Origin of the sequence: Candidatus Pelagibacter sp. HIMB1709 (genome assembly GCF_052047635.1) — a bacterium.
Taxonomy (GTDB): Bacteria; Pseudomonadota; Alphaproteobacteria; order Pelagibacterales; family Pelagibacteraceae; genus Pelagibacter.
Genome location: NZ_JBNAJW010000001.1, coordinates 168,423 through 399,108, shown reverse-complemented (window position 1 = coordinate 399,108; position 230,686 = coordinate 168,423). Strand labels below are relative to the sequence as shown.

General features: G+C 28.9%; 243 protein-coding genes and 10 tRNA genes (2 of these 253 only partly in view). 183 read left to right on the top strand and 70 right to left on the bottom strand.

Annotated elements, in window-relative coordinates; all coding sequences use genetic code 11:
- From ACTTAR_RS02255 to ACTTAR_RS02235, 5 genes are all read right to left on the bottom strand, one after another.
- On the bottom strand, nt 1-208 hold the beginning of the coding sequence (locus tag ACTTAR_RS02255; protein WP_440697599.1) for a carbohydrate ABC transporter permease. It extends 821 nt beyond the left edge of the window; the window shows 208 of its 1,029 coding nt (coding positions 1-208); its start codon is at nt 206-208; its stop codon lies off the left edge, out of view.
- A gap of 48 nt (nt 209-256) precedes the next feature.
- Nucleotides 257-1,477 carry an ABC transporter substrate-binding protein gene (locus tag ACTTAR_RS02250; RefSeq protein WP_262590503.1) on the bottom strand — a complete coding sequence of 407 codons (1,221 nt, stop codon included), beginning with the start codon at nt 1,475-1,477 and terminating at the stop codon, nt 257-259.
- A gap of 85 nt (nt 1,478-1,562) precedes the next feature.
- Nucleotides 1,563-2,690 carry a cobalamin-independent methionine synthase II family protein gene (locus ACTTAR_RS02245; RefSeq protein WP_440680480.1) on the bottom strand — a complete coding sequence of 376 codons (1,128 nt, stop codon included), beginning with the start codon at nt 2,688-2,690 and terminating at the stop codon, nt 1,563-1,565.
- Between the two features lie 3 nt (nt 2,691-2,693).
- Complete coding sequence (locus tag ACTTAR_RS02240; protein WP_440697597.1) at nt 2,694-3,686, bottom strand: ester cyclase; 993 nt, start codon at nt 3,684-3,686, stop codon at nt 2,694-2,696.
- The gene (locus ACTTAR_RS02235) at nt 3,656-4,600 is read right to left on the bottom strand and encodes a cupin domain-containing protein (RefSeq protein ID WP_440680478.1); all 945 of its coding nucleotides are present in this window, start codon (nt 4,598-4,600) and stop codon (nt 3,656-3,658) included. Before ACTTAR_RS02235 ends, ACTTAR_RS02240 begins: the two co-directional genes overlap by 31 nt.
- Nucleotides 4,601-4,649: 49 nt before the next feature.
- On the opposite strand from ACTTAR_RS02235, the gene ACTTAR_RS02230 reads away from it, so the two are divergent.
- Nucleotides 4,650-5,735: an ester cyclase gene (locus ACTTAR_RS02230; protein ID WP_440697596.1), complete on the top strand. Its 1,086-nt coding sequence runs from the start codon at nt 4,650-4,652 to the stop codon at nt 5,733-5,735.
- Here ACTTAR_RS02230 and ACTTAR_RS02225 read toward each other — a convergent pair.
- From ACTTAR_RS02225 to ACTTAR_RS02200, 6 genes are all read right to left on the bottom strand, one after another.
- Nucleotides 5,732-6,097, bottom strand: coding sequence for a rhodanese-like domain-containing protein (locus ACTTAR_RS02225; protein WP_075505893.1), 366 nt, complete (start codon nt 6,095-6,097; stop codon nt 5,732-5,734). The genes ACTTAR_RS02230 and ACTTAR_RS02225 overlap by 4 nt on opposite strands.
- Nucleotides 6,098-6,120: 23 nt before the next feature.
- Entirely contained in the window at nt 6,121-7,401 is a 1,281-nt protein-coding gene (hisD, locus tag ACTTAR_RS02220) for a histidinol dehydrogenase (RefSeq protein ID WP_440680476.1), read from the bottom strand.
- A gap of 61 nt (nt 7,402-7,462) precedes the next feature.
- The gene (locus tag ACTTAR_RS02215; RefSeq protein WP_440697594.1) at nt 7,463-8,374 is read right to left on the bottom strand and encodes a bifunctional enoyl-CoA hydratase/phosphate acetyltransferase; all 912 of its coding nucleotides are present in this window, start codon (nt 8,372-8,374) and stop codon (nt 7,463-7,465) included.
- A 4-nt stretch (nt 8,375-8,378) separates the two neighbouring features.
- On the bottom strand, nt 8,379-9,434 hold the full coding sequence (locus ACTTAR_RS02210; RefSeq protein ID WP_440697593.1) for an ABC transporter ATP-binding protein: 1,056 nt from the start codon (nt 9,432-9,434) through the stop codon (nt 8,379-8,381).
- 3 nt (nt 9,435-9,437) lie between these two features.
- Nucleotides 9,438-11,630 (bottom strand): ABC transporter permease, encoded by a 2,193-nt coding sequence (locus ACTTAR_RS02205; protein WP_440697592.1) that lies wholly within the window; start codon nt 11,628-11,630, stop codon nt 9,438-9,440.
- A gap of 12 nt (nt 11,631-11,642) precedes the next feature.
- A complete protein-coding gene (locus ACTTAR_RS02200; RefSeq protein WP_440676440.1) occupies nt 11,643-12,680 on the bottom strand; it encodes an ABC transporter substrate-binding protein in 1,038 nt (345 codons plus the stop codon).
- A gap of 144 nt (nt 12,681-12,824) precedes the next feature.
- On the opposite strand from ACTTAR_RS02200, the gene ACTTAR_RS02195 reads away from it, so the two are divergent.
- Nucleotides 12,825-13,673, top strand: a complete 849-nt coding sequence (locus ACTTAR_RS02195; RefSeq protein WP_440697591.1) for a bile acid:sodium symporter family protein — start codon at nt 12,825-12,827, stop codon at nt 13,671-13,673.
- A gap of 3 nt (nt 13,674-13,676) precedes the next feature.
- Here ACTTAR_RS02195 and ACTTAR_RS02190 read toward each other — a convergent pair whose 3' ends face one another.
- The 4 genes from ACTTAR_RS02190 to ACTTAR_RS02175 all read right to left on the bottom strand — a co-directional run bounded on the left by ACTTAR_RS02190 (nt 13,677) and on the right by ACTTAR_RS02175 (nt 18,433).
- A complete protein-coding gene (locus ACTTAR_RS02190) occupies nt 13,677-14,681 on the bottom strand; it encodes an Ldh family oxidoreductase (RefSeq protein ID WP_440697590.1) in 1,005 nt (334 codons plus the stop codon).
- Nucleotides 14,682-16,607: an ABC transporter permease subunit gene (locus ACTTAR_RS02185; RefSeq protein ID WP_440697589.1), complete on the bottom strand. Its 1,926-nt coding sequence runs from the start codon at nt 16,605-16,607 to the stop codon at nt 14,682-14,684.
- Complete coding sequence (locus tag ACTTAR_RS02180; protein WP_262590519.1) at nt 16,607-17,404, bottom strand: ABC transporter ATP-binding protein; 798 nt, start codon at nt 17,402-17,404, stop codon at nt 16,607-16,609. The genes ACTTAR_RS02185 and ACTTAR_RS02180 overlap by 1 nt, the downstream gene beginning before the upstream one ends.
- An 87-nt stretch (nt 17,405-17,491) precedes the next feature.
- Nucleotides 17,492-18,433, bottom strand: a complete 942-nt coding sequence (locus ACTTAR_RS02175; RefSeq protein ID WP_440614218.1) for an ABC transporter substrate-binding protein — start codon at nt 18,431-18,433, stop codon at nt 17,492-17,494.
- Between the two features lie 203 nt (nt 18,434-18,636).
- Here ACTTAR_RS02175 and ACTTAR_RS02170 point away from each other — a divergent pair, with 203 nt between their 5' ends.
- Nucleotides 18,637-19,983, top strand: coding sequence for an aspartate aminotransferase family protein (locus tag ACTTAR_RS02170; protein WP_075505902.1), 1,347 nt, complete (start codon nt 18,637-18,639; stop codon nt 19,981-19,983).
- 30 nt (nt 19,984-20,013) lie between these two features.
- Nucleotides 20,014-21,132, top strand: coding sequence for an alanine dehydrogenase (ald, locus tag ACTTAR_RS02165; protein ID WP_440697588.1), 1,119 nt, complete (start codon nt 20,014-20,016; stop codon nt 21,130-21,132).
- Nucleotides 21,133-21,166: 34 nt separating this feature from the next.
- Here ald and ACTTAR_RS02160 read toward each other — a convergent pair whose 3' ends face one another.
- Nucleotides 21,167-22,333, bottom strand: a complete 1,167-nt coding sequence (locus tag ACTTAR_RS02160) for a mandelate racemase/muconate lactonizing enzyme family protein (RefSeq protein WP_440697587.1) — start codon at nt 22,331-22,333, stop codon at nt 21,167-21,169.
- Between the two features lie 128 nt (nt 22,334-22,461).
- Between ACTTAR_RS02160 and ACTTAR_RS02155 the strand changes: the two genes are divergently transcribed.
- The 4 genes from ACTTAR_RS02155 to ACTTAR_RS02140 are packed head-to-tail and all read left to right on the top strand — an operon-like array spanning nt 22,462 to nt 25,722.
- A complete protein-coding gene (locus ACTTAR_RS02155; protein WP_440697586.1) occupies nt 22,462-23,412 on the top strand; it encodes a tripartite tricarboxylate transporter substrate binding protein in 951 nt (316 codons plus the stop codon).
- 12 nt (nt 23,413-23,424) lie between these two features.
- Complete coding sequence (locus tag ACTTAR_RS02150) at nt 23,425-24,924, top strand: tripartite tricarboxylate transporter permease (RefSeq protein WP_440697585.1); 1,500 nt, start codon at nt 23,425-23,427, stop codon at nt 24,922-24,924.
- Complete coding sequence (locus ACTTAR_RS02145) at nt 24,921-25,379, top strand: tripartite tricarboxylate transporter TctB family protein (RefSeq protein WP_440697584.1); 459 nt, start codon at nt 24,921-24,923, stop codon at nt 25,377-25,379. The genes ACTTAR_RS02150 and ACTTAR_RS02145 overlap by 4 nt, the downstream gene beginning before the upstream one ends.
- 7 nt (nt 25,380-25,386) lie before the next feature.
- The gene (locus ACTTAR_RS02140; RefSeq protein WP_440697582.1) at nt 25,387-25,722 is read left to right on the top strand and encodes a hypothetical protein; all 336 of its coding nucleotides are present in this window, start codon (nt 25,387-25,389) and stop codon (nt 25,720-25,722) included.
- 2 nt (nt 25,723-25,724) lie between these two features.
- Here ACTTAR_RS02140 and ACTTAR_RS02135 read toward each other — a convergent pair whose 3' ends face one another.
- From ACTTAR_RS02135 to ACTTAR_RS02115, 5 genes are all read right to left on the bottom strand, one after another.
- On the bottom strand, nt 25,725-27,185 hold the full coding sequence (locus ACTTAR_RS02135; protein WP_440697581.1) for a DEAD/DEAH box helicase: 1,461 nt from the start codon (nt 27,183-27,185) through the stop codon (nt 25,725-25,727).
- 84 nt (nt 27,186-27,269) lie between these two features.
- Nucleotides 27,270-27,755, bottom strand: coding sequence for a YajQ family cyclic di-GMP-binding protein (locus tag ACTTAR_RS02130; RefSeq protein ID WP_440697580.1), 486 nt, complete (start codon nt 27,753-27,755; stop codon nt 27,270-27,272).
- 29 nt (nt 27,756-27,784) lie between these two features.
- Entirely contained in the window at nt 27,785-28,339 is a 555-nt protein-coding gene (locus ACTTAR_RS02125; RefSeq protein ID WP_440697579.1) for a hypothetical protein, read from the bottom strand.
- Nucleotides 28,339-28,599: a hypothetical protein gene (locus ACTTAR_RS02120; protein WP_440697578.1), complete on the bottom strand. Its 261-nt coding sequence runs from the start codon at nt 28,597-28,599 to the stop codon at nt 28,339-28,341. The genes ACTTAR_RS02125 and ACTTAR_RS02120 overlap by 1 nt, the downstream gene beginning before the upstream one ends.
- Nucleotides 28,600-28,602: 3 nt before the next feature.
- The gene (locus ACTTAR_RS02115; RefSeq protein WP_440697577.1) at nt 28,603-28,917 is read right to left on the bottom strand and encodes a hypothetical protein; all 315 of its coding nucleotides are present in this window, start codon (nt 28,915-28,917) and stop codon (nt 28,603-28,605) included.
- Between the two features lie 96 nt (nt 28,918-29,013).
- On the opposite strand from ACTTAR_RS02115, the gene ACTTAR_RS02110 reads away from it, so the two are divergent.
- The 10 genes from ACTTAR_RS02110 (at nt 29,014) to ACTTAR_RS02065 (ending at nt 37,209) form a co-directional block, all read left to right on the top strand.
- The gene (locus ACTTAR_RS02110) at nt 29,014-29,466 is read left to right on the top strand and encodes an arsenate reductase/protein-tyrosine-phosphatase family protein (protein ID WP_440697576.1); all 453 of its coding nucleotides are present in this window, start codon (nt 29,014-29,016) and stop codon (nt 29,464-29,466) included.
- A 5-nt stretch (nt 29,467-29,471) separates the two neighbouring features.
- The gene (locus ACTTAR_RS02105; protein WP_440697575.1) at nt 29,472-29,633 is read left to right on the top strand and encodes a hypothetical protein; all 162 of its coding nucleotides are present in this window, start codon (nt 29,472-29,474) and stop codon (nt 29,631-29,633) included.
- Between the two features lie 74 nt (nt 29,634-29,707).
- The gene (locus ACTTAR_RS02100) at nt 29,708-30,727 is read left to right on the top strand and encodes a D-2-hydroxyacid dehydrogenase (protein WP_440697574.1); all 1,020 of its coding nucleotides are present in this window, start codon (nt 29,708-29,710) and stop codon (nt 30,725-30,727) included.
- Between the two features lie 20 nt (nt 30,728-30,747).
- Nucleotides 30,748-31,197, top strand: a complete 450-nt coding sequence (locus tag ACTTAR_RS02095) for a YtoQ family protein (RefSeq protein WP_440697573.1) — start codon at nt 30,748-30,750, stop codon at nt 31,195-31,197.
- Nucleotides 31,198-31,249: 52 nt separating this feature from the next.
- Nucleotides 31,250-31,891: an aspartyl/asparaginyl beta-hydroxylase domain-containing protein gene (locus ACTTAR_RS02090; RefSeq protein WP_440697572.1), complete on the top strand. Its 642-nt coding sequence runs from the start codon at nt 31,250-31,252 to the stop codon at nt 31,889-31,891.
- Nucleotides 31,892-32,180: 289 nt separating this feature from the next.
- Nucleotides 32,181-33,023: a HalD/BesD family halogenase gene (locus tag ACTTAR_RS02085; RefSeq protein ID WP_440697571.1), complete on the top strand. Its 843-nt coding sequence runs from the start codon at nt 32,181-32,183 to the stop codon at nt 33,021-33,023.
- A 1-nt stretch (nt 33,024) separates the two neighbouring features.
- Nucleotides 33,025-33,921, top strand: coding sequence for an NAD(P)-dependent oxidoreductase (locus ACTTAR_RS02080; protein ID WP_440697570.1), 897 nt, complete (start codon nt 33,025-33,027; stop codon nt 33,919-33,921).
- Entirely contained in the window at nt 33,918-34,649 is a 732-nt protein-coding gene (locus ACTTAR_RS02075) for a class II aldolase/adducin family protein (RefSeq protein ID WP_428080323.1), read from the top strand. Before ACTTAR_RS02080 ends, ACTTAR_RS02075 begins: the two co-directional genes overlap by 4 nt.
- Nucleotides 34,649-35,863, top strand: a complete 1,215-nt coding sequence (locus ACTTAR_RS02070) for a Coenzyme F420 hydrogenase/dehydrogenase, beta subunit C-terminal domain (RefSeq protein WP_440697569.1) — start codon at nt 34,649-34,651, stop codon at nt 35,861-35,863. The genes ACTTAR_RS02075 and ACTTAR_RS02070 overlap by 1 nt, the downstream gene beginning before the upstream one ends.
- The gene (locus ACTTAR_RS02065; protein ID WP_440697568.1) at nt 35,863-37,209 is read left to right on the top strand and encodes an NAD(P)/FAD-dependent oxidoreductase; all 1,347 of its coding nucleotides are present in this window, start codon (nt 35,863-35,865) and stop codon (nt 37,207-37,209) included. The genes ACTTAR_RS02070 and ACTTAR_RS02065 overlap by 1 nt, the downstream gene beginning before the upstream one ends.
- Nucleotides 37,210-37,328: 119 nt before the next feature.
- Here ACTTAR_RS02065 and ACTTAR_RS02060 read toward each other — a convergent pair whose 3' ends face one another.
- On the bottom strand, nt 37,329-38,057 hold the full coding sequence (locus ACTTAR_RS02060; RefSeq protein WP_440697567.1) for a PD-(D/E)XK nuclease family protein: 729 nt from the start codon (nt 38,055-38,057) through the stop codon (nt 37,329-37,331).
- Nucleotides 38,058-38,183: 126 nt separating this feature from the next.
- Here ACTTAR_RS02060 and ACTTAR_RS02055 point away from each other — a divergent pair, with 126 nt between their 5' ends.
- From ACTTAR_RS02055 to ACTTAR_RS02020, 8 genes are all read left to right on the top strand, one after another.
- Entirely contained in the window at nt 38,184-38,447 is a 264-nt protein-coding gene (locus ACTTAR_RS02055; protein ID WP_440697566.1) for a hypothetical protein, read from the top strand.
- The gene (locus tag ACTTAR_RS02050) at nt 38,434-38,604 is read left to right on the top strand and encodes a hypothetical protein (protein ID WP_440697565.1); all 171 of its coding nucleotides are present in this window, start codon (nt 38,434-38,436) and stop codon (nt 38,602-38,604) included. Before ACTTAR_RS02055 ends, ACTTAR_RS02050 begins: the two co-directional genes overlap by 14 nt.
- A gap of 53 nt (nt 38,605-38,657) precedes the next feature.
- Nucleotides 38,658-39,128: a hypothetical protein gene (locus ACTTAR_RS02045; RefSeq protein WP_440697563.1), complete on the top strand. Its 471-nt coding sequence runs from the start codon at nt 38,658-38,660 to the stop codon at nt 39,126-39,128.
- Nucleotides 39,125-39,298: a hypothetical protein gene (locus ACTTAR_RS02040; protein WP_440697562.1), complete on the top strand. Its 174-nt coding sequence runs from the start codon at nt 39,125-39,127 to the stop codon at nt 39,296-39,298. Before ACTTAR_RS02045 ends, ACTTAR_RS02040 begins: the two co-directional genes overlap by 4 nt.
- The gene (locus ACTTAR_RS02035; RefSeq protein ID WP_440697561.1) at nt 39,291-39,458 is read left to right on the top strand and encodes a hypothetical protein; all 168 of its coding nucleotides are present in this window, start codon (nt 39,291-39,293) and stop codon (nt 39,456-39,458) included. Before ACTTAR_RS02040 ends, ACTTAR_RS02035 begins: the two co-directional genes overlap by 8 nt.
- 127 nt (nt 39,459-39,585) lie before the next feature.
- On the top strand, nt 39,586-39,876 hold the full coding sequence (locus tag ACTTAR_RS02030) for a hypothetical protein (protein WP_440697560.1): 291 nt from the start codon (nt 39,586-39,588) through the stop codon (nt 39,874-39,876).
- Nucleotides 39,869-40,060 (top strand): hypothetical protein, encoded by a 192-nt coding sequence (locus ACTTAR_RS02025; RefSeq protein ID WP_440697559.1) that lies wholly within the window; start codon nt 39,869-39,871, stop codon nt 40,058-40,060. Before ACTTAR_RS02030 ends, ACTTAR_RS02025 begins: the two co-directional genes overlap by 8 nt.
- Nucleotides 40,061-40,594: 534 nt before the next feature.
- On the top strand, nt 40,595-41,134 hold the full coding sequence (locus ACTTAR_RS02020) for a hypothetical protein (RefSeq protein ID WP_440697558.1): 540 nt from the start codon (nt 40,595-40,597) through the stop codon (nt 41,132-41,134).
- Between the two features lie 24 nt (nt 41,135-41,158).
- Here the strand turns inward: ACTTAR_RS02020 and ACTTAR_RS02015 are convergent, their stop codons facing one another.
- On the bottom strand, nt 41,159-42,766 hold the full coding sequence (locus tag ACTTAR_RS02015; protein ID WP_440697557.1) for an ATP-dependent DNA helicase: 1,608 nt from the start codon (nt 42,764-42,766) through the stop codon (nt 41,159-41,161).
- A gap of 87 nt (nt 42,767-42,853) precedes the next feature.
- On the opposite strand from ACTTAR_RS02015, the gene ACTTAR_RS02010 reads away from it, so the two are divergent.
- Entirely contained in the window at nt 42,854-43,120 is a 267-nt protein-coding gene (locus tag ACTTAR_RS02010) for a hypothetical protein (RefSeq protein WP_440697556.1), read from the top strand.
- Nucleotides 43,120-43,488 (top strand): hypothetical protein, encoded by a 369-nt coding sequence (locus ACTTAR_RS02005; protein WP_440697555.1) that lies wholly within the window; start codon nt 43,120-43,122, stop codon nt 43,486-43,488. Before ACTTAR_RS02010 ends, ACTTAR_RS02005 begins: the two co-directional genes overlap by 1 nt.
- A 25-nt stretch (nt 43,489-43,513) precedes the next feature.
- Here ACTTAR_RS02005 and ACTTAR_RS02000 read toward each other — a convergent pair whose 3' ends face one another.
- Nucleotides 43,514-44,638, bottom strand: coding sequence for a cysteine desulfurase family protein (locus ACTTAR_RS02000; protein ID WP_440697554.1), 1,125 nt, complete (start codon nt 44,636-44,638; stop codon nt 43,514-43,516).
- Between the two features lie 147 nt (nt 44,639-44,785).
- Between ACTTAR_RS02000 and ACTTAR_RS01995 the strand changes: the two genes are divergently transcribed.
- From ACTTAR_RS01995 to ACTTAR_RS01935, 13 genes are all read left to right on the top strand, one after another.
- Nucleotides 44,786-45,703: a DUF4007 family protein gene (locus ACTTAR_RS01995; RefSeq protein ID WP_440697553.1), complete on the top strand. Its 918-nt coding sequence runs from the start codon at nt 44,786-44,788 to the stop codon at nt 45,701-45,703.
- Complete coding sequence (locus tag ACTTAR_RS01990; RefSeq protein ID WP_440697551.1) at nt 45,700-49,068, top strand: hypothetical protein; 3,369 nt, start codon at nt 45,700-45,702, stop codon at nt 49,066-49,068. Before ACTTAR_RS01995 ends, ACTTAR_RS01990 begins: the two co-directional genes overlap by 4 nt.
- Nucleotides 49,065-49,916 (top strand): phosphoadenosine phosphosulfate reductase family protein, encoded by an 852-nt coding sequence (locus ACTTAR_RS01985; protein ID WP_440697550.1) that lies wholly within the window; start codon nt 49,065-49,067, stop codon nt 49,914-49,916. The genes ACTTAR_RS01990 and ACTTAR_RS01985 overlap by 4 nt, the downstream gene beginning before the upstream one ends.
- A gap of 155 nt (nt 49,917-50,071) precedes the next feature.
- Entirely contained in the window at nt 50,072-50,431 is a 360-nt protein-coding gene (locus tag ACTTAR_RS01980) for a GIY-YIG nuclease family protein (protein ID WP_440697549.1), read from the top strand.
- A gap of 21 nt (nt 50,432-50,452) precedes the next feature.
- Nucleotides 50,453-51,811, top strand: coding sequence for a DNA sulfur modification protein DndB (locus ACTTAR_RS01975; protein WP_440697548.1), 1,359 nt, complete (start codon nt 50,453-50,455; stop codon nt 51,809-51,811).
- Between the two features lie 272 nt (nt 51,812-52,083).
- Nucleotides 52,084-52,362 carry a hypothetical protein gene (locus tag ACTTAR_RS01970; protein ID WP_440697547.1) on the top strand — a complete coding sequence of 93 codons (279 nt, stop codon included), beginning with the start codon at nt 52,084-52,086 and terminating at the stop codon, nt 52,360-52,362.
- Entirely contained in the window at nt 52,355-52,810 is a 456-nt protein-coding gene (locus tag ACTTAR_RS01965; RefSeq protein WP_440697546.1) for a hypothetical protein, read from the top strand. The genes ACTTAR_RS01970 and ACTTAR_RS01965 overlap by 8 nt, the downstream gene beginning before the upstream one ends.
- 405 nt (nt 52,811-53,215) lie before the next feature.
- Entirely contained in the window at nt 53,216-53,764 is a 549-nt protein-coding gene (locus tag ACTTAR_RS01960) for a hypothetical protein (protein WP_440697545.1), read from the top strand.
- Entirely contained in the window at nt 53,757-54,260 is a 504-nt protein-coding gene (locus ACTTAR_RS01955) for a hypothetical protein (protein WP_440697544.1), read from the top strand. The genes ACTTAR_RS01960 and ACTTAR_RS01955 overlap by 8 nt, the downstream gene beginning before the upstream one ends.
- Before the next feature lie 47 nt (nt 54,261-54,307).
- Complete coding sequence (rseP, locus tag ACTTAR_RS01950; RefSeq protein WP_440697543.1) at nt 54,308-55,420, top strand: RIP metalloprotease RseP; 1,113 nt, start codon at nt 54,308-54,310, stop codon at nt 55,418-55,420.
- 156 nt (nt 55,421-55,576) lie between these two features.
- A complete protein-coding gene (locus ACTTAR_RS01945; protein ID WP_440680437.1) occupies nt 55,577-55,852 on the top strand; it encodes an HU family DNA-binding protein in 276 nt (91 codons plus the stop codon).
- 144 nt (nt 55,853-55,996) lie between these two features.
- A complete protein-coding gene (locus ACTTAR_RS01940) occupies nt 55,997-57,298 on the top strand; it encodes an ammonium transporter (RefSeq protein WP_440697542.1) in 1,302 nt (433 codons plus the stop codon).
- Between the two features lie 224 nt (nt 57,299-57,522).
- Complete coding sequence (locus ACTTAR_RS01935) at nt 57,523-58,815, top strand: ammonium transporter (RefSeq protein WP_440680435.1); 1,293 nt, start codon at nt 57,523-57,525, stop codon at nt 58,813-58,815.
- A 56-nt stretch (nt 58,816-58,871) separates the two neighbouring features.
- On the opposite strand, the gene bcp is transcribed toward ACTTAR_RS01935, so the two are convergent.
- Nucleotides 58,872-59,339, bottom strand: a complete 468-nt coding sequence (gene bcp, locus ACTTAR_RS01930; RefSeq protein ID WP_440680434.1) for a thioredoxin-dependent thiol peroxidase — start codon at nt 59,337-59,339, stop codon at nt 58,872-58,874.
- Nucleotides 59,340-59,418: 79 nt separating this feature from the next.
- Here bcp and ACTTAR_RS01925 point away from each other — a divergent pair, with 79 nt between their 5' ends.
- A complete protein-coding gene (locus ACTTAR_RS01925; RefSeq protein ID WP_440697541.1) occupies nt 59,419-59,763 on the top strand; it encodes a rhodanese-like domain-containing protein in 345 nt (114 codons plus the stop codon).
- Here ACTTAR_RS01925 and ACTTAR_RS01920 read toward each other — a convergent pair.
- The gene (locus tag ACTTAR_RS01920) at nt 59,760-60,338 is read right to left on the bottom strand and encodes a 2-hydroxychromene-2-carboxylate isomerase (protein WP_440697540.1); all 579 of its coding nucleotides are present in this window, start codon (nt 60,336-60,338) and stop codon (nt 59,760-59,762) included. The two genes, ACTTAR_RS01925 and ACTTAR_RS01920, sit on opposite strands and share 4 nt — an antisense overlap.
- The gene (locus tag ACTTAR_RS01915) at nt 60,331-60,804 is read right to left on the bottom strand and encodes an ABA4-like family protein (protein ID WP_440697539.1); all 474 of its coding nucleotides are present in this window, start codon (nt 60,802-60,804) and stop codon (nt 60,331-60,333) included. The genes ACTTAR_RS01920 and ACTTAR_RS01915 overlap by 8 nt, the downstream gene beginning before the upstream one ends.
- 24 nt (nt 60,805-60,828) lie before the next feature.
- Between ACTTAR_RS01915 and ACTTAR_RS01910 the strand changes: the two genes are divergently transcribed.
- The gene (locus tag ACTTAR_RS01910) at nt 60,829-61,392 is read left to right on the top strand and encodes a regulatory protein RecX (protein WP_440697538.1); all 564 of its coding nucleotides are present in this window, start codon (nt 60,829-60,831) and stop codon (nt 61,390-61,392) included.
- Here the strand turns inward: ACTTAR_RS01910 and ACTTAR_RS01905 are convergent.
- From ACTTAR_RS01905 to ACTTAR_RS01895, 3 genes are read right to left on the bottom strand one after another with little or no spacing between them, the layout of a single operon-like run.
- On the bottom strand, nt 61,384-61,527 hold the full coding sequence (locus ACTTAR_RS01905; RefSeq protein ID WP_179850440.1) for a hypothetical protein: 144 nt from the start codon (nt 61,525-61,527) through the stop codon (nt 61,384-61,386). The genes ACTTAR_RS01910 and ACTTAR_RS01905 overlap by 9 nt on opposite strands.
- A complete protein-coding gene (locus tag ACTTAR_RS01900; RefSeq protein ID WP_440697537.1) occupies nt 61,527-62,288 on the bottom strand; it encodes a 3'(2'),5'-bisphosphate nucleotidase CysQ family protein in 762 nt (253 codons plus the stop codon). The genes ACTTAR_RS01905 and ACTTAR_RS01900 overlap by 1 nt, the downstream gene beginning before the upstream one ends.
- Before the next feature lie 2 nt (nt 62,289-62,290).
- Nucleotides 62,291-62,461, bottom strand: coding sequence for a DUF3553 domain-containing protein (locus ACTTAR_RS01895; RefSeq protein ID WP_440680428.1), 171 nt, complete (start codon nt 62,459-62,461; stop codon nt 62,291-62,293).
- 41 nt (nt 62,462-62,502) lie between these two features.
- Here ACTTAR_RS01895 and mnmA point away from each other — a divergent pair, with 41 nt between their 5' ends.
- The 12 genes from mnmA (at nt 62,503) to ACTTAR_RS01835 (ending at nt 73,952) form a co-directional block, all read left to right on the top strand.
- Nucleotides 62,503-63,621, top strand: coding sequence for a tRNA 2-thiouridine(34) synthase MnmA (mnmA, locus tag ACTTAR_RS01890; protein WP_440697536.1), 1,119 nt, complete (start codon nt 62,503-62,505; stop codon nt 63,619-63,621).
- A 163-nt stretch (nt 63,622-63,784) separates the two neighbouring features.
- The gene (locus ACTTAR_RS01885) at nt 63,785-64,960 is read left to right on the top strand and encodes a trans-sulfuration enzyme family protein (protein ID WP_440697535.1); all 1,176 of its coding nucleotides are present in this window, start codon (nt 63,785-63,787) and stop codon (nt 64,958-64,960) included.
- Nucleotides 64,961-64,963: 3 nt separating this feature from the next.
- The gene (locus ACTTAR_RS01880) at nt 64,964-66,184 is read left to right on the top strand and encodes an MFS transporter (RefSeq protein ID WP_440697534.1); all 1,221 of its coding nucleotides are present in this window, start codon (nt 64,964-64,966) and stop codon (nt 66,182-66,184) included.
- A 4-nt stretch (nt 66,185-66,188) separates the two neighbouring features.
- On the top strand, nt 66,189-67,346 hold the full coding sequence (locus tag ACTTAR_RS01875; RefSeq protein ID WP_440697533.1) for a chorismate-binding protein: 1,158 nt from the start codon (nt 66,189-66,191) through the stop codon (nt 67,344-67,346).
- Complete coding sequence (locus ACTTAR_RS01870; RefSeq protein ID WP_440697532.1) at nt 67,343-67,903, top strand: aminodeoxychorismate/anthranilate synthase component II; 561 nt, start codon at nt 67,343-67,345, stop codon at nt 67,901-67,903. Before ACTTAR_RS01875 ends, ACTTAR_RS01870 begins: the two co-directional genes overlap by 4 nt.
- Nucleotides 67,863-68,606, top strand: a complete 744-nt coding sequence (locus tag ACTTAR_RS01865; protein WP_440680422.1) for an aminotransferase class IV — start codon at nt 67,863-67,865, stop codon at nt 68,604-68,606. Before ACTTAR_RS01870 ends, ACTTAR_RS01865 begins: the two co-directional genes overlap by 41 nt.
- 2 nt (nt 68,607-68,608) lie before the next feature.
- Complete coding sequence (locus ACTTAR_RS01860; protein ID WP_440680421.1) at nt 68,609-69,007, top strand: HIT family protein; 399 nt, start codon at nt 68,609-68,611, stop codon at nt 69,005-69,007.
- A 98-nt stretch (nt 69,008-69,105) separates the two neighbouring features.
- Nucleotides 69,106-69,900, top strand: coding sequence for an adenylyl-sulfate reductase (locus ACTTAR_RS01855; protein WP_440680420.1), 795 nt, complete (start codon nt 69,106-69,108; stop codon nt 69,898-69,900).
- Nucleotides 69,901-69,933: 33 nt separating this feature from the next.
- Nucleotides 69,934-70,404 (top strand): adenylyl-sulfate reductase subunit beta, encoded by a 471-nt coding sequence (gene aprB, locus ACTTAR_RS01850; protein WP_075506608.1) that lies wholly within the window; start codon nt 69,934-69,936, stop codon nt 70,402-70,404.
- Nucleotides 70,404-72,263, top strand: a complete 1,860-nt coding sequence (gene aprA / locus ACTTAR_RS01845) for an adenylyl-sulfate reductase subunit alpha (RefSeq protein ID WP_440680419.1) — start codon at nt 70,404-70,406, stop codon at nt 72,261-72,263. The genes aprB and aprA overlap by 1 nt, the downstream gene beginning before the upstream one ends.
- A gap of 27 nt (nt 72,264-72,290) precedes the next feature.
- The gene (locus ACTTAR_RS01840; RefSeq protein ID WP_440680418.1) at nt 72,291-72,641 is read left to right on the top strand and encodes a hypothetical protein; all 351 of its coding nucleotides are present in this window, start codon (nt 72,291-72,293) and stop codon (nt 72,639-72,641) included.
- Between the two features lie 231 nt (nt 72,642-72,872).
- Entirely contained in the window at nt 72,873-73,952 is a 1,080-nt protein-coding gene (locus tag ACTTAR_RS01835) for a TSUP family transporter (RefSeq protein ID WP_440697531.1), read from the top strand.
- Here ACTTAR_RS01835 and ACTTAR_RS01830 read toward each other — a convergent pair.
- From ACTTAR_RS01830 to ACTTAR_RS01820, 3 genes are read right to left on the bottom strand one after another with little or no spacing between them, the layout of a single operon-like run.
- Nucleotides 73,949-75,022: a YeiH family protein gene (locus ACTTAR_RS01830; protein WP_440680416.1), complete on the bottom strand. Its 1,074-nt coding sequence runs from the start codon at nt 75,020-75,022 to the stop codon at nt 73,949-73,951. The two genes, ACTTAR_RS01835 and ACTTAR_RS01830, sit on opposite strands and share 4 nt — an antisense overlap.
- Nucleotides 75,023-75,038: 16 nt before the next feature.
- Nucleotides 75,039-76,205 (bottom strand): UxaA family hydrolase, encoded by a 1,167-nt coding sequence (locus tag ACTTAR_RS01825; protein ID WP_075506613.1) that lies wholly within the window; start codon nt 76,203-76,205, stop codon nt 75,039-75,041.
- 4 nt (nt 76,206-76,209) lie between these two features.
- Complete coding sequence (locus tag ACTTAR_RS01820) at nt 76,210-76,494, bottom strand: UxaA family hydrolase (protein ID WP_440680415.1); 285 nt, start codon at nt 76,492-76,494, stop codon at nt 76,210-76,212.
- A gap of 116 nt (nt 76,495-76,610) precedes the next feature.
- On the opposite strand from ACTTAR_RS01820, the gene xsc reads away from it, so the two are divergent.
- From xsc to ACTTAR_RS01795, 5 genes are read left to right on the top strand one after another with little or no spacing between them, the layout of a single operon-like run.
- Nucleotides 76,611-78,395 carry a sulfoacetaldehyde acetyltransferase gene (gene xsc, locus ACTTAR_RS01815; protein WP_440680414.1) on the top strand — a complete coding sequence of 595 codons (1,785 nt, stop codon included), beginning with the start codon at nt 76,611-76,613 and terminating at the stop codon, nt 78,393-78,395.
- A 39-nt stretch (nt 78,396-78,434) separates the two neighbouring features.
- Nucleotides 78,435-79,739: an NAD(P)/FAD-dependent oxidoreductase gene (locus ACTTAR_RS01810; protein ID WP_440680413.1), complete on the top strand. Its 1,305-nt coding sequence runs from the start codon at nt 78,435-78,437 to the stop codon at nt 79,737-79,739.
- Nucleotides 79,740-79,783: 44 nt separating this feature from the next.
- Nucleotides 79,784-80,167 (top strand): SxtJ family membrane protein, encoded by a 384-nt coding sequence (locus ACTTAR_RS01805; RefSeq protein ID WP_440697530.1) that lies wholly within the window; start codon nt 79,784-79,786, stop codon nt 80,165-80,167.
- A gap of 1 nt (nt 80,168) precedes the next feature.
- Nucleotides 80,169-80,318: a DUF5989 family protein gene (locus ACTTAR_RS01800; protein ID WP_440680411.1), complete on the top strand. Its 150-nt coding sequence runs from the start codon at nt 80,169-80,171 to the stop codon at nt 80,316-80,318.
- The gene (locus tag ACTTAR_RS01795; RefSeq protein WP_440697529.1) at nt 80,319-82,154 is read left to right on the top strand and encodes a carbamoyltransferase family protein; all 1,836 of its coding nucleotides are present in this window, start codon (nt 80,319-80,321) and stop codon (nt 82,152-82,154) included.
- A gap of 9 nt (nt 82,155-82,163) precedes the next feature.
- Here the strand turns inward: ACTTAR_RS01795 and ACTTAR_RS01790 are convergent, their stop codons facing one another.
- The 8 genes from ACTTAR_RS01790 to ACTTAR_RS01755 form a co-directional block, all read right to left on the bottom strand.
- Entirely contained in the window at nt 82,164-83,288 is a 1,125-nt protein-coding gene (locus ACTTAR_RS01790; protein WP_440697528.1) for a hypothetical protein, read from the bottom strand.
- A 48-nt stretch (nt 83,289-83,336) separates the two neighbouring features.
- The gene (locus ACTTAR_RS01785) at nt 83,337-85,589 is read right to left on the bottom strand and encodes a sulfatase-like hydrolase/transferase (RefSeq protein ID WP_440697527.1); all 2,253 of its coding nucleotides are present in this window, start codon (nt 85,587-85,589) and stop codon (nt 83,337-83,339) included.
- Nucleotides 85,590-85,939: 350 nt separating this feature from the next.
- Nucleotides 85,940-86,716, bottom strand: coding sequence for a fumarylacetoacetate hydrolase (locus tag ACTTAR_RS01780; protein WP_440697526.1), 777 nt, complete (start codon nt 86,714-86,716; stop codon nt 85,940-85,942).
- 11 nt (nt 86,717-86,727) lie between these two features.
- The gene (locus tag ACTTAR_RS01775) at nt 86,728-87,588 is read right to left on the bottom strand and encodes a DMT family transporter (RefSeq protein WP_440697525.1); all 861 of its coding nucleotides are present in this window, start codon (nt 87,586-87,588) and stop codon (nt 86,728-86,730) included.
- 16 nt (nt 87,589-87,604) lie between these two features.
- Nucleotides 87,605-88,405 (bottom strand): M23 family metallopeptidase, encoded by an 801-nt coding sequence (locus ACTTAR_RS01770; RefSeq protein WP_440697524.1) that lies wholly within the window; start codon nt 88,403-88,405, stop codon nt 87,605-87,607.
- The gene (locus ACTTAR_RS01765; protein ID WP_440697523.1) at nt 88,390-89,148 is read right to left on the bottom strand and encodes an SDR family NAD(P)-dependent oxidoreductase; all 759 of its coding nucleotides are present in this window, start codon (nt 89,146-89,148) and stop codon (nt 88,390-88,392) included. Before ACTTAR_RS01765 ends, ACTTAR_RS01770 begins: the two co-directional genes overlap by 16 nt.
- Complete coding sequence (locus ACTTAR_RS01760) at nt 89,148-89,741, bottom strand: TerC family protein (protein ID WP_440697522.1); 594 nt, start codon at nt 89,739-89,741, stop codon at nt 89,148-89,150. The genes ACTTAR_RS01765 and ACTTAR_RS01760 overlap by 1 nt, the downstream gene beginning before the upstream one ends.
- Nucleotides 89,741-91,336, bottom strand: a complete 1,596-nt coding sequence (locus ACTTAR_RS01755) for a GMC family oxidoreductase (protein WP_440697520.1) — start codon at nt 91,334-91,336, stop codon at nt 89,741-89,743. Before ACTTAR_RS01755 ends, ACTTAR_RS01760 begins: the two co-directional genes overlap by 1 nt.
- A gap of 140 nt (nt 91,337-91,476) precedes the next feature.
- Between ACTTAR_RS01755 and ACTTAR_RS01750 the strand changes: the two genes are divergently transcribed.
- The 7 genes from ACTTAR_RS01750 to ACTTAR_RS01720 all read left to right on the top strand — a co-directional run bounded on the left by ACTTAR_RS01750 (nt 91,477) and on the right by ACTTAR_RS01720 (nt 98,542).
- On the top strand, nt 91,477-92,571 hold the full coding sequence (locus ACTTAR_RS01750; protein ID WP_262589327.1) for a TRAP transporter substrate-binding protein: 1,095 nt from the start codon (nt 91,477-91,479) through the stop codon (nt 92,569-92,571).
- A gap of 71 nt (nt 92,572-92,642) precedes the next feature.
- Nucleotides 92,643-93,257: a TRAP transporter small permease subunit gene (locus tag ACTTAR_RS01745; RefSeq protein ID WP_440680774.1), complete on the top strand. Its 615-nt coding sequence runs from the start codon at nt 92,643-92,645 to the stop codon at nt 93,255-93,257.
- Nucleotides 93,258-94,592, top strand: a complete 1,335-nt coding sequence (locus tag ACTTAR_RS01740; RefSeq protein ID WP_262589325.1) for a TRAP transporter large permease — start codon at nt 93,258-93,260, stop codon at nt 94,590-94,592.
- 26 nt (nt 94,593-94,618) lie between these two features.
- Complete coding sequence (locus ACTTAR_RS01735; RefSeq protein WP_440697519.1) at nt 94,619-96,076, top strand: cytosine permease; 1,458 nt, start codon at nt 94,619-94,621, stop codon at nt 96,074-96,076.
- Between the two features lies 1 nt (nt 96,077).
- Complete coding sequence (locus ACTTAR_RS01730; protein ID WP_440680776.1) at nt 96,078-97,082, top strand: alcohol dehydrogenase catalytic domain-containing protein; 1,005 nt, start codon at nt 96,078-96,080, stop codon at nt 97,080-97,082.
- A 193-nt stretch (nt 97,083-97,275) separates the two neighbouring features.
- Entirely contained in the window at nt 97,276-97,926 is a 651-nt protein-coding gene (locus ACTTAR_RS01725; protein ID WP_440680777.1) for a DUF3047 domain-containing protein, read from the top strand.
- Nucleotides 97,927-98,125: 199 nt separating this feature from the next.
- Nucleotides 98,126-98,542, top strand: coding sequence for a YbgC/FadM family acyl-CoA thioesterase (locus ACTTAR_RS01720; protein WP_440672618.1), 417 nt, complete (start codon nt 98,126-98,128; stop codon nt 98,540-98,542).
- On the opposite strand, the gene ACTTAR_RS01715 is transcribed toward ACTTAR_RS01720, so the two are convergent.
- Nucleotides 98,535-99,215, bottom strand: a complete 681-nt coding sequence (locus ACTTAR_RS01715) for a uracil-DNA glycosylase (RefSeq protein ID WP_440680779.1) — start codon at nt 99,213-99,215, stop codon at nt 98,535-98,537. The two genes, ACTTAR_RS01720 and ACTTAR_RS01715, sit on opposite strands and share 8 nt — an antisense overlap.
- A gap of 2 nt (nt 99,216-99,217) precedes the next feature.
- Between ACTTAR_RS01715 and ACTTAR_RS01710 the strand changes: the two genes are divergently transcribed.
- Complete coding sequence (locus ACTTAR_RS01710) at nt 99,218-99,775, top strand: histidine phosphatase family protein (protein ID WP_440680780.1); 558 nt, start codon at nt 99,218-99,220, stop codon at nt 99,773-99,775.
- A gap of 10 nt (nt 99,776-99,785) precedes the next feature.
- A complete protein-coding gene (locus ACTTAR_RS01705) occupies nt 99,786-99,923 on the top strand; it encodes a hypothetical protein (protein WP_179850441.1) in 138 nt (45 codons plus the stop codon).
- Here ACTTAR_RS01705 and ACTTAR_RS01700 read toward each other — a convergent pair.
- From ACTTAR_RS01700 to ACTTAR_RS01690, 3 genes are read right to left on the bottom strand one after another with little or no spacing between them, the layout of a single operon-like run.
- Nucleotides 99,920-100,348, bottom strand: a complete 429-nt coding sequence (locus tag ACTTAR_RS01700) for a hypothetical protein (protein ID WP_440680781.1) — start codon at nt 100,346-100,348, stop codon at nt 99,920-99,922. The two genes, ACTTAR_RS01705 and ACTTAR_RS01700, sit on opposite strands and share 4 nt — an antisense overlap.
- Nucleotides 100,335-100,505 carry a hypothetical protein gene (locus ACTTAR_RS01695; RefSeq protein ID WP_179850442.1) on the bottom strand — a complete coding sequence of 57 codons (171 nt, stop codon included), beginning with the start codon at nt 100,503-100,505 and terminating at the stop codon, nt 100,335-100,337. Before ACTTAR_RS01695 ends, ACTTAR_RS01700 begins: the two co-directional genes overlap by 14 nt.
- Nucleotides 100,498-100,749, bottom strand: coding sequence for a DUF1289 domain-containing protein (locus ACTTAR_RS01690; RefSeq protein WP_428080217.1), 252 nt, complete (start codon nt 100,747-100,749; stop codon nt 100,498-100,500). The genes ACTTAR_RS01695 and ACTTAR_RS01690 overlap by 8 nt, the downstream gene beginning before the upstream one ends.
- An 83-nt stretch (nt 100,750-100,832) precedes the next feature.
- On the opposite strand from ACTTAR_RS01690, the gene ACTTAR_RS01685 reads away from it, so the two are divergent.
- From ACTTAR_RS01685 to lpxB, 45 genes are all read left to right on the top strand, one after another.
- Nucleotides 100,833-100,917: transfer RNA gene (locus ACTTAR_RS01685), tRNA-Leu, on the top strand.
- 9 nt (nt 100,918-100,926) lie between these two features.
- Nucleotides 100,927-102,375 carry a trigger factor gene (tig, locus tag ACTTAR_RS01680; RefSeq protein WP_440680782.1) on the top strand — a complete coding sequence of 483 codons (1,449 nt, stop codon included), beginning with the start codon at nt 100,927-100,929 and terminating at the stop codon, nt 102,373-102,375.
- Nucleotides 102,376-102,417: 42 nt separating this feature from the next.
- On the top strand, nt 102,418-103,029 hold the full coding sequence (gene clpP / locus ACTTAR_RS01675) for an ATP-dependent Clp endopeptidase proteolytic subunit ClpP (RefSeq protein ID WP_440680783.1): 612 nt from the start codon (nt 102,418-102,420) through the stop codon (nt 103,027-103,029).
- A gap of 89 nt (nt 103,030-103,118) precedes the next feature.
- Nucleotides 103,119-104,387 (top strand): ATP-dependent Clp protease ATP-binding subunit ClpX, encoded by a 1,269-nt coding sequence (gene clpX / locus ACTTAR_RS01670; RefSeq protein WP_428080214.1) that lies wholly within the window; start codon nt 103,119-103,121, stop codon nt 104,385-104,387.
- Between the two features lie 60 nt (nt 104,388-104,447).
- On the top strand, nt 104,448-106,826 hold the full coding sequence (lon, locus tag ACTTAR_RS01665; protein WP_075506633.1) for an endopeptidase La: 2,379 nt from the start codon (nt 104,448-104,450) through the stop codon (nt 106,824-106,826).
- A gap of 246 nt (nt 106,827-107,072) precedes the next feature.
- On the top strand, nt 107,073-107,714 hold the full coding sequence (locus tag ACTTAR_RS01660; RefSeq protein ID WP_440697518.1) for an NAD(P)-dependent oxidoreductase: 642 nt from the start codon (nt 107,073-107,075) through the stop codon (nt 107,712-107,714).
- 11 nt (nt 107,715-107,725) lie between these two features.
- Nucleotides 107,726-108,265, top strand: a complete 540-nt coding sequence (locus ACTTAR_RS01655; protein WP_440697517.1) for a hypothetical protein — start codon at nt 107,726-107,728, stop codon at nt 108,263-108,265.
- 29 nt (nt 108,266-108,294) lie between these two features.
- Nucleotides 108,295-108,816 carry a hypothetical protein gene (locus ACTTAR_RS01650; protein WP_440697516.1) on the top strand — a complete coding sequence of 174 codons (522 nt, stop codon included), beginning with the start codon at nt 108,295-108,297 and terminating at the stop codon, nt 108,814-108,816.
- Between the two features lie 367 nt (nt 108,817-109,183).
- Nucleotides 109,184-109,259 (top strand) — tRNA-Val (locus ACTTAR_RS01645).
- A gap of 12 nt (nt 109,260-109,271) precedes the next feature.
- Nucleotides 109,272-109,348: transfer RNA gene (locus ACTTAR_RS01640), tRNA-Asp, on the top strand.
- A gap of 88 nt (nt 109,349-109,436) precedes the next feature.
- Nucleotides 109,437-109,805 (top strand): NADH-quinone oxidoreductase subunit A, encoded by a 369-nt coding sequence (locus tag ACTTAR_RS01635; protein WP_075506634.1) that lies wholly within the window; start codon nt 109,437-109,439, stop codon nt 109,803-109,805.
- 10 nt (nt 109,806-109,815) lie between these two features.
- Complete coding sequence (locus ACTTAR_RS01630; RefSeq protein WP_425321967.1) at nt 109,816-110,331, top strand: NuoB/complex I 20 kDa subunit family protein; 516 nt, start codon at nt 109,816-109,818, stop codon at nt 110,329-110,331.
- 2 nt (nt 110,332-110,333) lie between these two features.
- A complete protein-coding gene (locus ACTTAR_RS01625; RefSeq protein WP_075506636.1) occupies nt 110,334-110,939 on the top strand; it encodes an NADH-quinone oxidoreductase subunit C in 606 nt (201 codons plus the stop codon).
- Nucleotides 110,923-112,098, top strand: coding sequence for an NADH-quinone oxidoreductase subunit D (locus tag ACTTAR_RS01620; protein ID WP_218836792.1), 1,176 nt, complete (start codon nt 110,923-110,925; stop codon nt 112,096-112,098). Before ACTTAR_RS01625 ends, ACTTAR_RS01620 begins: the two co-directional genes overlap by 17 nt.
- Nucleotides 112,095-112,703 (top strand): NADH-quinone oxidoreductase subunit NuoE, encoded by a 609-nt coding sequence (gene nuoE, locus ACTTAR_RS01615; RefSeq protein ID WP_440697515.1) that lies wholly within the window; start codon nt 112,095-112,097, stop codon nt 112,701-112,703. The genes ACTTAR_RS01620 and nuoE overlap by 4 nt, the downstream gene beginning before the upstream one ends.
- On the top strand, nt 112,696-114,027 hold the full coding sequence (gene nuoF / locus ACTTAR_RS01610; protein WP_440697514.1) for an NADH-quinone oxidoreductase subunit NuoF: 1,332 nt from the start codon (nt 112,696-112,698) through the stop codon (nt 114,025-114,027). The genes nuoE and nuoF overlap by 8 nt, the downstream gene beginning before the upstream one ends.
- Nucleotides 114,020-116,050 carry an NADH-quinone oxidoreductase subunit NuoG gene (nuoG, locus tag ACTTAR_RS01605; RefSeq protein WP_440697513.1) on the top strand — a complete coding sequence of 677 codons (2,031 nt, stop codon included), beginning with the start codon at nt 114,020-114,022 and terminating at the stop codon, nt 116,048-116,050. The genes nuoF and nuoG overlap by 8 nt, the downstream gene beginning before the upstream one ends.
- Before the next feature lies 1 nt (nt 116,051).
- A complete protein-coding gene (gene nuoH / locus ACTTAR_RS01600; RefSeq protein ID WP_262589304.1) occupies nt 116,052-117,050 on the top strand; it encodes an NADH-quinone oxidoreductase subunit NuoH in 999 nt (332 codons plus the stop codon).
- 2 nt (nt 117,051-117,052) lie between these two features.
- Nucleotides 117,053-117,538, top strand: coding sequence for an NADH-quinone oxidoreductase subunit NuoI (gene nuoI / locus ACTTAR_RS01595; RefSeq protein WP_075506642.1), 486 nt, complete (start codon nt 117,053-117,055; stop codon nt 117,536-117,538).
- A complete protein-coding gene (locus tag ACTTAR_RS01590; protein WP_440697512.1) occupies nt 117,539-118,171 on the top strand; it encodes an NADH-quinone oxidoreductase subunit J in 633 nt (210 codons plus the stop codon).
- Nucleotides 118,164-118,475: an NADH-quinone oxidoreductase subunit NuoK gene (nuoK, locus tag ACTTAR_RS01585; protein ID WP_075506644.1), complete on the top strand. Its 312-nt coding sequence runs from the start codon at nt 118,164-118,166 to the stop codon at nt 118,473-118,475. The genes ACTTAR_RS01590 and nuoK overlap by 8 nt, the downstream gene beginning before the upstream one ends.
- Nucleotides 118,476-118,477: 2 nt before the next feature.
- A complete protein-coding gene (nuoL, locus tag ACTTAR_RS01580) occupies nt 118,478-120,391 on the top strand; it encodes an NADH-quinone oxidoreductase subunit L (RefSeq protein ID WP_440697511.1) in 1,914 nt (637 codons plus the stop codon).
- Nucleotides 120,391-121,872: an NADH-quinone oxidoreductase subunit M gene (locus ACTTAR_RS01575; RefSeq protein WP_440697510.1), complete on the top strand. Its 1,482-nt coding sequence runs from the start codon at nt 120,391-120,393 to the stop codon at nt 121,870-121,872. The genes nuoL and ACTTAR_RS01575 overlap by 1 nt, the downstream gene beginning before the upstream one ends.
- Before the next feature lies 1 nt (nt 121,873).
- Entirely contained in the window at nt 121,874-123,292 is a 1,419-nt protein-coding gene (nuoN, locus tag ACTTAR_RS01570) for an NADH-quinone oxidoreductase subunit NuoN (RefSeq protein ID WP_440680790.1), read from the top strand.
- Nucleotides 123,292-123,828: a biotin--[acetyl-CoA-carboxylase] ligase gene (locus tag ACTTAR_RS01565; RefSeq protein WP_440680791.1), complete on the top strand. Its 537-nt coding sequence runs from the start codon at nt 123,292-123,294 to the stop codon at nt 123,826-123,828. The genes nuoN and ACTTAR_RS01565 overlap by 1 nt, the downstream gene beginning before the upstream one ends.
- A 5-nt stretch (nt 123,829-123,833) precedes the next feature.
- On the top strand, nt 123,834-124,580 hold the full coding sequence (locus ACTTAR_RS01560) for a type III pantothenate kinase (protein WP_075506649.1): 747 nt from the start codon (nt 123,834-123,836) through the stop codon (nt 124,578-124,580).
- 1 nt (nt 124,581) lies between these two features.
- Nucleotides 124,582-126,240, top strand: a complete 1,659-nt coding sequence (locus ACTTAR_RS01555) for a ribonuclease J (protein ID WP_440680792.1) — start codon at nt 124,582-124,584, stop codon at nt 126,238-126,240.
- Nucleotides 126,240-126,485 carry a DUF1467 family protein gene (locus ACTTAR_RS01550; RefSeq protein WP_075506651.1) on the top strand — a complete coding sequence of 82 codons (246 nt, stop codon included), beginning with the start codon at nt 126,240-126,242 and terminating at the stop codon, nt 126,483-126,485. The genes ACTTAR_RS01555 and ACTTAR_RS01550 overlap by 1 nt, the downstream gene beginning before the upstream one ends.
- 1 nt (nt 126,486) lies before the next feature.
- Nucleotides 126,487-127,821: a proline--tRNA ligase gene (proS, locus tag ACTTAR_RS01545; RefSeq protein WP_440680793.1), complete on the top strand. Its 1,335-nt coding sequence runs from the start codon at nt 126,487-126,489 to the stop codon at nt 127,819-127,821.
- Nucleotides 127,818-129,047 (top strand): lipoprotein-releasing ABC transporter permease subunit, encoded by a 1,230-nt coding sequence (locus ACTTAR_RS01540; protein WP_440697509.1) that lies wholly within the window; start codon nt 127,818-127,820, stop codon nt 129,045-129,047. The genes proS and ACTTAR_RS01540 overlap by 4 nt, the downstream gene beginning before the upstream one ends.
- Entirely contained in the window at nt 129,040-129,717 is a 678-nt protein-coding gene (locus ACTTAR_RS01535; RefSeq protein WP_440680795.1) for an ABC transporter ATP-binding protein, read from the top strand. Before ACTTAR_RS01540 ends, ACTTAR_RS01535 begins: the two co-directional genes overlap by 8 nt.
- Nucleotides 129,710-133,126, top strand: a complete 3,417-nt coding sequence (gene dnaE / locus ACTTAR_RS01530) for a DNA polymerase III subunit alpha (RefSeq protein ID WP_440697508.1) — start codon at nt 129,710-129,712, stop codon at nt 133,124-133,126. Before ACTTAR_RS01535 ends, dnaE begins: the two co-directional genes overlap by 8 nt.
- Before the next feature lie 129 nt (nt 133,127-133,255).
- The gene (rpsB, locus tag ACTTAR_RS01525; protein WP_440697507.1) at nt 133,256-134,065 is read left to right on the top strand and encodes a 30S ribosomal protein S2; all 810 of its coding nucleotides are present in this window, start codon (nt 133,256-133,258) and stop codon (nt 134,063-134,065) included.
- The gene (gene tsf, locus ACTTAR_RS01520; RefSeq protein ID WP_440680798.1) at nt 134,065-134,916 is read left to right on the top strand and encodes a translation elongation factor Ts; all 852 of its coding nucleotides are present in this window, start codon (nt 134,065-134,067) and stop codon (nt 134,914-134,916) included. Before rpsB ends, tsf begins: the two co-directional genes overlap by 1 nt.
- Complete coding sequence (gene frr / locus ACTTAR_RS01515; RefSeq protein WP_440680799.1) at nt 134,917-135,468, top strand: ribosome recycling factor; 552 nt, start codon at nt 134,917-134,919, stop codon at nt 135,466-135,468. It begins immediately after the preceding gene.
- The gene (gene uppS / locus ACTTAR_RS01510) at nt 135,465-136,139 is read left to right on the top strand and encodes a polyprenyl diphosphate synthase (protein ID WP_440697506.1); all 675 of its coding nucleotides are present in this window, start codon (nt 135,465-135,467) and stop codon (nt 136,137-136,139) included. The genes frr and uppS overlap by 4 nt, the downstream gene beginning before the upstream one ends.
- Nucleotides 136,139-136,786: a phosphatidate cytidylyltransferase gene (locus tag ACTTAR_RS01505; protein ID WP_440697505.1), complete on the top strand. Its 648-nt coding sequence runs from the start codon at nt 136,139-136,141 to the stop codon at nt 136,784-136,786. Before uppS ends, ACTTAR_RS01505 begins: the two co-directional genes overlap by 1 nt.
- A complete protein-coding gene (locus tag ACTTAR_RS01500; RefSeq protein ID WP_440697504.1) occupies nt 136,786-137,946 on the top strand; it encodes a 1-deoxy-D-xylulose-5-phosphate reductoisomerase in 1,161 nt (386 codons plus the stop codon). Before ACTTAR_RS01505 ends, ACTTAR_RS01500 begins: the two co-directional genes overlap by 1 nt.
- Nucleotides 137,947-137,951: 5 nt before the next feature.
- Entirely contained in the window at nt 137,952-140,198 is a 2,247-nt protein-coding gene (bamA, locus tag ACTTAR_RS01495) for an outer membrane protein assembly factor BamA (RefSeq protein WP_440697503.1), read from the top strand.
- Nucleotides 140,198-140,707: an OmpH family outer membrane protein gene (locus tag ACTTAR_RS01490; protein ID WP_440680806.1), complete on the top strand. Its 510-nt coding sequence runs from the start codon at nt 140,198-140,200 to the stop codon at nt 140,705-140,707. Before bamA ends, ACTTAR_RS01490 begins: the two co-directional genes overlap by 1 nt.
- Nucleotides 140,708-140,713: 6 nt before the next feature.
- Nucleotides 140,714-141,160, top strand: a complete 447-nt coding sequence (gene fabZ / locus ACTTAR_RS01485; protein ID WP_440680807.1) for a 3-hydroxyacyl-ACP dehydratase FabZ — start codon at nt 140,714-140,716, stop codon at nt 141,158-141,160.
- Nucleotides 141,161-141,212: 52 nt separating this feature from the next.
- A complete protein-coding gene (gene lpxD / locus ACTTAR_RS01480; protein ID WP_440697502.1) occupies nt 141,213-142,193 on the top strand; it encodes a UDP-3-O-(3-hydroxymyristoyl)glucosamine N-acyltransferase in 981 nt (326 codons plus the stop codon).
- Nucleotides 142,190-142,966, top strand: coding sequence for an acyl-ACP--UDP-N-acetylglucosamine O-acyltransferase (lpxA, locus tag ACTTAR_RS01475; protein WP_440680811.1), 777 nt, complete (start codon nt 142,190-142,192; stop codon nt 142,964-142,966). Before lpxD ends, lpxA begins: the two co-directional genes overlap by 4 nt.
- Before the next feature lies 1 nt (nt 142,967).
- A complete protein-coding gene (lpxI, locus tag ACTTAR_RS01470; protein ID WP_440680812.1) occupies nt 142,968-143,762 on the top strand; it encodes a UDP-2,3-diacylglucosamine diphosphatase LpxI domain-containing protein in 795 nt (264 codons plus the stop codon).
- Nucleotides 143,759-144,895 (top strand): lipid-A-disaccharide synthase, encoded by a 1,137-nt coding sequence (lpxB, locus tag ACTTAR_RS01465; protein ID WP_440680813.1) that lies wholly within the window; start codon nt 143,759-143,761, stop codon nt 144,893-144,895. Before lpxI ends, lpxB begins: the two co-directional genes overlap by 4 nt.
- On the opposite strand, the gene gltX is transcribed toward lpxB, so the two are convergent.
- The 7 genes from gltX to ACTTAR_RS01430 form a co-directional block, all read right to left on the bottom strand.
- Nucleotides 144,872-146,272, bottom strand: coding sequence for a glutamate--tRNA ligase (gltX, locus tag ACTTAR_RS01460; RefSeq protein ID WP_440697501.1), 1,401 nt, complete (start codon nt 146,270-146,272; stop codon nt 144,872-144,874). The genes lpxB and gltX overlap by 24 nt on opposite strands.
- Before the next feature lie 22 nt (nt 146,273-146,294).
- A complete protein-coding gene (gene lexA / locus ACTTAR_RS01455; protein ID WP_085114205.1) occupies nt 146,295-146,972 on the bottom strand; it encodes a transcriptional repressor LexA in 678 nt (225 codons plus the stop codon).
- Nucleotides 146,973-147,061: 89 nt separating this feature from the next.
- Entirely contained in the window at nt 147,062-147,853 is a 792-nt protein-coding gene (locus tag ACTTAR_RS01450) for an indole-3-glycerol phosphate synthase TrpC (RefSeq protein ID WP_440680815.1), read from the bottom strand.
- Entirely contained in the window at nt 147,846-148,838 is a 993-nt protein-coding gene (trpD, locus tag ACTTAR_RS01445; RefSeq protein ID WP_440680816.1) for an anthranilate phosphoribosyltransferase, read from the bottom strand. The genes ACTTAR_RS01450 and trpD overlap by 8 nt, the downstream gene beginning before the upstream one ends.
- 4 nt (nt 148,839-148,842) lie before the next feature.
- Nucleotides 148,843-149,409 (bottom strand): anthranilate synthase component II, encoded by a 567-nt coding sequence (locus ACTTAR_RS01440; protein ID WP_440680818.1) that lies wholly within the window; start codon nt 149,407-149,409, stop codon nt 148,843-148,845.
- The gene (gene trpE / locus ACTTAR_RS01435; protein WP_440697500.1) at nt 149,409-150,869 is read right to left on the bottom strand and encodes an anthranilate synthase component I; all 1,461 of its coding nucleotides are present in this window, start codon (nt 150,867-150,869) and stop codon (nt 149,409-149,411) included. The genes ACTTAR_RS01440 and trpE overlap by 1 nt, the downstream gene beginning before the upstream one ends.
- On the bottom strand, nt 150,866-152,287 hold the full coding sequence (locus ACTTAR_RS01430) for a SurA N-terminal domain-containing protein (RefSeq protein WP_440697499.1): 1,422 nt from the start codon (nt 152,285-152,287) through the stop codon (nt 150,866-150,868). The genes trpE and ACTTAR_RS01430 overlap by 4 nt, the downstream gene beginning before the upstream one ends.
- Nucleotides 152,288-152,343: 56 nt before the next feature.
- Here ACTTAR_RS01430 and tpiA point away from each other — a divergent pair, with 56 nt between their 5' ends.
- From tpiA to ACTTAR_RS01390, 8 genes are read left to right on the top strand one after another with little or no spacing between them, the layout of a single operon-like run.
- A complete protein-coding gene (gene tpiA / locus ACTTAR_RS01425) occupies nt 152,344-153,084 on the top strand; it encodes a triose-phosphate isomerase (protein ID WP_440697498.1) in 741 nt (246 codons plus the stop codon).
- Nucleotides 153,085-153,090: 6 nt separating this feature from the next.
- On the top strand, nt 153,091-153,390 hold the full coding sequence (gene secG, locus ACTTAR_RS01420) for a preprotein translocase subunit SecG (protein ID WP_075506676.1): 300 nt from the start codon (nt 153,091-153,093) through the stop codon (nt 153,388-153,390).
- Between the two features lie 44 nt (nt 153,391-153,434).
- Nucleotides 153,435-155,051 (top strand): CTP synthase, encoded by a 1,617-nt coding sequence (locus tag ACTTAR_RS01415; protein ID WP_440697497.1) that lies wholly within the window; start codon nt 153,435-153,437, stop codon nt 155,049-155,051.
- Complete coding sequence (gene kdsA, locus ACTTAR_RS01410; RefSeq protein ID WP_440680826.1) at nt 155,048-155,869, top strand: 3-deoxy-8-phosphooctulonate synthase; 822 nt, start codon at nt 155,048-155,050, stop codon at nt 155,867-155,869. Before ACTTAR_RS01415 ends, kdsA begins: the two co-directional genes overlap by 4 nt.
- A complete protein-coding gene (gene eno, locus ACTTAR_RS01405; RefSeq protein ID WP_440680828.1) occupies nt 155,866-157,122 on the top strand; it encodes a phosphopyruvate hydratase in 1,257 nt (418 codons plus the stop codon). Before kdsA ends, eno begins: the two co-directional genes overlap by 4 nt.
- Nucleotides 157,122-157,415, top strand: a complete 294-nt coding sequence (locus ACTTAR_RS01400) for an FtsB family cell division protein (RefSeq protein ID WP_440697496.1) — start codon at nt 157,122-157,124, stop codon at nt 157,413-157,415. Before eno ends, ACTTAR_RS01400 begins: the two co-directional genes overlap by 1 nt.
- Nucleotides 157,412-158,332, top strand: a complete 921-nt coding sequence (gene lipA, locus ACTTAR_RS01395; protein WP_440697495.1) for a lipoyl synthase — start codon at nt 157,412-157,414, stop codon at nt 158,330-158,332. The genes ACTTAR_RS01400 and lipA overlap by 4 nt, the downstream gene beginning before the upstream one ends.
- On the top strand, nt 158,332-158,769 hold the full coding sequence (locus tag ACTTAR_RS01390; protein WP_440680834.1) for a type II toxin-antitoxin system RatA family toxin: 438 nt from the start codon (nt 158,332-158,334) through the stop codon (nt 158,767-158,769). The genes lipA and ACTTAR_RS01390 overlap by 1 nt, the downstream gene beginning before the upstream one ends.
- Here ACTTAR_RS01390 and ACTTAR_RS01385 read toward each other — a convergent pair.
- From ACTTAR_RS01385 to ispF, 3 genes are read right to left on the bottom strand one after another with little or no spacing between them, the layout of a single operon-like run.
- A complete protein-coding gene (locus tag ACTTAR_RS01385) occupies nt 158,766-159,233 on the bottom strand; it encodes a CinA family protein (protein WP_440697494.1) in 468 nt (155 codons plus the stop codon). The genes ACTTAR_RS01390 and ACTTAR_RS01385 overlap by 4 nt on opposite strands.
- The gene (locus tag ACTTAR_RS01380) at nt 159,233-159,724 is read right to left on the bottom strand and encodes a phosphatidylglycerophosphatase A family protein (protein WP_440697493.1); all 492 of its coding nucleotides are present in this window, start codon (nt 159,722-159,724) and stop codon (nt 159,233-159,235) included. Before ACTTAR_RS01380 ends, ACTTAR_RS01385 begins: the two co-directional genes overlap by 1 nt.
- A complete protein-coding gene (gene ispF / locus ACTTAR_RS01375) occupies nt 159,721-160,821 on the bottom strand; it encodes a 2-C-methyl-D-erythritol 2,4-cyclodiphosphate synthase (protein ID WP_440697492.1) in 1,101 nt (366 codons plus the stop codon). The genes ACTTAR_RS01380 and ispF overlap by 4 nt, the downstream gene beginning before the upstream one ends.
- A 32-nt stretch (nt 160,822-160,853) precedes the next feature.
- Here ispF and ACTTAR_RS01370 point away from each other — a divergent pair, with 32 nt between their 5' ends.
- The 10 genes from ACTTAR_RS01370 to ACTTAR_RS01325 all read left to right on the top strand — a co-directional run bounded on the left by ACTTAR_RS01370 (nt 160,854) and on the right by ACTTAR_RS01325 (nt 171,977).
- Entirely contained in the window at nt 160,854-162,635 is a 1,782-nt protein-coding gene (locus ACTTAR_RS01370; protein ID WP_440697491.1) for an ATP-binding protein, read from the top strand.
- 1 nt (nt 162,636) lies between these two features.
- Nucleotides 162,637-163,992 (top strand): sigma-54-dependent transcriptional regulator, encoded by a 1,356-nt coding sequence (locus ACTTAR_RS01365; RefSeq protein ID WP_440680843.1) that lies wholly within the window; start codon nt 162,637-162,639, stop codon nt 163,990-163,992.
- Nucleotides 163,993-165,384 (top strand): Trk system potassium transporter TrkA, encoded by a 1,392-nt coding sequence (gene trkA / locus ACTTAR_RS01360; RefSeq protein ID WP_440697490.1) that lies wholly within the window; start codon nt 163,993-163,995, stop codon nt 165,382-165,384. It abuts the gene before it with no gap.
- A 4-nt stretch (nt 165,385-165,388) separates the two neighbouring features.
- On the top strand, nt 165,389-166,792 hold the full coding sequence (locus ACTTAR_RS01355; protein WP_440697489.1) for a potassium transporter TrkG: 1,404 nt from the start codon (nt 165,389-165,391) through the stop codon (nt 166,790-166,792).
- Nucleotides 166,793-166,821: 29 nt separating this feature from the next.
- Nucleotides 166,822-166,898 (top strand) — tRNA-Arg (locus ACTTAR_RS01350).
- 125 nt (nt 166,899-167,023) lie between these two features.
- On the top strand, nt 167,024-168,064 hold the full coding sequence (locus ACTTAR_RS01345; protein WP_075506690.1) for an amino acid ABC transporter substrate-binding protein: 1,041 nt from the start codon (nt 167,024-167,026) through the stop codon (nt 168,062-168,064).
- Nucleotides 168,065-168,127: 63 nt separating this feature from the next.
- Nucleotides 168,128-169,279 carry an amino acid ABC transporter permease gene (locus ACTTAR_RS01340; RefSeq protein WP_440680846.1) on the top strand — a complete coding sequence of 384 codons (1,152 nt, stop codon included), beginning with the start codon at nt 168,128-168,130 and terminating at the stop codon, nt 169,277-169,279.
- A complete protein-coding gene (locus ACTTAR_RS01335) occupies nt 169,280-170,722 on the top strand; it encodes an amino acid ABC transporter permease (protein ID WP_440697488.1) in 1,443 nt (480 codons plus the stop codon).
- A 2-nt stretch (nt 170,723-170,724) separates the two neighbouring features.
- Nucleotides 170,725-171,459 carry an amino acid ABC transporter ATP-binding protein gene (locus tag ACTTAR_RS01330; protein ID WP_023853867.1) on the top strand — a complete coding sequence of 245 codons (735 nt, stop codon included), beginning with the start codon at nt 170,725-170,727 and terminating at the stop codon, nt 171,457-171,459.
- A gap of 146 nt (nt 171,460-171,605) precedes the next feature.
- On the top strand, nt 171,606-171,977 hold the full coding sequence (locus ACTTAR_RS01325) for a helix-turn-helix domain-containing protein (RefSeq protein ID WP_262589252.1): 372 nt from the start codon (nt 171,606-171,608) through the stop codon (nt 171,975-171,977).
- Nucleotides 171,978-172,042: 65 nt separating this feature from the next.
- Here the strand turns inward: ACTTAR_RS01325 and ACTTAR_RS01320 are convergent.
- Together ACTTAR_RS01320 and ACTTAR_RS01315 are read right to left on the bottom strand one after the other, a co-directional pair.
- Nucleotides 172,043-172,118: transfer RNA gene (locus tag ACTTAR_RS01320), tRNA-Asn, on the bottom strand.
- Nucleotides 172,119-172,168: 50 nt separating this feature from the next.
- Nucleotides 172,169-172,242 (bottom strand) — tRNA-Cys (locus tag ACTTAR_RS01315).
- A 122-nt stretch (nt 172,243-172,364) separates the two neighbouring features.
- Here ACTTAR_RS01315 and ACTTAR_RS01310 point away from each other — a divergent pair.
- From ACTTAR_RS01310 to phoB, 11 genes are all read left to right on the top strand, one after another.
- Entirely contained in the window at nt 172,365-174,992 is a 2,628-nt protein-coding gene (locus ACTTAR_RS01310) for a valine--tRNA ligase (RefSeq protein ID WP_440697487.1), read from the top strand.
- Entirely contained in the window at nt 174,992-176,710 is a 1,719-nt protein-coding gene (gene ilvD, locus ACTTAR_RS01305) for a dihydroxy-acid dehydratase (RefSeq protein ID WP_440680852.1), read from the top strand. Before ACTTAR_RS01310 ends, ilvD begins: the two co-directional genes overlap by 1 nt.
- Nucleotides 176,710-177,915 (top strand): sugar phosphate nucleotidyltransferase, encoded by a 1,206-nt coding sequence (locus ACTTAR_RS01300; protein WP_440697486.1) that lies wholly within the window; start codon nt 176,710-176,712, stop codon nt 177,913-177,915. Before ilvD ends, ACTTAR_RS01300 begins: the two co-directional genes overlap by 1 nt.
- The gene (locus ACTTAR_RS01295) at nt 177,912-178,244 is read left to right on the top strand and encodes a diacylglycerol kinase (RefSeq protein ID WP_440697485.1); all 333 of its coding nucleotides are present in this window, start codon (nt 177,912-177,914) and stop codon (nt 178,242-178,244) included. The genes ACTTAR_RS01300 and ACTTAR_RS01295 overlap by 4 nt, the downstream gene beginning before the upstream one ends.
- Before the next feature lie 45 nt (nt 178,245-178,289).
- Entirely contained in the window at nt 178,290-179,447 is a 1,158-nt protein-coding gene (locus tag ACTTAR_RS01290; RefSeq protein WP_440680912.1) for an ATP-binding protein, read from the top strand.
- A gap of 106 nt (nt 179,448-179,553) precedes the next feature.
- A complete protein-coding gene (locus ACTTAR_RS01285) occupies nt 179,554-180,573 on the top strand; it encodes a substrate-binding domain-containing protein (protein WP_440680911.1) in 1,020 nt (339 codons plus the stop codon).
- 109 nt (nt 180,574-180,682) lie between these two features.
- On the top strand, nt 180,683-182,086 hold the full coding sequence (gene pstC / locus ACTTAR_RS01280; protein WP_440680910.1) for a phosphate ABC transporter permease subunit PstC: 1,404 nt from the start codon (nt 180,683-180,685) through the stop codon (nt 182,084-182,086).
- Nucleotides 182,079-183,341, top strand: a complete 1,263-nt coding sequence (gene pstA / locus ACTTAR_RS01275; protein ID WP_440680909.1) for a phosphate ABC transporter permease PstA — start codon at nt 182,079-182,081, stop codon at nt 183,339-183,341. The genes pstC and pstA overlap by 8 nt, the downstream gene beginning before the upstream one ends.
- Entirely contained in the window at nt 183,341-184,102 is a 762-nt protein-coding gene (pstB, locus tag ACTTAR_RS01270) for a phosphate ABC transporter ATP-binding protein PstB (protein ID WP_440634121.1), read from the top strand. Before pstA ends, pstB begins: the two co-directional genes overlap by 1 nt.
- Nucleotides 184,103-184,105: 3 nt before the next feature.
- A complete protein-coding gene (gene phoU, locus ACTTAR_RS01265; RefSeq protein ID WP_440634122.1) occupies nt 184,106-184,798 on the top strand; it encodes a phosphate signaling complex protein PhoU in 693 nt (230 codons plus the stop codon).
- A gap of 2 nt (nt 184,799-184,800) precedes the next feature.
- Nucleotides 184,801-185,481 (top strand): phosphate regulon transcriptional regulator PhoB, encoded by a 681-nt coding sequence (gene phoB / locus ACTTAR_RS01260; RefSeq protein WP_440697484.1) that lies wholly within the window; start codon nt 184,801-184,803, stop codon nt 185,479-185,481.
- A gap of 7 nt (nt 185,482-185,488) precedes the next feature.
- Here phoB and ACTTAR_RS01255 read toward each other — a convergent pair whose 3' ends face one another.
- A complete protein-coding gene (locus ACTTAR_RS01255) occupies nt 185,489-186,370 on the bottom strand; it encodes a phytanoyl-CoA dioxygenase family protein (protein WP_440680907.1) in 882 nt (293 codons plus the stop codon).
- Between the two features lie 132 nt (nt 186,371-186,502).
- Entirely contained in the window at nt 186,503-187,561 is a 1,059-nt protein-coding gene (locus ACTTAR_RS01250; protein ID WP_440680906.1) for a zinc ABC transporter substrate-binding protein, read from the bottom strand.
- A 70-nt stretch (nt 187,562-187,631) separates the two neighbouring features.
- On the opposite strand from ACTTAR_RS01250, the gene ACTTAR_RS01245 reads away from it, so the two are divergent.
- From ACTTAR_RS01245 to ACTTAR_RS01230, 4 genes are read left to right on the top strand one after another with little or no spacing between them, the layout of a single operon-like run.
- The gene (locus ACTTAR_RS01245) at nt 187,632-188,378 is read left to right on the top strand and encodes an ATP-binding cassette domain-containing protein (RefSeq protein WP_440697483.1); all 747 of its coding nucleotides are present in this window, start codon (nt 187,632-187,634) and stop codon (nt 188,376-188,378) included.
- Nucleotide 188,379: 1 nt separating this feature from the next.
- Nucleotides 188,380-189,183 (top strand): metal ABC transporter permease, encoded by an 804-nt coding sequence (locus ACTTAR_RS01240; protein ID WP_440680904.1) that lies wholly within the window; start codon nt 188,380-188,382, stop codon nt 189,181-189,183.
- A gap of 24 nt (nt 189,184-189,207) precedes the next feature.
- Nucleotides 189,208-189,606, top strand: coding sequence for a Fur family transcriptional regulator (locus ACTTAR_RS01235; RefSeq protein ID WP_440697482.1), 399 nt, complete (start codon nt 189,208-189,210; stop codon nt 189,604-189,606).
- Nucleotides 189,606-190,604 carry an Ldh family oxidoreductase gene (locus ACTTAR_RS01230; protein WP_440697481.1) on the top strand — a complete coding sequence of 333 codons (999 nt, stop codon included), beginning with the start codon at nt 189,606-189,608 and terminating at the stop codon, nt 190,602-190,604. Before ACTTAR_RS01235 ends, ACTTAR_RS01230 begins: the two co-directional genes overlap by 1 nt.
- On the opposite strand, the gene xth is transcribed toward ACTTAR_RS01230, so the two are convergent.
- Nucleotides 190,596-191,372 carry an exodeoxyribonuclease III gene (gene xth, locus ACTTAR_RS01225; RefSeq protein ID WP_440680902.1) on the bottom strand — a complete coding sequence of 259 codons (777 nt, stop codon included), beginning with the start codon at nt 191,370-191,372 and terminating at the stop codon, nt 190,596-190,598. The two genes, ACTTAR_RS01230 and xth, sit on opposite strands and share 9 nt — an antisense overlap.
- On the bottom strand, nt 191,372-191,689 hold the full coding sequence (locus ACTTAR_RS01220; RefSeq protein ID WP_262589230.1) for a HesB/IscA family protein: 318 nt from the start codon (nt 191,687-191,689) through the stop codon (nt 191,372-191,374). The genes xth and ACTTAR_RS01220 overlap by 1 nt, the downstream gene beginning before the upstream one ends.
- A gap of 50 nt (nt 191,690-191,739) precedes the next feature.
- Here ACTTAR_RS01220 and ACTTAR_RS01215 point away from each other — a divergent pair, with 50 nt between their 5' ends.
- The 13 genes from ACTTAR_RS01215 to secF are packed head-to-tail and all read left to right on the top strand — an operon-like array spanning nt 191,740 to nt 202,532.
- Entirely contained in the window at nt 191,740-192,858 is a 1,119-nt protein-coding gene (locus tag ACTTAR_RS01215) for a deoxyguanosinetriphosphate triphosphohydrolase (RefSeq protein ID WP_440697480.1), read from the top strand.
- The gene (gene argS, locus ACTTAR_RS01210) at nt 192,855-194,588 is read left to right on the top strand and encodes an arginine--tRNA ligase (RefSeq protein ID WP_440697479.1); all 1,734 of its coding nucleotides are present in this window, start codon (nt 192,855-192,857) and stop codon (nt 194,586-194,588) included. Before ACTTAR_RS01215 ends, argS begins: the two co-directional genes overlap by 4 nt.
- Complete coding sequence (locus ACTTAR_RS01205) at nt 194,588-194,851, top strand: hypothetical protein (RefSeq protein WP_262589227.1); 264 nt, start codon at nt 194,588-194,590, stop codon at nt 194,849-194,851. Before argS ends, ACTTAR_RS01205 begins: the two co-directional genes overlap by 1 nt.
- A complete protein-coding gene (locus ACTTAR_RS01200) occupies nt 194,841-195,791 on the top strand; it encodes a glycoside hydrolase family 3 N-terminal domain-containing protein (protein ID WP_440680899.1) in 951 nt (316 codons plus the stop codon). The genes ACTTAR_RS01205 and ACTTAR_RS01200 overlap by 11 nt, the downstream gene beginning before the upstream one ends.
- Nucleotides 195,792-195,800: 9 nt before the next feature.
- Nucleotides 195,801-196,544 carry a segregation and condensation protein A gene (locus ACTTAR_RS01195; RefSeq protein ID WP_440680898.1) on the top strand — a complete coding sequence of 248 codons (744 nt, stop codon included), beginning with the start codon at nt 195,801-195,803 and terminating at the stop codon, nt 196,542-196,544.
- Nucleotides 196,537-197,238 carry an SMC-Scp complex subunit ScpB gene (gene scpB, locus ACTTAR_RS01190; RefSeq protein WP_440618439.1) on the top strand — a complete coding sequence of 234 codons (702 nt, stop codon included), beginning with the start codon at nt 196,537-196,539 and terminating at the stop codon, nt 197,236-197,238. Before ACTTAR_RS01195 ends, scpB begins: the two co-directional genes overlap by 8 nt.
- Nucleotides 197,239-197,285: 47 nt before the next feature.
- Nucleotides 197,286-197,486 carry a twin-arginine translocase TatA/TatE family subunit gene (gene tatA, locus ACTTAR_RS01185; RefSeq protein ID WP_262589223.1) on the top strand — a complete coding sequence of 67 codons (201 nt, stop codon included), beginning with the start codon at nt 197,286-197,288 and terminating at the stop codon, nt 197,484-197,486.
- A gap of 5 nt (nt 197,487-197,491) precedes the next feature.
- Complete coding sequence (gene tatB, locus ACTTAR_RS01180; RefSeq protein WP_262589222.1) at nt 197,492-197,710, top strand: Sec-independent protein translocase protein TatB; 219 nt, start codon at nt 197,492-197,494, stop codon at nt 197,708-197,710.
- Nucleotides 197,703-198,473: a twin-arginine translocase subunit TatC gene (gene tatC, locus ACTTAR_RS01175; RefSeq protein WP_440697478.1), complete on the top strand. Its 771-nt coding sequence runs from the start codon at nt 197,703-197,705 to the stop codon at nt 198,471-198,473. Before tatB ends, tatC begins: the two co-directional genes overlap by 8 nt.
- Nucleotides 198,466-199,725, top strand: coding sequence for a serine--tRNA ligase (gene serS, locus ACTTAR_RS01170; RefSeq protein ID WP_440680896.1), 1,260 nt, complete (start codon nt 198,466-198,468; stop codon nt 199,723-199,725). The genes tatC and serS overlap by 8 nt, the downstream gene beginning before the upstream one ends.
- A 53-nt stretch (nt 199,726-199,778) precedes the next feature.
- Nucleotides 199,779-200,069, top strand: coding sequence for a preprotein translocase subunit YajC (gene yajC / locus ACTTAR_RS01165; RefSeq protein WP_262589219.1), 291 nt, complete (start codon nt 199,779-199,781; stop codon nt 200,067-200,069).
- A gap of 13 nt (nt 200,070-200,082) precedes the next feature.
- A complete protein-coding gene (gene secD / locus ACTTAR_RS01160; protein WP_440697477.1) occupies nt 200,083-201,636 on the top strand; it encodes a protein translocase subunit SecD in 1,554 nt (517 codons plus the stop codon).
- Nucleotides 201,636-202,532 carry a protein translocase subunit SecF gene (gene secF / locus ACTTAR_RS01155; protein WP_440680895.1) on the top strand — a complete coding sequence of 299 codons (897 nt, stop codon included), beginning with the start codon at nt 201,636-201,638 and terminating at the stop codon, nt 202,530-202,532. Before secD ends, secF begins: the two co-directional genes overlap by 1 nt.
- On the opposite strand, the gene ACTTAR_RS01150 is transcribed toward secF, so the two are convergent.
- Nucleotides 202,529-203,131, bottom strand: a complete 603-nt coding sequence (locus tag ACTTAR_RS01150; protein ID WP_440697476.1) for a urate hydroxylase PuuD — start codon at nt 203,129-203,131, stop codon at nt 202,529-202,531. The two genes, secF and ACTTAR_RS01150, sit on opposite strands and share 4 nt — an antisense overlap.
- 49 nt (nt 203,132-203,180) lie before the next feature.
- Nucleotides 203,181-206,033, bottom strand: coding sequence for an excinuclease ABC subunit UvrA (gene uvrA / locus ACTTAR_RS01145; RefSeq protein ID WP_440697475.1), 2,853 nt, complete (start codon nt 206,031-206,033; stop codon nt 203,181-203,183).
- A gap of 89 nt (nt 206,034-206,122) precedes the next feature.
- Between uvrA and ssb the strand changes: the two genes are divergently transcribed.
- The 6 genes from ssb (at nt 206,123) to ACTTAR_RS01115 (ending at nt 211,556) form a co-directional block, all read left to right on the top strand.
- Nucleotides 206,123-206,575: a single-stranded DNA-binding protein gene (ssb, locus tag ACTTAR_RS01140; protein WP_262589214.1), complete on the top strand. Its 453-nt coding sequence runs from the start codon at nt 206,123-206,125 to the stop codon at nt 206,573-206,575.
- Between the two features lie 5 nt (nt 206,576-206,580).
- Complete coding sequence (gene gyrA, locus ACTTAR_RS01135; RefSeq protein ID WP_440680893.1) at nt 206,581-209,160, top strand: DNA gyrase subunit A; 2,580 nt, start codon at nt 206,581-206,583, stop codon at nt 209,158-209,160.
- Entirely contained in the window at nt 209,160-209,654 is a 495-nt protein-coding gene (coaD, locus tag ACTTAR_RS01130) for a pantetheine-phosphate adenylyltransferase (protein WP_262589212.1), read from the top strand. The genes gyrA and coaD overlap by 1 nt, the downstream gene beginning before the upstream one ends.
- Nucleotides 209,647-210,207, top strand: a complete 561-nt coding sequence (locus ACTTAR_RS01125) for a peptidylprolyl isomerase (RefSeq protein WP_428080123.1) — start codon at nt 209,647-209,649, stop codon at nt 210,205-210,207. The genes coaD and ACTTAR_RS01125 overlap by 8 nt, the downstream gene beginning before the upstream one ends.
- 8 nt (nt 210,208-210,215) lie before the next feature.
- Complete coding sequence (gene tgt / locus ACTTAR_RS01120) at nt 210,216-211,328, top strand: tRNA guanosine(34) transglycosylase Tgt (protein ID WP_440697474.1); 1,113 nt, start codon at nt 210,216-210,218, stop codon at nt 211,326-211,328.
- A gap of 152 nt (nt 211,329-211,480) precedes the next feature.
- A tRNA-Lys gene (locus ACTTAR_RS01115) sits at nt 211,481-211,556 on the top strand.
- A gap of 9 nt (nt 211,557-211,565) precedes the next feature.
- Here the strand turns inward: ACTTAR_RS01115 and ACTTAR_RS01110 are convergent.
- Nucleotides 211,566-212,393 (bottom strand): M48 family metallopeptidase, encoded by an 828-nt coding sequence (locus ACTTAR_RS01110; RefSeq protein ID WP_440697473.1) that lies wholly within the window; start codon nt 212,391-212,393, stop codon nt 211,566-211,568.
- A 117-nt stretch (nt 212,394-212,510) separates the two neighbouring features.
- Between ACTTAR_RS01110 and ACTTAR_RS01105 the strand changes: the two genes are divergently transcribed.
- Complete coding sequence (locus ACTTAR_RS01105) at nt 212,511-213,125, top strand: DUF502 domain-containing protein (RefSeq protein WP_440697472.1); 615 nt, start codon at nt 212,511-212,513, stop codon at nt 213,123-213,125.
- Here ACTTAR_RS01105 and recG read toward each other — a convergent pair.
- Nucleotides 213,122-215,173 carry an ATP-dependent DNA helicase RecG gene (gene recG / locus ACTTAR_RS01100; RefSeq protein ID WP_440697471.1) on the bottom strand — a complete coding sequence of 684 codons (2,052 nt, stop codon included), beginning with the start codon at nt 215,171-215,173 and terminating at the stop codon, nt 213,122-213,124. The two genes, ACTTAR_RS01105 and recG, sit on opposite strands and share 4 nt — an antisense overlap.
- 23 nt (nt 215,174-215,196) lie before the next feature.
- Between recG and ACTTAR_RS01095 the strand changes: the two genes are divergently transcribed.
- Complete coding sequence (locus ACTTAR_RS01095; RefSeq protein ID WP_440697470.1) at nt 215,197-215,454, top strand: succinate dehydrogenase assembly factor 2; 258 nt, start codon at nt 215,197-215,199, stop codon at nt 215,452-215,454.
- Nucleotides 215,455-215,459: 5 nt separating this feature from the next.
- Here the strand turns inward: ACTTAR_RS01095 and ACTTAR_RS01090 are convergent.
- A tRNA-Ser gene (locus ACTTAR_RS01090) sits at nt 215,460-215,549 on the bottom strand.
- Nucleotides 215,550-215,636: 87 nt separating this feature from the next.
- On the opposite strand from ACTTAR_RS01090, the gene rarD reads away from it, so the two are divergent.
- Genes rarD through ACTTAR_RS01045 form a run of 9 tightly spaced genes read left to right on the top strand, consistent with a single transcriptional unit; the run spans nt 215,637 to nt 224,082 of the window.
- Nucleotides 215,637-216,515: an EamA family transporter RarD gene (gene rarD, locus ACTTAR_RS01085; RefSeq protein WP_440697469.1), complete on the top strand. Its 879-nt coding sequence runs from the start codon at nt 215,637-215,639 to the stop codon at nt 216,513-216,515.
- On the top strand, nt 216,502-217,503 hold the full coding sequence (locus ACTTAR_RS01080) for a lytic murein transglycosylase (RefSeq protein WP_440697468.1): 1,002 nt from the start codon (nt 216,502-216,504) through the stop codon (nt 217,501-217,503). Before rarD ends, ACTTAR_RS01080 begins: the two co-directional genes overlap by 14 nt.
- On the top strand, nt 217,493-218,344 hold the full coding sequence (locus tag ACTTAR_RS01075) for a hypothetical protein (protein ID WP_440697467.1): 852 nt from the start codon (nt 217,493-217,495) through the stop codon (nt 218,342-218,344). The genes ACTTAR_RS01080 and ACTTAR_RS01075 overlap by 11 nt, the downstream gene beginning before the upstream one ends.
- A complete protein-coding gene (locus ACTTAR_RS01070) occupies nt 218,337-219,488 on the top strand; it encodes a D-alanyl-D-alanine carboxypeptidase family protein (protein WP_440697466.1) in 1,152 nt (383 codons plus the stop codon). Before ACTTAR_RS01075 ends, ACTTAR_RS01070 begins: the two co-directional genes overlap by 8 nt.
- A complete protein-coding gene (gene tmk / locus ACTTAR_RS01065; protein WP_440697465.1) occupies nt 219,481-220,092 on the top strand; it encodes a dTMP kinase in 612 nt (203 codons plus the stop codon). The genes ACTTAR_RS01070 and tmk overlap by 8 nt, the downstream gene beginning before the upstream one ends.
- A complete protein-coding gene (locus ACTTAR_RS01060; protein WP_440697464.1) occupies nt 220,089-221,018 on the top strand; it encodes an AAA family ATPase in 930 nt (309 codons plus the stop codon). The genes tmk and ACTTAR_RS01060 overlap by 4 nt, the downstream gene beginning before the upstream one ends.
- Complete coding sequence (gene metG, locus ACTTAR_RS01055; RefSeq protein WP_440697463.1) at nt 221,011-222,552, top strand: methionine--tRNA ligase; 1,542 nt, start codon at nt 221,011-221,013, stop codon at nt 222,550-222,552. The genes ACTTAR_RS01060 and metG overlap by 8 nt, the downstream gene beginning before the upstream one ends.
- Nucleotides 222,545-223,306, top strand: a complete 762-nt coding sequence (locus ACTTAR_RS01050) for a TatD family hydrolase (protein ID WP_440697462.1) — start codon at nt 222,545-222,547, stop codon at nt 223,304-223,306. The genes metG and ACTTAR_RS01050 overlap by 8 nt, the downstream gene beginning before the upstream one ends.
- Nucleotides 223,307-223,311: 5 nt before the next feature.
- Entirely contained in the window at nt 223,312-224,082 is a 771-nt protein-coding gene (locus tag ACTTAR_RS01045) for an MBL fold metallo-hydrolase (RefSeq protein WP_440697461.1), read from the top strand.
- On the opposite strand, the gene ACTTAR_RS01040 is transcribed toward ACTTAR_RS01045, so the two are convergent.
- Genes ACTTAR_RS01040 through ACTTAR_RS01030 form a run of 3 tightly spaced genes read right to left on the bottom strand, consistent with a single transcriptional unit; the run spans nt 224,077 to nt 226,311 of the window.
- Entirely contained in the window at nt 224,077-224,619 is a 543-nt protein-coding gene (locus ACTTAR_RS01040; protein ID WP_440680877.1) for a glutathione peroxidase, read from the bottom strand. The genes ACTTAR_RS01045 and ACTTAR_RS01040 overlap by 6 nt on opposite strands.
- On the bottom strand, nt 224,616-225,797 hold the full coding sequence (nhaA, locus tag ACTTAR_RS01035) for a Na+/H+ antiporter NhaA (RefSeq protein WP_440697460.1): 1,182 nt from the start codon (nt 225,795-225,797) through the stop codon (nt 224,616-224,618). Before nhaA ends, ACTTAR_RS01040 begins: the two co-directional genes overlap by 4 nt.
- A gap of 7 nt (nt 225,798-225,804) precedes the next feature.
- A complete protein-coding gene (locus ACTTAR_RS01030) occupies nt 225,805-226,311 on the bottom strand; it encodes a hypothetical protein (RefSeq protein ID WP_440697459.1) in 507 nt (168 codons plus the stop codon).
- A 93-nt stretch (nt 226,312-226,404) separates the two neighbouring features.
- Here ACTTAR_RS01030 and ACTTAR_RS01025 point away from each other — a divergent pair.
- From ACTTAR_RS01025 to ACTTAR_RS01000, 6 genes are all read left to right on the top strand, one after another.
- Nucleotides 226,405-226,481 (top strand) — tRNA-Pro (locus tag ACTTAR_RS01025).
- 7 nt (nt 226,482-226,488) lie between these two features.
- Nucleotides 226,489-226,770 (top strand): ETC complex I subunit, encoded by a 282-nt coding sequence (locus ACTTAR_RS01020; RefSeq protein WP_440697458.1) that lies wholly within the window; start codon nt 226,489-226,491, stop codon nt 226,768-226,770.
- A gap of 3 nt (nt 226,771-226,773) precedes the next feature.
- Nucleotides 226,774-227,766, top strand: coding sequence for a putative transporter (locus ACTTAR_RS01015; protein ID WP_440697457.1), 993 nt, complete (start codon nt 226,774-226,776; stop codon nt 227,764-227,766).
- A complete protein-coding gene (gene glpX, locus ACTTAR_RS01010; RefSeq protein WP_440697456.1) occupies nt 227,766-228,707 on the top strand; it encodes a class II fructose-bisphosphatase in 942 nt (313 codons plus the stop codon). The genes ACTTAR_RS01015 and glpX overlap by 1 nt, the downstream gene beginning before the upstream one ends.
- Nucleotides 228,707-230,398, top strand: coding sequence for a single-stranded-DNA-specific exonuclease RecJ (locus ACTTAR_RS01005; protein WP_440697455.1), 1,692 nt, complete (start codon nt 228,707-228,709; stop codon nt 230,396-230,398). Before glpX ends, ACTTAR_RS01005 begins: the two co-directional genes overlap by 1 nt.
- A 52-nt stretch (nt 230,399-230,450) precedes the next feature.
- A tRNA-Glu gene (locus ACTTAR_RS01000) sits at nt 230,451-230,525 on the top strand.
- On the opposite strand, the gene ACTTAR_RS00995 is transcribed toward ACTTAR_RS01000, so the two are convergent.
- A protein-coding gene (locus tag ACTTAR_RS00995; protein WP_440697454.1) for a hypothetical protein crosses the window boundary here: on the bottom strand, nt 230,513-230,686 show its end. It continues 795 nt past the right edge of the window; the window shows 174 of its 969 coding nt (coding positions 796-969); its start codon lies off the right edge, out of view; the stop codon is at nt 230,513-230,515. The two genes, ACTTAR_RS01000 and ACTTAR_RS00995, sit on opposite strands and share 13 nt — an antisense overlap.

The following is a 230,686-nucleotide window of genomic DNA, read 5'->3' as shown; positions in this document are numbered from 1 at the left end:
TTGCTTCTCTTATTTTAGTAGTTGCTTCATTATCGACTACAATTGAAACAGTACAGCCAAATGGATCACATTTTTTAACTTCTTTAACTACTTGATCATGCTGAGAGTAAAAAGATTGAACTCCTGTAGAAATGATAGGAAGCCCAATAAATAGGACCATTGCTAATCCTGTCGGTAAAAAAAACCAAAAAAAAGTTTTATTAGGCATGAAAATTTTAGTTAAGTGGGGATCAAGTCCCCACTTAAAGATTAGATTTTATAGAAAGCCTTGTTCTTTAGCTTTACTAGTGTAAGCAGCTTCAACATCTTTCAATGCTTGTTCAGCTGACTCTTTACCTTGTAAAAACTCAACAATCTCACTTCCTAATGCACCATGCATTAAACCCATTTGTGGTAACATTGGATATGGTTTTGCACCCATTTTTACAGCTTCAATTACACCAATAGATTTTGGTCCTGGAACAAATCCTTCTACTAACCAAACAGCTTGGTCAGCAGCATCAGCAACCATTTTCTTATTTGATGCAGCGTGCGCTAAAGCTCTAAATGTTGCTTCAGCATCAGCATCAGGTCTATTTTTTGCAAGTGTGAAACCATCCCACCATAAAGTTGCAGCTGGGATATTTCCACCAGCAACAGTAGCTGGACCTGTTAGTTTTGTAGCCTTAGTAATATTAGCATCACCTTCATCATCTAAAAGTGTACCTGATCTAGAAGCCCACAATGTCATTAATGCAACATTTCCTGCTTCCCATTCGACTTTAATAGCTTCACTATCATGTGTTAAATAATCTGGGTTACTTAATTCAGATAATTTTTTAAGCATGTTTAAAGTAGCTACACCTTTTGCGTTATTTACATTTGGTTCTGCACTTCCAGACTTAAAGAATTCACCACCATGACCAATGTACATGTTCACAAATTCCTCAGCTAAGTTCCAACCTGCTTTGTAAGCAGCAGCATATGGATATTGCATTTTTCCTGAAGCTCTAATTTTTTCAGAAGCAGCAACTACCTCTTCATATGTTTTTGGAACAGCTATACCAAGATCTTTTAAAACATCTTCTCTATAGTATAAGTGTTGTGTGTTAGCCATAAATGCTACAGCCATAACTTTTCCATCAATTGTGATCAATTGAGAGTCTTGAATTCCTTTTCCATATTTTTTAACAAGATCATCTAAAGGTCTTATTAAGTCTTGGTTCATTAAAGGAACGATTGAACTGTTTGCTGCAATTCTAGCTGAAAATTCAGATGGATTTGCAGTAAGAGCTGGCACTGCGATTTTATTGTGCTCAGATGAATGAGTCACTTTAAAATCTGCACTTCCTTTACATTGTTTAGAAGTTTCAACGAAAGTTCTTAATGCAGGAAAATCATTAGCCAAAATATTTATTGAACCACTTTTGATGTTACAATCTGCATAAGCAGAAGTTCCAAAAAGTAAAAACAATAAAGTAACTAGTATTTTTCTCATATGTTTTCTCTCTTTATATTTATTGTTAAATTATAATTTAAGTTCAAAAACTATATCTATTACGAAGTTTAAATTAAAGAGGAAATTAAATCACTTTTGACGCAAGTTCTGCGCCATGCACCAAAGACTCTAGCTTCTTATAAACAATATTTTCATCAACATTTCCAAAGCCAGCAAAGGTGCTAAAACCACAATCTGTTCCTGCTACCAGCTGATCTTTCTCAACGACTTTTGAATAAGTTAAAATTCTATTTTTTACAACCTCGGGATGTTCGACAAAGTTTGTGGTTGAGTCGATAACTCCAGGAGCAATTATTTTATCTTTTGGAATTTTTAAATTTTCAAAAATTTGCCACTCATGAGAATGTCTTGGATTTGACGACTCAATTAAGTAGGTTTGTATATTAGCCTTTAAAGCTATTGGCATAATTTTTTCTAGTGCAATGTCATGTAAATGAGGTCCCTCATAATTACCCCAGCAAATGTGCATTCTTATTTTAGAGCTATCAATATTACTAATGGCGTTGTTTAAACACTCTATTTGTTTTTCTGCTCTGATTAAAAATTCTTTTTCAGACAAATCCTTAAAAGTCATGTGTCTTGCAAGTGCTAAATCTGGACAATCTAACTGAAGTTTTAATCCATTTGATGTAATTTCTTCATATTCATCTTTCATCAGGTTAGATAAATTTTCTAAATATTCATCATCATTTTTATAAAATTTGTTGGGCAAGAAAGCTGAAATAACTCCTGGAGAAGCAGCATTCATGAACGCATCTTTATGATTATTTTTTTTTAAAGCTTGTTTAAAATTATTTATATCTTTTGTTAGGGAAGTTTTATCTTTAATTTTTAATTCACTTGTACAACAAGGTCTTGTGTAAGTAGGAGTACCGCCTGTTCTTGCAATTCTTTCTTTAAAAGATGGAAAGTCATCTAAATCTTTTGGTGCTTTTCTTTCACTCTCTCCTGAAAAGCCATCAATTCTATCTTTAACATAAGTTGCATAGCTAATCTTAGACATTTCACCATCACTAATATAGTCAATCCCAACATCTAATTGTTTTTTAACAATTTCATTTACATCTCTTTGAACAATTTCATCAAATTGATTTAAATCTATTTTTTCTTTTTGATCTTTCTTAAATAAAAGATCGGATAATTCATTAGATCTTGGTAAACTTCCTACATGTGTTGTTTTAATTTTACTCATAATTTATTTCATTAAAATTTGTTTCCAAATTGCAACCTCATCAAACAAAACCCATTCTCTTATAACATTTCCATCAATTATTTCTGCATGGTTTATACCCATTATAAAAATATTTTGATTTGATTTTTCTCCAAATTCTTCAGTGTCTTTAGAATGTTTACCTTCTAGAAACCATCTTATTGATGCTTTAGGATTTTTATCTTTTTCTTCCAAATAACCAATGTGCTCAACAGAAAACTTCATATCACTCAAAGTATTTTTTAAAGAATTCCAAAATTTGATTATATCCTCTCTCCCATGTCCAATTTTGTTTCCAGGCCAAAATATAGTTGCAGCTCTTGCATAATCAGAAAAATCATAATCATCTTTAAAGATATTTTTTAATGTTTTGGAGTATTTACCTCCAGCAGAATTATCAGGTACAATGCCTTGTTTGTAATCTGAATTCATCTCAGAGTTTGAATTAAACAATTGTTTTGCTTTATCAACACCACCTTCTTTATCTATAAGCATTTGAGCAAAATCTTTAGGTGTAAATCCTATTTGTCTTACCATTGCACCTTGATCACGAACAATCCATTCATCATAGACTTGATTGTTTTTGCATGCACAATCAGCAATTACTCTGTAATAAATATCTTTACCAGTTGGTTTGCCATACGAACCATCACCAAGATGTGTTCCTTTGCTTAAAATTCTATGAGATGAATGATAACCAATATCATCATTCCCATTCCAAATCACATCTTCACCAAGCAATTGTCTGTTAGGAAATTCTTTTAATGTTGCATAAGTAGCATCAATTACAGGTTTGTTTCCATAGGTGACACCAAAGGGTGATCTAACTGGGATATTATCACTATAAAAATGAGCAATAGACTCAACATCTTTATTTTCCCAAATTTGTTTAGTTATTTTTAGTATGTAATCAGGAAAGTTTTTATATTTAGGATCAAAACCTTTCATTAGATTTGAGTTACACAATTTAAGTAACATTCCTCTTTTTCATCTATTTTAATATTAACGTTCGAATTAATTGGAATAGAAATTGTGTCTTTAGCATTTAAAACACACTGAAAATCATCAATCATTATTTCCCATTTTCCAGTTCTTGAGAACATTATTGTAGGTTTTTCAAATTTTAAATTGGTTATATGACCCTTACTAGATTTTAAGATCGAAAGATTAAATCCTGTATCTTGATTTATAACTGGTGAGAATTCTTTTTTTTCAAATTTGTTTCCAAGAATTTGAATTAAATTAATATTCTCATTTAATTTATTTTCATATTTTGAATTTTCATTACTTTTACAAATAAACTTTTCTAGTTGATCCAATTTATAGTTATCAAATTTTTTTATTTCCTCTTGAGAAATAGGCTCGAGAATTGTTTTTCCGTCTGGAATTTGATTAATAGATAAATCAATTAATGAATTATCATTTAATAGTGCCATACCAGTTTTTTTTGCTTTTTCTAAAACACTTGGAACCCAAGTTATAATTCCAGGATCATCTCCACCTAAAACAACAAAAATTAATCCTTCTTCATCACCAGCGTTTTCAAATGCTCTAAACATATTTGTTGGCATTGAAATTATGTCACCAGCATTCAAAATTGTTTCATCTTTTCCTTCTGCTCCCCAATAAAATCTCCATCTACCAGAATAAATAACAAATACTTCTGCAGTTGTATGACTATGTAGGCCCGAACCATTTTGGGGAAGTGCTGACACAGCGCCTAAATTAAAACTATGAGGCATAGCAATTTTTATAAATTGTTTGCTATCTTCAGCTACACCAGGTCCAACTATAGAATAATTTTTTCTTTCTTTATGCCCTTCAAGTTTTCCTTCCACAAAGGGTAGGGTGCTTGGAACCAGCTCATTAAACTTTGCTAACCTATTTTCCATATGTTTTTTTAATTGAATTATGATATTAACCCTACTTAAATTATTATAAATGCCAATACAACAATTTGATACAGGTTTAAAAGAACAGCAAGGTGTAAAAAAATTAGAAATTACACCTGAAGAAAATTTCAATAATAAAACAAAAGTAAGAGGCTACTTAAAAACAATTATAGAAGGTGGAATATCTAAATTAGATCAAAATATAGAAAATTATTTTGATAAAGATGTAAAAGTTAATTGTTTTCACCCTGTTAATGAATTTGAAAGTGCAAATAATTTTAAAGAAAAATTTTGGCTACCTCTATTTGAAGCTTTTCCTGACATTGAGAGGAGAGAACAAGTAGTCATTGGAGGTACATTTAGAGATAAAGTTCAAGTTGGATCAGTATCTATGCTTTCAGGCACATTCAAAAAACCTATTTTTGGGATAAAGCCAATTAATAAAATGGTAAATCTTAAATGCTGCGAAGTCCATGAATTGAAAAATGATAAAATTGTAGAGAGTTATATCTTAATTGATTTATTAGATTTGATATTTCAAACAGGAAAAAACCCAATCAAACCTTCAAGAGGATCAGAGGGAAATTGGTTAAATCCAATTAATACCGATGGTGTAAATTATTTTGAAAAAGATATGAAAGTTTCTGAAGCAAGTTTAGACCAATCTTTAACGATGCAAAGAAGCTTGAATATAAAGCCAGAGTTGGAAACCAATTCAGATGAAGAATTAAAAGAAAAATTAATTAATCATCCACAAAGTGAATTTTGGCATGATAAAATGATATGGTATGGGCCAAGTGGAATAGGTACTGGAAGAAACCTAGAAGGATTTGTTGATAATCATCAGTTACCATTTAGAAAAACTTTTAAAGAAAGAAATTATTGGAAACTGGGACACTACTGTGAACTTGGTGATGGAAACTTTTCAATGACTGCTGGCTGGCATAGTATACAAGCAGTTTATGGGTCAGATGATTGGTTAGGATACAAATCTGATAATCAAAAGGTAACTATGAGAGTTATGGATTTTTATCATCACCACGAAGGTAAAATTAGAGAAAACTGGGTACCTATAGACTTAATACATATACTTAAGCAAATAGGTATTGATGTTTTAGATTTAATTAAGGACTAATCTTTTAACTTATCCCACTCAGACATACCGCCTGTAATATTTTTAACGTTCTTAATTCCCATTTCTTTCATTGTTTTTGTAGCAAGGGTTCCTTGTCCACCTAGTCCACAAAAAACAACATATTCTTTGTCAGGATTATTTTTAAAAGTATCGTTTTCAATAGGACTTCCTTCAGCTAAATAAAATTCTAGCAAACCTCTATCTAAATGCATTGCATTTCCAATAGTACCTTTAGAAAAACTTTCTTTATCTCTAACATCAATAAATTGAACGTTAGGATCGTTTAATTTCTTTTTAGCTTCTTCAGCAGTAATGTTTTCAATTTCATTGCTGACGCTCATTACTTCTTCAAATTTTTTCATTTTAAATCTTATTAATAAATTGTTTAATAACCGTATTTTTTCAATCTAACATCACCAGTTCTAGCATGAGCTTCCATTCCTTCATATCTTGAAAGTCTAGCAGCAGCCGCTCCAACAAGTTCAGTAGATTCTTTAGTCATTCTTTGGAAACTTAAAGTTTTGATAAATTTACCAACAAACAAACCACCCGTATATCTTCCAGCACCTTTAGTTGGAAGAATATGATTTGTTCCTGAACATTTATCACCATAAGCAACAGTTGTTTCTTCACCAATAAATAAAGAGCCATAATTTTTTAATCTTTTGTGGAACCACTCTAAGTTTTTAGTTTGAACTTCCAAGTGTTCAGGAGCATACTCATCACTAATTGTAGCCATTTCCTCGTCTGTATCACAAAGAACAACTTCTCCGTAATCTCTCCAAGCAGCTTCAGCATTAGTTCTTGGTAACTCAGGAAGATCAGCAATAAGTTCAGGCACTCTTTTAATTACCTTTTCTGCTAATTCTTTACTTGTTGTATAAAGCCAAGCTGGTGAATTGTATCCATGTTCTGCTTGACCAACTAAATCTACTGCAACAATTTCTGGATCTGCGTTTTCATCAGCAATAATTCCAATTTCTGTTGGACCTGCAAATAAATCAATACCTACTTTACCAAATAAAATTCTTTTAGCTTCAGCAACAAATTGGTTACCTGGACCTACCAATATATCAGCAGGTGCATTTCCAAATAAACCATTTGTCATTGCAGCAATTGCTTGAACACCACCAAGGTTCATAATTACATCTGCACCACAAAGATCAGCTGTGTAAACAATAGTTGGATGAACCCCAACACCAGGTTTTGGAGAACTGCATACTAAAATATTTTTAACTCCAGCAACTTTAGCAGTTGTTACACTCATTACTGCAGATGCAATGTGAGCATATCTTCCAGCAGGTACATAGCATCCGGCTGTATTAACAGGAATTAACCTTTGACCTGCATACAAACCTTCAGATAATTCAACTTCAAAATCTTGACCATAATTTTTTAATTGAGCTTCAGCAAATTTTCTCACTCTTTCATGAGCAAACTGGACATCATCTTTTGTTTTTTGATCTAAATTCTTTTTAATATCTTCTATTTTTTCTTTAGAGATAACTACTTCACCCTCATACTTATCAAATTTTTTAGAAAGTTCTTTACAACCTTCTTCTTTACTTGTCTCAATATCTTTAAGAATATTTTCAACTATTTCTCTTGTTTTTGTATCATCAGTTGATGATGTTTTTGGTGATTTTTTTAAGTATGTAATTGCCATTTCTCTCCTTTTAAAATTTTAAGTTTTTTAAGTTAATTTTTTATAAAATTCAATTAATCATTTAGTCCAAAGCCACTACTGCCGCAGCTATAGATGCTAATCTTGCTTGCGCTTCATCAGATCTACTTGTTATTACAACTGGAACTTTTCCTCCTACTACAACTCCTGCAGCACATGCACCCATAAAATAAATCATCATTTTAACAAGAGCATTTCCAGTTTCAACGCTTGGAACCAATAATACATCTGCTTCTCCAGCAACTAAATTTTTAATACCTTTAATACCAGCAGATTTTTTTGAAATACTATTATCAAATGCCAAAGGTCCAAATACATCTGCGTTTAAATTTTCTTCTTTTGCAAGTTTTGATATTTCAGCTGCTTCAATTGAACTTGGTACGCTTTCTAAAACTTCTTCTGTTGCAGACAATACAGAAACTTTTGGTCTTTCAATTCCTATTCGATTTGAAAAATTTATTACATTTTTTAAAATATGCATTTTGGTTTTAACATTTGGTAAAACATTTAAAGCACCATCAGTTATTATTAATGACTTATCATCTTTTCCAATAGTCATATGCCAGATATGACTTAATCTAGTTTTGCCTAATAAATTGTATTCTCGTTTTAATACTTCTTTCATAAGTACATCGGTATGAATATGTCCTTTAACAATTATTTTAACTTTACCCTCACTTGCAAGTTTAGCTGCAATTTTTGCTGTATTGTTTTCAACTGGCTCATGAATAAGTTCGTATTTTGATATATCCCAACCAAGATCTTCAGCACATTTTTGTATTTCAACTTCATGACCAATAAAAACTGGTTCAATTAAATTTTCATTTACAGCATCTTGAACAGATAACATGGGTAAGGGTTTACCAGCATTTACAACTGCAGCTCTTACTCCTTTTTTACTATGAGCTATATCTAATAGTTTATTTGGACAGATAATTTCTTTATTTGAAAGCATAATATTAGTCGTTAAGAATTTTTACTTCTTGCTCATTTATACTCAAGAAAACTTCTTCACCAACTTTAAAAATGTCATTTGTATCACCAGATACAACATACAATTTACCAACTTTAGAATTTAAAATATATTGATAACTACTGCCCACAAAAGATGCATTATTTACAGTCGCATGAATATAGTTATCACCTTTATTTCTATCAATTGATATTTTTTCTGGTCTTAATGCAACAGAAATATCTCCATTTAACTCGTTGTTACTTTGAATTTTGATATTCATTTCAGCTATTTTGATATCAAATGAATTTGAATTTTTATTTATTACCTCAGCTTTCACAACATTTGCATCACCAATAAAGTTTGCAACAAATTTGTTTCTAGGAAAATTATAAAGATCTTTTGGACTACCTTCTTGAGCAATTACTGCATTGTTCATTACAATTACTTTGTCTGAAATAGCCAAAGCTTCTTCTTGATCATGTGTTACGTAAATAGTTGTTACCCCCAACTTTTGTTGGATTTCCCTAATATCTTCTCTCACCTGTCTTCTTAATTTTGCATCCAAGTTTGAAAGAGGCTCATCAAATAGAAGTACTTTTGGCTCCAACACAATCGCTCTTGCAACAGCAACTCTTTGTTGTTGTCCCCCAGATAATTCTGAAGGCATTCTATTTTCATATCCCTCAAGATTTACTAGTTTTAATGTTTCTAATGATTTTTGAACGTATTCCTCTTTATTTACATTGATCATTTTTAAGCCATAAGAAACATTTTCCAATACACTCATGTGTGGAAATAAAGCGTAAGATTGAAATACCATAGATACATCTCTATCTGTTGCAGGTAGTAATGTTACGTCCTCATCATCAACTAAAATTTTTCCACTTGTAGCTCTTTCAAGACCTGCAATAATCCTCAGTGAAGTTGTTTTTCCACATCCAGAAGGACCAAGTAAGGTTGTTAAAGTTCCAGCTTCAAATTTACAACTAACATTATCAACAGCTATAGTTTCGTTAAATTTCTTTGTAATATTTTCAAACTTTACTTCAGCTTTTTTCATTATCTAAATTCCCTGTAAAATTGATGAGTTTTGATCTCTTCTTCCTAGTTTACGTTTTCCTATTATTAATTGCATTAACATAATTGTAAACAACATTACTACAATTAAAGCAGATGAATATACTATCGCTAAACCATAGTCATTATTTTCTAATCTTCCTAAAATATAAGATACTGCTAGGTCGTAATTTGCACTGACCAAGAATATAACAGCACTAATTGCTGTCATTGCTCTTACAAAACTAAATACTAATGAAGCAGTAATTGCTGGTTTAAGCAATGGAAGAATTATATTTCTAAAAGTTTGAGCACTTGATGCATTTAAAGTTGAAGAAGCTTCATCTAAATGAGGATCGAGTTGATTCATGGCAGCTATTCCGGCTCTGACCCCAACTGGCATATTTCTAAATACAAATGCAATTACTAAAATTATTCCTGTACCTGTTAGCTCTAAAGGTGGAACGTTAAAAGCAAAAACATAACTAACACCAATAACACTACCAGGTATTGCAAAACTTAACATGGTACCAAATTCGAAAGCATTTTTACCTTTAAATCTATGTCTTGTTAAAAGATACGCAGTTAAAATTCCTATTGCAGCAGTTGGTAAAGATGAAATCAAAGCAATTGTAAATGTTGTATTAAATGAGTTCCATGCAGTTCCTGTCCACAAGAAGCCTCTGTCTTCTACCCATTCAACACTAAAGGCTTCAATGTAATGTTTTAAAGTAAAGCTATGGTCAATGCCCCACATCTCTACAAATCCACCAAACATAATCATGACGTAGATAATAAAAGTTAGTAAAGCCCATGGAAGCACTGTTGAATAAATTACCCATTTTGTTTTATTTGGTAGTTCAGGGTGAACACCGCTATCCCCTTTACCTGAAATTGAAATATAAGATTTTTTTCCTAACCACTGATTTTGAAGATAAAAAACAACCAAGACAACAGATAGTAAAATCATTGCAAGTATTGCCGCTTTAGTTTCATCATATTGTGCACCTACAATTGCAAAAAATATTTCAGTAGACAAAACATCATATTCAGCTCCAAGCACTAAAGGGTTTCCAAAGTCAGCTAAACTTTCAATAAACCCAAGTAAAAATGCGTTTGCAATTCCTGGTCTCATTAAAGGTAAAGTAACAGTTTTAAAGACTTGCCACTTAGAAGCTCTCAATGTCTGTGAAGCTTCTTCCATTGATGGACTGACACTTTCAACAACGCCAATTAAAACTAAGAATGCAATTGGTGTGAAAGCAAGTGTTTGTGCAAACCAAATCCCTGGTAAGCCATAAATCCATCTTGAAGGTTCGATATCAAATCCCCATTCAAGAAATGAACTAACAACACCAGTTCTTCCAAATAAAATTATGATAGCTAAACCAATTACAAATGGAGGAGTAATAATTGGTAAAACAGATAATATTCTTACTGTTTTTTTAAATTTAAAACTGGTTCTTGCTATTAAAAGAGCAAAACCTAAACCTAAAATTGTTGACGAAAAAGCAGTAAGTGTACCCATGGTAATAGTATTCCAAAAAACACCACAAGCATAATCACTGTATAAACAATCTAATCCCCATATCCCTTTGTTAAAAATCTTTTCTGAAAAATTACTTATTTCGTAACCACCTTCTGTACCTTTAAAGGCAACACCAAACATTCTAAAAATTGGAAAAAATACAAATGTTGATACTAAAATAATTATACTTCCAATACTTCCTACAATAAAATTATCTCCATTTAACCAGCCACGAGATGCAAGACCATGAGTAATATAAAATATAAAAGCACAACATGTTAGTACTGCACCTGAACCCATTCCATATTGATTTTCTACATCTCCAAAAATTGATTGGAATATTTCATAATTCCACCCTCTGATCCCAACAGCAAAACCTTGTAAGAAAAAATAAAAGAAACCAAATAAACCTGAGTATAAAAATATTTTTGAATACAGAGGATTGGTTTGATTTAATTTAATTGTAGTTAAGGGTAAAAATAATGGAAAGATTAATGGGAATAACCAATATTTTTTATTTATAAAAACTTGAGGTAGGGCAGATCCGTAATCTTCTAAAGAATACTCTAAAATCCAATTGATTGAGAAAAACCCGTCACCTGTTACATACCATGGAAAGAGAAAGAAACCTGTTCCACCAATTAGTATCCAGCAAATGACGAGCCCTCTCATTAATTCCTAAAATTATCTAGGAATTACAGATACGTCTTTATCCCACTTAGATAACAGACTCGCTCTTGTTGCTTTATCTCCATAAACTTTAAAATTGTAATCAATCAAGTTTATAGTTGATAAATCTGGAGCATCAGGATCAGCTTTTGCTTTAGTATTAGATGGTACTTGCAAAGATTTTCCTGAAGTGAACACCATAGTTTGTATTGCAGGACTTAATGCCCAGTCATAAAACTTTTTAGCTTCCTTCATATTTCTTGCACCAGCAATAATACTCATTGATCCAACTTCATAACCAGTTCCTTCTTCAGGAGAAACAGTTACTACAGGTAAACCTTTCTTAGTTTGTTTCACACCATCGTGTTGGAAACAAATACCAATTAAGTTTTCACCTCTTCCAGTAGCTTTAATTGGAGCAGAACCAGATTTAGTATAAGTGTTTATATTTGCATGAAGTTTCTTCATGTAATCCCAACCTTTATCTTCTCCAAAAATTTGAAGAATTGTAGCTAAAGTTGTGTAAGCAGTTCCAGATGAATTTGGATTAGCTACTTGGATTTCACCTTTGTAAATAGGTTTTGTTAAGTCCATCCATGATTTAGGAGCTGGAAGACCTTTTTTTGCTAAAAGATCTTTGTTGTATCCAAAACCTAATGCACCAACATAAATCCCTACAGATTTATAGTCAGCATTTTTTGCTTGGTTTTGTGCTGCTGGCAATAAATCATCAAAGTGTTTTGATTTATATTTTTCAGTTAAATTTTCCTGAGCAGCTGTTAAGTGTGGATCACCTGTTCCACCAAACCAAACATCACCTTTTGGATTAGAAGCTTCTGCTTTAATTTTTGCAAAAGTTTCTCCACTACTTGCTCTTGTCATAGCAACTTTTGTGCCTGTTTCTTTTTCATAAGCTTGTTCAAGCATTTCACAAACATCAATTTCAACGCTGCAATATAAAGTTAATTTTGCAGCAGAAGCTTTATTTGTTAAGCCAAACATTGTTAATGAAAAAAGAAGGACGATAGAAGCTATCTTAATTAGATTTTTCATAATTTCCTCTTTAAGTTAGTTTTTGAAACTAAATAATAATTAGAAATAAAAGTCACTAGTTTTATTGAGCAATTCACCCTCAGGTTTAATTTTTATTTTAGTTATTAAATTTGTTAACATGATATAATTTTAATAATTGTAGATATGGAAATAGTTACAAAAATTGCTCCAATTGCTCTAGCTTTAATTATGTTAGGTCTTGGACTTGGTTTATCTATTAAAGATTTTACAAGAGTAATTAGAAATCCAAAAGATTTTTTAATTGGAATAACTTGCCAATTAATTCTTTTACCAATTGTAGCTTACATATTAGTTTTGATTTTAAGATTACCAATTGAAATAGCCTTAGGTTTAATGATTATAGCTGCAGCACCAGGAGGTGTTACATCAAATGTTCTTACAAAGTTTGCAGATGGAGATGTAGCTTTATCAATTTCCTTAACAGCTGTTGGAAGTTTAATTAGTATTATTTCAGTTCCATTTATAGTTTTTACCTCAGCTGGAATGCTAGGGGTTACTGAAATGTCTACAGATATTACTATGACTGGGATTGCATTAAAAATGGCTTTAGTTGTAACTGTTCCAGTGATTATAGGAATGGTTATAAGAGGATTTGCAGAAAATTTTATCTCTTCAAATATAAACATCGTCAATAGAACCACTAGTTTATTATTTGTTATTGTGTTTGCAGCAATATGGATTGAGGAAAGAGAAAATATTTTTAATTATTTAGCTCAAGCTGGAATAGCAGTTTTAATTTTAAATATTGTGATGATGATCTTAGCATTTTATATAGCTAAAGCTTTTGCAACTGGTGTTGCTCAGAGAAAATGTATTTCTTTAGAGTGTGGTCTTCAAAATGGAACTTTAGCAGTATTTGTTGCAACTCAAATTTTTAATGAAATTACTTACATAATACCAACGGCTGCTTATGCAATGGTGATGTATATAACAGGATTTATTTTCATTTATATTTTAAGGAAAGCTTCTTAAATTTTAGTTACTTAGAATTTCTAAATCTTTTTTAATAATATCTGGAATATTTATTTCTTTTTTAAGATTTTGTTTGTAACGATTAAATTTGTTTTGTCCTGGATACATTATTTCTTTAACACCTTTGATTTTAGGAAGTTTTTTAATTGTTTTAATATTATCTTTAATTCTTTGATTATAATTTTTTTGAAATAAGTTTGCTTTAAAAGTTATAAACAAATGTCCAATATTTTGCGGTCCTGAAAAATCATCAAAAGGGTCTTTAACTCGACCAGCATGATTTCCTCCAGTTAGTACACCACTTAAAATATCAACCATCCAAGCAAGTCCCGAACCTCTAAAACCAGCAATAGGTAATTGAACTCCTGCTAATGCTTTTTTAGCATCAGTAGTTGGTTTTCCAAATTTATCTAATGCCACACCTGCAGGAATTGTTTGATTGTTTCTTGCTGCAACTCTAATTTTGCCTCTGTTAATCATTGAGATTGATGTATCTAAAATAAAAGGAATTTTAGAACCAGTAGGGGTTCCAAAACAAATTGGATTAGTTCCAAATAAAGTTTTTAACGCACCATGAGGAGCTACTGCTGGGGGAGCATTTGTATAAATCATTGCTATTAAATTTTTCTTAACCGCTTGTTCTGCGTAATAACCTGATAAACCATAGTGACCACTATTTTTTACCGCAACCATTCCAATACCAGTTTTTTGAGCATTTTTGATTGCAGTTTTTATTCCAAGATCAGCAGCAACAAATCCAATACTATTGTTTGCATCAATATGTGAGATAGAAGATGAAATTTTTTTAATTTTTATTTTTGGTTTTGGATTAATTACTTTTTTGGAAATTCGATCACAATACATTTTGAGCCTAGATAAACCATGACCATAAGCACCAACCAGTTCTGCATTGATTAATGCATTAGCTGAAATTAAAGCATGTTCTTTACTTAAACCATACTTTTGAAAAATTTTAATTACTTGTTTTTTTAATAAAGGAGTTTTCATTTATCCTTTTCCACGCCATGGAATAGTTTTATCAATTATCTTTCTTAAAGTTACATCGAACAATAAACCAAGAAGTCCCATTATAAATATTGTTATCCAAATAACTTCGTATTGGAAGTATTTTTTAGCAACGTTTTCAACGAAACCAATACCAGTTGTTCCAGCTAAAAATTCTGCTGCAACCAATGTTCCCCAGCACATACCAACCGCAACTCTTATTCCAGTTAAAATTTCTGGAAGAGAATTTGGGAAAATTACATATCTTAATATTTGTTTTTTTGTAGCTCCTAATGAGTGAGCGGCATGAATTTTTGATAATTGAGTTCCTGATGCTCCAGCTCTTGCTGAAATAATCATAATAGATAAAGAGACCATAAATAATAAAAATATTTTTCCAGAGTTATCAATTCCAAGTACAGAAATAATTAATGGAGCCCAAGCAAGTGGGGGAACCGGTCTGTAAAGTTCAATTAATGGATCAAAGAAACCTTTTGCAAATCTATTAAGACCCATAAATAATCCTAATGGAACACCAATGATAATTCCAAACACTAATCCTAAAAATACCCTCATAAAAGAGTCCCAGATATGCCCGTATGGAACAGGAACTTTGAATAATTTAAAGTCACCAGTAACAACTTTTAAAACATTGCTTTTAAAGTTCTCTTTAACTATTCCATCTTTTGTATGAACTGGATACTCACCAGGTAAAATATCAGCTATCCAATCTGGTAAAACGAAGCCAATCATTTTACTAACATCAACCATTTCAATCCATAAAAGAGGAACATTTTTGTATCCAACACTTGGTTTAGACATCAATACAAACTTATTAAATGTATCAGATGGTTTAGGTAGCCATCTACCAGAACCTTGCTCTGAACAAGTAGGTCCACTTGCTACAATTGTACCGGCAGGAAATAAAAGTATATCGATTAATCTTAATCCAGCCTGTTCTTTATTTTGTAACTCATCAAATTCTATGATTGCTGCTTGCATTTCATTTAATGCATTAGGAGGGTAGATACTTGCAAACTCTATTCTTCTTGCAATTTTAACAATATTTTTTGCATAGTCAGATGCTATTTCTTCACTATCATCTAAACCTTTTCTGTAAGCTTTAATGTCATCTTTAAGTTGTTTAATTGAACTTTTGAAAGGTGGGTTATGGTTTTTTAATTTAAAAAATTTATCGTCAATTTTTTTTAATTCTGCTGCAGCTGCATGAAATTTTAAACCTTTGTTAGTTTGTGGTGCAGTTGGTATTTCAATTGTATTTTCAATAGAACCACTTCCAGAGTCAATTGTGGTAATTCCCCAACCACCTTGTTCATCAATAAGTTTTTGCCTTTCAGTTTTTTGAGCATCTGTCTCAAAAGGATAATCTTTCTTTTGGAAGTTTGAACTTAGAAGTTTTATTTCCTCTGTTATTTCTTGAAGTTTAATTTTGGTATCCATTTCCATTAACTCTTCACTTGTTAACAGTGGAATTAATTTAGAAGTTCTATCAATGTAGCTTACAAGAATTGTTTTTTGTTGATCATTTAGATCTGGAGATCCCTTTATTTCATTTGCAATTTTGACAAGATTTTTATTTTCGATTTTAATTATGGACGTACTTTTGAATTCTCTTTCTTCTATAGGGAATTGATATTTTAAGCCTAATAAAGACTCATTAATTTTAGCAACCTGACATAATTCATTTGCTGATTTTGGATAAAAACCTTTTGCTATATCCCATGAATAATAAAGCCAGAGCATTAAAATTGCACTACTACCAACAATTACCCAGTGCGTTCCACCTTTAGCTCTTTCTGGATTACCAAAAACGGCATCTACTTTTTCAGTTCTGATTAATCTTCTTCCATAAAGAACACACCCAATAACAGAAACGATAATAAGTATTGTTACAAATTGGGTTAACATTAATTATCTTTCCCCATTATTTCTTCTTCCATATTCCAGATCATGGATAAAATTTCTTCTCTAGTAGATGAAAATTCTTTATTTTTTTTAATTTCTCTTAAATCTTGAGTAAGACCCATTTCAGCAAATGGAAGATTGTACTCTTTATGTATTCTTCCAGGTCTTGGTGCCATTACATATAATCTTTCACCAAGTAAAAGAGCTTCTTCAACAGAGTGAGTAATTAAAATAATTGTTTTTCCAGTTTCTTTCCAAATTTTTAAAACTAAAGACTGCATCTTTTCTCTTGTTAATGCATCCAAGGCACCTAATGGCTCATCCATTAAAATTAAATCAGGATCATTGATCAAACATCTTGCAAGCGCAACTCTTTGCTGCATACCACCTGATAATTGATAAGTAGGAGTGTTACCAAATCCTTTTAACCCAACTATATCCAACCATTCTTCAACTTTTTTTGCTGTTACTTCTGGATCTTCACTTTTCATACGAAGACCAAAGTTTACGTTTTCAGCAACAGTTAACCATTCAAACAAAGCACCTTGTTGAAAGACCATTCCTCTTTCAACACCAGGTCCATCTATTTCATTATCGTTTAAAGTTATTTTTCCCGAAGTAGGTCTTAAAAATCCAGCAGTAATATTTAATAAAGTTGTTTTTCCACAACCAGATGGGCCAAGAACAGTAAGTAGTTCTCCTTTTTTTAATGTAAAACTAACATCTTTTAATGCATGAACTGTTTCTCCCTTTGGAGTTTTAAAAATCATATTTAGATTTTGAGAAACAAGATCACTCATAGCGCCCTTATATTAGAAATTTTTTAAAAAAAATAGGCACTAATTTTTTAAATTAGCGCCTATTTAAAAAGTCTTAAACCTTTAAAATTATAAAGGTAAGAAACTTGTGTCTACGTTACCAGCTGGAGTTCCCATTCCTTTTAAGAACCCATCTAGGTTTCCGCTCTCCATAGAAGCTTTAGTTTCTTCTGGAGTTAAGAATTTAAATCCACTTAAAGTTTCTTTCATGTCAGCAACAGTCATTTCAGAAGCTTTTGACATAGCATTCATGTCAGATTTACCTGATCTGTATCTGTCGTTTGCTTCGTGAGTTACTTCGATGAAAGTTCTTAGCATTCCTGGATTTTCTTTCATGAATTTATCTGTAACAGATGTGATATCTATACCTAAGATACCAGCAGCTCTTGCTTCATCTACAGTTAATAATCTTGAACCAACTGCAGTTGCTGCTTTAATAGAGTTACCACCAAATAAACATGCCATTACAACATCACCACTTACTAATGCAGCAGCACCTTCTTCAGGGTCCATTTGAATGATATCCATTTTACTTCTGTCAGCACCAACAACTTTCATACTTTCATCAAAAACGTATTCAGCCATTGTTCCTAGTGGAACAGCAACTTTTTTACCTTCTAATTCAGTAGCGTTAGCTTTTGTAATTCCAGATGCATTTGATGTTACACAAGTAGTTCCACCCATTCCGTATTCCATAGCAATATCCACTAACTTAAGTGGTGCATTTGATTTTACAGCGTTGATGAAAGGTACTAAACCTTGTGAGTAAGAAATATCAATATCTCCTGCTAACATTGCATCAGTCATAGCTCCACCGTTTGTGAAGTTTGTCCACTTAACTGGTACACCAAGAGCTTTTGCAAAATTTTTCTTCTGCATGTCCTCTAGATTTGGACTTGGCCATTCTAGAAAGTATGCAACTCTAACTTCAGTAGCTGCAGAGTTTGCAACTGAAATTGAAAGGTTAAGAGCAAAAATAGATCCTAGAATAAAACTTAGTATTTTTTTCATTTATTCCCCTATGTTAATTTAATTAAATTATCCTTATTTAAATTCAATTTCGGGTGGTTGTAAAACAAAAAGATAGGTTCAATTAAAAGTTGTATACTTATGACACATCATTTTGGGTGGTCAAAATATTTCTAGTAAACTAATTGATTTAGTCTAATAGTTGGTAATATTTATAACAGTTAATAAAGAGAGAAAAAAATTTTATGAGCTCAGAAACAAGAACTTCAGTTCCAAATTCATTAAATGAACATTGGATGCCGTTTACATCGAATAAAGATTTCAAAGCAAACCCAAGATTAATTACTGAAGCAAAAGGAGTTTATCTAAAAACTCACCATGGAAAAACACAAATTGATGCAAGCTCAGGATTATTTTGTAATCCATTAGGACATGGAAGAAGAGAAATTACAGAAGCAGTTACTAAACAATTAGAGACTTTAGATTATGCTCAGCCTTTCCAACAAGGTTTTGGTGGTTCATTTGAATTAGCTACAAAAATTTCAAAACACACTCCAGGTGATTTAAATAAAATGTTTTTTACAATTTGTGGTTCAACTGCTGTTGAGACTGCAATTAAAATTGCAATTGCTTATCATAGAGCAAAAGGAAATGCTCATAGATTTAGATTTGTAGGACGTGAAAGAGGTTATCACGGAATGAACATTGGATGTGTTTCAGTTGGTGGAATGATCAATAATGTTAAAACATTTGCAAGCATTTTAATGCCAGGTGTTCAACACATGAGACACACACATTTACCAGAACATAAATTTGTTAGTGGTCAACCTGAAACAGGAGGAGATCTTGCAGATGATTTAGAGAGAATTGCAAGTAACTTTGGACCAGAAAATATTGCAGCATGTATCGTAGAACCAATTGCTGGATCTACTGGAACTTTAGTACCACCTAAAGGATATTTACAAAGATTAAGAGAAATTTGTGACAAGCATGGAATACTTTTAATTTTTGATGAAGTAATTACAGGTTGGGGAAGAACAGGTTCTTCTTTTGCAAGTCATGAATTTGGTGTTACTCCAGATTTAATGACTATGGCTAAAGCAACAACTAATGGTGTTGTTCCAATGGGTGTAGTTGCATGTAAAGATGAAATTTATGATGCGGTAATGGATGCTTCTCCAATGGGATCTGTTGAATTATTTCATGGATATACTTATTCAGGAATTCCAGTTGCAGTAGCAGCAGGTTTAGCTGTTCAAGATATTTTTGAAAAAGAAGATATTTTTAATAGAGCAAAAAATTTAGCACCTTATTTCCAAAAAGGATTATTTTCTCTTCAAGATTTAGAGTCTGTTGAGAACATAAGAGGTTATGGAATGATGGGTGGTATTGATATGAAAATGAATACTAAACCAGGTAAAGCAGGTTATGAATGTTTTAAAGCTTGTTACGAAGCAGGTGTAAACTTTAAAGCAACTGGTGATTGTTTAATTATCGCTCCTCAATTTATATGTGAAGAAAAACATATAGATGAGATCATTGATAAACTTAGAACAGGTATCACTAATTATCAAAAAAACCAAAAGAACTAGTAAGCAAATTAAAAGACATGGAGAGTGCTTATGAAGATAGGCGTACCTAAAGAGATAAAACCTCAAGAAAACAGAATAGGTTTAACACCAGATAGTGTTAAAACTTTAGTATCTGAAGGTCATGAAGTTATTGTTGAAAACAATGGAGGGTTTGAAGCTGGATTTGAAAATGATCAATATACAAATGCAGGTGCAAAAATAGCGAGTACTGCAGCTGATATTTTTAATGATGCAGATATAATTGTTAAAGTTAAAGAGCCTCAAAAAGTTGAGGTTGATATGATTAGAGAAAATCAAATTGTTTACACATATCTTCACTTGGCAGCAGCAAAAGAATTAACTGAAGGGCTTGTTAAATCAAAGAGTGTTAATATAGCTTACGAAACAGTAACAGATGATAACGGAAGATTACCATTGTTAGCTCCAATGAGTGCTGTGGCTGGAAGAATGTCAGTTCAAGCTGGAGCTCATTGTTTAGAAAAAAATCAAAAGGGAAGAGGACTTTTATTGGGAGGTGCTCCAGGTGTTACTGGAGGAACAGTTGTAATTTTAGGTGGTGGTGTAGTAGGAGAGAATGCAGCAGTCATTGCGACAGGCATGCAAGCTAAAGTTCATATCGTTGATAAATCAGAAGTTAGATTAAAACAATTAGTGGAAATGTTTGGTGACAAAATTATTCCAGAGCAAAGTGATAAAATTGATCTTACAAAACTAGTTTCTGAAGCAGACTTATTAGTTGGAGGAGTTTTAATTCCAGGTGCAGAGGCTCCAAAATTAGTTACTAAAGATATGATTAAAAATATGAAAAGAGGTTCTGTTATTGTTGATGTAGCAATTGATCAAGGAGGATGTGTTGAGACAAGTAAACCAACTACTCATGGAGATCCTACTTATATTGTAGATGATGTTGTTCATTATTGTGTAGCAAATATGCCAGGCGGAGTTCCTAGAACATCAACTTTAGCTTTAAATAATGCAACTTTACCTTTTTTAGTTAAACTCGCAAACAAAGGTTACCAAAAAGCTTTAAGTGAGGATAAAAATTTTTTAGGAGGGTTAAACGTATATAAAGGTCATGTAACCTATAAAGCAGTAGCTGATGTTTTTGGTTATGAATTTTTAGATCCTTTTAAGGCATTAAATTCTTAAAACAAATTTTAGACAATTCTGAACTACTAATTTTTTAATTAAATAATTTTTTAAATAGATCTTTTAATTTTGCTTTATTTTCGTATCCCATTCCAATGAATTTAGGAAAGGTAACATAGCTATTTTCAACTAATGAATCATCTGGAAATCCTCCAAAAGGTTGAAATAAACTTGGGTAAATTTCATTTCCACCAAGATTTAAACCTGCAGCAATATTGCAAGAAATTTGATGACCTCCATGAGGTACTACTCTTGTAGAGCTCCAATTATTTTCTTTCATCATTTTGAGAGTTCTTAAATATTCAACAAGACCGTAACTTAAAGAGCAATCGAACTGCAACCAATCAATATCTTTTCTCATCCCACCATATCGAATTAAATTTCTAGCATCTTGCATAGAAAATAAATTTTCTCCTGTTGCAATTCCATTTTTATAAGTTTCTGACAATTTGGAATTAAGCTCATAATCTAATGGGTCACCTGCTTCTTCATACCATTTCAAATTATAATCCTCTATTGCTTTTCCATATTCAATTGCAGTTTTAAGATCAAATCTTCCATTTGCATCAACACATAAATTTTTCCCATCACCAACAATTTTTAATACACTTTCAATTCTATTTAGATCATCTTTTAATGACGCTCCTCCAATTTTCATTTTAACAGTTGAATATCCTAAATCTAAATAGCTTTTCATTTCATCTTGAAGCATCTGAATATCTTTTCCAGGATAATAATAACCACCAGCAGCATAGACAAAAATTTTATTAGTAAAGTTTCCATCACCATACTTTTTTGCTAAATGTTCATACAATGGAAGTCTCTCAATTTTCGAAACCACATCCCATACAGCCATATCAATAGTGCCAACCGCTGTACTTCTTTCACCATGACCTCCAGGTTTTTCATTTTGCATTAAAACTTTCCAAATTTTTTCAGGACTAAAATTGGTACCCTCGTCATTTAATAATTCTTTTTCTTCAGCCTCTTTAAGTCTTGGAATAAATCTTTTCGTTAATAATTCACTTACAGCATATCTTCCATTTGAGTGAAATCCGTAACCAACAACATTTTCTCCATCAATTTTTACGTCTGTTTTGATAGCTACAACACTACAGTCCATTTTGGCAAAACTGATATATGCATTTTTGATTTCTGAGCTAATGGGTACTATTTTCTCTTGGATATCTATTATTTTCATTTTTATTTCATCAATTTATAAACATTTCTCAGTTTCTTATAAGTCAAATTTTAACGGCATTGACAATTGCTTAGTATAAATTAGTTTGGGTTTTCTTAAATTTAAAAAAAATCAACATAAGGAAATAAATGAAATTAAATACATTTTTTAATAAGTTCCTTGCTGCAATATCATTACTAGCTGTAACGTTTACTAGTGCTAATGCAGGAGTAACTAATATAATTCCATTTGGACCTGGCGGTGAATCTGATGTGACTGCTAGAATGCAACAACCATATTATAAAGATATTTATAATGATGATATTGTTGTTCAATACAAACCAGGTGGTGGTGGATCAGTAGGATGGTCTTCACTTAATTCTGAAAAAGGTGATGGTAGTGTTATAATGGGAGTAAACCTTCCTCATATTATTATGCAACCAATCGCAAAAGGGGATAAAGCTGGATACAAAACAGAGGATATTAATGTATTCTCTTTTTTCCATTATACTCCAGATGCAATCTTAGTAGAAGCATCTAGCCCTTATAATAGTCTTGCAGAATTAATTGACTTTGCAAAAAAAAATCCAGGAAAACTAACGTTTAGTGGATCTGGAACTTATTCTGCAAACCACTTATTAACAATTTCTTTAAACCAAAAAGCAAATATCAAAACAACTTATGTTCCTTTCAAAGGTACAGGAGCTGCAGTGCAAGCACTACTTGGTAAACAAGTTGTAGCTGAAGCAGGTTACTCAACTGTTGCTGCTAAACAAGGATCTAAAGTTAGAATGTTAGCTGTTGCATCAGAAAGCAGACTTCCTGCATATCCAGATGTTCCTACATTTAAAGAGTTAGGTTTTGATATCGTTTCAGGTGCTTATAGAGGTTACGCGTTACCTAAGTCAGCTTCTGCAGCAACTGTTAAAGAATGGTCTGATAGAATTATGAAAATTAATTCAGATCCTAAATTCAAAAAACAGATGGAAGATGGTGCTTTCGTAGTTGTTAACATTGGTCATGATCAAATTGATGATTTTATGAAACAACAACAAGCAGCTAATGAAGCGATAGCTAAAGAACTTGGTTTAATAAAATAATTAAGTTTTTAGATGGCAAGTCTTTTTGCAGATTTTTTGTCATCACTAAGCCTAATTAATTTAGGTTTAGCATTTTCAGGTGTTCTGGCGGGGATCATTATTGGTGCCTTGCCAGGACTTTCGGCAACTATGGCGGTTGCCATTCTTGTTCCTTTCACATTTGCATTAGAACCTTCATCAGGACTTATTGTTCTTGGTGCAATTTATACAGGAGCAATTTTTGGAGGATCATGGTCAGCAATTTTAATTAATACACCTGGTACACCTTCAGCTGTTGCAACTACATTCGATGGATATCCATTAGCAAAAAAAGGTGATGGAGATCTTGCAATGTCTATTAGTTGCATGTCTTCATTTGTAGGAGGAATAATTGGTGTGATATGTCTTGCTCTTTTTGCCCCTCCACTTGCAAGTGTTTCGTTAATGTTTGGTCCAACAGAATATTTTTGGTTAGCTTTATTAGGATTAACGCTGATTTCTACATTATCAGAAGGAGACAATATCAAATCATTAATAGGCGCCTGTATTGGTTTGTTAATGTCAATGATAGGTGTTGCTGTCGTTGGTGGCGATGTCAGAATGACTTGGAATATAAGTTTTTTAAATAGTGGAATAGAGATTGTCAGTGCAATGATTGGTCTTTTTTGTATTCCTGTGATCTTAGATCTTACTAGCATGAAGGGTAAACATTTAGGTGAAAACGAAACTCCTAAAAGTCTTAGATTAAAAGAGTCTTTTTTAATTATGTTTGCAAAAAAATTTGAGGCAATTAGAGGTGCATTAATTGGTACATTTGTTGGAATTTTGCCTGGAGCAGGTGGAAGTATTGCAAGTATAGTTTCTTATGGAGAGGCTAAAAGAACATCAAAAAATAAAGAAAATTTTGGTAAGGGCGAACCAGAAGGATTGATTGCCTCTGAAACAGCGAACAATGCAACAGTTGGAGGAGGTTTTGTTCCAACTTTATGTCTTGGAATACCGGGAACTCCTCCTGATGCAGTAATTTTAGGAGCATTATTAGTTCAGGGAATTAGAACTGGTGATACTCTGTTCACTCAACAATCTTCAATTGTTTATACTTTTATTTTTGGATTGTTATTAGCAACAATAATGATGTTACCATTAGGATTATTGATGGGTCGATATGCTTATAAATCTATATTAAAAGTTCCAAAACAAGTTTTAATTCCAATAATTATTTTTCTAACAATTATTGGCAGTTATTCTATTCAAAACAATATTTTAAATGTTTATTTTATGTTTTTCTTTGGTTTAATTGGCTGGGTTTTAAACAGATCAGGCTTTAGAGCTTCGCCAATTGTTTTAGGTTTGGTGTTAGGTCAAATTGCAGAACAGGGTTTTGTTCAAGCGTATATCATAGGAAGTGCTCAAGGCAGTGTTGTAGCAAACTATTTTGCAAGACCAATATCTTTTGTTTTAGTTTTATTAATTATTATGAGTTTATTTTTCCCAGCTATAAAAAAAATTTACAAAAAGAGATTTAGCAAATGATTAAAGATCTTACTTCTTTTATATCTGGAATTTGTTTAATTATTTTATCAGTTGTTTTGTTTCATGAGGCAAACCAGTTAAGTCCTTTTGCTTCTGTTTTTCCTTATGCAATAACTTCTGTACTATTATTGTTATCAGTACTTTTAATTTTCAGATCTTTTAAAATTGAAATTAAAGTTGAAAAGGAGAATGTGGATACTGTTAAAATTTTCTTACTAATTATTGTTTTTTTTGCATGGATTTATTTTTTAGAGAGAACAGGCTTTGTATTTACAAGCTTAATTGCTTTTAATTTATTAATATTAGTAAATTCAGGTTTAAGCGTAGGTATTAAAAAAATAGCTTTATTTATGATTTTTGGAAGCATTTTTGTTCTTTTATTATATTTTGGATTTAAAAATTTATTGTTAGTTCCGTTACCAGAAGGTTTGTGGTTAAGAGATTTACAAAATTAATATATTAATGTTTTTTTTTATTAAAATAATAATTGCTGCAATAATAATTTCTTTTGCTAGTTGGTTATCTGGACAATACCCAAAATTATCTGGGTTTATCATTGCTCTACCAATTGCATCCTTGATTGCAATTATATTTTCTTATTATGAGCATCAAGATGTTGAAAAAACAGTAACATTTACTAAAAGTATTTTGATTGCAGTTCCAGTTAGCTATTTATTTTTTCTTCCATTCTTTTTTGCAAAACCATTAGGAATGAATTTTTGGTTAATTTATTTAATAGGAATATCTTTGCTTGTAGTAGGATATTTTTTACACAAATATTTAATTAATTTATTTTAATTTTATTTACGTTTGTGCTTTTTGAATGAAAAATTTTTTGGTCTCTTACGATTTTTAAATTTATTTTTTTTCTTAAAAGATTTCTGTTTAAAGCTTTCATTTTCTATTGGATTTTCTTTTTTTTTACTAAAATATTTCGGATTATTTGTATAACCAGCTGTTGTTTCTTTGTTCTTAAATTTAGATCTTTTATGATCTTTGTTAAAAGATTTCTTTTTATCTTTAAATTTTGATCTTTGGTTATTTTCTTTTTTGTTAAATCTTTTATTTTTCTTAAATTTAGAATTTGTTTCATCTCTAAATTTTTTCTTTTTATTTAATGATTTTTTATCTTTTTTATTTTTTTTAGATCTATTTTTTTCAATTTCTTGAAAAGTTTTAAAATTTGGATCTATTAATTTTTGTATAGATCTCCACATATTTCGATCACTATTCGTTAAAAAAGTTAAAGCTGAACCTTCTTTTCCAGCTCTACCAGTTCTACCTATTCGGTGAATATAATCTTCTGGAACTTGTGGAAGATCGTAATTGATTACATGTTTTATAACTGGAATATCTAATCCTCTTGCTGCAACATCTGTTGCAATTAAAATCCTACTATTACCATTTCTAAATCCTCTAATAACTCTATCTCTTTTGCTTTGTCTGAGATTTCCATGAATAGCATCAGCCTTATGACCGTCATATTTTAATCTTTTTACAATTTTATCAGCACCATGTTTAGTTTTAACAAAAACTAAAATAGATCCACTTCTTTCAACTAATTGGTTAATCAACTCATGATATTTTTTATCAGCTGTGATTTGAAAAGTTTCTTGTTTAATTTTTTCAATTGGAGTTGATAATGATCCAACAGATACTCTTTCAGGATTATTTAGATATTTTTGTGAAATTTTTAAAATGTTTTCAGGTAAAGTTGCAGAAAATAATAATGTTTGATGATCTTTTGGAATAAATTTTAAAATTACCTCTATTTGTGGAGTAAATCCCATATCCAACATTCGATCTGTTTCATCTAGGACAAGATAATTCACTCTAGATAAGTTCAAGCTTTTTCGCTCGATATGGTCGTTAATTCTTCCAGGAGTTCCAACTATAATTCTTGCTCTTTTTTTTAATTGTCTAAGTTGTTTTTGCATACTCTCACCACCAATTAAAAGAGCATTACCAATACCTATTTCTCTAATATTAAGTTTTAAAACAGTTTCCATTACTTGTGTTGCAAGTTCCCTTGTTGGGCAAATTATTAAAGCCATTGCTTGCTTATCTTTTAAAAGCTTATTCAGCATTGGGATTGTGAATGCCAATGTTTTACCAGTACCTGTTTGAGCAGTTCCTAAAACATCTTTTCCTTCTAAACTAATTGGTATCGATTGACTTTGAATAGGGGTCGGAGTTTTAAATTCAGCTAATTCGATTGATTTTTTTAATTTATTTTCAATATTTAGATCAGAGAAGTTCATTATGTTGGGAAAGATATAAATTTTAAGTAATTGAGTGTCTGCTTATATCTTTTTGTACCAAATACAATAAATAGTTTGAGTGTATTAATCTCTAAAGTTCACAAAGTCTATTGGAAGCCCAATATCAATAGCTTTAATAGCTGCGATAGCTTCTTGAAGATCATCTCTTTTTTTACCATCCACTCTTAATTCATCACCTTGTATTTTAACCTGAATTTTAAGTTTTAGTTTTTTAATGTCAGCAATAACTTTTTTAGCATTTTCTTGGCTAATACCTTCTTTAAGTTCACTTAGTTGCCTAATTGCTCCACCCGAAGCACCCTCTGAGCTTTTAACTTCTAAAACCCTTGGATCTACTTTTCTTCTAACCAAATGGGTTTGTAATAATTCATTGACTTGCTTTAATTTTAACTCATCAGGAGCATTGGTAGTAACTGATTTATCTTTTCGTTCTATAGTGATGTGAAGCCCTTTAAAGTCATATCGATTGCTAATTTCTCTTAAGCAATTTGCTAAAGCATTATCAAATTCTTGATAATTGATTTTACTAATTACATCAAATGAAGGCATATCAAATACTATATCACTTTAATTAAATTTTATTTAATAGATAGTAAGAATATTCTTTTAATCACCAAATAACTACTAACAATTAAGATTACCCCTAAAATATCACCAACAAAATAACCAAAAAACTCATCACAAAACCTTACAAGATCTTTTTCAAATATTGTTAAATATCTATAAAAATTTGTAAAAAAACCATTAATAAATGCACTGAGTAAAGTTAAAAAAATTAAATACTTTAAATTAAATTTATTCTCAATTTCTTTAAAAGTTTTTTCTAAAACTAAAGCACTTAATGGAACACAAATTGCTGCAATAGTTATAGAAAGTAATTGATGAAAAGAGTTTATAAAATCTGTTCCTAGAGAGGCAACAAAATGAGCTATTAGAAGTCCTGGAATAGACCAAAAACCATAAATTAAAAAAAATAAAATTCTAAGACCGTGTGGCATATAAACAGAATAAGCATAAGCATTTAATTCTTCGGAAAAAAAATTACCTGAGTAAACAAGCAATTGAAAATGATGCAAAATTAAATATGAAAAAAATGTAATAAAAACAATTGATAAAAATTTTTTTAAGATCATTAAAAAATTTTAAGTTTTTCTAATTTGTCAAATCGATTAAAAATTTCTTTTTTTTCTAATTTAAATTTTTTTGCAGTTTTAATTTTTAATAAATCTAAATCTTTTCTAAAGATCATCTTGTTTTGTTTGATTTTATTAAATTTAGAAATTGTTTTAATTATTTCATAGTCAATTTTATCTAATTTCTTAAATTGATTGAAGAATTTGTTATCTATTTCATCTAAAAAATCTAACAAGTTTTCTATATTTTTTTTTGACATAATCTATTCAAAGTATTGATTTAATTTATTTTTAGCTTGTTCAGAAATTAAAATTATTTTTTTTCTTTTATCTTTATTATCAATTTTTCTTTCTAAAATTTTAATTTTTTCTAAATTTTGAATGATTCCAATTTTTTTAGATCTAGAGGCTTTAATATTGTTATTTTCTAGAAATTTATCCGCGTACATAGTTTTCTTTTCAATGTTATATTTTAATAACAAAACTACAATCTCTAAAGTAACTTTATCCTTAACAACTTCTTGGATAATTGGATCTTTACTTTTAAAAATATCAATTACTTTTAATTTTAAAGACATTAAATATTATTAACTAAATCATCTAAAAAATTAATATTAAAATTTAATAGTAATAAATACGATTTAAAAATTAAGATTTTTTATAATATTTCATTTATGAAACAAAAAATACTTATTTTAAGTCGTAATAACAAGTACAGAGGACCTGTAGCAGAACAAATTTTAGATAGCACTTTAATAAAAAACAAATTTAAAATTATTTCTGCAGGTATTGATGTTTCAATTAATGATATTCTTGATCCAAAATGCATAGATTTTTTAAAATATCACAGATACAAAAATAATTTTTCTCACACGCCACAAAAAGCAACATCAATGATGTTGAAAACATCTGATACTATTTTTTGTTTTGATCAAGATCTTGTCGATAAGTTAAAAAAACAATATTCAGATATTAAAAATAAAATTAAAATTTTTAATTCTCCAGAGCCAGAGTCTAGCATTCTATTATCTCATAACACTTCTGATGAAAATTTTAATTTAGTGATGAAAAATATATTATTTTTTTCATTAATATGGTCTGATTTTTTAAATTTAAAGAGTGAATAAACAATATGAACGTTTTTAAATGTAAAGAATGTAAAAAAGTTGTAACTAATTTTGAAAAAGAATGCTCTTATTGTGGTGCTAAAAAAAATCAATTCCCTTTAGTCTTATTATCAGCATTAGTAATAATTTTTTTGATCTATGTAATTGATAATTATTTAAGTTACTAAATCATTAATTACCTTTATAAAATTAATATAAAAATCAGTTTTTGTGTTTGTAAAATTGATAGTTTATTAAAAATATGAAAAAAATTAAAATACACATCAGAAATAATCACTGGAAAGAGGGATTTTTACCTTGTGATGCTGAAGGTGAGAAAAATAATACAATCACTAAAGAAGAAATTGAAAAGGGTTTTGATCAATATCCTGAGTTAAGGGATAAAGTCGAATATTTAATTGATTGGGATGATGATAATTTTGTCTCTTCGATGCAATCAGCTGACATTTTACTCGGCTGGCAGTTTCCAACAAAAGATTTAAAACAAATTGCACCTAATCTTAAATGGATCCATGTGATTTCTGCTGGTGTTAATCATTTATCTCCTTTTGATTGGATGACAGAAGATTTAGTTTTAACAAACAGTAGTGGGGTACATGCCAAAAAAGCAGGGGAGTTTGGTTTGATGAGTATATTAATGCTCCAAAATCATATGACTAGAATTGTAACCAACCAAAAAAATAAAGAATTTGCATCTTTACTTGGAAAACCAATAGAGGACAGGAAAGTAGTTGTTGTTGGAACTGGTTCTTTAGGCGGTTCAATGATTAAACATATCAGTAAACTTGGAGCAGACGTTATTGGTGTTAATAGAAAAGGAAAAAATGTTGGGGGATGCTCTAAAGTTATTAAATTTAATAAAATTGATGAAGTGTTACCAGATGCTGATTTTTTATATTTAGCAGTTCCAGAAACGGATGAGACCAAAGGATTAATTAATAAATCAAGATTAGATAAATTAAAATCTACGTGTGGGATTGTTAATATTGGAAGGCAATCTGTTTTAGATTACGAAGCTTTAAGAATTAAACTTCAAAATAATGAAATTGCTGGAGCAATTTTAGATGTATTTTCACAAGAACCAATTCCAAAAACATCAAACCTTTGGGACACTCCAAATTTAATTATCACTCCTCATATTTCATCTGATAGTGAGGGGAATTATATTGAGATGGTTCTTAAAATTTTCTTTAGAAATTTAAAATTATTCACAGAAAATAAAGAATTAATTAACCAAATAGATAGAAATTTGGGATACTAGTTACTATATATAAAGAACATATGTTGAAAGTATATTTAGCAGGAGAAATTCACACAAATTGGCGTGATGAAATTATTGATGAATGTAAAAAACAAAATTTAGACATTCAATTTTCATCTCCTGTAACAGATCATGCCTCTTCAGATGATTGTGGAGTTGAAATTTTAGGTCCTGAAGAAAAAAATTTTTGGAAAGATCGAAAAGGAGCTAATATCAATTCAATTAGAACCAAAAAATCGATTAAGGATTGTGATGTCATCATTGTTAAATTTGGTGAAAAATACAAACAATGGAATGCAGCTTTTGATGCGGGATATGCAGCTGCTTTAAATAAATCAATAATTATTATTCATAATGAAGAGCATCAACATGCTTTAAAAGAAGTAGATGCAGCTGCAGCTGCTGTTGCTTCAGACCAAAAACAAGCAGTTAGAATACTAAAATATGTTTTAGAGGGTACCTTAAAATAAATTTTTACAGTTTTAATTAAGATGTTTTAATGGTAAATCGAAATTAAATTAAGTGTTCCAAAATAACCATATAATTACATTAAAGAATATCAAATTTGATATTGAAAAGCTCAAACAAGCTTACAGAGAAATTGTACAGATAAAAAAATTTGATAATGCTGGAGGAGTGGTTACAAATATTTGCAGTATTTCTCTAAACAGAATTGAAGGTGACAATCAAAGCACAGAAGGTAAATATTCCTGGGGCAGATATTGGACGAGACCTGATAGTAATGGTAAAGAAGTTGAAAGAGCAGACTTTATTGATGAAAATAAATTTAATGAGTTTATTCCAGAGTTCAGTAATACTTATTTTAAATATGTTTATGATGAAATTTCAAATATTTATAAACTTGGAAGAACTAGAGTTTTAAAAAAAGAACCAAGATCAACATTGAGTTGGCATAAAGATCCAGAACCAAGATTGCATATTCCAATTATAACCAACTATGGATGCAGAATGGTTATTGAGGATCGAGCATATCATATGCCAGCGGATGGCAGTGTTTATTTAACTAATACTACTAAATACCATAATTTTTTTAATGGTGGGGAAGAAGATAGAATTCATATTGTTGCAACTTTACCAAACACAAATGTCTTTAATGACAGTGAATTTAAAATTGAGAATAAAGATCAAGCAATAACGGTTTAATTTTTATCAGTATTCACCCTAGGTAGTATTTAAATTGTCAAATCCCAATTATTTTATAAGTGAAATTTGTTTACCTGGGATTAAAAATATAATACCGTTTGTTTATGAATCTTAATCTTTTTACTCACTGTCATAGACTGGCTAGAGTTGGCTTGAGTTCAAAGTTATCATCTAATCTATTTAATTTATTACTTCAAAAAGTAGACTGTAAAAATCATATAAATTCTTCAACGCCCACGAAATTGTAATCACTTCTTTTTTAAAAATTAATTTTAATTAAAGGAGAATTATGGAAATAAAAAACATTGTTAACTTAAAAGATTACCCAATTGATCAGACAGGATCAAAAGAGTATCAAGATTTAATTACTAAAAATAGAGAGCTACTTGATAAAGATGGATGCTGTGTACTTCCAAACTTTGTACTTAGCGAGTCTTTGAAACGAATGAAGGAAGAAGTCGAAAGAAATCTTCCCAAAACTCATTGGACCAAAGATCATCATAATCCTTACTTTTCAAAAGATGATGAAAATTTATCAAAAGATCATCCAAAGAGAGTATTTTCATTTAGAGAAAGCGGTTACATCAATTCAGATGATTTAGAAGAACAATCTGATTTAAATAAAATTTACGAGTCTGAGGAAATGTTAAAATTTGTTTCAGATAGTTTAGGGGTTTTCCCTCTTTATCGATGGTCAGATCCTTTGGGTAAAAATCCATATAGTATCATGTATAAAGATCATTACTTTCCTTGGCACTTTGATGGCAATGAATTTACTTTAAGTATTTTAGTTCAAAAAGCTGAAAAGGGTGGATTGTTTGAATACTCACCAGATTTAAGAAGCACTGAAAATGAAAACTTTGATGAGGTTACTAAAGTTCTTCGTGGTTCAAGAGATAAAGTTAAATCATTAGACCTTCAACCAGGGGATCTTCAAATATTTAAAGGAAGATTTTCTATGCATAGAGTAACAAAAATAGAGGGAAATACTTCTCGTTACATTGCATTACCAACTTATGTAAAAGATAGCTACAGAGTAAATAAACCTGAACACTCTAAACAAGTTTACGGTAAAGCACTTCCAATTCATTATGAGCGAAATAATGTTGAAGTAGACGGGTTAATGGATTGATATGAAAATAGGTTTTATTGGTTTAGGAAATATGGGGATGCCAATGGCATTAAACTTACATAAATCTAAAAGAATAGATTTATTAGGTTACGATGTAAGTGCTAAATCTTTAAAACAATTTAAATCTAAAAAAGCAAAAGCAACAAGCTCATTAGATGAATTAATCAAGTTTTCTGATGTAATTATCACTTGTGTTCCTGGACCAAAACAAATTAAAGCATTATCAATTGGAAAAGGTAAAATTATTGATCAATTAGGTAATAATAAAATTTGGATTGATTGTTCTACCAATTCTTTAACGTGCTTTAATCTTTTAAAACAAAAGTTAAGTAAAAAAATAAACCAATTCGTTGATGCAACGATATCAGGTGGAAATTTAAAGGCTCAATCAGGCGATTTATCAATATTTATTGGAGGTAATAAAAAGACAGTTAATAAGCTTAAGTTTGTCTTTAATATATTAGGTAAAAACATTTATTATCTGAATAAACCAGGTGCTGGTTATGCTGCTAAAATTGCACAAGTTAGCCTTTGTTATTTAAACTATTTATCTCTCTCAGAGTCTCTGATGCTTGGGGTAAAATCAGGGATTAAACCAAAAACAATGTTAGAGATTATCGATAAAAGTGCAAGTGGTGGTTATACTTCAACAAGATACGGCCCTAACATGATTAATGGAGATTATGATCCATCTTTCTTTTTAGGTTTATCCATGAAAGATTTAAATCTTGCTAATGAAATTATTAAATTACAAAAATTAAAACTACCAATAATGAATTTAACTTCAAAAATTTATAACAAAGCAATTAAGAAATACGGACCAAATTCTAATCACTTAAAAGTGATTAAACTTTTAGAACAAAATAATAAATTAACTTTTTCAAAGGAGGGACGATGAAAAACAATATAAGTGACGCAGATTGGAAAGTAAGAGTAGATCTTGCTGCCATGTTTAGATTAACAAATATGATGGGTTGGGATGATACGGTTTGGAACCATATCACTGCAAGAGCTCCAGGAACGGATCATACATTTTTTATGCATGAGATGGGTTTGTTGTATGAAGAAGTAAAAGCATCAAACTTAATTAAAGTAGATGAGCATGGTAAAGTTTTAGAGGGACCTGAAAAAGCAAATACGGCAGGTTTTATTATTCATAGTGCTATTCATCTAAATCATCCTGATGCAAAATTTGTCTTTCATGCACATCCTCCATCAGCTTTAGCTGCAACGGCATTGAAAGATGGTATTCCTCATTTAGTTCAAGATAGCTCAATGCTTTATGGAAAAGTTGGTTACCATGAGTGGGAAGGACTATCGATTAACAAAGATGAGCGAGTTAGAATTGCTGAAAACATGGGAGATAATAAGGTTTTGATTATGAAAAACCACGGTCTTCTTACTGTTGGTGCAACAGCTGGGGAAGCATTTATGAATATGTATTATGCAATTAGAATGTGTGAAGTTGCAGTACAAGCAACAGGTTCAGGACTTCCTCTTGAAAGAGCAACGGAGGAGATGTGGAAATTATCTCAAAAACAATATGATTTATTTTCACCAGGTTTAAATGAGTGGCCAGCATTACTTAGAAGATGTGATGCAAAAGACCCATCTTATAAAGAGTAATGACAAAAATTAATTCTTTAGATGATATTGTAAAAAATGGCCTTTGTATTGGCTGCGGACTTTGTAAAAGTATTGCAGGTAATTCTCTAGAAATGGAGATGAGTGACAAAGGTAATTTAGAGCCTAAAGAATTAACACCAATATCAAATGAAACTTTAGAGGAAATTAAAAAAGTTTGTCCTGGAGTTATTGCTGAAGGACCTGAAGATCATAAAGAAAATGAAGGAGCTAATAAAGATTTGGTTTGGGGAAATTATTTTGATTTATATTATTCTTGGTCTGCTGATCCAAAGATCAGATTTCAAAGTTCCACAGGTGGTTTGTTAAATGGTTTGTCTTTATATTTATTAGAACAAAAGAAAGTTGATTTTATAATGCATACAGCAGGGGACAAAGATAACCCGATGCGAAACATTGTAAAATACAGTTATAATAAAGAGGATTTAATTAACTGTGAAAGTAGATCAAGATACGGCCCATCCTCACCCTTAAGTGAATTTCATAAAGCTTTAGATAAAAAACAAACCTTTGCTTTTGTTGGAAAACCTTGTGATGCAGGAGCTATTAGATTGCTTGCTAAGTCAGATGAAAGAGTTGATCAGTATTGTAAATATATATTCACCCTTGTTTGTGGGGGTTTTCAAGAACTAACAAAATCACAAGAGTTTATTGATAGCTTTAATGTTAAAGAACAAGAGTTAGAAGAATTTAGATATAGAGGATTTGGGAACCCTGGAAGAATGTATATCAAAACAAAAGATCAAAGAGAGTTTGATAAAGATTATAATTCTTTTTGGGGCGATGAAAGCAATTGGAAAGTTCCCTTTAGATGCAAAATTTGTCCCGATGCAATAGGAGAAAGTTCTGATATTGCTGCACTTGATACTTGGAGAGGAGGTTCACCTAAAGGAGAAGATGAGGGCTTTAATGCTGCAGTGATGCGAACTAAAAAAGGAATTAAAGTTTTTAATGAAGCTGTTGAAAGTGGATACCTTGTTAAAGGAGATAAAGTAACCATTGAAGACATTAAAGACTTTCAACCTCATCAAACGAGTAAAAAACAAGCAGTGTTTGCAAGACATCTTGGAATGAAAAATAAAAATGTACCAACAATCATAACTAAAAACCTTAGAATAGAAGAGTTATATAATTTAAATGATGATGAATTTAACAAAGAACAAGAACAAGGGGTTAGTGAAAGATTAGGGAAGTAATGAGTAATGTCTATCATTCAGATATTTATCAGTTTAATAAACCTGTTCCTAGTTACTGGGAAGCAACTTCAAGTGAGAATTTAAATTTAGATAAACTTCAAAAAGATATTAGTTCTGAAATAGTAGTTATAGGTGGTGGTTATACCGGTTTACTTTGTGCAATTAACTTAATTGAAAATTATAACTTAGATGTAGTTTTGGTTGAGGCTGGAAAAGTAGGTTGGGGTGCCTCTTCTCGAAATGCAGGATTTTGCTGTCTGCCCCCAAGCAAAATGTCTTATAAAAAAATGCAATCTGTTTATGGAACAGAAGAAACCAAGAAGTTTTTTAAAAACTCTGTTGAGGGAGCTAATTACACTAAAGAATTAATTGATAATTATAATATTGATTGTGATGTAACGGGTGAAAATAACTTTGTAGTAGCTCATCACAGAAACAAATTTGATCAAATCAAAGAACAAGCTGAAGTATATAAGTCTGAATTTGGAATAGAGACTAAAGTTTATTCAAAAGAAGAATTTGATAAAATAGGTCATGATGGAACTGAGCAATTTGGAGCTTTTTCATATAAACCTGGATTTGCAATAAATCCTTTAAAATTTGTAAATGGACTTGCAAAGTATGCTTTATCTAAAAAATTAAAAATCTACGAGCACACAAAAGTTGAAAAAATTGAAAAAGAAAATGGTTCTTATCATTTAAGAACTAATGAAGGATCAATAAAGACAAAAAAAATAGTTGTTGCAACCAATGGATTTTATCAAGAGGGATTAATTCCTGAAATGGATGGAAGAGTATTACCTGTTATTTCAAATATTATAGTAACAAGACCACTTACCAATGAAGAGCTTAGTTTACATAACTTTAATACTTATGCTCCAATAGCTAATTCTAAAAACCTTTTATATTATTATAGAAAGTTACCTGATAATCGAATTTTATTTGGTACTAGAGGAGACTTTGAAGGAAGCAATCAATCAAATCAAAACAGAGCAAATGATATGGAACAATTTTTAAAAAATATTTTTCCTAAATGGAGCAATGTTACAATTGATTATAATTGGAGAGGTTTAATTGCTTTGTCTCAAAAGCTTACGCCTTCAATTGGTAAAATAGATAATGAAGAAATTTATTATGGATTTGGTTATAGTGGTGTAGGGGTTAGTGCAGCTCCTTGGGCTGGAAAACAACTATCTAAATTAGTTTTTTCATCGAATAGTAAAGATTTAGATATCTCGTTAATTTATAAAGGTTTACCTAAGAAATTTATTTTCCCACAATTAAGAGTATTTTATTTTAAATTAGCAGTGTGGTTTTATAGAATTAAGGATAAGTTTAATATTTAATGATTGAGTTTATAGATATATTTTTTAATCAATACCTAAGGATATTTGTAGGAATTGTCCTTGTAGGTCTTATTCTGTTTTCTTTATATTATAAATTTAAAAAATAATATTTTTTGATTTTAACTAGATCGTAATTTTTCACCTAAATTTCTTTTCTCGTTATACCATCTGCAATTATCACAATCTTGCCCTGACTTAGGATATTTATCAGAGTCTAAACATGCTTTTAAATCAACAAGTATGTCCTCTATATAATCTGTTTTAAGTTTGTAAGATAACAAAGTGGTTTTGAAATTTACTTTTTTATCAAAAGTTGTCTGACTTTGATCTGCAGCATTACAGATTAACCAGTAGCCTGTATCATGGACCTTGAAATCATTAAGTTGCAATAAATAAGCATAAAAATCCAACTGTCTTAAATATCCTTTATGATAATGTTTTGAGGATGTTGTGTAATCTTCTAGGTTTTTGTTAGATGTTGCTTTGTAATCTAATACAACGATTTCATCTGTATCTTTGTTAAGCCACAAATCATCTAAAGCACCATAAATCTCAATACCAGTTTTTTTAGAAATTGCTCTCACACCACTAAAGTTATGTCTATACTTACGTAATGTTTCCTCATCTAAGCCATTATAAGGAACAAAATTTAATTTATATTCCTCAAATATAGGATGTGGTTTTCCTTCTGCTCTCAGCTTATCGAATTCTTCTTTTAGCAGTGCATCTACCCTTGAATTAATTGGAAATCCAGGTGTACTAGGTGGTTTAATTTTATGTTTTTCCAAAAGATAGAAGCAAAGAGGGCACTTAATAAAACTATCCCATTTAGATCTACTAATTTTCATAATTCTTTAATTTTATATCTAATACTAATTTACTTTTATTCTTCATTATAATAAAATCAAATTGTCCGTGATTTAGAAATAACTCTACTTGCTTCGGACATTAAACATTAACGCTAAAGGAGAAAAATGAAAAACAATCCTAACAATAAAAACATTCTCAAAAGAATGTATGAAACAATAATGAAAGAAGGTGGCCCTACTGGTCCAATTTCCAAATCATTAGTAGATCTTTATGAAAAGACACCTACAATTCAAAATAAAAAACAATTGTTATTCTTGAGAAAAGTGGGTGACAAAAACACATCACGAGATGAGATACTTCAAAATCTAATCAGAGTCTTAAAAGAAAATGGTTGGAGAATAAAAGGGGGATCTAATGGCGACAGTTAAAGAGGTCTATGAACTACTTAAAAAAAAGCAAGCAGCAGGTGAAAAGATAGGAATGTTTGCAGAATCTTTAATTGAGGCTGTGGAAAATGAAAAAGAGACTTCAACTACTAAAGAAGTGCATGCTTCATTTATTAAAAAAAAATCTGAGGATAAGTAGTTAACTTATTTTGAAATGCCCAATCCTATTTGATAGGGTTGGGTATAAATAAAATGCTACAAAGTAACGAAAAATCACAGAATTTAAGCGAAAAATTAAAAAATTTAGAAAACAAAATATTAGAAACTCAAGATAAGAAGAGAAAACTTAGAGAAAAAGTTGAAAAAAGAGAAAAAGAAATTCACTCAAAAGTAATTGAAATATGGAATAAAGAAGCTTTAAATGACAAAGCTTTTCACAAAGATTTAGATAAAATCCTATCCACATTTAAGAAAATAGACACTGAAAACAAAAGGTATTTTTGGAGAACCTTTGAATTTGATATCTCTAAAAAAGAAACATTAAAAGATAGCTTTGCTTTCTTTGTTGATCACGAAAGAGTTGATTTTCAAATTAATCTAAATGGCCTGTATACAGATTTATCTGTTGCTGGAGAGAGCTTCAGAATTGAAGATATTCAAAGGGCTAAAGAGCTATATTTGAATACAATTATTGAGACATTTGCTGCTCAAAATTATTTATGACCATAATTGAGAAACATTTTGAAAAAAAATTAAGTGACAGAGAAATAGGTGAGTTTGTTGCTAATTTTATTGATTTAAAGGGTTATGCAAATATGGATGTCATATATGATAAAGAAAATGACCCACTTTATATTAAATTTAAAATTTATGAGGATCAGTTAGATGGTTGAAAACTGGCAAATAATATTAGCAATTATTATTGTAGGATTATCAATTGTGATGCCAATTTATTATTCACACCAAAAGAAGAAAAAAGCTCAGCAAGAAGAGCTAAATAAAATTAAAATTTATGGTGAAAGTATTAATGAACAAACAAGAAATAAACTTTAAAACTTAAATTATAAAATTATTACAATTTATTTATATTCTAAAACTTTAAATAAAATTTTTTTACATTTCACAAATAAAACAAGTTTGTAGCAAATTTTAAACATACACATTTGTTTTATTGGAAAAAATGAAAAATTCAGAAATTGTTGACATTTCAAATAAAATGTCTTCAGACATAAAATTTTCAACAGATACAGTTAGATTGTTAGCTCCAAAATTACTAAATTACGCAGAAAATAAGAGAGATTTTATTATATTGTTTGAATTATCTAAGTTTCAGGCAACAAGAAATCAGATTGTATCCATTATTAAAAAAGACCTCAACATTCATGAAAAATTGAAAGATCTAATCAAAAGAAAAACAAATAAATCAATTGTAAAAAAAATTAAAGATATAGAGGAAAGAATAAATGATTAATTACTTATTCTACTTATGTGTTGATATTTTGGTATGGATTGCAGAATTAACTGGCACCACATACGAGTTAGTAAATATTGTAATTTTTGTTATTGGTTATCCTTTATTTGTGATTTTATTACTCTTCATAATTTATTTTCAATACAAAAAAATTAAAAGAATAGAAAGTAAATTTGATTTATGAATTCTTAATTGTAATTTTAATTAAAAAGCTTTTCGGCTTTATAAATTTAATTTTAGAAATTTTTCTTTTAGGTTACCTGCCGCTTTGGTTTTGCAAAAAAATAAATCTTTTTAAAAACATAATTAAGTCAAAAATTAAACATCTAAGGATGGTTAATTAATTTAATGCATTGGATTTCAATCCTTTTCTATCGTATTCCGCTGTTTTTATTATCTCCCTTGTTGCGTAATTCGAACAAACAGAAAAGGATTGAGTCTATTACCAACTATAAACTTTTAACTTTAAAAAAATCAAACAACCTCAGGAGTTCTAATACATGGAAATAAACCGTGTCTGTAAGTATTGCCACGTGAATACATACATTGCATACGATAACTGTAGCCCCGTTTACAAACAATCATTTAAATTTGAAATAAAACCAGGAGAACATAACAGCTTAGTCTGGGATAAAATCATAAAAATATTTAGGAAACATGGATACAAAGTGGAGCTCAAATCATGAAGAGGGTTTTACTTATTATTTTATCCCACTTATTGCTGTTTTTTATTGTCTTTGCATATCAAGCCCAAGCGGAAGAAGAAGGATGGACGATTGACGAATTTAGTGATTTTGTAGTTACCGCTAAACATGGTGAAGTAATACACGGTGATAAACTCAGATTTTTTATTAAAAAGAATGATTGTTCGAGAATGGGTATTTTATTTTCTTTTTCAACATCAATAGAAAATCAAAACATTAATAAACTTCAGGATGCAAGAATTCCCATAGAAATTAATGGACGTAAAATTGATGGTGCTGCTGAGGTTATTTTAGTCCAACCTCTCTTTAGATCTATGAACCTTGTTATGATGCAGGCACCTGGACTTAAGCATATTGGAAGTATGATTAGCTCAATGATGGCTTGGTATGACAGTGAAAATTATTTTGGTATTGAATTAGTCAGTGGGCCTAATTTTAATCCTGATGATTATTTTGATATTTTAAGGAATAATTGGAAATTAGAAGGATTGCCTCAAAAAATTGCTGAAGCACAATCTATATGTCGGGGACCTGATGATATTAAGAATACTTAATAAAATTTATAAAGATGGATTAATTTATTGAAGTCTAAGCTCTATAGAATCTTGAAATTTATATATTCTTTCATCAAATCTAATATCACTTAATTTGATAGGCCGTATAAGATTTAATCCTTCTATGGATTTGACTCTACTTAAAGCAACGTAAGTCATTCCATGAGCAAATGAGCCAGAGTCAAAATCTATAACAGCCCTTTCAAATGTTTGACCTTGGCATTTGTGGATTGTTGCAGCCCACGCCAATCTAATAGGATATTGTTCAAATGTTCCAATTACTTTTGGTTCAAATTTTTTATCTTTAATTAAATAATCAAATTTTTCCCATGTAACTTTTTCTACTTGGCAAATTTTTTTACCAATTTTTACAAATATTTTATCTTTCTCTAATTTTTCTACAAAACCTATGGTTCCATTTACCCAACGTTCATTGATATCATTTTTAGTTAGCATTACTTGAGCACCAACTTTGAGTTTTAAATTTCTTTCAGACATCATGTCGCTGGTTTTAAAAGATCCTGTTACTTTACCATTATATGAAAACTCCTCAGAATTTATTTCATCAAGTTTTTTATGATTTATTTCATAAGTTCTTCTATTTGTTGGGGCCAATAGGATTAAACCCTTATGTCGATTTTGATTATTATCTTCATTTAATGTAATTATTCGAGAACATATTGCAGTAGGTTTTCTTTTAAATAATTGAGAAATTTCATAAATACACTTTTTATCGTTTAATAACTTAATTAAGTTTTTATCTTCTTCTTCAGTCCATTTTTTATATGCATTAACGAATTTTTTTTTAATTTCTTCCATTGTTTCACCAGTATTTTCCTCATCTTTTTCATTCCAATTCCTAAATGTTAATGGATGGTTAAACTTAATTTCTTTAATTCTTTCTTTAAAAGAAAGATTTTCTTTAGGCTCTCTTTTTTTTTGATCTATCACTCTCTGATTAAAAAAATCTAAAACTTCATTTGAAATTTGATTTCTTCTTATACTTTCAAGATTTTGAATAAAATCAGTGTCTTTTTGTCTAAAAATTTTTTGAAACTCAATTCTTTTTGGGTTTAATATTTTGAACCACTTTGAATTAAAAAAAAAATTCCCTTCAGGATACATTTTTTCTAAAATTTCTTTTTGAGTATCTTTTGCTATAGGAGCTAACTGGAATACATCTCCAACAAATAACATTTGTACACCACCATATGGCAAATCATTTTCTCTATTAATTTTAAGAGTTTTATCAATTGCATCCATTAGATTTGGGTTTACCATTGATACCTCATCAATAATTAGAGTATTTAAAGATTTTATAAAATTTTGATTTCTCAATAGCTTACAATCACTTCCTTTTAACAATCTATGTGGAAAACCAAAAAAAGAATGAATTGTTCTGCCTCTACATTTAATTGATACTATTCCTGTAAAAGCTAGTATCATTACATTTTTTTTTGTATTTATTCTAAAATATTCAACGAAGGTAGATTTTCCTGTACCAGCTTTTCCAGTTAGAAAATAAGATTGATTTGTATTTTCTAAATTGTTTCTTAGTTCTTTAAATTGCTTAGATTCATAAAAGTTTTTTGGTAATTCTGTTCCTAAATCAAACTGAGTAACATTATTCATCCTAGATCAAATTTTAACAGTATCTTAAAATTTTTTTTTTGAAATTAAATAACAAAAAAAAGTCTTAATCCTTTATAATATAACCATATGTTTGATAAAATTACCAAATCAACTTTAGAAGCAACAAGTTCGACTAAAGACTTTACGGTAAAAAAATGGAAAAGATTTATTAGAAAAAGAGCTCTTAAAAGAGTTCAAAAATTAATGGACTATGCTCAAAAAAAACCTGAGGACTACACAAAAGAAGAAATGAGAAGTTTAATAGAAAAAGAGGAAAAGGAAGTTATTTCAACTTTGACTGCAACGATAGGAATAGGTGCAGTTTTGACAATGTTGGGAATACCTAAATTATAATGTTCAAATGGTTAGGAAAACAATTTTTTTATGGAAGACTTTATCTTTGGGGAAAAGAAAGATTGAGCGGTCTTCTTTTAACAATCATTTTGTTAATTTTAGTGTTTTATATTCATAGCGAATATTTAAATTATATTGAATTTAAAACGCAAAATGATGCCAATTACATTGGTTTGTCTTTTATTGTTAAGAATACTTTAATTCTCTCAATAGTATTTGGTTATATTTATTTTTATAGAAAAATTAATCAGACAAAAGTTTCAATTAAAGAAACTAAAGAAAATATAATTAAAGAAAACAATACTGATGATAAAGAAAGAGTAAAATCACTTAATCAGTTTTTAGAAGACGACGAGATTGATAGATAAAATATCTCTTTCTTAATAAAAGCTATTAATTATTTAAAGATTTTATTAATTCTTTAATTTCTTCTTTTGTTGTATTTCTTCCAGCACTTATTCTAAATGATCCATCAATTCTATCGTCGTCTAGTTTCATAGCAGATAAAACATGAGATCTTTCTATTGTGCCAGATGTACAAGCTGAACCGCTTGATAAAGCAATATGTGGCATAAAATTAAATAATTGTTCAGCAACTTTTCCTTTGATTGCTATATTTAAATTATTTGGAATTCTTTGTTCAGTATTTCCATTAATTACATAATCGAGGTTAGAATTATTTAATTCTGAAACTAATATAGATTTTATTTCTTCAAAGTGCTTAGTATATTTTTCTCTATTGTCTGTTAAATCTTTACAAGCTTCTCCTAAACCAACACACAAAGCAGGGGACAATGTCCCACTTCTTAAATTCATTTCTTGACCACCTCCGCTCATAAGAGGTCTTAAAGTGTTTTTGATATTATTTGATATATACAAAGCACCAATACCTTTTGGACCGTAAATTTTATGTGCTGATAATGAACAAGCATCAATATTCATTTCAACAACATCAATTTTTTGCGTTCCTATTGATTGAGCAATATCACTATGAAAAATAGAATTATATTTTTTACAAAGTTCACCTATCTCTTTAATTGGTTGTAAAACACCTATTTCATTATTTGCATGCATAATTGAAACTAATGCTTGCTTTTGTTTTAATAGGTTTTCTAAATCTGAAAGTTTAATGATACCATCTTCATTGACATCAAGATAAGTAACTTTAAATCCATCTTGCTCTAGTTCATGACAACTTTCTAAAACACATTTATGTTCCGTCTTAACTGTTATTATCTGACAATCTTTTTCAAAAAAGTTTTTAGCGATACTTTTAATAGCTAAATTATTACTTTCAGTTGCACCTGATGTAAAAATTACTTCACTTGTTTCAGCGTTGATTAAATTTGCAATATTAGTTCTTGCTTCATCGACAGCAGTGTTTGCAGATCTACCGAACTCGTGATTGTTTGAATGAGGGTTACCGAAATTCTCTGAGAAATAAGGGATCATTTTATCTAAAATTCTTTTATCAACCGGTGTTGTTGCTTGATAATCTAGATAGATTTTATTGCTCATTTAGCTTCTGATTCTGTTTTACCTTTGTTCTACTTGCCTACTATACGTTAAAAGCCCTGTTAATAAACACGTTTTTGACGTTAAACTCTTAGTTATTAAGTATATATTACAAATTGGTAGATCTATCAACGAATCCACCAATTTTATATGCTTAGAGGACCTTTAGGAAATAACAAATATAAACCGAAATTTTCAGGACACGATACGTTTCCTTTCAGATATGCGTGGCTTACTAAACTTGTGCATTATTTAGAAGATGGCAATGTCAAAAAAATAAAAGAGTTTGAACAAAATAAATTAAATACCATCGCTGACTTCGGTGTCGGTTTAAATATGGTTAAATCAATACGACATTGGAGTATTGCAACAAAGATTTGTAATAAAGATTTTAAGTTAACTGATTTTGGGAAAATGATATTTTCAAAAACAAAATCATTTGACCCTTATTTAGAAAAATCTGAAACTTTATGGCTTTTGCATTGGATGCTGGCAAGTGATCCTTTGCTTACTACTTGGTATTATATTTTTAATTACCATCCATCAATAATTATAAACAAAGAAAAATTAGCAAATGAATTAGTATCTATTGGAAAGTTTTCTAAATGGAAAGGGATAAGTGCTAATACTTTAAAAAGAGATGTAGATTGTTTTGCAAGAACTTACACTTTTTCAAATAAAAAAGGAGAGTTTACGGAAGATAGTATTGAATGTCCTTTAGCTGAATTAGGATTGATTGTTCCAACTTATACAAAAGGAGAATATGAAATACAAAGAGGTCCTAAACTTACATTAAGCGATAAAATTTTTGAATATGCGCTTAATGACTATTGGTCTAAACAAACAAATCAAATCATTACTTTTGAAAAGCTGATGTATGATTATGGATCTCCAGGAAAAGTTTTCCAACTAGATGAAAAATCCATGGAACAGTATCTAGAAAAATTAGAAACAGATGGCAAAAACTTTGTATTTAGTAGAGGTGCTGGAGGGCTAAGACAAATTACAAAAGTAAAAGAAATTTCAGAAAATCAATTGCTAAAGAATTGTTATAAGAAGGTTGCATGACAGATTTATTTTCATCAGTAAATATTAATACTAGTTTTCAAAGATCGGCTAGAATTGATAATAAAATATCTAAAGAATTTTTAGATAATTTTGTTTTTCATGATACGAGTAAGAAAGTTTTAAATCAAATTTCAAGTTCTCTATTAAATTCAAATCAATCAGGTTTTACTCTAACCGGCCCTTATGGAACTGGAAAATCTTCATTAGCGTTATTTTTAAAAGCACTTATTGCAAAAGATGCATCTATTAAAAAACAAGCTGAACAAATTGCAAATTTTAACAATAAACATTTATTTGCAAGAGTATTTTTAAATAAAAAGAAATGGTTCACACTAAATGTAATAGGATCAAAAAAAGACCCAATTGAAAGTATTGCAGAACAAATAGATGAAACAATTAAAGAGCAGTGGATTACAAGAGGTATTCCAGCACCATTAAAAACTAAAACTAAGAAGACTGTTGCTGGTGTTATCAAAAGCCTAAATAATTTAATCAAAGAGTTAAATAAGAAAGATCATGGATTAATCCTGATTGTTGATGAAATGGGTAAATTTTTAGATTACGCATCAAGCGTTGGCTCTGATCTTAATTTGTTTCAGGAAATCGCTGAAAATTTCTCTAATTCAAGACTAAATAAAGAGGGAGAGCCTATTTTTATTGGTATTTTGCACCAACCTTTTGAGGAATATGCATCAAGTTTAGGTAGATCAATACAAGAAGATTGGCAAAAAATTCAAGGTAGATTTGAAGATATTCCATTTTCAATCAATACTGAGGAAACAGCTCATCTTATTGCAAAAGCAATTAAGCAAAAAAAACAAGACAACAATTTTATTAAGTTATCTAATGACATCATTAAGTCGATTAGTGGTAAGGCAAATAAATCATATGGCGAGGTACTTGGTAAATGCAATCCAATCCATCCATTAGCAACATTATTGCTCAATCCAATTTCTCGACAACGGTTTGGACAAAACGAAAGAAGTATTTTTAGCTTTTTAAATTCAGGAGAACCAAATGGATTTTTGTATTTTTTACAGCACCAAGAAAATAAAAAAGAAATTTATACTTTAGATAAATTATTTGATTACTTACAAGTTAACTTAGAACCCAGTATTTTAGTTTCAAACATAGGTCAAGCGTGGTCAGAGGCAGCAGACTCAATTAGAAGAGCAGAGTCGCTAGATGACAAAGATGTAATTAAAGTTACGAAGTGTATTTCTATGATTGATTTATTTGGAAAAAATATTTCATTATTTCCTTCAAAAGAAATTTTAAGCTATGCACTAGATCTTTCTCAAAATAAATTAAATAAAATTCTAAAAGATTTAGAAAATAAAAAAATAATTGTCTTTAGAAAATTTAAAGATGCTTATGCGTTATTCTCAGGATCTGACATTGATCTTGATGAAGTTACTGAATTAAATAAATCAAAGATTAAAGATGATTATGAGATTATTTTATCTCAACTTCCTCAGTTACAACCAATTGTAGCTAAGAAACATTTTCATGAAACAGGAACACAAAGAATATTTCAAAGATTTTGTTTAGTTTTAACAAATGTCAAAAAAACAGTAGAAGAAATTGTAAGATTAGATTTATCGGCAGCAAGTGCTGGAGCATTTATATTTTTATGCAGAACAAAAGCAGATAGTGAAAAAGATTTTGAAGAAAAATTAGTTGAGTTATCACAAGTTAAATTTCCTAAACCTGTTATCATTGGATCTTCAAAAAACTTCAGTGAATTTTTTAATTATGCCTTAGAAATTGCAGCATTAAAAAGAGTTCGATCAACAGTAACAGCAATAGAAGGAGATTCAATTGCTAAGAAAGAACTAAAAGGAAGGTTAAACGCTTATCAAAATTTATTATTTAATTCACTTTATCTAAACTTTGAAAGTGCATCTTGGACTTTTAACAAAGAGAAATTAAAAGAAAATAATTTATCTTCTATAGCATCTAGTGTTTGTGACAGAGTATTTCATTCAACACCCGTTATACATAACGAACTTGTTGTAAGAGAGAAGTTAAGCAGTATGGCTATGAGTGGTGCTTCAAATCTAGTTACTCTACTTTTTAATAAAGCTCATTTGAAAAATTTAGGTATGGAGGGACATCCACCCGAGTTTGGTATTTATCTATCAATTATTAAATCAAACAATCTTCATATTAAAAATGGTGATGAATATGAGATCACTATGGAAAAAACAAAAAATGCAAATTTAAAGAAAATGTATGAAGATTTCCTAAGTATGATTAAGAAATCAAAAGAAGCTATAAATGTTTCTGATATTTATGATCACTTTGTTAAACAACCATATGGGATAAAAGCTGGTATTTTACCTGTATTATTAGCTGTTTTCTTTAAATCTAGTGAAGCATCTTGTGCATTTTATAATAAAGATGAGCAGGGAAGAGAAAGTTTGATTACGGAATTTGACCAGAGAATATCTGAAAGGCTTTACCATTTACCTGAAACATTAAAATTAATGTTTGTTAAAATTGAAGGTGAAAAGCAAGTTATTCTAAATGAATTCAAATCTTATGTAGAGAAGAGTTTTTTAAATAATAAGCAAATTGAAAATCCATCTCCACTAAATGTTTTAAAACCAATTGTAGTTAAAGCATATAAGCTCCCAAATTATGCAAGAAAGACCAGAAACTTTAAAGATAAGAGGGTATTAGTTTTAAGAGACGAATTGTTATCAACTCAAAACCCTTATGAACTTCTTTATAAAAAAATTCCAGAAATTTGTGGAACAGAAGACCCTAAAAAACTAATTAAAGAATTTGATAAAGTTTATTCTCAATTAAATAAAGTTTATGAAAACTTAATAAAAGACTTTAAATCTAAAATCATAAAAGTATTTCAATCTGATCCTAATATTTCAGATATTGATTTTGAAACAATTAAATCTTGGGCAAAGAAAATAAATAAGAATGACCCTTTTTCTGCAAAGATAAACGAACTTGATGATGATAAGTGGCTAGAGCAAGTTATTTCTTATGCGGCAAGCAAACCCGCAAACGAATGGACAGATACAGATTATAATGAAGCAGGACTTGCAATTGAAGAAATGGTTAGACATTTTATAATGTCATACAGATTATATACTCTGAGAGAAGATCACAGTGATACAAAAATTATTGATATAGCAATCTTTGATGGAAAAAGTCCAGAACGTTCTTCAAAATTTTATGAGTTTAAAAATGATAAAAGTCAATCAGTTGAAAAAGTTTCACAAGATGTTTTAAAATTAATTGAAGATCAAAATTTATCAGAAACAGAAAAGGGTGAAGTAGTATTAAAAGTTCTAAGAAAAATAATGAAATTTTCTAACTCTAAGGATGAAAAATTAGCATGAGTAAAACAAAACATATCCTTGGATTAAGTGGAGGAAAAGATAGTGCTGCTTTAGCAGTACACATGAACAACAAGTATCCTGATCTTGATATAGAATATTTTTTTACTGATACGGGTTATGAGTTAGAGGAAACTTATGATTTTTTGAATAAATTAAAAACAAGATTAGATAAACCTATTCACTATATTAATCCAAGAAACTCTTTTGATTATTATTTAAAAAAATATAATAATTTTCTTCCATCACAGACTGCACGTTGGTGTACGATTGAAATGAAATTAAAATCAATGGAGACTTGGTTAAAACCAGCCCTTGATGAAGGACAAGAAATTATAACTTATGTTGGAATAAGATATGATGAAAGGGGACGTGTTGGATACAAACCAACAAATGATTTAATTAAAGCTAAGTTTCCTTTTATCGAAGACTGTATTGATAAAGAGGGTGTTATAGAAATTTTAGAATCTTCTGGTTTAGGTTTACCTGATTATTATAAATGGAGATCTAGATCTGGATGCACTTTTTGTTTTTTTCAAAAAAGATCGGAGTGGATTGGTCTTAAAGAGAACCACCCTAAAGCTTGGGAGCATGCTAAAAGTCTTGAAAAACAAGCGACAGAAAACGCTTCTGCTTTCACATGGATCAAAGATATGCCTCTTACAGAGCTAGAAAAACCTGAAATGATAGCAAAAGTAAAAGAGCAGCATAAAAAACAAATGGAGAAATTAAAGAAAAATAAGCAAAAAATTCAGCAAAATAACCCTTTTTTAAAGGGTGAGGACCTTAATATTGAAGAAAATCTAGCTTTAGACGACGTCTCCAGTAGCTGCTTAATTTGCCATAAATAGACAATAACCCTTAAAATCCATAAAAATAAGCAATTTTTAGAAAATATTAAATTATTTTTAAAAAAAGAAATTTATTTTTCAAAAATGACTTGACGTTTTTCAAAAACAAAATATATATCTCAGAAATGAAATTAAAGGAGAATATAAATAAAATCATGAAAAATAACAATGAAGTTAATATTGAACTTACAAACTCAAAATATCCAAAATTTAATTCATCTGTGTCTGTGAATGATATGTGTGAACAACTTATATCTTTAAGCCCAGGTGTATATTTTTTTCATGACATACGAGGAATTCACTACATTGGTGAAACATCAAATTTAAAATCAAGATTTTTATCTCATGTAAAAAAAGAGAAAAATAAAAAACTCAAAAAAGAGCTAAGCAATGCCTTTGGAGAAATGAAATTTAGTTGGGTCAAAACTAAATCAAAGATGGATGCATTAATTTATCAAAAAAAATGGATCAGATTATTTAAACCAAAATGTAACGAAATTTTTTATAACAATTAACAATTAAATAGGAGAACAAGTATGAGCACAACAGCAGCAATAAGAGGAAAAATGGGAGAGTATGAATATTATCAAACTACAATGAAATCTAAAGATGTTATTAGCAAAACATCTGCGGCTATAGATTATTTTTCACCTGATGATTGGGAAGAAATGGGTGAGATTTCTAGAGTTCAAAGAGAACCCGATTTTAAAAGAATTATGGATGAAATAGCACCATATTTAATCAGATCAAAAAAAAGATTTTTTAATTCCATAGTTGTTTTACTTGATGAAGGTTCTTGTGAATTTCAATCATTAGATAATTTTCCAATCAACAATGAAGGTAAAACAACCACAGTATCTAAGCTAATGTTAAAAGCTTACCAAGATAAAGCTGAAAAACTTGGGTTTTTAGAAATTAATGACAGCAAGAGTATGCTTATATTAGACGGACAGCATAGAATGCTTAGTCTAAAAACTGTTTTAAATGAACAAAACAAGCTAAGAGAGTCCTTTAAAAAGTCAGATGAAGATTTTGACTCATACAAAAATCACGGTGTTCCTGATGATGATATTTCAGTAATATTTTTAAAAGTTCCAAATCTTCAAGAAATGAGAAAAATTTTTGAAGACTTAAATACTTATGCAAAAAGGCAGTCTAAGGATGTAGAGATATTTGGTTCAGAAAGTAATCCTTGGTACGTTTTATGCCAAAAATATTGCATGAATAAAAAATTAAGAAAAGATTTTTTAAAAACTTTTGTTCAAAAAAAAGGTACTTCTCTAGGACCAAGAAATTATAAAATGACTACAGCAGCTCATTTAGTTTCAATTATTAAATTTTTGACTTCTAAAATGAAATTTAAAAAACAAATGCAACTTGATGAAGCAAAAGTTGCAGAAAAAATGAGTATAGCTGAAAGTCTATGTAATAAAGAAATAAATGAGTTTTTTGAAAATATTAATATTTTTAAAAAGGTTTTAAATGAAGCTGATGCAACGAATATACCCGACTATAGAGATCCATCTAGTAAGGATGCTTTATTATTAAAACCAATGCCTCAAGTGGCTTTATTTAAAGCTATCTACTTCTTAAAAAATAATTCAGATATGGAATTATCAGCTATTTATAGAAATGCTAATAAAATTGATTTTTCTTACGAGGAAAAAGGCAATCAATGGAAAAACATTGTTATAGATGCTGATAACAACATTCAAACAAGTGGAAAAGCTGAAGACAGGCTAACTAGAATGCTAGTTTATTTTATTGCAGGTAAGCCTAAATGTGAAAAGCTTGAGAATGGTGAAGAATGGTTAGAAACTCTTCTAAATGATTATAAAGAAGTCTTTGAAAATGGAGATGATATTAGGGAATTACCTGCTCCAGTTACAAGGTAAATTTGTGAAAAAAAATAACACTTATTTTTTATGATCCTAAAATTTAAATACACCCTGAGAATTTACGAAAGTATTTTCTTAGGGTCTAAGAGTTTTCTAAAAAGAATTATAAGTCAGGACAAGGGGAAGTCGTCAAGGGTGGTTGAGCTCTTGAACCAAGTTAGTATGTTGCCCCTTTATTCCTTATCTTTTTGTCAGCATGCTAACATTCAACAAAAATTATCCCCAGCAGCTTATCCTTTCTATGCTGGGGATAAAAAATAAATTTAGTTATGTTTAAAGATAATTTTTATTATATTTTAAAAGATCGACTTGAATATGCTCAGGATTATTTGATTGATACTTCTGCATATATTCAAAGTGTAAAATTCCAAGACAAAGTTGAAAGAGAATTTTTTAAAGACAAAAAAATATTATACCTCTTAATGGGGATAATAAATTTGCCTTCAGATATTGTTAGATACTACCAATATTTCAAAAGCTTGATGAATTACAAGAGAGCTGAAAAAGAAATCACACTATTAAAAGAGGAGTTAAAAAAATATGATTAATCAATTAAGAAGAGATGTTCGAGCCAAGCATTATAAGCCATTGCTTTTATTAATTACGCTTGATTTTCTAGATGAACAAAAATCTTTTGCTCCTATTATTCCCGCAAAAAAAATTGTAGATGAATTTGAAATTATAATGAGAAAAATTGGTTATAAGAAAGAACATAATAAAGGTTGGATGCCTTTTTGGCATTTATCTGGTGATAATATATGGAATTTATATTCAATTAATCATCAAATAGTTAAAAAAACTGCTTTTAAATTACTAAAGCCAAAAACTAAAAAGCAATTATTAAGTAAAGTGAATTATGCTTTGATTAATTTAGATAAAATTAATTACTTTAGTTCTACAAACAAAAGAGCAGCAACAAGAAAACAAATTTTTAATCTTTTAAAAAAAGATCAAGACTTAATAGGTAATAAAATTTTAGAATATTATAATGTTTAGTTTAATTTGGCAGTTTTTAAGTGGTTTGATTTTATTTGTCATTTTAGGCTTTGGATTATTTTATATAGCAAAATTATTTTTTGGTTTTTAACCAATGAATAACAGATGCCCAAATGGCGAAATAGTTAGACGCGACAAGTAAAGCTTGTTTCACTACGGTGAGTATCAGTGCAAATCTGATTTTGGGTACCATTTAGATGGCTATATCTTGCTGAGGAGGATAGCCCCTCCTCAGTAAATAGAGCAGGGGGTTGATCACACATATTTGTCTATGATATAATTTATCATCTTTGTAAAAAAGATCGTCTTGGGCGCTTCCCATGCACTCTTAATTAAAGCCACCAGTTGGTGAGTATGTGTCAGCAGGTTCACAACTGTAAATCTTTAAACATAAAAGGAGTTCGCATGGCGACCAACAAACAAATAAGTGCTAATAGAAAAAACTCAAAGAAATCAACTGGACCAAAAACTGCAAATGGTAAATTAAAGTCTAGCTTAAATTCCATTAAACATGGTCTTTATGCTGAAAAAATTGCAGTGATAGGTGAAAATATTGATGAAGTTAATGAGTTTATTGAAAGATTAGTAAATGAACTTAAACCTGCTGGGGTTCATCAAGAATTTATTGTTTCAAAAATGATTGATATTGCAATTAGATCTAAACGTATTGCAATGTTTGAAGCTGGAATTGTAAATCATGAAATGCAGGAGTATGAAGCTTCAAAATATAAAGATGATGTAGCTGAATTTGTTGCAGGTGGAGATCATAAAACCATGATGCTGTCATCTAACACAATTGTTAGGAAATCAGGGCTTTCATTTGCAAGAGATTGTACTGAAGGAAGCGCAATATTAAAATTAAATACTATCGAAGACAAGCTGCTCTCAAAGTACTTAAAATTATATGAAATCTTAAAAAAACTTCAGAATAAAAAGGAGAAAAATTATGCCTAAGTTAAATGGTGCGCGATCAAAAAGATCTAGTTCAAGAAAAAGACAATTTGGTGAAACGAAGCCAAATTTTCGTTTAGAGATAAAAAAAGAATGGGAGGATTTTTTAAAAACTGAAGGCCCAAGAATTAAAGAAAAGGATCCAGAATTTTATTATCATCTAGTTGGACGTAAATTACCAAAAAAATACCAAAATGGATTTGGTGAAACGAAGCCAATATCACCAACACCACCTGAAGTTATTCCAGTAAAGGTAAAAGAAAAAACTGCTGAAGAAATTCCTGAAGAAAAAGAATTAGAAAAAGCAAAATTTGATAAGTTTCATAAAAAACAGCAAATGGATTTCAGAGAAAAACAACGAAAAGAATACAACAGAGTTACTTTTGAAAGACAACAAAAATTAGTTCACTGGTGTGATGCTCATAGACAAGATAACTGGAGAAACATTCATTCAGAAGAATACAAAAGAAAAACAGAGAAAAAATATGAATACTATTGATTTTAAGAAGGTTGTGATTGCTGTGATATTAGCTAAAATAGAGTTGTATGCTTAGTTATATAGTTCCATTTTTAGTCCTAATTTTAGTTGTGGTGTTTATCCATGAATATGGACACTATTATTTTGCTAGAAAATATGGAGTAGGCGTTACTGATTTTTCTATTGGGTTTGGTAAAGAATTATTTGGTTGGAATGACAAACATGGAACCAGATGGAAAGTATGCGCAATCCCTTTAGGTGGATACGTTAAATTTTTTGGAGATCGCAATGTTTATTCACAAGCAGATCATGAAGAAATTTTAGAAAAATATAATGAAGAAGAGAGAGATAAATTATTTATTTTAAAACCTTTGTATCAAAGAGTTTTAATTGTATTTGGTGGTCCTTTAGCTAACTTTTTATTAGCTTTAGCAATCTTCTTTTGCATTTATACTTTTGTTGGAAAAGATTTTACTCCTGCGGTTATTAGCGAAGTCCAAAAAGATAGCCCTGCAATGGTTGGAGGCTTAAAAAACCAAGATATTATTTTAGAAATTGATGGCAATGAAGTTAAAAGCATCATGGAAGTCTCAAAATATATCACAATGTCCACAAGTGACTTGATAGATTTTAAAGTTAAGCGTTCATACGAAGAATTAATTTTAAAAGTAAAACCTAATATTGTTGAAGGTGAAGATGGTTTGGGAAATAAAATTAATAAAAGAATGGTTGGTATAAAATTAAGTGCCTACAATGATAAAATTAATCATGTAAAATTAGGACCAGCACAAGCATTGTATCATGCAGCAAACGAAGTTTATTTCGTGAGTGTTTCATCATTAAAATACATTGGTGGAATGATCATGGGAAAAGCAGACACCTCCCAACTTGGGGGCCCTATAAGGATTGCAAAGATATCAGGGCAAGTTGCAACCTTCGGCGTGTTAGCTTTTATTAGTATGATGGCCTATATTTCAATAAGTTTAGGTTTAATTAACCTGTTTCCAATACCAATGTTAGATGGTGGACACTTAATGTTTTATGCATTTGAAAAGGTTTTAGGCAGGCCTTTATCTCAAAAAACACAAGAAGGTTTTTTTCGAATCGGTTTGTTTTTGTTGCTATCATTGATGTTTTTTACCACTTTTAATGACCTAAAAGACCTTGGTTTATTTAGATAATTCAAATTTCTAAATTGTTAAAAAGATCAATAAAATCAACGTTTATTTTAATTTTAACTAGATATTGTATGTCCTAAAAAAAAAGACACTAAAAAAAAGCTTGATTTATCAACGTTTATGACAAGTATGAATATTAACCAACAAACCGGAGCTAAAATGAACAAAAAACAACTAGTAGCAAAGCTTTCTGGCTCTTTAAATCAGAGCAAAGCGGATGCTGAGCGGACTTTTGATACCATTACTAACACTATTTTAGATAGTCTTAAGAATGACGAGCCAGTGAAAATCGCTGGTTTTGGTACTTATAAAGTTGCTAAGCGAAAAGCTAGAGTTGGAAGAAACCCAAGAACTGGTGAGCAGATTCAAATCGCTGCTTCTCAGAAAGTAAAATTCTTACCAGCAAAAGCTTTAAAAGAAGTATTTAATAAATAATATTTTTTAACAGCCCTAAACAATCGTAAAAACTTGTTTAGGGCTTTTACTATATGCAAAAACTGCATACCAAATTTTCCTAATCAGCGTTAGTTTTTAATTTTTTTAAATTTATAACCCACCACTTTAACAAGTGGAGGTCTTATGACTAAAATAATAAAGAGAATATCTGCACCATTACTAAGTTTAGTATTTTTACTAAGCATGAGTAGTGCGGGTATGGCAGAGACAACTGTTTCTGCTGAAGTGGGGTTTATATTTAACACTCTACTATTTTTAATTTGCGGTTTTCTTGTCATGTTCATGGCAGCAGGTTTTGCAATGTTAGAATCTGGAATGGTAACCTCAAGAAGTGTTTCAGTAATTTGTGCAAAGAATATTGGTTTGTATGCAATTGCTGGAATTATGTTTTGGCTAGTTGGTTACAACTTAGCTTATGGTATTCCAGAAGGCGGATACATTGGATCATTTACACCTTGGTCAGATGCAAGTGCAATAGACACTGGTTATTCAGATGGTTCAGACTGGTTCTTCCAAATGGTATTCTGTGCAACAACAGTTTCAATTTGTTCAGGTGCTATGGCTGAAAGAATTAAGTTATGGCCGTTCTTCTTATTTGCAGCTATCTTAGCTGGAATTATTTATCCAATCGTAATGGGTTGGCAGTGGGGTGGAGGCTGGTTAGCAGAAATCGGCTTCTCTGATTTCGCTGGTTCAACTTTAGTACACTCAACTGGTGGTGCAGCTGCTTTAGCAGGTATCATTTTGTTAGGTGCTAGAAGTGGAAGATTTGACAGTAAAGGTCAACCAAAAGCGTTACAACCTTTTGCTGCATCTTCTATTCCATTAGTAACAATAGGTGTATTTATCCTATGGTTAGGTTGGTTTGGATTTAACGGTGGTTCACAATTAGCATTAGGTACTTTTGATGATGCAGTTGCGATCTCATCAATCTTTATCAATACAAATCTTGCAGCTTGTGGTGGAGTAATGGCCGCAGGTATCTTAACAAGATTAATGTACGGTAAAACAGATGTTATTCAAATGTTAAACGGAGCAATTGGTGGTCTAGTAGCAATTACTGCAGAACCATTAGCACCATCTCCATTTGCAGCAATTTTAATTGGAGCTGTTGGTGGATTAATCGTAGTGTTTGGAACTAAGTTGTTATTCAACTTCAAACTTGACGACGTTGTAGGTGCAATCCCAGCTCACTTATTTGCTGGAATTTGGGGAACACTTGCAGTGCCATTAACAAACGCTGATGCATCGTTCAGTGCACAATTAATTGGTGTACTTTCAATTAACATTTTTGTGTTTGCTGTGTCTTACATCGTATGGTCAATAATGAAAGGTACGTTTGGAATCAGATTAAGTAAAGAAGCTGAAACTAAAGGTACAGACGTTACTGAAACAGGTGTAATTGCTTACGCAATACGTGACTAATTGCATGCAATATAGAGGCTCTTCGATCTCCATGTCGTTATCTCATTGAAGAGCCTCTAAACAAAGAATTAACTAAATATCTCTCTCTAGTTAGTTATAACCAAAGGCCCCATTTCTGGGGCCTTTTTTTTACACATATGCTTATTTCTCATAACTCTTTTGACCTATCAGCAGTACTTAAAAACTAAATTTTTATTAAAAAGCTTCCAAAACAAGGAGAGATAATGATCAATAATTTAAAAAAAATATCATTAAGCTTAGTAGTAATTTTAAGCTTTACTAATTTTGCTTCAGCAGAAACAACTATGTCAGCTGAGGGACAATATATTTTCAATTCACTAGGATTTTATCTTGGCGGTGTTTTAGTTGCATTCATGGCAGCAGGTTTCTGTATGCTTGAAAGTGGATTAGTGACAACTAAAAGTGTATCAACAATTGCAGCAAAAAATATTGGTAAGTTTGCAATTTGCTCATTAATATTCTTTTTCTGTGGCTATAATTTAGCTTATGGAATTCCAGAAGGTGGGTTTATAGGTTCATTCTCAATGTGGAGTGATGCCTCAGAACTTTCAACAGGTTATTCAGATTATTCAGATTGGTTCTTTCAAACAATGTTTGTATGTGCAACTGCTTCAATTGTTTCTGGTGCAGTAGCTGAAAGAATTAAAATTTGGCCATTCTTTATTTTTGCAGCAATCATGGCTGGAATAATTTATCCAATTTCAATGGGTTGGCAGTGGGGTGGAGGTTGGTTAGCAACTTCAGGTTTCTCTGATTTTGCTGGTTCAACTTTAGTTCACGCTTGTGGTGGAGCTGCTGCTTTAGCAGGTGTTATATTATTAGGTGCTAGAGAAGGAAGATTTTCAAAATCTGGTGAAACAAAATCATTGGTTCCTTTCGCAGCGTCTTCAATACCATTAGTAACACTTGGAACTTTCTTATTATGGTTTGGCTGGTTTGGATTTAATGGATTTAGTCAACTTGCAATGGGAACTTTTGATGATGTGAATGCAATTAGTAAAATTGCAGTTAACACTCACTTGGCAGGAGCCGCTGGGACTGTAATGGCTGCAGTAGTTACAAGATTACTTGGTGGTAAAACTGATATTGTAATGATGCTTAATGGAGCATTAGCAGGATTAGTTGCTATTACAGCAGAGCCTTTAACTCCAAGTCCTTTATTAGCAATTTTAATTGGAGCTCTTGGATCATTAATTATGTATTTTGGTACTAAATTTTTAGAAAGTAAAAAAATTGATGATGTTGTAGGTGCAATTCCAGTTCATTTATTTGCTGGTATATTTGGAACTTTAGTTGTTCCAATGAGTAATCCAGATACAAATTTTGGAACACAGTTAACAGGTGTGATCGCAGTATGTTTATTTAGTTTCATACTTTCATACATCGTCTTTAGAGTTCTAAAGGCGACTATTGGTCTTAGAATTAGTGCTCAAGCTGAAAAACTTGGAACTGATGTTGCTGAGGTTGGTGTAAAAGCTTACGCGATCAGGGACTAAAATATCTCTCTATATATAACAATAAAAGGCTCCTTAGAAATAAGGAGCTTTTTTTTTTATTTTGAAATATCTTTTAATGTTTCTAGGACTTCTTTGGCGTGATCTTTTACTTTAACGTTTTCCCAGATTTTTAGAATTTTACCTTTTTTATCAATTAAAAAAGTTGTTCTGTTTATTCCCATAAATTCACGTCCCATAAATTTTTTCTTACCCCAGACTTTGTATTTTTTAAGTACTTTGATCTCTTCATCTGCAAGTAAATCAAATTTAATTTTATATTTATCTCTAAATTTATCGTGACTTTTTAGGCTATCTTTTGATATTCCATATACTTCACAGTCTAACTTTTTAAATTTAGCTAACAATTTATTGAAGTCATTAGTTTCAATTGTGCATCCAGGTGTATCATCTTTTGGATAAAAGTATAAAACTACATATTTTCCAATTGAATCTTTTAAAGAATATTTATCCTTTGAGGTCGATGGAATTACAAAACTTGGTGCTTTAGAATTTATTTTTAACATAGTTCTAGCTATATAATCCTTTTTTGATATTTTAAAATAAAATAATTAAAATAAAATCAACTTATACTGCTAATTTTTTATGACTGAAATTAAAACTATAAATGCTGATGAAGCATATCAAATGGTTCAAGAAAACAAATGTAATCTAATTGATATAAGAGAATTGAATGAATTAGAACTTGCTGGAAGGGTAGAGAACGCTAACCATATTCCAATGGGAAACTTAGACATTCTTCTTGATCCAGAAAGCGATGTTTTTAAGAGTGGTCAGTTAGACAAGGATAAAGAAATGGTTTTGTTTTGTGCTGGAGGAGTAAGATCTGAAATGTCAGTAAAATCTTTAATAGCAAAAGGATATAAAAATATTTCCCACATTGAGGGTGGTTTTGGATCTATAAGTAATAGTAGTTTTAAAATAGTTTAAATATTTTTAACTTCATCTAAGGCATATTCTAATCGGTCTTGCCCCCAAAAAATTTTATTATTTACTATAAAAGTTGGAGCTCCGAATATCTCTTTTTCAAAAGCTTCCTGAGTTAATTGTTTTAAATTATCTTTGATATTTTGATTATTTATTGAATTAAAAAATTGATCTTCATTAATTTCTAATTTTTTTAAAAGAGATTTGATATTATCTTTAACAGACAAATCTACATCATCTTTCCAATAAGCATCAAAAAAAAAATTTAAATAATCTTTTTTTTTGTCTTCCTCGACGCAAAGATAACCTCTCATAATACTTAGAGAATTAATAGGAAACTTAGAATTCCATTTAAAAATAATATTATTTTTTTTTGCAACAAGCTCACAATCATTTTGCATGTTTTTCATTTTATATTTGTTAAAAGCAGGAGCAGTAATACCTGCTAAATTATGAAGTCCACCAAGCAATATGGGTTTTAGCTCAAAATTAATATTATTTATCTTTAGAATTTTTTTGTAAGCAATGTAGGCATATGGACTAATTATATCGAAATAAAAATCTATATGATTACTCATATAGGTTTAATCTTTTGGCGTAAAAAATTCTAATAATCCAATAAACAAACAATCCAATAGGTCCAATTAAATAAGTGATTATTAGAGGCACAGCCATCAATACTTTATTTATAAAGTATTTTTGAGAGTCCTTAACAATCCAACCACCAACAAATAAATTTATAGCCACAAAGTGAGTCCAGAAAAGAGTTAGGTATAAATTGTCTTCAAATAATCGCGATAGCTCAACTAAACCAAGATATAAACTAAAATTAGCATCAAAGTCGTAACCAATTGTGAAAGATCTGTATAAAATATAAATATAAACACCACTCAACAAGAAAAAAGGAAATATTGAAGTTACCAAATATCTACACAAATGAGATTGCGGAAATATTATTAACATGAACCAAAAGGGTATAACTCCTAAATTGATCCACATGTAAAGTACATCAATTGTAAAATAGTTATAAATTTGTTCGATCATATTTATATTATATAAAATCTAACCATGATTCCTATAAGAAATAAAAGAAAAACTCTTCAAGTTACCGTGGATGAAATGCGAAATTTTGCCTTTGCTTATGTTGAAAAGTACGCACCCTCAAAACAACAACTCAAAACATATTTATTGAAAAAATATATGAAGCTTTCAGTATCAGATACTAGGAAAAAAGATGTTAACAAGTTAATTGATATTGTTTTGTCTGATTTAGAAAAAAATAAATTCATTAACGATCAATTTTATTCTGAAAGTAAAGCAAGGAGTATGATCCAAAGAGGGAACTCAATAAATAAAATTAGAAATTATTTATTAGGCAAAGGAATTGATGATAGTTTTATCAAAGATACAGTTGACAAAATAAAGGATGATAATTCTGACCAAGATTTTTTTTCGGCAATAAAATTATGTAAGAAAAAAAGAATAGGACCAGCACGAACTGAAGATAATAGAACATTGTTTTATAAAAAAGATATATCGTTACTTGCAAGGAATGGATTTGATTTTGAAACATCAAAAAAAGTGATGGATATTGATAAAAACGAATATGAAAAAATAATTAAATTACTTTAATTTTCTTTTTTTCTCTTCATCAACAAGGTGGTTTATTTTATTTCTAATATAATTTTTAACAAAAACAAAAACTAGTAATCCAAAAATTGAAACAGATACTATTATTATTAAAATAATTCTTAATTGTTCGTCCATTAAATTATATTTTTACTTTTTAAAATTAAACTTGGATTTTTTAAATCTTTCTTACCATATAAAATTTCATTGCCATTAAAGTCTTTAACTGATCCTCCCGCATTTTCTAAAATTGCATGTCCTGCTGCAATATCCCACTCATAAGCTCGAGGCTCAGCAACATAACCATCAAATTCACATGCAGCGACAACACAAAATTTCAAAGAACTTTTCATACGAGTATGTTCCTTTACACCAAGTTCATCATAAATTTTTTGAATCTCAGGTTTAATTTTATTGCTGTAAGAAATGAAATTAAGTGGCTCTGTTCTTTTAGATGGTAACTCAGAAAGATTTAAGGTTTTTTCATTAGTAAACTCAAAAGATTTGCCTTTCCCATATGAATAAAACATTCTTTTTTTAGCTGGAGCATTTATTAAACCTGCTACAGGTTTATTATTAATTATTAAGCCAGCATTAATAGTAAATTCCTCTAAATTGTTTATATAATCATAAGTTCCATCTATTGGATCTACTAACCAGAAATTTTTTAATGAGTTACCTTTATTTTCAGATGTTTCTTCTGAAATAATTGGAATATCAGGTGTTACTTTTGATAATTGGTTAGATATAAATTTATTTACTTCGATGTCGCCATTACTAACTGGTGTATTGTCTGATTTAATTTCTTTGCTTAATCCTTCTTTTCTTAATCGAAGAGCCAAATCTCCTGCAGATAAGAAACTATTAATTAAATCTTCGACAATTTTTTGTAAATCCATTTTTATTTACCAATTTTTTTTAATTCGATATTTTTTGCATTAATTACTTTTTTACCTGCATTTTCAAAGTTTACAGTAACTTTATCATTTATAATTGATTGTACTTGTCCAATACCCCAGTCTTTATTCATAGGATTTGTGACTTTGTCACCTGGCTCATAATCTAAAATCATTTAATTTAACTTATATTGCAAATAAGTATAAATACCACCTTATGAATAAAGAATTAAACTCTATCGGAATTAACAAAAAACCTGAAGATACTACAGTAGTAGTTGCCATGTCTGGTGGAGTAGATTCCTCTACTGTAGCTGGGATAATGAAAAACGAAGGTTACAAAGTGATCGGTATCACACTTAAACTTTATGATGATGGAAAAGAAGTTGCTAAATCTAAGCAGTGTTGTTCAGGTCAAGATATAATGGATGCTAAACGTGTTGCTCACAAATTAGGCATTGAACATAAGATTTTATACTATCAAGATAAGTTTAAACAAGGTGTGATAGATAATTTTGTTGATAGTTATTTAAAAGGTGAAACACCAATACCATGTGTTCAATGCAATCAAACAGTAAAGTTTAAAGATTTATTTGAAGTATCAAAAGATATGAAAGCGGATGCATTAGTTACTGGTCATTATGTAAAAAACATAACTGAAAATAACACCAACAATATGTATAGAGCAATTGATGAAAATAGAGATCAAAGTTATTTTTTATTTAACACAACAAGAGAGCAATTAGATTATTTAAGATTTCCTTTAGGCGGAATGTTAAAAGACAAAACAAGAGAGATTGCTAAAGAATTAGATTTAAATGTTGCTGACAAACCTGATAGTCAAGATATTTGTTTTGTTCCCAATGGTGATTACGCATCTGTAATAAGAAAATTTAGACCAGACTCTTTTCAAAAAGGAAATATTAAAAATTTAGATGGAAAAGTAATAGGTGTTCACGATGGTATAATAAATTTTACAATTGGACAGAGAAAAGGAATAAAAGTTTCAGATAAAGAGCCTTTGTATGTTTTAAAAATAAATTCAGATAATAATGAAATTATTGTTGGACCTAAAGAGTACCTAGGTAAAAAGGATATACATCTGAAAGATTTAAATTTATTAACTGATAAAAAAGATCTTGATCAAAATATATTTGTTAAAGTTAGATCAACAGGCAGTCTTCTTGAGGCAAAAGTAGATTTAAATAATGATAATACTGCCCATGTTCATTTAATAGAGCCTGAGGATGGAATATCTCCAGGACAGGCATGCGTATTCTATAGCAAAGACCAATATGGTCATAGAGTTCTTGGCGGTGGTTGGATTAAAGAATAAAAGAACTATTTCTTCTTATTTTTTCTTTTTGCTCTTCTCTTTTTGGAGCCTTGTTTTCTTCGACCCCTATGTTTCTTCGGATAACTCATTTAGTCCTATTTATTAATTTATTGACGTTTTTTACGGGATATAGCATTGTCTTTTAAACATATCAAATTTTATTATGAGCAATTCTTTTAAAACATTTTTAAAACATACTGCTAAAGATTTTCACAATCAGTCTGTAAATCCACCAATTGTGCGTGCATCAACGATTATTTTCAAATCGATGCAAGATATTAGAAAAACCCAAGAGAAAGCTAAAAAAAATCCTACTGGTGGTCATTTTGATTATGGAAGACAAGGAACTTCAACGACTCATATATTGCAACAAATTTTATCTAAGCTTGAAGAAAGTTATTTTACTTTTTTAACACCTACTGGATTTGGAGCAGTGTTCCTTGCAATCTTCAGTGTTACAAGACCTGGTGATGAAATTATTGCAGCTGACCCAGTTTACAGTCCAACAAGACTATTGACTCAAGATTTTTTAAAAGAATTTAATATCAAAACAACTTTTTATGATCCACATGATCTTAAGACATTAGAAAAAGCAATTACCAAAAAAACTAAATTAATTTTTGTAGAAAACCCTGGAAGTAATACTTTTGATTTTCAAGATTTAGGTAAAATTATTTCAATTGCAAAAAAACATAAAATTTTAACAGCAATTGATAATACGTGGGGAACTCCATATTTTTTAAAACCTATTAAACTCGGTTTTGATATGGCAATTGTTTCAGCAACAAAATATTACTCAGGTCACTCAGATGTAATGGGAGGAAGTTTAGCGGTTAATAAAAAAGTATTTCCAAAAGTAAAAGCAACAGAAAGAGTTACAGGTTTAAGATTAGGACCTGATGATGCTTATTTGATCACAAGAGGATTAAGAACTTTAGATGTAAGATTAGATCGACATAGAGAAAATGCGAAAAAAGTAGCAGAGTTTTTATCTAAATTTAAAAACATAAAACTATTGTATCCATACAAAAAAGACTCTTACAATTTTAGAATGTGGAAGAAATATTATTCAGGTGCTTCAGGTTTAATGGGCTTAAGAATAAAAGCTAAAAGTGAAAAGGCAGTTGTAAAATTTGTAAATAATTTAAAATTATTTGGACACGGTTACAGTTGGGGAGGGTTTGAAAGTTTAGCTTTACATCAAAATGTTAGAGAGCAAGGAAATAGAAGTTATCTTAAATTAGCAAAAAATGAGTATATAGTTAGATTGCATATTGGTTTAGAGGATCCTAGCGACCTTATCGCAGATATTAAGCGGGCCCTAAAACACCTAAAGTAATTAATGGCTTCAGAAAAGTTTATTAGAAATAAAACAGCTTTAATTACATTATTAGCAGCATGTTTTGTAGTTTTAGTTTCTTTAGGAGTAAGACAAACCTTTGGATTATTTTTTTCGGACTTTAAAAATGATTTAAATATTTCCCTAACCGAATCTGGCTTATCAATTGGTCTACAAATGTTGATGTGGGGATTAACAGGACCTATTTTTGGAGCAATTGCAGATAAATATGGTGGCCACAAAGCTATAATGTTGGCTTTTATATTTTATATTTTAGGAATTTATTTTTTATACGCTGGTCCAAATACCAATCTCTATTTCCAACTGGATATGGGTATATTAATCGGTATTGGTTTGGGTGGTACTGCAATTAGTATACCAATGTCTGTAGTGGGAAAACATTTCCCACTGTCTAATAGAACAATTGCAATGAGTATAGTCACAGCAGTTGGTTCATTCGGGTACTTTGTTTCACCAATTTTTACAAATCTATCTTTAAATAATAATGGATGGGAAGTCACTCTTCTATGGTTTTTGTTATTTTTGATTATGGGATTAATCATTTCTTTTTTTGTAAGATCACCATCTAGAGACCAAATTTTAGAAAAACCAAATGATCAAAATACTTCGCAGGCATTATATGAAGCCTTTAAAAATAAAAGTTATATTTTGTTAGTGTTAGGTTTTTTTGTGTGTGGATTTCATATCACTTTAGTTGGAACTCATGTTCCAACATATGTTATTGATAGAGGATTAGAAAGTTGGACCGCAGCAGCAATCTTATCTTTAATAGGATTATTTAATATTTTTGGATCATTATTTAGTGGATATCTATCAACTAAAATGAGTAAGAAAATTATTTTGAGTGCAATTTATGCTCTTAGAGGTCTATCAATAATTTTCTTTATATTTCTTCCTCCTAGTACACTTAATGCATTTATATTTGGAGCAAGTTTTGGTTTTTTATGGCTATCAACTGTTCCAGCCACAAGTGGTATCGTTGCACATATTTTTGGAACAAAATTTTTAGGATTATTGTATGGAATAGTATTTTTAAGTCATCAAATAGGATCTTTTTTTGGTGCTTATCTAGGAGGCTTATTTTATGATCTATATGGATCCTATGATTATGCTTGGTATTTAGCAATTATGTTGTCGGTGTTTGCAGCAATTGTTCATTTACCTATAAAAGAAGAGCCAGTATTAAGATTAAGAACAGAATAAAAAATTGAAACAAAATATTTTACAAAAAATTAATAGTTCCAATAAACCTTATATTATTTATAAATCAAAAAAAGGATTTGATCTTTATACTGAATTTACTGAAAAAAAAATTCTATCATCAAAAAATACAGTACAGTTTTTAAATAAATTTAATAAAAAAAAAATTAAATTAAAAAAAACTGATTTATATATTGGTTTTTTTGGCTATGAGCTTCTTAACAATTTAATAGGAGTAAAAATTCCTAAGCAAAATTCTAATAATTTTCCAAAAGGAATTTTTTACAAACCAAGTAAAATAATTAATTTAAACGAGAAGTTAATTGATTTTAATAAAAAAAAAAAGAATTACTCAAAATTTAAAATTAATATTAATTTAAAAACATATAAAAAAATTTTCGAAAATTTTAAAAAAAAGATAAAAAAAGGGGAAACCTATCAAATTAAAATTTGCACAAAATATAAAAACAATTCAATTATAGATCCATTAGAGTTTTTTTGTAGATTGTCTAAATCTAATTTGGCTCCAGAGGCATTTTTAATAAAAGATAAAAATTATTCTATAATTAGCTGTTCGCCTGAAACATTAATTTTAAAGAAGGGTAATATTATTGAAACTAAACCAATAGCTGGAACTTTAAAAAAAAATAAAACTTTGAATAAAAAAAAGGCATTAAATTTTTTTAGAAAAAACATTAAAGAAACAAAAGAGCATAATATGATAGTAGATATGGAGAGAAGTGATTTATCAAAAATATGTTTACCCGGATCAGTTAATATAGCCAAACAAAAAACTGTTGAGGAATACAAAGATCTTTTTCATTATGTAAGCTTGATTAGAGGTAAAGTTAAAAAAAATACATCCACTTTAGACATTATTAAAGCAATGATGCCTGGAGGTTCAGTTATTGGCTGTCCTAAAATAAGCACTCTAAATCTTTTGAATAATCAAGAAAAAGAAAACAGAAACATTTACACCGGTAGTTTTGGTTTTATAAAATTTAATGGGGATATGAGATTTAATATAATTATTAGGTCAATTTTAAATTATAAAAACACATCTGAAATTTCTGTAGCTTCAGGTGTAGTTGTAGATAGCACTGCAAAACATGAATTTAATGAAAATTATATAAAAGCAAAAGCTTTAATAGATTTGTTCAAATGATATATGTAATTGATCATAAAGATTCCTTTACACATAACATTGTGCACCAATTTTCTTTATTTGATAGAGTTGAGTGTAGTGATTTTAATGAAATTAATAAATCAAAATTAAATAAAGCTTCAACTATAGTACTTTCACCAGGACCAGGTTCACCAAAAGATTATCCCTTAACCACAAAAATATACAAAAAATACAAAGGTAAAAAAAAAATTATTGGAATTTGTTTGGGATTTCAACAAATCCTATTTTCTGAGGGAGGAAAAATAATTGAACAAAATAAAATCTATCATGGCTTTCAATCAGACGTAATAGTAAATGAAAATAGTAAGTTATATAAAAAAGGCCAAGTATTTAAAGTTGGGCGTTATCATTCATTAAAGTTGAAAGAGCCTTTTGAAGCTAAAAATTTTGATATAACTATGAGATGTGCTATCTCAGGTTCTGCAATGTCTATAGAAAATAGAATTGATAAAGTTTATGGATTTCAATTTCACCCAGAATCATTTTTAACAATCAATGGTAACACTCTTATTAAAAAAATCTTATCAGCTAAGTAATCTTAAAGAAGTTTCTTTTAAAGATCTTTGGGGGTCCAGAGGTGTATTTACAACAATGCGAATGGTTGGAAAACCTTCTAAGTTAATTTTACTGAAACCACATATTGAAAACTTAATTAAATCTACAAAAAAATATGGCATAAGAAAAAAAAATTTAAAAAGCACTATCAAAGATTTAATTAAAATAAATACTTTATACAAAGGTCCTGACAATTTATTTAGAATTGCACTCAATAAAAAACTTATTTCTATATCAATAAGAAAAAGACCAAAACTTAAAAAAAACTTTAGTCTTTTATTATTTAGATATCAAAGAATTGAGCCAAATTATAAAAATCTTTATTATAAAAAAATATTAGCAAAACTTAGTAAGGTTGACTCTTCTAAATTTGATGTTGCTTTAGTTGCAAACAATAAAATATTAGAAACTGGTACTTCAAATTTAGTCTTTGTTAAAAATGGAAAAATATTTTCTCCAAAAAAAAATTGTTATTTTGGAAATACACTTAAGTTTATAAGTAAAAAAGTTAAAATTAGTTTTAAAGATATATCAATTAAAGAAATTAACGATTATGAGGAGATAATTCTCATTGGATCAGGTAAGGGAGTTACATCGGTGTCAAAAATAGATGAATTAAAATGGAAAAGTAGAAATAATATTTCATTTATTAAACTAAGCAAAATATATAATACTTTAATTTAAACATGAGAGATCCAAACAACCCTTGTTTATTTTGTGACTCAAAAAAAAGTGGTATTGCTCACGAAAATGATCTTGCTTATGCAAGTTACGACTCTTACCCTGTTTCAGATCATCACTGTTTAATAATTCCGAAGCGACATATTAAAGATTATTTTGACATGACTAATGATGAGTTGATTGCGTGCAATGATCTTATGCAAATAATTAAAAATGAGATTTTAGAAAAAGATAATACTGTAAAAGGGTTTAACATTGGAACAAATGCAGGAAAAATTGCAGGTCAATCTATACTGCATTGTCATATACATTTGATACCAAGAAGAGAAGGTGACGTTGATAACCCACAGGGTGGGGTAAGATCAGTAATTCCTAATAAGCAACATTACAAACGTAAACCGTAAGTTGTTATTAATGACAATATTGACCAATAGTTTTGGTTGAACTCTTCATTTAACTAGATTAGAAAATCTCAAATTAACTTTATAAATATTTAAAAATTATGTTATCTACAAATCCTTTTTCAATTTTAGCCGAAACAGTCTCACCTTTTGCAATGCAAAGTTTTATAATTGCTATGGTTATTTTGATTGCAGTTGGAACAATTATTCAAATGATTGTTCACAAAAATGTTACTTATTTTTTTAACAACGCAAAAAAAGCAAAAGCAAATGCTGTTAAAGAATTGAGCACAGGAGAAAGAGCTTCAATTATCGCAAAGACAACAGTTTATGATATTGGGACAACAGCAGAACTTGGATTTGGAAAAAGAAGACTTGCGCACGTTCTTGGAATGTATGGAACAATATTATTTTGGATTGCATCAGCTGTTTTAGTATTTTGTTATACAGGAGCTGACAAACCTACTTCATCTACTTGGTCTATGGTTTGGCATGTAGGAGCAATACTTACATGTGTTGGTGGTTATTGGTTCTGGTTTTTCTTAAGAGTAGATGTATCTGCGGAAGCGCATCCATGGTACAGAATAATTAAAGCTGATTTATTTGTTTTAGCTTTATTAGCTTGTTCGACTTTTGGTTTATTGTGGTCTTACACACAATCTAATGGTCAAGCAGGATTATCTTATTTATTTTTGACTTTATTTGTTCTTTCAAATTTAGTTTTATTTGGAGGAGTTTATTGGTCTAAATTTGCACACATGTTTTATAAACCTGGTGCAGCAATCCAAAAAAATTTAGCAGAAGCAGATGGTTCACGAGACAACTTACCTCCTCCTGCTGACGCGCCTGAACAGTTTGGTTTAGGTATTAAAAGAGAACAACCTAAACACTATTAATATGATGAAATTAAAAAAGGAGAATAAATAATTATGTCAACTTTCGTATACATGACAAGATGTGATGGCTGTGGTCACTGTGTGGATATTTGTCCATCAGATATTATGCACATAGATGAAAATATCAGACGTGCAAAAAATATTGAACCTAACTTTTGTTGGGAATGTTATTCATGTGTAAAAGCATGCCCAAATCATGCAATTGATGTAAGAGGTTATGCTGATTTTGCTCCTATGGGTCATAGCGTTAGAGTTAGAAGAGAAGAAGAAAAAGGAACAATCTCATGGAAGATCAAATTTAGAAATGGAACAGAGAAAAACTTTGTTTCTCCAATTACCACAAAACCATGGGGTAAATTTATTCCAAAACTTGCTGAAGGTGATAAACCAAACCAAGGTGAGATTAATTCACAAAGACTTTATACTGAACCAGAAGGTTTAAATATTGACGGTGAACTACCATCAGTTCCAAAAGAGTCATTTAAAAAAGGAGTTTATTACTAATGGCTAGACACAAGACACATTACGAAGATTGCGATATATTAGTTGTTGGCGGTGGTATGGCTGGAACGGGTGCTACGTTCGAAGCTAGACACTGGGGAAGAGATATGAAAATTGTTTGTGTAGAAAAAGCAAACATAGATAGAAGTGGAGCTGTTGCTCAAGGTCTTTATGCAATCAATTGTTACATGGGAATGCAATGGGGAGAAAATCAACCTGAAGACCATGTTAGATATGCAAGAAATGACTTAATGGGAATGGTTAGAGAAGATTTAGGTTACGACATGGCTAGACATGTAGACTCTACTGTTCACATGTTTGATGAATGGGGTCTTCCAATGATGAAAAATGAACAAACCGGAAGATATTTAAGAGAAGGTAAATGGCAGATCATGATTCATGGTGAAAGTTACAAACCTATTGTTGCTGAGGCGGCAAAAAAATCTGCTGACAAAATTTATAATAGAATAATGATCACTCATTTACTTATGGATGAGTCTCAAGATAATAGAATTGGTGGAGCTGTAGGTTTCAACATGAGAACGGGTGATTTTCATGTATTTAGAGCAAAAGCTGTTATAGTTGCAGCTGGTGGTGCTTCTCACATCTTCAAACCAAGAGCAGTTGGAGAAGGAATGGGTAGAACTTGGTACGCTCCATGGAGTAATGGTTCAGCTTACGCACTTCCGATTGCTGCTGGAGCTAAAATGACACAAATGGAAAATAGAATTGTGTTATGTAGATTTAAAGATGGTTATGGTCCTGTTGGAGCCTATTTCTTACACTTAAAAACATATACTCAGAATGCTAATGGTGAGAATTATGAGAAAAAATGGTATGATCAAACTAAAGAGCTAGTTGGAGAATATATTGATCATCATCCAACACCTACTTGTTTAAGAAACCATGCTTTTATTCAGGAAGTTGCTGCCGGTGGTGGACCAATTCATATGGTTACAACTGAGGCTTTCCAGGATCCACACTTAGAGACAGTTGGTTGGGAGAACTTCTTAGGAATGACTGTTGGTCAAGCTGTAGTATGGGCGTCTCAAAACATTGACCCTAAATACACAAACCCTGAATTAACAACCTCAGAACCTTATGTAATGGGTTCACACGCTACTTGTTCAGGAGCTTGGGTGAGTGGTCCAGAAGATTTATCTCCACCAGAATATTTCTGGGGTTATAACAGAATGCTTACAATTGATGGGTTATTTGGTGCTGGAGACACTGTGGGTGGAAGTGCTCATAAGTTTTCATCTGGATCTTTCACAGAAGGTAGATTAGCTGCTAAAGCTGCTGTTAAGTATATCGAAGATAAAAAAGCTGAAGGTGTTAAGGTTTCAGACAAACAATGTGAAGATTTTAAAGCTATGGTCTACAAACCACTTGAAAACTACACTGTTGCACAAAACGAAATAACAGGAGGAACTGTTTCTCCTAGTTATATATCACCAATACAAGGTCTACAAAGACTACAGAAGATTATGGATGAATATGTAGGTGGTATTACATCTAATTATATGACCAATGGCAATATGTTGAAAAGAGGCCTTGAATTGCTTGAATGGCTTCAAGAAGACCTTGAACATGTTGGTGCTGAGGATTATCACCAATTGATGAGAGCTTGGGAATTAAAACATAGAGCTTTAACTTCTCAGTGTGTAACTGAACATACTTTATTTAGAGAAGAAACTAGATGGCCAGGATACTATTATAGAGGAGATCATATGAAACTTGATGATGATAATTGGCATTGTCTGACAGTTTCTAGAAGAGATCCAAAAACTGGTAAATTTAGTATGGAGAAGGTTCCTGTCTACCACATCGTGGATGAGAACGAGAAGAAAAAAGCTTCTTAAGATACTTTAATTAGAAATAGATAAGTTATGGATATTTTATCAAAAAAAGACGATGAAATATATGAGTTGGCTAAACCTATTTGGTTCAATCTAATCAAATCATCAAACCTTAAAGATTATGGTGGATTTACTAGAGATTTTTCAACTCAGATGCTCTTTGGAGCCAATGAAGTAGAGCTTGGAAAACAATGGGCTAACAATAAGCTAATTACAAATCTTCATGAAACTTTCGAGCCCTTTGGTTGTCTTAGAAGAGGAGAGCATATAACCGTTTTGATAAAACAGACCAACAAAGAAATACCAGGAGAATTTTTGGGAAGGTTGGTTTTAGGTGTTGAGGATGGAATGGTTAAAGTTTTTGGTGCAACGATCTATTAGAAAAAAATTTATCTAATTTTTTAAAATAATATTTGACAATTTGTTCTCTGGGTGTATTGACGCACTTAATGCAATTTTCTAACGTAAAAATTTTCAATAAACTTACTAGCTTAAAAGTTTCTTTAGTGAAAACAGGTATATTTTTAAGTCTAGCTGCTTATTGGGGAGTTATTATAGTTGGAACTTTTATTACTTTTAACTAAATTGTTTTTAAACAATTTAATTATTTAAATGGATGTATTTTTACCCATCGCTCAAGTTTTTGTTAATCCAATAGAAATACTTATATTAAGCGCAATCGTTGGTGTCCTTTCTGGATTGTTTGGAGTAGGTGGTGGTTTTTTAATGACACCTTTTTTAATTTTTTTAGGAATTCCTCCTGCTTACGCAGTTGCAAATGAAGCTAACAATATCTTAGCCACTTCAGTTTCTGGTTCAACAACGCATTATTTAAAAAATACTTTAGATTACAAAATGGGTTTAATGATTGTCATTGGTGGTGCTATAGGTACCTCATTAGGAATTTTTACTTTTTCTTATTTTAAAGGTATCGGAAAGATAGATACGGTAATTTCTTTAGCTTATATGTATATTTTAGCAATCATTGGGTCTTTAATGTTAGTCGAAAGTCTAGGAGAAATAGATAGAGCAAAAAAGAACATTTTAGTTAAAAAAAAATTACATGTTCATTATTGGATCCATGGTCTTCCTTTAAGAATGAGATTTCCAAAATCAAAGTTATATGAAAGTATTTTTACTCCTATAATTATTGGTTTAGTTGTTGGTTTTATTGCCGCAATAATGGGAATAGGTGGAGCATTTATATTGGTACCAGCAATGATTTATATTATAAAGATGCCAACCAAACTTGTTCCTGGAACATCGCTTTTTGTTACTATTTTTGTAAGCGTAATTGTTACTTTCTTGCATTCATTTAATTATGGCTCGATTGATTTACTTTTAGTATTTCTACTTGTTATTGGTTCTATAATTGGTGTTCAGATTGGACAAAAACTAGGAGAAAAAATTGATAGCTCAGGATTAAGAGCATTGATGGCTATTTTGATTTTAGCAGTTGGTATTGCTATTGCTTACGACTCATTTTTTGCAGATCATGATACAAATGAAACAAACACTTCTGTAATTCCTGACTTAAATTTCTTCTCACAATTTATTTTAGATTTTTCTAATGAGATGCCATTCTTTTATGGCTTATTTTCAATAATGTTTGCAATATTTCTAGGTGTAGCAGCAGCATTTATAAGAAGATTTTTTTCAAATTTTAAAAAACAAATGTTGAAGAAATCTTAATTAAGTAAGTAAAGATATAATTCAATAGTCCCTAAACAAACAATCCCAACAGTAGCCATTCCAACAAATCCAACCACAAAAGGTTTGTATCCCATATTTTTTATATCTCTTAAATTTGTAGACATACCAATTGCTGCCATTGCCATTGTTAAGAATATTTTTGATAAAGATTTAATACCATCTACAATGCTAAGCCAAAGTTCACTATTGTTTATAATAAAAAGTTGATCACCAACATTTCGAACGATAATCATTACAACAAATCCAAGTACAAAATAGGGAAAAATATCAATTATTGAGTATTTTTTTTCTTTAGTTTGTCCTCTGTTATAAAGATAAGCAAACAAAGGTATCATAATAATCAAAAAAGTATTTCTTATTAGTTTAGTAACTGTTGCTACATTTAAAGTCTCTGGACTATTGAATTGTTGATCATAGATCAATCCAGCCGCCGCTACTTGCGCTGTTTCATGTATAGAAGTTCCTAAAAATAAACCAATTAGAAGTGGTTCACCATTAAAATAAAAATTTGCAAAGTATGGGTAGATCAACATTGAAAGAATTCCAAACAAAGTGATATTCGCAATCGCATAAGATATCTCATTTTTTTTTGCACCAATAACAGGGGCAGTTGCCATGATTGCTGTTGTTCCACATACTGTGCTTCCTATAGAAATAAGATAAGCCATATTCCTAGGAATTTTTAATTTGTTGATCAAAAGTTTAATGACAACCAATACACTAACGATACAAATTATTATTAAAGGAATAGCAATTGCACCAAATTCAAGAAACTCAAAAGGTTTTAATTGAATTCCTAAGCAAATAATTCCAAGTTTTAAAATATTTTTTTGAGTAAAATCTAAACCTCTTATGAAACTTTCTCTTATTTTAAAAACATTTCCAAAGAACATTCCTAAAAGGATTGCTATCATTGCGGTAGATATAGGACTTTTTTCATATCCTAATAACTCGGTGCCAATAATATTATTAAAACCTTGTGATAGTGTGTAAAGAACAAACGCAAGTATAATACCGGGTAAAAGTACCAGGTACTTATTTTGAGCCATAAATTTGAGTTTTTAATTAAGCACTTCTGTAAAGCTTAGTCATTACAAATTCTCTATGACCTAAAGCTTCAGCACAAGTTAACCTTCCATTAGCTGTTCTAATAGTTGCTTTAATTAGTTCATCACCAGCTTGATCCAAATTCATTTCTCTAGAAAGAATTTTAGAAACATCACAGTCGATATGTTCTTTCATGCTGACTGCTGTTAATGGATTAGCTGTTAATTTAACAACTGGTTCAATTGGGTTTCCAATAATATTTCCTTGTCCTGTCGGGAACAAGTGAATATTAAAACCACCAGCAGCTTGTAAAGTAACACATTCAGCTGCAGCTGATGAAGTATCCATAAAATATAATCCTGGACCTTTTTGTGGTTCTTCAGCAGGTGTTAAAACATCTACAAATTGTCTTGATCCTATTTTTTGAAAATTTCCAAATGCTTTTTCTTCAATTGTAGTTAGTCCTCCAGCAATATTTCCAGCTGTTGGTTGACTTTCTGATAAATCATCTGTTGCTTCTTTTAAAATAAAATCGTTGTATTCATTCCAAGTTTTTTTAAACTTCTCTTGTGCTTCTGGAGTTTTACCTCTTTTTTCACAAACAGTTTCTGCACCTGTTAGTTCCGAAGTTTCACCAAAACACAAATGAACCCCTAATGGCTCCAATTTGTCCATTAGATTTCCAACTGTAGGATTAGATGCAAGACCTGAAGTAGTATCAGACTCTCCACATTTTACAGAAATCCAAAGATCACTTATTGGACACTCTTCTCTTTGTTTTTCAGAAGCCCACATTGAAAATTCTTGAGCTTTTTTCGAGGCTTTCATGATTGTCTCAATGTCACCAGCACCCTCAATGCTAAAACCTTCAACAGGTTTTCCAGTTTTTGCTACTTCATCAACAATTCTTTTTGTCCATTTTGGCTCAATACCAATAATTATGGCAGCAGCAACATTTGGGTTTTTTGCTGTACCTATCATTGTTCTAAAATGTAACTCTAAATCAGCACCAAACTGCAGTCTTCCATACGAGTGAGGTAGCGCAATGGTGCCTTTGATATTGTTTGCAACAGCTTCTGCACAAGCATTAGAAATATCATCTACAGGTAAAATAATTACATGATTTCTTGTTCCGGCTCTGCCGTTTTCTCTTTTATAACCTAAAAAACTTTTTGGGATTTCCATATTACTACCACTTCTTTGTTTTAACATTGTGAACGTGTACGTGTTCACCTTTTTTAATTGATTTGACTACTTTACCAATATCGTGACCATATTTAATAATAGTGTCACCTTCATTTAAATCACTCATAGCAATTTTGTGTCCTAAAGGGATTTCATCTTCAGATTGAATGTTAACTGTCTTGTCATTTTCCATGATCCAGCAAGAGCAGTCCTGTTTTGGAGCGATTTTTTCAATAACAACTACTCCTACGTTGTCTTTTTCGTCGTGTATAATAATGTCTGTAGCCATAATGTTGTGTCGAATTGTTTGTTTGAAATTATGAAAATCTTATATATTAATCCGAAAAATTGACAAACGAATTTTATAAATTCTTAATAATTATACTTTAGAGGGGTTCTAGTCTTATGACAAAAATGACAACAGAAGAAGCTTTTGTAAAAGTTTTACAAATGCATGGTATTGAGCACGCTTTTGGAATTATTGGTTCTGCTTTTATGCCAATATCAGATATTTTTCCTGATGCAGGAATTACTTTTTGGGATGTAGCACACGAAACAAATGGTGGTTTAATTGCTGATGGTTACACAAGAGCAACAGGTAAAATGTCTATGGTCATAGCACAAAATGGGCCAGGAATAACAGGATTAGTAACTCCAATTAAAACTGCATACTGGAACCATACTCCTCTATTATTGGTAACACCACAAGCTGCAAACAAAACTATGGGTCAAGGTGGTTTTCAAGAAGTAGAACAAATGAACTTGTTTAAAGATATGGTTTGTTATCAAGAAGAGGTTAGAGACCCTTCAAGAATGGCAGAAGTTCTAAATAGAGTAATTGAAAAAGCAATAAGAGGATCAGCTCCTGCACAAATAAACGTTCCAAGGGATTATTGGTGCCAGGTTATTGATATTGATTTACCACCAATTGTTAGATTAGAAAGACAAGGCGGAGGTAACGAAGCAGTATCAAAAGCTGCTGAGTTATTATCTAATGCAAAATTTCCAGTAATACTGTCCGGTGCCGGAGTTGTAATTGGTGGAGCTATTGATGCAACTAAAAATCTTGCTGAGAAATTAGATGCACCAGTATGTTCTGGTTATCAACATAACGATAGCTTTCCAGGAAGTCACCCATTAGCAGTAGGACCTTTAGGTTATAATGGTTCTAAAGCTGCAATGGAATTGATTTCAAAAGCTGATGTTGTTTTAGCACTAGGCACAAGATTAAATCCATTTTCAACTTTACCAGGATATGGAATTGATTATTGGCCAAAAAATGCAAACATCATTCAAGTAGATATTAATCCTGATAGAATTGGTTTGACTAAAAAAGTAACAGTTGGAATTAGTGGTGATGCAAAATTAGTCGCAGAGCAAATTTTAGCAAAACTATCTTCAAACGCTGGAGATACAGATAGACAGGCTAGAAAAGATTTAATTCACCAAACAAAATCTGCATGGTTACAAAAACTCTCAAGTTTAGATCATGAAGATGATGATGAGGGAACAGTTTGGAATAAAGAAGCTAGAGAAAGAGATTCAGATAGAATGTCACCAAGACAAGCTTGGAGAGCAATTCAATCTGGTATGCCTGATGACGTAATTATCTCAAGTGATATTGGAAATAATTGTGCAATTGGTAATGCTTACCCAACTTTTGAAAAACCAAGAAAATATTTAGCCCCAGGTTTATTTGGACCTTGTGGTTATGGATTTCCATCTATACTAGGTGCAAAAATTGGTTGTCCTGATACTCCAGTAATTGGTTTTGCTGGTGACGGAGCTTTTGGAATCAGCATGAATGAGATGAGCTCATGTGCTAGGGAAGAATGGCCTGCAATTACAATGGTAATTTTCAGAAATTATCAATGGGGTGCAGAAAAAAGAAATACTACTCTATGGTTTGATAATAATTTTGTTGGAACGGAGCTAGACCCTGAATTAAGTTACGCTAAAGTTGCTGATGCATGTGGTTTAAAAGGTGTAACTGTTAGAACAATGGAAGAAACAACAAATGCAATCAAGCAATCTTGTGAAGATCAAAAGAAAGGAATTACAACATTTATAGAAGTAATTCTAAACCAAGAACTTGGCGAGCCATTCAGAAGAGATGCTATGAAGAAACCGGTAAGAGTTGCTGGTATCAACAAAGCAGATATGAAGAAACAACCTTCATTAAACTCTTAAAATCTTTTAAAAATTTATCAATTATCGTAAAGTCACTTCATGGAAGTGACTAACGATAATAGCTGTAGTTGGATTAATGACCTTAATCCAAGAACAAACATCAGGTCTCTTTTATCAAACGATGAGTGTGATTGGTTAATAATAGGAGCTGGTTATACAGGTCTGTCCGCTGCAAGAAAATTAGCTCAAATAAATTCAAATTTAAAAATTATACTAGCAGATGCTCAGTTAGCTGGTGAGGGTGCTAGTGGAAGAAATTCAGGTTATTTAGTTGATACAACACTGAATGATGGTTTCACATCAAATAAAGAACTGCAAAATTATAAAAAGAAAGCTGATATTTATTCATTAGGAATAGATGTGGTAAAAAAATTTATTAAAGAACATCAAGTTGATTGTGATTGGAATGAAAGTGGTAAATATTTTGCTTCATCAAAAATTGAAGATAAAAAAATTTTAGAAAATTTTTCAAATACATTAACTAAGTTAGGCTTTGAACACAGTTTATTAGGAAACAAAGAATTGTCTGAAAAATTAGGTACTAGTTTTTATAATATCGGACTTTACACAAAGGGTGGTATTCTACTACATCCAGGAAAATTAGTTAGAGCAATGGTTGATGTTCTTCCTACTAATGTTTTTTTGTATGAAAATTCTTGTTTATTAAATTGGTCTAAAAATAAAGATTTTATATCTTGTAATTTTAAAAACGGAATAATTAAAACAAAAAATATTATTTTTGCCACGAATGGTTTCTTGAAATCATTAGGTATAAAATCAAATTATAATTTTCCAATTACTTTAACTGCTAGTATGACAAGAAGATTGTCTGATGAAGAATTCAAATCTATTGGAGAACCAAAAGAATGGGGAGTACTACCTGTAAGACCAATGGGTGCAACAATTAGAATGACAAAAGATAGAAGAATTTTGATAAGAAATACTGCAGAAGTTCACAATCCATTTAGCATGTCAAATTCTACTCTTCAAAAAAGATCTTTAAATCAGAAAATTGGAATACAAAAAAGATTTCCTCAATTACCTAAAGATATAATCGAGTTCTCTTGGTCAGGTATTGTCTCAAGAACAAGAAATAGCTCTCAAATATTTGAAAAAATTGATGATAATATTTTTGCTGCTGGTTGTTATAATGGCTCAGGTATTGGTGTAGGAACTTTATTTGGTGAACAAATTGCAATTAAAGCAATTGGTGAAAATAGTTTAGAAATAGAGACTATCGAAAAAAGAAACAAACCAACTTGGCTACCTCCTGAACCTTTTTTAAGTTTTGGTGTAAGATTAAGACTAATTTATGAGAAATTTAAAGCAAAAACTGATGTTTAAATTTAATATTTGTTATCTGTCTTTTTTGTAATAATAACTTTAAAATGGAAAATATAAAAATAAATTCAAACAAAAATTTCGGAATAGTTTTTTTTATATTTTTTCTAATTATAGCTATTTATCCTCTTTTAAATAATGGAGGTGTTAGATATTGGTCATTGGTCTTATCTTTAATCTTTCTTATTTTAGGCATAATTAATTCAAAAATTTTAACTCCATTTAACTATGCTTGGTTTAAATTTGGAATTTTTTTAGGAAAGATTGTTTCGCCATTGATTATGGGTGTTATTTTTTTTATCATTGTAACGCCAATAGCAATAATTATGAGAGTTTTAAGAAAAGATTTATTAGGATTAAAATTTGATAATAGTGATTCTTACTGGATAAAAAAAAATGAAACTAAAAGTACAATGAAAAATCAATTTTAAAATGGATTTTATTAAGGAATTTTGGGAATTTTTAAAAGTAAGAAAAAAATATTGGCTTTTACCAATAATAATAGTTTTGGCTTTATTTGGTGGCTTAATTGTTTTGACTCAAGGTTCTGCTGTTGCGCCATTTATTTATACTATTTTTTAAGTGACTAAAATTTTAGGTATATCTGCGTTTTATCATGATAGTGCTGCTTGTCTCTTAATAGATGGTAAAATTACAGCTGCTGCCCAAGAGGAAAGGTTCACAAGAAAAAAACATGACCCTAGTTATCCTAAAAATGCAATTAATTTTGTTTTAAATTTTTCAGGAATTAAATTAAGTGAAGTTGATCAAATAGTTTTTTTTGAAAAACCTTTCTTAAAGTTTGAACGTTTACTAGAAACTTACGTTGCATTTGCTCCAAAAGGTTTCTTATCATTTAGTAAAGCTATGCCTTTGTGGATTAAAGAAAAACTTTTTCAAAAAAACTTATTATTTAATAAACTTAAAGAACATGACGAAGATTATAAATCTGACAAAAATATTTTTTTCTCAGATCATCATTTAAGTCATGCTTCAAGTGCATTTTTTCCATCTCCGTTTAATGAAGCTATTATTTTAACTGCTGATGGAGTGGGAGAGTGGGCGACCACAACTGTAGCTATTGGTAAAGGCAATAATCTTGAAATAAAGAAAGAAATACACTTTCCTCATTCCCTTGGACTTTTGTATTCAGCTTTTACCTATTTTACAGGATTTAAAGTAAATAGCGGAGAGTATAAATTAATGGGTTTAGCACCTTATGGTAATCCAATTTATGAAGATAAAATTTACAAAATAATTGATGTTAAAAATGATGGAACTTTTAGACTTGATCAAAGTTATTTTAATTATGCAACTGGTTTAACAATGACAAGTAAAAAATTTCATATTCTGTTTGATTCTGAACCAAGGAATCCATTGAAAGATAAACTTACTCAATTTCACATGGATATTGCTGCTTCCATCCAAAAAGTTACTGAAAACATAATGATAAAATTATTAAAATCATTAAAAATTGAATATGGAATAAACAATTTGTGTATGGCTGGGGGTGTAGCTTTAAATTGTGTTGCAAATGGAAAAATTCTTGAAGAAAAAATATTTGATAAAATTTGGATACAACCTGCTGCTGGTGATGCTGGTGGTGCTTTGGGTGCAGCTTTAGCATTATGGCACCTGGAATTTAATAAATCACGTGAAATAAATCCAAACGATAGCATGCATGGTTCATATCTTGGCCCAGAATTTTCTCAAGATCAAATTGAAATACATTTAAGGGAAATAGGGGCAAATTTTGAAGTTTTAGAATATGAAAATTTAATAGAAGTGACTGCTGATCTATTATCAAAAGAAAAAGCTATAGGTTGGTTTCAAGGAAGAATGGAATTTGGACCAAGAGCATTGGGGTGTCGGTCAATTTTAGGTGATCCCAGATCAGAAGCTACTCAGAAAAACTTAAATTTAAAAGTGAAATACAGAGAAAGTTTTAGACCTTTCGCACCTTCAATCCTTAAAGAAGATTTAAACAATTGGTTTGATATTAATATAGATAGCCCATATATGCTTTTAGTTTCACATATAAAAAAAGATAAAAAAATTGAAATGACAGAAGAACAAAAAAAATTATTTGGTATAGATAAATTGAATATCAAAAGATCAGAAATTCCAGCAGTAACTCATGTAGATTATTCTGCAAGAATACAAACCATAGATAAAAAAAATAATAGAAAATATTTTGATTTAGTCACAAAATTTAAAGAGAAAACAGGATGCCCTGTTTTAGTAAATACATCTTTTAATGTAAGAGGTGAACCAATAGTTAATACTCCTTTGGATGCATTTAATTGTTTTATGGGTACAGAATTAGATTATTTAGTTATTGGAAATTGTATATTAGATAAATCAAAACAAAATCTAAATCTTAAAAAAAATTATAAGGAAAAATTTGAACTGGATTAATTGATTTTATTAATTATTTTTTAAATTACCAATAATATGTTTAGCTATAATTTTATGTCCACCCGAATTCCAATGAATATCACAAATTATATGGTTTTCTTTGTAGTTTTTGATGGGGTCTGATGAAATAAAAAAATCTTCATTGGTATCTATAAAAGTGACATTATTTTCTTTTGACCAACTATTTAGCAAATTATAATGTCTACTTTGAATTTTATTATAATTACCCTCTAAAACATCTATAGCGCTAGGGTAATATACGATTAGTAGTTCAATCTTATTCATATCTAAAAAATTTTTTATTTTTGTTAAATAATTTAAAGTCTTAATTTGACCATTTATAGCCCAATCAGATAAATTTATTTCATCATTAAAAGCATACCCAAATCTTTCATAATCTAAAAATTTTTTAAAATTTTTAATTGAATTTTTTTTATCTAAACATAATTGGGATCTTTCGTTGACAGAATTCAAACCAAATATTTCATAGAATTTAAATACAAAAGAATTTTGTTTTAAGTAATTTTTAAAAAAATATTTAAAATTTTTAAATTTTACTTCCTCATCTGTATTCCATTTTCTAACAATATTTCCATATTTATCTTCTCGATAAAACAAACCTTCATCTTGTATATCTGATGTATCTATGAATAAAAAAATTTTATCAAATTTTAAATTTTCATTTTTAACAAAATGAATTATTTTTTTATAATAAATAGATGGCGAATAGCTAACATAACCAAGATTTAAATAATTGAAGTTGCTGTTTTGATTTTTAATATGATTTATAAAATGATCTTCAAATTTAATTCCAGAACCATAAACAAAAGAGTCTCCCATAAAACCTATATTTTTTTTATTATCGTCATAAGTATTGTTTGTGTTAATTCTCATTCCATATTGGTTTGTTACAACTTTGTATTTTTTCTCTCCCCAAAACTCATACACGTCAATATTAGGCGCAATTTCATGATGAAATTTTTTTGATTTTAAAGAGTAGTTCTTAGTTACACCTATATTTTTCTTAATATTTTCTGGTAAAAAAAAATTTATTAAAAGATCAAAACTAACTACAATTAGAAATAGTATGAGAGAAAATAAACATAATCTAATAATTTTACGGATTACGATCATCTTAATTTTCAAAATTATTTATGATATTTTTATTATGAATTTTTATGATTAATTTATACATTCAACATTTTCTTTTGTGAAATCCCAAAAATCTGCGTACATTCCATAGAATACATCTCTATATTTACAAATAATATCTAATTCATTTACTGTATCTTTTTTTTCATTCAAGTTGTAAGCAAATATTTTAAAATTATTTTCGATCAATTGTTTTTCAATATTTTTTCCAAATAAATTTTGCAATATATTAAAAATATTATTTTTATATTTTTCTTTAATTTTATGGGAAGCTGCAATAAATGATACATTATTTTTTTTGAGGTAAGTTATTGGATTTTCTATTTCATTTAAAAAATCAATATTAGCAATTACATTATAATCTTTATTTCTAAATTTTTTAAGATCTTTACTATTAAATACTTCTATTATTATTTTTGATTTATCTATATTAATTTGTTCTTCAATCTTTTCTAAACTTCTTAATTTATCTGTTATTAAAATTGCATCTTTATTTTTTTTAAACCAATTATTTATTTTTAAGTAATTCAATCCCTGATGTCCATTTTTATAGCTTGCATTATTGAAGTCAGATAACAAAGGAGGTATTTCACCTTTATAATTTGTATTTTCTTTCCATTTTTTCCAATCATGTGTTGCAACAATATATCCATCTTTAGTAAGCTGCAGGTCAAGCTCAAACATTCTAAATCCCAAATTATAGTTGTGATTAAGAGCTTCTACAGAATTTAAATACTTAATCCCATTAACACCGCCTCCAGCATGTGCAATAAACCTTTCTTTATCAGTTGAATAAATTTGAATATTGTTTTTTTTGCTTATATTTGGAATATTAATATTTATATTGTTGTTATTGATTTTTAAATTATAGGATGTTTTGTCTTTTGCGTTAATAATTTTTCCACTCATCATGATATTATTTTTTTTAAATATTGTTAAAATATTATAGTTAAATACCTCATCTTCTTTTCTAATTTTTCTAGGAGTAGAAGTTTCTTTTTTGTATTCGTCATTTATAAAATTAAAATTTTTATCAAATAGAAGATTAATGTATGAAGATATATTGTTATTTAGATTTAAATTAAAAACCTCATTTTTATCAGACTTTATAGTTAAATTATTATTTTTTACAGATATTACGATTTTTTCTAAAGGTTTATTATAGATTATATTTTCATTATTAAATTTTGAAAAAAAATTTGAATTTTTATTTATAAATTCATTTATATTTGAAATAGAATTATTTTGATTAAAAAATTCTACATTACTTTTTATTCCAACTGAGTCTAAAATTATATTTGCTATATCGAGTTGAGAAGGATCTTCATGAGAGATGATGTTGTTATTGGATATTATATATAAAGAACGTTCTGTTTTATTTATTTTATCATTTATTTGTTTTAACGATTTGTTTTTTGGAAAAAAATGATCTGGTACAATAAATACAGAAGTATTTTTTAAAATTCCTTCATGTTCTAAAAAATTAATAAAATCTCCAACTAAATAATCTAATGATTTTACAGCATGCTCTACATCATTTTCATAATTATCTCCAATAATAGATGTCATTCTTTCATCTCTAATACCATTCAAATGAGTATTTATAGTTGCAGCAAATGTAACGAAAGATTTTTTTTCATCATTTAGTTTTTTTAAATTTTGTTTTAACTCATAAAATAAATCTTTATCGTGATAGCCAAAAGTATTAGGATAAATTTTAAATTTACCAGTAATTTTAGAATGATCTTTTAGATCAAATCCAATTGATTTTAACAAATCTCCAGTACCAACAAAATTGGACTCCCCAACAAAATATTCAATATTTGAATAATTAGATTCTTTAAAAACTTTGCTAAGTGTGTTTAAATTGATTTTCGAAGTATTTTGAAAAATTTTGTTTTTTTCAAATGGAAAATAAGCAGGCAATCCTGTCATTAAACAATACAGAGATCCTACAGACCAGCTACAACCATCAATGTCTTTAATTTTCTTAAAGTGCCATTTTTTTATTATCTTGTTAAGATTGGGTGTAAGTTCTGGAGTGTTAAAAATAAAACCATCGTCTACAGACTCTAGAGTAATTAATATTATATTTTTATCTGGAATTTCAAATGTTTCTATATTTTTTTGATATTTATCTAAATTATTTTTGATAATAAAATTTTTATAATTTTCTTCACTGTTTGTTTTTGATTTTACATCATAAATTAAACTGCCATTATAAATTTTATTTACTTCATAAAGTTTATAAATTGCACTTTTGTTAGGCAGTGTAATCGACAAGAATACTAAAAAAAATAAGGGAAAATATATTATTTTTTTTATGAATTTTTTAACATTAATTTTAACAATAAAATAAATAAGTATTAAATAACTTAAAATTATAAGAAAAAATTCATATTTAAATTGAAATAAGTAAGATTTAATTATTGATATGTCGGAATGAATAAAAAAACGATAATCAATTAATTCTCCTTGAATATAATAGCTTATAAATTCTATTATAAAAAAAAATACTAATATAACGCTTGTTAAAATTTTAATTAATATATTTTGAGAAATATTCGAGGTTAATAAAGCAAATAATAATAATAAAATTAATTGTGTTTCAACAAACATTGTTAAAAAATATATTAAACAATATTAGCCTTTACAGATCCAAGCTTATCTATTTTTGCAGAATACATTCCTTTTTTAATTATTGGAACAACTCCAACTGTAGATCCTGTAAAAACATAAAAATCTTTATCTAAAATTGTTTTATCTTTTTTAACTTTATTTAAAACAAATCTTAAAGAATTTATTGGATTAATATAAACAGCGCCAGTATTTCCATCTACACTTTGCTTAGCTTTTTTATTTGAAATATTAGTTTTTAAATTTCCTATATTTATTTTTTTAAATTTTTTTTTTTGACCTATTAAAAATTTTATATTTCCACCAAAATCACTACTTAAATCACCAAAAGAAGTAATACCTTTTCTTTTTTGTCTATATCCAACAACCTCAATGCAAGGTGCCATGTGAGAAATATATTTTGTTACATTCTTGTTAGTTATTTTGCCTTTTATTGAAAAAAAAGTTTTTTTGATTAAATAACAAACTTCAAGTTCAATCCCTAAAGTGGATTTATTTATTTTTACTTTTTTTCCACTTTTAATTAAATTTTTTTTGAAAACGGAAGCTATAAATGGTTCTTTTTCTTTTAGTTTTTTCATTAATGGAATGCCTGTTCCACCAGCTTTAAAACCTATAATTGGGTCTTTAATTTTGCTTTCACATAATTTTCTAAATTTATTTGCCTCATCAAGTTTTTTTGTAAATTTTATAGGTATTGGTGAAATAATTTTATTTGTTAAAAAAGCATTTACTAATTTATCTGAAATTTTATCTTTAAGTGTTTTTGCCATAATTTTTTAATTTATTTGTTTGATGTTTGATTAATAACAAATATTCCTGAAGTTGTAATTATTATTGCACCTATAACAGTAAATAAATCTGGAATATCATCGTAAAAGAAAAATCCAAAAATTATAGCCCAAAATATTAATGTATAATGAAATGGCTGAATTATGCTAGCTCTTGCGTTTTTCAAAGCTAATATTTGAAAATAAATACCTAATGAAAAAAACAAACCAATTGGTACAAAGAAGTATAAAGATTCAAAGTCTACTGGTTGCCAAAAGCTAAATGCCAATATTGAGGTTATAACAATCCCAACTAAAGAAGAGTAGAACAAGGATACTTCAGGAGCATCATATTCAGTTATTTTTTTTGTTGCGATTTGATAAAGACCCAGAAAAAAAGCTGCTAGCAACGGAATAAAAGAATTTACACTAAATACATCAGATGCAGGTCTAATAATTATCAAAACTCCAATAAAACCTATAAAGATTGCTATCCAAGTTTTGATTGATACTCTCTCATTTAAAATAAATACAGATAAGGCAACTATAATTATAGGTGCTAGTGCACCTATGCTATGAGCGTTCGCTAAAGACAGGTGTTTAAAAGATAAAACAAAAAAACCAGATTCTAAAATAGATAATAGACTTCTTATAATTTGAAGTTTTAAATTATTAGATCTATAAAAATTATTATTGTTAGCTCTTTTTGCTTCTATCAAGCCCAACAAAAGCACAAAAGTATATTTGATAAATAATAATTGAAATATAGAGTAATGAATAACAGCAGTTTTCTGAATTGCATCAAGGATTGAAAATGAAAAGTAAGCAATTATTGCAAAAATAATTCCTATTGTTTCTTTTGATTTATAATTCATTTTTATTTTGTAAAAATTATTTTAAGACAGACATTGGATCCAATCTTGTTTGGAACCAATTTATTCTAAAATCTAAATGAGGTCCTGTAGATCTTCCTGTTGATCCTACTGTTCCAATAATATCACCTTGATTTATTAAATCACCTACAGAAACCAAAACACTTTCTAGGTGAGAATAAATAGTAGAAATTCCATGACCATGATCCATGATTACCGTTCCTCCTGTGTAGTACAAGTCATCTTCTGCCATTGTAACTACTCCTGATCCTGAGGATTTTATCATCGTTCCTTGTTTTGCAGCTATATCAATTCCGTAATGCGGCCATCTAGGCTTGCCGTTTAAAATTCTTTGACTCCCATAAACACCACTAATAATTCCTTCAACAGGCATTATAAATTTTTGTTTGAAAAACTGTAATTCAGAATTTATTGCTCTTGCTTTCCCAATTGCATTATTTTCTTTTTTTATTCTTTTATAGACTGACTCGGGTGGGGTTACTTTGCTTTCTTCTAATCCATCTATTCTTTGAATATTATATTTTCTTTTTAAAACTTTTTTAGTAATTGTAGTTTTTTTTCCATCAAAGATTTTTGTAAATGTAAGATCATATTTTTGATCTCTATCAATACCAAAAACAAAAAAACCATCTTTTGATACTCTTACTTCTTTTTTTCCAATAATTATCTTAGCGTCAGGGTTTGTTTTCCCTAAAATAAAATGACCTTGTAAGAATTTACCTTGAAATTCTATTGCATTTGCAGTGGAAAAAAAAAAGAAAAATATTAAAAAAAATCTATTTATTACTGAGCTGTCCATCCACCATCTATTATAATTGATGTTCCAGTTATCATTGAGGAAGCAGGTGAGGCTAAGAAACAAACTGTTGTCGCTACATCACTTTCAGTTGCTGCTTTTCCCATTGGAATATTTCCAAGTGCTAGTTTTTTAAATTTTTTATTTTTAAAGAAATTTTTAACCATTGGAGTTTCAACAAACGTAGGAGCTACTGTGTTAACTCTTATATTCCTTTTAGCTAACTCTACTCCCATACCTTTTGTCAAACCTTCAATCCCAAATTTAGTCATATTATAAACATTTCTCCCACCCATACCAACATGACCTAATTGAGAAGACATATTGATAATAGAGCCGGGTCTCTTTTTATTTTTAAGCATTTTTTTAACTACTAGTTGTGCAACATTAAATGCAGCTTTTAGATTTAAATCTACCAAGTAATTCATGCTTTTTTGTTTAATTTTTTCAAAAGGTTCAGGAATATTAGTTCCAGCATTGTTTACTAACACATCAATAATTTTGATTTTTTCTAATTTTGCTTTTAGATCTTCATAATTCATTACATCACAAGGAACTTTGATTACTTTACCTTTAATTTTTTTAATATCTTTTTCTAATTTATTTAAATCAGAGGAAGTTCTGCTTAATGCTATTACAGTTGCCCCAGCTTCTGCAAGTCCAATGGAACAAGCTCTACCCAGTCCTTTTCCAGCACCTGTAACTAGTGCGTACTTATTTTTAAGATTAATTTTTTGAAGATACATTAAAAGAATATTATTTTAATATCTGTATAAATCAACTCAACAGCTACTATTAATATTGCTAATAACCCAACCCATGCAATCCATTTGTATCTTTTTATCCATCCAGAAATTAATGTTGCAGCAGTTGCCATTAAAACAATCGATAGAACTAATCCAAATACAAGTAATCCATAATGATCACCTGCAGCACCAGCTACACCTAAAACATTATCTAAACTCATTGTAAAATCAGCAAGTAATACAGTCCAAATTGCTTTTAAAAAGCTAGAGTTATCTACTTTTATATCTTCTTCTGAATCTGATCCTTTGATTACATCAACATAAAGTTTGTAAACAATATAAAGAAGTAAAATTCCACCAATAAGTCTTAGACCAGTAATTTGCAATAAATAAGCTGTTAGTAACGTTAAAATTATTCTTAAAATTACTGCACCACCAATTCCCCAAAATATAACCTTCTTCCTTTGCTCAACAGGAAATTTTGAAGCTACCATTCCAATTATAATGGCATTGTCACCAGCTAGTACTAAATCAATAAAAATTATTTGTGTTAAAATAGCAATCTGTTCAGGAGTAAAAAATTCTGTAAACATTATTGTTGTAGTATCATGTCAGCACCTTTTTCTGCAATCATAATCGTAGGTGCGTTAGTATTTCCTGAAGTAATGTTAGGCATTATTGATGCATCAATAACTCTAAGATTGTCTATTCCTCTTACTTTTAATTTTTCATCAACTACTGACATTTCATCTTGTCCCATCTTACATGTGCCGACAGGATGAAAGATGGTTTGTGCAAAATTTGACGCTTCTCTTACCAATTCCTCATCATCATCAATATGAATACCAGGTCTATATTCTTCAGGTGAATATTTCTTAAAAGTTTCAGATTCCATTATAATTTTTCTTGTCAATTTTAATCCTTTGGCAGCAATCATTCTATCGTGATCAGTTGATAAGTAATTTTGTTTTATTTTTGCATGAATACGTGAGTCTTTGTCAACAATACTTACGTGACCTCTACTTGTAGGTCTTATATTTGAAACAGTTGGAGTGAATGCGTGAAAATCGTGATTTTTTGTAGCTCCCAATGTATCCATACTCATTGGTTGAACGTGCCATTGTAAATCAGGTAATTCTAAAGAAGGATCACTTTTTGCAAACATACAAAGCTGACTCGCTCCCATAGTCATTGGACCACTTCTTTTAAAAACATATTCTAATCCGATTAGTAAATTTCCAAACAAGCTATTAATTTTTTTGTTAAGAGATTTTAAACCATTAATTTTATAAATAGGTCTTAACATTAGATGATCGTGTAGATTTTCACCGACACCATTTAAATTATGAACCATATCAATTCCTAAATTTTTTAGTTTTTCTGGATTTCCAATTCCTGATACTTGCAATATTTGAGGAGAACCAATTGCTCCTGAAGAAACTATAACTTCTCTGTTTGCTTCAGCTGTTTTCAGTTCATTATCTTGCCAGTATTCGACTGATTTTGCCTTTTTATTTTCAAAGTTAATTTTATTAACATGAGCGTGAGTAATAATTTTTAAATTTTTTCTATGCTTAACAGGATTTAGATATCCAACAGCAGTACTGCATCTAAATCCATCTTTTTCTGTTACCTGAAAATAACCACAGCCATGATTATCACCTGTGTTAAAATCTTTTGTTTTTGGTATACCAAATTCCTTAGCAGCATTTTGAAACTCATCTAATAAAGGAAGTTGTATTCTTTGATCTGAGACAGAGAGAGGTCCGCCAACTCCATGATATTCACTTTTACCTCTTTCTTGATTTTCAGCTTTTATAAAATAGGGCAGAACATCATCCCAACCCCAACCAGTATTTCCAAGCTGTCTCCAAATATCATAATCTCTGTGTTGTCCTCGTATATATAAAAGTCCATTGATAGAAGAGCTTCCTCCTAAAGTTTTTCCACGGGGATAACGTATTGAAATATTATTCATGCTTTCATCTGGTTCTGTCTTGTAGCACCAGTCAGTATTAGGATTGTGCATCGTTTTAAAATAACCAACTGGAATATGGATCCATGGGTAATTATCTTTACCTCCAGCCTCAATCAAAAGAACTTTGTGTGAAGAGTTTTCTGATAGCCTATTTGCTAAAACACAGCCTGCAGATCCAGCTCCTAGTATAATAAAATCAAAATTATTCATAAATTAGAACTCTTATAAATTAAAAAAATTATATTTCTAACAAATCTGTTAAAAATTTTAAAATATACCAATATTAACACTTGTTTTAGTTTTCATTCTTTGACAAAGTTTCGACTTTAAAAATAAAGAGAGGGAAACAAATGAAAAAAATCATTTCAATGTTATTTGCAGTTGCAATGGTGTTTGGATTTATTTCAAATGCTAATGCTGCAAAAACACTAAAATGTCAGACAGTTCTTAACACAAAAGCTGATGAAGTTAAGATGTTAAAGGACTTTACTGACACAGTAACAGCGTTAACTGGTGGATCTCTTAAGTTTGAAATTATGCCAGCTGGAGCTGTTGTTGGTGTAAAAGAAACTTTAGATGCAGTTGACAAAGGCCTAATCGATTGTGGTTTCGCATGGACTCACTATTGGTCAGGTGACCATCCTGCAGCTATGCTATTCGGTTCTCCAGTAGCTGGTGGTGGTGTTGGTATTGACAACATTGCATTCTTATCATGGTTTCAGTATGGCGGTGGAAAAGAGTTATACGACAGACTATGGAAAGAAATGGGAAGAGACATCAAAGGATTTATGATTCAACCAGTTGGACCAGAAGCTTTAGGTTGGTTTCCAAAACCAATTAAAGATATGGCTGACTTTAGAAAATATAAGTTCAGAACTCCTCCAGGAATTCCAGGACAAACATATAAAGACATCGGTATCGCATCTGTAGCTATGGGAGGTGGAGATATTCTACCAGCTTTAGAAGCAGGAACAATTGATGCTGCTGAATGGTGTTGTCCAAAACCAGACTTAACGTTTGGTTTCCAAAAAGTATTAAAGCACTACTACCTACAAGGTTTACACCAAGTAGTAGTAAATGCTGACTTTTATATTACTGGAAAAACTTACAATGCTATGAGCGATCATGAGAAGAAGTCTCTTGAAGTTGCAGCTAATGCTTCATTAGCTAAGTCTTTAAGTTACAGAATCTATGAAAATGGTAAAGCTTTAAGAGAGCTTACTGAAGTTCATGGAGTTAAATTAGAGGACACACCTTCTGATTACTTCACAGAATACATGGCTGCAGCTAAGAAAAGTTTGGAAACAAACGCTGCTAACAATGCATTCTTTGCAGAAGTATGGGACTCTATGAAAGAATTTGCTGATATAGCAGTTCCTTTCTGGAGTGGTGCTCAAATGTCTAATGCGAAGCTAGGAATGGCTCACGCAGCAACATTAAAGTAATCCAATAATTAATCTATAATTCAATTAGAGCGGACTTAATTGTCCGCTCTAGTTTTTCTAAAAAAATTTTTATGGCTGAAGAACCGACCAAACTAGATATATCAGATGAAATGATAGCCGAGAGGCGAGGGGGTTCAGGAAAAATGCCAAATGACATGCCATCATGGATGGCAAGCTCAATTGTAAATATTGATAAATTTAGCAAATGGATAGGTAATGTTGTTTGCTGGATACTGATGCCACTTATTTTTGCTATGACTTATGAAGTTTTGGCAAGAAAACTTTTTCATGCACCCACAATATGGGCTTATGACATAAGTCGATTTTTATATGGTGCACTATTCATGCTAGGCGCAGGTTACGCACTTTCAAAAGGTGTTCATATAAGAGCAGATTTTTTATACAGAAATTTCAAAACAAAAAACCAAGGCATAATTGATTTTTGGTTATATTTATTATTTTATTTTCCAGGACTAATCGTCTTTCTTTACATGACAATTGGTTATGTAGGCGAATCTATTCAAAGAGGTGAAAGAGGAATGGATACTACATGGATGCCTTATATGTGGCCAATTAAAACTTGTTTATTGGTTGGTATAGTATTTTTATTAATCCAAGGTATTTCAGAATTATTTAAAAGTTATTGGGCCGCCACAAGAGGAAAATGGCCAGGAGAACATGAATAAATGTTAGCTGAATTTATAGATCCAGCATACTTAGGTTTTATTTTAGTAGGAGTAATGCTTTTTGCAATTTTCGTAGGATTTCCTATTTCATTTACACTTATATTTTTAGGTTTTGTGTTTGGGTATTTAGGATTTGGAAAATTGGTTTTCTATTTAATGACACTCCAGTTTTCGATGGTCATGACCGAACAAACCCTCGCCGCCGTCCCGCTTTTTGTCTTTATGGGTATTATGATGGAGCAGGCAGGTTTGATGGAAAGATTATTCTCATCATTCCAAATGATGCTAGCAAGAGTTAGAGGTGCATTATATTACGCTGTTCTTTTTGTTTCAGTTATTTTTGCAGCAGCAACAGGAATTGTTGGCGCTTCAGTAACCATACTCGGTATCATGGCTGCAAAATCAATGAATAGATCTGGCTATGACGTTAGACTTGCTGCAGGAACAATAACAGCAGGTGGTACTTTAGGAATTCTAATTCCACCAAGTATCATGCTTGTTGTGATGGGCCCAATTATGGAAATTCCAGTTATTGATTTATTCGCGGCAGCTATAATTCCAGGAATTCTTCTTGCAAGTTTATACGCTGGTTACACTACAATAAGATGCATGATCAATCCTAAATTGGGACCTGTAATTCCTGAAGAGATGAGAGCCGCTAGTATGAAAGAAGTTTGGATTGAATTTTTCTTAGGTCTAGTTCCTCCAGCAGCCTTGGTTTTTGCAGCATTAGGAAGCATCCTTTTTGGATTTGCAACTCCAACAGAAGCAGCTGGTTGTGGTGCAATGGGAGCTTTATTGCTTTCTTTAGCATACAAAAAATTAACTTTTTCAAAACTTCAAGAAGCTCTTGTTAAAACTTTAGAGATAACAGCTTTAATTATGGTTTTAGTCGCTGCATCAAACTTTTTTGGTGCTGTTTTTGCAAGATTAGGTACTCCAACTTTATTAACTGAATTTTTGTTAGGTTTAGAAATGAACAAATATTTAATATTAGCCATTGTAATGGTTGCTATATTTTTATTGGGTTGGCCTTTAGAGTGGGTACCAATCGTAATGATTATTGTGCCAATTATTTTACCATTGATTGAAGCTCTTGGCTTTAATCTTACTTGGTTTGCAATATTAGTTGCCGTCAATCTCCAGACCGCCTGGCTGTCCCCTCCAGTGGCACTGTCTGCGTATTTCTTAAAAGGGGTAGTACCTGAATGGGATTTAAAAGATATTTATTATGGAATGATGCAATTTATGGTTCTTCAAATAATTGGTTTAGTTTTAATCATAATATTTCCAAAAATTGCACTTTGGCTACCAACTCTCTTATATGGACAGTAGAAATTATTAGTTTAAGATAATTTTTAGTGAATCAACCAAAAGTTAAATACTCACTCTCAAATTGGGATCTAGTTTCAGTTAATCCAAATTATAAAACTTGGAATTGGAAAGACCTTTTTTGCTACTGGGGAGTAAATGTACAAAGTGTAATTGGCTTTTCTCTGATTGCCTCTCTTTACATAATGTATGATCTAAATTCTTTTGTGGTTTTACTTGGAACTTTATTAGGTTCATTTTTTGTTTATTTATTTGCTAATTTTATTGGAAAACCCTCACAAAAATTTGGATTACCTTTTGTAGTTTTGTTGAGATCTTCTTTAGGGTTTCATGGAGCTAAATTTTTTGGATTAATCAGAAGTTTAGTTGGAATTTTCTTATTTGGAATTCAGACTTATTTTTTATCAAAAATTTTAACTTATCTTATTAGAATATTTCTTTTTACCATTGATGAGTCTTTGTTAGTACAAGATATATTTATTTTTTATTTTTTTGGTCTAAATATTATTGATTGGTCTTCAATTATAATTGCAATTATTTTTCAAACCCTGTTGTTTAGTATTGGCGCTCAATATAATAGGAAAATTATTAATTTTTCAGCAATCAGTGTTTATACAGGTATAATTATCTTCTTCTTTCTAGTATTTTTAAGTGACGTTAAGTTAACATCAAAAGCATTTGTAAACATTTTAAATACCAAAAACTTTTTTGATGTTAATAATTTAGCACCACTTTTAACTGTAGCAGGAACTGTCTTTGCTTATTTCTCAATATTAATAATTAGTTTTGGAGATATTTCTAGAAATGTCAAAAATACTAAAGAGTTAGATAAAGGGAATTTGAGTTTACTTATAAATTTAATTATTTTCTCTTTTTTCTCCATGTTCATTGTTGCTGGATCAGATGCACTTTTAAATCAAAAATTTTCAGACATAAACAGAATTTTTACAAATCCAACTGATATAATTGGTAAATATGACAATATTCAAATAACTACATTAGTACTTTTTTTTATAGTAATAGCCTCAACATCTACGAATTTAGTAGCTAATTATATTCCTTCTCAATATTCGCTGATTAATTTTATTCCACGTAAATTGTCTTTAAGAAGTGCAAGTTATATAATTTCTTTCCTAGGTTTGTTGGTTGCTATTTTTTGGCTTACAATTTTAAGTCAAATTGGTATTTTATCTTTTATAGATACATTTGGTGCATTTTTTGGACCATTGTTTGGAGTGATGGTTGCTGACTATTATTTAATAAAAAACCAGACCTTGAGTAACAAAGATTTGTATTCAGTAGAAAAAGAAAGTAGTTATTATTATTCTAGAGGGTGGCATATCAAAGGTGTTTACTCAGCTTTTTTAGGTTTTATTTTTTCAGCATCAACAATTTGGAATTCAAATTTAATGTTTTTACAGTCTTATGCATGGTTAATTGGTGCATTTGTAGCCTGGATAACGTATTACTTGTTGGCAAAAAAATAATATGAAAGCTTTAGTATATACTGGAACACAAGAATTAGTTTACAGAGACGAACCTAATCCAATTGAAGTTTCGGGAGAAAGTATTTTAAAAATCCATGCTTCAGGAATATGTGGTTCTGATATGCACGCATATCATGGACATGATGAGAGAAGAATTCCTCCGTTAATATTAGGCCATGAAGTTAGTGGTGAAGTCCAAAATGGTAAATTTAAAGGTAAAGACGTTGTTTTAAATCCTCTGATAACTTGTGGTAAATGTGAATACTGCACAAGTGGAAGAGAACATCTTTGTCCTCATAGAATTATTTTAGGCATGAATAAACCAATTGAAAGACAAGGGGTTTTTGCAGAATTTGTCTCAACGCCTGACACAAATATTTATGAAATCCCAGATGGATTAGATAAAAATGAAGCACCAGTAGCAGAGCCAACTGCAGTTTCTCTACATGCGGTATTAATTGGTGAAGAATCTTTAAAAAAACCTTTGTCAGAATGTAAAATTTTGATCCAAGGTGGTGGTGCTATAGGATTATTATGTGGTTTAATTTTATCTAAAATTAAAAATAGTAAAAATATAATTCTCTCTGATCCTAATAAATTGAGATTGAATGAGTGTTCAAAATATTTAGATGCAAAATATGTTGCACCAGACCATAACGAAATAGAAAGTAATAAATTTGATATTGTATTTGATACAGTTGGTTTAGAAATTTCAAGACAACAGGCTATTGAAGTGGTTAAGCCAGGCGGTTCAATTATACACATAGGCTTAACTCAGCCAGCTGGAACCTTTAATTTTAGAAAAATGACACTTCAAGAGGTGACCGTAATAGGCACTTATTGTTATACCAATAAGGATTTTGAGCAAACTTTGGCAATATTAGCTAACAAAGATATAGGTTCTCTAGATTGGATTGAATTTAGAGATTTAAAAAATGGTGGTGATGCCTTTAAACAAATTCATGATGGCACCTGTGTTGCACCTAAAATTATATTGATACCTTAGAATTAGAATTTAATTTTATAGCTCTAGAACTACCCATTTTGAGGTCATTAGACATAATTGGTGCAGATATCATTATTGACCAATAAATTAAAAGTAAAAAAATTGAAATTGTTTTCATATTATTTATTTAAAAATTAATTCTGATTTTTGCATGTTTAAATCTTGTCTAAATAATGTATTAACAACTTAAATTATGAAAATATTTTTTAAACTCATTTCAATTTTTTTGATTTCATTCAGCTCAGTTGTTGCAAATGAAATTGTAGTTTTTGAATTTACAGAAGCAGAACTTTCAGAATTAACTGTCAGAAAAGTAAGGGGAGCAAAGAACGAGACAAAATATACTGTTGGGAAAAATGAAAATGGAAATTTCCTTAAGGCTGTTGCCGATAATGCGGCTTCTGGTCTTGGAAAAGAAGTTAAAATTGATCTAAACAAGACTCCTTTTATAAATATTACATGGAAAATTGAGCAAGATTTATCTGGAATTAAAGAAGATACAAAAAAAGGGCATGATTTTGCTGCGAGAGTTTTTGCTGTTAAAAAAACAGGTGCAACACCATTATCAAACAGAGCAGTTAACTATGTGTTTTCAAGCAACAGGGATGTTGGACAAAGTTGGCCAAGTCCATACACAAAAAAATCTATAGACAATGTAATGGCCACAACCAAAACAAATTTAAATGAATGGGTAACAGTTAAATCAAATGTAAAAGAAGATTTTAAGAAATTCCATGATTTAGATTTAGATGAATTAGATGGCTTAGCAGTTATGGCGGATACAGATAATTCTAAAATGAAATCTATAGCTTATTTTCAGAATATTTATTTTTCAGCAAATTAATTAAAGTTTAGTATATTTTTTTAGCCCCATGCTCAGGACTGACAGTATGATTGCTACAATTACGTCTTCTATTGGAGTAGCATTAGGAACTCCAAAGTTCCATAAAATTACTCCAATCAACCAAATTATATAAACTTTCATTGTAGTTATTATATCTTAGTTTGTATAAAAATTTCTCATTATTTGATATTAATGAATAATGCATAAAACTTTTAGCCATAATGTTAAAATTTACTATGAAGATACCGACTCTGGAGGAGTAGTTTATTACGCAAATTATTTAAAATACTTTGAAAGAGCTAGAACAGAAGCATTATTAGCTATTGGTTTAAGTAATTTGAAAATTAAAGATGAGTTTAATTCTTTAATAATCGTTAAGTCATGCAATATTGAATATAAAAAATCAGCGTACTTAGAAGATAATTTAACAATAAAATCTTTTATTTCATCTTTATCAAAAACCTCTTTTGTAATGGATCAGTCAATTTACAGAGACGATTTATTAATTGTGGATGCAAAAATACATTTGGTATTTGTAAATACAATTGGAAAACCTACAAAAATTCCTGAGATAGTTTTAAACAACTTTGAGCCTTATATTTTAAAATCTAAATAGCTCTAACTTTTTTTATTTTTTTGAAAAAATTAACTATCATTTTTTCAGATATTAATTTTGTATTTACATTTCTAGGACTTGGATGATAACACGCGTACAATCTGATCTTGTTTGATAAATCATAATATTCCCCATGTTTAAAAATATACTTTCCATTTAAATTATTTTTACTTTTGTAATATTTAATGCAATTGTCAAAAGCAACTTTACCTAAAGCAACAATTGTTTGGATTTTACTTAAAGTTTCAATCTCATTTTGAAAATGATTTGAGCAATTTGATAATTCTTCATTTGTTGGTTTGTCACCAGGAGGAACACATTTCAGTATATTGGTTATAAAAGTTGATTTTAATTCCAATCCATCATTTAAACTTTCTGAATAAGGTAGATTAGAAATATTTGCTTTTTTTAAACAAGTAAACAAGAAATCACTTGATTTGTCTCCAGTGAAGGGTCTTCCTGTTCTAGTTCCACCATGCGCTGCTGGCGCTAAACCCAAAATTAATAATTTCGAGTTTGTCTTACCAAATCCAGGAACTGGTTTTCCCCAATAAGTTTCATTAATGTTTTGTTTTCTTTTTTCGGTGGATATTTTTTTAATAAAATTAATTAATCTAGGACATTTTCTACATTTAATAATTTTCTTATTAAGTTGTTTTAATTTATTATTCATTAATGAAAATTTTAAAATATTTTTTAATTATATTTATATTCTTAAATTCCCCAATTAAAGCAGATTCAAATGAAGCAATTGTTAGTGAGCTTCAAAAAGGTGGTAAATTGATATTTATTCGCCATGCTTATGCACCCGGGGGAGGAGATCCCGCTAATTTTGATGTCAATAATTGTGAAACTCAAAGAAACTTAAATGGTGAGGGAAGATTACAATCACAAAAAATTGGAAATTTTTTTAGACAAAATAATATTTCAATAAACAAAATTTACTCTAGTGAATGGTGCAGATGTAAAGAAACTGCAGAAATAGCTTTTAAAAATTATGAAACAAAAAATTTTTTGAATTCATTTTTTAGTGCAAAATTTGCTAAAAATAGAAAGCAACAAGTTATTGATTTTAATAAATTCTTAAATACGTGGGATCAAAAACAAAATATAGTTTTTGTAACTCATTACGTAGTAATATCTGAACTTTTAAACTACGCACCATCATCAGGTGAGATTGTTATTTCAGATAAAAATTTAAAAGTAATTGATACTTTGGAAATAGAATATTAAATTAGTAATTATGTCTTCAAAAAGAGCTATGCGACAAGCACAAAAACAAGCTTTTGCTAAACATAGATCAAATATTTCAAATAGTAGATTTGATTTTAAAAAAAAAAATTTAGATAAACTTAAGGAAAATAAAAAAAAGAAAACTTAACTTTGGTTTGCAAATTTTTCTATTTTTTTACATGTAGAAATTTTTGAAATCCCTTCCACATCATTCATAACACTTTTAATAAATATCTCGGGATTGTTCTTTTCAATTAATATTTGAGTATAAAACTGAGGATAACCGTGTTTTAAAGTAAAAATTTTACCATCTTCCTCATAAATATTTCTGACATACGAGTTTGATTTTTTTACACTTAAATCAGTAATTCTATATTTTTGATAAGTTTTTTCAGCATAAACATAATTTCTAGTCATAATTAATTCATTAAGATTAAATATGTATTCATTTTTTAAATATTTATCTTCTTTATGATCACATTTGCTTAAAATTATAATTTCTGAAAATGAGTGATTGATAAATGAGAAAGAAAGTAAAATGAGAGAAAAAAAAAATAAATTATTTTTTTTCATTTTTTTCAGCAAAAAATAATCCAATTAAAAAAAGTGCTGTCCACCCAATACCTAGTAAAGCTTTAGGGCTAGTCTCAGCGCTCCACATATCCAGAACCAAAGCACCAAAGATTAGTCCTATAATATAAATTATAACTACGATTGTTGATTTACTCATTTTTAAGACTTTTTTTGAATAAAGATATTCCGTTATTTATTTTATGCTCATAAGACTCGTTAAAACTATCTAACTGCCATCCAGTTAATCTTTTTCTAATACTTTCTAAATTATTTTGTTTCCATTCATCAGTAGTTTCTTCTTGTTTCCACTGTTTTTTTTCATCATTATTTCTTCCACAGCCATAACAATAACCTGTTGAAGGATCTGTTTTACAAATGCTAATACAAGGTGAAATAATCATTTTATTTATATTTTATATCCTTTTACACTATTATTCGGATTGGACAAATCGCTTCAATAATATATAAAGCACGTAATTTAACTGGGGCGATGGCGGAATTGGTAGACGCGCTGGTCTTAGGAACCAGTCGAGCAATCGGTGAAGGTTCGAGTCCTTTTCGCCCTACCATTAAAAATTATGAAAGTTACAGTAGAAAATAAAAAAGGGTTAAATAAAGATCTTAAAATTTTCATCGATAAAGAGACTATGAACTCTTATATGGATGAAAAATATGAAGAGATTAAAGGAACAGTAAATTTAAAAGGTTTCCGACCAGGAAAAGTACCAAAAGAAGTTTTAAAAAGACAATTTGGAAAAGCTTTATTTGGTGAAGTATTAGATAAAGTATTAAAAGAAACTTCAACCAAAGCTCTAGAAGAAAATAAAATTAAACCTGCTGGTCAACCAAAATTAGATCTAAAAACGTATGGTGAAGATAAAGAACTCGAATATGTATTGTCAGTTACAGAATTACCTAAAGTAGAGATTAAATCATTAGAAAACATTAAATTTGATGAATACGCTGTTAAAATAGATGATAGCGAAACGGATAAAAGAATTAAAGAAATAGCAAAAAACCAGCCTAATTTTAAAGAAGGTGCTGCTGACACAAAAGCAAAAGAAGGTGATCTTGTTGCATTAGATTATAAAGCAACGATTGATGGTAAAGAATTTAAAGGTAGTGAAGGTAAAAATACACAATTAACCTTAGGTAAAGATTTATTTTTAAAAGGTTTTGATAAACAATTAATTGGAGTCAAAAAGGACGATGAAAAAGTTGTAGAAGCAACATTACCAGAAAATTACCCTGAAAAAGAACTGGTAAATAAAAAGGCTAAATTCAATTGTAAAATTTTATCTGTTAAGCAATCTCAAGAAGTAAAAATTGATGATGATTTTGCTAAAAATTTAGGTGCAAAAGATCTAAAAGATTTAAAAGCTCTAATTTCAAAACAAATAAATGATGAGTATAAAAATTCCCTAGATCAGCTTTCAAAAAATCAAATTTTAAAAGAAATTGAAAAAATTAAAGTTGAAGAAGTTCCAGAAAACTTAATTGAAGAAGAAGTTAAAATTCTTTCACAAGGAATGTCTGAAGATGAGGCTAAAAAAAATAAAAAATCTTTTGAAGAAAAAGCAAAAACAAGAATTAAAACTGGGTTAATCTTAAATGAATTTGGTGAAAAAAATCAAATCAAAGTTAGTGAACAAGAAATTCAAGCTGAAGTTCAAAAACAATTGAGAATGATGCCAGGACAAGAAAAAATGGTTATGGATTTTTATCAAAAAAATCCATCTGCTTTAGCTAGTCTAAGAGGGACAGTTTATGAGGAGAAAATTTTAAATCTTATAAAAGAAAAAGGTAAACCAAATAAAAAAGAAATTTCAAAAGATGAGGCGGAAAAAATCTTAAAAGAAGCTCATAAACATGATCACGATCACGATCATGACCATGATCATTCACATGATAATGAAACTAAGAAAGAAACAAAAAAGAAACCTACAGCAAAAACTTCAGAGAAAAATAAACCTTCTACAAAAACATCAAAAGCAAAACCAGCCGCTAAAAAAAACAAAAAAAGTTAGCAAAAAGTAATCACAAGTTGTATAAGTAGAAAGAATCAACTTATGACAACAAAATTATCAGAACATATGAGCAATCTAGTGCCGATGGTTGTAGAGCAATCAAGCAAAGGTGAGAGAGCTTATGATATCTATTCAAGACTTCTAAAGGAAAGAATTATTTTTTTAACAGGTCAGATTAATGACAATATTGCATCTTTAGTAACAGCCCAGTTATTATTTTTAGAGGCTGAAGATCCTAAAAAAGAAATTTATTTATATATCAATAGTCCTGGTGGACTTGTTACAGCTGGTCTAGGGATTTACGATACCATGCAATATGTAAAACCCGATATTTCAACTTTATGTATTGGACAAGCTGCATCAATGGGATCATTTTTGTTGGCTGCAGGATCTAAAGGTAAGAGGTTTTCTTTGCCCAACTCAAGAATAATGGTTCACCAACCTTCAGCAGGTTTTCAAGGACAAGCTACAGATATAGAAATTCATGCTAATGAAGTCTTGTCATTAAAGAAAAGATTAAATGAAATTTATTCAAAACATACTGGCAAAAATGTTGATGAAATAAAATCTGCTTTAGAGAGAGATAATTTCATGACCGCTGATGTCGCAAAATCATTTGGTCTTATTGACGAAGTAGTAGAAAAAAGATCATAATACACAATATATTGAAAACTTATTAATCCAAACTTGATTAGTATGAGTCTTCTATAATAAAGTAATAGAATTGATTCGTTTAAAAAATTATGAGTACAAATAATAAAAATATTCTTTACTGTTCTTTTTGTGGAAAGAGCCAACACGAGGTTAGAAAATTAATTGCAGGTCCAACTGTATTTATTTGTGATGAATGTGTTGAGCTTTGTATGGATATCATAAAAGAGGAAAGCAAAGATACTTTTGTTAAACACCAAGACGGTCTTCCTTCACCAAAAGAAATTTGTACAGTACTAGATGATTATGTAATTGGTCAATCACATGCTAAGAAAGTTCTGTCGGTAGCTGTACACAATCATTACAAAAGACTAAATTATGAAAACAAAACTAGTAAGAATGTAGAATTATCTAAATCCAACATTTTATTAGTTGGTCCTACTGGTTGTGGTAAAACTTTATTAGCACAAACTCTAGCTAGAATTTTAGATGTTCCATTTACAATGGCAGATGCAACAACATTGACTGAAGCAGGATATGTTGGTGAAGATGTTGAAAATATTATTTTAAAATTACTTCAAGCTTCAGATTATAATGTTGAAAAAGCACAACGTGGAATAGTGTATATCGACGAAGTTGATAAGATTAGTAGAAAATCTGAGAACCCATCCATTACAAGAGATGTATCTGGAGAAGGAGTTCAGCAAGCTTTATTAAAGATAATGGAAGGAACTGTTGCAAGTGTTCCACCTCAAGGAGGCAGAAAACATCCTCAGCAAGAATTTTTACAAGTAGACACAACAAATATTCTTTTTATTTGTGGTGGTGCATTTGCTGGATTAGACAAGATTATTTCTCAAAGAGACAAAGGTACTTCAATTGGTTTTGGAGCGGATGTAAAAAATACTCAGGATAAAAAAACAGGAGAGTGGATGAAGGGACTAGAACCTGAGGATTTATTAAAATTTGGATTGATACCAGAGTTTATTGGAAGATTACCAATGATAGCAACTCTAGAAGATTTAGATGAAAAATCATTGATAAAAATTTTACAAGAACCTAAAAATTCTTTAACTAAACAATATCAAGAATTATTTAAGTTGGATGGAGCGAAATTAACATTTAAAGAAAATGCTCTCAAAGAAATAGCGCAAAAAGCAATTAGTAAAAAGACAGGAGCAAGAGGATTGAGATCAATTTTAGAAAATATTTTATTAAAAACTATGTATGATCTCCCAAGTCAAGACAACATTGAAGAAGTAATTGTTGATGCAGGAGCCGCAAAAGGTCAATCACAACCAATTTTAGTTCATTCTAAAGGCGAAAATAAATCTAAGTCTGGCAAAACATCAGCGGCTTAATACCCTTAATAAGTAACAAAAACCTATTGCAATATAATATATAATATCCATATTAATCTCATGGACGTTAAAATATCATTGCCGTTATTACCTTTAAGAGACATTGTAGTCTTCCCAAGCATGGTAATACCCCTGTTTGTAGGAAGAGATAAATCTATTTCTGCACTAAATGAGGTGATGAAAAAAGATAAGAAGATCATTCTTGTAACACAAAAAAACTCAGAGATTGATGATCCTAAAAAAACAGACGTATTTATGTATGGTTGTGAGGGAAGTATCCTACAATTATTAAAATTACCAGATGGAACTGTAAAAGTTTTAGTAGAAGGAATTAAAAGAGTTAAAATTTTAGACTTTAAAGATAATGAGAAATTTATTACGTGTGACTATACATATTTCAATGACATCTTACCAAAAGATGAGGATTTATTTCCTTTAGCTGCTACTGCTTTAAGAAGATTAGAGAAATTAACTTCAATAAACAAGAAAATTTCGAACGAAACAATAAATACAATTAAGCAGTTAAAAGATCCTTCTCAAATAGCTGATAATATTGCTTCACATATCACAGCTACAATTTCAGAAAAACAACAAATTTTTGAAACAGTTGATGTTAAAAAGAGATTAAACGCCATAATTAAAATTATGGAGAATGAAACAAGTATAATTGGTGTAGAAAAAAGAATCCGAGGACGAGTTAAAACTCAAATGGAGAAAACTCAGAGAGAATACTATTTAAACGAACAGCTTAAAGCTATTCAGAAAGAACTTGGTGAGATTGAAGACGGCAAAGACGAAACTACAAGTCTAAATAAAGCTATCACAAAAGCAAAAATGCCAAAAGAAGTTGAAAAGAAATGTCTACAAGAGCTTAAAAAATTGAAGAACATGAGCCCAATGTCAGCTGAAGCTACTGTGGTTAGAAACTACCTCGATTGGATGACGGAACTACCTTGGCACAAGAAAAGTGAAGTTGATATCGATTTAACGAAGGCATTAAATATTCTTGATAAAGATCATTTTGGACTAGAGAAAGTTAAAGAAAGAATAATAGAATTTTTAGCTGTTCAAAAAAGAATGGAAAAAATTAAAGGCCCAATATTATGTTTAGTTGGTCCCCCCGGTGTTGGTAAAACATCTTTGGGTAAATCTATCGCAAAAGCAACTAACAGAGAATTTGTTAGAATGTCCGTAGGTGGGATGAGAGACGAAGCAGAAATAAGAGGTCATAGAAGAACTTATATCGGATCATTACCAGGTAAAATAATTCAAATGATGAAAAAAGCTGGAACAAAAAATCCTCTAATTTTATTAGATGAGATAGATAAAATTGGAAATGATTATAGAGGTGATCCGTCCTCAGCATTATTAGAAGCGCTAGACCCAGAACAAAATACAACTTTTAACGATCACTATTTAGAAGTTGATTATGATTTATCTGATGTAATGTTTGTAACAACGGCAAATACTTTAAATATATTGCCTCCATTATTGGACAGAATGGAAGTAATTAGATTAGCTGGTTATACTGAGGATGAAAAAATTAGTATAGCTAACAAATATCTACTTCCAAAACAAATCAAAGATAATGGTGTTAAAGAAAAAGAAATGAAATTGGAAGACGACATTATAAAAGAAGTAATTAGAGGTTATACAAAAGAGTCAGGAGTTCGAAACTTAGAAAGAGAAATTTCTAAACTTGCTAGAAAAGTTGTTAAGAAAATTGTAGCGGGTGAGGAAAAAGAAGTTCAAATTAATAATAAAAACTTATCTGATTTTCTTGGTGTAGCTAAATTTAAGTTTGGAGAATTAGAATCTGAAAATAGAGTGGGTATTGTAACTGGACTTGCTTGGACTGAATATGGTGGTGAAATTTTAAAAATTGAAACAGTAACTATGCCAGGAAAAGGAAGAATGCAAATTACAGGTAAGCTAGGTGATGTAATGCAAGAATCTGTAAAAGCTGCAAAATCTTTTGTTAGATCAAAATGTTTAGAGTACGGGATTATTCCACCTCTATTTGAGAAAAAAGATTTTCACATTCATGTACCAGAAGGAGCAACACCTAAAGATGGCCCATCTGCTGGAATAGGAATGGTTACTTCAATTGTTTCATCGATTACAAATATACCTGTAAGAAGAGATGTTGCTATGACCGGTGAGGTAACGTTAACTGGACAAGTATTACCAATAGGTGGTCTTAAAGAAAAATTATTAGCAGCTCATAGAGCTGGAATTAAAGAAGTTTTGATTCCAAAAGAAAACGAAAAAGATTTAGTGGATATGCCTAAAAAAATTATAGATGATATTAAAATTACGCCCGTTGAATATGCTGACCAAGTAATTAAAATTGCTTTAACTAAAGAACTTAAACCTACAGAATGGGTTGAGGTAGATTTAGCTAAAAAAGACGATAAATCTCAGGCTAGTATTCAATAATAATTAATTTACTTTATTTAAGTGTTGATGTAATAAGTAGCTCTGTTTTGGGGCGGTTAGCTCAGTTGGTAGAGCATCTCGTTTACACAAATAATTTCATATAAAACTAATCATTTCATCCCAACATTTTTTTTAAAATGCTCAAGACATTTGCACACTGTGTGCACAGTTGAGTAATAAAAGCCTAGAATCTCGTTACATTTTTTTGCTAAAGACTCTCTGTTCAGGATTTGGTAATCTTGGATCATGGGTAAAAATCTTAAAATAGCTGTACTAGGAGCTACTGGAAAAGTAGGATCCCATTTTGTCAAACAATCATTAGAAAAAGGATTTTCTCTAAGACTTTTGGTAAGAAGCAAATCAAGCTTTGAAAACATAAACAACAGTGATGTTTCAATTTTTGTTGGAGATTCTACTAATTTAAAAGATGTTGAAAAATTGATAATTGATGTTGATTGTGTAGTGAGCTTGCTTGGAAATGTGAAGGCAAATAATCAATACACAACTATAATGCAAAAATCACATGCTAATATTTTAAAAGTAGCAGGTAAAAGAAACAAAATTCCTAAGTGCATATTTATATCTTCAATAGGATGTGGAGGTTCATCGTGGTTAATAAAAGTCATGCTATCAATGATTGGTGGAAAAAAATCCTTCAATGATTACGAAGCCGCTGATAAACAAGTTAGAGAACAATCAATCGTACCCAGTATTTTAGTTCGTCCATATGCTTTAAACGATAAAACACCAACTGGAGAATATAAAATTCTAAAACCCAAAACCATTCATTTTGCTAAAACACTATCGCGAGCAGATTTAGCAAAATGTATAGTCAATATTGTTGAGAATACTAAGTTTCTAAATCAGATTATTCATGTTGTAGGTTGATAAATATTAAAATGAAAAAACTTCTATCGATCATGGTTCTTAGTTTATTGTTCAGTGGCACCTCATTTGCAGCGTATAAATTTCAACAAATTGGTATCGATTTTAAAACTTATGAAAAGAGCTGTAAGAAATGGCATATATTCAATAAAAAAAAATGGCCTGAATTTCTTGGAGAGGAAGATGGTTATAAAGTTTACAATTGTTGGAAACCTGACACTTTAGGTTATGGTGATGTACAAGTTTTTAAAGATAACATTTTAGTAAAATCAGGAAATGTTTTAGGAAATCAACAAGGTCAAGGAGCCAGAAATATAATTAACCTTTTAATTGGTTTAAATTTACTAACAAATTCAGCAAACTCAAATTCTTTAACTACAAATAACAATAATGCTTTAAAATTAAATGAGAGTGGAGTTAATATGACAGGTGGTATTTATAACAGAGAGATAATTTCTGGAAGTAATAAAATTTGTTTTTATAAAACTTTAACAGGTGAGGTTGCTCTCACAATTCAATCCTCGCAACAATGTAAAAGAAGCTTAAATCAATGAAAAAACCAAAGATTAAACAAAAATTCTAAATGAATGATATATTTGATAAACTAGAGAAAAATATTTCAGAAAATAAAAATAAATCAAATAGTAAAAAAGAAAAAACAGCAAAGCTTTGGAGTAAATATTATGCTGAAGAAAAAAAGATTCAAAAAGAATTAGGTATAGAAAAAGATTTAATTAAATTAGAAAAATTTCTAAATAAACACATAGACAACGACAATATAAAAGTAAGACGATCAATTAATAATCATTTAACAGTTGAGTATAGTATTTCACTTCCAGATGGTTATTCAACAACAGGTGTAAAAATGGAGTACAATAATTCTAAAGAGCTTGATTATCATGCTTCAGATCCTGATTTAGAAAAATACAAACATTCAAAAGATTCATACGTTATTCATGTAAAATTGCTGGGAGATCCTGATATAGATTATGTATATACAGAAAATGTAAGAGAGGAAAAAATATTCAAAATGAAAGATAAAGAAAAAGCATATGAATATTTTAATGACCTTTTTCAGGTAAGAATTTTACACTTAGATAATTAATTATCAGTTCTTTTGTTAGATGTAATTTTTTTAAACCTAAAAACTAATTTAAATAACCAATATCAACAATATAGAACCAATAAATTTAAATATATTAATATCTAATTTATTTAATACACAGCTACATAGCAAACACGGCTGATTTCACTTCCGTCAAAAAAGTAATATGCAATTAGAAAAAATAAAAAAGTTTTCTACACTTTGCAATTTAGCTGCGTCATCCGTGTATAGTTGCTAATCTCTAAAAAATCTTTGCACACTGTATGCACAGTTGAGTCGTAAAAATTTAATTTTTAGCCATTTTTTAAAGGTAATAATTCTTGCGGAATTCTATTAAAAGTTATAAAAAACGCTGTATTTTGGTTTGGGGCGGTTAGCTCAGTTGGTAGAGCATCTCGTTTACACCGAGGGGGTCAAAGGTTCGAGTCCTTTACTGCCCACCAAACAAATTAAGTGGGGGTGTAGCTCAGTTGGTTAGAGCGATCGCCTGTCACGCGATAGGTCGAGGGTTCGAGTCCCTTCACTCCCGCCACTTTTTCCCAATAAACTGTCTGTTAATATTAATAAAATGTGACTTATCTTCCCTTCAACATCAGATAAAAACTGATATATAGATTTTCATGTTATCTGAATTTTTAAAAGATTACCTACCGATTATTCTATTTTTAGTTATTGCTCTTGGTTTGAGTGTTGCTTTTGTAGTGTTGAATTTTTTACTTTCTCCAAAAAAACCTGATCCAGAAAAGTTGTCTGCGTATGAATGTGGTTTCGAACCATTTCAAGACTCTAGAATGGAATTTGATGTAAGATTTTACTTAGTTGCAATTCTATTTATTATATTTGATCTTGAAATTGCCTTTTTATTTCCATGGGCAATATCATTAGGAAACATTGGTCTATTAGGTTTTTCATCAATGATGATTTTTCTATTCATACTAACAGTTGGTTTTATTTATGAATGGAAAAAAGGTGCTCTAGATTGGGAATAAAATTAATTTAATGAACGATAAAATAGAACAAGTTCCTGAAGAGTTTAAACAACTTGCTAAAGATTTTAGTAAAAATGGTTTTATAACGACATCGTTGGATAATTTAATTAATTGGTCCAGATCTGGCTCTTTGCATTGGATGACTTTTGGTCTTGCATGCTGTGCAGTTGAAATGATGCAAACAGCAATGCCTAGATATGACTTAGAAAGATTTGGAGCTGCTCCTCGTGGATCACCTAGACAATCAGATGTGATGATTGTTGCCGGAACATTGACCAACAAAATGGCACCAGCATTAAGAAAGGTCTATGATCAAATGCCAGAACCTAGATATGTAATTTCTATGGGTAGCTGTGCTAATGGTGGAGGTTATTATCATTATTCATATTCAGTTGTTAGAGGGTGTGATCGTATAGTTCCAGTTGACGTTTATGTTCCAGGATGCCCTCCTTCTGCGGAGGCATTATTATATGGAATTTTGCAATTACAAAAAAAAATTAGAAAAAAAGGATCTTTTATAAGATAGTCATGAATAGTTTAGAGGATCTAGAAAAAAAAATTAATTCTGAATTAACCACGAAAATTAATAATTCAGAAATAAAACATAATCAAATTTATCTAGAAACAGATAAAGATGATTTTTTAGATGTAATTTTATTCTTAAAAACTAATCTTGATACAAAATTTCGGCAGTTAATAGATATTACTGTTGTGGATTATCCTGAAAATAATCAAAGATTTCAAGTAGTTTACTTATTTTTAAGTCATGAATTTAATCAAAGACTAGTTCTAAAATACTCCATTTCTGAAAATGAAGTTATACCTTCTTTAACAAGTGTTTTTCCTGCAGCAAATTGGATGGAAAGAGAAGTTTTTGACATGTATGGTGTAAATTTCAAAGATCATCCCGATTTAAGAAGAATACTTACAGATTATGGATTCGAAGGACATCCTTTAAGAAAAGATTTTCCTTTAACTGGTCATTCTGAAGTTAGATATAGCGAAGATCAAAAAAAAGTTATTAGCGAACCAGTTAAACTAGAGCAAAATTATAGAAATTTTGATTACGAGAGTCCTTGGGAAGGAACAAAATACATTAAAGAAGAAATTGAAAATAATGACAAAAAAAATTAAAAATTTAAATCTAAATTTTGGTCCTCAACATCCAGCAGCTCACGGTGTATTAAGATTAATATTAGAATTAGACGGTGAGGTTGTTGAAAAAGCAGACCCACATATAGGTTTGCTTCACAGAGGCACTGAAAAATTAATTGAAAACAAAACATATATGCAGGCTGTTCCTTATTTTGACCGTTTGGATTACGTAGCTCCAATGAATCAAGAACATGCCTTTGCTCTTGCTGTAGAAAAAATTCTTAAAATAGATGTGCCGATCAGAGCTCAGTATATAAGGGTTATTTTTTGTGAAATAGGACGAATATTAAGTCATATTCTTAACGTAACAACTCAAGCACTTGATGTTGGCGCTTTAACTCCATCACTTTGGGGTTTTGAAGAACGAGAAACATTAATGACATTTTACGAAAGAGCTTCTGGATCAAGATTACACGCCAACTACTTTAGAGCAGGAGGTGTTCACCAAGATTTACCAAAAGGTTTAGAGGAAGATATCTCAAACTTTTGCGATACATTTCCAAAAGTGATTAATGATTTGGAAAGTCTTTTAACAGACAATAGAATTTTCAAACAAAGAAATGTTGATATTGGAATTGTAAGTAAAGAAGATGCTTTAGATTATTCGTTTTCAGGAGTTATGATTAGAGGATCAGGAGTACCTTGGGATTTAAGAAAGTCTCAACCTTATGATTGTTATGAGGATTTAGATTTTAAAATACCAGTTGGAAAAAATGGTGATTGCTACGATAGATATTTATGCAGAATTGAAGAAATGAAAGAGAGTGTTTCTATTATTAAACAGTGTTTATCTAAAATGGAAAAAGGTCCAATTAAATCATTAGATGGTAAAATTAGTCCACCATCAAAAAAAGATATTAAACAATCAATGGAAGCGTTAATTCATCATTTTAAATTATTTACAGAGGGTTATAGAGTACCTAAGGACGAAATTTATACAGCTGTTGAGGCACCAAAGGGAGAATTTGGAGTTTATTTAATTTCTGATGGTTCGAGCAAACCATACAAATGTAAGATTAGAGCACCAGGATTTTCACATTTGCAATCAATGGATTATTTAATTAAAGGACACATGTTAGCAGATGTACCAGCTGTTCTAGGTTCATTAGATATTGTTTTTGGTGAGGTGGATAGATGAGTTTAAGAAAACCAGCAAAAGATCAACCAGAAAGTTTTGAATTTAATGCTTCCTCTTTAGAGGCAGCAAATAATATTGTTGCAAAATATCCAAAAGGAAAACAACAAAGTGCTGTGATGGCCTTACTTTATATTGCTCAAAGACAAAATAATAATTGGATACCATTAGCTGCAATGAAGTATATCGCTAAGTTTTTAGACATGCCTTATATAAAAGTTTATGAGGTAGCTACTTTCTACACAATGTACAATCTATCACCTGTTGGGAAATATTTTGTACAAGTATGCACTACAACACCATGTATGATTAGAGGTGCAAATAAATTGGTTGAAGCTTGTAAGGAAAAAATTTCTGAAAATGAATGTGAATTATCAACCGATAAGAGTTGTTCATGGATGGAGGTTGAGTGTCTTGGCGCATGTGTGACCGCTCCTATGATGCAAATAAATGATGATTATTACGAAGATCTTGATAAAGAAAAAACATCTGAGATTTTGGATAAAATTTTAAATGGAGAAACTCCAAAACCAGGTTCATACAGAGGAAGAGTTAATAATGAGCCAGAGAACAATAGAAAAACACTAACGGATTTAAAAAATGCTTAAAGATCAAGATAGAATTTTTCAAAATTTATATAATGATAAAGGCTCTGATGTAGCAGCATCACAATCAAGAGGTGATTGGGTAAACACTAAAGAAATTATTGAAAAAGGAAGAGATTGGATTATTAATGAAATTAAAGAATCTCAGCTTAGAGGTCGAGGTGGTGCAGGATTTCCTACAGGTTTAAAGTGGTCATTTGCACCAAAAGAAGTTGGATCAAGACCACATTATTTGGTTATCAATGGTGATGAGTCTGAACCAGGCACTTGTAAAGATAGAGATATTTTAAGATTTGAACCTCATAAATTAATAGAGGGTTGTCTAATAGCATCATACGCAGTTCAAGCACACGTCTGCTATATATATATTAGAGGAGAATATTTTGTTGATGGTCAAAAACTCCAAGCTGCAATTGATGAGGCTTATAAGAAAAAATTATTAGGAAAAAATGCAGCTGGAACTGGGTGGGATTTAGATATTTATATCCACTATGGAGCAGGAGCATATATTTGTGGTGAAGAAACAGCATTACTTGAAAGTTTAGAGGGTAAAAAAGGTCAACCAAGATTAAAACCACCTTTCCCAGCTTTGATTGGTTTATATGGATGTCCAACTATAATTAATAATGTTGAAACGATTGCTGTGGTGCCAACTATTCTAAGAAGAGGAGCGAAATGGTTTGCTTCTTTAGGAAGAGAAAAAAATACAGGTACTAAAATATTCTGTATTTCTGGAAATGTTAATAATCCGTGTAATGTAGAAGAGGAAATGAGTATTCCTTTAAAAGAATTAATTGAAGTTCACGCTGGTGGAGTGATTGGTGGATGGGATAATTTACAAGCTGTAATACCAGGTGGATCTTCTATGCCTCTAATTCCAAAAGATAGATGCGAAACATTAAAAATGGATTTTGATGCGTGTGTCGAAGAAAAAAGTGGATTAGGGACAGCAGGGATAGTGGTTATCAACAAAGATCAAGACATTATTAAATGTATGGCGAGAATTGCTAGATTTTACAAACATGAAAGTTGTGGACAATGTACACCTTGCAGAGAAGGTTCTGGATGGATGTGGCGAATGCTTGAGCGTATGGCAAAAGGCGATGCAACTAAAGATGAAGTAGATATGTTAGGAGATGTAACAACCCAAATCGCTGGTCATACAATATGCGCATTTGGAGAAGGTTCCTCATGGCCAGTTCAAGGTTTGTTAAGACATTTTAAAAAAGAAATTCAAGAAAGAAACAATTTGGATCCAATTGTTCAGAAAAAAAACAATATACCTTATTTAGTTGATCAACATTTATTAGATAAAAAAAATGCTTAAATTAAAAGTAAATGACATTGATATAGAAGTTGAAGAAGGACTAACAGTTCTTCAAGCCTGTGAAAAAGCAGGAGTTGAGATACCTAGATTTTGTTATCATGAAAAATTATCTATAGCTGGAAATTGTAGAATGTGTTTGGTGGAAATGGAGAAATCACCGAAACCAATCGCATCATGCGCAATGCCTGCAGCTGAGGGGATGAACATTAAAACAAATACAAGTTTAGTTGAAAAAGCTAGAAAAGGTGTAATGGAATTTTTACTAGCAAATCACCCTTTAGATTGTCCTGTATGTGACCAAGGTGGTGAGTGTGATCTTCAAGATCAATCAATGTTTTATGGGGTAGATAAATCAAGATTTAAAGAAAATAAAAGAGCAGTTCCAGAAAAAAATATGGGCCCATTAATCAAAACTCAAATGACAAGATGCATACATTGTACAAGATGTGTGCGATTTGCTACTGAAGTTGCAGGTGTTCCAGAACTTGGTGCAATAGGTAGAGGTGAGGATATGCAAATTACAACATATCTTGAACAATCAATGCAATCAGAATTATCTGCCAATGTAGTTGATTTATGTCCTGTTGGAGCTTTGACATCAAAACCTTATGTTTTTGAAGCGAGACCATGGGAGTTAAAAAAGACTGAAACAATTGATGTCATGGATGCAATAGGTTCAAACATTAGAGTTGATACATACGATTGGGAAGTAAAAAGAGTTCTTCCAATAATTAATGAAGATATTAACGAAGAATGGATTTCAGATAAAACTAGATATGCGTGTGATGGCTTACTTCATCAAAGATTAGATACCCCGTATATTAAATACAATGGTAAATTTGAGAAAGCTTCGTGGCAAGAAGTTTATAAAATAATAAAATCTAAATTAGAAAATACATCAAAAGAAAAAGTATCTGGTTTTGTTGGAGATTTAACAAACATGGAAACTGCGTACATTTTTAAAGAATTTTTTGACCGAACACTTGAAACTGATAATTATGAATCAAGATCAGATAATAGATATATTAATATTTCAAAAAGAGAAAATTATTTGTTTAATTCCTCAATTAACGGAATTGAAGATGCTGATTTAATTTTATTGTTAGGCACCAATCCTAGGTATGAAGCCACAATTTTAAATGCAAGAATTAGAAAATCTTATCTAAATAATAGTACGAGAATTGTATCATTAAATGATTGTGGAGATCTAACTTATCCTTATGAAAGCTTAGATGGACAAACTAAAACAATAAAAGAAATTATAGATGACACACATAAACTTTCAAAAGAAATAGAAAGTGCAAAAAAACCAATGATAATTATTGGTGAGTCTTTATTAAGATTAGAAAATGCACAATATTTATTTGATAATTTAAAAGATTTTTTGAATAAAAAAAATAAGTTCTCAGAAGAGTGGAATCCTTTGAATGTTTTATCATGTGATGCAGCAACTGTAGGAAATTTTGATTTAGGGGTTTTAAATAATAAAACAAATTTAATAGAAGATTTAAAATCAAATAAATTTGAAATAGTGTTTTTAATAGGTCAAGATAATTTAAATTTTGTTAAAAAAAATGAATTTGTTATTTATCAAGGGAGCCATGGTGACAAAGGGGCAGAGTGTGCAGATATAATTTTACCTGGCTCAGCTTATACAGAACAAGACGGTTATTATACAAATTTAGAGGGAAAAATTCAAAAAGCATTTAAGGCTTCTTATCCACCTGGAGATGCAAAAGAAGATTGGCAGATAATAAATGAACTTGCTGAATTAATGAACAATAGAAAATTGTTTAACGATAAAGAAGAGCTAGATAGCAGCATGTTAAATTATTTAAAATTGCAAAGTGAAAAACAAACTGAACAAAATAATAACAAATCGAATTCTGATTTTAATAATGAAAATTTAAAAATTGAAATTAAAGATTATTATTTTTCTAATGTTGTTGCTAAATCATCAAAAACAATGATCGAGTGCAATAATGCAAAAATGAATTTAAAATCAACAGGCACAGAAGGTTAAGATGGAATATTTAAATATAGTCTTTCAAGAGGTATACAAAATTTTATTTTTGTTAGTTCCAGTATTGGTTTCTGTAGCTATGATTGTGTGGCTAGATAGACGAGTTTGGGCTTTTGTCCAAAAAAGACAAGGACCTAATGTAGTTGGACCATTTGGATTACTTCAATCTTTAGCTGATGCGTTGAAATATATTTTTAAAGAAATAATCATCCCATCAAGCTCAAACAAAGTAATCTTCATATTAGCACCTATCGTTACTATGACATTAGCCTTGATAGCTTGGGCTGTTATACCATTTAGTGCAACACAGGTCTTAGCTGATATTAATGTCGGTATACTTTATCTATTTGCTGTTTCATCACTAGGTGTTTATGGAATAATTATGGGAGGATGGGCTTCAAACTCTAAATATCCTTTCTTAGGTGCAATTAGATCTGCAGCTCAAATGGTATCATATGAAGTTTCTATTGGAGTTATTATTATCAATGTATTGTTATGTGTAGGTTCATTGAATTTAAATGACATTGTAATTGCTCAACAAAATCTGTGGTTTGTAATTCCGTTATTTCCAATGTTTGTAATATTTTTTATCTCTGCTTTAGCTGAAACTAATAGGCCACCTTTTGATTTACCTGAAGCAGAAGCCGAATTAGTAGCAGGATACCAAACAGAATATTCAGGAATGATGTATGCAATGTTTTGGTTAGGTGAGTATGCAAACATCTTATTGATGTGTGCTATGGGAGCTATATTATTCTTAGGTGGTTGGTTATCTCCAATAGATATTTATCCATTTACTTTAGTTCCAGGTGCAATTTGGTTAATTTTAAAAATTTTACTTTTATTTTTCTTATTTGCTTTAGTAAAAGCAATTGTACCAAGATATAGATATGACCAATTAATGAGATTAGGTTGGAAAGTATTTCTTCCTTTGTCATTAACTTGGGTTGTTTTAACTGCAAGTTATTTATTTTACTTTAACCTTTTACCAACAAACTAATTATGAATTTATCCAGATTTTTTAAAACTATTTTCATGGTTGATTTTGTAGGCGGTTTGTTCATTGCAATAAAAGAATTGTTTAAACCAAAAAAAACAATCAATTATCCTTTTGAAAAAGGAAAAATTAGCCCAAGATTTAGAGGTGAGCACGCTTTAAGAAGATATCCAAATGGAGAAGAAAGATGTATTGCATGTAAACTTTGTGAAGCTGTATGTCCAGCCCAAGCAATTACAATTGAATCTGCTCAAAGAGAAGATGGCAGTAGAAAAACTACTCGTTATGACATTGATATGATGAAATGCATTTATTGTGGTCTATGTGAAGAAGCTTGTCCTGTTGATGCTATAGTCCAAGGTCCAAATTTTGAATTTTCGACAGAGACAAGAGAAGAATTATATTACACAAAAGAGAAATTATTAGATAACGGTGACAGATGGGAGAATATTCTAGACGCTAATATTAAAGCGGATAGTTCACATAGATAAATGATTGCTCACGCTATTTTCTTCTACACTTTTTCTATAATTGCGGTTGTGTCTGCAATAATGGTTACAGTATCAAAAAATACTGTCCATTCAGTTTTCTTTTTAATATTAGATTTTATCAGTATTTCTTGTCTATTTATTATGATTGGTGCCGAGTTTTTGGGTATGATAATGTTAATTGTTTACGTTGGAGCAGTAGCAGTTTTATTTCTTTTTGTTGTAATGATGCTAAATGTTGCTCAACAAAAAAATCAATGGTTTGCGTCTGCTGCTAGCTCAAAACATATTCCTGTTGGACTAATTATTAGCACAATCATTTTCTTTGAATTAATTATTGTAATTGGTGGATGGAAGTATAAACCAGAGATTTTTGATGTTAACAATTCATTAAAAGTTTCAGACTTAAGTAACACACACTCACTAGGTCAAGTATTATACACTGATTACATACATGTATTTCAAATTAGCGGTATGATTTTGTTAGTTGCGATGGTTGGAGCAATCGTTCTGACTTTTAGACAAAGGTCAAACGTCAAAAGACAAAGTTATTTAAAACAAATTTCTCGTGAAAGAGCAGAAGGAGTAAGTGTTGTAGAAGTTGCTTCTAACAAAGGAGTTAAAATAGATGACTGAGATAGGTTTAGGACACTATTTAACTTTAGGTGCTGTGATTTTTTCAATTGGAGTTATTGGAATTTTTCTTAATAGAAAAAATATTATTGTTATATTAATGAGTATTGAATTGATTTTATTAGCTGTAAATATCAACTTAGTTGCTTTTTCAATTTTTCTTGGAGATTTAGCTGGTCAAGTATTTACCTTATTTATTTTAACTGTAGCAGCTGCAGAAGCTGCGATTGGTTTAGCTATAATCGTTGTTTACTACAGAAACTCTGGAACTATCAGAGTTGAAGAAATTGATGAGTTGAAAGGATAATAATGGAACTTTCAATTTTATTTCTTCCATTAATAGCATCAATTATTTCAGGCTTTTTTGGACGTTACATTGGTGATAGAAATTCTGAAATAGTAACTAGTGTATTAGTTTCTATATCTGCAATTTTATCAATAGTTGTATTGTATCAGGTAATTGTTAATCAATATGAGGAAAATATTGTTATAGCAACTTGGATTAATTCAGGTTCACTTGATGTTAATTGGTCAATGTTAATTGATCCTCTATCAGCTGTGATGTTGGTTGTAGTTACTTCTGTATCAGCATTAGTCCATATTTATTCTATCGGATACATGTCTCACGATCCACATAAACCAAGATTTATGGCTTACCTATCATTATTTACATTTGCAATGTTAATGCTTGTAACATCAGATAATTTTATTCAACTATTTTTTGGTTGGGAGGGAGTTGGTCTTTGTTCTTACTTCCTAATTGGTTTTTGGTTTAAAAAAGAAAGTGCCAATGCAGCTGCAATCAAAGCATTTGTAGTTAATAGAGTAGGTGACTTTGGTTTTGCGTTAGGTATTTTTTTGGTTTTTTATTTATTTGGAACTGTAAATTATGATGAAGTTTTCCAACAAATTCCAACAGTTGTAGATAAAGATTTATCCTTCTTAGGTTTTGAGGTTAAAGCGATAGATTTGGTTTGCTTATTGTTATTTATCGGAGCTATGGGTAAATCAGCTCAAATCCTACTTCATACATGGTTACCTGATGCGATGGAGGGACCAACGCCAGTTTCTGCTTTAATTCATGCTGCAACAATGGTTACTGCAGGCGTATTTTTAGTTGTTAGATGTTCACCTATATATGAATTTTCTCCAGTAATTTTAAACTTGATTACTGTAGTTGGAATGACAACAGCTTTTTTTGCTGCAACGGTAGCTTTGGTTCAAACAGATATTAAAAAAATAATTGCTTACTCAACATGTAGCCAACTTGGTTATATGTTTTTTGCAGCTGGTGTAGGCGCTTACAATGTAGCTATGTTTCATTTATTTACGCATGCATTTTTTAAAGCTTTATTATTTTTAGGATCAGGGTCAGTAATTCATGCTTTTAAAGATGAGCAAAATATTAATAACATGGGAGGTGTATGGAGAAAATTACCTTACACTTATGCTTTAATGATTATAGGAACTCTTGCTTTAACAGGTTTTCCTTTCTTATCAGGCTTTTATTCAAAAGATGCAATTATTGAATTTGCATATTTGAAAGGAAATACAACAGGTTATTATGCAGCTGGTATTGGAATAGTTACTGCATTTTTAACGTCAGTTTATTCGTGGAGACTAATATTCAAAACATTTCATGGCGAATATAATAATAAAGAGATTAAAATTGAGGAAACACACGAGTCACCTTTGGTAATGCTTGTTCCGTTATTTGTGCTTTCTATTGGTGCAATTTTTGCAGGCATGTTATTTAAAGATTTGTTCATTGGACATGGTGGTGAAAATTACTTTTGGTCAGAATCAATCAAATTTTTAGAACCTCTTAGCACAGATCATCCGCCAACATGGTTTTTACTTTTAACACCTAGTTTAGTTATCCTATCAATACCTATTGCTTATTACTTATTTGTTAAGAACAAAGAGTTGCCAAATGAAATAGCTTCAATGAATAAACCTTTATACAATTTCCTTGTCAATAAATGGTACTTTGATGAGTTATATGAGGTTATTTTTATTAAATCATCGAAAAAACTAGGGACATTTTTATGGAAAGTTTGTGATGGAACTATAATAGATGGATTTGGTCCTGATGGAATTTCTTCTTTTATAAAAAAATGTTCTATTAAAGCAAATAAATTTCAAAGTGGTTTTATCTATCAATATGCTTTTGTAATGTTGTTAGGTTTTTCTGCTTTATTAACCTTCTTGATAGTTAAATAATGAGCTTTCCAATTTTATCATCTTTAATCTTGTTACCAACTATAGGAGCTCTTTTTCTTTTTTTTACAAAAGATAAAGATGGAAATAATTTAACTGCTAAATATGTAGCTTTATTTACAAGTATAGTTAATTTTTTAATTTCTATTTATTTATGGATATCTTTTGACCAAAGCATATCTGATTTTCAATTTGTTGAAGACAGAACATGGATTGAAGGATTTATTAATTATAAAGTTGGTGTCGATGGAATTTCTATATTATTTGTAATCTTAACAACCTTCATAACTCCACTTTGTATTATTTCAGTTAACAATTCAGTAAAAAATAGATTAAGAGATTTTTTAATTGCAATTTTAATCATGGAAAGTTTCATGATTGGTGTGTTTTGTGCACTTGATTTAGTTGTTTTTTATTTATTTTTTGAGGCTGGATTAATTCCAATGTTTTTAATTATTGGTATTTGGGGTGGTCCAAAACGTGTTTATTCTGCATTTAAATTTTTCCTTTATACTTTACTTGGATCGGTCTTAATGCTGGTTGCGATCATTTCAATATACTGGATATCAGGCACAACAGATGTAGTTAAACTTTATGAAATTGGAATTGACGCTAAATACCAAAATTTATTGTGGTTAGCTTTCTTTAGTTCTTTTGCAGTAAAAACACCTATGTGGCCTGTTCACACTTGGTTGCCAGATGCCCATGTTGAAGCTCCTACAGCCGGTTCTGTTTTGTTAGCTGCTATCTTGTTAAAAATGGCAGGATATGGTTTTATTAGATTTTCACTAGGGTTATTTCCTGTGGCCTCTGAAGTATTCACACCTCTTATTTATACTTTAAGTGTTATAGCAATAATTTTTACTTCTTTTATCGCTTTAATGCAGGAAGACATGAAAAAGCTAATTGCATATTCATCTGTTGCACATATGGGTTTTGTAACTTTAGGTATTTTTACTCTCCAACAGCAAGGTATAGAAGGAAGTATAATTCAGATGATTAGTCATGGATTAGTTTCTGCAGCTCTATTTTTATGTGTTGGTGTTGTTTATGACCGTATGCATTCAAGGATGATAAATTCTTATGGTGGTATAGTTGCTATAATACCAAAGTATTCGATTTTATTTATGTTATTTACATTAGCTGCTTTAGGGTTACCTGGAACAAGTGGTTTTATCGGTGAATTTTTAATTTTAATGGGTGCCTTTAAGGATAATTTTTTAGTAGCTGTGTTAGCAAGCATAGGAGTAATTTTAGGAGCTGCTTATATGCTTTGGTTATATAAAAGAGTTGTTTTTGGAAAATTAGTCAATGAAGATCTAAAGCAAATGTTAGATTTAAATAAATCAGAATATTTAATCTTATCTTGTTTAGCTATTCCAACCTTATTTTTTGGTTTTTATCCAGATCCTCTGATTAATACAATAGAGGTTTCAGTTTCAGATTTAATAAATATGCATAACATTAATTTAGCGAGAAAATAATATGGAAAATTTAAATTTAATTTTACCTGAAATTTTTATCTCATTATCAATAATGTTTTTACTTGTGTTGGGCGTGTTTAAAAAAAATAGTTCAGGGATTACTTTTAACTTGTCTTTATTTGTATTTTTGATTGCTGCTATAATAGCTATTAACGAAACTTTCTCTGTGAATAGAGAAACCTTGTTTAATGGTAGTGTTGTAATAGATAAGATGTCTTCATTTATGAAGATCATTACATTATTAGGTGGTTTTCTAGTATTGGTTATTTCTTCTAGTTATTTAAAAATTTTTAAAATTTTTAATATTGAATATCCAGTTTTAATTTTGAGTTCTGTACTGGGAATGATGGTCATGATTAGTTCTAATGATCTTATTGTATTTTATATGGGTCTAGAGTTACAATCATTAGCCTTATATGTTTTAGCAACTTATAACAGAGATCAACTAAAATCATCTGAAGCAGGTTTAAAATATTTTGTATTAAGTGCATTATCATCAGGATTATTACTTTATGGATGTTCACTAATTTATGGTTTTTCAGGATCCACAAACTTTGATGTGATTTCCACACAACTTAATTCAAATGAGTATGTACTGACTTTTGGTATAGTTTTTATTTTAGTAGGTTTAGCGTTCAAAATTTCAGCAGTGCCATTCCATATGTGGGCACCAGACGTATACGAAGGATCCCCAACTACAGTAACTTTATTTTTTACAATGTTACCAAAAATTGCGGCGTTAACTGTATTTATTAGATTTTTATATGTACCTTTTTTAAATCTAATCGATCAATGGCAAATGATAATTGTATTTTTATCTATTGCCTCAATGCTATTTGGTGCAATTGCAGCAATTGGACAAACAAATATTAAAAGACTAGTTGCTTATAGCTCCATTGGACACATAGGCTACACATTGGCTGGTCTTGCCACTGTTTCTAATGAAGGAATTCAAAGTTCAATAATTTATATTTCAATTTATGTTGTAATGAATTTGGCCCTTTTTTCTTGTTTGTTAATGCTTAGAAGAAATAATCAATATTACGAAGATATTGATGACTTATCTGGTTTATCGAAAAATCATCCATTATTATCACTTTCTTTACTTGTAATATTGTTTTCATTGGCAGGGATACCACCATTAGCAGGATTTTTTGCTAAGTTTTATGTTTTCAAAGCGGTTTTAGAACAATCAATGTATTTTTTAGCTATTGTTGGATTGTTATCTACTGTTGTTGCAGCTTTCTATTACTTAAGAATAATTAAGATTATGTACTTTGATAAAGAAAAAGATAAATATGATACGGATCATAGTTTATGGTTAAAATTTTCATTAACTTTTTCTACAATATTAATTCTTTTATACTTCATATTTCCAAGCCAATTAATTGAGGTAGTATCAAGAATTAATATTATTTAATGAAATTTAAGAAATTTAATTTTAAAATAATAAAAAGTACTAACGATACAGCTGCAAGAATAATAAAAAAAACTAACTATAAATTTGGTATGGTTGTTGCTGAAAAACAATTTAGTGGTCGAGGTCAGTATGGAAGAAAATGGATTTCATATAAAGGTAATCTATTTGCCTCTTTTTTTCATCCATTTGATGAAAATAAATTTTCAATAGAAAGAGTTACAAAGTTAAATTGTAAATTAGTTAAACAAACACTCTCTAAATATATAAAAAATAAAATTAACTTTAAAAAACCAAACGATTTATTAATTAATAAAAAAAAGATTAGTGGGATTTTACAAGAAATTATAACGAAATCAGATAAAAAATTTTTAATTACAGGAATAGGGATTAATGTAATAAAAAATCCAAATATTAAAAATTATCCAGCTACAAATTTATATAGAATAACAGGAAAAAAAATTAATAAATCTGAATTAGAAAAAAATTTGAAACTAGTTTTTGAAAATAGAATATCAAAAATGTATAAAATAAATTAATTAATATGTATATTTTAGGTGACATAGGAAATACTGACACTAAAATTTTTTTAGTTTCCAAAAGAAATAAAATTTTAAAAAGAATTACCTTTATTTCAAAAAAAATAAGTAATAACCAATTAAAAATCTTATTTAAAAAAAATAAAATACAAATAAATAAAATTGAAAAAATATTGTTTTGCAGTGTTGTCCCAAACACTTTTAAAATTATAAAAAACTACTTTTCTAAAATCACTAAAGTTAAATGCAACGAGGTAAAAAACCTGAATTTAAAATCAATGATTAAAATTAAAGTTGATTACAAGCAGGTAGGCTCTGATAGAATTACAAATGCCATAAGCTTATTGGATAACAAAAATAATTATATAATTTTAGATTTTGGTACCGCTACAACATTTGATGTTTTAATAAAAAATACGTATATGGGAGGAATAATAGCTCCTGGAATTAAGTTGTCTCTTAATACTTTGTCAGACAGAGCTACTTTAATCCCAAAAATTGAGCTTAAACGTATGAAAAAAGTAATAGGCAGCAACACACTTTCTGCTGTTAGATCAGGTTTTTTTTGGGGTTATGCCGGTTTAATTGACAATATGATTAATTTAATTAAGAAAGAGACAAGAAAATCCTTTAAAGTTGTATTGACAGGTGGATTTTCTGATTTATTTACAAGTTCAATAAAATCGAAAGTTAAACATAACCAAGATATTACAATTAAAGGTCTAATAAAGATTTCTGAGCAAATAAAATAATATGAAAGATGAATTGTTATTTTGTCCACTAGGTGGATCTGGTGAGATTGGTATGAACATGAATTTGTTTGGTTACGGTCAACCAAGCGATCATAAATGGATAATGGTAGACATTGGTGTAACTTTTGCCGATGACACTATACCAGGTGTTGATTTAATTTATCCTGATCCTGGATTTATTGTTGAAAGAAAAGATAACTTGTTGGGTATAGTTTTAACTCATGCACATGAGGATCACATTGGAGCAATCGCACATTTATGGCCAAAATTAAGATGTAAAATATTTGCTACTCCATTTACAGCAGTTTTGATTAGAGAGAAATTTCGAGAAAAACAAATAGATATTACTAATGATTTACAAATTGTTGAATTAAATGGAACTGTTTCATTAAATCCATTCCAAATTGAATATATAACTTTAACTCATTCAATTTTAGAACCTAATGGCTTAAGAATAAAAACTCCTGCTGGTGTTATTTTACACACAGGAGATTGGAAAGTAGATCCCAATCCACTTATTGGTGAAAATATTAATGAGAAGAGATTAAAAGAAATTGGTGATGAAGGAGTATTAGCAATGATCTGTGACTCTACTAATGTTTTTAGTGCAGGCAAGTCTGGATCTGAACTTGACGTTAGAAAAAATATGTTAAATGTAATGTCGAGATTGAAAAAGAGAATTATCATCACTTCATTTGCATCTAATGTAGCAAGAATGGAGACAGCATTTTATTGTGCTGAGCAAACAGGAAGACAAATTTCACTAGTTGGAAGATCGATGCATCGTATTTATAAAGCTGCACGTCAATGTGGATATTTAAAAAATACAATTGAACCAATTGACCCTCGTGAAGCTAAAAATTTCTCAAGAGAAAAAATAGTTTATCTTTGCACAGGTAGCCAAGGAGAACCAATGGGAGCGATGATGAGAATTTCTAGTTATGTACACCCTGATGTTTTTATTGAAAAAGGTGATGCTGTGATATTTTCATCAAAAATTATACCTGGAAATGAAAAAAAACTTTATAAATTGCACAACCAACTTGTTAAAGATGGTATAGAAGTGATATCTGAAGAAACTGAATTCGTTCATGTTTCTGGTCATCCAAATAGAGAAGATTTAAAAGAAATGTATCAATGGGTTAAACCTAAATGTGTAATACCTGTACATGGTGAACATAGGCACATGATAGAACACATAAATTTTGCAAAAGAAATGCAAGTTCCATATCCTGTACAAGTAGAAAATGGTGATATAGTTAAGTTATATCCTGGTAATCAGCCTGAAGTTTATGACAAAGCTCCAAGTGGTCGATTATATTTAGATGGCAATGTAAGTGTTGATCCAGACTCGCAGTCAATAAAAGATAGAAAAAATTTGAGTGCAAATGGATATCTTGAAGTAACTTTAATGATAACACCTAAAGGAAATATTCATAACAATCCTGTGCTTTCTTTTCGTGGTTTGCCTGTAGATGATAGAGAAGAATTTGTTTATGGACTAGAAGAAGAAATAGAAAAAACATCTAGGACATTTAAAATTGGAAGCAAGCAGCAAGAGCATAATTTAATTGATGCATTGAAAATTGCCTGTAGGAAATTTTCTAAGGAAAAAACGGGTAAAAAACCTTTCACTAATATTAACTTAGTCAGAATTTAATGAGTGTAACTGGTTTAGCAATTATCTATGTAATTATATGGTGGATAGTCTTCTTTGCTATACTTCCTATTGATGTAAACAGAGCAAAAACAGTAAAAATTGATGGTGAAGATCCAGGATCACCTGAAAACCCAAAAATGTTGAAAAAATTCTTGTATTGCACTGGTATAACAACTGTAATTTTTATCATTATTTATTTACTAATAAAATTTGAATATTTAAATTTAAGAAATATGATTAGTTAAGATGCTTTTATCAAATTCATTTATTCCGATATTAAAAAATAATCCTTCTGAAGCAAAAATTAAATCTCATCAATTAATGTTGAGAGTTGGTATGATAAAGCAAGCTTCTGCAGGAATATACTCATGGTTGCCTTTAGGCTTTAAGGTAATGAAAAAAATAGAACAAATTGTTAGAGAAGAGCAAAATAAGATTGGAGCTCAAGAAATATTAATGCCAACAATTCAATCTAGTGAGATATGGAAAGAAAGTGGTCGATATGATGATTATGGTGAGGAAATGCTTAGAATAACTGATCGTCAAAATAGAGAAATGCTTTATGGACCTACCAATGAAGAGCAAGTTACAGAAATTTTTAGATCTTCAATTAAATCTTATAAATCATTACCCCAACTAATGTACCACATACAATGGAAATTTAGAGACGAAATAAGACCTAGATTTGGAATAATGAGGGGGAGAGAATTTTATATGAAAGATGCCTACTCATTCGATGTATCAGACGAAGAAGCCTTTTTTTCTTATAATAAATTTTTTCTTTCATATTTAAAAACTTTTAAAAGATTAGATCTAACTGCAATACCTATGGCTGCTGACACAGGTCCGATTGGAGGAAATTTATCTCATGAATTTATTATCTTAGCAGACACTGGAGAAAGTAAAATTTTTACTGATAAAAGAATTTTTGACTTAAATAGTGATGATACTCAATTAGAAAAATCTTCGTTAGAAGAAATGAGAAAAAAATATGAGCAATTTTATGCTGTGACAGATGAAAAGTTTAACAAAGATGAATTTGAAAAAATAGTTTCTAAGGAAAATCAATTAATCACAAAAGGTATTGAGGTAGGCCACATATTTTATTTTGGCGACAAATATTCAAAACCTATGAATGCATCAGTAGATTTACCAGGTGGAAAAAAAGATTTTGTTAAAATGGGTTCTTATGGAATTGGTGTATCAAGGCTAGTTGGGGCAATAATAGAGGCAAAATATGATGAAAAAAATGAAATCATGAAATGGCCATTGTCTGTTGCTCCATATGATATTGCTTTGATACCGATGATAAATAAAAACGATAATTCAGCACTTGTTAAAGCCAATAATATTTACAGTGAGTTATTAAAAAATAATATTGATGCTCTTATTGATGATACTGATGAAAATTTTTCATCCAAAATTAAAAAAATGAATTTAATTGGGGCTCCGTATCAAATTATCATTGGAAAGAAGAGTGAAGGTGATTTATTAGAGTTCAAAGAAACAGGTGGTGAAACTCAAAACTTACCTTTAAGCAAAATTATAGAAATTATAAATAAACAAAAAAATTCAATTTGATTTCTACTTTAGAAAAAGAAATTACTTTAAGATTTTTAAAAGCTAGAAAAAAGGATGGCTTTTTAAATGTTATTTCAATATTTTCTTTCATCGGAATAAGTCTAGGTGTTGCTGTTCTTATTATTGTTATGTCAGTAATGAATGGTTTTAGAACAGAATTAATCAATAAAATTGTAGGATTTAATTCACATATTACTGTTAAACCTTATTCAAATTCAATAGATGAAGATAAAATAAATAATAAACTAAAGTTAATATCTAAGAATATTATTTTTAGTAATTCAGGAGAGGCAATTATTCTAAAAAACAATAATACTAAAGGAATAGTGTTACGAGGCTATAAATACAATGATCTTTTAAATTTAGAGGTATTAACAAATGAAAAATTTAAAGGTGAATTAAATCAATTTGATAAAAATTTCATATCAATTGGAAGTGAACTGAGTTTTTCTCTAGATCTTGAAATAGGAGATGAATTGACTTTAATGTCACCGTCTGGCGTTCAAACAATAATTGGCAGTATGCCAAAACAAAAAACTTTTATAGTTAATTCAATCTTTAACAGTGGTTTAGCAGAGTTTGATAACAATATTGCATTTATTGAACTTAATATATTAGAAGAGTTCTTTGGATATGATTCTAATGAGAGAAATTTAGAAATTTATTTGAAAAATCCAAATAATATTGAATCCCAAAAATTAATAGTAAAACAAGTTTTTGATGATGAGTTTGTTTTTAGTTGGGCTGATATGAATAGTTCATTATTTTCAGCTCTAAAAGTTGAAAGGAATGTTATGTTTATTATTTTGTCATTAATAATAATTGTTGCTGCATTTAATATTATTTCAGGATTAACTATTTTAGTGAAAAACAAAACAAGGGATATTGCCATCTTAAAATCAATTGGAGTTTTAAATAAATCAATAATTAAAATATTTTTTTTAGTTGGAGTAATAATAGGTACTTCCGCAACAATTTTTGGTATTTTTTTAGGTGTAACTTTTTCTATTTACATTGAAAATTTTAGACAATTATTAAGCTCAGTTTTCAATATAAGTTTATTTCCTGAAGAAATATATTTTTTAAGCAAAATGCCTTCTGAAATTAATCTGACATCAATTATTCTAATTTCAGTTTGCTCAATAATTATAAATATTTTAGTATCTATTTTTCCAGCTTTTAAAGCAGCTAGATTAGATCCAATCAAATCTTTAAAATATGAGTAAGTATTTAGAATTAAAAAGTATATCTAAAAGCTTTGAGACTGAAAAAAAGATTAAAGTCTTAAAAGGTTTGTCGCAAAATTTTGAAAAAGGTAAAATTTATTCGCTCATGGGCCCATCTGGTTCAGGAAAATCAACTTTGTTAAATTTAATTTCTTTAATAGACAGACCTTCATCAGGTCAAATTATGTTTAATCAAAATCAAATAAATTTTAATGATACAGAAGAAAATGATATTTTTAGATCAAAAAAAATTGGTATTGTTTATCAACAAAACAATCTTCTTTCTGACTTTACTGCTTTAGAAAATATTTATTTAGCATCACTTGCTAGCAACAATGATAAAGAATTAGCAAGTACAAAGGCTAAAAAATTATTAAAAAAAATTGGTCTTTCAAATAGATTAAATCACTTTCCTTCTCAACTTTCAGGTGGAGAGGCTCAAAGAGTAGCTATAGCAAGAGCTATTGTAAATGATCCTGAAATAATCTTAGCGGATGAGCCAACAGGTAGTTTGGATATGAATACTGCAAAAGAAGTTTTTAAACTTTTATATAATCAAAAAAAATCAGATAGATTAATAATATTTGCAACTCACAATAGATTTTTTGCTAATAAGGCAGATTGCCTATTGGAGATGAGAGATGGTATTATAAAATCATCTAATGTCTGAGTCATTAAATCAAAACTTTAATCATCTAAAAGTCCATTCACAATATTCTATATGTGAAGGTGCGGCCAAGATTGATGATTTACAAGAATATTGCAAATCAAACAAAATTAAATCTTTAGGAATAAGTGATACTTCTAATTTATGTGGAGCTTTAGAATTTGCAGAAAAAATTTCTAAATCAGGAACACAGCCAATTATTGGTACTCAAATTAATTTTAAAATAAATGATACAACTGGACTGTTACCTTTATTTGCTTTGAATGAAACAGGTTATAAAAACATTATTGAATTATCCTCTAATTCATATTTAGAAAATGATGAATTAAGTGACCCTCATGTAAATTTTGATGAATTATTAAAAAGTTCTGATGGTGTTTCAGTTTTTTCAGGTACTATTTTAGGTCTTTTTGGAAAATTATTTGATAAAGGAAAATTTACAGAAATAAACGAAATTTATTTAAAAATTAAAGAAGTTTTTGGCGATAGATTTTATTTAGAAATTCAACGCCATAATGATACAAATGAAAATGGGTTTGAAAAATTTAACCTAAAACAATCTGTAGAATTAGAAATACCAATTATTGCTACTAATGAAGTTTTTTATTTATCAAAAGATATGCATGAAGCACATGATGCTTTGATTTGTATTGGTAACAAAACTTATATTAATGAAAAAAATAGATTAAAATTAAGCGATCAACATTATTTAAAAACTAACTCAGAAATGACTGAGTTATTTGCTGACATACCAGAAGCTTTAGAAAATAATTATAATTTTCCTTTAAGATGTAATTTTAGACCATTATTCTCTAATCCAATACTACCAAATATTAGTAGTGATAAAGATGGCAATGCGGATGATCTTTTAACTAAATATTCTTTGGATGGACTGAGAGATAAATTTTTAAAAGTTTTTAATATTAAAGATAGTGAACTTGAAAATGATAAAAATTTTATTCTTTATAAAGAAAGATTAGATCATGAGCTTTCAATAATTATAAAAATGAAATATTCGAGTTATTTTTTAATTGTATCTGATTATATAAAATGGGCTAAAGAAAATGACATACCAGTTGGTCCTGGCAGAGGTTCAGGTGCTGGGTCATTGGTAGCTTGGTGCTTATCAATTACTGATGTTGATCCAATTAAATTTAATTTAATATTTGAGAGATTTTTAAATCCTGATCGAATTTCTATGCCTGATTTTGATATCGATTTTTGCGAGGATAAAAGAGACCTTGTTTTTGAATACTTGACTAAAAAATACAAAGATAGTGTCGCTCATATAATTACTTTTGGTAAACTTAAGGCAAGGATGGTGATCAGAGACGTTGGTAGAGTTATGGGATTACCCTATGGGTTTATAGACAGCATATCAAAAATGATACCTTTTGATCCTTCTAGGCCTCAAAATTTAACCCAATGTATAGCTGGAGAACCAAGATTACAAAAGCTCATTAATGAGGACAATAGAGTTAAAAAATTAATAGAGTTATCATTGAAATTAGAAGGTCTGAATAGAAATGTTGCTACTCATGCAGCAGGAGTTGTTATTGCAGATAAAAAATTAACAGAAGTAGTACCTTTATATAAAGATACTTCTGCAGATTTACTTTTACCCTCAACACAATTTGATATGTATTCTGCTGAAAATGCTGGTTTAATAAAATTTGATTTTTTAGGTTTAAAGACACTCACAGTAATTAATAACACTCAAAAATTAGTTAGGAAAAAAGATAAAAAATTTAACATCGAAGATATTAATTATGATGATCAAAAAGTTTTCGATCTTTTATCAACTGGTAAAACTGTAGGCCTATTTCAAATTGAAAGTGCTGGAATGAGAGAAGCTTTAATTCATATGAAGCCCAATCATATTGAGGATATTATTGCACTAGTAGCATTATATAGACCAGGCCCCATGAGCAACATACCAACTTACAATGACTGTAAACATGGAAAGCAAAAACCAGATTATTTACATCCATTATTGGAGGATATTTTAAAACCTACTTATGGAGTAATCATTTACCAAGAACAAGTAATGCAGATTGCTCAAAAATTATCTGGATTTACTGCAGGACAAGCTGATCTTTTAAGAAGAGCAATGGGTAAGAAGAAGAGAGCAGAGCTAGAGAAACAAAAACAAGGTTTTATTGCAGGGGCAGTTAAAAATGGCATAGCCAAAGATGTTGCCGCAGGAATATTTTTAAAAATTGAACCTTTTGCAGAATATGGTTTTAATAAAAGTCATGCCGCAGCTTATGCAATAATTTCTTATCAAACTGCATATTTAAAAACTTATTATCCTAAAGAATTTATTGCTGCATCAATGACGATGGATATTTCTAATCAAAATAAATTAAGTGAATTTTATGAAGAATTAAAAAGACTTAATATTGAAACAATTAGACCTGATATCAATGAATGTTTTGCTGATTTCAGAACTATTAACGGAAAATTTTATTATGCATTAGGAGGAATTAAAGCTGTAGGTTATGAAGCAATTTCCAATATTGTGAAAGAGAGAGAATTAAACGGAAAGTTTGAATCTATTAATGACTTTATAAATAGAGTTAACCCAAAAGATATAAATAAATTACAATTAGAAGGATTAGTAAAAGCAGGAGCATTTGATAATTTAAACTCAAATAGGCAATCAATCTTTAACTCTATACCTAATTTAATTTTAAAAAATAAAAATATTTTTGAAAACAAACTAGCCAATCAAATAGATTTATTTTCTGATAATATTAAAACAGAGGAAGAAATTTTATTTAAAATAGAAGATTGGAAATTTGAAGAGAGATTATCTAAAGAATTTGAAGCAGTAGGATTTTTTATATCTGATCACCCATTAAATCAATTCACAGAAATTTTTGAAGATTATAAAATTAATGATTATGCGAAATTTACTTCAGATGATAATTCAGAAAATGTTAATGTAGCTGCAACATTACTTAAGGTTCAAGAAAGAAAAACTGCCAAAGGAAATGCTTATGCTGTTTTAAAGTTAACAGATTTAAATAGTGTATTTGAAATATTTATTTTTTCTGATCTGTTGGAGTCAAATAGAGAAATTTTGAAAGAAGGTAATTCATTAATTTTAACCTTGATTAAAAATATTTCTAATGATGAAAACCGTCTTAAAAGGATTAATGTTCAAAAAATTGCTTCTTTAAAAGATTTATTTAATAGTCCAATTAATGAAATATTATTTAATGTTAAATCTATTGAACAAATCCAAGAGATTTCAAAATTTTTAAGTAAAGATGGTAAAACTCGAGTAAAATTTAATCTTTTAACAAAAGACAAAATTTTAAATTTTCAATTAAAAAAACCAATCAAACTTGATAGGAAATCTTTAAATCTTTTAAGAAACCAGCAAATTCAAGCAGAAATCAGCTAAATAAAACTTGTTAATTTTGCTAAATATTTGTAAATAACCAATAAATTAAATTAACACGCACACAGTTCTTGGTTTTATACCTCCGGTCCTTAATTGGAAATTACTGTGGTGGCTCAACCGGGAAAAAAAATGAAAATACCTAACTTAACAATTCAACAATTATTAGAAGCAGGCGTTCATCTTGGACATAAGACTTTAAGATGGAACCCAAAAATGAAAAAATATATTTTTGGTAAAAGAGACTCAATTCACATTATAGACTTAACCCAGACACTTGAGTTGACAAAATTAGCTTTAGAGAAAGTTTATCAAACAATTGCAAATAATGGAAAAATTTTATTTGTATCAACAAAAAAACAAGCATCTGAAGCTATAGCTGAAGTTGCAAAAGAAACAGATCAATATTTTGTTAATTATAGATGGCTAGGCGGAATGCTTACCAACTGGGGAACTATATCAAATTCTATAAAAAAACTCAAAAAATTAGAAATTGATTTAGCAGCAGAAAATAGAGGTTTTACTAAAAAAGAACTTTTGAAAATGAGTGTTAAAAAAGACAAACTTCAAAGATCTTTAGGGGGTATAGCTGAAATGAAAAAAGTTCCAGATTTAGTTTTTGTAATAGATACAAATTACGAGTCATTGGCTATAGCAGAGTCTTCGAAGTTAGGAATACCTATTATAGCAATATTAGATAGTAACTCTAATCCTGATAACATTGATTATCCTATACCTGGAAATGATGACGCTAGACGAGCTATTGATCTTTATTGTAATTTAATTAAAGAAACAATCAATAGTGCTAAGAGTTCTATTCAACCAAGTGAAAAAAATAATTCTGAAAATAAACTTGAGGAAAAAAATAAAACAATTCAAGAATTAGATAGAGAAAAATTAGAAAAAAAATTTTCCCAAGAAGATAAGGAGACATTAAATTAATGAGTGATATTGAAAAAGTAAAAAAATTAAGAGAAGCAACCGGAGCTGGTTTTAAAGATTGTAATTTAGCCATAAAAGAATCTGCAGGTGATTTAGACAAAGCTATTGAAATTTTAAGAGTAAAAGGAATTTCAAAAGCCTCAAAAAAAATGTCTAGGGACGCAAAAGAAGGAGTGGTTGTTGTAAGTGGTGATGAAAACAAAACCTCTATAATAGAAGTTAATTGTGAAACAGATTTTGTTGCTAAAAATGATGATTTTATTTCTTTTGTTAAAGAACTTAGCGAATTAAATAACCAAAAGAACTCAAATATTGAAGCTTTAAAAGCTTCAAAGATGAAAAATGATGTGACTGTTGAAGATAATTTAGTTGCTTTAATCGCTAAAATTGGAGAAAAAATAACAATTGGTAAAGCTAAAACTTTTGAAAATAACGATGGTTTAAATAACCATTATTTACATACAGTTGTTAAAGACAATGTTGCAAAATTAGCGGTAATTGTTTCTTTAAATACTAAGGAAAAATCAGAATCAGTTAAAACTTTTAGTAAACAATTATCCATGCATATTGCAGCATCTAATCCTTTAGCTTTAGAAGCTAACTCGATAGATCAATCAATAATAGATAAAGAGCAAGAGTTAGTATCTGAAGAATTAAAAAACTCAGGCAAACCTGAGGATATTGCAAAAAAAATTAGCATAGGTAAAATGAACAAATTTAAAGAGGAAAATGCTCTGCTAACTCAAGCATGGGTTATGGAGCCTAAAAAGAAAGTTCAAGATGTTTTAAAAGAACTTTCTATAGCTGATTTAAAAATTAAAGAGTTTTATAGAATTAAGATAGGAGAATAAATGTTTGATGAGAAATCATACAGCCTCAAAATGGATAAAGCCATTGAGGTATTCTCAAAAGAATTATCTTCTCTAAGAACAGGAAGAGCAAACGCATCTATGCTCGATTTAATCAAGGTTGATGTTTATGGTCAGCAAATGCCCGTAAATCAAATTGGAAGTATAACTACACCAGAACCTAGAATGATTAATATTCAAGTATGGGATGCTAATAACGTTCCTCTAGTTGATGCAGCTATAAAAAAATCAGATTTAGGATTGAACCCTCAAATAGATGGTCAATTAATAAGATTGCCAGTGCCAGAGTTAAACGAAGAAAGAAGGACTGAATTAAAAAAATTGATTAAATCTATTGGAGAAAAATGTAAGGTATCAGTAAGAAACATTCGAAGAGAAGCAAATGAAGATCTTAAAAAATTACTAAAAACTAAAGAGATAAGTGAAGATGAAGAAAAATCTCATGAAAAAAAAGTACAAATTATTACAGATGATCACATTAAGCTAGTTGATGAAAAAGTTTCTTTAAAAGAAAAAGAAATAATGACAATATGAACCCTTTGAATCATGTAGCCATTATCATGGATGGCAATGGTCGATGGGGTTTAAAAAAATACAATTCAAGAAACAAAGGTCATAGAGCCGGCTTAGATACTGTAGAAAAAATAATTAAAATTAGTATTAAGCAAAAAATAAAACACTTAACACTTTTTGCTTTTTCTACAGAAAATTGGAAAAGACCCAAATCTGAAATAAATTATTTATTTAATTTATTAGAGAGTTTTTTAAAACTTAAATTAAAAAAATTTCATAAAAATAATATTAAATTAAAAGTTATAGGAGAAAAAAAATTTTCAAAAAAATTAAATAATTTATTATTAAAGAGTGAAAAAATTACCAAAAATAATACAGCATTACAGATTAACTTAGCTTTAAATTATGGATCTAAAAATGAAATAGTTAAAGCTATAAAAAAAATTAATGGTAAAAAATTAGAGGTAACAGAAAAAAATATAACAAATTCTCTTTATACAAAAAATATTCCAGATCCAGATATACTAATCAGAACAGGAAAAACAACAAGATTAAGCAATTTTTTACTTTGGCAGATATCGTATACTGAAATTTTTTTTTCACATAAGTTGTGGCCAGATTTTCAAGAAGCAGACTTTTTAAAAATAGTAAACAAGTTTAAAAAAATAAAAAGAAATTATGGAGATATTTAATGGAAGTTGAGCTTAAAAAAAGAATATTTAGTTCTATTATTCTTATCCCAGTTGTTTTTTTCATTGTATTAAAAGGGTCTTTTTATTTTTTTTTATTATTATTAATTTGTTTTTTTATTTCATGTTATGAGTGGCACAAAATGTCCAAAAATAAATATTATCATATTTTAGGTTTTCTTTTCTTATGTGTATCTTTTTATTCAATTTTACAATTACGTATAGCTAAGGAAAATTCATACAATTTTTTTTTAATTATTTTATTGATTTGTATTTTTAGTGACTTAGGTGGTTATTTTTTTGGAAAAATTTTTAAAGGTCCTAGGTTAACAACTTATAGTCCAAATAAGACATATGCTGGATTAATAGGGGGGTATGTATTATCTCTAACTCTAATTCCTCTAATGATTTATTTTAAATTAATAGCTCATAGTCAAATATTAATAATAGTTATATTTTTCTTACTTGTATCAACAGTTAGTCAAATAGGTGATATAATTGTTTCAATTTTTAAAAGGAAATCAAAAATAAAAGACACAGGAAATTTAATACCTGGACACGGTGGTATTTTGGATAGAATTGATGGTATGTTATTTGCTTTTCCTTTTGCTTATTTTGTTTTGTTTAATAATTTATTTTTTAATATTTAATGAAAAAAAAAATTGTAATACTAGGATCAACAGGATCTATTGGTAAATCTCTGCTTAATATTATCGCTAAAGATAAGCATAATTTTAGAATTGAATTACTTTCTGCTAAAAAAAACTACAAGTTATTAATTCAACAAGCAAAGAAATTTAAAGTAAAAAATATTATTATTACAGATAGCAAATATTATAGAATTGCTATGTCTAAAAAAATAAAAAAAATTAATATCTATAATGATTTCAATGATTTAAAAAAAATAATTCCAAAGAAAATAGATTATGTTATGAGTTCGATCGTTGGACTAGACGGTCTTGATCCAACTATTAAATTGATAAAATTTACAAAAAAAATAGCTATAGCTAATAAGGAATCAATAATTTGTGGTTGGAGTATCATCCGTAGAGAATTAAAAAAAAATCAAACTGAATTTATGCCAGTTGACTCTGAGCACTTTTCAATTTGGTACGCTTTAAAAAATATTCCATTAAATAAAATAAAAAATATATATATAACTGCTTCTGGTGGGTCATTGTTAAATATTTCTAAAAATAAATTTGATAAGTTAGATCTTAATAAAATTTTAAAGCATCCAAATTGGAAAATGGGAAAAAAAATAACAATTGATTCCTCAACTATGATGAATAAAGTTTTTGAAATTATTGAGGCAAAAAAAATATTTAATTTAAAATATAACCAACTTAAAATTATTATACATCCTAAATCTTATGTTCATGCAATTGTTGAATTATTTGATGGTATGATAAAAATTATTGCTCATGATACTACAATGGATATTCCTATTTTTAATTCCATTTATAATCATTCAAATAAAAAATTTTATTCAAAAGATATTGACTTTAATAAATTAAATAATCTTTCATTTGAAAAACCTAACCAAAATAAATTTTTAAGCCTTAAAATTTTAAAAAATTTACCAGAAAAAAATTCTTTATTTGAAACAGTTTTGGTTGCAGCAAATGATGAATTAGTAAATCTATTTTTAAATAAAAAAATAAAATTTAGTAAAATAAATCAAACCTTAGATAAAATAATCCAAAAAAAAGAGTATCAAAATCTTAAAAAAATTCTTCCAAGAAAAATTTCAGACGTTATAAATGTTAGTAACACTGTAAGATATAAAATTAGAAATAATTATATTTAAAATTAATGATTGTAAGATTAGTAAAAATTATATTTGCATCTTTTTTAATTGCTTTAATTAATATAACTTATTCTTATTCTGATATAGTAAAAAAAATTGATGTAGATGGAAATGAGAGAATATCAGATGAAACTGTTAAATTATTTTCCAAGATTAATGTTGATGATAAGCTTGACGAGACGGATTTAAATAAAATAATTGAAAATTTATATGAAACAAACTTCTTTAAGGATATTTCTATAAAATTTTTAGACAATATTTTAACTATTAAAGTAGTTGAAAATCCAATAATTGAAAATATTGAATATAGAGGTATTAAAACAAATAGAGTTCTCGATGTTCTTAAAGAAGATCCATTAATAAGAGAGAGATCCTCATTTAATAAAATTATCTTAAAGAAAGAAAAATCTAGACTGCTAACAATACTTAGAAATTTTGGTTATATAAATTCTGAGCTTGATATATATGTTGATGAGAAAAAAAATAATCTACTAGATTTAATATACGAATTTAAATTAGGCAAAAGAGCTAAAATTAAAAAAATAACTTTTGTAGGTAATAAAAATTTTAAGGATAGTAAGTTAAGAAGAATAATAACAAGCACAGAATATAAATACTGGAAATTTATCTCGGGAAGAAAATTTTTAAACGAAAGTATAGTTGATTTTGACAAGAAACTATTAGCTAATTTTTATAAAAATAATGGTTATTATAATGTGGAAATTAACTCATCCTTTGCAAAATTAATTGATGATAATGAATTTGAGCTTTTATTTAATATAAATGCAAATCCAAAAGTTTTCTTTGGAAAATTAATACTAAATTTACCTTCTGATTTTGATAAAAATAATTTTACCAAGATAAATAAAATGTTTGAAAAATTAAAAGGTGAGCCTTATTCCATTAATTCTATTGATAAAATCTTAAAAGAAATCGATTTAATTACCTCTCAAGAACAATATCAATTTATCAACGCAAATGTAATTGAAAATTTAATTGATAACAAATTAAACCTTGAATTTGAAATATTAGAAACAGAAAAATTTTATGTTGAGAAAATAAATATTTTTGGAAATAGTATTACATCAGAAAATGTAATTAGAAATCAATTTGAAATTGACGAAGGAGACCCTTACAATGAAATTTTATTAAATAAATCTATTAACAATATAAAAAGTTTAAACTTTTTTAAAAAAGTTGAAAAAAAAATTATAGATAAGAAGACTACCAAAACTAAAATTGTAAATATATCTGTAGAGGAAAAACCTACAGGTGAAATTGCTGCATCAGCAGGTATTGGTACTACAGGTGGTTCATTTGGTTTTAGTATTAAGGAAAACAACTTTCTAGGTAATGGTATTAAGCTCGATAGCAATTTCACTGTATCAACGGGCTCACTTAAAGGTAAATTTTCTGTAACTAATCCAAATTTTAACAATACTGATAAGTTATTGTATTTATCAGCTGAAGCTTTAGAAATTGATAATTATTCCAGTTATGGGTATAAAACGAATAAAACTGGGTTTAGCATTGGAACTAACTTTGAGTATCTCGATGATTTTTTTCTTGGTGTGGGCAATTCTCATTTTTATGAAAAAATTGAAACAAACTCAACTGCATCAGCTAGACAAAGAGCTCAAGAAGGTAATTATTGGGATTCGTTTTTAAATTTAGATTTTAATTATGATAAAAGAAATCAAAAATTTCAAACAACATCAGGTTTTAGATCTTTTTACTCATTGGATTTGCCTATTTTAAGTGAAACGAATTCTTTAAAAAATTATTATAGTCACGCTTACTATTTTGAACTTTATGAAAAAAATATCTCAAATATATCTTTTTTTTTAGAAAGTGTTAATTCATTAAATAATAAGAACGTTAAATTATCTGAAAGAATTAATATACCATCAAGGAGATTAAGGGGATTTGAGACAGGTAAAATAGGACCTAAGGATGGAGATGATTATATTGGAGGTAATTTTGCTTATACATTAAATTTTTCATCAACATTACCTCAAATTTTAGAAGAATCTCAAAATGTTGATATATTAATTTTTGCTGATGTAGCCGATATTTGGGGTGTAGATTACAACTCCTCATTAAATAATAGTAAGGTTAGAAGTTCAGTAGGTATTGGTCTTGATTGGTTTAGCCCAGTGGGTCCAATGAATTTTTCTTTATCACAACCAATAACTAAAGCAAATAGTGATATAACTGAATCTTTTAGATTCAATTTAGGCACTACATTTTAATGATAAAAAAAAATTTTTATTTTAATTTTATTTTTTTAATATTATTTCAATCTAATTTATATGCTGAAATTAAAATCGCTTATCTTGATTTTGATGTAGTTTTATCAAAAATAGAGAAAGGTAAAATTTTATTTCTAGATCTAAAAAAAAAAGAAGAAGCTAAATTTAAAGAATTTAATTCTAAAGAAGCCAAACTTAAAGAAGAAGAAAATAAATTAAAAGGAAGTCAAAATTTAATATCAAAAGAACAATTAAATATAAGTCTAAATCAATTTAATAAAAAAATACAAAATTACAGAGAATTTAAAAGCAATGAAATTGAAAAATTAAAAAAAGATAGAAAGGATGAGATTTTTAAGCTTTTAGATATAATAAATCCGATAATTCAGGAATATATGGCTAAAAATTCTATTTCTATGTTATTTGATAAAAAAAACATTTATATAGCTGACAAAAATTACGATATAACTGATGATTTGATTGAAATAATAAATAAGAGCTTTAAATAATACAAAATGGAAAGTTTAAATAAAAATCAAATAAAAAATTTAATTCCTCATCGTGAACCCATGTTATTGATTGATGAATTAAACGATATAAATAAACTTTCATCAGCCACTGGTGTAGTAAATGTTAAAAAAGATAGTTTCTTTGTTCAAGGTCATTTTCCTGATCAACCGGTAATGCCAGGTGTTTTAATTGTTGAAGCTTTTGGTCAATCTGCAGCAGCTTTAACGGCTCACGGAATTGATAAGTCAACTTATGAAAATAAATTAGTATTTTTAATGAGTGTTGAAAAAGCTAGATTTAGATTTCCAGTTATACCGGACTGTAAATTGCTATTAAAAATTCAAGCTATCAGATCTCATGGTAGAGTTTGGAAGTATAAAGGTGAAGCTTTTGTAGAAAATAAAAAAATGGCTGATGCAATTTGGTCAGCAACAATTGTAGACAAGAAATAAATAGCAATAATTATTGATATTATTTTTCTAAATGCTTTGTTAAAAAGCATAAATGAGTAATCCTTTTTTTATAAATAAAGGTCCATTAACAATAGGTATAATTTTAAATTCTATTAACACTAAGAGCAATTTTGACAATTTAGACTCTGTGGTTTTTGATGTTAAAGATCTTGTTACAGCTTCTAATAAAGATATTACATTCTTTCATTCAAAAAAATATGAACCTGTAGCATCAACCACTAAAGCAGGCTATTGTTTAACTACTAAGAAATTATCACATATTTTGCCAAAAAATTGTAAACCGATTGAAGTTGAAAATGTTCTTGTCTCAACAGCAGTCATTACCTCAAAGTTTTATCCTGATTCAATTACAGATGATTTTGATGTTAGTGCATCTAATATTGAAAAAACCCCCTTTAAAAATTCTGTTAGTCATGGTCAAAATGTATTAATTGGAAAAAATGTTAAAATAGGATCAAATTGTTTAATTGGACATAATACCATCATTGAAAGTAATGTTGTAATTGGAGATAACTGCTCAATAGGATCCAATGTTATTATTAGAAATGCCTTAATAAAAAGAAATGTTTCAATATTAGATGGTTGTGTAATAGGAAAAAAAGGATTTGGTTTTTTTCCCAGCAATAACAAAAATATTCGTTATCCTCATATCGGCATTGTAATAATTGAGGATAATTGTGAAATTGGTTGTGGTGCAACAATTGACAGAGGTTCTTTGTCAAATACTGTGATTGGTAAAAACACTTTTATAGATAATCAAGTCCATATAGCCCATAACAATAAAATTGGACAAAATTGTATTATTGCAGGACAAGTTGGTTTTGCAGGAAGCTCAACGCTTGGAGATAATGTGATGATTGGTGGACAAGCGGGAATATCAGGACATTTGAAAGTAGGAAATAATGTTCAAATAGGCGGTGGTTCAGGAGTGATTAAAGATATACCTGATAATTCTAAATTTATGGGTTATCCAGCTAGAGATTTAAAAAAATTTATCAAAGAGAACAAATGATACATAAAACAGCAATAATTGATCCTAAAGCAAAAATATCTTCAAATGTTGAGATTGGTCCATATTGCGTAATTGGTCCAAATGTTGAGATTGGAGAGAACACTATTATTCAATCTCATGTAAATATTACTGTTAGTACAAAAATTGGAAAGGGAAATAAGATTTATCCTTTCGTTTCAATTAATGATCCTCAGGACTTAAAATATAACGGCGAACCTACAAATTTGATAATTGGTGACAATAACAAAATTAGAGAATACGTAACAATAAATCCTGGAACAGTTGGTGGTGGTGGCAAAACAGTTATTGGAAATAACTGTTTGTTTATGATTTCATCACATATCGCACATGACTGCCAAGTTGGAAATAATGTAATAATTGCAAATAATGTTCCTTTGGGAGGCCATGCTATCATTGAAGATAATGTTGTTATTGGTGGTAATTCAGCTGTTCAGCAATTTACTAGAATTGGAAAAATGGCAATGATAGGAGGTATGACAGGTGTACTACATGATGTAATTCCTTATGGATTGTCTACTGGTAACAGAAATTCATTACAAGGATTAAACTTAATAGGATTAAGAAGAGCAAAGTTTGAAAATAAAGATATACTAAGTTTAAGTGAAGCTTATAAGGAGATATTTGCTACAAGGAATATCTATGAAAATATAAGTAAATTAAATTGTTCTTTTCAAGAAAATCAATTAGTTAAAAATGTAATTGATTTTATAACAAAAGATAAAAAAAGATCTATTTGTACACCATTTTCATAAAATGATAGGATTAATTTTTGGAGATACTGATTTTCCAGATCATATTTTAAAAAAAATTAAAAAAAAGAAAGTAAAATATTTAATTATTGATCTATCAAAATCAAAAAAATTTAAAAAAGATAAAAAATCTTATGCAGTATCTATTGGCCAATTTGGCAGAATAATAAATATACTTAAAGAAAATAACTGTAAAAAAGTCTTATTTGCAGGAAAAGTAAAAAAACCAAATTTTTCTAAGTTAAGATTAGATTTTAAAGGAATTTATTATATACCCAGAATTATTAAAGCATCAAAACTTGGAGATGCAGCTATATTAAAAGAAATTATTATAATATTAGGTCAAAACAATATTAAAACTGAAAATTCACTAAAATTTAACCCAGAACTCTCTTTAAAGAGAGGTAATTTTTCAAAAATTAAACCAGATAAGCAAGATCAATTGGATATTCAAAAAGCAATTAAAACGTTAAATAATTTAAGAGAATATGATTTTAGTCAAGGGGTCGTTGTTAGAAATGAAAAGGTGATTTCCATTGAAGGAAAAGGTGGTACTAAAAAATTACTTAAAAAAAGTAGAAGTAAAAAGTTTAGAAATCATGGTGTATTAGTAAAACTTCCAAAAAAGAAACAAGATCTTAGAATTGATTTACCAACTATTGGATTAAACACTTTAAAACAAAGTAAAACTGCTGGATTAAAAGGAATTGTAGTTAAAAATAAACAGCATGTTTTTTTAGATAAAAGTAAATGCATTAACTTTGCTAATAAAAATAAGATGTTTATCTCAGTAAAATGAAAAAGATTTTTATTCTCACAGGCGAACCTTCCGGAGACAAGCTTGCTTCAAAAGTTATATCTAAACTTCAAAAAAATCGTAATGATATTCAGTATTCTTGTGTTGGCGGTACTCATTTAATTTCATTAGGAATAAAATCTATTTTTGATCTTAAAGAAATTACTTATATTGGTTTTACAAGTGTTTTATTAAATATTTTTAAAATAAAGAATAAAATAAACAAAACTGTAGAGGAGATAATAAAATTTAATCCTGATATTTTGTTTACTGTAGATAGTCCTGATTTTACATTAAGAGTTGCTGAAAAAGTAAAAAAAATCAATAACCAGATTACGACTGTACACTATGTAGCCCCACAGGTATGGGTGTGGCGAGAGGGTAGAGTTAAAAAATTTAAAAAGTTTTTAGATCATATCTTGTTATTATTTGATTTTGAAAAAAAATATTTTGATAAAGAAAATATTCCAAATACATTTGTCGGTCATCCATTATTAGAAAAAGAAATAAATAATAGAATTGATATATCTGATATTATATCAAAAAATAAAAAAATTATTTCTCTTTTTTGTGGCAGTAGATCATCTGAAGTAAATTTATTATTGCCAATCATGATTGATTTTATAAATTTAATGAATTCAAAATTTGATAATTTCATTTTTGTTTTTCACGCAACTGACGAAAATAAGAATTTAATTAATATTAAAATAAATAATACTAATTTAGAAAATGTTGAGGTTATTTCTGATGAAAATATTAAAAAACAAATATTAAATAATTCTATTTTTGCAGTTTCAAAATCTGGAACAATTTCTTTAGAAATTTGTAATGCAAAAGTTCCTTCTATAATTATCTATAAAATGAATTTCTTTAATTTTTTAATTGTCAAAATGTTAGTAAAAATAAAATTTGCAAATATTATCAATATTATTAATAACAGAGAAATAATTCCAGAATTAATCCAAAAAGAGTGTAATGCTAAAGAGATATACAATTCAGTTGTTTATTTTTTAAAAAATCCAGAATTAATGAAAAAACAAATTGAAGATTGTGAAAAAACTTTGACTAGAGTTAGATCAAAAACTTCATCTTCTGATGAAGCAGTATCAGTATTAACCCAGTTTCTTGTTGACTAGCCTTTTTGCTACTTCCTCTTTTCCTAGAGAAATGATCACATCATAAATACCAGGTCCAAATTTTGAGCCCGTTAAAGCAATTCGTAAAGGCTGTCCTACGCCTTTAAAATTTGTATCGTGTGATTTAATAAGTTCATTTACTATTGGCTCCAATGTTTCTTTACTTAGTTCATAAAGGTTAGAAAATTTATTTGAGAAATCAGAAATTACTTTTTTACCCTTATCATCAATTAGTTTTATATCGTCTTGATTAAAATTTACTTCATCTGCAATAATATATCGGCAATTATTGTATATATCTTCTAATGTTTTTGCCTTATTTTTTAAGAAAGTTAGTGATTTTTTGATCTTATCTTTTTTGTCTGAGTTAATTTCACTTTTATATAATTTGCAGTATTCATCTAGTTGATTGAATAAATCATTCTCACTAATATTTTTAATATAATGTTCATTCATCGATAAAATTCTACTCATATCTAGTTTAGAAGGAGATTTTCCTATTCCTTCAATATTGAAGTATTTAATACTCTCATCTAATGTAAATATTTCCTTGTCTTCAAAAGACCACCCCAATCTCAATAAATAGTTCCTTAATGCATCAGGCATTATACCAATTTTTGAATAATCATCTAATGTGGATGCATTATCTCTTTTCGATAATTTTTTACCTTCTATTGTATGAATGAGAGGTATATGAGCAAATTCTGGTAAATCCCAGTTCATTGCTTCATATATTTGTATTTGTTTAAAAGTGTTTATCTTATGGTCATCTCCTCTAATTATATGAGTCATTCCCATTTCATGGTCATCTACAGTTGCTGATAAATTATAAGTAGGAGTTCCATCATTTCTTAGTATTATAAAATCTTCAATTGTAATGTTTTCAATTTCAATATCACCTTGAACCAAATCTTTAAGAATTGAGCTTCCTTCAATTTTACTTTTAAATCTAATTACAGGTTTAATTTCTTTAGGAGCATCCTTTTCTTCTGCATCCCTCCATTTTCTGTTGTAAATATAAGGTATTTTCTTTTGTCTAGCTCTTTTTTTTTGCTCTTCTATCTCTTCAGGTGAACAGTAACATTTATAGGCATACCCTTTTTTTAATAATTCATTTGCAATTTTTACGTGTTCATTAATTTTACTTGATTGAATATATTCTTCACCATCATGTTTTATCCCTAACCAATTTAAGGATTTAATTATTTGTATTTTGTGTTCTTCTTTCGATCTTTCTTTGTCAGTATCTTCAATTCTTAGATGAAAAGTCCCTTTTTGATTTTTTGAATATAACCAATTAAACAAGGCAGTTCTAACACCACCAATATGAAGAGCCCCAGTAGGAGAGGGAGCAAAACGAGTTGCTACTTTTGACATCAGAGATGTTTAGACTATTTTTTTAAAAGTTTCTATATAAAGATACCAAAACACCCTGAACTTTTACTCTATCGGGGCCAAATATTTTGGTTTCATAGTTTCTATTTGCACTTTCCAATGCAACAACTTTACCTTTTTTACGAATTCTTTTTAACATTGCTTCGTGTTCGTCAATTAACGCGACTACAATTTTTCCATTATCTGCTGTATCTGTTCTTTTAATAATAACTGTATCTCCCTCGTGGATTCCAGCTTCAATCATTGAGTCTCCTTGAACTTTCAATCCAAAATAATCTCCATTTTTTTCTAAATTATTTGGTAATGGTATTCTTGAAACTTCATTTTGTATTGCTTCTACAGGAGTACCCGCTGCAATTTTTCCTAATACTGGCACTTCTATTTCATCTGAATTATTAATTTCTTCGTCTAAACCACCTTTGATAACACTTGGTGAAAAACTATTGTAAATATCGTTCGCTGAAGCTGTTTCTGGCAATTTTACCACCTCTAAAGCTCTTGCTTTATGAGCTAATCTTTTAATAAATCCTCTTTCTTCTAAGGCGCTGATCAATCTATGAATACCTGACTTTGATTTTAAGTTTAGAGATTGTTTCATCTCTTCGTAAGAAGGAGATACACCAGAACTTCTCAATTTCTTGTTGATAAATAAAAGCAGGTTTTTTTGTTTTTTTGTTAGCATAAGAACAAATATCGTACAAAGAATGTTCTATAAAAGTTCTTTTGTTTTAACAATACTAAAAAAAGTGAGTAAAATAGGGCTTAAATTGACTACAAAACTGAAAAAATTGAATTTTCATCCAATTTTTTCAAAAGTGATTCACCAATTAAAAAAGTATTAATTGATGTCTTACTGTTTAATTCCAATAATTCTTCTTTAGATTTAATACCACTCTCAGAAATTAGAGGTCCTTTATGGTTTTTTACAACATTATAAATATCATAGGTTGTATTTATATCTGTTTTAAGTGTTTTTAAGTTTCTGTTGTTAATACCAATTAGTGCATTTTTAAAATTTAATGCCTTTTGAGCCTCTTCAACAGTATGTACTTCTACTATTACTGACATATCTAATTTCAACGCCTCTTGATATAAATTGTTTGCAAGATCATCTGAGACACCAGCTAAAATAATCAGAATTGCATCTGCACCATAACTTTTGGCAAGTGGCACTTGAAAAGTATCAATAAAAAAATCTTTACATAATATCGGTAAATTAACCTTATCTTTTATTTTACTTATATGGATTAAATTTCCCAAAAAATAATCTTCTTCAGTTAAAACTGATAAACAAGTAGCATTATTTTTTAAATAAATATTAGCAATTTCTACTGGATTATAGTCTTCAATTATAACACCTGCAGAAGGACTTGCTTTTTTTATTTCAGCAATAATTGAAGTTTTATTGTCTTTTAAATTGTTTTCAATTTTATCTTTAAAATTTATGTATGATTTATTTTTTTGTATTAATTCATCTAATTTTTTAAGATCTATTGATTTTTTTAGATTATCAATTTTTTCGATTTTTTTTTTAATTATATTTTCTAAAACGTTTTCAGACATTTTGTATTTGTTCCAAATGTGAAAAAGTTTTACCAGAAAGAATAAATTGTCTTGCGTGATTATAGGCCTCTTCAAAATCAACAAACTTTTCTGCAACGATTAAACCAGCTGCAGCATTTAAACAAACTGCTTTTGAAAAATCATTATCTATACCTTTAAATATTTCAATCATTTTATTTGCATTGAATTTTGCATCATTACCAATTAAATTTTCAAATTTTTCTGCATTCACACCAATTGAATTAGGGTCAACCAAGATTTCAGATATTTCTCCATTCTTCAGTTGTATTATATTTGTTTTTGCATAAGGAGATATTTCATCCAATCCATCTTCGCTGTTTACTATCCATGCAAATTTTATATTTAAATTTTTTAATCCCTCTGCAAAAATTTTTAATAATTTTTTATCAAATACTCCAACAACCTGTCTTTCTACTAAAGCGGGATTACTTAAGGGACCAATCATGTTGAAAATAGTTCTTTTACCGATTTTTTTTCTTACAGGACCTACAAATCTCATGGCGCTATGATAATTTGGAGCAAACATAAAACCAAAATTGTTATTGCTTATTTCTTGTTCTATTTCTTTAGGCTCTAGATCAATTTTAATATTAAGAGCCTCCAAAACATCTCCAGAGCCACATTTTGAAGATACAGCTTTATTGCCGTGTTTTGCAACTTTTATACCCATACTAGCTAAAAGTAAGGCTGATGCAGTTGATATATTAACAGTGTTCATACCGTCACCACCTGTACCGCATGTATCTATGCAATCTTGAACGTTTACTCTTTTAGATTTTTCTCTAAGGACATAAACACCCCCAGCAATTTCATCTGCAACTTCTCCTTTTTCAGACAGAAGTATTAAAAAATTATAGATTTGATCCTCATCAGCTTTACCAGTCATTAAAATCTCAAATGCTGACTTACTTTCTTCGAAGTTTAAATTTTCTTTATTTTTAAGTTTTTCTAAAATCTTATCCATAAAATTAATAATTAATAAAATTTTTTAAAATTTTCATTCCCATCTTAGTTTTAATACTTTCTGGGTGAAATTGTACACCATGAATATTAAATTGCTTATGTTGGATAGCCATAATTAACCCATTATCAGTTTCAGCTGTAATCTCTAAATCTTTCGATAGGGTTTTTTTATCAATAATTAAGCTATGATATCTTGTAGCTTCAAAGGTACGAGGTAGATTTTTTAAGATACCAATTTTTTGTGATTTAATTTTGCTAGTTTTTCCGTGCATTAATTTTTTTGCTTGAATAATTTTAGATCCAAAAACTTGACCTATAATTTGATGTCCAAGACAAACACCTAAAAAGGGCAATTTTTTATGTAATGATTTTAAAATGTTTATGCAATTTCCAGATTGATTTGGATTTCCAGGTCCAGGTGAAATAACAATTTTATCATATTTTTTTCTTAATATTTCTTTAGAGTTAATTTTATCATTTCTTATGACATCAACTTTTACATCTAATGAAGAAATGTAATGATAAAGATTAAATGTAAAACTATCATAATTATCTATTAATAATATTTTCATTATCTTAAAGCATTTATCAAAGCCTTCGCCTTGTTCACTGTTTCATCATATTCGTTTATAGGTTTACTATCAGCAACGATACCTGCTCCAGCTTGTACATAGAATTTTTTATTTTTTGCTACAGCTGTTCTTAATGCAATACAAGTATCAAATTCACCATTTGCAGAAAAGTATCCAATTCCACCAGCGTAAACTTTTCTTTTCGATGTTTCTAACTCATCAATAATTTCCATTGCTCTTATTTTAGGAGCACCAGAAACAGTACCAGCAGGAAATCCTGCCAACAGTGATTTAAATTTTGAAAACTTTCTATTATACTCTCCAACTACATTGGAAACTATATGCATTACATGAGAGTACCTCTCAATTATAAAACTCTCAGTTACCTTTACAGTATTTATTTTTGATACTTTACCAGCATCATTTCTTCCTAAATCTAAAAGCATTAAATGTTCAGAAAGTTCTTTTTTGTCTTTAAGAAGGTCTTTTTCATAAAAAAGATCTTCTTTTCTATTTTTTCCTCTTGGTCTAGTACCTGCTATTGGTCTAACTGTAATTTTATTATCTCTTAGTCTTACTAAAATTTCTGGACTTGCCCCAATAATTTGGAAGTCATTAAAGTTGAAGTAAAACATAAAAGGGGAGGGGTTAGTTACTCTAAGTTTTTTATAAATTTCTAGAGGTTTTTTTGTTAGTTTTGCTTCAAATCTTTGACTTAAAACAACTTGAAAAATATCACCAAGTTTAATGTATTTCTTAGCTTTTTTAACTATTGCAAGAAATTTATTTTTAGATGTGTTTGATTTAACTTTAATTTTTTTTTCTTTTGATACTCTTTTTGTATCAATATTTTTGATGGATGATTGAATTAATAGTTTAAATAGATCAGTTTTTATAGAGTCATACTTTTTTTGATAATTTTTAATTTTTTCATCATTAAAAACATTACTAATATAAAATATTTCTTTTTTTAAATTATCATGAATAACCAACGTTCTTGGTCTCATCAATCTTACATCAGGTAAATTAAGATCATTTTTACATGAGTTAGGAATTTTTTCTATGTACCTAATAGAGTCATATGAAAAATAACCTGAAATTAGAGAACAAATCTTAGGTAAATTCTTAGGTGTATCAAATTTAAAATTTTCAATAATTTTTTCTATTAACTTTTCTGGTTTATCTTTAAGAATGATTTTTTTATTTTCAGTGATTAAATATGACTTTTGGTTGTTGAACTCCCATATCTTATCAGGATCTTTACCAAAAATTGTGTATCTACCTTTAATTTTTCCTTTTTCAACAGACTCAAATATAAAACTATTCTTTTCCTCTAAAAAATTATCAATTAAATTTATTACTTCGTCATCAGAATTTACTTTTTTAGAAGTGTATATAATCTGATTTTTTTTGCTTCTATGTCGAAACTTAAAATCTTCGAAGCTTCGATTAATTATCATTTGAAATAGTTTTTAATTCTATCAATAGTTTTTTGATTCAATTGAACCTGATATTTATTATTCAACAGGGTATCGTAGGATTGTAAAATACCTTTTCTGTTATTCGTATTTTGTGAATTTATAAATCCTTTATATTCCTCACTTTGTTTATTTATAGTATTTTTATTTATATCTTTTATTTTGACTAAAAATATTTGATTATTAGTATTGTTTACTAAAGCAAAAGAATTTTGAGGTAATGAGTAAAGCATTTTAATTGAATTTAATTCAAACAGCTCATCATCGTTAATTGAATTAATTGATCCAGTTTGGATCTTACCTGAACTTAACTCTATAAATTTACTTTCATTAAACCCATCACTCTGTATCTCTTCAATTATTTTTCTATTGTAATCAAATTTACCTTTTTGATAAATAAGTTCGACGATTTCATTTTTTAATATTTCATCATTGAGATCTGGTGAACGGTCATATTCATTCTCTATATCATAAAGAATATAATTATCGCCACTTTCAAATATATCTAATTTTCTTGATTTCTTAGAGTAAATTAACTTTTCGTTTGTATTAGTGTTTTCATTTGGAGCAAATTCATTAATATTAATCACATCCACATTTATGTTTTCAATTATCGAACCAAAACTTTCATTTTGAGAAATTTTATTTTCTATTGCATCAATTTCGTTAAAAAAATCTTGATTAAATTCATCAATTCCAATTAAATTTTTTGGATTTAAAACCACATATTTGAAGTCAATATATTCTCTTTTTAATTGATCTTTATTTTCTTCAATAAATGTGTTGATTTCATCTGATGTATAATCTTCTTTAATCTTATATAAATTCTCCATATCAAAGTATTCAATAGATAATGTTTTATTGTTTTCTTCAAATTTACTTTCTATTAGAAATTCAGGGGTAACAGTACCTGCTCCAATAAAATCAAATAAGTGTTTCTGTAAACCTTGATTTTTTAATTTCAACTCAAACAAAGGAGCAGACATATTGTTTGAAAGTAAAAATTTTTCATATTTAATTCTTTCAAAAGAACCGTTCTCGTCTTTAAAATTTTTATTGTCTTTTAAATATTTTAAAATTGTCTTTTCGTTTATAGAAAGTTTAAAATCTTCAATCTCTAAATCAATTAAAGTTGTTGAAATAAGTCCTGATAATAATTCTTCTATAATGTTGTTGTCTAAATTATTTCTTATTGCTTCTTGTGAAATTCCACTTTGATTAACATAGTCCATGAAATCTTGAGTGGTAACGTTAGTTTTATTTATTTTAGCAATATTATTTTGATTGTTAGTGCTAAAGCCACCACCAAATCCACCAAAGCCAAAAGCTATTATGATGATTACTATTAAAACTAATCCACCAAATTGTTTCCAACCTAAATTTTTTAATTTTTCAACCATAACGTTATAAATTTATTGATCTGTAAAAAACAAATCTATAGATTAAAAAGTCAATTATGACAAATAAATATATGTATTTTATAGCTAATTGGAAAATGTTTGGAGATTTAAAAACTATAAATTCATTAGATAAAGTTATTAAATTCTCAAAAAGTCATAAAAAAAATAAGTTCAAACTAATTTATTGTCCTCCAAATACTCTAATACGTCCAATTTCAAAAAGACTTAGTAAAACAAATATTGAAGTTGGTGCACAAAATTCTCATCAAAATTTAGAATATGGAGCTTTTACAGGTCAGGTTAATGCAAAAATGCTTAAAAGTGTTGGAGCAAAATATGTGATCTTGGGTCATTCCGAAAACAGAATGGCTGGAGAAAATGACAATCTAATAAATCTTAAAATAAAAAATTCAATTAAATCTGGTTTAAAAATTATTTTTTGTATTGGTGAAACTCTAAAACAAAAAAGAGATAAAAAGACTAATCAAGTTTTAAACAGTCAATTAAAGAAAGGATTAAAATCTATCAAAAAAATTAATGATATAATTATTGCGTACGAACCAGTATGGTCAATTGGAACTGGTTTAATTCCTTCATCAGAGGAACTGTCTAAATCAATTAAATTTATAAAAAGTAAATTTGGAAAAAAATCTCCAAAAGTTTTATATGGAGGCTCTGTTAACAGCAATAATATTGATCAATTAAAAATAATTCCTGACATAGATGGTTTTTTAATAGGTGGAGCATCACAAAATCCAAAGAAATTTATTGATATAATTAAAAAAACCATTAATTAGTCCCCCATGGAAACATTATTACTTGTAATTAACATCATACTTGCATTTATTTTAGTTGTGCTTGTGCTACTTCAAAAATCAGAGGGTGGCGCTTTAGGTATTGGTGTTTCACAAGAAAATTTCATGCTATCGAGATCAGCTGGTAGTTTTATTACTAAAGCAACTGCTATAGTTGCAACTTTATTTATTATTTGTAGCTTAGCGCTGACAATAATTTCAAGAGCAGAATTAACGCCTACAGGATCAGTTTTAGACACTGTTGAAGAAAAAACTGAAGATACTCCATCAATTCCTGAAAATAATTAATTAATACTTTCTATTTCTTTTTTTATTAGCTATAAGATAATTCCATGACGCGATATATATTTGTCACTGGCGGCGTGGTTTCATCCCTTGGAAAAGGTCTATCATCAGCATCACTAGCTTATCTTTTACAATCTAGAGGTTATAAAGTTAGACTTAGAAAATTAGATCCATATCTAAACGTTGACCCTGGAACAATGAGTCCATTCCAACATGGAGAAGTTTTTGTAACAGATGATGGCGCTGAAACTGATTTAGACTTAGGTCATTACGAGAGATTTTCAGGAGTTACCGCAAAGAAAACAGATAATATTACTACAGGAAAAATTTATAGTGATGTTCTGAGGAAAGAACGAAAAGGAGAATATCTTGGAAAGACAGTTCAAGTTATTCCACATATAACCGATAGAATTAAAGAATTTATTAAATACGATACGTCAAAAGAAGATTTTGTAATTTGTGAAATAGGCGGAATTGTTGGTGATATTGAAAGTTTACCATTTGTCGAGGCAATAAGACAATTTTCAAATGATATTGGTAAAAAAAATGCTTTATTTATTCATTTAACTTTAGTTCCATATTTAAAAGCTTCAGATGAAATAAAAACTAAACCAACACAACATTCTGTTAAAGAATTGAGAAGTATTGGTATTCAACCTGATATAATTATTTGCAGATCTGAAAGACCAATACCATTGGAGCACAGAAAAAAAATATCTCTATTTTGCAATGTTGATATTAAAAATGTAATTGAAACGGTTGATGTAAAAACAATTTATGAAGCACCAATTAGTTTTGCTAAAGAACAGTTAGATGTTCAAGTTTTAGATTATTTTAAAATTAAATCTAAAAAATCGAATAATCTAAATCCTTGGAAGAAAATCACTAAAATTACTCTTAATACAAAAAAACAAGTTAATATTGCAATAATAGGTAAGTACGTAGAATTAAAAGATGCATATAAATCACTTGATGAAGCCTTAACTCACGGAGGAATTACAAACAACCTGAAGGTAAATTTAGTTAGAATTGACTCAGAAAAATTAAAAGTTTCTGAAATTAAAAATAAACTTAAAAATGTTTCAGGTATTCTAATACCAGGTGGATTTGGAAAAAGAGGAACTGAGGGAAAAATAGAAGCAATCAAATATGCTAGAGTTAACAAAATACCATTTCTTGGTATTTGTTACGGTATGCAAATGGCCATAATAGAATTTGCAAGAAATAAACTAAAAATTAAAAAAGCAACCTCTTCTGAGTTTGATAAAGTTGGAGTTCATATAATTGGTTTAATGAATGAATGGGAAAAAAGTGGAAAAAAAGTTAAAGGCACAGATAAAAATTTAGGTGGAACAATGAGACTTGGCTCTTATGATGCAATTTTAAAAGATAAGTCTAAAATTAGAGATATCTATAAATTAAGATTAATTAAAGAAAGACACAGACATAGATATGAAGTAGATATTTCCTACAAAGAAAAATTTGAGAAAAATGGACTAGTATTTTCTGGTTTGTCACCAGACAATAAACTTCCAGAGATAATTGAACTCAAAAATCATCCTTGGTTTATCGGAGTTCAATTCCATCCTGAATTTAAATCTAGACCTTTGTCTCCTCATCCTTTATTCTCTTCCTTTATCAAAGCAGCAAAAAATCATAAATGAGTAGCATTACAGTCAATTGTGGGAATTTAGAAATTTCAAACGATAAAAAAATTTGTATCATTGCTGGTCCTTGTCAACTTGAAACAGAACAACATGCAATGGATATGGCTGGAAAAATAAAAGAAATAACTTTCAAATATGGTCTAGGTTTTATTTACAAAACCTCTTTTGATAAAGCCAATCGAACAAGTTTAAAAGGCAAGAGAGGTGCTGGTTTAGATGTTTCATTACCTGTATTTGATAAAATTAAAAAAGAATTAAATGTTCCAATTTTAACTGATATTCACAATCCAGAGCAATGTACTGTAGTTGCAAATCATGTTGATGTTTTACAAATTCCAGCTTTTCTTTGTAGACAAACAGATCTTTTGATTGCTGCTGCAAAAACAAACAAAATTATAAATGTTAAAAAGGGTCAATTTTTAGCTCCATGGGACATGGTAAATGTTACAAAAAAAATATCAGACTCAGGAAACTCAAATATTCTTGTTACTGAAAGAGGTGCGAGTTTTGGATACAATACTCTTGTTTCTGACATGAGATCTTTACCTATTATGGCGAAGAATGGTTATCCAGTTATTTTTGATGCAACGCATTCAGTTCAACAACCTGGAGGGCAAGGAGAGTCATCTGGAGGTCAAAGAGAATTTGTTGAGTATCTTGCAAGAGCAGCTGTTGCTGTTGGTGTTGCTGGTGTATTTATAGAAACCCACCAAGATCCTGATAATGCACCATCTGATGGACCTAACATGGTTCCTCTTGATAAACTAGAAAATTTACTAAAACAGTTAACTGAAATTGATAAACTTATTAAGTGAGTAAAATAATAAAAGTTAAAGCACGACAAGTTTTTGATAGTCGAGGAAATCCAACAGTAGAAGCTGAGGTTTATACAAAAAATTTGAGTGCTAATGCAATATGCCCATCAGGTGCATCAACAGGAACATACGAAGCTTTTGAAAAACGAGATAAGAACAACAAAAAGTATTTAGGGAAAAGTGTTTTAAAAGCTGTTGAATTAGTAAATTCAAAAATCTCAAAAAAATTAAAAGGTCAAAACGTTCATAACCAGGAGAGAATTGATGCCTTGTTAATAAATTTAGATGGCACGAGACAAAAAACCAACCTAGGTGCAAATGCTATGCTTGCCGTATCAATGGCTGTAAAAAAACTTTCTGCAAAAGTAAAAAAACTACCTTTGTATAAAACTTTTTTTTTAAAAAATAATTTTCAATTACCTTATCCATTAATGAACATTATTAATGGTGGAGCTCATGCCAACAATGGTCTTAGAATTCAAGAATTTATGATTAGACCTGATAGAGCAAAAAGTTTTTCAGAAGCAATGAGAATTTGCTTTGTAGTTATAAAAAACCTGAGCAATTTAATTAAAAGTAAAGGATATTCTACATCTGTAGGTGATGAGGGAGGCTTTGCCCCTATGATTAGTAGTAATAACCAAGCTCTAGATTTGATTGTTTCTGCAATAAAAAAATCTGGATTAGTTAATGGTAAAGATGTTTCTATTTGCTTAGATGTTGCTGCTAATGAGCTGTTTAAAAAAAATAAATATTCAATTCACTCAAGAAGTTTTGTCTCAGTAGAAAAATCGATAAAGGAATATCAAAAAATAATTAAGAAATATAAAATCAAATCAATAGAAGACCCTTTTGCTGAAAATGATTGGTTGGCATGGAATAAATTAATGCGTTCTATTAATAATGTTCAAATTGTTGGTGATGACCTTTATGTCACAAATTTGGAGAGACTTAAAAAAGGTTTTTTAAATGTATCCTCTAATTCAATATTAATTAAGTTAAATCAAATTGGAACAGTATCTGAAACTCTCGATGTTATAAAATTTGCACAAACAATAGGTTACAAAACAATAATTTCTCACAGATCTGGAGATAGTGAAGATACATTTATTGCAGATTTAGCTGTTGGAACAAATTCAAATCAAATCAAAACTGGATCTTTAGCACGTTCTGAAAGAGTTGCTAAATATAATCAATTAATACGTATTGAAGAAGAACTTGGAAATAAAGCAAGAATGAATAAAATAAATTAATGTTAACATTAATAAAAAGAAATTTTTTTTTATTAATATCTATATTTTTAATTTTTTATTTTAGCTTTAATTTAGTTTCTGGTGAAAGAGGCCTTTTTTCATATATTGAAAAAAAAGAACTTTTGTCTAACTTGAAAAATCAAGAATTAACCTTAATTAAGTATATAAATGATATGGATCATAAAAATTCACTATTAACAACAAACTTAGATTTGGATTATATAGAAACTTTGATTAGAGAAAGGTTTTTGTTCGGTAAAGAAGATGAAACACTTTATATTATTAAAAAATGAAAAGTAGACATCCAGAAAAAGAAAATAAACCAATTAATCCAATAAAGAAAAAACCAGATTGGATTAGATCTAAACTTACAAACAGTAAGGAATTTTTTTTAACAAAAACAATTGTTAACAAAAATAATCTTGTAACAGTATGTCAGGAAGCTAACTGTCCTAATATTACAGAGTGTTGGAGCAAAAGACATGCAACTTTTATGATAATGGGTGATACTTGCACAAGAGCTTGTGCTTTCTGTGATGTTAAAACTGGTGTACCAGGTAATTTAGATCCGTTAGAACCTGTTAAAATTGCAGAAGCTGTAAAAAAATTAAATTTAAAACATGTAGTAATCACTTCTGTTGATAGAGATGATTTAGATGATGGAGGCTCTAAACACTTTTTTGATGTAATAATTCAAACAAGAAAATCAAATCCAAATACAACTATAGAAGTTTTAACACCAGATTTTTTAAGAAAAGGCGAGGCGTATAAAAAAGTTATAGATGCTAAGCCAGATGTTTTTAATCACAATATTGAAACTGTTCCTAGTCTCTATTTAAAAGTAAGACCAGGATCTAGATATTTTGCATCTTTAGAATTATTAAAAAATGCAAAGAAAATTGATAAAAATATTTTTACAAAATCTGGAATTATGGTCGGATTAGGTGAAACTAGAGATGAAATATTGCAAGTTATGGATGATTTAAGAGCTGCTGATGTTGATTTCATAACTATTGGTCAATATTTGCAACCTTCAGTAAAACATTATCCATTAGATAGATATTATACACCAAAAGAATTTGATGATTTAGGAACTATAGCAAAAGCAAAAGGGTTTTTATTAGTTTCATCATCACCTTTAACAAGATCTTCTTATCATGCTGATGAAGATTTTGCTAAGTTACAACAAAACAGAATAAAAAGTAATTAATGCCTAAAGCATCAGTTACACGTCACATCGCACGTGACAAACAAACATTAATTGATTTTGTTTTGGATATTGAAAAATATCCAGAATTTATACCATTTTGTATAGACTCAAAAGTTTATGAAACAAATGATGAGGGAGATATAATAAAAATAATTGCCGATCTGACTATTGGCAAAAGACCCTTTATAGATACTTATAAAAGTGATGTAAGATATGATAAAAAAAATGACTCTATTCATGTAACCAATATTGATGGTCCTTTAAAACATCTTGTAAATAATTGGAAATTTTTAGAAAAAGATAATTTAACTGAAGTTAAATTTGATGTTGATTTTGAAATTAAAAATAAGTTTTTGAATTTAATAATGGAAAAATCTTTTCAATTTGGTTTAAACAAAATAGCTGATGCTTTTCAAAAAAGAGCTGAGAATCTTTAAGAAATAATTTTTGTAATTTTATTTAATACTTCTCTTACAGTATTTTTTTGAATACTTGATCTGTTCCTTGATTTAAATTTATTTTCTAAAATTAATAAATATTTTCCTGTTTTAATCCCAATATAGACAAGACCAACTGGTTTTAATTTTGATCCTCCTCCTGGCCCAGCTATACCAGTAATTGATACATTAATTTTGCTTTTAGAAATTTTAGATAAATTCTTTACCATTTCTTTACAGCATTCTTTGCTTACAGCACCATATTTTTTAATAGTATTTCTATCTACTTTTAAGATTTTAGTTTTTGCCTCATTAGAGTAAGTAATCAAACCCATTTGAAAGTATTTGGATGAATTTGCTAGTTTAGTAAGATTGCTAGCCAACAAACCTCCTGTACAAGATTCAGCTACAGAAATTGTTAATCTTTTATCAATCAATTTTTTATGTAGTTTTTTTAAATTCATTAAAATACGAAACTAACTAAATAGACTATAAGCATTGAGTAAAGACCAGCCATTATATCATCCAATATTATACCAAAATAATTTTTATAATTTTTATCGAAATAGCTTACCGGAAATGGCTTTAAAATATCAAAAAATCTAAAAGATAGTAAAGAAATAATATAATAAAATTCAATAGCAATATTGATTTGATTGGTTTGATTTAAATATAGCAAAAGTATCAAAGGCATTGATTGACCCAAAACTTCATCAATTACAATTTGTCTAGGATCTTTATTTTCAAATTCACTCTCTGTGTCTTTGACTGCATAAAAAGAGTAAAAAAACAAAATAATAAAAAAGACTATTGAGAATTTTAAACTTGTATAATCAAGAATTTCATAAGCTATGTAAATAAAAACTGTTGTGACAATCGATGCAACAGTACCAGGCATTTTTGTTAAGTATCCGTACCCAAAAAAAGTTGAGATTAAAACATTAATTTTTTTCATTTTGATATCGAGCAAATTACTTCACAGGCAATTGCTTTTTCTTTTCCTATTAATCCAAGTTTTTCTGTAGTTTTGCCTTTTAAATTAATTAAATCTTTATTTAATTCTAACAGATTTGAAAGCGAATTTAATATTTTATCTCTATATTTAGATATTTTTGGTTTTTCACATATCAGATTAATATCTAAATTATTGATATGATAATTATTTGAATTTAATAACTTTATAATTGGTTTTAGCATTTTTGGAGATCTAATATTTTTAAACTTGTTGATGTTATCTGGAAAAAAAGTTCCAATATCCTTTTTTCTCATGGCACCTAAAATTGAGTCAATCACAGAATGAATAATCACGTCACCATCTGAGTGTCCTTTTAAACCTGAATGATAAGGTATTTTAATACCTCCTAAATAAAGTTTTTTACCTTTGATTAATCTATGGATATCAAATCCAATACCAAAGTAAGTTAATTTTTCTTTAATATCTTCTTTAAAAGTAATTTTAGTATTTTCATTTTCACCTTGAATAAATTTTACTTTAAGATTGTTTTCAATAAACAGTGTTGCTTCATCAGTAATTACTTTTTTTTGCTTTATTGATAAATTATATAAATCTTTAAATCTAAAAGCTTGTGGTGTTTGAGTTAATATAGAATTATCTCGGTTTAAATTATATATTTCATTTCTAATCTTATATTTAATCGAATCTTTTGATTTGATCGCAGGTATTACTGCTCTAACTTTTTTAAGTTTGCCGGTTAATTTTTTTAAGAGTTTTAAAGTAAAATTTGGTCTTGCTGCATCGTGTATTAAAACATTAGTAGGCTTATATTTTCTAATAAACTTTAAAGCAATTAATGAAGAGTCAGATCTTTCTTTCCCTCCAATGATAATTGAAACATTTTTTGGAAATTTTTCTTTAATCTCCTTTTTTTTGTTAACTACAATTATTATTTTTTTGAAAAGTTTTGACTTTAAAGCCTTATCAAGAGAGTGTTTGAATAATGGTTTGCCCTTATAAATGTTATATTGTTTAGGTTTTTTTGAATTAAACCTTTTGCTTTGTCCTGAAGCTAGTATTATAAAATAGTTGCTCATATTTATAAATTTTATAGAAATTTTATACTCAAATGTCAGATTTTATTAAGAAAAATATCTATTTGATAATATTATTTATTATCACATTATCGATAGGTTTTTTAACATTTTTAACTTTTATTGATAAAGGATTTATAAAATTAACTGATGAGAATTTACAATATCTTTTAATAATAAATATACTACTTCTAACTTCACTTTTTGTATTTATTTTTTTTGAAATTAGAAGAGCAATCAAAACAGATATTGATAAAGACGGACTAAAATCAAACAAAAAATATATAACTGTATTTGCTCTTTTCACTTTAATACCTTCAGTTTTAATATCCACTTTCTCACTGTTTCTTTTTTCATTTGCTTTGGAGAAATATTTCGACAAGAAAGTTACAACTGTAGTTAATAATTCTTACGAGCTAGCCAAAAACTATGTAGAGGAAATTAGAAACAAAATTCAATCGGACATTGTATTAATTGCTTTTGATACTAATAAAAGTAAAAATTTTTTAAATGATAATCCTAAAGAATATAAAAGATTTTTAGATACGCAAAAATTAATTAGAGGTATTGATGAAATACACATTATTGATATTAATAAAAAATTATTATTCACATCTCTTAAAGCAAATCAGCCTTATATTCCACCTATGGATCAAGCTTTAGCGCTAGTCCTTGATGATGATAGGCCTTTAAAAATCATTAATGCCCCAGATAATATTTCAGCTGCAATTATGCGACTACAAAATTTTGAAAACAGATTTTTATACGTAATTAAATATCTGGATAAAGATATCTCTAAATATCTAACCGAGTCCCAAGAAGCTATAAATTTTTATTATACAGTTGAAGAAAAAAGTACAGGAATCAAAATATCTTTTGCAATTATTTATGTAATAGTTGTTAGTGTTTTGTTATTTGTCTCTATCTCAATAGCTATAAGATTTTCTTCTAGATTTTTTAGATCTATTAACAATTTAATTAATGCATCTGTTTCTATTGGTGAAGGAAAATTTGATACAAAAGTTCCAGAAGTAAAAACTGATAAAGATTTGGAAGTATTAAATAAAAATTTCAATCTGATGATAGATAGACTCCAAAGTCAGCAAGAAAAATTAATAATCAATGAAAGACACGAAGCCTGGAGTAATTTAGCAAGAAAACTAGCGCATGAAATTAAAAACCCATTAACCCCAATTCAGTTAACTATAGATAGAATGAAAACAAAATATTCTAACCAAGTTAATGAAAATGATAAAAAAAATTTTGATGAGAATTTAAAGATTATAAATAATCAAATTAAACAAATTGGAAATCTAGTTAATGAGTTTTCTGATTTTGCAAGAATGCCTAAACCTATTTTAAAAGTAAATAATTTAATTCAAATTATTGAAGAAAATATCAAATTATTAAATGAATTAGATAATACGATTAGTATTTCCGTTAATACCAATACAAAGGAGGTTCTTTTAAATAGTGATAAAGAACAGCTTGCAAGAGTGTTTTTTAATTTAATCAAAAATTCTATTGAAAGTATTCAGCAAAGAGCAGAAAATGATAGCAATATAGACAAAAAAATCACTATTGAAGTTAATGAAAAAAATAACCAAATAACAATTAATTTAGTAGATAATGGGATTGGTTTTGGAATATTTGCAGCAAATATTAAAGATATTTTAAATCCATACTTTACTACAAAAAAAAATGGAACTGGATTGGGTCTTTCAATAGTAAGTAAAATTATAAATGACCATAATGGAAAAATTGAATTTATACCTTTAGATGAAGGTGCAAAAATTAAAATAGATTTTATTAAATAGAATGAGTTCTGAAATTTTAATTGTAGATGATAATGCCGATATAAGGAATATTATTAACGAGTTAATTTTAGATGCTGGTTATAAAACAAGGCTTGCTGCTAATTATAATCAAGCATTATCTGAAATAGACAAAAAACTTCCAGACGTTGCAATACTTGATGTTAAATTAGACAAGGGTGATAATGATGGGATAGAGCTGTTATCACACATTAAATCAAAAGATAAAGATGTTCCTGTGATAATAATTTCAGGTCATGCTAACATTGAAATGGCAGTAAAATCTCTTCACGAAGGAGCTTTTGAATTTATCGAAAAACCCTTTGATCAAGAGAGACTACTTAATTTTGTTAGAAGAGCAGTTGAGAACTATAATCTTAAAAGGCAAAATAAAGAATATGAAACAAAGTTGTTTTCATCCTATGAATTAATTGGAAATAGTAAAAATATTTTAAATATAAACGATCAAATTAATAAAATTTCAATTACAGAAAGTAGGGTATTTATTAATGGCCCCTCAGGATCTGGAAAAGAATTGATAGCAAGAAAAATTCATAAATTATCCAAAAGAAACAAAAATCCTTTTGTAGTTTTAAACGGAGCTTTGCTAGATTCAAATAAATATGATTTGGAATTATTTGGAGAAGAAAAAGATAACGGTTCTATATCTTATGGAGCGTTGGAAAAAGCTAACAAAGGAACCTTGTTGATAGATCAAGTTTCAGAGATACCTTTGGATATACAGTCAAAAATTTTGAGAGTTCTGACAGATCAAAAGTTTAAAAGAGTTAATGGTTCAAATGACGTAAGTGTAAATGTTAGATTAATATGCTCCTCAAGCAAGGATTTGAAGAAAGAAATTGAAATAGGAAATTTTAGAGAAGATCTATTTCATAGACTTAATGTTTTTGAAATAAACGTAGAACCATTGAATCAACGTATTTCAGATATTCCACTTTTAATTAAATATTTTTCAAAAAAAATATCTGAAAATTACAATATTAATGAATTAGAAATAGATGAAGATAATACTTATATCTTAAATCATGATTGGCATGGTAATGTTAGAGAATTAAGAAATTTGATAGAAAGAATTGCAATTTTGCAACCTGACACAAAGGAAAAAATTTCAAATATAATAAAAGAGTCTCTAAAAAATATTAATTTCAATGAACAATTTGCTGAAAACAGCCTATCTGTGCCATTAAAAGAGGCTAGAGAAAAATTTGAAAAGGAGTATTTAACTATTCAATTGAAAAAATTTAATGGAAATATTTCAAAAACAGCTAATTTTGTTGGAATGGAAAGAAGTGCCTTGCATAGAAAGTTAAAAGGCCTAGGAATTAAAGAATTTAATTAAATGAATATAATCATTTGTGGTGCAGGTAGGGTAGGCTTTACTATTGCTAAACAGCTTAGTGAACAAGGTCATTCTATTACAGTAATAGATCCTTCTAGCGAGGATATTCAAAAAATTGACGATGCTCTAGATGTAAAAGCTATTGTTGGAAAAGGAAGTTACCCATCAATACTTGAAAAAGCTAATGCTCAAGAAGCAGACATGATTATAGCAGTAACTCGAAATGACGAAATTAATATGGTTATATGCCAAATTGCTTTTTCGATATTTAAAATTCCAAAAAAAATTGCGAGAATTAGATCACAAGATTATTTAAATCCTAAGTTTACAACAGTTTATAATAAAGAAAACTTACCAATAGATGTAATTATTTCACCAGAAATTGAAATTGCAAAATCAATTCAAAGAAAACTTGAGGCTCCCGGTGCTTTAGATAGTGTACCTTTTGCGGAAAATAAAATTAGGTTGCTTGAAATATTAATTAATGAAAATTGTAATTTGATTAATATTAAGTTAAGTGATCTTACAATAAAATACCCTAACCTCAAAGCAAATGTAATTGGTGTCATAAGAGAAGAGAGGTTTTTTATTCCAAAAAAAACTGATGAAATAATTGCCAATGATAAAATTTATGTGATTATAAATTCAAACCAGATGTCTGAAACATTGGAAGCTTTTGGTCATACAGAAAAAATTTCAAAAAAAATACTTATTGTAGGTGGAGGTAATATTGGTTTTAATTTAGCTAAAAATATTGAAGAAAATTTAGATGCTGCAAGAGTAAAAATTATTGAAAAAAATAAAGATAGGGCTGAATTTCTTGCAAGTGAGCTAAACAATACAATAGTTATTAATGGAGATGCGTTGGATGAAGAGGTTTTAGCAGAAGCAAATTTAGAAGAAGCAGAGACAGTTCTAGCTCTCACAAACGATGATGAGGATAACTTAATGGTAAGTGTTTTGGTTGAAAAATTTGCAAAGGATGAAAAAGAAATTGATGACAAACGAACGATGGCTTTAATCAATAAACCAAACTATTCTTTATTACAGAATTCACTCAAAATAGATGATTTGATTGATCCTAGAATGAATACAGTTTCCAGTATTTTAAAACATATACACAAAGGTACAATTGAAACAGCTTATACAATTATGAATGGTGAATATGAGGTAATAGAAGCCGAAATTATTGAGACATCTGAATTAATCAATAAAGAATTAAAAAATTCAAACTTACCTGAAGAAATTCGAATAGGTGCTGTACTTAGAGATGATAAAGTAATTATACCCAGATCAGACTTTGTATTTCAAAAAGATGATAAAGTTGTTTTTTTAGCCAAAAAAGACTCAATCTCAGTCGTTGAAAATATTTTTAGAATTAGCTCAATTTAATTAAATGCCAAAACTTCGGGTAAAATATTTAAGTTTTTTCTTTATATTGACTTCAGTTTTTTCATTTTTAAATATTATTTATTCTTATTATTTTAATTTATACTTAAACTTAAATACATATTACTTCAGTTTAGTAATTTCTGCTTTGGTTGGTTTATTATTTTATAAAATTGATACCTCGGATAAAAAACCTACAATATTTGAAAAAATACTAACTGTGCTTTTGGGATATTTTATTATGCCATTAGTATTATCCATTCCATTTTATTTTAGCATTTATAATTTCACATTTTTAAATGCGTTATTTGAATCAGTCTCCGGTTTTACTTCAACTGGATTTACAATATTTGAAAATATGAAACATATTGATCAAGGTTTAGTAATTTGGAGATCATCAATTCAATGGATAGGTGGTTTATATTTTTTATTTTCGATAATTTTTTTGATTGATATTTACGATGAAAACTTAAAAAAATCTCTCACAAATTTTTTATCATTTAATACAACTGAAATTTTAAAACAAACAATTAAAATATTTATTTTATATTTAAGTTTAACTATAGCTATTTTTATAATTCTTAATTTATTTGGAATTAGATCATTTAATTCATTAAATTTAGCAATGACTATTATTTCGTCAGGTGGTTTTTTACCTGTTAATGATCTCTCAAATGTACTTATCCAAAATTCACAGATAATAATTTTTTCTTTATTAATGCTAGTTTCTTTTTTTAGTATTTTCTTTGTATATAATTTAATTTTTTTAAGAAAAAATATTAATTTTTTTCATGAGGATATTCATTTATTTTTATATTTTGTAATTACAGTTGGAATTTTTTTTATATTTTTTAGTTATGATAATACTTTTTCTTATAGTTTTTTATCTTTAGTAAGTAGTATTTCTAACATTGGAATTTCATTGAATGCTGAACAAACTAATCTTCAATTTTTGTATTTACTTTTGGTTATAATCGGAGGTTCATTTATTTCGACAAGTTCAGGATTGAGATTTTTAAAAATATATTCATTAACAAAATATTCTTTAAATCAAATACTCTCTTTTAGTAGACCAAAAAATGTATTTATGAACAAACTGGTATTTTCTAAAATTAATTTTGTAACTCAAGATATTAATAAATATTTTCTTACAATTGTTATCTTTATAATTTCACTTTTTTTGTTAACAATTTTTTTATCTTTGAGCAATATCAATTTTGAATATTCATTTAAGCTTGCGATTTTAACATTAATGAATACGGTTAATTCCTCAGCTTATGGTGTAAGTGATTTTAATTTTCAAAATTTACATTTTATTACTAAATATATTCTAATTTTCTTTATGATTATTGGTAGAATTGAATTGTTATCTTTATTATTGATAGCTAAAAAATTTCTGTTTAAATATTAAATTTGTAATATATATGTATTTCAATAATTGCGCCCTTAGCTCAGCTGGATAGAGCATCGGTTTTCTAAACCGAGGGTCGTAGGTTCGAATCCTTCAGGGCGCGCCATTCCTTGGTATTTTGACCATAATTTCTTCTTGAAGTAGTTTTTCTAAAATGGTTTAATCCTGCGAATTCAAAACTAAGTTTTGAATTATTTGTTAACAAATAAAAATAACTAAAAAGGAAGAATAATGTTTAAATACTTAAAACAATTAACTTCTTTAGTGGCAATGGTTGCAGTGTTGTTTACTTTTACAACAGAAACTATGGCTGCTAAAAAATCTAAAACACTTAAAAACACTCAAAAAAAGGGTTTTGTAAGATGTGGAGTATCTCAAGGTCTTCCAGGATTTTCTAATGCTGATGCAGCGGGAAATTGGACTGGTATCGACGTTGATGTATGTAGAGCAGTAGCTGCTGCAGTACTAGGTGATGCAAACAAAGTTAAGTTTACACCATTAAGTGCTAAAGAAAGATTTACAGCTTTAACATCTGGTGAGATTGATATCTTATCTAGAAACACAACTTGGACTCTTTCTAGAGATGCTGATATCGGACTTACTTTCGTTGGAGTAAACTTCTACGATGGTCAAGGTTTCATGGTTAGAAAAAGTTCTGGTATTACTTCAACAAGCCAATTCAAAGATGGTATCTCAGCTTGTACAAACATTGGTACAACAACTGAGTTAAACATGAGAGACTTCTTTAACTCTAAAGGAATTTCTTATGAGCCAGTTGCTTTTGAAAAAGCTGACGAAGTCGTAGCTGCTTACGATGCTGGTAGATGTGATACTTACACTACTGATAAATCAGGTCTTGCTGCACAAAGAACTAAAATGACTAACCCAGATGATCACATTGTATTACCTGAAACTGTTTCTAAAGAGCCTTTAGGACCAGTTGTTAGACAAGGTGACTCTGTATGGGAAGATATCGTTAGATGGTCTTTAAATGCTATGATCGAAGCTGAGGAGTATGGAATTACATCAGCTAATGCAGATTCTATGAAAACTTCAGATAACCCAGCTGTAAAAAGATTAGTTGGTGCTGAAGGTGAATTAGGTGCTGCTTTTGGTCTAGACAATGAGTGGAGCTTAAGAATTATCAAGCAAGTTGGTAACTACGGTGAAAGCTACAAAAGAAATATAGCTGACACTGGAATCTTACCAGACAGAGGTCCAAATGAATTATGGACTAAAGGTGGAATTCTTTACGTACCACCTGCAAGATAATTGCATATTTAACTAATTAAAAAGGGCTAGATTTTTCTAGCCCTTTTTTTTATAAGCTTTCAAATGAACTTCAAATTACAAAAAATAGTTCCACAATTAATTACAGTTTTAGCAGTAGTTCTAGTTTTTGGTTTCTTTAGTTATAACGCCCAAGTCAATATGGAAAATAGAGGTATTGATTTTGGATATGGTTTTTTATCTCAAGAATCTTCATTTGATGTCCAATTTTCTTTAATTGAATACGACGGATCGCATTCTTATTTTAGAGCTTATCTTGTTGGTTTGTTAAACACTATTTTAGTTTCTGTAATTGGAATTATCATTGCAACTATACTAGGAATAATTGTTGGTGTAGCAAGACTTTCGCCAAATTATTTAATTAATAAATTTGCAGCTTTTTATGTAGAATTTTTTAGAAATATTCCATTACTTTTACAAATATTTTTTTGGTATTTTGCAGCTTTAAGAGCTTTACCTTTACCTCAAGATGCTAATGCAATGTTTGGTGTTTTCTTTTTAACTATTAAAGGTCTGTATGTTCCAGCTTTTGTTTGGGAAAATTTTAATGTTTTCTTTTATTCAATAATTGCAGCAATAATTGCAATAGTTGTTATCAGAGTTCATGCGAGAAAAGTTCAAGAAACTCAAGGTAAACAATTACCAGTTTTATGGATATCTCTAGGATTGATTTTTATATTACCTTTATTAAGTTTTTTAATAGGAGGTGTTAACCTTTCTTTTGAGATACCTAAATTAAAACAACTAGCCGCAACTTCTTATAGATATGAAGGTGGATTAAATTTACCACCTGAATTAATTGCACTAACTTTATCTTTAGCGCTATACACAGCAACTTTTATTGCAGAATGTGTAAGAGCTGGAATTCAAGGTGTAGGAAAAGGTCAAAAAGAAGCCGCTGCATCGATTGGGCTAAATCCAAATCAAGTTTTAAAATTAGTAGTAATGCCACAAGCATTGAGAATTATTATACCACCAACTACTAACCAATATTTAAATTTAACTAAAAATTCATCATTAGCTGCAGCGATAGCATATCCAGATTTAGTTTTGGTGTTTGCAGGTACCGCATTAATGCAAACAGGAAAGGCAATTGAGATCGTTTCTATTACAATGCTTACTTACTTAAGTTTGAGTATATCAATTTCTATATTGATGAACTGGTATAATAAAAAAATTGCTATTAAGGAAAAATAAATGTCAAAAATTAATTTTCTAAAACCCGATAGAGAAAACTTAAATACATTTTTGTATTTAGGTTCTTTGTTGTTTTTTGTGAGTATTTTAGATGTATTTTTGAATTCATTTTTTAATGTTAACATCACTAGTTTCCTACCAACTTTGTTAAGTTTTGTGATCCCTTTAGTGATCGGATTTATAGGTCTTCACTTTATTAGAATAGAGCATAGTGGGTATAAATTTTTAGATAGTCTAAATAAAAATATCAATACCAATGGTTTTAATGCTGTTCTTTCATTATTAATTATTTTTGTAATAATTAAAGCAACACCACCAATTCTAAGTTGGTTTTTTGTTGATGCTAGTTTTGCAGGTGATAGTAAAGATGTTTGCTCTGGATCTGGTGCATGTTGGACATATATCAAAGTTTGGTTTAACAGATTTATGTATGGAATGTATCCAAATGCCGAACAATGGAGAATAAATTTATCTTTTATTTCTTTGGCTTTACTTGGATCAGTTGGATATTTTGCAACCGAGAAATTTAAAAAGTATTTAACTTTATATTATGTGGTTATTTATCCTTTCATCGCATTCTTATTTATTTTCTTTTTTATATCTGGTGGACCAGTATTTTTTGATTTCTCTTACGGTATAATCGCTGCAGTTATTTCAATCATTCTTGGATTTTTCATTCCAAGTAGATTTAAATTTTATTATTTTTTAATTGTACCAATTACTCTTTATATAGTTCTTAAGTACTTCGTTTTTTATGAGGAGTTAATTGAGCTTGGTAAACTTGATGGTTTAAATTGGGTTGAAACTGGAGCTTGGGGTGGATTGTCCCTAACATTCATTATCTCTTTCTTCTGTTTAATTTTTTGTTTTCCTATAGGGATGGCCTTTGCTTTAGGAAGAAGATCTGAGTTACCTTTAATTAGATATATATCAGTTGGATTTATTGAATTTTGGAGAGGGGTACCTTTAATTACAGTTTTATTTATGTCTGCTGTAATGTTTCCGATGTTTTTGCCTGAAGATTTTTTCATAGATAAACTAGTTAGAGCAATTATTGCAATTTCATTATTTGAAGCCGCATATGTTGCAGAAGTTATAAGAGGAGGTTTGCAAGCTTTACCAAGAGGCCAATACGAGGCAGCAAAATCACTAGGTATGGGATATTGGAAGATGCACATATTTGTAATCTTACCTCAAGCACTTAAATTAGTAATTCCTGGTATTGCTAATACTTTCTTAGCATTAGTTAAAGATACACCTCTAATATTTGTAGTTGGATTATTAGAAATAGTTGGAATGTTAAATTTAGCAAAAACTAATCCAGAATGGTTAGGATTTGCTATGGAAGGCTACGTATTTGCAGCAATAATTTTCTGGATTATTTGTTATGCAATGAGTAAGTATAGCTATAATCTAGAACAAAAATATAAAACAGAGCGATAATTATGTCTGACAGTATTATTCAAATTAAAAATGTAAATAAATGGTTTGGGGATTTTCAAGTTTTAAAAGACATAAATCTAGAGGTTAAACCAAAAGAAAAAATTGTAGTTTGTGGACCCTCTGGATCTGGTAAATCAACCTTAATTAGATGCATAAACAGATTAGAAGAACATCAACAAGGAGATATCATTGTTGATGGCAATACTTTAACAGAAGATACAAAAAATATTGAACAAATTAGAGCTGAAGTTGGAATGGTATTTCAACAGTTTAATTTATTTCCTCATTTATCAATTGTAGACAATTGTACACTTGCTCCTATTTGGGTAAAAAAAATGCCCAAGAAAGAAGCTGAAGAATTAGCATTAAAACATTTAGAAAGAGTTCAAATACTTGATCAAGCTCAAAAATTTCCAGGTCAATTATCTGGTGGACAACAACAAAGGGTAGCAATTGCTAGAGCTTTATGTATGGAGCCTAAAATAATGTTGTTTGACGAACCAACATCAGCTCTTGATCCTGAAATGATCAAAGAAGTTTTAGATGTGATGGTTAATTTAGCTAACCAAGGTATGACCATGATAGTTGTTACTCATGAAATGGGCTTTGCTAAAGAAGTTGCAGATAAAATGATCTTTATGGATGAAGGTATGATAGTAGAAAAAGCGGATACAAAAGAATTTTTTGCTAATCCTAAAAGCGATCGTACTAAGCTTTTTTTAAGTCAAATACTGTAATATTTAAATACATTTTATACTTAACAAACACTTGACAGGTTTTGAGTTTTTATTGTTTTTTTTAAAAAATAAATAAATTTTTCTATTGCAGTAGTTTAAATAAATTTGTTCAATAGTGTTTTAAAATTTAATTAAGAGGGGTCTTAATGGAAGATAATTTCAACAAACATTTGGGTAATAAACTCAAGTTAAGAAGATTAGCTTTAGGTTTAACTCAAACAAAAGTAGCAAAAGCAATTAACGTAACATTTCAACAAATTCAAAAATACGAAAAAGGAACTAATGGAGTAAGTTCAATTAGGTTACTTCAACTTTCAAATTATTTAAAAGTGCCGATCAATTATTTCTTCGAAGATTTTTCAGAATATTTAGTTAACTTAGAAAAATCTCAAGAAGGACATATGAATGTAAATTATAATTTTTTAGCAAAAGTTTATTCAGAACTTAATGCTGATCAAAAATTAAAATTTAACAAAACATTACAAATTTCAGGATCGAATATTTCTAAAGCAGTTTAATCATAACCAAAATGGGACCCCTTTGGTTAATTGTTTATTCTTAAAATTTTAGATTAACTTTTTTTTGGCTCCTCGGGCAGGACTCGAACCTGCGACCAATTGATTAACAGTCAACTGCTCTACCAACTGAGCTACCGAGGAATGTAAAAAACTCAACTTACTTTTTTTTAAAACTAAAACAAGATTTTTTTTGGAGGCAACGCCCGGAATCGAACCGGGATACAAGGATTTGCAATCCTCTGCGTAACCATTCCGCCACGTTGCCTTCTTGTTTTAGACGAATAGCTTCAGGCCTTTTTATATTAAATTTTTTATATTAGTCTATTAAATAACGATCCAAATTGATTATTGTTAAATAAGATTATTAAATTATAAACTTTAAAATCAATGAGTAACGATAAATATATCCATTCTGAAGTTGAAAATAAGATTTATTCATATTGGGAAAAAAATGAATTATTTAAACCAAAAGAAAATTTAAAAAAATTTTCAATAGTAATTCCTCCACCAAATGTAACTGGTAGCCTTCATATGGGGCATGCATTAAATAATTCTATTCAGGATTTATTAGTTCGTTATCATCGGATGAATAATTATGAAACTTTATGGCAACCAGGAACTGACCATGCTGGTATTGCAACTCAAGCTTTAGTAGAGAAAAAACTCACTTCTGAAAAGATAGATAAGAATGAGATTGGTAGGGACAAATTTATTGAAAAAGTTTGGGAATGGAAAGAGCAATATGGTGACATAATAATCAATCAATTAAAAAAACTTGGTTGTTCTTGTGACTGGTCAAGAAATGCATTCACAATGGATGAAAATTTATCCAAATCAGTTATCAAAGTTTTTGTAGAACTTTACAATAAAGGTTTAATTTACAAAGATAAGAAATTAGTAAACTGGGATACCGTTCTTAAAACAGCTATTTCAGATTTAGAGGTAGATCAAAGAGAAGTAAATTCAAAAATTTACTACATTAAATATCATATAGATGGAACCAGTGAATTTATAACTATAGCAACTACAAGACCTGAAACAATGCTGGGCGACACCGCTATAGCTGTTAATCCAAAAGATGAAAGGTTTAAATCATTCGTTGGTAAAACAGTAACTATTCCAATTTTTGGTAGAAAAATAAAAATTATAGAAGATGATTATGCTGATCCTGAACAGGGTACAGGTGCATTAAAAATAACTCCTGCACATGATTTTAACGATTATGATGTGGGTCAAAGAAATAATCTTGAAATTATAAATATTTTTACTGAAGAGGGTAAGATAAATGAAAACGCACCTGAACACTATAAAGGTCTTGATAGATTTGAAGCTAGAAAAAGAATTTTAAAAGAACTGAAAGAAAAAGAATTTTTTGTTAAAGAAGAAAATATAAAAAATAAAGTTCCATACGGAGATAGGTCTAATTCTATAATTGAACCTTTTCTTACCGAACAATGGTTTGCTGATGCTGGTAAATTATCTGTAAAAGCAAAAGAAGTTGTGAATTCTAAAAAAACTAATTTCTTCCCTGAAAATTGGTCAAAGACATATTTTCAATGGATGAATAATATTGAGCCTTGGTGTATTTCTAGGCAGTTGTGGTGGGGACACCAAATACCAGCTTGGTACGGACCAGACAATAAAATTTTTGTAGCTATCAATGAAGAGGAAGCAAAGTCTCAAGCAAAAGAATTTTATAAAAAAGAAGTAGAATTAACTAGAGATCCTGATGTATTGGACACTTGGTTTTCATCCGGATTATGGCCTTTTGCTACACTTGGATGGCCTGAAGATGATGAATATTTAAAGAAATTTTATCCAACTTCAGTATTGGTAACTGGTTTTGATATTATTTTTTTCTGGGTTGCAAGAATGATTATGTTTGGAACTGAATTTTTAGATAAAGAACCGTTTAAAAATATATATGTTCACGCACTTGTAAGAGACGAAAAAGGGCAGAAAATGTCTAAATCAAAAGGAAACGTAATAGATCCATTAGATTTAATAGAAAAATATAGTGCTGATGCATTGAGATTTACTTTGCTTTCAATGGCTTCACCTGGAACAGACGTAAAATTATCGGAAGATAGAGTTAAAGGTTATAGAAATTTTCTAAATAAATTGTGGAATGCTAATAACTTTTTAATAACAAATGAATGTGATTTTAAAGATATTGATGAGTTACCTAATTTAAAAGTAAATATTAATAAATGGATAAATTCAGAGTTAATAGAAGCAAAGAGTAAAATTCAAAAAAATCTTGAAGATTATAGATTTGATGAAGCTGCAAAAAACGCTTATCAGTTTGCTTGGCACTCATATTGTGATTGGTATCTGGAGTTATCTAAAACTATTCTTTTTTCAGATGATAATGATGCAAAAGCTGAAGTTAAAAAAGTATCATCTTATGTATTCAAACAAATATTAATCTTACTTCATCCATTTATTCCATTTGTAACAGAGGAAATATGGCTCAAAGACCAATTTGATAAGAACGGTAGTGATTTTTTAATGTATAAAAATTGGGTAACAGGAGAGATTAATAAAGATGATAGCACTGAGCAGGTAGAAAACATCATCAATATAATTTCAGAGCTTAGATCTTTTAAAAATGAACTAAATGTTAGCCCAGGATCATTTATTGATGTTTCAATTAAAGGCATTAATGACAATCAAAAAGAATTTATTAATAAAAATGAAGTTATCTTAAAAAAACTTGGAAGAATAAATAACATACTTGATGATGATTTAGAAAAACCTGCTGCAACAATGGTTGTCTCAGGTGACTTATTTAAAATTTACTTTGATAAAGATGTGGATTTAAAATTAATTAAAGAAAACCTAACAACCAAGCAAAGTAGATTAGAACAAGAAATGAATAAAATATCTCTAAGATTAGAGAATAAAAGTTTTGTAGATCGTGCACCAAAAGAGATTGTTGAACAAGAAAAAACTAATTATAATAATTTAAAGAATGATATTGAAAAAATATCAGTAACAATAAAGGGTATATAATGGCAAAATTTAATAAAAAGAAACTTCCGAGTAGACATACATCATTAGGACCAGATAGAGCACCACATAGATCTTTTTACTATGCAATGGGTGAAACTGAAAAAGATGTAGCAAAGCCCTTTGTTGGAGTAGTTTCAACTTGGAATGAAGCAGCACCTTGCAACATTGCTTTAATGAGACAAGCACAATCTGTTAAAAAAGGTGTTAGAGCAAATGGTGGAACACCAAGAGAATTTTGTACAATCACTGTTACAGATGGAATTGCTATGGGTCATGAAGGAATGAAATCTTCCTTAATTTCAAGAGAAGTTATTGCGGACTCTGCTGAACTTACTGTTAGAGGACATTGTTATGATGCATTAGTTGGTATAGCTGGTTGTGATAAATCTTTACCAGGTTTAATGATGTCAATGGTTAGACTTAATGTGCCAAGTGTATTTATTTATGGTGGATCTATTCTTCCAGGAACTTACAAAGGAAAAGATGTAACAGTAGTAGATGTATTTGAAGCAGTTGGAAAACATTCATCAGGTCAAATGTCTGCAGCAGAACTTAGAAAATTAGAATTAGTTGCTTGTCCAAGTGCAGGTGCTTGTGGTGGTCAATTTACTGCTAACACGATGGCATGTGTATCTGAAGCAATTGGTTTAGCATTACCTTATTCAGCAGGAACTCCTGCTCCTTATGAAGAAAGAGATAAGTATGCAAAAGAAAGTGGTAAAATGGTTATGAACCTTTTACAGAAAAAAATTAAACCAAGAGATATTGTTACAAGAAAAGCCTTAGAAAACGCTGCAACAATTGTTGCTGCAACGGGGGGATCTACAAATGCAGGTCTTCATTTACCAGCTATTGCTAATGAAGCAGGAATTAAATTTGATTTAATGGATGTTGCTAAAATATTTAAAAGAACACCTTATCTTGCAGATTTGAAACCTGGTGGAAAATATGTTGCTAAAGACATGTGGTTAGCAGGTGGTGTTCCAATGTTATTAAAAACTTTATATGAGGGAGGATATATTCATGGTGATTGTATGACAGTTACAGGTAAAACTATGAAAGAAAATTTAAAAAATATTAAATTTAATCCTAAACAAAAAGTAATGAGATCTTACAAAGATCCATTATCTCCAACAGGCGGTGTTGTTGGATTAAAAGGTAACTTAGCTCCAGAGGGAGCAATTGTTAAAGTTGCAGGACTTAAGAAATTACAATTTACTGGAAAGGCAAGATGCTTTGATAATGAAGAAAGCGCTATGAATGCTGTTCAAAGCAGAAAGTACAATGATGGTGATGTAATTATTATTAGATACGAAGGACCAGTTGGAGGTCCTGGTATGAGAGAAATGTTATCTACAACTGGTGCAATTTACGGTCAGGGAAAAGGGGAGAAAGTAGCCCTTATAACTGATGGAAGGTTCTCTGGTGCTACAAGAGGCTTTTGTGTGGGTCACGTAGGCCCTGAGGCCGCTCTAGGGGGCCCTATAGGTCTATTAAAGAACGGAGATATAATTGATATTGATGCTAAAAAAGGAACTATCAATGTAAGACTTTCTAAAAAAGAATTGGCATCAAGAAGAAGAAAATGGAAAGCTAAAAAATCTGACTTTGGATCGGGAACTTTGTGGAAATACGCTCAAACTGTTGGACCAGCATACTTAGGTGCCCCAACACATCCAGGTAAGAAAAAGGAAGTTAAAGACTACTCAGAGATTTAATGAAAATAAGACCAGTTATTTTATGTGGCGGTGCTGGTACTCGTCTTTGGCCAAATTCTAAAAACCATCAAGCTAAACAGTTTATTGATTTTGGTAATTGGACTTTACTTGGAAAAACCTTAGAGAGAACAAAAGCATCCATTTATGATGCACCTATTATAAGTACTAACAAAAAATATCTCAGTAAAGTTAAACAAAATTTAAGAAAAAACAAAATTAAAAAATATAAAATTGTTGTAGAGCCAGCTAAAAGAAATACGGCTCCAGCTATCTTAAGTACAGCTTTAATTAAAGATATTCCTGAAAATCAACCACTAATGTTTTTTACAGCGGATCATTTGATTGAGAAAATGAATATATTTAATAAGGCTATCAATAAAAATAAAACTAAACTTAATGAAAATAATATCTTTGTATTTGGTATTAAACCAAAATCTCCAACAAGTGATTACGGTTATTTCTTAACTAAAAAAATCAAAGGTAACATTAATAAAGTAACAAGATTTATTGAAAAACCAAAAGAAGCAAAAGCAAAAGAAATTATTAGAAAAAATGGATATTGGAACTCAGGTATGTTTTATCTTAGAAAAGATTCAATTATCAATAACTTTAAAAAATATAACCCAACTATATATAGAAATTGTGTAACAGCAGTTAATAAGGCAAAATATAAATCAAATACTTATCATCTAAATAAAGCTTCATTTATAAAAGCAACCGCTAAATCGTTTGATTATGCAATCCTTGAAAAAACAAAGCAAATTAATGCGATCAAACTAGACATACCTTGGTCAGATCTTGGAAGTTGGAAAGAGATTTTAAAAATGTATGACAAAAATAAAAACAAATACATTAAAAAGAAAAATATTTATTTTAGACCATGGGGTAGGTACATAAATCTATTTGAAGGCAAAGAATTTTTAATTAAAGAACTTCATGTAAAACCAAAAGGAATACTAAGTTTACAAAAACATCATCACCGTGCTGAACATTGGTTGGTTACTCAAGGAAATGCCAAAATAACACTTGATAAAAATATAATTACTAAAAAACCTGGAGAGCATATATTTATTCCATTAGAAGCCATTCACAGAGTTCAAAATCCTGGACAAAAACCAGTTAAGATTGTTGAAGCTCAAGTGGGATCAATATTAAAGGAAACTGATATTGTAAGATATCAAGACGTCTACGGAAGAATAAAATGATATCTAAACTTTATAAAAATCTCATCAACTCGTTAAATGGTTTAAAAATTGTAATTAATGAAAAATCTTTTCTAATGGAATTGATTTTAGGTTTATTTTTAATTCCTTATATTTTTTTATCTAATATCGAATTTAATCATAAATTATTCTTGTTTGTTCTTTATTTTTTATTACTAGCCACAGAAGTAATTAATACTGCTATTGAAAAATTGTCCGATAAAATTACTAAAAATTATGATAGTGATATTAAAAATATTAAAGATCTATCGAGTGCATCAGTTTTTTTGATTTTATTAATTTTAATTATTACATTTTTTATAACAATTTAATTTTTTGATTATTTACTAATAGTATTTTCGTAATACTATAATTTTATGGAACTTTTATTAATAATTTTAATTTTAATTATTGTTGTATTAACATTTTTATTGTTAAAAAAAGAGAGAGTATTTGGGATTAATACTGAAGATAATTCTGAAAAAGAAAAAATTAAAATTATCGAAAGCAAAGATTATAGAAAGAATTTATATGATTTACTAAATTATATTCCAGAAGCAGTAATCATATTAGATAAAAGTAAAAAAATTATTTTTAGCAACAATTCCTCAAATAAACTTTTTCAAATAAAATTAAATGAAAATATTAGTGGCTTTTTACGTAATCCAGATCTTCTAAATTCTATTGATAAAGCCTTTCAAGGCACAAATGTTACAGATTTAGAAATTGAAATCAGAAATCAAGCAACTCAAAGATTAAATATAACTGCTTATTTAGATCACAATAACATTTTTTTTGATGAACAATCATGCGTGCTGCTAATGAGAGATTTAACTGAATTCCATAAATTTCAGCAGCTAAAATCAGATTTTGTAGCTAATGTTTCTCATGAACTTAGAACACCTTTACAGTCAATTAAAATGGGCCTTGAGACCTTTGATGATAATTCAGAATTAAAAAAAAATTCAGAAATAAACAATTTGCTACCAGTAATGATATCTCAATCAGAAAGAATGGAAAATTTGATTAGAGATTTATTGTCATTATCAAAAATTGAACTGCAAGAGCACATAAGGCCAACTCATGAGATAGATTTAATAGAATTGTTAGATTATGTAATTAAAACATACGAAAAAATAATTAGTAAAAATAATATTAAAATTAAATTTAATAAAATTGAAAATTTTAAAATAATTGGTGACAGAGATAAATTAATTGAAATTTTTACAAACCTCATTGATAACTCAATTAAATATAGTGACAAAAATAAAGAAATTACAATTTCAGCAAAAAAAGATGGTGAACTTAATATTGTTTCAATAGCAGATCAGGGAATAGGTATACCAAAAGAATCTTTGCATAGAATCACAGAGAGATTTTTTACAGTTGATCCTAGCAAAAGTCGTAGTGTTGGAGGAACTGGGCTTGGTTTAGCTATTGTTAAACATTTAGTTTCGCAACATAGAGCTGAAATGGATATTAATAGTGTAGAAAATCAAGGGACAACAATAGATATCAAATTCAACTCACTATAATACAACTAAAAAGTTAGTGGTTGTAACAAAAGTTTAACCTTCCTTTAATAAAATATTTAAGAATCAAATCTATTTAGTTCGCATTATGAATCTAAAAAGGAGAATTATGAAAAAAGTAATAAGTGTAATATTTGGATTTCTTTTAGTACTTAGTTTTACAACAACTAGTTACTCAAGAGATCAAATCAAAATTGTAGGATCTTCTACTGTATATCCTTACGCAACAGTGGTTGCAGAAAAATTCGGTAAAAGCGGGAAGTTTAAAACCCCTGTAATCGAAAGTACAGGTACTGGTGGTGGAATGAAATTGTTCTGCGCTGGTGTAGGTGTTAACCACCCAGATGTAACTAATGCATCAAGAGCGATTAAACCAAAAGAAAAAGCTTTATGTGAAAAAAATGGTGTATCTGAAATCATTGAAATTGTAGTAGGTAATGATGGTATTTCTTTTGCTCATGCAGTAAGTGCGCCAGATGCTAATTTTTCAAAAGAACAATTATGGAGAGCATTAGCAGCTAAAGTTGATGTTGATGGTAAACTTGTTGAAAATCCTTATAAAAAATGGAGTGATATTGATGCAAGTCTTCCTAACAAAAAAATTGAAATATTAGTTGCTCCTCCTACCTCAGGAACTAGAGATGCATGGAATTCTCTTGTAATGGTTAAAGGTTGTTCAAAATCAGCTAAATCTTTATTTGGAGATAAGGCTAAAAAAGAATGTGCAAAAATTAGAGAAGATGGTTATGCAGTCGAAGCTGGCGAAAATGATACTCTTATTGTACAAAAACTAACTTCAAACCCTGATGCTTATGGTTTCTTTGGTTACAGTTACCTTGTAGCAAACAAAGATAAGGTAAAAGCAGCTTCTATTGAAGGTGTACAACCATCTTTAGAAGGTATTCAAGATTACTCCTACCCAATTGCTAGACCATTATTCTTTTATGTTAAAAAAGCTCATATTGGAGTTATCCCTGGTATTCAGGAATTTTTAAAAGAGTTTACTTCCAAAAAAGCTATGAGTAACAGAGGTTATTTAGCAAAAATTGGACTAGTTCCTCTAGCTTCTGAAGAGTACAAAACAACAAGATCAGCGGCTTTAGATTTAAATATAATTAATATTAAATAGATAAAAGTTATCCTGAAAAAAGGCCAGAATTTTACTGGCCTTTTTTTAATTCAATCAGTGATTTAATTTGTAACAAAACTGTAACAAAGGGAAGATATAGAAATCTTCAATGAATTTTGTTCTTATATTTTTAATTATAATATTTTCTTTTTCGTTATTTTTTTATGGTCGTTCAAAAACAAAAAGTATTTCAATTGAAAAAAAAATAAAATTAAACGCTTTACCAAAGTTTTATGGTTATTATTTAGTTCTATGGTGCTCTATACCAGCTTTAGTTTTTTTATTAGTATGGTCTCTTTTTGAACCTGTAATAATTAAATCAATAATTATCGAAACTGCTTCTAATCAAGGAGCGATTTTCAATGATAAAAATGAAGCAAATTTAATTTATGAAAAAATTAAAGCAATACATCTTGGAACATACTTTGGTGATATAGATACTATTTTAAAAGAAAGCGCTATTGCTTATGCTAAGTTTATTAATCTTTTTACAAACTCTAAAATAGTATTAATTTTTACCATTGTTATTTTATCAGTAATTTATTCATTAAAAAAAATTAAAAATAACAATAAAGCAAGAGATGATGTTGAAATAATTTTAAAAGGTTTGTTGTTTGTATCCTCCCTTATTGCTATTTTAACTACACTTGGAATTATTTTCTCATTACTATTTGAAAGTATAAAATTCTTTTCTGTTATAAATATTTTTGATTATTTATTTGGTACTAATTGGAGTCCACAAAGAGCATTTGTAAGAGATGCATCAGCAATTACACCTGAAGAATTAGAGGAACTAAAAGATGCGTTTGGATTTATACCATTAATTGCTGGCACAACTTTTATTGCATTCATAGCCATGTTGGTGGCTGTACCTATTGGTCTTTTTTCAGGTATATATATGGCTGAATATGCTTCATTAAAAATTAGAAGAGTATCAAAACCAATAATTGAAATTTTAGCAGGAATACCGACTGTTGTTTATGGTTTCTTTGCAGCATTAACTGTTGGTCCGTTTTTTAGACAGATTGGTGAAAATTTAGGTCTATCAGTTTCATCAGAAAGTGCTTTAGCGGCTGGATTAATAATGGGAATTATGATCATTCCTTACATTTCATCATTATCTGATGATGTAATTAATTCTGTTCCACAATCTCTCAGAGATGGATCTTATGCTATTGGAGCTACGAAATCAGAGACAATTAAGAAAGTGGTTATACCAGCTGCATTACCAGGTATAATTGGTTCTATTTTGTTAGCAGTTTCAAGAGCTATTGGTGAAACTATGATAGTTGTAATGGCTGCTGGACTTGCGGCAAATCTTACTATCAATCCACTTGAGTCAACAACTACTATTACAACTCAAATTGTAATGATTTTAGTTGGTGATCAAGAATTCGATAGTCCAAAAACTCAATCTGCTTTTGCACTTGGTTTAACTTTATTTATTGCAACTTTAATATTGAATTACATTGCTCAACGAGCGGTTAAAAAATATCGAGAAAAATATGACTAAAGAACAAAGGTTAAAAAAAAGACATAACGCTGAAAAACGATTTAGATTTTATGGTCTAGCATCAATATTTTTTGCTTTATTATTTGTAATAATCTTGGTCCAAAACATATTTTCCAAAGGAAGTTCCGCTTTCATGAAAACTGCGATTAAAGTTGAGGTTTTCTTTAATAAAGATCTTATTGAAGTTGAACCAGGTGCTTCTCAAGAGGAGATATTAGAGTCTGATTTTTTTGATATTACAATTGAAAGTCTATTAAAAGTATATCCAGCGCAAAATATGGATGAGGAAAATGCTCTCATAGATTTATTTACAACAGATGCTGAAATTGAGATTAAAAAAGCGTTTTCAAATAAAAATAATTTGATTGATAAAACAATTACATTAGAGATCACAGCTTCTGATGATATTGATCAATTGCATAAAGGTAATTATCCGAGAGATTTACCTGAAGATAGAAGAAGAATTTCTGATTTCCAACTTAAAATTTATGATAAACTTGTAGAAAACAAAACTATAACAAAAAATTTTAATAATTATTTTTTTACAAACGGAGACTCTAGAGATCCTGAAATTGCTGGTATAGGAGGAGCTCTTGTAGGTTCGTTCTATAGTATATTAATTTGCTTGTTGTTAGCATTTCCAGTTGCTGTACTAGCTTCAATTTATCTAGAAGAATTCGCACCAAAAAATAAAATTACTGATTTTATTGAAATCAATATAAACAATTTAGCAGCTGTACCTTCAATAGTTTATGGTTTATTAGCTCTACAAATTTTACTAGCCACCATTCAATTACCCAGATCAACTCCATTAGTTGCAGGTATAACCTTGGCGCTAATGACATTACCAAGAATTATTATACCTTGTAGGGCTTCATTGAAGGCAGTGCCACCATCAATAAGAGAAGGAGCTTTAGCAGTTGGTGCTTCTAAATTTCAATCTGTATTTCATCACGTTGTTCCTTTAGCTTTACCTGGAACTTTGTCTGGAACTATTATTGGATTAGCACAAGCTTTGGGAGAAACAGCACCATTAATTTTAATTGGAATGGTTGCTTTTGTTGTGGATATTCCATCAACACCAATTGACCCATCTTCTTCATTACCTGTTCAAGTTTACTTATGGTCAGAGTCAGCAGAGAGAGGATTTGTTGAGAAAACATCCGCAACTATTATGATGTTATTAAGTTTTTTAATTGTAATGAATTTTTTAGCAGTATATTTAAGACAAAAATTTGAGAAAAGATGGAACTAATGAATAGTGTAAAAATAAAATCAAAAAATTTGAATGTTTTCTATGGAGAAAAACAGGCACTATTTGATGTTAATTTAGATTTAAATGAAAAAGAGGTTACAGCTTTAATTGGTCCATCTGGTTGTGGGAAATCTACTTTTATTCGATGTTTAAATAGAATGAATGATGTAATTGATATCTGTAAAGTCACTGGAAATATTGAAATTGATGGAATTGAAATTAATGACAAAAATTTAGATGTCGTATCTTTAAGGGAGAGAGTAGGAATGGTTTTTCAAAAACCAAATCCATTTCCAAAAAGTATTTATGACAACATTTCGTATGGTCCAAAAATTCATGGCAAGGGTGAAACCAAAAGTGAGTTAGATGAAATTGTTGAGAGTAGTTTAAGAAAAGCCGCTCTATGGGAAGAGGTAAAAGATAGGCTAGACGAACCAGGTACAGGGCTTTCTGGAGGTCAACAACAACGACTTTGTATTGCAAGGGCAATCTCTGTAAATCCTGAAGTTATATTGATGGACGAACCTTGTTCAGCATTAGATCCTATAGCAACAGCAAAAATTGAAGAATTAATCGATGAACTTAAAAAAACATATACAATTGTGATTGTAACACACTCAATGGCTCAAGCAGTTAGAGTTTCACAAAAAACAGGCTTTTTCCATCTAGGTAAGCTAATTGAAGTAGGTAAAACTGAGAAAATTTTTAAAAATCCTGACAATAAAATGACACAAGACTATATTACAGGTAGATTTGGATAAATTATGAGCAATGAGCACACAGTAAAATCTTACGAAGAAGAATTAAGATTCTTAATTGATTCCGTGATTAAAATGGGGAGTTTAACAGAGTCTCAAATGGTAGATTCTATGGATGCCGTAATCAAAGTTGATAAAGACTCTATTGATAAAATTATTAAAAGTGACGAAGAAATAAATAAATTCAGATCTAAAATAGATACTCAGATCATGACTTTACTTGTCAAAAGAGCACCTATGGCTATTGATTTAAGAGAAACAATTAGTTCTTTAAAAATATCTCAAGACTTGGAAAGAATAGGTGATCTATCTAAAAGTAATGCAAAAAAAGTCAAACCATTACCATTAGATTTACCCGAGGAGTTATTAGGAAATTTAAAGAGATTAGGAGATTTAGTAATAAAACAATTAAATGATGTTCTAGATAGTTATGTAAACAAAAATTATGACAAAGCTAAAGAGGTATGGGAAAAAGATGAACAAGTTGATGATTTGACCTATATAGCTATGGAAAGTGTTATTGATTTTCTCTCAAAAGATAAAAAGAATTTAGACTTCTCTACTCATTTAATTTTTGCAACAAAAAACCTTGAAAGAGCTGGAGATCACATAACCAATATAGCTGAAACAATTTGTTTTTTAATTAAAGGTGAATACTTAAAAGGTAGCAGACCTAAAGGAAAAGTTATTCAACAATAAAAATGAATGGTAGGATATTTATTATTGAAGACGAACCTTCAATAATTCAATTAGTTCAACATAATCTTGAAAAAAACGGTTTTATAGTATCATCCTCATTAAATGGCAATGATGGATTGAAAGATTTAAAAAAATTTCAGCCTGATCTTCTATTATTAGATTGGATGTTACCTGATCTTTCAGGGATAGAAATTTGTAAAAGTATAAGAAAAGATAATAGTTTTAAAAGTTTACCTATAATTATGCTAACTGCAAAAGGTGAGGAAGAGGATAAAATAAAAGGTTTAGATAGTGGAGTAGATGATTATCTAACAAAACCTTTCAGTTTTAATGAGCTTAAATCTAGAATTAAAGCTGTATTGAGAAGATCAAACCCAAATACTGTATCAAACAACTTAACATACGATGATTTAAATTTAGATAGAATTGAAAAAAGAGTATATAGGGATGACCAAGAAATCCAACTTGGACCAACTGAATTTAGATTGCTAGAATTTTTTCTAGTAAATCCAAAGAGAGTTTATTCTAGGGATCAGATTTTAGAAAACGTTTGGCCAAACAATGTAAATGTTGAGAGTAGAACAATAGATGTCCATATCAGAAGATTAAGAAAATCTATAAATATTAAAAACAAAAAAGAGCTGATTAGAACCGTTAGATCGTCTGGTTATTCTCTTATTTAAAAATTATTTAATTTTTTTGAAGTTCGTAAATAGAAACATAATGTTTCTTCTTAGGGAGTGGGATTATTGTCGGAACTTTAGTTAATCTTGGTTTTATTGATTTATTTCCTACAATAATATTTTTATCATAATTTTCTAAATTTACTTCAGGATGAGGGTTTCCATCATTGATTAATGGCCAAGCATCACAAGCTCTATAACCAAATAAAATTAAGGGTCTTGAGTTATTCATAAGATTATGTCCAGACCCATGAACTGATCTACAATGAAAAAAAACAACTGTTCCAGCAGCTCCTGTTATAGAAACACTATCTTTAGTTCCTATTTTATTTTTCTTAGTATCTATTTTTCCAACAAAATAATTTTCTTTACTGTGGTGGCTGTATACTTTTTTTTTGTGTGAATTTTTTATTATTTTAAGGGGCCCATTTTTCTCATAGCAATCATCTAAATATATACCAACTGTGATTAAATCATCGTTGGTATGAGGGTAAAAAGCCCAATCTTGGTGCCATCCAATTTCACTTCCTTTTTTCTTATTTGGAAGTTTAAAGTTTAATTTACCAAGATGAAATCTAACTGTTCCACCTAACAATTTTTTAGCTACGGATATAATCTTTTTATCTCTAGATAATTCATAGAAGATTTTATGCCTATTCTGAGGGTTATTTAGTCTTAATATTTCTTTATTCTTTGATGAGTCTGAATTGTAAACAAAATGGTAATTATTATAGGATTGAGTTCCATTTACACCATTACGATATTTTTTCTTTTTCTCTTTTGAAATTACTTCATTAACAATTTTATTTATTTTGTTTATCTTTGTTTGAGAAATTAAATTTTCTTTAACAAGAAAGCCATTTTTTTTAAATAAATTTAAATCGTTCATAAAATCAAATTATAAAGAAAATAAATCCTCTTAGAAAAAATTACAATGTTTATTGTATTATAAAAATATCAGTGAATGTTATATGTTAATCCGAGAATTTAAAAAAATTCCCGGATTAAACCTAATTTTTAATTAACAACCTTTGAAAGATGCAGACATATTTCTTATTAAATTGAAATATAGATCTTTACCTGGATCTAATGTTGCACCTAGAGGATCCAGAACACCAGTTTTAATCTTCATATCTTTTGCTACAGCATTGATAATATCAGGATTAAACTGAGGCTCTGAGAATACACAAGCTACTTTATCATGCTCAATAATTTCTCTTATTTCAGCAAGTTGTTCTGCACCAGGCATTACATCAGTATTAACAGTAAATGTACCTAATACTTTAACGTTAAATCTTTCCTCGAAATATTGATAAGCATCATGAAATACAATTGAAGATACGCTGTTACTTAAATCAGTCATTACATCAATTGTAAGTTTATCAATTTCTTGCAAAGCCTTAGCTAAATTACTTTTGTATTTAGCTTCATTTTTTGAATCATTTTCAATTAAATGTTCTGCCATTTCATTTAACATAGCTTTTGCATTAATTGGGTCCAACCAAATGTGTGGGTCAAATTCACCATGAGCATGTCCATCATGATCATCATGTCCGTGGTCGTCATGATCGTCTGCCTTTTTACCATGATCGTCGTGATCGTGGTCGTGATCATCTTCTTTTTTACCGTGATCGTCGTGATCGTGGTCGTGATCATCTTCTTTTTTACCGTGATCGTCATCATGTCCATGGTCGTCATGATCATGTTCGTCAAAAATATTTCTTTCTCTAAATTTTAATACTTGTAATCCTTTGATTTCTATTAGTTCAATTTTTTCAGCTTTTTTTGCGATAGAACTTAACGGTTTTTCTAAAAAATTTTCTAAATCTTCTCCTACCCAAAACACAAGATCAGCATTTTGAAGCATTTTTGCATGAGAGGGCTTCATTGCAAATCCATGAGGTGAGCTATAACCATCCACTATTAGATCTGGTTTACCTACACCATCCATTAAATAACTTGCTAATGAATGTATTGGTTTAATAGAAGAAACTACTTTAATTTCAGCATTTGCTGATGAAAATATTGTTAAAAAGGATATTAATGAAAAGATTATTGGTAATTTTTTTAGATTTATCATAAGTAATTATTTAAAAGTTGTTATATTATAACATTATGTAATAATATAACATTTACAAGTCAAGAAATAAATGAATTCTGAGAATAAAACTTTGGTTCAACTAAATAATGCAGGCTTTCGACAAAATGGAAAGTGGTTGGTAGAAGGTGTTTCGTTAAAAGTTGAAAAGGGAGAAATTGTAACTTTAATTGGTCCTAACGGGTCAGGAAAAAGTACAACTGCAAAAATTGCTTTAGGAATTTATAAAAATATAGAAGGGAATGTTGAGAAATATACTAACAAGATTGGATATGTTCCTCAAAAAATATCTATAGATTGGACATTACCTCTTCGTGTTTATGATTTTATGCTGTTGACAGAAAATATTGATGAGGAAGCGATAGATGAAGCTTTAAATTTAACTGGTGTCATTCACTTAAAAAATAAAAATTTAGGAAATTTATCTGGGGGTGAGTTTCAAAGAGTTTTAATAGCAAGGGCTATTTCAAAAAAACCAGAATTATTAGTTCTTGATGAACCTGTTCAAGGTGTTGATTACACAGGTGAAATTGCTCTTTATGAATTGATTAAAAAAATTTCAGACACTCTTAATTGTGGAATTTTATTAATTTCACATGATTTACATACTGTAATGACAGCTACTGATTATGTTGTTTGTTTAAACGGTCACGTTTGTTGTTCTGGTACACCAATGGATGTAGCAAAAAATAACGAATATAAAACCTTATTTGGTGAAAAAGCATCTCAAATTCTTTCTGTATATGAACATAAACATGATCATGTTCATTCAGAGGAAGGGCAAATAAAGAAAAATTAATATGTTTGATGATTTTTTTATTAGAGCTTTAGTTGCGGGAATAGGTGTGGCTTTAGTTACTGGCCCCTTGGGTTGTTTTGTAATTTGGAGAAGATTATCTTATTTTGGTGATACACTCTCTCACTCAGCTTTATTAGGAGTGACTATGGCTTATTCTTTAGAGTTAAATATAGCCTTATCTGTTTTTTTAATTTCATCTGTAGTTGCTTTAATTCTTATTCAACTTCAAAAAAAAACTAATCTACCAGGTGATGCTTTGCTAGGTTTGTTAGCTCATTCTTCTCTGGCAGTAGGCTTGGTTGTGATAGGATTTTTAACATTCATTAGATTTGATATAATGGGTCTGTTGTTTGGTGACATATTAGCCGTTACTACAAATGACATACTAATAATTTGGATAGGTGGTGCTATCATATTGCTGATTTTAAAATTGATATGGAAACCTTTATTTGCATCGACTGTAAATTACGAATTAGCGGAGGCTGAAGGATTAAATCCTGAGCGAGCTAAAGCCGTATTCACAATTTTAATGGCAGCGATCATAGCAATTTCAATAAAAATGGTAGGTTTGTTGTTAATAACCGGAATGCTAATCATTCCAGCTGCTATGGCTAGAAATATCTCAGACAGCCCTCAGAAAATGATATTCTTCTCAATTATAGGTGGTTTATTTTCTGTAATACTAGGACTGTTTTCCTCACTTGAGTTTAATACAGCCTCAGGACCATCAATAATTGCTGCATCATTATTTTTATTCATTTTGTCTTTATTTAAAATAAAGCAATCCATTCAATTGAAAAACTAATGACTAATTGATAAGAATTTATAGATGCAAAAAGAACATAATCTTTCTAAAAACCAAAAAATAATTTTTGATCTCATTGATAAATCTGGTGAACCTATGAAGGCTTATTCAATTCTTTTTAACGTTCAAAAAAAAGGGATTAAAGCACCATTACAAGTTTATAGAGCTTTAGATAAATTAGTTGAAATTGGAAAAATTCATAAGATCGAAAGCAGAAATGCTTTTATTGCATGTCAAAATTCTAGTTGCCAAATTTCGAAGGCAACAGCTTTTTCTATTTGTGAAAACTGTGAAAAAGTTTCAGAGATAAATAATTCAAAACTTTCAAAATATTTATCAAATTTTGAAGATGACTCGGGAATGAGATATAACAAGTATAATTTAGAATTTTTTGGTTTATGTAAAAAGTGTAAATCGAAGTAATGAGCACAGTATCTTTAACCTTAGATGAAATATTTGAACTTGCCAAAAAAACTCTTTTGGCTAATGGAAGCGATGATGAAACAGCATCAATTTTATCAGATTTAATAAGAAATGCAGAAAGAGATGGCTCAGTATCACATGGTTTATTTAGATTGCCAGCATACGTTGCTGGTCTTAAAAGCGGAAAAATTAATGGAAAAGGTAAACCTGAAGTTAAAAAAATATCTCCATCAGTAATTAAAGTTGAAGGAAATAATTGTTTAGCACCTGTTGTATTAAATAAAGGATTACCAGAACTAGCTAAAGCTGCAAAAGAAAACGGTGTTGCAGTATTAGCAATAAATAACTCACATCATATGGCCGCTATGTGGCCTGAAACAGAAAAGTTAGCAGAAGAAGGTTTAGTTGCTTTTGGATGTACGTCTTACAAGCCTGCTGTTGCACCAGCAGGAGCAATAAAACCATTATTTGGAACTAACCCAATTTCATTTGCTTGGCCAAGACCTGGCAAAACTCCAGTTGTTTACGATATGGCAACTGCATCGATGGCAATGGGTGAAGTTCAGGTTGCCAAAAGAGAAGGGCACAAAGTTCCACTTGGAACTGGTTTGACTAAAGATGGAAAAGAAACAACTGATCCAGGTGAAATTGCTGATGGTGGAGTATTATTACCTTTTGGTGGTTACAAAGGTTCTGCAATTGCTATGATGGTTGAATTATTAGCAGGCGCTTTAGTTGGTGATAATTTTAGTTATGAAACAGCTGCTAAAGATAATAATGATGGGGGTCCTCCAAGCGGTGGTGAATTTATATTAGCAATAAATCCAGATAAAACTTCAGGTACTGATTGGCAGAAACATGCAGAAGAATTTTTTGAGAAGATGAAATCAATGGGTGAAGTAAGATTACCAGGTGAAAGACGTCATAAAAATAGATTGGACACTGGTCCAAGACATATAAACGAAGAGTTAGTTAATAAAATTAAATCTTTAAGCTAAAGTAATTTCAATAGGAGTGTGGTCAGAGGGTTTTTCTCTTCCACGAGGATCTTTGTTGATGTTTATATCCCTAATTTGATCAATTAATGAATTAGACACTAAAAAATGATCAATTCTCATGCCATTATTTTTTTGCCAGGCACCTCTCATATAATCCCAAAATGTATATCCTTCTTTCTCTTCATTAAAATATCTATAAACATCTTTAAAACCTAGATTTATCATCTCTCTAAATTTTTTTCTTATTTCCAACCTATATAAAGCGTCATCCTCAAAACTTTTTACATTATAAACATCTTCTGCTGATGGAATTATATTAAAATCACCAGCTAAAATTAAATTTGGATTTTTTTTAGATAAAGTTTTTAGTTGTTTGATTAATTGATCAAGCCAATTTTTTTTGTAATCATATTTTTCAGTATCAACAGGATTTCCATTTGGAGTGTATATATTAATTAATTGAATAGTTTTTTTCTTATATTCAAATTCAGCTGAAATTATTCTTGATTGTTTTAATTTATCTTTAATTAAATCAGTTTTAATATTTTTTAATTTATTTTTAGAAATAATTGCTACACCATTATAACTTTTTTGACCAAATACGTGGCTTTCATAATCCATTGAAGAAAAATCATCATAAGGAAAATTGATATCCTCGGTTTTGATTTCCTGCATCATTAAAATATCTGGTTTATATTTTAATAAATAGCTTTTGATATTTTCAATTCTCGCTCTTACAGAGTTGACATTCCATGATGAAATCAGCATTAAAGTGAGAAAGAAACACCACAACCACAAGAGGATTTTGTTTGTGGGTTAGATATTTTAAATTGTTCACCTATTAACTCAGAAACATAATCAACTTCAGATCCTTTAAGTAAATCTGCAGAAGTTTTATCAATTAAAATATTTTGATAATTTAAATCGTCATCTTGTTTTGATTTGTCAAAAGTGAATTCGTATTGAAAGCCTGAACAACCACCACCTTTAATAGCGATTCTAAAAAATGAACCTTTGTCTTTTTTTGCCAACAAACTTTCTATTTGTTTTAATGCATTATCTGTAAATTTAATTTCTTTAATCATGTCTCAACACTGATATTACTAATATAATACTTAATTATTTTAATTAAAGGATGAAAAAAGACGCTTTGTTAGGGGTATACAAAAGTAAAGGCAGACTAATTAAGGAAGCTAGCTCAAAATATCGATCTCCTTTTCAAAGAGATAGAGATCGTATTATTCATAGTGCATCATTTAGAAGGCTAAAACATAAAACCCAAGTATTTGTTAATACTGAGGGAGACCATTTTAGAACAAGGATTACTCACTCAATAGAAGTTGCTCAGATTGCAAGATCAATAGCCAAATATTTAAAATTAAATGAGGATTTAGCCGAAACTTTAAGTTTAGCACATGATTTAGGCCACACGCCGTTCGGTCATGCTGGAGAAGATGCCTTACATGAATGCATGGTGAATTATGGTGGTTTTGATCACAACCTTCAAACTTTAAGAATAGTTATGTTTTTAGAAAATAAGTATTTTAAGTTTAAGGGATTAAATTTAACTATAGAAACGTTAGAAGGTCTTCTTAAACATAACGGACCTGTGGAGGATATTGGTTTAGTTAATAAGTTAATTGGGTTAAAAGCTTTTAAAGATAAAATTAAATATAATTCATTTCCCTCTCTTGAAGCTCAAATTTCAGCAATTTCAGATGATATTGCATATAACAATCACGATATTCAAGACGGAATAAAAGCCAACCTTTTTAAAATGGAGGAATTGGTTGAAATAGATTTTTTTAAAAATATTCATAAAAAATATAAAAATAAAATTACTAATAAAAATTATAAAATTACAATTTATCAAATTATAAGAGACTCAATTGACCTCATGGTTAGAGATTTATTGAGCAATACTCAGAAAAATATTCAAAAGCTTAAGATAAAATCCTCATGTGATGTAGCTAAATCTAATGAGTTAATTGTTTGCTTTTCAAACCAAATTAAAAATGCAGAAAAAGAAATTAAATCTTTCTTAAGACACAAAATGTATGACAATAAATCAGTATTGAAAAAAAATCACAAAGGTAAATTAATAATTAAGAAATTATTTAAAATAATTAAATCAAATCCAAGAAAATTTTTGTCCAAAGATCAATTGACTAAAGACAAATATAGAGCTATTTCAGATTTTATATCTGGTATGACTGATAGATATGCTATTAACCTTTATAACGATAATAAATGAATATTTTTGAATTATATTTAGACAAAATTAAATCAGTTATTGTTGATTTGAATAAAAATAATCATCTAGAAATTCCAGAGAGTTTTAATGGTATTAATGCAGAAATACCTCCACCAAAATTTGATTGTGATATTTCAACAAATGTCGCAATGGTTTTATCAAAAATCAATAAAACCTCACCATTACAGCTTGCAGAAAAACTTGCTCCTGAAATTAAAAATAATGACAGCGAAATTGAAACAATATCTGTAGCCAAACCAGGATTTATTAATATTAAATTTAAACCATCTTTTTGGTCAAATTTTATTAAAGATATTACAGATAATGCAGATAATTTTGGAATTAATGAGAAAGAAAAGAAAAATAATTATTTAGTGGAGTTTGTTTCGGCAAACCCTACAGGACCCTTACATGTAGGACATTGTAGAGGTGCTATTCTAGGCGATGTTATCTCTAATGTTTTAATTTTTAATAAACATAAAGTTACAAAAGAATATTATGTGAATGATTATGGTAACCAAATTATAAATTTTACTAAATCCGTATATTTTAGAATTAGAGAAGTTCATTTTAAAGAAACATTTCCTGAAGATAATCCTGATTTGTATCCTGGGGATTATCTAATTGATTTTGCAAAAAATATAATTTCAAATAATTCAAATCTTAACTTTGATAATTTTGACGAAATTAGTGATAAATTAACTGCCTTATCAATAGAGCAGGCACTTCTCCTTATCAAAAACAATCTTAAAAGCTTGGGTATTAAACATGATAATTTTGTTAGTGAAAAAAGTATTGTATTAAACAATGAAGTTGAAAGTGTAATAGATTTTTTAGAAAAAAATAACTTTATTTATAAAGGAAAAATCAAAGCCCCCGCTGGTGAAGATAACAAAGATTGGGTTGAAAGGGAGCAATTATTATTTAAATCAACAGACTTTGGAGACGATAAAGATCGTGCACTTCAAAAATCAGATGGTACTTGGACTTATTTTGCAAGTGACGTTGCTTATCATAAAAATAAAGTTGATAGAAATTTCGATTACTTAATCAATATTCTTGGAGCAGATCATGCAGGTTACATAAAACGGATTACTTCATCTGTTGAAGCACTGTCAGGAAAAAAAGATACATTAATTTGTAAAATTAGTCAGTTAGTAAAATTAATAAAAGATAACAAGCCTTTTAAAATGTCTAAAAGAAAAGGGGATTACATTACGGTTGATGACTTGATTGAAGAAGTTGGAAAAGATGCAACAAGATTTATTATGCTTAACAGAAGCAGTGATGTTGAATTAGATTTTGATTTCGATGCAGTCAAAGAAAAATCCAAAGACAATCCATTATATTATGTTCAATATTGTTATGCTAGAATTTCATCTGTATTTAGACATATAGATAAAGACTTAAATTCAAAAATTGAATTAAATGATTTCAATTTTGAATATTCTAATGATGAAATTAAAATTTTAAAAAAATTATCTGAGTGGCCAAAATGTATAGATTCTGCAAGCACAAAATTAGAACCACATAGAATACCTGTTTACTTATACGATCTTGCATCGGAATTTCACTCGTATTGGAATTTAGGAAAACAATTTCCAGAAAAAAGGTTCATTAATGATCAAAAAACAGTTTCACCAGATAAATTGATATTTTTGAAAGCTATTTCTAATGTTATTAAAACAGGTATGGATATTGTTGGTGTTGATACACCCAATCAAATGTAATGCTTAAAGAAATAAAGTACTTAATATTTGTTTTAGTAATACTTTTATTTATTTTTTTTACAGGAAAATATTATTTTTCTGATGAACACAAAAAAAAATCATATAGATCTCATCAAAATATTGATGAGAAAATAAAATTATACTCAAAAAATTTACCAGTTTTAGAGAATGATACTCAAAATGTAATTGAGTATGTTAAGCAAACAAACAAAAAGAAAAAGAAAAAATTTAATTTTTGGAAATTATTAGATAATGATAAGTAAAAGAAAATCTTTTATAGTTGGTTTAAAATCAACAAAGTTATCTAAAAATGAAATTTTATTTCTAAAAAAATATAAACCTTGGGGAATTATCCTATTTACTAGAAATATTACATCTTTTGATCAAGTTAAAAAATTAACCTCTAGCATTAGAAAAATTTTTAAGGATAAAAAATATCCAATCATGATTGATCAAGAGGGAGGAAGAGTAAATAGACTAAAAAATTTAATTTCCTTTGATAATATGACATCTGAATATTTTGGAGATTTGTTTAATAAAGATAAAAAAAAATTTGAAATCGTTTATAAGTTATTTGTAGATAAGACCTCTTATTTATTGAATTTAATTGGTGTGAATATCAATACTGTTCCAGTTTTAGACCTTAGTGTTAATGGTGCAAGCAAAGTAATTGGTGATCGATCTTTTTCAAAAAATAAAAAAATTGTCTCTAAATTAGGTGATATTTGTATTGAATTATTTCAAAATAACTCAATAGGAACTGTAATGAAGCATATACCTGGTCATGGTTTAGCAAAAGTCGACAGTCATTATTCAACACCGATTATTAATAAAACATATGGATATCTTCTCAAAAACGATTTTTGGACATTCAAAAAGAAGAAATGTTTATTTGCAATGACAGGTCATGTTGTTTATTCAAAAATTGATAAAAATAACACCGCCACTCACTCTAAAAAAATAATTAATATTATTAGGAAAAATATAGGATTTAAGAATATTTTAATTTCAGATGACTTATCAATGAAGAGTTTAAGTGATGATTTAAAACTTAATACTATTAATTTATTCAGTGCAGGTTGTAATATAGCACTTCATTGCAATGGAAATATGAAAGAAATGAAGATAGTTGCAGAAAATTCACCTCAAGTGAATAGTTTTATTGTTAAAAAAACATCTCAATTTTATAAAATTTTAAGCTAATATCTTTTCATGTCTGTCACTGATTCTGAATTATTTAATGTAGATATAAATAATTATAATGGACCATTAGATGTACTTTTAGACTTAGCAAAAGCTCAAAAAGTTGATCTAGAAGAAATATCTATAACTAAGTTAGCAGATCAATTTCATGAGTATATTACCAATGAAAAAAATTTAAATTTAGAAATTGCTTCTGAATATCTTTTAATGGCTACATGGTTAGCCTATTTAAAATCAAAATTACTTTTACCTGGTACTCCAGAAGAGGAATTTAAAGTTCAAGAAGTTGCAGAAAAGTTAAAATTACAGCTAAAAAAATTAGAATTAATTAGATTATTATCCGAACAAATGCTTAAGAGAAAAAGACTAGGTAGAGAAATAAGAACAAGAGGTATGAAAGGAAATATTAGATCAATTTATAGCACGGAATATAACTTAAGTTTATTTGAGCTAATGAAAGCTTACTCAACAATAATAATGACTAAAGATTTTCAAAAAATGAATATTCCAAAACTTCCTGTGTTCACAACAGAAGATGGGATCAAAACAATTAGAGAATTTTTTGGTAAACTATTTGAATGGAAAAAATTGGATGAATTAATACCAAGTAATTTTAAAAGTGGTACAAAATACAAGAAAACTGGTAAAGCAGGAATATTTGCTGGATCATTAGAATTAGTTAAAGAAGGAAATTTATCAATTAAACAAGATAAATTGTTTGATGAAATATATATAAAGGAAATAAATGATTAAAAAAGCAAAAGCTTCAAAAGATAATGTTTTAAAGTTTCCATCAAAATTATCGGATTTAGATAAAGAAATAGAAGCAATTATTTTTGCAGCAGCTGAGCCTTTAGATGTAGATACTATAGAAAGTAAAGTTTCTAAAAAAGGCAACGTTCCAGAGTCTTTAGAAAAATTAAAACAAGAATATTCAAATAGAGGAATTAATTTAATTTGTATAAAAGATAAGTGGTCTTTTAGAACATCACCAAATTTATCAAATTTGATGTCTCAAGAAAAAACTGTTGAAAAGAAACTATCTAGAGCTGCGGTAGAAACTTTGGCTATAATTGTTTATCATCAGCCGGTTACTAGAGCTGAAATAGAAGAAATAAGAGGTGTTGCTTTTGGTACTAACACTTTAGAAATATTGATGGAATTAAATTGGGTAAAACCAGGTGGTCGAAAAGATGTGCCTGGTAGACCAATTCAATACATAACTACTGATGATTTTTTAAGTCATTTCAACATACAAAAATTATCCGATCTTCCAACAATTGATGAATTAGGAGCTGCTGGTTTAATTGATAGTTCAAGTGTTGATAATGCTATTTTTGGAACTGGAAAATTTTACAAAGAAAAGCAAGAAGAGAAAAAAGAAGATATTTATTCTAATATAGATGAAATGCTTAATAGCACTCTAGATCCTGAAGAGAAAGAATAGTAAAAAAGTAACTTTCAAAATAACCTTAAAAAGGTTATAAGTTTTTTATGAGTATAGGAATTTGGCAAATAGCTATTGTAGTTATATTGGTTGTGTTATTGTTTGGAAGAGGAAAAATTTCAAGCTTAATGGGTGATGTAGCTAAAGGTATTAAAAGTTTCAAAAAAGGAATGGCGTCAGACGTAACTGACGATACAGAGCCAAAAAATATATCTGACGATAACAAAGACTCGGATAACAAAAATTAATTTAAATGCCTACTATCGGTTGGTTTGAAATTTTAATTGTTGTTGCTATTGCTATAATAGTTCTTGGTCCAAAGGATTTTCCAGTAATGTTAAAAAAAGCAGGCTCGTGGATCGGATCAGCAAAAAGATACGTTAACAATATTCAAAATGAAGTTTCAAATCTAGAGATAGATGAAGAAAAAATTGATAACGAAATAAAAAAAGAAATTAAAAAAGATGAGTAATGAAGATCAGGAAGGTGGATTTGTAAGTCACCTTACAGAATTAAGAAAAAGATTGATAAATAGCTTTATCTTTTTATTTATCTTTTTTGTGATTTGTTACTTATTTGCAGAACATATCTATGGTTTCCTTGTTGATCCATTTGCAAGAGCTGTAAAAGAAGATGGCTCTGATCGAAGATTGATATTTACAGCTTTACAAGAGACCTTTTTAACATACCTTAAAGTATCATTCTTCACAGCTTTTTTTGTTACATGTCCTTTTATCTTGATGCAAATTTGGAAATTTATTGCACCTGGTTTGTACAAACATGAAAAGGTAGCAATTCTGCCTTACCTTATATTAACACCAATATTATTTTTTTTAGGAGGTATGCTGGTTTATTATTTGATAATGCCACTTGCGATTAAATTTTTTCTTTCATTTGAAAGCACAGGTATTTCTACAAATTTACCAATCCAATTAGAGGCTAAAGTTAATGAATATTTATCACTAGTTATGAAATTAATTTTTGCTTTTGGTATCAGTTTTCAGTTACCAGTTGTTTTAAGTTTATTAGCAAGAATCGGAATAGTTGATAGTCAATTTTTAAAAGAGAGAAGAAAATATGTAGTTGTTATTATATTTGCAGCAGCTGCATTGTTAACACCACCAGATCCAATAACTCAAATAGGTTTAGCAATACCTTTATTAATTCTGTATGAATTATCAATATTTTCAGTAAAATTTATAGAAAATAAAAATTTACAAAAAGAAGATGCATAACATTAAAGAAATACGAAAAGATTTTTCTAAATTTCAAAAATCTCTTGAAAAAAGAAACCTAGAAGTAGATTTTGAAAAAATACAAAAATTGGATGAACAAAATAGAAATTTAATTCAAAAAAAAGAAAGTTTAGAAAAAGAAAAAAAAGACATTTCTAAATCAAAAGATGAGAGTTTGTTTAAGAAATCTAAAGAAATCAGCAAAGAACTCGACAAAATTGTAGAAGATCAAAAACAAATTAAGTTTGATTTAGATAGTATTCTGTCTAGCATACCTAATATACCGCATGAAGATGTTCCAAATGGTAAAGACGAAAATGATAATAAAGAAATATTGAAATCAGGAGAGATACCTAATTTAGAATTTAAACCTAAAACACATTACGAATTAGGTGAAAAACTAAATATGCTTGATTTTGATTTAGCTACAAAAACTACTGGTTCAAGATTTGTATTTGTAAAAGATAAATTGGCTCTTTTAGAAAGGGCAATATCAAATTTTATGCTTGATACACATATTCATCAAAATGGTTATCAGGAGATATCGCCACCATTAATGGCATCAGAAAGCACTATGTACGGCACTGGACAGTTGCCAAAATTTGAAAATGACCAGTTTGAAATTAAATTTGATGAAGGTTCAGATAGAAAATTTTTGATACCAACAGCAGAGGTGATTTTAACCAATATTGTTAAAGATAAAATGATTGATCTTAATAATTTACCAATGAGATTTGTTGCTTCAACACCTTGTTTTAGGAAAGAAGCTGGAAGTTATGGAAAGGATACAAGGGGCATGATTAGGCAGCATCAATTTTACAAAGTTGAAATGGTAAGCATTGTTGAGAATGAAAAATGTTTAGAAGAATTAGAGAGAATGACAAATTGTGCTACCGACATACTAGATAAATTAGAGTTACCTTATCGAAAAGTAATTTTATGTTCAGGTGATATGGGTTTTAGCGCAGAGAAGACCTATGATATTGAGGTATGGTTGCCATCAGAAAATAAATACAGAGAAATATCATCATGTTCGTCTTGTTCAACGTTTCAAGCACAGCGTATGAAGGCAAGATATAAAAACAATAATAAGGAAAATGTATTTGCAGGTACGTTGAATGGAAGTGGTTTGGCTGTTGGAAGAACTCTGATTGCAATTATGGAAAACTATCAGCAAAAAGATGGTTCTATTATAATTCCTAAAGTTCTAAGACCTTATATGAACAATATGGAATTGATTTCCAACAATTAAAGTTGTTTTAATTAGTTAGATGGTATAAGAATGCCATAATTTAAAGGAGATTTATGGAAGGTTCAGGAATAGGTCAGTTTATACCGTTAATATTAATTTTTGTTATTTTTTATTTTTTCTTAATCAGACCACAACAAAAAAAAGTTAAAGAGCATAAAGCAATGGTCGAAGGTTTAAAGAGAGGTGATAAAGTAGTCACTTCAGGTGGAATAACAGGAAGAGTAGAAAGATTAATTGATAACGACAAAGTAGAAGTTGAAATAGCTGAAAATGTTAAAGTAGAAATTGTTAAAGCTACAGGTATTCAAAGTCTCTTAAACAATACTCCAGAAGTTAAAAAATAATCAATTAAGATAAGTGCTTTATTTTTCTAAACTAAGAATCTTATTTGTAACTTTATTTTCTTTATTATTTATTTTAATTGCGTCATCAAATTTATTTAAGTTTGATGATAGTTTTTTTAATAAGAAAATAAACCTTGGTTTAGATTTACAAGGTGGTTCTTACCTTTTACTTGAAATTGATAATGAGCCTGTAATTGAACAAAAATTACAAAATTTAACAACCACTATTAGAAATTATTTCAAAGAGAAAAACATCAAAATTAATAATATTAAAATTGATAATCAAAATATTTTTTTCAATGTTGCTGATTTAGACAAACAAGCAGTACTAGATGTGTTTCAAGATGAAAATAGTGATCTAAATCCTTATTACCCAAGATTTAAATCACACCAACTTGACATTGAAGATAATGGTATCAATTTAAAAGTAAGTTTTTCAAGACAAGGCATAATCAATCTTAAAACTTCATCGCAAGATCAAGCTATAGAAATTGTAAGAAGAAGGGTAGATGAAGTCGGTACTAATGAACCAAATATTTTAAAAAGAGGTAATGATAGAATCCTTGTTGAACTTCCTGGGTTAGATGATCCTCAAAGAATTAAATCACTATTAGGAAAAACAGCAAATCTTACATTTAGATTTGTAACCAATGATGAAAGTGACAGATTTGGTGTTGAGAAGTTAAAATTTGAAGATGGGTTAGAAGAAGCAACAGTAAGCAAAAGAATAATCATCAGTGGTGAAAATCTATTAGATGCACAACCAAAAATGGACACTCAAAACAATCAAACTATTGTATCATTTACATTAGATAGAGTAGGTGCCAAAAGATTTGGTAAAGCAACATCTACTGGTATTGGAAAACAATTGGCCATTGTTTTAGATGGAAAAATAATTAGTGCACCTGTTGTTAGAGACACAATAGCAAGTGGGTCTGGACAGATCAGTGGTGGATTTACTTTCCAAAGTGCCACAGATTTAGCCTTATTATTAAGATCTGGAGCTTTACCAGCTCCTTTAGAGATTATAGAGGAAAGAACTGTAGGACCTGATCTAGGACAAGATTCGATTAATGCAGGAATTATCGCTTTAGCCATAGGTTTTTTATTAGTTATTATTTTTATGTTTGTTAAATACAAAGTGTTTGGATTAATCACTAACGTAACATTAATAATAAATTTATTTTTATTACTTGGTATTTTAACTTTATTTGAAGCAACACTAACTCTTCCTGGTATAGCTGGTATAATTTTAACTGTTGGTATGGCAGTTGATGCAAATGTTTTAATCTTTGAGAGAATTAAGGAAGAACTTAAAGATGAAAGTAATAATATTTTAGCTTTTGATGGTGGTTACACAAAATCAAGAACAGCAATTATTGATGCAAATATTACCACTTTATTAGCAGCTATAATTTTATTTTTTATGGGGTCTGGTCCAGTAAAAGGATTTGCTGTTACTCTAGGTGTAGGAATATTTACAACTCTATTTTCAGTTTATTTTATAGCAAGATTGTTCACTAGTCTTTATGTGACAAGAAATAAAAATAAGGAAAAACTAATCTAATGATAGCCTTTAATAAATACTATAATCACTTTAACATACTATCTATACTTTTAATTACAGCATCACTTTTATTACTAATTTTTAAAGGTTTAAATTACGGTATAGACTTTAAAGGTGGAACATTAATTGAACTAAGGTCATCAGATAGCAAAATTAGCGTAAGTTCGTTGAGAGATAAATTTAATCAAATGGATTTAGGTGATGTTTCTGTTAAAAAATTTGGAAATGATACTGATTTTCTAATTAAATTTGAAAATAAAGATAATAAAAAAAATATTATTGAAGAAATTAAAAAGGATTTAGATAGTTCTTTTGGAAATAACTATGACTTTAGAAGAGTTGAAAACGTAGGCCCTAAAGTAAGCGCTGAATTGCTTAAAGCTGGTGTAATTGCTATTTCTTTATCTCTGGCTGTAATGCTAATTTATATTTGGATACGTTTTGAATGGCAATTTAGTTTAGGTGCTATTTTGGCTTTATTTCATGATGTAATTGTTACATTGGGAATTTTTTCATTATTTAGTCTTGAGATTAATTTATCAATTATTGCAGCTGTTCTAACAATTGTTGGTTATTCTATGAACGATACGGTTGTAATTTTTGATCGTGTTAGAGAAAATTTGAGAAAATATTCAGACATTAAAATTTTTGAATTAACAAATATTTCAATTAACGAAACTTTATCCAGAACAATAATAACCTCAGCTACAACATTGTTAGCTTTATTAGCAATATTCTTTTTTGGTGGTGAAATTTTAAAAGGTTTTTCTTTAGCAATGATACTTGGTGTTGTGTTTGGAACTTATTCTTCGATTTATATAGCTAATACAGTTTTAGTGAGATTAAGAGTGTCACAAAAAACAGTCTTAAGAGAAGACGATAATAAAACAGTTTAATATAAGTTTTGAGCAGCTACCATTGAAAGTAACATTGGTAGAGATAAAAGTGTATTTGTTCTTGAAAATAACATTGCAGTTTTAGCAGACTTAGCTTTTGTTTCTGGATCAGCTTCAACTATTCCTAAAGCTCTTTTTTGGTTTGGCCATATCACAAACCAAACATTAAAAGCCATTACAATTCCTAACCACATACCAATTCCTATTGCTGTATGTTTTGGAACACCAGATCCAATACTAAAAGTCATAGCATCATGTAAATATCCATTTAACAGAGCTAAAATTAATCCTGAAAGAACAGTAAACGCAGCCGCCCATCTAAAATAAAATAATGCTGCAGGAGCAATTACTTTCCCAATAGCAGGTTTTTGTTCATCAGGTATTTTTCCCATATTTGGAATTTGAACAAAATTAAAATACCACAATAATCCTATCCACATTATTGCAACAACAACATGAATGTATCTAAATAACCAGCTCCAAAAAAGAGTATCGAATGCAATACCATCATTTAAATAGGAAAGACCTAAAAACAATAAAATTGCTAATGCAAGCGATGCATGAATTGTTTTAGATAGTGATGATAATAAACTGCTCATGATTCTCAATAATATACACTAAATTTAGATTTTTTATAAGTTTTTATATTTAATATAAAAGAGGTTTTAAAAACTGGCCTGTGTAGCTTTCTTTCACTTTGCAAACTTCTTCTGGCTTACCTTCTGCAACAATTTTACCACCTTTAACACCACCCTCAGGACCCATATCGACAATGTGATCAGCTGTTTTTATAACATCTAAGTTATGCTCTATTACAACTACGGTGTTTCCTAATTTCACGAAGGTGTGAAGAATTTCTAGTAATTTTTTAATATCATGCTGATGTAGTCCAGTTGTTGGTTCGTCTAATATGTACATGGTTCTACCAGTTGATCTTTTTGATAATTCCTTAGCTAGTTTAATCCTTTGTGCTTCACCACCTGATAGTGTAGTGGCCTGTTGTCCAATTTTAATGTAACCAAGTCCAACTTTTTTTAAGGTTAATAATTTAGACTTAATATTTGAAATGTTTTCAAAATATTCACAACCTTCATCAACAGACATATCTAAAACATCGGCTATACTTTTTCCTTTAAACTTAATCTCTAAAGTTTCTCTGTTGTATCTTGTTCCTTTACACTCATCACACTGAATATAAACATCTGGTAAAAAGTGCATTTCATATGTAATAACACCATCACCTTCACATGCTTCACATCTACCACCCTTAACATTAAATGAAAATCTTCCTGGCTTATAACCTCTAGTTTTAGACTCAGGCAAACTAGTAAACCAATCTCTTATAGGACCAAAAGCTCCAGTATATGTTGCTGGGTTAGATCTTGGAGTTCTACCAATAGGGGATTGGTCGATATCAATAATTTTATCAATTAATTCTACTCCTTTGTAACCTTTAAAAGCTTTGGGGGTTTTTCTAGCTTTATTATTAAGTGTTAAATTTAATGCATGAAATAATGTTTGTAATACTAATGTAGATTTACCACTACCTGAAACTCCTGTTACACAAGTGAATGTACCTGTAGGAATTTTAAGGTTAACATTATTTAAATTATTTCCACTAGCACCATTTATTTCTACAAATCTACCATTCTTTGCCAATCGTCTAGTTTTAGGAATTTCAATTTTTTGTTTATTTGCAAGATACTGTCCAGTTATACTCTTCTTATCCTTTTTAAGTTCTTCATAAGTTCCTTGAGCTGTTATTTGACCACCATTCGTTCCAGCTTCAGGCCCAAGATCAATAATATGATCTGCATTTTCCATTGTTTCAGTATCATGCTCAACCACAATTACTGTATTTCCAAGATCTCTTAATCTTTTTAATGCATTAATTAATTTAACATTATCTTTTTGATGTAAACCAATTGATGGTTCATCTAAAACATACAATACTCCAGTCAAACCAGATCCAATTTGTGATGCCAATCTAATTCTTTGAGCTTCTCCACCTGATAAAGTTCCAGATTCTCTTGATAGTGTTAAATAATCTAAACCAACGTTAAGTAAGAAATTTAATCTTTCATTTATTTCTTTTAGGACATGCTCTGCAATTTTAAATTGCCTTTTATCCAAATTGTTTTCTAAGCTTTTAAACCATTCGGCGGCATCATGAATTGATTTTTTAGTAACCTCACTAATATTTAAATCATTAATTTTTACACATAATGCCTCTTCTTTAAGTCTATCACCATTACAAGCTTCACATGCAGTATCAGATTGATATTCGGCTATTACTTCTCTTTTCCACTCGCTATCAGATTCTAAGAAACGTCTTTCAAGATTATTAATTACTCCTTCAAAAGTTTTTTTATATGAATATTTTTCATATCCATCATCATAATTAAATTTAATTTCGTCCTCATCTGAACCATATAAAATTATATCTTTTATTTTTTTTGGAAGTTTTTTCCATTTTTCATCAAGAGAAAATTCATAATGCTTTGCAAGAGAAGCTAAAGTTTGCGCATAGTATAAAGTTGTCGATTTAGCCCATGGTTCAATTGCTCCATCCGCTAAACTTTTACGATCATCTGGAACTACTAAATTTGGATCTACATTTAATTTCATTCCTATACCTTCACATTCTTCACAAGCACCATAGGGACTATTAAATGAAAACAATCTTGGTTCTATTTCTTCTATAGTAAAACCACTTTCTGGACAGGCAAACTTTGTGGAGTAAATTAATTTTTCAATTTTTCTAAATTTTTGAGAAAGTGTTTCATCTTCGTATTCAACAAAAACTAATCCATTAGCTAAATTTACAGCTGTTTCTACACTTTCAGCCAATCTGTTTCCAAGTTTTGAATTAAGTACAATTCTATCAACTAGAATTGAAATATCGTGTTTTAATTTTTTATCAAGGTTAGGAGATTTTTCTATGTCGTATAATACATTATCAATCTTTATTTTTCTAAATCCACGTCTCTTATAGCTTAAAATATCTTTTTTATATTCACCCTTACGACCTCTAACTACTGGAGCATAAATATAAATTGTAGATTTTTTTGGTAATTTTTTAATTAAATCAACAATTTGAGTAATAGTTTGAGAGGTTATTGGCTTACCTGTAAAAGGAGAGTAAGGAATACCTGCTCTTGCATAGAGTACCCTCATATAATCATAAATTTCTGTAACAGTTGCAACGGTTGATCTTGGATTTTTTGAAGTGTTTTTTTGCTCAATTGCTATAGCAGGACTTAAGCCTTCAATTAAATCAACATTTGGCTTTTTCATTTTATCTAAAAACTGACGAGCATAAGCAGATAAACTTTCGACATATCTTCTTTGACCTTCAGCATAGATGGTATCAAAAGCTAATGAAGATTTTCCTGACCCAGACAAACCTGTTATCACTACAAATTTATCTTTTGGAATCTCTACAGTTACATTCTTCAGATTGTGTTCTTTAGCGCCCTTAATAACTATCTTTTTCATCATATTTTTAGTTGCTTTGAGTCAATAAAATTAATATTCAGAAGAATTGTGATATAAATCTTATTAATTAATTTAACAAATAGTAAAATATTATGGCTGGAAGTTTAAATAAAGTATTATTAATTGGTCGTTTGGGCGCAGACCCTGAAATTAAACAAATGGTAAATGGCAAGAGTGTAGCTAGACTAAGTCTTGCAACCAGCCAAACATGGAAAGATAAAAATACTGGTGAAAGAAAAGAAAAAACTGAATGGCACCGTATAGTTGTATTCAATGAAGGATTGGTAAATGTTGTTCAACAATATTTAAAAAAGGGTGCTCAAGTTTATGTAGAGGGACAACTCACAACGCGTAAATGGAAAGATGAACAATCTGGCCAAGATAAGTATTCAACAGAAATTGTCATACAAGGGTATAATTCTTCACTTACAATGTTAGGTGGAGGAAATACAGGTGGTGGAATTCAGAATGACACAACTCAACAAAATAATATTGAGGATTCTTCTCAGGTGTCAAATGACATGGACGACGAAATACCATTTTAATTTCTATGCAAAAAACTGAAGAACCAAAAGATAAGAACATTAATCTAATCTCTATGCATGACGAGATGAGCTCGTCTTACTTGTCTTATGCTATGAGTGTTATTGTAAGTCGTGCATTACCTGATGTAAGAGATGGATTAAAACCAGTTCATAGAAGAATTCTTTATGCAATGTATAAAGGTGGTTATGATTGGTCTAAACAATTCAGAAAATCAGCAAGAATAGTCGGAGATGTAATTGGTAAATATCATCCTCATGGTGATCAATCTGTATACGATGCATTAGTTAGGATGGTTCAAGATTTTTCAATGAGCTTACCTTTGGTTCAAGGGCAGGGTAATTTTGGATCCATAGATGGTGATCCAGCTGCTGCTATGAGATATACTGAAACAAGATTGTCAAAAGTTTCACAATTTTTAATTGATGATATCGAAAAAAATACGATTAGTTTTAAAAGTAATTATGATGAAACAGAGAAAGAACCTAGCGTATTACCTGCGCAATTTCCAAATTTGTTAGTTAATGGGGCTGGAGGTATAGCTGTTGGAATGGCAACTAGTATTCCTCCTCATAATCTTGGTGAGATAATTAATGGAACTTTAGCCTTAATAGAAAACAAAGATATTAAAATAAAAGAATTAATGAAACATATTCCAGGACCAGATTTTCCAACTGGAGGAGTAATAATCGGTAAAGATATAATTAAACAAGGTTACAACAATGGAAGAGGTTCTTTTAAAATTAGAGGTGAAGTATCAGTTGAAAGCTTAAAGAATGGTAGAGATAGATTGGTAATTACCTCAATTCCATATCAAGTAAATAAAGCGGTATTAAATGAAAGAATTGCTCAATTAGTTAGAGAGAAGAAAATTGAAGGAATTAAAGATATAAGAGACGAGTCTAATAGAGAAGGTATAAGAGTTGCTATTGATTTGAGAAATGGTGTTGAACCAGAAACAATTAAAAGACAACTTTATAAAAACACTCAAATAGAGAGTTCTTTTGGTTTTAACACTTTAGCAATAGTAGAAGGAAAACCAAAAACATGTACATTAAAAGAATTTCTTTCTAATTTTTTATCTTTTAGAGAGGATGTAGTAATCAAAAAAACAAAATTTGATCTTCAAAAAGCAGAGGAAAGAGCTCATATCTTAATAGGTCTATCTGTAGCTGTAGAAAACTTAGATAAAATTATAAAAATCATTAGATCTTCCAAAACACCTGAGGATGCAAAAAATGCTATTCTTAAAACCAAGTGGAAAATAAACAAATCACAAAAATTAATTTCTTTGGTAGAAGGAAAAAAAGGTAAAAACGTTTATTCTTTATCTGAACCACAAGTTTTAGCTATTTTAGAATTAAGATTACAGAAATTAACGGCTCTTGGTATCAATGAAATTGAAGTTGAAATTAAAAAATTAGCTGAATTAATTGCAAAATATAAAAAAATTATATCGTCTAAAAAAGAGCTTTTGAGAGTAATAAGTGAAGAATTAAAAAATATTAAAGAAAAATTTGCTGTACCAAGAAGAACTAAAATTATTGATGCTGTATTAAATTACGACATCGAAGAAACAATCCAAAAACAATCTGTAATTATTACAGTAACTTTACAAGGTTACATTAAAAGAGGATCATTAAATAATGTTAAACAACAAAAAAGAGGTGGAAAAGGTAAATCTGGGATTACTACCAGGGATCAAGACTCTGTTATACAAACGCTTTCCGTAAATACACATACATCAGTTTTATTTTTTTCAACAGAAGGACTTGTTTATAAAATTAAAGCCTGGAAAATACCCGAAGGATCATCGGCTTCAAAAGGTAAATCCTTATTCAATATTCTTCCACTAAAAAGTCATCAATCTATTAGTTCAATTATGCCAATGCCTGATGAAGATACAGATTCAAAAAATTATCAAATTATTTTTGCAACTGCACAAGGTAAAGTTAGAAAAAATAGTTTAGATGATTTTTCTTCGATTAATGCTTCAGGAAAAATTGCAATGAAACTTGATAACAATGATAAAATTGTTGGAGTAAAAATTTGTAAAGATGATCAAGATATAATTCTAAGTACTAGATTTGGTAAATGTATCCGTTTCGAAGCTAGAAAACTAAGAGTATTTAAGGGAAGATCTTCAAAAGGAATCAAAGGAATTGAACTCGCATCTGGTGATCAAATTGTTTCATTATCCGTAATTGATAACGATAAATTAATTAAAAATGGAAAAAAATCAAAAGATGAAAAATCAGAATTAAAAGCAAAAGAAAAATTTGTATTGGCAATAAGCGAAAATGGTTATGGCAAAAAAACTTCTCATATTGACTACAGAGTTACTAATAGAGGAGGAAAGGGTATTATTGGAATTATAAATTCTCCAAGAAACGGAAATATAACCTCATCTTTTCCAGTTTTTGAAGGTGATGAAATTTTAATATCCACAAACAAAGGAAGAGTTATTAGAGTTGCGGTAAAAGAAATTAGAACTGCAAGCAGAAATACTCAGGGTGTAAGAATTATAAAATTATCTGGTGATGAAAAAGTTGTTTCTGCAATTAAAATTGATGATAATTTAATTTAATGAGTAAAATTGCAATTTATCCAGGAACTTTTGATCCAATTACCTATGGTCATATTGATGTTATCAAAAAGGCGTTAAAACTTTTTGATAAAATAGTAGTTGGTGTTTCTGATGTAAGTAATAAAAATTATTTATTTTCATCAGAGGAAAGAATAGAAATTGTTAATAAAGCTTTATTTAAGGATTTAAAATTAAATAAAAAAAAAATTATTGTTGTATCTTTTGGTTCACTAACTACAGATTTGTGCAAAAAATATAAATCAAATATCATATTACGTGGCTTAAGAGCTGTATCTGATTTTGAATATGAATTTCAACTTGCTGGAATGAATAGAAAGCTGAACCAAAATATTGAAACAATTTTTTTAATGTCAGATGTAGAAAATCAAATCATTTCATCTAGATTTGTTAAAGAAATTGTAAAATTAAATGGAAATATTAAAAAATTTACTACCAAAAGCACAATAAAATCTTTAAAAGAAAAATATGAATAGAATTTTATCGTACATATTTATTTTATTTTTTATTAGTGCAAATCAATTAATAGCTGAGGAGAATATAATGATTTTAAAACTAAAAGATGGTGATGTAAAAATTGAATTATTTGAAGACGTAGCACCAAACCATGTCAAAAGAATTAAAGAATTGGCTAACAGTGGAAAATATGACAACGTTGTATTTCATAGAGTGATCGATGGCTTTATGGCTCAAACAGGTGATGTTAAATTTGGAAATTCAGAATCTAAAGAATTTGACCTAAGAAGAGCAGGCATGGGTGGATCTGATATGCCCGATTTAGAACAGGAATTTAATAGTTTACCTCATGACAGGGGCACATTATCTATGGCTAGAGCTCAAGATCCAAATAGTGCAAACAGTCAGTTTTTCATTTGTTTTCAACCAGCACCTTTTTTAGACAGACAGTATACTGTTTTTGGTAAAGTTATTGAGGGAATGGAGTTTGTAGATAAAATTAAAAGAGGTGACCAAAATAACAATGGTGCTGTAACAGATCCTGATAAAATTATAAGTTTTAAATCTTTGTAAAATATTAAATGGCATTAAAAAATTTTGCCTTTAAAGTTTTAAACAAAGATAAATTTGCTAGACGTGGTGTTATAGAAACTCATAGAGGTGAGATTAATACACCAGCATTTATGCCTGTTGGCACACAAGCAACAGTTAAAGCTTGTACAATTGATGATATAAAAAAAACTGGATCAGAAATAATACTTTCCAATACCTATCATTTAATGATCCGTCCTGGTGTTGAAAGAATTGAGGCAGCAGGTGGTTTACATTCATTTATGAATTGTGAATTGCCAATACTCACAGACTCAGGTGGTTTTCAAGTAATGTCTCTATCAAAATTAAATAAAATAGATCGCGAAAAAGGCGCAATATTTAATTCACACGTTGATGGAAAAAAATTTTATTTAAGCCCTGAAGAAAGCATTAGAATTCAATTGGGCTTAAACTCAGACATTGTAATGATAATGGATGAGTGTCCAAAAAAAACTGAAGATTATAATTTAATAAAAAAATCTATGGATCTATCTTTGTATTGGGCTGAAAGATCAAAAAAGGCATTTGGCAACAATCCTCACAAGGCTTTATTTGGAATTATTCAAGGAGGATTGTTCAAAGAATTGAGATTAAAATCACTTGAAGGACTTACAAAGATTGGATTTGATGGTTATGCAGTAGGAGGATTAGCTGTAGGTGAAACTCAAAAAGAAATGTTTACTGTTTTAGATGGTATTAAAGAACATTTGCCAGAGGAAAAACCTCATTATTTAATGGGAGTTGGTACACCTTCAGATATTTTAGGAGCCGTAAAAAGAGGTATAGATATGTTTGACTGTGTTCTTCCAACAAGATCAGGCAGAACAGGTCTTGCTTTCACTTGGAATGGACGAGTAAATATTAAAAATAATAAATATCAATATGACAACACACCGTTAGATACTAATTGTGAAAATTTAAATTTAAACAAATATTCAAAAAACTATTTAAATCATTTGTTTAATACCAATGAAATATTAGCATCAATGCTATTAACGCTTCACAATATAAATTTTTATCAAGAATTAATGTCTGAAATCAGAAAAAATATTATGAATAATACATTCGATGAATTTCACGATAAATACATTGAAAAGTTGTAGTTTTATTAACTGTGCTATTATGTGTACAACTTTGTAATGAAAAGCCCTAATTTATAACGAATTCTTTTTATAAAAATTACATTGAACGAATTGAAATATTAAAATTTATCTATATACAAACCATATTCATTTTCATAAAAATGAATCTTTGTGGGCCGTTAGCTCAGTTGGTAGAGCAATTCCCTTTTAAGGAATGGGTCGATGGTTCGAGTCCATCACGGCTCACCACTTTCGAATTTAACTAATTTCAATCGGTGAATAATCAAGAATTACCTCATTCATCCAATCATTTAATTGTTTAATTCTTGTATCTGACGAAGGGTGAGTACTCATAAATTGAGGAGGTTCTTTGCCTTTATTAAATTCTTTCATTCTTTCCCAGATTTTAACTGTCTCTCTAATATCATATCCCGATAAAGATGAAAAAATCATACCAAGATAATCAGCTTCACTTTCTTGTTTTCTGTTAAATGGATTCATTAATCCAATTTGAGATAACAGGCCAACTGTATTCATTCCAGTTGTTCTATTAATATCTGATAATATTCCACCACTTGCAATATCAATAATTCTGGTACCAGTGTTAAGTAAAACTCCTCTACTTGCTCTTTCAACAGAGTGCTTTGCAACAGCATGAGCAACCTCATGTCCCATGACTGCAGCCAGACCATTGGTATTTTTTGTTACATCTAGTATACCTGTATACACGGCAATTTTTCCTCCTGGCATGCACCAAGCATTTCTAACTTTTTTATTATCAATTAATATATATTCCCAATCAAAATTTGCAGTTGGGTCATTTAAATTAGATCTATAGAAATATTCACTAATTGATTCTTCCATTTTTTTTCCAATTTCTTTTATTTCATTTAAAGTTTTTGTGTCATCGCTCATTTTCTCTTTTTCTTTAACTTTTTCATAAATTTGAGCAGCTTGCGCATTTAATTTAGCTTCTGGTATTAATTTTAATTGTTTTCTATCAGTAATTGGAGCGCTTGTGCATGAATGTAAAAGTAAACTTCCACAACCACAACTAACGTATGTTAAAAATTTTCTTCTATTCATTTCATTCTAAAATTGATAATAATTTATTAATATGAATCTCAATAATAAAATTCTAGTTGTATTATTTATCATTGCAATAATTTTTGTTATTTATGCTAGTTATAGTTAAAAACTAATATGTCAAAAAAAAGTACAAAAAAATCTTTTTCTCTAACTTTAAGAAATTATTTTATTGCTGGTGTAGTTGTATTAATTCCCATTGGTTTTACCCTTTATTTAAGCAAAATTTTAATTGCTTTATCTTCAAATTTAATACCAAAAAACATCAATCCAAACAGTTATCTTCCTTTTAATATTCCTGGAGTTGAAATTTTAATAACTATTGTATTTATTACTTTAGTTGGTGGTTTATCCTTATCTTTTTTTGGTAAAAGAATTTTAAAATTAATTGATGATCTTTTTAAAAGAATTCCTTTTTTAAGAACTGTTTATTCTGCAATCGTACAGATGACAGAAACTTTTTCTAAAAAAGATGATGGAAAAAAAAGTGTTGTCTTAATTGAATATCCCAGAAAAGGTGTTTGGGCTGTTGGTTTTGCTACTAAAGAAAATACTGGTGAAATGGCAAAGAAGACAAAGAAAAAATTAGTAAATGTTTTTGTTCCAACAACACCTAATCCAACAAGTGGTTTTTTGTTAATGTTTCCAGTTGAAGATGTTATATATTTAAACATGTCTTTTGAAGAAGCTTCTAAATTTATAGTTTCTGCTGGAACTTCTAATAATTCTTAAGCTATATCGTTAATTATATCTGCTCTATCGTACAATTTAATTAAAGGTTTAAACTTACTTAAATTCTCATTTTCAAATTCAATTCTTTTTATTTCTTTTTCAGCTAATTCAAATAAGTCACTATTCTGAATTGGGTCTGCTAATTTGAAATTTTTAACACCACTTTGTTTAAAACCCAAAATATCACCAAAACCCCTGATTTTCATATCCTCTTCAGAAATAACAAATCCATCATTGGTCTCTTTTAATATTTTTATTCTTTTTTTCGCATTTTCGCTCAAATTTGACTTAAACATTAATATACAAGTGGCTTCCGTCTCTCCACGACCAACTCTACCTCTTAATTGGTGGAGCTGCGAAAGGCCAAACTTATTTGCATTTTCAATTATTATGACATTGGCATTTGGAAAATCTATTCCAACCTCAATAATAGTTGTAGATACCAATATTTTAAATTCTTTATTTAAAAATTTTTTTAGAATTTCATCTTTTTCGTTTATATCTGTTTTTCCATGAAGGATAGAGACTTGTTTTGGAAATAATTTTTTTAAATATTCAAATTTTTGAATTGCAGACGTATGATCTAATTTTTTAGATTCTTCAATTAAAGGACAAACCCAAAATATTTGATTTCCTAAATTAATTTCTTTTTTTATAAATTTTATTACATCATCAATTTTACTTTCTAATTTACTATATGTTTTTATCATTTTACGGTTTTTAGGTTTTTCTCTAATAATTGACAAATCCATATCACCATAAATTGTCATTGTTAAAGTTCTTGGAATAGGGGTGGCTGTCATCAATAATACATCACAATCATTTCCCCCTTTGTCAGATAATCTTTTTCTTTGATTGACCCCAAACTTATGTTGTTCATCAATAATAATTAATCCTAATTTTTTAAATTTTATTGTTTTTTGAAAAATAGCGTGAGTACCAAAGATTATATTAATTTTACTATTTATTAGTTTATTCAGGATTATTTTTTTTTCTTTGTAGTTAGATTTACCAGAAATTAACTCTATTGATATATTAGATGGAAAAATTTTCTTCGCCAAATTATAGTGCTGTCTTGCTAGTATTTCGGTAGGGGCCATAACCGCTACTTGGAAACCAGAATTAATAGTATTAAACGCAGCTAACAATGAAACAATTGTTTTTCCACTTCCAACATCACCCTGTAAAAGTCTGAACATTTTAGTTGAGGATGATAAATCGTTATTAATTTCGTTAATTGATTTGATTTGATCATTTGTTAATGAAAAATCTAATTTATTAATAAGTTGTTTTTGTTTGTTTAAATTAATAATTTTATTTTTTTTTTTAATTTTCTTAATTTTTTTTCTTATTTCTGAATTAACTAGAAATGTTGCAAATATTTCATCATAAGCTAGTCTTTGATAAAAATGATCTTTGTATTTTCCTATATTTTCATGTTTGTGTAATTCTTTAATTGCATTATTCCAACTGATATTATTGAATTTATTTAAAATTTTACTTGAATGCCATTCTTTTAGGTCAGGTAAATTTTCTATTATCTGTTTGATAATTTTATTATAAATTTTCTCAGATATTCCTTCTGTTAATGAATATTTATTATGAACTTGTTTTATTAAACTAGAGTCCTCAGATACATACTTAGGATTAGTAATTTGATATTTATTTTTGAAATAGCCAATTTTCCCACTTACAGTTATTTCTTTTCCTAATGGTAATATTTTTTTAATATATCCCTCATAACTATTAAAAAAAATGCAATCTAATTCACCTGTTTCATCTGAACATTTAACTCTATTTGGTAATTTTCTAATTCTTGGAAATAGATATTTATTTGCAACAATTGTAACAGTTTGATTTTCACCAATTTTTAAATCCTTTACTTTTGTTGATAAACTTCTATCTGTATAAGTCTTTGGAAGCTTCCAAAGTAAGTCAAGAATATTATTTATATTTTTTTTCTTAAGTAAATTTGTTGTTTTTATACCAACTTCATTTAAAGTTGTTAGGTCAGATAATAAATATTCATAATTAGTTTTATTATCCATGATAAATTAATTATATTCTAATAATGGGCCCCAACATAGATCAATTAAAAAAAAAAATTATTTACCGTTCCAATTATCGAGGTACAAAGGAAATGGATAAGCTCTTAGGTAAATTTGTGAAACAATACATTAATGATTTACAAGAAGAGGATTTAATTGATCTTGATAAATTTCTCAATATTGACGACACAAATTTATACAATTTCTATAAAGGTTTTGATACTGAATTTGAAATAGAAAATAACAATATAACCTTGTTATTTAAAAATTTTAAATATTAATATGATGGCGGAGAGACTGGGATTCGAACCCAGGAAAGAGTTGCCCCTTTGCCGGTTTTCAAGACCGGTGCTTTCAACCGCTCAGCCATCTCTCCGTGAGCAAGGTTTTATAATTATATTTATTTAATTCAACCATAAAATAGTTTAATAAAACTACATAACGACTAATTCCATTTAATCTCATGAACAAAGATTTTAATAAAGGATTATTTCTTGCTGGTTTTGGATCCTTTTGGTGGGGCTTTTTTGGAGTTCTATACTTTAAATATATTACTTTTATTGGTTATATTGAGCTAGTTATTCATAGATGTCTTTGGACAACATTAACTTTAATAGTAACGACTTTTCTTTTTTCTAAATGGGATATTTTTTTTTCAACAATCAAAAATAAAAAAAATTTAATTTATTTGTTTGTATCTGGATTTTTAATTTTTACGAATTGGGGGGTATGGATATATGCAATAGCAACAGATAGAATTATCGATGCAAGTTTTGGTTATTTTATCATGCCAATATTAAGTGTTCTTTTGGGATATATTTTTTTTCAAGAAATTTTAAATAAAAAAAGATTATTTTCAATCATCTTGGTTGTTATGTCAATTTTATATTTAGTATTCTTTAATATGAAATCTTTACCTTGGGTAGGGTTGCTCGTAGCATTAAGTTGGGGATTTTATAATTTAGTAAGAAAAAAGATTAATGTAGATACAGATATAGGTTTATTAGTTGAAAGTTTATTTATTCTTCCAATTGCAGTCGTAGCTTTTTATTTTATCACAATTAATGGACATAATGATTTCAGCTTATCAAACCCACCAATGATGCTTTTAATATTTTTGGCAGGCCCTATGACAGTAATTCCTTTATTTTTATATGTGAGAGGTGTTGAGCTTTGTGGGCTAGGTCCTACAGGTATGATATTTTATATAACACCAACTCTTCAATTTTTATTAGGTTATTTTTACTACAATGAGCTTTTTTCATTGGAAAAATTAGTTAGTTTTATTTTAATTTGGATTGCTGTAATCATATATTTAAAAGATTTATATGAAACTAATTAAATTAATATTAATTTTATTTTTACTAAATCAATTAAACTCTCATGCAGATATCAATTTAGAATTTGAAAATTGGAAGCAAAAATTTAAAAAAATTGCTCTTAATGATAATATTTCAGAAGCTACTTTTAATATGGTTATGGAAAATACAAAATATTTATCAGATGTAATTAAGTATGACAGATATCAACCAGAATTTTATGAAGATACCAGAACTTATATTTCTAAGAGAACATCTGATAAAAAATTATCAAAAGGTAAAAATTTTTACTTAGAAAATTCCAATTTAATTCATATGGTTGAGAATAAATTTGAAATAGAAAAAGAGCTTTTGTTATCATTAATGGGTATTGAAACGAATTTTGGAACATATTTAGGTAAAATGGATATTTTATCTTCCTTAGCTACTTTAAGTTTTGATAAAAGAAGATCAGAATTTTTTACGAATGAACTTCTAACACTTTTAAAACTTATAGAAAATAATCGTATTGACCATAAAACATTATATGGTTCATGGGCGGGCGCATTTGGTTTTTTTCAATTTATGCCTTCTACAATGAAAAATTATGCAATTGATTATGATAATAATGGATATATCAACCTTAAAAGCAATTTTGATGCTTATGCATCAGCCGCAAATTATCTTAAAAAAATTGGATGGGATAATCAAAAACCATGCTTTTATAAAATAGATTTGTCTAAGGATGTTCCAAAAAAATACTTAAATATCACAGCAAAGAAAATTCATGATAAAAGAAAATTATTGTTTTTTAGGAAATATATTCAAAATAATTTTGACATTCCAAGTAAATTTGACAATTTAAACGCTGCTATTATCACTCCAGACAAAGATATTATACCTGACGCAGAGACATTAAATCCTGCATATGTTGTATTTGATAATTATGAAGTTATTTTAAAATGGAATAGATCATTGAGGTTTTCGCTCGCAGTTTGTACATTAAAAAATAAATTTAAAAATGAACTATAAGATTATAATTTTTTCTCTTTATTTAATTTTTGTCGCTGGATGTAAACAAGTTGAAAATACTACTAAAAAGGAAATAAATATTGAACCAAAATTTGAAAAAAAAGAAGTAGAAATAAAAAAAACTGAAAAAGAATTAAAAAAAGAAAAAGAAAAAGTAATTAAGGAAGATGATTCAAATTACATTTTTGATAGAGATTATAAAAATCAAGGTTTTGCTTTAATATATAATGAAGATTTGTTTACAGGTCAAAAAATAGATAATAATTCTCTTTCTATTTTTCATAAGAAAATCAAAAAAAATTCTTTTGTAAAAATTACAAATCCATTTAATGATCTAAGTATTACTGCAAAAGTAGTATCAAATAAAATAGATTATCCTGAGTTTTATAATTCAGTTATTACTCAAAGAATTGTTGAAGAGTTATCAATTGATATAAATGAACCATACATAGATCTTTCATTAATTTCAAACGATTCAACTTTTGTAGCAAAAAAAGCTAAAACTTATGAAGAAGAAAAAATGGTAGCAGAAAAAGCTCCAGTAGATGGTATTATCATTGATAACTTAGGAACTATAGAAAAAAAAGATATTAAAATCATAAAGAAAAGTTTTTTATACTCAATTGTAATAGCTGATTTCTACTTTAAAGATTCAGCGGAAAACATGCTCAATAGAATAAAAGAAGAAACAAATATTAATAATCCAGTCATTAAAAAGTTATCTCAAACAAAATATAGGGTATTATTAGGTCCATTTAATGATATAAAAAAACTTGAAGAGTCATTTAATGAAATTAAACCACTTAACTTTGAAAATTTGAAAATACTTAAAGATGTTTAAACTTTTTTTATTTTTTTTAATATTTATTTTAAATTTTGGAAATATTTCTCATGCTAATTTTGATGTCAAAGCAAAAACAGCAATCATTCAAGATTATAATTCAGGAGAAATCCTTTATGAAAAAGAAGCAGATCTATCTATTTATCCAGCTTCTATGACTAAAATAATGACATCTATAATAGCATTTGATTTAATAAAATCAGGTGATTTATCTATGGATGAAAAATTTATTATTTCTGAAAAAGCATGGAGATTATCTACTTCAGGTTACTCATCTATGTTTATAATGGTCGGAGATCAAGTGTCTGTTGAAAATCTTCTTAGAGGAATAATTGTAGCTTCTGGAAATGATGCATGTATCGCTTTAGCGGAAGGCATAGCAGGAACAGAAGAAGAGTTTGCAATTTTAATGACTGCAAAAGCAAAAGAACTAGGAATGGAAAATACCAATTTTACCAATTCATCGGGAATAAATCATCCAGATAATTATTCTACAGTTCGTGATATCCTTATAATGTCTAGATATTTAATAAAAGAGCATCCTGAATATTACAGGATATTTGCTGAGAAAGAATTCACATGGGATAGAACTGGTGGAGACCCAATAACTCAAGGTAATAGAAATCCACTTCTTTATAAAAATTTAGGTGCTGATGGTATTAAAACTGGATACCTTGCAGTAGAAAAATATTCACTTGCTTCATCAATTAATAGAAATGGAAGAAGGTTAATTGCGGTTGGTAGTGGTTTTGACTCAAAAAATTCAAGATCTAGAGAAAGTACAAAAATGCTTACTTATGGATTAACAAATTTTGATTTAGTTAAAATAGCTGAAGCTAACAATACATTTGATAAAATTGACGTTTGGTTAGGTAAAGATAAAAATGTTGAAGTTTATACCTCAGAAGATGTCTATAAAACTATAAAGAAAGCAAAAAAGAAATTGTTAAAAGTTTCTGTTAAATATGATGGACCAGTAGAAGCACCAATTAAAAAAGATCAAAAAATTGCAAAATTAAGAGTTGTATATGATCAAGAATTAGTTGGTGAATATGATTTATTAGCAAGTAAAGAAGTAAAAAAAGTTAATTTTTTCTCAAGATTGATTAAATCACTTAATTATTTAATCTGGGGTGATGTCTAAAAAACCAGTTATTGTCTTTGAAGGAATAGAGGGCAGTGGCAAAAGTCATCATATCTCAAATGTCTCTAAACATTTAGATAAAAAGAAAATAGACTATATTAAAATTAGAGAACCCGGAGGAAGCATAAATTCTGAAAAAATCAGAAAATTACTTCTGAATAAAAATTCTAATTTTAACAATAATACTGATCTCTTATTAATGCTAGCTTCAAGGAGCGAAAACATTAATCTTATAAAAAAAAATTTCAGAAAAAAAATAATTCTTATTGATAGATTTACAGATTCTACAATAGCTTATCAGCATTATGGAATGGGTATTGATATTAAATTAATAAATACAATTAATAATTTTTTATTAAAAAAAATAAAAATTGATTTTACATTTCTAAATATTGTAAACAAAAAAAATCTATTTTTAAGATTAAAACAAAGAAAATCATTAAATAGATATGATAAGTTTGATATGAGATTTTATAACAAAGTTCAAAAAGGTTTTTTAAAATTAGCTTTTAAAAAAAAATCTTACAAAATAATCAATTCAAATTTAAATATTAAAGTAAATGAAAATTTAATTATTGATCAAATAAATAAATTAATTAAATGAATATTTACCCTTTATCTCAAATTTCCTTATATGGTCATAATACTTTATTCAATAAATTTATAGAACTTATTCATCAAGATAAATTACCAAATAAAATTCTTTTATCAGGAGAAAAAGGGTTGGGAAAATGCACATTAGCTTATCATCTTGTTAACTTTGCTTTATCTAAAGATGAAGATAACCCTTATGATCTTAATAATTACAAAATATCAACCAAAAATAAATCATATTTACTTGTCCAAAATCAATCATGTCCAAATTTTACACTTATCGATGTAGAAAAGGATAAAAAAAATATTGATATTAATCAAATAAGAGAATTGATTAATAACATTAATAAATCCTCGTTTAACTCCAAACCAAGATTTGTTCTCATAGATAATATCGATTTATTAAATGTAAATTCTGTTAATGCTTTACTTAAAATTTTAGAAGAACCTAATGACAATATTTTTTTTATTTTAATTAATAATAACAAAAAAGTTTTACCAACTCTTAAATCTAGATGTATAAATTTTAAGGTTTTTTTATCATCAAAAGATTCTATTGAAATAGCTAATAAAATTTTAAAAAAAAATATAAATAATCTAATTAACTTTGATCTATTAGATAGTTATAAAACCCCTGGTCAATTAATTAACCTGATTGAATTTTCTGAAAACTATGAGATTGATATTAAGAATATTAGTTTAAAAGAATTTTTACTTAAACTTTTAAAAGACAAGATTTATAAAAAAGAAAAAGAAATAAATCATTTAATTTATTCTTTTATTGAAGTTTATTTTAGAAAGAATATATCATCTTCAAATATTAGCTTATTAAATTTTTATAAATATTTTTTAAAAAAAATTAATAATACCAAGATTTATAATTTAGATGAAGAAACTCTTTTTTTAGAATTTGAAGATAAAATATTAAATGGATAAAACTTTTTATATAACAACTCCAATTTACTATCCTTCAGCAAAACCACATATGGGTCATGCTTATTCGAGTATTGTGGCAGATTTTTTTGCTAGATTTAAAAGAATGGATGGTTTTAATGTTCATTTTCTTACTGGCACTGATGAACATGGATTAAAGATTCAAAGATCAGCAGAAAAAGTAGGTGAGGATCCATTAAAATTTTGCGATAAAATAAGTCAAACATTCAGAGATCTATCCAATACTCTAAATTTATCTAATACTGATTTTATACGTACAACTGAAACAAGACATAAGAAAACTGTTCAATATCTTTGGAATGAACTAAAAAAAAATGATGATATTTATTTATCTAAATATTCTGGTTGGTACTCAGTTTCTGACGAGGCTTTCTATAATGAAGATGAAATAGAAGAATTAAAGGGTAAAAAAATAGCAATTTCCTCAAAATCTCCCGTAGAATGGATTGAAGAAGAGTCTTATTTTTTTCGATTATCTAAATGGGAAAAGCCATTGTTAGATTTTTATAATTCTAATCCTGATTTTATATCTCCTGAATCTAGAAAAAATGAAGTGATTAGTTTTGTCAAAAGTGGCCTTAAAGATTTATCAGTAAGTAGAAAAACTTTTTCTTGGGGAATACCTGTTCCTGATGATAAAAATCATGTGATCTATGTTTGGTTAGATGCGCTTACTAATTATATAAGTGCATTAAATTACCCAGATGACAATGATGATTTATTTAAACAATTTTGGCCAGCATCTATTCATTTAATTGGAAAAGATATTCTTAGATTTCATGCAGTTTATTGGCCTGCATTTTTAATGGCTGCAAAAGTGGATTTACCCAAAAAGGTTTATGGACATGGTTGGATTTTGTCAGGTGAAGAAAAGATGTCAAAATCAAAAGGTAATATTTTAGATCCTTTGGAAATAATTGAAAAGTATGGACTAGATCCCCTTCGATATTATTTAATAAAAGAAGTATCCTTTGGTAATGATGGCAATATATCTCAAGAAAGATTAGAGGACTGTATAAATAGTGATTTAGCTAATAACTTTGGAAATTTATGTCAACGTGTATCTGCCTTTGCAATTAAAAACTGTGAAAGTAAAATTCCTTTGGAAGTTAAATTTAATGAGAATGATTATAAAATATTAAATAGATATAAAGATAATATAGATTTAATTAGATCAAAAATAGAGGAACAAAATATAAATTTTTATATTGATTTTATTGTAAATTCTTTATTTGAGGCCAATAAATATTTTAATGATCAAGAACCTTGGAAAAAAAAAGACGACAAAATAAGATTAAATACAATTGTATATACAACTTTAGAAGTAGTAAGAAAAATTAGTTTTTTATTGTATCCCATAATTCCCGATTCATCACTAAGAGCGTTAAAAATATTTGATATATCAGAGGAACAAATAAAATTTTCTACTGTTGCAGAAAATGAGTTTCTATCTAAAGGTGATAATATTAACAAAATAGATATTTTATTTAAAAAAATTGAAAAAAAAAATGATTGATTCACACTGTCATCTTGATCATGAACCATTATTTAGCGATCTAGAAAATATAATCAAAAGATCGAAAGAGGTAGGGATTGAAAAATTATTAACTATCTCAACCTCTTTAGAAAGTTTTTCAAAAATAAAAAATATTTTAACTAAAGATAAAATAATTTATGGAACTATTGGTATTCATCCACATGAAAGTTCAAAAAATTCAATTGACTCAAAGGAAATAGTTAAAAATTTAACTGAAAATGAGAAAGTAATTGGAATTGGAGAGACTGGGTTAGATTTTTACTACGATAAAAGTGATAGAAATATTCAAATTTCTAGTTTTCGTGAACATATTGATGCTTCTATTGAAACAAATTCTCCATTAATAATTCATTCTAGAAATGCAGAGGAAGAAACTTTTGAAATATTAAATGAATACAAAAATAAAAATCTTAAAATTTTAATGCATTGTTTTACAGGTTCTTTTGGATTTGCGAAAAAACTTCTAGATTTTAATTCTTATTTTTCAGCTAGTGGAATTATTACTTTTAAAAATTCGTTAGATCTACAGAATACATTTAAATCAATTCCATTGGAAAACTTGTTAATAGAAACTGATAGTCCTTTTTTAGCACCAGTTCCAAATAGAGGTAAAAAAAATGAACCATCATTCATTAGTTTTACAGCCTCAAAACTTGCAGAAATTAAATTGATTGAAAAATCTAAACTTGTCAAGATAACTACAAATAACTTCAATAAACTTTTTTTTAATTAATTTTTATGAAATTTATTATTTTAGGTTGTGGCAGTTCAATGGGTGTACCTAGACCAGATGGTTTTTTTGGCAATTGTGATCCTAAAAATAAAAAAAATTATAGAACAAGATGTTCTGCTTTAATCAAAACATCTAATGAAAATATTTTAATTGATACTTCGCCTGATTTGAGACAGCAGTTGTTAAGACATAATATAAAAAAAATTTCTAAAGTTCTTTATTCTCATATGCATGGTGATCAAACTCACGGTATAAATGATTTAAGATCCTTTTTTATTAATTCAAAAAAACAAATTGATGTTTATGCTGATAATGATACTTCAAAATATTTAAGAAATTCTTTTTCTTATATTTTTAAGAGTTATTCCAAAGAATACCCAGCTACATTAAATCTAAAAAAACTTAAAAATACAATTATTACTAAAGATAAAAATAAAACTATTAATATAAAATCTATAAAAGTTGCTCATGGTAAAGTAAAATCTAATTGTTTCGTTATAGATAAAAAAATTGCTTATATTAGTGATGTTAGTGAAATTTACTCTAAAGATTACAAATATTTTAAAAATCTAAAATATTTAATTGTTGATTGTCTTTGGTATAATTTTCATCCTTCACATTTTAACTTAGAAAAAGCTTTATCAATCATAAAATTATTTAAACCTAAAAATGCTATTCTTACAAATTTGTCACCAGTTCTAGATTACAAAGTGTTAAAAAAAATTTTACCTAAAAATATAATACCAGCTCATGATGGGCTTACTATAAATTTATAGTAGACTTTCAATTTTACTAATTATTTTTTTTGACAAAGGTTTTGTAAAAGAAGCATAAGTATCTTCAACTTTACCTTCTTTATTTATTAAAATTTTATGAAAATTCCATTTTGGAACTGCTGATTTTCCATGGTTATCTTTTGCCCATTTGAAAATTTCATGTGCATCATCTCCTTTAACTTCATTTAAAGCTGTCATTGGAAAATCTATATTAAAATTTACTTCACAAAATTCTTTGATTTCTTTATTATCATCTTTTTCTTGATTGAAAGAATTAGAAGGGACACCCAAAACAATTAAACCCTTTGATTTATATTTGTCCCATAATTCCTGAAGATCGTCATATTGCTTTGTAAAACCACAATAACTGGCGGTATTTACCATGAGTATAACTTTGTTTTTATAAATATTAAGATCAATTATTTCTCCTGTAATACCCTCAATTTTGAAATCAAAGAAAACTTTTTCATAATTTGCTGAAGCTGAATTTTTAAAAAAAAACATAAATATAGATAACAAAAATATTATTTTTCTCATTGATTAAGTTTATTTGGAGTAAGTAATATTAAAAAATAACCAAATAAAGTTGACAATAGTGATCCCGTTAAAACTCCTATTTTAACACCATCCATGTACTGCATATTTTCGACAAAAGCTAAATTTCCAACAAATAAGCTCATTGTAAAACCAATTCCAGTAAGAACACCAACACCATAAAAATTGTACCAACTTGTGTTGTTAGGCATTTGAGCTACTTTCAATTTTATAGATACATAAGAAAATACAAATACACCCAATTGTTTACCCAGAAATAATCCAAGCACAATACCTAGAGGAACTTTGTCCAGTAATGAAGCAAAAGATAGACCTTCCAAAGAAACTCCTGCATTTGCAAAAGCAAACAATGGCATTATTCCAAATGCAACATATGGTGAAATTGCATGTTCAATTTTAATTAATAAAGAAAAATCTTTTTCTTTTTTTCTGTGAGGAATTGTCATAGCTAGTAAAACACCTGCTATAGTGGCATGAATTCCTGAGTTGTGAGTGAAATCCCACAAAAACAAACCTACTATTAAATAAGGTAAAAATTTTTTGACGTTAAATTTATTTATAACCAATAAAATTATAAATGCTAAAAGCATCAATGATAAATATTTGATGCTTAAATCCCCTGAGTAAAATAATGCAATTATAACAATCGCGCCTAAATCATCTATTATAGCTAAAGCAGTTAAAAACACTTTTAATGATAGTGGAACTCGTTTACCTAATAATGATAAAACTCCTAATGAAAATGCTATATCAGTTGCTGAGGGAATAGCCCATCCATTTAAAGTTGCACTATCTCCATAATTAATAAAAACATAAAATAATGCCGGTACAAGCATTCCTCCTACAGCAGCAATTATAGGTAAAAGAGCTTGTTTTATATTTGAAAGTTCTCCTTGAAGAAACTCTCTTTTAATCTCTAATGTAACAAAAAAGAAAAATATTGCCATTAAGGCATCGTTGATCCAATGTATAACTGATAATTTTAACCCAAAATTATTTATTCCTATAAATAAATATTTATTTAAAGTTGAGAAATATAATTCTGCTAATCCTGAGTTACTTATAATTAAAGCAATTACTGCTGCGAATAGTAAAACAAGTCCGCTTGCTGCCTCTAATTTAAAAAACCATTTAAAAGGTCTTGATAAATAATTAATCATAAGAATTTTAAGATAAGTCTATAATAAATAGTTTTATATCTTTCAATGTTTCATAAAGGTTAAAAAGAATAATTTCTAAACCTGGAAAAATATTAATTAAAGGTGTTTTTAAAGTATCCAATAAAATAATTAAAGCTATTAGAGAAATTAAAAAAACAACCAAATAACTAAAAAATTTACTTACTTTGTTAACTGATTTTTCTGTTTTTAATTTTAAATCCTTTTTTTTTAAATCTTTTTTAATTTCAGTTTCTTTATTCTTATTCAAATCTTCATTTGAGGGTAAATTATTATCTCCTATATCATTTGTTTTGGTATTTACTTGTTTTTCATTAATTTGATTAATATCCTCATTTATACTAATGTTTATGTTTTCTATTGGACTATTATTTTCAATTTTATAAAACCAGATGCGATCACAATTACCACATTTTAAATCTCGTCCTTCAGAAGGAATTAAAGCTGGATCTATTTTAAATTTTTTTTTGTTTTCACAAGGACAAGTGATAATCATCCCATGTTATATAACAGATTTTTATTAAATTTCTTTTATTTTGATATCTTTATTATTTGAAATTATTAAGAACTACTGTATTAGTACTGAAATCGGAGTGTAGCGCAGCCTGGTAGCGCATCTGGTTTGGGACCAGAGGGTCGCAGGTTCGAATCCTGCCACTCCGACCACCATTTTATGAAAAAAGCTATAATTTATATTCCTAATAAAAATCCAATGCAATCTGGTCTTGCAAAAAATAATAAATGGATTTTAGAATTTAAAACTGAAGATCCAACAAAAAATCCTTTAATGGGATGGGAAAGTTCTTCAGATACTTTAACGGAGTTAAGACTTGAATTTTCCACCAAAGATCTAGCAATTAATTATGCTAAAAAAAAGAAAATTGATTATGAACTAATTGAACCAAGAAAAAGAAAAACTGTAAAAAAATCTTACGCAGATAATTTTTTAAAATAATAAATGTTTAGATTTTTCACTGAAAAAAATTGGTTTTTATGGTCTTGGATTGGATCATTTATTATACTTTCATCTCTATGGATACAGGTAAAGATTGATGTAAAAATCAATGAATGGTTTGGTGAATTTTATGACATGATTCAAAAAGCTTTGGGAGCACCAAATTCAATTACAATAGATGAATATTGGGCTAGTCTTTTATCATTTATTACTTTAGCTGCGATGTATGTAGGGGTTGCCGTAATTGTGAGTTTTTTTACGTCTCATTATTTGTTTAGATGGAGAACAGCAATGGTGGAATGGTACCATAGTGTTTATGATAAAGCTCGAAAAATTGAAGGAGCAGCTCAAAGGGTTCAAGAAGATACTATAAAGTTTTCACGAATAATGGAGTCCCTTGGCACGAGCTTGATAGAAGCGTTAATGATTTTAATAGAATTTATGCCAATTTTATTTGGTTTAAGTGTTGGTATACCAATTTTCTTTTTTGGTGACTGGGATTATGGATTAATTGTTGGTGCATTAATTTGGTCTGTAGGAGGAACTATATTTTTAATATTGCTTGGATTAATATTGAGATTAGTTGGAGTAGAATATGATCTTCAAAAAAAAGAAGCAGCGTATAGAAAAATTTTAGTTATTGCGGAAGACGACGGTAATATAAGACCTAAAACAATAGAGGAATTATTTGATGGTGTTAGAAGCATTCATTTTAAAAGCTACATAAGGTATTTGTACTTTAATATTGGCAGAATAGCTTATTTACAAGCTAATGTTTTATCTGCGTACGTTTTTTTAGCCCCAGCTATTGTAGCAGGTGCAGTAACATTAGGTGTTATGCAACAGATAATTAGAGCTTTTGGAAGAGTAGAAGGATCAATGCAATATATACTTAAAGCTTGGCCTACCATCATAGAGTTAGCAAGTGTTTACAAACGTTTACGAGAATTTGAAACAAAAATTCAACAAGAAGATTTACTGGACGAAAAAATTTAATGACAATTGACAAAAAATTTATAAGTCAATTTGTAAAAGTAACTACTAAAGCAGCATTAGCCTCAAGTTATTTAGTTGGTAAAAATGATAAAATTGCAGCAGATAAAGCTGCTGTTGATGCTATGCGTAGTGAATTAAATAATATTAATATGAGAGGTAAAATTGTCATTGGTGAAGGAGAGCTTGATGAAGCACCAATGCTTTATATTGGTGAAAAAATTGGAACAAATAACGGACCAGAATTAGATATAGCAGTTGATCCTTTGGAGGGAACAAATTTTGCTGCTAAAAACTTACCAGGTGCTTTATCTGTAATTGCTGTTGCAGAAAAAACAAATCTTTTTAACGCACCTGAAACTTATATGGATAAAATAGCTACGGGAAAAGTGGAAAGAGGTGTAATTGATTTAGATTATTCAATATCAAAGAATATTAAAAATTTATCTGAATATAAAAATAAATCACCAGAACAAATGACAGCATGTATTTTGGATAGACCTAGACATAAAAAAATTATTGATGAGCTTAAAGCTTTAAATGTCAAATTAAAACTTATCACAGATGGAGATGTTTCTGGGGCACTTTTGGTTTCCAAAGAAGAATACAATGTAGATATTTTTCTAGGAATTGGTGGTGGTCCTGAAGGGGTGTTGGCGGCTTCAGCCTTAGATACTTTAGGGTGTTTTTTTCAATGTAGGTTTTTATTTAAGACTGAAACAGATAAAAAAAGAGGTTATGCTATGGGAATTAGCGATTTTAATAAAAAATATGAATTAAATGAAATTATTTCTGGTGACTCAATTTTTTGTGCGACAGGTATAACAACAGGGGACCTTGTACAAGGAATAAAATTGGAAGAAAATAAATTTTATTCTGAAACCCTGATTACTCATAAATCATCTAACATAAATAAAATTATAAAAGAGGAACAATATATTTAATGAACTCAGTTTCCGGTAAAAACTGGGAAGAAATAAAAATTAATCTCAGATTATTTAATAAGCTTAAAACTGAAAACAACTTACCAAGTATAATTAATAAATTAATTCTTTCTAGAAATTTTGATGAAGAAGAAATTTATAATATAGAAAACAATATTGAATTAATAAATCCATTTTTAAAAACAAAAGATTTTGAGCATGTTTTTAAAACTTTAAAAAAAAATATTAAGAATAAAGAAAAAATTATCATAATCGGTGATTATGATGTAGATGGGTTAGTCTCAACCTCATTATTTATTAAATTTTTAAAAATATTAGATTATCCATTCAATTTTTATATTCCAGATAGATTAACAGATGGATATGGAGCAAGTTTAAATTTAATTAAAAAAATTTTAAAAAAAAAACCAAAATTAGTTGTAATGCTTGATTGTGGGTCAAACTCAAGAGATTCAGTAGATTTATTAAATTTAAATAAGATAGATACAATCATTATTGATCATCATGAAGTATATGAGCCTTATCCTGTAACTAAAAATTTCATAAATCCAAAAAAAAAATGTGATTATAGAAATTATAGTTATTTTTGTTCATCAGCTCTTACTTATTACTTAATTGATTTTTATTTTAAAAAAGAGAACTTAACTAATACATTTAAAAAAAACCTAATTTATGTACTGCTTGCAACAGTTTGTGATGTAATGCCATTAAGATATTTAAATAGAGTTTTGGCAAAAAGTGTTTTGCAAAATCAAAAATACTTTAGTGATTATGTCTTTAGGAAAATATTAAGTATATCTAAAAAAAAACACTCTTTAAATATAGAAGATTTTGCTTTTTTAATTGGCCCGATAATAAATTCAACTGGGAGAATTGGAGATCCAAATAAAGCAATTAATTTATTAATATCAAGTGATAATGAAGTAATTGAAAAATTAACAAATGAATTATTCTTTTTGAATGAAAAAAGAAAAAAAATTGAGGAAAATATATTAAAAAAAATAAATTTTTCTAAATCAAATTTTAAAAATAAAGATGTAATTTTTTTAACATTGAATTCAATTCATGAGGGATTAATTGGAATAATTGCTTCAAAAATAAAAGACTACTTTGAAAAGCCTTGCATAATTTTTACAGAATCTGGAAATAATTTAAAAGGCTCTGCTAGATCTACAGAAAACTTTAATATAGGTCATCTAATTAAAGATGGTATTAATAAAAATATAATTAAGAAAGGTGGAGGTCATAATCTGGCTGCTGGATTATTAATTGAAAAAAATAAACTTAATCAATTAAAAAATTTTATATTAACTTCTTACGCAAAAAAAATTAAGAATTCTTTTACTAAAGAATATATTGCAAAAATATCACTAAGTTCAATAAACCAAAATTTTTTTAATGACTTATCATTAATGGGTCCTTTTGGATCAAATAATCAAGACCCTGTTTTTTTAATAGAAAATGTTAAAGTAATAAAACCTAAAATAATTAAAAATAAATTTCTAAGCTGTATTTTACAATCTAGACAAGGAAAATCTGTTTTTGCTATGTCTTTTAATTTTATTAATTCAGAAATAACGAATTATTTAATTAATTATAAAAAAGAAATAAAAATTTTAGCTCAAATAAAACAAAATAATTGGAATAATAAAAAAACAATTCAATTAAATATTTTAGATGTTGCTATTTAACAACGATTAAAGCTTGATTAATAAGTCTTTATGCAATAAAAAGCTCGCATTCGGTCCCTTCGTCTATCGGTTAGGACACGTGGTTTTCATCCTCGAAAGAGGGGTTCGATTCCCCTAGGGACCGCCATTAATTTCTTTATAATTTTCATCCCAAACCTTTAGCCAATCAGGCTCAATAGATGGGACTGTTCTTGATATATGATAACTAATTGATTTAATTGGAGCTAAACATAATTCTTTATCAAAAATTTCATGTAAAGGCTTTTCAAAAGGATCGTTTTGGAACTC

Bases quoted from the DNA above. Each gene is read 5' to 3' on its own strand.
- phoU (WP_440634122.1), top strand. From the start codon at position 184,106: ATGAGCAATGAGCACACAGTAAAATCTTACGAAGAAGAATTAAGATTC.
- lexA (WP_085114205.1), bottom strand. From the start codon at position 146,972: ATGCTAACAAAAAAACAAAAAAACCTGCTTTTATTTATCAACAAGAAA.
- ACTTAR_RS01745 (WP_440680774.1), top strand. From the start codon at position 92,643: ATGGCTGAAGAACCGACCAAACTAGATATATCAGATGAAATGATAGCC.
- ACTTAR_RS02250 (WP_262590503.1), bottom strand. From the start codon at position 1,477: ATGAGAAAAATACTAGTTACTTTATTGTTTTTACTTTTTGGAACTTCT.
- ACTTAR_RS01755 (WP_440697520.1), bottom strand. From the start codon at position 91,336: ATGAATAATTTTGATTTTATTATACTAGGAGCTGGATCTGCAGGCTGT.
- ACTTAR_RS01700 (WP_440680781.1), bottom strand. From the start codon at position 100,348: ATGAAAAAAAATAATTTATTTTTTTTTTCTCTCATTTTACTTTCTTTC.
- ACTTAR_RS01780 (WP_440697526.1), bottom strand. From the start codon at position 86,716: ATGGCAAAAACACTTAAAGATAAAATTTCAGATAAATTAGTAAATGCT.
- ACTTAR_RS01775 (WP_440697525.1), bottom strand. From the start codon at position 87,588: ATGAATTATAAATCAAAAGAAACAATAGGAATTATTTTTGCAATAATT.
- ACTTAR_RS01390 (WP_440680834.1), top strand. From the start codon at position 158,332: ATGCCTAAAGCATCAGTTACACGTCACATCGCACGTGACAAACAAACA.
- dnaE (WP_440697508.1), top strand. From the start codon at position 129,710: ATGTCTGAGTCATTAAATCAAAACTTTAATCATCTAAAAGTCCATTCA.
- metG (WP_440697463.1), top strand. From the start codon at position 221,011: ATGGATAAAACTTTTTATATAACAACTCCAATTTACTATCCTTCAGCA.
- ACTTAR_RS01920 (WP_440697540.1), bottom strand. From the start codon at position 60,338: ATGAGTAATCATATAGATTTTTATTTCGATATAATTAGTCCATATGCC.
- ispF (WP_440697492.1), bottom strand. From the start codon at position 160,821: ATGAGCAACTATTTTATAATACTAGCTTCAGGACAAAGCAAAAGGTTT.
- ACTTAR_RS01855 (WP_440680420.1), top strand. From the start codon at position 69,106: ATGTTATCTACAAATCCTTTTTCAATTTTAGCCGAAACAGTCTCACCT.
- ACTTAR_RS01095 (WP_440697470.1), top strand. From the start codon at position 215,197: ATGGGCCCCAACATAGATCAATTAAAAAAAAAAATTATTTACCGTTCC.
- ACTTAR_RS01710 (WP_440680780.1), top strand. From the start codon at position 99,218: ATGAAAATTTTAAAATATTTTTTAATTATATTTATATTCTTAAATTCC.
- ACTTAR_RS01885 (WP_440697535.1), top strand. From the start codon at position 63,785: ATGAGCAATTCTTTTAAAACATTTTTAAAACATACTGCTAAAGATTTT.
- ACTTAR_RS01200 (WP_440680899.1), top strand. From the start codon at position 194,841: ATGATAAGTAAAAGAAAATCTTTTATAGTTGGTTTAAAATCAACAAAG.
- mnmA (WP_440697536.1), top strand. From the start codon at position 62,503: ATGAATAAAGAATTAAACTCTATCGGAATTAACAAAAAACCTGAAGAT.
- ACTTAR_RS02145 (WP_440697584.1), top strand. From the start codon at position 24,921: ATGATTAAAGATCTTACTTCTTTTATATCTGGAATTTGTTTAATTATT.
- ACTTAR_RS01285 (WP_440680911.1), top strand. From the start codon at position 179,554: ATGAAAAAAGTAATAAGTGTAATATTTGGATTTCTTTTAGTACTTAGT.
- ACTTAR_RS01975 (WP_440697548.1), top strand. From the start codon at position 50,453: ATGAGCACAACAGCAGCAATAAGAGGAAAAATGGGAGAGTATGAATAT.
- ACTTAR_RS01715 (WP_440680779.1), bottom strand. From the start codon at position 99,215: ATGAATAATAAATTAAAACAACTTAATAAGAAAATTATTAAATGTAGA.
- ACTTAR_RS01690 (WP_428080217.1), bottom strand. From the start codon at position 100,749: ATGATTATTTCACCTTGTATTAGCATTTGTAAAACAGATCCTTCAACA.
- ACTTAR_RS01905 (WP_179850440.1), bottom strand. From the start codon at position 61,527: ATGGACGAACAATTAAGAATTATTTTAATAATAATAGTATCTGTTTCA.
- ACTTAR_RS01045 (WP_440697461.1), top strand. From the start codon at position 223,312: ATGAAATTTATTATTTTAGGTTGTGGCAGTTCAATGGGTGTACCTAGA.
- nuoF (WP_440697514.1), top strand. From the start codon at position 112,696: ATGCTTAAAGATCAAGATAGAATTTTTCAAAATTTATATAATGATAAA.
- tig (WP_440680782.1), top strand. From the start codon at position 100,927: ATGAAAGTTACAGTAGAAAATAAAAAAGGGTTAAATAAAGATCTTAAA.
- ACTTAR_RS02050 (WP_440697565.1), top strand. From the start codon at position 38,434: ATGGCGACAGTTAAAGAGGTCTATGAACTACTTAAAAAAAAGCAAGCA.
- ACTTAR_RS01860 (WP_440680421.1), top strand. From the start codon at position 68,609: ATGAGAGATCCAAACAACCCTTGTTTATTTTGTGACTCAAAAAAAAGT.
- ACTTAR_RS01340 (WP_440680846.1), top strand. From the start codon at position 168,128: ATGAACTTCAAATTACAAAAAATAGTTCCACAATTAATTACAGTTTTA.
- ACTTAR_RS02065 (WP_440697568.1), top strand. From the start codon at position 35,863: ATGAGTAATGTCTATCATTCAGATATTTATCAGTTTAATAAACCTGTT.
- ACTTAR_RS01335 (WP_440697488.1), top strand. From the start codon at position 169,280: ATGTCAAAAATTAATTTTCTAAAACCCGATAGAGAAAACTTAAATACA.
- ACTTAR_RS01820 (WP_440680415.1), bottom strand. From the start codon at position 76,494: ATGGCTACAGACATTATTATACACGACGAAAAAGACAACGTAGGAGTA.
- ACTTAR_RS02185 (WP_440697589.1), bottom strand. From the start codon at position 16,607: ATGTTAACCCAATTTGTAACAATACTTATTATCGTTTCTGTTATTGGG.
- ACTTAR_RS01355 (WP_440697489.1), top strand. From the start codon at position 165,389: ATGCCAAAACTTCGGGTAAAATATTTAAGTTTTTTCTTTATATTGACT.
- ACTTAR_RS01900 (WP_440697537.1), bottom strand. From the start codon at position 62,288: ATGGATTTACAAAAAATTGTCGAAGATTTAATTAATAGTTTCTTATCT.
- ACTTAR_RS01300 (WP_440697486.1), top strand. From the start codon at position 176,710: ATGAAAATAAGACCAGTTATTTTATGTGGCGGTGCTGGTACTCGTCTT.
- ACTTAR_RS01250 (WP_440680906.1), bottom strand. From the start codon at position 187,561: ATGATAAATCTAAAAAAATTACCAATAATCTTTTCATTAATATCCTTT.
- ACTTAR_RS01945 (WP_440680437.1), top strand. From the start codon at position 55,577: ATGAACAAAAAACAACTAGTAGCAAAGCTTTCTGGCTCTTTAAATCAG.
- ACTTAR_RS02040 (WP_440697562.1), top strand. From the start codon at position 39,125: ATGACCATAATTGAGAAACATTTTGAAAAAAAATTAAGTGACAGAGAA.
- ACTTAR_RS02105 (WP_440697575.1), top strand. From the start codon at position 29,472: ATGAACGTTTTTAAATGTAAAGAATGTAAAAAAGTTGTAACTAATTTT.
- argS (WP_440697479.1), top strand. From the start codon at position 192,855: ATGAATATTTTTGAATTATATTTAGACAAAATTAAATCAGTTATTGTT.
- ACTTAR_RS01935 (WP_440680435.1), top strand. From the start codon at position 57,523: ATGATCAATAATTTAAAAAAAATATCATTAAGCTTAGTAGTAATTTTA.
- kdsA (WP_440680826.1), top strand. From the start codon at position 155,048: ATGAGTAGCATTACAGTCAATTGTGGGAATTTAGAAATTTCAAACGAT.
- ACTTAR_RS02045 (WP_440697563.1), top strand. From the start codon at position 38,658: ATGCTACAAAGTAACGAAAAATCACAGAATTTAAGCGAAAAATTAAAA.
- tmk (WP_440697465.1), top strand. From the start codon at position 219,481: ATGTCTAAAAAACCAGTTATTGTCTTTGAAGGAATAGAGGGCAGTGGC.
- lipA (WP_440697495.1), top strand. From the start codon at position 157,412: ATGAAAAGTAGACATCCAGAAAAAGAAAATAAACCAATTAATCCAATA.
- ssb (WP_262589214.1), top strand. From the start codon at position 206,123: ATGGCTGGAAGTTTAAATAAAGTATTATTAATTGGTCGTTTGGGCGCA.
- tatA (WP_262589223.1), top strand. From the start codon at position 197,286: ATGAGTATAGGAATTTGGCAAATAGCTATTGTAGTTATATTGGTTGTG.
- ACTTAR_RS01805 (WP_440697530.1), top strand. From the start codon at position 79,784: ATGGAAAATATAAAAATAAATTCAAACAAAAATTTCGGAATAGTTTTT.
- ACTTAR_RS01720 (WP_440672618.1), top strand. From the start codon at position 98,126: ATGCATAAAACTTTTAGCCATAATGTTAAAATTTACTATGAAGATACC.
- ACTTAR_RS01105 (WP_440697472.1), top strand. From the start codon at position 212,511: ATGTCAAAAAAAAGTACAAAAAAATCTTTTTCTCTAACTTTAAGAAAT.
- ACTTAR_RS01310 (WP_440697487.1), top strand. From the start codon at position 172,365: ATGAGTAACGATAAATATATCCATTCTGAAGTTGAAAATAAGATTTAT.
- ACTTAR_RS01625 (WP_075506636.1), top strand. From the start codon at position 110,334: ATGAATAGTTTAGAGGATCTAGAAAAAAAAATTAATTCTGAATTAACC.
- ACTTAR_RS02095 (WP_440697573.1), top strand. From the start codon at position 30,748: ATGTTGAAAGTATATTTAGCAGGAGAAATTCACACAAATTGGCGTGAT.
- ACTTAR_RS02200 (WP_440676440.1), bottom strand. From the start codon at position 12,680: ATGAAAAATCTAATTAAGATAGCTTCTATCGTCCTTCTTTTTTCATTA.
- ACTTAR_RS01490 (WP_440680806.1), top strand. From the start codon at position 140,198: ATGATAAAAAAAAATTTTTATTTTAATTTTATTTTTTTAATATTATTT.
- ACTTAR_RS01555 (WP_440680792.1), top strand. From the start codon at position 124,582: ATGAAAGATGAATTGTTATTTTGTCCACTAGGTGGATCTGGTGAGATT.
- secF (WP_440680895.1), top strand. From the start codon at position 201,636: ATGATAGCCTTTAATAAATACTATAATCACTTTAACATACTATCTATA.
- ACTTAR_RS02075 (WP_428080323.1), top strand. From the start codon at position 33,918: ATGAAAAACAATATAAGTGACGCAGATTGGAAAGTAAGAGTAGATCTT.
- ACTTAR_RS01380 (WP_440697493.1), bottom strand. From the start codon at position 159,724: ATGAAAAAAATTAATGTTTTAATCTCAACTTTTTTTGGGTACGGATAC.
- clpX (WP_428080214.1), top strand. From the start codon at position 103,119: ATGAGTACAAATAATAAAAATATTCTTTACTGTTCTTTTTGTGGAAAG.
- lpxB (WP_440680813.1), top strand. From the start codon at position 143,759: ATGAAAAAGATTTTTATTCTCACAGGCGAACCTTCCGGAGACAAGCTT.
- ACTTAR_RS01870 (WP_440697532.1), top strand. From the start codon at position 67,343: ATGATATATGTAATTGATCATAAAGATTCCTTTACACATAACATTGTG.
- ACTTAR_RS01865 (WP_440680422.1), top strand. From the start codon at position 67,863: ATGGTAACACTCTTATTAAAAAAATCTTATCAGCTAAGTAATCTTAAA.
- rarD (WP_440697469.1), top strand. From the start codon at position 215,637: ATGAACAAAGATTTTAATAAAGGATTATTTCTTGCTGGTTTTGGATCC.
- ACTTAR_RS01400 (WP_440697496.1), top strand. From the start codon at position 157,122: ATGTTAACATTAATAAAAAGAAATTTTTTTTTATTAATATCTATATTT.
- ACTTAR_RS01295 (WP_440697485.1), top strand. From the start codon at position 177,912: ATGATATCTAAACTTTATAAAAATCTCATCAACTCGTTAAATGGTTTA.
- ACTTAR_RS01695 (WP_179850442.1), bottom strand. From the start codon at position 100,505: ATGAGTAAATCAACAATCGTAGTTATAATTTATATTATAGGACTAATC.
- ACTTAR_RS01075 (WP_440697467.1), top strand. From the start codon at position 217,493: ATGAACTATAAGATTATAATTTTTTCTCTTTATTTAATTTTTGTCGCT.
- glpX (WP_440697456.1), top strand. From the start codon at position 227,766: ATGACAATTGACAAAAAATTTATAAGTCAATTTGTAAAAGTAACTACT.
- nuoI (WP_075506642.1), top strand. From the start codon at position 117,053: ATGAATTTATCCAGATTTTTTAAAACTATTTTCATGGTTGATTTTGTA.
- ACTTAR_RS01995 (WP_440697553.1), top strand. From the start codon at position 44,786: ATGCTTAGAGGACCTTTAGGAAATAACAAATATAAACCGAAATTTTCA.
- ACTTAR_RS01750 (WP_262589327.1), top strand. From the start codon at position 91,477: ATGAAAAAAATCATTTCAATGTTATTTGCAGTTGCAATGGTGTTTGGA.
- ACTTAR_RS01215 (WP_440697480.1), top strand. From the start codon at position 191,740: ATGAAAAAAGACGCTTTGTTAGGGGTATACAAAAGTAAAGGCAGACTA.
- scpB (WP_440618439.1), top strand. From the start codon at position 196,537: ATGATTAAAAAAGCAAAAGCTTCAAAAGATAATGTTTTAAAGTTTCCA.
- tatC (WP_440697478.1), top strand. From the start codon at position 197,703: ATGAGTAATGAAGATCAGGAAGGTGGATTTGTAAGTCACCTTACAGAA.
- ACTTAR_RS02215 (WP_440697594.1), bottom strand. From the start codon at position 8,374: ATGCTTTCAAATAAAGAAATTATCTGTCCAAATAAACTATTAGATATA.
- ACTTAR_RS01880 (WP_440697534.1), top strand. From the start codon at position 64,964: ATGGCTTCAGAAAAGTTTATTAGAAATAAAACAGCTTTAATTACATTA.
- ACTTAR_RS01705 (WP_179850441.1), top strand. From the start codon at position 99,786: ATGTCTTCAAAAAGAGCTATGCGACAAGCACAAAAACAAGCTTTTGCT.
- trpE (WP_440697500.1), bottom strand. From the start codon at position 150,869: ATGATAATTAATCGAAGCTTCGAAGATTTTAAGTTTCGACATAGAAGC.
- ACTTAR_RS02080 (WP_440697570.1), top strand. From the start codon at position 33,025: ATGAAAATAGGTTTTATTGGTTTAGGAAATATGGGGATGCCAATGGCA.
- serS (WP_440680896.1), top strand. From the start codon at position 198,466: ATGCATAACATTAAAGAAATACGAAAAGATTTTTCTAAATTTCAAAAA.
- ACTTAR_RS01985 (WP_440697550.1), top strand. From the start codon at position 49,065: ATGAGTAAAACAAAACATATCCTTGGATTAAGTGGAGGAAAAGATAGT.
- ACTTAR_RS01630 (WP_425321967.1), top strand. From the start codon at position 109,816: ATGAACGATAAAATAGAACAAGTTCCTGAAGAGTTTAAACAACTTGCT.
- trkA (WP_440697490.1), top strand. From the start codon at position 163,993: ATGAATATAATCATTTGTGGTGCAGGTAGGGTAGGCTTTACTATTGCT.
- secG (WP_075506676.1), top strand. From the start codon at position 153,091: ATGGAAACATTATTACTTGTAATTAACATCATACTTGCATTTATTTTA.
- nhaA (WP_440697460.1), bottom strand. From the start codon at position 225,797: ATGATTAATTATTTATCAAGACCTTTTAAATGGTTTTTTAAATTAGAG.
- ACTTAR_RS01990 (WP_440697551.1), top strand. From the start codon at position 45,700: ATGACAGATTTATTTTCATCAGTAAATATTAATACTAGTTTTCAAAGA.
- ACTTAR_RS02175 (WP_440614218.1), bottom strand. From the start codon at position 18,433: ATGAAAAAAATACTAAGTTTTATTCTAGGATCTATTTTTGCTCTTAAC.
- ACTTAR_RS01965 (WP_440697546.1), top strand. From the start codon at position 52,355: ATGATTAATCAATTAAGAAGAGATGTTCGAGCCAAGCATTATAAGCCA.
- ACTTAR_RS02230 (WP_440697596.1), top strand. From the start codon at position 4,650: ATGCCAATACAACAATTTGATACAGGTTTAAAAGAACAGCAAGGTGTA.
- ACTTAR_RS01575 (WP_440697510.1), top strand. From the start codon at position 120,391: ATGAGCTTTCCAATTTTATCATCTTTAATCTTGTTACCAACTATAGGA.
- ACTTAR_RS01005 (WP_440697455.1), top strand. From the start codon at position 228,707: ATGAACTCAGTTTCCGGTAAAAACTGGGAAGAAATAAAAATTAATCTC.
- ACTTAR_RS01550 (WP_075506651.1), top strand. From the start codon at position 126,240: ATGAGTGTAACTGGTTTAGCAATTATCTATGTAATTATATGGTGGATA.
- uppS (WP_440697506.1), top strand. From the start codon at position 135,465: ATGAACCCTTTGAATCATGTAGCCATTATCATGGATGGCAATGGTCGA.
- pstA (WP_440680909.1), top strand. From the start codon at position 182,079: ATGACTAAAGAACAAAGGTTAAAAAAAAGACATAACGCTGAAAAACGA.
- ACTTAR_RS01835 (WP_440697531.1), top strand. From the start codon at position 72,873: ATGGATGTATTTTTACCCATCGCTCAAGTTTTTGTTAATCCAATAGAA.
- ACTTAR_RS02225 (WP_075505893.1), bottom strand. From the start codon at position 6,097: ATGAAAAAATTTGAAGAAGTAATGAGCGTCAGCAATGAAATTGAAAAC.
- nuoN (WP_440680790.1), top strand. From the start codon at position 121,874: ATGGAAAATTTAAATTTAATTTTACCTGAAATTTTTATCTCATTATCA.
- ACTTAR_RS02030 (WP_440697560.1), top strand. From the start codon at position 39,586: ATGAAAAATTCAGAAATTGTTGACATTTCAAATAAAATGTCTTCAGAC.
- ACTTAR_RS02015 (WP_440697557.1), bottom strand. From the start codon at position 42,766: ATGAATAATGTTACTCAGTTTGATTTAGGAACAGAATTACCAAAAAAC.
- bcp (WP_440680434.1), bottom strand. From the start codon at position 59,339: ATGTTAAAAATAAATTCTAAAGCACCAAGTTTTGTAATTCCATCGACC.
- aprB (WP_075506608.1), top strand. From the start codon at position 69,934: ATGTCAACTTTCGTATACATGACAAGATGTGATGGCTGTGGTCACTGT.
- pstC (WP_440680910.1), top strand. From the start codon at position 180,683: ATGAATTTTGTTCTTATATTTTTAATTATAATATTTTCTTTTTCGTTA.
- ACTTAR_RS02000 (WP_440697554.1), bottom strand. From the start codon at position 44,638: ATGAGCAATAAAATCTATCTAGATTATCAAGCAACAACACCGGTTGAT.
- rseP (WP_440697543.1), top strand. From the start codon at position 54,308: ATGCTTAGTTATATAGTTCCATTTTTAGTCCTAATTTTAGTTGTGGTG.
- lpxA (WP_440680811.1), top strand. From the start codon at position 142,190: ATGATACATAAAACAGCAATAATTGATCCTAAAGCAAAAATATCTTCA.
- ACTTAR_RS02195 (WP_440697591.1), top strand. From the start codon at position 12,825: ATGGAAATAGTTACAAAAATTGCTCCAATTGCTCTAGCTTTAATTATG.
- ACTTAR_RS01620 (WP_218836792.1), top strand. From the start codon at position 110,923: ATGACAAAAAAAATTAAAAATTTAAATCTAAATTTTGGTCCTCAACAT.
- nuoK (WP_075506644.1), top strand. From the start codon at position 118,164: ATGACTGAGATAGGTTTAGGACACTATTTAACTTTAGGTGCTGTGATT.
- ACTTAR_RS02205 (WP_440697592.1), bottom strand. From the start codon at position 11,630: ATGAGAGGGCTCGTCATTTGCTGGATACTAATTGGTGGAACAGGTTTC.
- ACTTAR_RS01560 (WP_075506649.1), top strand. From the start codon at position 123,834: ATGTATATTTTAGGTGACATAGGAAATACTGACACTAAAATTTTTTTA.
- frr (WP_440680799.1), top strand. From the start codon at position 134,917: ATGTTTGATGAGAAATCATACAGCCTCAAAATGGATAAAGCCATTGAG.
- ACTTAR_RS01080 (WP_440697468.1), top strand. From the start codon at position 216,502: ATGAAACTAATTAAATTAATATTAATTTTATTTTTACTAAATCAATTA.
- ACTTAR_RS01915 (WP_440697539.1), bottom strand. From the start codon at position 60,804: ATGATCGAACAAATTTATAACTATTTTACAATTGATGTACTTTACATG.
- lpxI (WP_440680812.1), top strand. From the start codon at position 142,968: ATGATAGGATTAATTTTTGGAGATACTGATTTTCCAGATCATATTTTA.
- coaD (WP_262589212.1), top strand. From the start codon at position 209,160: ATGAGTAAAATTGCAATTTATCCAGGAACTTTTGATCCAATTACCTAT.
- ACTTAR_RS01840 (WP_440680418.1), top strand. From the start codon at position 72,291: ATGGATATTTTATCAAAAAAAGACGATGAAATATATGAGTTGGCTAAA.
- ACTTAR_RS01205 (WP_262589227.1), top strand. From the start codon at position 194,588: ATGCTTAAAGAAATAAAGTACTTAATATTTGTTTTAGTAATACTTTTA.
- ACTTAR_RS01385 (WP_440697494.1), bottom strand. From the start codon at position 159,233: ATGAATTTAAAAAAACTACATAAAAAATTGATTGATAAAAGATTAACA.
- ACTTAR_RS01050 (WP_440697462.1), top strand. From the start codon at position 222,545: ATGATTGATTCACACTGTCATCTTGATCATGAACCATTATTTAGCGAT.
- ACTTAR_RS01825 (WP_075506613.1), bottom strand. From the start codon at position 76,205: ATGGAAATCCCAAAAAGTTTTTTAGGTTATAAAAGAGAAAACGGCAGA.
- ACTTAR_RS01365 (WP_440680843.1), top strand. From the start codon at position 162,637: ATGAGTTCTGAAATTTTAATTGTAGATGATAATGCCGATATAAGGAAT.
- ACTTAR_RS02150 (WP_440697585.1), top strand. From the start codon at position 23,425: ATGGCAAGTCTTTTTGCAGATTTTTTGTCATCACTAAGCCTAATTAAT.
- ACTTAR_RS01245 (WP_440697483.1), top strand. From the start codon at position 187,632: ATGAATTCTGAGAATAAAACTTTGGTTCAACTAAATAATGCAGGCTTT.
- ACTTAR_RS02125 (WP_440697579.1), bottom strand. From the start codon at position 28,339: ATGATCTTAAAAAAATTTTTATCAATTGTTTTTATTACATTTTTTTCA.
- ACTTAR_RS01015 (WP_440697457.1), top strand. From the start codon at position 226,774: ATGTTTAGATTTTTCACTGAAAAAAATTGGTTTTTATGGTCTTGGATT.
- tatB (WP_262589222.1), top strand. From the start codon at position 197,492: ATGCCTACTATCGGTTGGTTTGAAATTTTAATTGTTGTTGCTATTGCT.
- fabZ (WP_440680807.1), top strand. From the start codon at position 140,714: ATGGAAAGTTTAAATAAAAATCAAATAAAAAATTTAATTCCTCATCGT.
- yajC (WP_262589219.1), top strand. From the start codon at position 199,779: ATGGAAGGTTCAGGAATAGGTCAGTTTATACCGTTAATATTAATTTTT.
- ACTTAR_RS01195 (WP_440680898.1), top strand. From the start codon at position 195,801: ATGTCTGTCACTGATTCTGAATTATTTAATGTAGATATAAATAATTAT.
- ACTTAR_RS02170 (WP_075505902.1), top strand. From the start codon at position 18,637: ATGAGCTCAGAAACAAGAACTTCAGTTCCAAATTCATTAAATGAACAT.
- proS (WP_440680793.1), top strand. From the start codon at position 126,487: ATGCTTTTATCAAATTCATTTATTCCGATATTAAAAAATAATCCTTCT.
- ACTTAR_RS02140 (WP_440697582.1), top strand. From the start codon at position 25,387: ATGTTTTTTTTTATTAAAATAATAATTGCTGCAATAATAATTTCTTTT.
- ACTTAR_RS01150 (WP_440697476.1), bottom strand. From the start codon at position 203,131: ATGAGCAGTTTATTATCATCACTATCTAAAACAATTCATGCATCGCTT.
- ACTTAR_RS01960 (WP_440697545.1), top strand. From the start codon at position 53,216: ATGGCGACCAACAAACAAATAAGTGCTAATAGAAAAAACTCAAAGAAA.
- ACTTAR_RS02235 (WP_440680478.1), bottom strand. From the start codon at position 4,600: ATGGAAAATAGGTTAGCAAAGTTTAATGAGCTGGTTCCAAGCACCCTA.
- ACTTAR_RS01760 (WP_440697522.1), bottom strand. From the start codon at position 89,741: ATGTTTACAGAATTTTTTACTCCTGAACAGATTGCTATTTTAACACAA.
- nuoH (WP_262589304.1), top strand. From the start codon at position 116,052: ATGGAATATTTAAATATAGTCTTTCAAGAGGTATACAAAATTTTATTT.
- ACTTAR_RS02115 (WP_440697577.1), bottom strand. From the start codon at position 28,917: ATGTCTTTAAAATTAAAAGTAATTGATATTTTTAAAAGTAAAGATCCA.
- ACTTAR_RS02155 (WP_440697586.1), top strand. From the start codon at position 22,462: ATGAAATTAAATACATTTTTTAATAAGTTCCTTGCTGCAATATCATTA.
- ACTTAR_RS01415 (WP_440697497.1), top strand. From the start codon at position 153,435: ATGACGCGATATATATTTGTCACTGGCGGCGTGGTTTCATCCCTTGGA.
- ACTTAR_RS02135 (WP_440697581.1), bottom strand. From the start codon at position 27,185: ATGAACTTCTCTGATCTAAATATTGAAAATAAATTAAAAAAATCAATC.
- ACTTAR_RS01790 (WP_440697528.1), bottom strand. From the start codon at position 83,288: ATGATCGTAATCCGTAAAATTATTAGATTATGTTTATTTTCTCTCATA.
- ACTTAR_RS01770 (WP_440697524.1), bottom strand. From the start codon at position 88,405: ATGGACAGCTCAGTAATAAATAGATTTTTTTTAATATTTTTCTTTTTT.
- ACTTAR_RS01040 (WP_440680877.1), bottom strand. From the start codon at position 224,619: ATGAGAAAAATAATATTTTTGTTATCTATATTTATGTTTTTTTTTAAA.
- recG (WP_440697471.1), bottom strand. From the start codon at position 215,173: ATGGATAATAAAACTAATTATGAATATTTATTATCTGACCTAACAACT.
- ACTTAR_RS01970 (WP_440697547.1), top strand. From the start codon at position 52,084: ATGTTTAAAGATAATTTTTATTATATTTTAAAAGATCGACTTGAATAT.
- ACTTAR_RS02110 (WP_440697576.1), top strand. From the start codon at position 29,014: ATGAAACAAAAAATACTTATTTTAAGTCGTAATAACAAGTACAGAGGA.
- tpiA (WP_440697498.1), top strand. From the start codon at position 152,344: ATGACAAATAAATATATGTATTTTATAGCTAATTGGAAAATGTTTGGA.
- lpxD (WP_440697502.1), top strand. From the start codon at position 141,213: ATGAGTAATCCTTTTTTTATAAATAAAGGTCCATTAACAATAGGTATA.
- ACTTAR_RS02035 (WP_440697561.1), top strand. From the start codon at position 39,291: ATGGTTGAAAACTGGCAAATAATATTAGCAATTATTATTGTAGGATTA.
- xth (WP_440680902.1), bottom strand. From the start codon at position 191,372: ATGCTGATTTCATCATGGAATGTCAACTCTGTAAGAGCGAGAATTGAA.
- ACTTAR_RS02070 (WP_440697569.1), top strand. From the start codon at position 34,649: ATGACAAAAATTAATTCTTTAGATGATATTGTAAAAAATGGCCTTTGT.
- ACTTAR_RS01800 (WP_440680411.1), top strand. From the start codon at position 80,169: ATGGATTTTATTAAGGAATTTTGGGAATTTTTAAAAGTAAGAAAAAAA.
- ACTTAR_RS01810 (WP_440680413.1), top strand. From the start codon at position 78,435: ATGGAAGTGACTAACGATAATAGCTGTAGTTGGATTAATGACCTTAAT.
- hisD (WP_440680476.1), bottom strand. From the start codon at position 7,401: ATGGCAATTACATACTTAAAAAAATCACCAAAAACATCATCAACTGAT.
- ACTTAR_RS01255 (WP_440680907.1), bottom strand. From the start codon at position 186,370: ATGAACGATTTAAATTTATTTAAAAAAAATGGCTTTCTTGTTAAAGAA.
- nuoL (WP_440697511.1), top strand. From the start codon at position 118,478: ATGGAACTTTCAATTTTATTTCTTCCATTAATAGCATCAATTATTTCA.
- ACTTAR_RS01440 (WP_440680818.1), bottom strand. From the start codon at position 149,409: ATGAAAATATTATTAATAGATAATTATGATAGTTTTACATTTAATCTT.
- ACTTAR_RS02190 (WP_440697590.1), bottom strand. From the start codon at position 14,681: ATGAAAACTCCTTTATTAAAAAAACAAGTAATTAAAATTTTTCAAAAG.
- xsc (WP_440680414.1), top strand. From the start codon at position 76,611: ATGACAAAAATGACAACAGAAGAAGCTTTTGTAAAAGTTTTACAAATG.
- phoB (WP_440697484.1), top strand. From the start codon at position 184,801: ATGAATGGTAGGATATTTATTATTGAAGACGAACCTTCAATAATTCAA.
- ACTTAR_RS01220 (WP_262589230.1), bottom strand. From the start codon at position 191,689: ATGATTAAAGAAATTAAATTTACAGATAATGCATTAAAACAAATAGAA.
- bamA (WP_440697503.1), top strand. From the start codon at position 137,952: ATGATTGTAAGATTAGTAAAAATTATATTTGCATCTTTTTTAATTGCT.
- ACTTAR_RS01565 (WP_440680791.1), top strand. From the start codon at position 123,292: ATGAAATTTAAGAAATTTAATTTTAAAATAATAAAAAGTACTAACGAT.
- ACTTAR_RS02120 (WP_440697578.1), bottom strand. From the start codon at position 28,599: ATGTCAAAAAAAAATATAGAAAACTTGTTAGATTTTTTAGATGAAATA.
- lon (WP_075506633.1), top strand. From the start codon at position 104,448: ATGGACGTTAAAATATCATTGCCGTTATTACCTTTAAGAGACATTGTA.
- ald (WP_440697588.1), top strand. From the start codon at position 20,014: ATGAAGATAGGCGTACCTAAAGAGATAAAACCTCAAGAAAACAGAATA.
- ACTTAR_RS01655 (WP_440697517.1), top strand. From the start codon at position 107,726: ATGAAAAAACTTCTATCGATCATGGTTCTTAGTTTATTGTTCAGTGGC.
- nuoG (WP_440697513.1), top strand. From the start codon at position 114,020: ATGCTTAAATTAAAAGTAAATGACATTGATATAGAAGTTGAAGAAGGA.
- rpsB (WP_440697507.1), top strand. From the start codon at position 133,256: ATGAAAATACCTAACTTAACAATTCAACAATTATTAGAAGCAGGCGTT.
- ACTTAR_RS01910 (WP_440697538.1), top strand. From the start codon at position 60,829: ATGATTCCTATAAGAAATAAAAGAAAAACTCTTCAAGTTACCGTGGAT.
- trpD (WP_440680816.1), bottom strand. From the start codon at position 148,838: ATGGATAAGATTTTAGAAAAACTTAAAAATAAAGAAAATTTAAACTTC.
- ACTTAR_RS01020 (WP_440697458.1), top strand. From the start codon at position 226,489: ATGAAAAAAGCTATAATTTATATTCCTAATAAAAATCCAATGCAATCT.
- ACTTAR_RS01235 (WP_440697482.1), top strand. From the start codon at position 189,208: ATGCAAAAAGAACATAATCTTTCTAAAAACCAAAAAATAATTTTTGAT.
- ACTTAR_RS01635 (WP_075506634.1), top strand. From the start codon at position 109,437: ATGTTATCTGAATTTTTAAAAGATTACCTACCGATTATTCTATTTTTA.
- gyrA (WP_440680893.1), top strand. From the start codon at position 206,581: ATGCAAAAAACTGAAGAACCAAAAGATAAGAACATTAATCTAATCTCT.
- ACTTAR_RS02180 (WP_262590519.1), bottom strand. From the start codon at position 17,404: ATGAGTGATCTTGTTTCTCAAAATCTAAATATGATTTTTAAAACTCCA.
- clpP (WP_440680783.1), top strand. From the start codon at position 102,418: ATGACAACAAAATTATCAGAACATATGAGCAATCTAGTGCCGATGGTT.
- ACTTAR_RS02055 (WP_440697566.1), top strand. From the start codon at position 38,184: ATGAAAAACAATCCTAACAATAAAAACATTCTCAAAAGAATGTATGAA.
- ACTTAR_RS02240 (WP_440697597.1), bottom strand. From the start codon at position 3,686: ATGTTACTTAAATTGTGTAACTCAAATCTAATGAAAGGTTTTGATCCT.
- ACTTAR_RS01535 (WP_440680795.1), top strand. From the start codon at position 129,040: ATGAGTAAGTATTTAGAATTAAAAAGTATATCTAAAAGCTTTGAGACT.
- ACTTAR_RS01330 (WP_023853867.1), top strand. From the start codon at position 170,725: ATGTCTGACAGTATTATTCAAATTAAAAATGTAAATAAATGGTTTGGG.
- ACTTAR_RS01830 (WP_440680416.1), bottom strand. From the start codon at position 75,022: ATGGCTCAAAATAAGTACCTGGTACTTTTACCCGGTATTATACTTGCG.
- ACTTAR_RS02085 (WP_440697571.1), top strand. From the start codon at position 32,181: ATGGAAATAAAAAACATTGTTAACTTAAAAGATTACCCAATTGATCAG.
- ACTTAR_RS01325 (WP_262589252.1), top strand. From the start codon at position 171,606: ATGGAAGATAATTTCAACAAACATTTGGGTAATAAACTCAAGTTAAGA.
- ACTTAR_RS01230 (WP_440697481.1), top strand. From the start codon at position 189,606: ATGAGCACAGTATCTTTAACCTTAGATGAAATATTTGAACTTGCCAAA.
- ACTTAR_RS01370 (WP_440697491.1), top strand. From the start codon at position 160,854: ATGTCAGATTTTATTAAGAAAAATATCTATTTGATAATATTATTTATT.
- ACTTAR_RS01940 (WP_440697542.1), top strand. From the start codon at position 55,997: ATGACTAAAATAATAAAGAGAATATCTGCACCATTACTAAGTTTAGTA.
- ACTTAR_RS01070 (WP_440697466.1), top strand. From the start codon at position 218,337: ATGTTTAAACTTTTTTTATTTTTTTTAATATTTATTTTAAATTTTGGA.
- ACTTAR_RS02100 (WP_440697574.1), top strand. From the start codon at position 29,708: ATGAAAAAAATTAAAATACACATCAGAAATAATCACTGGAAAGAGGGA.
- ACTTAR_RS01895 (WP_440680428.1), bottom strand. From the start codon at position 62,461: ATGATTTTAGATTATGAGCCAGGTGACAAAGTCACAAATCCTATGAAT.
- gltX (WP_440697501.1), bottom strand. From the start codon at position 146,272: ATGTCAAAAGTAGCAACTCGTTTTGCTCCCTCTCCTACTGGGGCTCTT.
- ACTTAR_RS01740 (WP_262589325.1), top strand. From the start codon at position 93,258: ATGTTAGCTGAATTTATAGATCCAGCATACTTAGGTTTTATTTTAGTA.
- ACTTAR_RS01955 (WP_440697544.1), top strand. From the start codon at position 53,757: ATGCCTAAGTTAAATGGTGCGCGATCAAAAAGATCTAGTTCAAGAAAA.
- uvrA (WP_440697475.1), bottom strand. From the start codon at position 206,033: ATGATGAAAAAGATAGTTATTAAGGGCGCTAAAGAACACAATCTGAAG.
- ACTTAR_RS02245 (WP_440680480.1), bottom strand. From the start codon at position 2,690: ATGAGTAAAATTAAAACAACACATGTAGGAAGTTTACCAAGATCTAAT.
- ACTTAR_RS01650 (WP_440697516.1), top strand. From the start codon at position 108,295: ATGAATGATATATTTGATAAACTAGAGAAAAATATTTCAGAAAATAAA.
- ACTTAR_RS01980 (WP_440697549.1), top strand. From the start codon at position 50,072: ATGAAAAATAACAATGAAGTTAATATTGAACTTACAAACTCAAAATAT.
- ACTTAR_RS01290 (WP_440680912.1), top strand. From the start codon at position 178,290: ATGGAACTTTTATTAATAATTTTAATTTTAATTATTGTTGTATTAACA.
- nuoE (WP_440697515.1), top strand. From the start codon at position 112,095: ATGAGTTTAAGAAAACCAGCAAAAGATCAACCAGAAAGTTTTGAATTT.
- ACTTAR_RS01730 (WP_440680776.1), top strand. From the start codon at position 96,078: ATGAAAGCTTTAGTATATACTGGAACACAAGAATTAGTTTACAGAGAC.
- ilvD (WP_440680852.1), top strand. From the start codon at position 174,992: ATGGCAAAATTTAATAAAAAGAAACTTCCGAGTAGACATACATCATTA.
- ACTTAR_RS02025 (WP_440697559.1), top strand. From the start codon at position 39,869: ATGATTAATTACTTATTCTACTTATGTGTTGATATTTTGGTATGGATT.
- ACTTAR_RS01030 (WP_440697459.1), bottom strand. From the start codon at position 226,311: ATGATTATCACTTGTCCTTGTGAAAACAAAAAAAAATTTAAAATAGAT.
- ACTTAR_RS01505 (WP_440697505.1), top strand. From the start codon at position 136,139: ATGGAAGTTGAGCTTAAAAAAAGAATATTTAGTTCTATTATTCTTATC.
- aprA (WP_440680419.1), top strand. From the start codon at position 70,404: ATGGCTAGACACAAGACACATTACGAAGATTGCGATATATTAGTTGTT.
- ACTTAR_RS02130 (WP_440697580.1), bottom strand. From the start codon at position 27,755: ATGCCTTCATTTGATGTAATTAGTAAAATCAATTATCAAGAATTTGAT.
- ACTTAR_RS02005 (WP_440697555.1), top strand. From the start codon at position 43,120: ATGTTCAAATGGTTAGGAAAACAATTTTTTTATGGAAGACTTTATCTT.
- ACTTAR_RS01240 (WP_440680904.1), top strand. From the start codon at position 188,380: ATGTTTGATGATTTTTTTATTAGAGCTTTAGTTGCGGGAATAGGTGTG.
- ACTTAR_RS01725 (WP_440680777.1), top strand. From the start codon at position 97,276: ATGAAAATATTTTTTAAACTCATTTCAATTTTTTTGATTTCATTCAGC.
- ACTTAR_RS01060 (WP_440697464.1), top strand. From the start codon at position 220,089: ATGAATATTTACCCTTTATCTCAAATTTCCTTATATGGTCATAATACT.
- ACTTAR_RS01110 (WP_440697473.1), bottom strand. From the start codon at position 212,393: ATGAATAGAAGAAAATTTTTAACATACGTTAGTTGTGGTTGTGGAAGT.
- ACTTAR_RS01430 (WP_440697499.1), bottom strand. From the start codon at position 152,287: ATGGTTGAAAAATTAAAAAATTTAGGTTGGAAACAATTTGGTGGATTA.
- ACTTAR_RS01500 (WP_440697504.1), top strand. From the start codon at position 136,786: ATGAAAAAAAAAATTGTAATACTAGGATCAACAGGATCTATTGGTAAA.
- ACTTAR_RS01925 (WP_440697541.1), top strand. From the start codon at position 59,419: ATGACTGAAATTAAAACTATAAATGCTGATGAAGCATATCAAATGGTT.
- ACTTAR_RS01765 (WP_440697523.1), bottom strand. From the start codon at position 89,148: ATGTATCTTCAAAAAATTAATCTTAAAAATAAGTACGCACTAGTTACA.
- ACTTAR_RS01345 (WP_075506690.1), top strand. From the start codon at position 167,024: ATGTTTAAATACTTAAAACAATTAACTTCTTTAGTGGCAATGGTTGCA.
- ACTTAR_RS01590 (WP_440697512.1), top strand. From the start codon at position 117,539: ATGATTGCTCACGCTATTTTCTTCTACACTTTTTCTATAATTGCGGTT.
- ACTTAR_RS02210 (WP_440697593.1), bottom strand. From the start codon at position 9,434: ATGAAAAAAGCTGAAGTAAAGTTTGAAAATATTACAAAGAAATTTAAC.
- ACTTAR_RS02060 (WP_440697567.1), bottom strand. From the start codon at position 38,057: ATGAAAATTAGTAGATCTAAATGGGATAGTTTTATTAAGTGCCCTCTT.
- ACTTAR_RS02160 (WP_440697587.1), bottom strand. From the start codon at position 22,333: ATGAAAATAATAGATATCCAAGAGAAAATAGTACCCATTAGCTCAGAA.
- ACTTAR_RS01450 (WP_440680815.1), bottom strand. From the start codon at position 147,853: ATGTCTGAAAACGTTTTAGAAAATATAATTAAAAAAAAAATCGAAAAA.
- pstB (WP_440634121.1), top strand. From the start codon at position 183,341: ATGAATAGTGTAAAAATAAAATCAAAAAATTTGAATGTTTTCTATGGA.
- tsf (WP_440680798.1), top strand. From the start codon at position 134,065: ATGAGTGATATTGAAAAAGTAAAAAAATTAAGAGAAGCAACCGGAGCT.
- tgt (WP_440697474.1), top strand. From the start codon at position 210,216: ATGGCATTAAAAAATTTTGCCTTTAAAGTTTTAAACAAAGATAAATTT.
- ACTTAR_RS01125 (WP_428080123.1), top strand. From the start codon at position 209,647: ATGAATAGAATTTTATCGTACATATTTATTTTATTTTTTATTAGTGCA.
- ACTTAR_RS01660 (WP_440697518.1), top strand. From the start codon at position 107,073: ATGGGTAAAAATCTTAAAATAGCTGTACTAGGAGCTACTGGAAAAGTA.
- ACTTAR_RS02010 (WP_440697556.1), top strand. From the start codon at position 42,854: ATGTTTGATAAAATTACCAAATCAACTTTAGAAGCAACAAGTTCGACT.